Raw genomic sequence first — 190,739 nt, forward strand, 5'->3', positions numbered from 1 at the left:
AGCCACTCGCCAACAGGATTTTTGAAGGATTTCTCACCTACACCGAAACCTTCAAAACTTACACCCGGCTTGCACCGATTTACTTTGCGCAGCGCAACTGGCAGGCAACCCAACTCAATCACCGCCAGCGTCTGAGACTTTACAAAGACCTTCTATTCCAGCTGGTGAAGGTCTTTCAGCAGATTCTTGGCGCCGATTCCGGCAATTCGGCTATCTGGACCGCCATACGGGACGAGTACCAACAGCTCATCGGTGACCGCCCAGATGTCGAGCTGGCGGAGACTTTTTTCAACTCCGTTTTTAGAAAAACCTTCCCAAACAATCCACTCGACGAGGAGCTGATGTTTGTCATGGAGGGATACAGGTCTTGTGAAATCCGCGAAAACTCCGAGCTGCTGCACACCTATCCTGCTGAAATGGGACTGGAACAGATCATCCGACAAATCCTCGATGATTTTGATTTTGGCGTGCCGTTTATGGATCGGGAAAAAGACGCTGAATTCTTGGTCAAAGGTGTCAAAAAGGTGATTTTGACCCGATATCAAGTCGAAGTTGGCACCAAAACCCAACTGCTGAAGCCGGTCTTTTACCGAAACAAGGCCGCCTATCTGATAGGCAGAACCTTTGTCGGCAAGAAGTGGATGCCATTTATCATCCCGTTTATGCACGGTCCAAAGGGCGTCTATGTCGACACTTTGATATTTGATCCAAACCTGATGAGTCACCTGTTCAGCTTCACCCGGTCCTATTTCATGGTGGAAGCGGAGGTTCCGTCGCAGATTATCGGATTTCTGAGTTCGGTCATTCCGCACAAGAAAATCCACGAACTCTACAATGCCATCGGATTCAACAAACATGGCAAGACGCTGTTCTACCGGGAGTTTCTTCATCATCTGGACACAAGCTCGGATGGATTTGTGATCGCTCCGGGGATCAAAGGGATGGTGATGACGGTCTTTGCCCTGCCCTCCCTCAATATTGTGTTCAAGCTGATCAAAGACCATTTTGAGCCACCAAAAAACATGACCCGACAGGAGGTCAGGGAGAAATATAAGCTAGTATCCCTGCACGATCGCGTGGGAAGAATGGCCGACACACACGAGTTTGAATATTTCAAGATTCCGCTGGATCGGGTCAGCGAGGACCTGATGAAGGAATTACGTAACACGACAAACTCGCTTCTCCAGATCAAAGAAAATTTCTTGATAATCAAGCATCTATACACCGAGCGAAAGATGGTTCCGCTCAATATCTTTCTCGAAACTTGCTCGAAAGAGGAAGGACTTCGTGCCGTGGAAGATTATGGACGGGCGATTCTCCAGCTTGCCCAGGCCAACATCTTTCCGGGAGATATGATGACGAAAAACTTTGGCCTGACCCGGCAGAAAAGAGTCATTTTCTACGACTACGACGAAATCGAGTTTTTGGAGCAAATGAACTTCCGAAAAAAGCCTAAAGCGGAAACTTACGAGCAGATCTATGCCTCGGAGCCTTGGTACGACATTCACAAAAACGACGTCTTTCCGGAGGATTTTCGGCGCTGGATGATCGGAAGAGCGGATCTTAAGCCGCATTTCCTCGAGTATCATCAGGACCTCTTCGACCCCGAATACTGGAATTCTTTGAAGCGGCGAATCCAAAACGGAGAGTTGATTCATGCATTTCCCTACCCCGATGAGATCCGATTCAGGCCGGGCGAGCCAGTCTGAGTTTAAGCTTGTTTCTTTTTAACCTGACAAAACTTAATTTTGAATCCCCGGGTTACCCTACCACTCACCCCCAACCCATGATTACAGAAGTACAAACGGTCGTGCAAACTCCCACCTGGACAAAAAAGATCGTCCTGCAGACGTCGGAAGACGACGACCGGCAAGTTTACATCTCCGGCAATTTCAACAACTGGACGACGCAGGATTTTCGGTTCAAGATGGAAAAGATCGAACCCGGAAAATACGAGTTCAACTTCCCCGAAGGTCCGGAATTTAAAGGCGAACTAATTTACAAATTCACCAAAGGCGACTGGTCTGAGGTGGAGATAGACCGGAGCGGAAACCGCACACCCAATCGCCACTGGCACGACGACAAGCCAGTCAAGACCGAAAAAGTCGCCAAATGGCGTAAAAATTGGCTTCCCTATCGTCCTTCCCAACTTCCTCTGATCAGATTGATCTCTGAGGAATTTGAAATTCCCCAGCTGAATACCACCCGAAAAATCTGGGCGTTGCTGCCTCACGATTACGATAGCAGCGAGGACAGCTATCCGGTGCTTTATCTTCAGGACGCCCAGAATCTTTTCCACGAAAATGCAGAATTTGGCAACTGGCAGATAGACAAAAAGCTGGCTGTCATGTCAGACTATGGGATTGGCAAGATCATCATCATAGCCGTAGAGCACGGCGAGGACGAGCGCCTGAAGGAGTACAATGTCGGCAACACGCTGTTGGGTCACGGACTCGGCAAGCAATACATCCGGTTCATCACCGAGACGCTGAAGCCGTATGTGGACCGTACTTTCCGAACGGAAGCCGGCCGCGAATCGACCGGTATCGGCGGCAGCTCCATGGGCGGGCTGGTCAGCATCTATTCAGGTATCATCTACCCGGAGGTCTTTGGAAAGCTGATGATCTTCTCCCCTTCTCTCTGGATTACTCCGAAAGTCAAATTGAGCTTTCTCGACCTATTTGAGCCTCAGGATACCAGGATGTACCTGTATGGTGGCGGAAACGAAAGCGAAACCATGGTGGCCCACCTTACAAAATTTCACAAGCGCTTACGCAAGCGCAAGAGTCTAAAAGGCAAGATGAAGGTACGCCTGTCGATCAACGAGCAGGGCAAGCACAACGAGGCCTATTGGAGTGACGAGTTTCCCAAAGCCATTGAATGGCTCTTTTTCAGTGATAAACCGGAGTAAAATCCCAAACCTTATTTTATGCAATTCAAGATCAATCCAAAAAACCCTTCGAGCGCTGCGCTGAGGGTTGTTCCTATTTTTGAAAGTGAAACCGGGAAACTTCAGACCGAAAACCTGGGCTTTTCTCCGCCGTCCTCCTTTCTTTTCTCTGGCAAAAAAGACAGCTCTTACAGCTTTGAATCCGGGGATCAGCTGGTCCTGCTCATTGGATTGGGAAAGGAACCGGATTACAAAACCATTGAAACTTCCTACAGAAGGATTCTATCCAAAAGTTCATCCTTGGTGGAAAAGGAAGTGTTTCTGGATTTTCCCGACACCTTCACCGCCGAGCAGACGGAAGCGGCCTTGGTCGGATTTCGGCTCGGAAGCTATTCGATTGGTTTTTATAAAAAAGAGAAGCCAAAAGACTTTCATAAGTTGAAAGTCGAGGTTGGTTCAAGTCTGGACAAAGCAAAATCTCTGGCTGAGCGGGCTGAAAAAATCGCAGACGCCAAGATCGAAGCTTTCAAGTTGGTCGATCTTCCTCCAAACAAGATCACTCCCGAATATCTGGCCGACTGGGCAAAAGATCTGGGCAAAAAATCAAAGCTTGACATAAAAGTCCTGGATGCAAAAAAAGCCAAATCAGAAGGACTGGAGGCATTTTTAGCCGTAGGAAGAGGTTCCGCGAAAGAGCCGAAATTCATCATCCTAGAGTATCGTCATCCCAAAGCCAAGTTGCACGTCGGTCTCGTAGGCAAAGGTGTGACCTTCGATACCGGCGGACTGAACGTGAAGACGCAAGGGATGCACCACATGAAGTCCGATATGGGCGGAGCTGCGGCCGTCTTGGCGACCACTCAGCTGATCAGCGATCTCGGGCTTCATGTCAATCTGACCGCGATCGTCCCTGCTGTGGAAAACGCAATCGACAAAGATGCTTATCTACCCTCCGAAGTTATTGGCAGCCACGCCGGGCTGAGCATAGAGGTCATCGATACCGATGCCGAGGGCAGGCTGATCTTGGCTGACGGGCTCTCCTATCTGATCAAAAACTATAAAACAGACCAAGTGATCGATCTTGCGACCCTGACAGGAAGCGCTATCGGGACATTCGGGTACGAGTGCGCTGCACTTTTCTCCAACGATGACACTCTGTCGCACGGACTGCAGCAGGCAGGTGAGATGATCGGGGAAAAATCCTGGCCCTTGCCGCTTTGGGATGAGTATGGCAAAGAGATGGATTCCGAAATCGCCGACATCAAGAATTATCACGGGAAGCCCTTTGCCGGAGCCATCACCGCTGCCAAGTTCCTTCAGGCGTTTACGCACGAGCATCCCGCTTGGGCGCATTTAGATATCGCAGGGGTAGCTTTTGGCGACACCGAGTTTGCAAAAACCAAGACAGGAACAGCCTACGGAGTCAGCCTTCTTCTGACTTACATCGAAAGTCAACTCTAAAAATATATCCGGCAAGCGTTCTCATTTGCCGGATTTTTTTTTCACATTATCAGACAAACTTCAGCCTATGTCTAGCTCCAAAACTTTTCTCTGCATCTCCAACTATTTTAAAGGAAACGCATTTTTAACTGCATTGAAAAAACAGGGCAACCGGGTTTTCTTAATCACCACCGAGCAGCTCCGTGACAAACCCTGGGCCTTTGAATACATCGACGAGGTTTTTTACATGCCGGGTCAGGACCTCGATTGGGACTTGGATGTGCTCTTGAAAGGTGTGGGAGGCTTGATGAAAGACCATAAAATCGAAGCAATCATTGCCTTGGATGATTACGATGTGGAAAAAGCTGCCTTTCTCCGGGAAAACCTGCGGATCCCCGGAATGGGCCAAACTACGGGTCGCTATTTCCGCGACAAGCTCGCCATGCGGATGCGCGCCAAAGACGCTGGAATTCTGGTTCCCGCCTTTTCGGCATTATTCAATAACGAGGAAATCAACCACTTCGCGGATACCGTAGCCGCTCCTTGGGTGCTGAAACCAAGATCGGAAGCTTCTGCGCACGGAATCATCAAAGTTCATAGCAAAGAAGACCTCTGGAAGCATATCGATGAGCTCGGTGAGAACAGGGTCTATTACCTCGTGGAGCAATTCAAACCTGGGGACGTCTACCACGCAGATGGACTTCAGCTGGATGGAAAAACCTTGTTTTTAACCGTTTCACGGTACTTGGCCACTCCGATGGAGATCTCTCAAGGAGGAGGGATCTTCCGATCTGCCAACATCAAGTACGGTTCGGAGGATGACAAAGCCATCAAAAAAGTAAACGCCGAAATCATGAAGGCCTTTGGGCTGAAGCATGGTGCCTCCCACACCGAATTCATCAAAAATCGGGAAGACGGTCAAATCTATTTTCTAGAAACCGCCTCGAGGGTTGGTGGAGCGCATCTGGCAGAGATGGTCGAAGCTGCCACCGATGTTAACCTTTGGGAAGAATGGGCAAAGGTCGAAGACGCTGTCGCAAAAGAGGAAAAATACGACTTGCCTAAAGTTGCGAAAAACTATGCCGGGATCGTCCTGACCCTTTCGAAATACGAGCATCCTGATCTCAGCAGTTTCGACGATCCCGAAGTCTGCTTCCGCGTCCCGCTCAACTACCACGCAGGGTTGATTGTAAAATCCACCAAACAGGAGCGGGTGATGCAATTACTCGACAACTACGCGGAGCGCTTTGTCAATGAGCTTTCTACTACCGCCGCCGCGCCGGAAGTGAAGAAGTTTCATTGAGTTATTTGGTCAATGGTCGACAGTCCTCACTCTACCGTGGTCTGTGGACTGTGAACTTTTCAAAACTTTTCCTCAATCCCCAAACCAAACAGCGCGAAATCATACTTAACGGGGTCTAAGGGATCAAATTCCCTAAGTTTCTCAGTCAACTCAACAGCCGTCAGCCAATCCGTTTGTTTCCGGGTGATCAGGCCAAGTTTTCTCCCCACCCGATCCACATGCAGGTCGCAGGGGCAGATGAGTTGAGCCGGACTGATCTTTTTCCAAAGTCCGAAATCCACCCCATTGTCATCAGAGCGCACCATCCACCGCAGGTACATATTGATCCGCTTGCAGGCAGCCTTTCGGTCCGGAGTCGCAATGTGCTTTTTGGTACGGTTGGGGAAATCAGGAAGACTGAAGAAAAATCGATGAAACTGGCTCAGGATCGAGTCCATCGAATCGACTTCGCCCGTCTGGCCTTTCAGAAATGCCTCCTCCAGACTCTCATGATTCCGATAAAACCAGCTTAAAAAGTGGACAAAATACAGCGTATCCACGTCGTTAAATGTTCGATGCTTAAAATTCAAAAAGACCTGCAGATCGCTTTCTTGGTGATTTACAAGGAAATCATGCGGAGCATTGTCCATCAATTGAAAAAGCTCCGTGCATTTATTGATGATCGTTTTGCGCTGGCCCCAAGCCAAGATCGATGCAAAAAAGCCCGCAATCTCGATGTCTTGTTTTTTGCTAAACCGATGGGGAATGCAAATCGGATCATTGACGATAAATCTCGGCTGATTGTATTGAGCAACCTTTTCGTCCAGAAAGTCTTTCAGATTCTGCATCAAAGCGCCACTTTCACTTCACCGCCCTGTGTCCCGTCAAACCATTTGAAGGAAATTTCATTCTCGACTTTCTCCGACACATGCCAGTCAAAACACTTGATATTGGTCAGCTGGCGGAGGGAATCTTGGTCTGGATCATAGAGGCAAATGTCAAAGTCAGGCATTTCCTTGGACTCCAGTGTATTCCATCTCTCCAAGATATAGCCTTCATCAAGCACCCGAACTTTTTTGCCGAAGACGTGATCTTCCAAGACAGAAGGCACGCCATCCTTTCTTCTCAACCTAAATCCAGACGGACCAAACATGATTTGCTTACAGACTTTTGCTTCCAGCAGGTCATTGGTATGGGGCATGGTCTCCCAATCCGTTTCCTTGAAAACGACCTTGGTTCCCTCCGGCTTGATGCGGGTCAGCAGTTCTGAAAGCTTGGAAAAAAGAAAAGTCAGGCCGATAAAAATCAATCCAAAACTCGCCAAAATCGGATAGCAGATGATAAAGATTGCGTTCCAGATAAATCTAAAGGCGTGGTGAAAGAAAAGCTGGACTTTATTCATGTCGGATTCACTCGAGGGTGCAAAGGTACTCCAGCCCCGCTACAAAGCCAAGCATTGCTCAGGTCAAAGGCCCCGTATAAGCCGTCAGCGATGTTGGCAAAACAAAACTTTCAGAGCTTGGATTTCTTGCCAGAAAGACAAAAAAAATCCCCTTTCTGGATATGGAAAGGGGATTAGTAACGGAAGGTTTTTAGCAATTAATCAATAAAGAACTTCCACGGGGAACCGTTGATTGACGGCTTTCAGCTGGTCAAATGCCGCCTGGGAAAGTTTGATCACCAGTTTGGAGTTGTCGCCGGTTTCAGGAAGCGTACCTACTACACGGGCAAAGATTGTCAGGTCATTTTCCTCATTTTTCACCCGCATGATACTTCCTACCGGAGCGGTTCGATGCAGCACGAGGTACTTCTTGTGGCCACCGGTACCGTCGATCAATTCAGCCTGACCGGTTTCTGTAATGTTTTTGAATCCTCCGGAGGTGTTTTCAATAGTCGGCTCCACCGTCATCTCCGCAGTGGAAGTTGCTGTTTTTGGTGTGCCGATCACGGGAACTGTGGACGGCCCTTCAGGTGCTCGTCCTACTTTGATCACCTGTCCGGAGCGAAGGTTATTTGAAGTCAGTCCATTCCATTTGATCAAATCTTCCACACTGGAATTGTACTGGGTGGAAACCGAAAACAAGGTTTCGCCCTGCTTCACGGTGTGAGAGATCCATTCACCGGGAGCAACCGGCGTTGTGTTAGCCACAGTGATGGAAGTTCGTGTCGGCTCTGGCTGCGGCTTGGTCGCTTCAGGCTGTTGGGCCGACTTTTTATCTGGCTTGGAGTCAGTTTTGGGTTGAGTTTCAGCTGCCGTCGGAGTCACTTTGGCAGTAGTCACCGTGGGGGTAGTCGTCAAGACTGGAGCGACGGGGGGAGCTTGGTAATCGCTGGCCAGCGTAGCATCTTTCACAATCAGCGCTTGTCCTACGCTCAAGTCATTTCCCATCAGTTTGTTCCATTGCTTCAGCGAGTCGACCGAAATTCCATATTTTTTGGAAATCGAAAAGAGCGTCTCACCCGGATTTACCTTGTGAAGTGCTGCTCCTGCAGGAACTGCGTTTTTTTCGATGTAGGGAACCCGAATCGTTTGACCGATTTTCAAGCCTTGTTTCAGGACTTCATTTGCACTTTGAATCTCTCCGACGGGAACCTGATATTTTCTAGAGATAGCAAAAAGCGTTTCTTGAGGACTTACTTTATGCAAGATAAACGTCTTGTTACCCACTCGCTCCACGCCGACCGAATCGCCAGCGATCAAACTGGAAGCATTTGAATAAGAAAGGGTTAAAACAAAAACGAGCAGGAAGGCACTGAGGAATCTGAACTGAGAAATCATCGTAATCAAGGCTATTGAAGTGAAATAGATTAAAAATTTCAAGAACCTTTTTGCAAGAATTATGCTAGAAATCATCCTCTCGGGGCTTTTTCCGACCTAAATTCCATGCAGCCGAAACCCCGGTAATTCCAGCTTGGAAACTTCAAACAAAAAATTGGTGTATTGCACCAGTGATCCTTATCTTTTCTCCTCAATTCCCAGTAAAATATGCGCCTCTTCACGTTTATCTTTTTATTCTTTGGCTTGCTTAGCTTTTCTCTTTTTGCCCAGGAAAAAGCCCAGAAAGTCTACACGTTCAAGATCGACGCAGACATCGACCCGGCGATGAACCGCCGCGTGAAGCTTGCTCTCGAAGAAGCAAAAGCGCATGAAGCCCAGCTCATCATCATAGAAATGGACACCTACGGCGGTGCAGTTACTGACGCAGACGAAATCCGCACGATGGTGCTCGAAAGCGAAATTCCCGTGTACGTCTTCATCAACAAAGATGCCGCTTCCGCCGGAGCGCTGATTTCCATTGCCGCCGACAGCATCTACATGGCACCGGGAGCGAGTATTGGCGCGGCCACGGTCGTCAACGGCACGGACGGTGCAGCCGCTCCCGATAAATACCAAAGCTACATGAGATCAATGATGCGGAGCACCGCAGAAGCAACCGGGCGAGATCCCAAGATCGCTGAAGGAATGGTGGACGAGAGGATCGAGATCGAAGGCATCACCGCTGCAGGTTCCGTGATTACATTCTCTGTGTCCGAAGCGATCAAATACGGCTTCTGTGAAGGAGAAATCTCCTCCATCACCGCATTACTTAAAGCCCAAAACCTGGAATCCGCCGAAGTGCTGGCGTACGAAGAGGACACAATCGACACCATCATTTCCTTCTTTCTGAACCCCGCCATCAGCGGCGTCCTGATCTTGATCATCATCGGAGGAATCTATTTTGAGCTGCAGACTCCCGGCGTCGGCTTTCCGATCCTTGCCTCCATCGTCGCTACACTACTTTATTTCATCCCCTACTACCTCAACGGACTGGCAGACAACTGGGAAATCCTGGTGTTCTTCGTCGGGATTATCCTACTCGCTGTGGAGCTTTTTGTGATCCCTGGTTTCGGTGTGTTTGGGATCACGGGGATCGTCTGCATCATCGGCGGATTGGTACTCGGGATGATTCCCAATGAAGATTTCAACTTTGAGTTCGTACCCGATTCCCAGCTTTTCACCGCGTTGCTGACCGTCATTCTGGCCTCGCTGGCATCCGTGGGTTTGGTCTTTTGGCTTACGCCTAAAGTCAACGAATGGGGCGCTTTCCGACATATCACACTGCCCAATACTCAGGAACGAAGTCAGGGCTACACCTCAAGCTTCTACTCTGATACACTGGTGGGAAAGACTGGCCTGGTCCACTCCCGCCTGCGCCCCAGCGGTAAGGTGGAGATCGAGGGAGAACTCTACGACGCTTACTCCCGCGGGGAATTTATCGATCAGGGCGAAAAGATCATCGTGATCTCCACCGAAGGCACTTCCCTGAAAGTGAAAAATCTCGCTACCGAAGCCTGAAAGAAATGGCTAAATTTGCAGCATGAATCCATTTCAGTCCATTTATGAACTGATCGGCGAAGATCAAATCCGATTGCTCACCCGATACTTTTACCAAGAAGTCGCCCAAAATCAAGCCTTGCGTAAACTCTACCCTGAGGAGGATTTGGCTCCTGCTGAGCGGAGGCTTTTCCTGTTTTTGCTGCAAGTGTTCGGCGGGCCACAGACATACTCCGAAGAGCGGGGCCACCCGAGGTTAAGACAGCGGCATTTCGATTGGCAGATCGGACCTGATATGCGAGATCATTGGCTTAATGCCATGCTCACTGCCCTCGACCGACTCAATCCGGATCAAAACGCCAAGGAATTGATGGCCGGATACTTCATCAAAGTCGCCAACCACATGATCAACCATGGGTAAGGTCTTTGCGCGCATTTATTCCATCTATGCTGCGGTGACTTTTGTGGTGACATTCCTGCTGATCTTTCCATTTATACTGATTTGCATCCGGATTCCCCGCTGGATGAAATACGGACGAAAGATCAACCGCTATTGGGCCAGGGCCTATTTTTCGCTGATTTTCTTGCCAATAAAAATCGAGATGGAAGCAAAAATCAAATCGGGAAAGCCTTACATTTTCCTAGCCAATCACTTCAGCTATCTCGACGTGGCGATGATGGGATTTATCCCCGGTGATGTGCTCTTTGTCGGCAAAGCATCCATAAGCAAGATGCCTCTTTTCGGCTACTATTTCAAAAGCCTTCACATCGCGGTGGACAGAGATCGGATGAGAAGCCGTGCAGAGACCATGCGAAGAGCAGGAGAAGCCCTGGATCGGGGAAGCAGCATCATTCTTTTTCCCGAAGGGGGAATATTCACTCCAAAACCGCCGAAAATGATTCCTTTTAAAAACGGTGCTTTCCGCCTGGCGATGGAAAAACAAATCCCCGTGATCCCTGTCACCTTATCCTATAATCATCTAATTTTGCCCGAAGACAATCAGTTTTTGCTGTATAGGAGAAGGGCCAAGATGGTTTTTCACCAGGCATTGGATCCGGGGGATTTTGACTCGGATATCAACTTAAAAGAAACTTGTTTCGCGGTAATCCAACAGCAACTGGACTCGGACAATCCCGTGGTTTGATCTCAGATTTTAAAGAAAATGAAGATAGATAAAGACTCAATCAAGAAGATCGCGCATCTGGCGAGACTTGAATTTGACGAAAGTTCTGCCGAAAAAATGTCCAAAGACATGTCGCAGATCCTGGACTGGGTGGAGCAACTCAACGAAGTCGACACCACCGGAATCGAACCCCTGACCACGATGTCATCCGAAGTCAACGTGATGCGGGAAGACAAGATCGGCAAGCATCTCGGTCATGAAGCCGGACTGAAAAATGCTCCAAAAAGTGATACAGACTACTTCCGCGTACCAAAGGTTTTGGAATAAGGATGTCTAAAAACCCCGCCGTTTCGAACATCATCGCAAAAACAGCTGCCCTCCTGCTCTTAGTGACCGGAGGGCTTTTTGCGTCCTATCCGCTTCTGTTTGGATCTGATAGCTATCCCAACATTGAGCCCGGCGCCTTTCTGGACACCGTAGCCGTACCGCTCGACTGGGTCAATCTGGGCACGCTCTCCTTTCCGATTCAGGTAGACAACTACTTGGTATTTCAGGAGTTTCATTCACTCCCGGCTGCATTTACCCTGCGGGAAAGTTATGGCTTCGGAATCATCGTCTTTCTGGTCGCCGTTTCCGCATTGGCACTTTTCAGCACCTTCAAAAAAATGCCTTTCCTCCTGTCAAGCGGCACGTGGATCGTTCTGTTGACACTTTTCAATGCAAACGGACTGAACATCGGAGCCGCGAGTTCAAACATTCCTTTGATTGTTCTGATCGTAGGAACCGTCCTGCCCTTGATCTATTTCCATGTTTGGAAGCCCAGTGCGGCATTTTGGTTGCGATGGCTGGCTGTTTTAATCGGTTCCGGTGTGGCTTTGCTGATTCTGATCCAGCTGAGTCCCATTGACAATCCCCAACTCTACCTTGCTGAGCAAAGCCTAATCGTCGGTTTGGGGATGGCCATCGCTTGGATTTTCTGGCAAGGTCACGCGGTGGTTTCGGGTATCTACCTGCTTTTGGCGCGAGCCAACCAAAACATCAGCATGAAGATCTCCTGGCAAATCATGGGAGTCGGCGCGCTCTACCTCTTGACCCTGGTATTTCTTCTTTTGAATCTAAAAGGAGAAATCGGCCTTCCGTTCCCGACGTTCTCTCCACTTCTACTGACACTTCCGATCGGTGTGCTGGGTTGGATCTCCACGACCACCAAACTGGAACAAGAACCCAATATCGCCGCCAAACCTGACTATTTGAAAGCACTCTTCCTACTCGGGTTTTCAATTGTCTTTTGGGTAATCTGGAAACTGGAAATCTCTCAAAACCAAGCCGCTTTCGAGTTTCTGAAGCACCTGATCGTCTATTCCCAGTTTGGATTTTCGCTGTTTTTCATCGTGTACCTCCTGAGCAATTTTCTCTCCATCATGGACTCCGGCAAGTCCGTGGACAAGGTACTTTACAAACCTTTTTCTCTCCCCTACTATCACCTCCGCATCGGTGGGCTGATCGCGATGTTAGTGATCACGATCTACATGGATGCGGTCTTGGCTCCCCAAGTCAGTTCGCTCACGACCAATATCCGCGGAGACTATTACTATCAGACGGGTAAAAAACTCGAGGCAAGTATCCTGTATGAAAATGCGTGGGATACGTTTCGGAAAAATAGGAAGGCGAAAAACACCACGGCTCAACTCCTGTTTGAACTCAGTCAGCCCACACTTGCCAAAGAACATCTGGGCGAAAGCTTCGCCGAAGCGCCGCAAGTGGACAACATTCTGTTGCTAAGCGCCCGGGTGATGCGGGAAAACAAACCTTTCGAGGGTGTATTTTACCTCGAAAACGGCCTGAAGCGGTTTCCGGAAAATCCCTATTTGATCAATAATCTGGCTTTGCTCTACGTGAAATTGCAAAAGCCCGATGAAGCGCTGAAACTGTTGGAAGACAACATAGATTCCAATCCTGTGCTGGCGTCAAACCTCATCGCTCTTCAGAGTAAACTTCAAAAGGAGCATCAAGAAACCGAATCAGGCGATGAACTGATTACCAAGATCAATTGGCTAGCCAGAAGAAATCTCCTCGGCGAACCCAGCGATGCCGGAGAGCTGCAAAGTCTCAGGTCGCAACTGGAGGGAAATACGTCTCCGATGATTCTAAACGCAGGAATCAGAAACCTTTTCTCCCTCAAAAGCTTCTCAGGAACCCCGGAAGACATCGCCTGGATCGACTCTATAAGCCGCAAACCAGAGATGTTGGACTATCTGATGCAGGTGCAAGAGACTGCCTCAATCCGGAGTCTGTCAGCAGGGAGAGTGACCGAATCGGTGAAAAACCTAAACGGGCTGGCCTTCCGAAATCCCGGCGATGCGGGCTATTACCTCAACCTGACAGCAGGGATCTTGGCTCGGAACCTGGATTTTGAAAAAGCGTCAAAAGATATCATAGCAGCCGAGGAGAAGGGGTTCAAAGCCTTTCGACCTTATCACTTGACGATCTTAGAATTGGGAGGTTTTGGAGAAAAGTCGATCGAACTGAGAGCGAAATATCAAGTCCCGGGATCAAATCCCCCGGAGGATTTCTTGACTTTACTCGCCAAGTTTAACCAAACAATCCCTGACAAGCTCTTCGATCAATGGTCACTCCTTTCTTCCAGCGAAATGAAGGCGGCTTTGGCTTATCTACTCTTGGAAAGAAAAGCGCATGGGCTGACCAAATATCAGTTGAATGAACTGGGAAACACCTTGAAAGGAAAGGTAGAAAATGAAGATAAACTCATTCAGTTCCTTCAAAACCCGGATTGGTCAGATCAAACTTCCCTGCTGGCGTTTTCAGAATTTCTGCAAGTCGGCGAGGAACTGACTGCAAATCCGTACCGTACACCACTGATTCTCAGTGCTGCGGACCGGCTCCAGGATCCGCTCGCTCAGTATGAATTACTCAACACGGCCAGCGAATTCAGTCGAGACCCCTTGCTTTGGATCAGAAAGGTGCAGGCAGCCAAACGCATCGGCTTGGACAACTATGCTACGGACGCGATACAGGAGATGAATACCTGGATGACCTGGGAAGAAATTGAATTGTTGATGGGCACAAACTATTGATCATTTTTCACGTATTTTGACACGTTGACCTTCCAAATTTTAAATACTAAACCACTATCTTAAGCAAAATTTTCTACCATGAGCAGAGTCATTGAAACCCACGAAATCAACAAAACTTATAAAATGGGCTCCGAAATCATCCAAGCCCTCAAGTCAGTAAGCATCACGGTAGATCGTGGGGAATACGTGGCGTTCATGGGACCTTCCGGATCAGGGAAATCGACCCTGATGAACATCATCGGCTGTCTCGACTCCCCTACGGCCGGAAGTTACGTTTTGGCAGGAAAAGACGTGAGTGACATGAGTGAAAATGAGCTCGCAGATATCCGTAACAAAGAAATCGGCTTTGTCTTTCAGACCTTCAACTTGCTTCCGAGAGCTTCCTGCCTGGACAACGTCGCGCTTCCGCTCGTGTATGCCGGTTTCAGCAAAGCAGAAAGATCTGAAATGGCTTTCAAAGCTTTAGACAATGTCGGCTTAGGAGACCGAACCAAGCACCGCCCCAACGAGCTATCAGGTGGTCAGCGGCAGCGTGTCGCGATCGCGAGAGCCTTGGTCAACAATCCTAGTATCATCCTCGCCGATGAACCTACCGGTAACTTGGACTCCAAAACATCCCACGATATCATGGAGCTTTTTCATGAACTCCACGCCAAAGGCAACACCATCATCATGGTAACACACGAAGATGACATTGCCCACTATGCGCACCGAATCGTCAGGCTTCGGGATGGACTGGTTGAGACTGACACGGTCAACCCCAATCCTACCAGAGGCGTACCAGTCCACGCCTGATTTGCTCCCGCTAAATTCAAATAGATTCTTATTTTTGTCACTGAAATGCACGCTGGCTGAATGAAAATCTATACCAAAACAGGAGATCAGGGCATCACCTCATTACTCGGTGGCGTTCGAGTGCCAAAGTCCGATTTGAGAATAGACGCCTACGGCACGATCGACGAACTGAATTCCTACCTGGGATTGCTGAGAGACCAGCCCGTCAACGAAAAACGGGCGGATTTTCTCAAAGGCATTCAGGATAGATTGTTCACCATCGGCGCCGACCTGGCCACTGCGCCCGGCAAAACCAAAGTCAAAAAACCGGATCTTCATCAGGCGGACATTGACTTAGTCGAGCAGGAGATCGATTTGATGGACGCGGATTTGCCTATGTTGACCGCATTTATCCTTCCCGGAGGTCACCAATCTGTCTCATTTTGCCACTTGGCGAGAACCGTGTGTAGACGCGCGGAGCGGATCGCAGTAGACCTTGCCTCGGTAGAACCAGTTTCCGAACTGGTCATTCAATATCTAAACAGACTTTCAGATTATCTGTTTGTACTGGGTAGGAAAATGGCGCAAGAACTGGACGTAGAAGAAGTAACTTGGGCACCCAGATTAAAATAAGCCGGTGCAGTTTCGTAAATTGCCTCGAAATCAAGCCAGGAGTCAATTTGACTCTGCAGGAAAATAGAAAAACTTAGGCGCTCAGCCTCAAAATAGAAAGCGTATGAAGACCTCACTTGCTATCCCGGTTCGGAAAACCACCCAGTCGAAACTTGCCGAAACAGACTTTTCCAACCTAGTCTTTGGCAAGACCATTTCTGATCACATGTTTGTGGCGGACTTCAAAAATGGCGAGTGGACCGATCTCCGAATCGAACCTTATGGCACATTAGATCTTCACCCTGCCAACGCGGCGCTTCACTACGGACAGTCAATTTTTGAGGGTTTGAAAGCCTACAAAAATGAAAAAGGCGAAATCCTGATCTTCCGAGGCGACGCAAACGCGCGAAGAATGAACGAGTCCGCAGTGAGAATGTGTATGCCGGAGATTCCCGAAGAAATCTTCATGGAAGGCTTGCTTCAACTGATCGAATTGGACCGAAACTGGGTCCCATCTGGAAAAGGAGCTAGTTTGTACATCCGACCTTACATGTTCGCCACCGACAATTACATCGGCGTCAAACCATCCGATACCTATAAATTCATCATCTTCACCTGTCCAGTGGGCGCGTATTACAGCAAGCCGGTCAGCGTGAAAGTGGAAACCGATTTCACAAGAGCCACAGAAGGCGGAACAGGCGGAGCCAAAACTGCCGGAAACTATGCGGCTTCCCTTTTTCCGGCACTTCAGGCCCAGCGCGCCGGCTACGACCAGTTGCTCTGGACAGATGGCAAATCCCACAGCAAGATCGAGGAAAGCGGAACCATGAACGTGATGTTTGACATCAACGGAACGCTGATCACTGCGCCAACAAACACCGGAACTATCCTCAAAGGAATCACCAGAGATTCAGTGGTTCAGCTCGCCAAGGACTGGGGCAAGCCGCTCGAAGAGCGATTCATGACTGTTTCCGAGCTTCAACAAGCCTTGGAAGACGGCAGCCTGAAAGAAGCCTTTGGCTCCGGAACCGCAGCGACTATAGCCCATATCTCGAAAATCAATGTGAATGGCAAAGACTACATCCTGCCAGAAGGCAATCCAAATGCGTTTTCATACAAAGTGCTCCATGAACTGGACGGCATCAAGTACGGCGACATTGCGGACTCGAGAGGCTGGATCGTAAAAATCTAAAATTGAACAGGAAGGCAACTTCCTGTTTCTCGTTACTTTTCATCTATGAAATCAGCTTTAACAGCGACTCTTTTGTTTTTTCTTTTTGTCGGAGCGCAAGCGCAGTCCCGCGATTTCATTCTCCTCAAAAGAGGCAGCAATCAAAAATCCCAGATCAGGTTTTACCCAGGGGAAGACATCACCTACAAAAGCAAAAAACTGGGCTATTTCGTCACGGATCAGATTGTCAGCGTAGACAAAGACTTCATCTACCTCACGGAAAACATCCTGAGTCCGGCAGACATTGAGGAAGTCGATATCCGGAACAAAGATCCCAGAAATCGCACGATGCGTAACCTAACGGCACTTTTCCTGGGTGCCGGGGGAATTCTGTTAACCGTCGAAGCGGTCAACAGCCTCTATCAAACGAGTGAACTTGAGATCGACTCCGGTGTGGCCATTACTTCCGGAATTCTGATCGGGACGGGTCTTGCTTTGCTTCCACTTCGGTACAAAACTTTCAAAAACACCAGTGGCTATGGGATTCAAATCATCCTGATGCGGATGGAATAATTGAATCAGGCTGGCAAAAGCGGATATTTTTTCGGACTTTTGCAGACTAAATTTTCAACTAGACAGATGACTTCAGAACAACTGAAAGACTTGAAAGCCCGCACATCGGCTTTGAGGAGGTATCTTTGACTACGATCGTAAGAAAGTAGAGATCCAAGACTTCGAGGCCGTTTCGGCCCAGGCAGACTTTTGGAATAATCCAGAAGAAGCCGAAAAAACAATGAAACAAATCCAAGCCCGTAAAGGCTGGACCACTTCTTTTGAAAACCTGGATCAAAAAATCCAGGACCTGGAAGTACTGTATGAATTCTACAGTGCCGGAGAGGTGACAGAAGAAGAACTCAGGGCTGATTTTCTCAAAGCTAAAGAAGCTGTAGAGGAACTCGAGCTGAAAAAGATGCTCTCCAATGAGGAGGATCAGCTTAACGCTGTCCTTGAAATCAACCCAGGTGCAGGCGGAACAGAAAGCAACGACTGGGCTTCCATCCTGATGCGGATGTACATCATGTGGGGAGAAAAAAACGGCTACAAGGTCAAAGAAGTAGACGTCCAGGAAGGAGAAGTTGCAGGGATCAAATCAGCCACTTTGGAATTTGAAGGGCCTTTGGCCTACGGATTCTTAAAGTCTGAAACCGGCGTTCACCGTTTGGTTCGAATTTCCCCATTTGACTCTGGCGGGAGAAGACATACTTCCTTTGCCTCCGTTTACGCTTATCCGGAAGTGGATGATTCGATCGAGATCGAGATCAACCCGGCCGATGTCGAGCTGCATACTTCCAGATCTGGTGGTGCAGGTGGACAAAACGTAAACAAGGTGGAGACCAAAGTTCAGCTGACCCACAAGCCAACGGGAATCGTGGTCGTTTGCCAGATCGAGCGCTCTCAGCTTGCCAACCGTGAGAAAGCCATGCAAATGCTGAAGTCCAGACTGTACCAGATGGAACTTGAAAAGCGGAACGCCGAGATCGCCAAGATCGAATCTTCCAAACTTCGGGTCGACTTCGGCTCCCAAATCCGGAACTACGTCCTTCACCCCTACAAACTGGTAAAAGACAACCGAACCGGGCACGAGACATCCGACGCTCAGAGTGTTTTGGACGGAGCATTGAACGAATTCATGAAAGCGTTCCTCCTCGCACAGAGCGAAGAGGAAGCAAACAAAGATTAATCGATCAGGCCGGAAAAACTTCCGGCCTTTTTTATTTCCTTACGAGCCGAATGCGCCTAACACCCTCCTTCTTCACGTTGGACTTTTTCCTGCTCTGCATGAGCTCATTCCTGTTTTTTTCGTCTTTCAACATGATCATCCCGGAATTGCCGGCCTATCTGAGCTCGATGGGTGGCGAAGACTACAAAGGCCTGATCATTGCACTTTTCACGCTTTCGGCGGGACTTTCGAGACCTTTCAGCGGCAAGTTGGCTGACAAGATCGGGCGGATCCCCGTGATGATGGTCGGCGCCACTGTTTGCTTTGTAGTCGGCTTATTGTATCCTCTTTTGACATTCGTATCGGGATTTCTATTTCTACGGTTTGCGCATGGATTTTCGACCGGCTTTACCCCTACTGGTGCATCGGCTTATGTCGCTGACATAGTTCCCTTCCAGAAAAGAGGCGAGGCCATGGGAATCCAGTCGTTGTTCGGTTCGCTGGGAATGGCTGCCGGACCTGCAATCGGAGGCTTGATCGCAAGTATCTGGTCCATCAATACCGTTTTCTATTGCGCGGCATTCACGGCAATTTTCTCCATTCTGATTTTACTCAGATTAAAAGAAACGCTTAAGGAAAGACAGCCACTTTCGCTCGGACTCTTCAAGCTCAGCCGTCATGAGATCATCGAAAAGCGCGTACTGCTACCATCCATCATTCTCTTCCTGTCAGTCTTTTCCTTCGGTGTCGTCCTGACGATCATCCCAGACTTTTCTACCCACCTGGGGATCAAAAACAAAGGGCTTTTCTTCGCAGTGTTCACCATCTCATCTCTGGGTATCAGATTGATTGCGGGAAAAACCTCTGACAGATACGGCCGGGTGGTTGTACTGAGAGCGGCGGTTATCTGCATGATGCTAGCGATGGGGTCGATAGCCTTTGCCGAAACCAAAACCGTTCTGCTCTTCTCAGGAGTGCTCTTCGGAGCTGCCGTCGGGATGTACAGTCCAACGACCACCGCATGGGTCGTAGACCGTTCGCTGGACCACTACCGCGGAAGAGCGATTGCCACGATGTATATCTTTCTGGAAAGCGGCATTGGGGTCGGAGCGCTGATCTCAGGATGGCTTTACGCAAACAATCCTGAGAACTTCCGTCTCGTCTTCCTCAGTTCCGGAGCAGTAGCTTTTCTAGCCTTTGTTATTTTGATTTTTATAAAAAGAGACCGTAAAACCTACCTCTCCCATCAATAGCCTAGATAATTACTCACTCGCGGAATCGCCAAGATCGCCTTTTGCCGTCCATTGTAGTAGGTGACTTTTTCCCCGTCAAAGAAGGCTCCTTCCTCTAGCATTACGCGGACATCTTTGTTCCACTCCTTCACAAAAACCACCGCATTCAATTCAATCGCGTACCCGGTATTGGCATGGAGTGGAAAATCGCCAGCTCCTGGAGTATTGCCCTGATTGTCCCACATGCCGATGGTTGGGCCGGCTGAATGCCCGTAATACCCCAGTGGATGGGTATAAATACTACCCCGGATACCTTCGGACTCCATCTGTTTTCTTGATGCAGCAAGGATTTCATTTCCGGTTTTTCCAGAGACATAGTTCGAAGTCAGAATATCCTGAAGCCGGTTTCCAACTGCTAAAGCATCCTGCAGATATTTTGGAACCTCGGTTTCTCCTGCCTTCAGCACATAGGCCAATTCCTGTGTATCCGTGTTCAGCCTCAGATAGGTGATTCCAAAATCAATATGCAGCAAGTCTCCCTGCATGATAACCTGCTCATCGGGACGAACTGCGAAAGAGCGGCTGGCCTCCGCGGAGGCCGGATCAGGCCGCTGAATATCCACCGTCGGGTGAAACCAAGTATCAAGCTTCATCTCGGCGATCTTTTCCCGATAAAACCAAACCACATCCTCGGTCGTCGTCACTCCGGGAGTGATCACCCGATCAGAAAGCCCCTCGGCCACGATGTAATGCGCCAGCTCCTGGATGTGTTTATATGCCGCCATCTCAGCAGGAGTGCGTGTTTCGAGCCATCTGACCGCTAGAGTTTGCGCCGAAACGACATTTGATCGTAGCGCTTCAGGAAGATTCTCCATGAATTCCTCGTGGTCGAAATGCGTCAATCCGTCCGCATGGCCGTAATCCTTGGCAAAGTTGAGTCCTATCTTTTTGGGATTTTTGGAAGCAATCACGTCCATCAAGGCCTTCCACTGATTCGGCTGAGCCTCTGGATCCCAAGCTCGTTTGAAGGATTTTCCTACGTCATACCGGGCGATCGCGTAGGTTTCCACCTTGGCATTGGGACTCGGCTGATACATCACCAAGATCGTCCTTCTTCTCGCCGCGTGCCACGTAGCCGGCAAGAGCGTCCGGATTACCGGGTCTTCGTTGTACTCGCGCGACATCACCACCCACATATCGATACCGGTCTCCGTCATCAGGGCTGGTAGCAGATTTTGGATGCGATCCTCCAACCAGGAGTCGATTACCTCTGCCTGTTCCCGTTGGGAAAGCACGGCAGGATGCTGGGCAGAAGCCGAAATCGTAGTCAGCACCACAATAAAAGAGAGTACAAAAAGCTTCATAGATTTCAAGTGTGATTTGAATCCAAGATAGCTTTTAGAAGGAAATATCGAACCTCCGTCTACGTAATTGATATAGGGCTGGAAATTTTTGGCTTTTCTTCCATCCGCTTTTTGCTCAAAGAGAGGAATCGATAAAGCAGCACAGCTGCTGTGATCGTCAATCCGATCAGCAATCCATACCAAATACCGTGCGCTCCCATTCCCAGGTTAAAAGCAAGAAAATAGCCAAGTGGCAGTCCCAATGCCCAGTAAGCCAACAAGGTGGCAATGGTCGGCACTTTTACATCTTCCAAGCCTCTTAAAACGCCAAGTCCGACCGCCTGAACTCCGTCTGACAGCTGAAACAATCCAGCGATGACTAAGAGAGAAGCTGACAGCGCGATCACTTCAGGATCATCGATGTATAGCGATGGGAGGAAATATCGAAAGGCAAAGAATATCAACGCACTGGCAAACATGAAGACTACTACCATCCCAAAAACTACCAAGCCTGCTTGCCTCATCGCTTTCATATCCCCCTTCCCAACTTGATTGCTGACACGGATCATGCCGGCGGTGGCAAGGCCAGTCGCCATCATGTAAGAAATGGACGCTAGGTTCAGCGCTATCTGGTGGCCAGCGAGTGCATTCACTCCGATCCAACCCATCATGATCGCCGCCGTGCTGAAGGCTGAAACTTCGAAAATAAACTGGAATCCCGTCGGTATTCCGATCTTCAAAATTCTGGAAATCATCGGAAAGCTTGCTCCGGGCAGGGTAAGTTTGAACTGATATCTTTTATACCGGGGTGAAAGCAAGATGTATCCGCCCATCATGAGCATCATCAAAACCCGTGAGATCAAAGTCGCAAGTCCCGCTCCATTCAACCCCATCTCGGGAAATCCGAATTTACCCCATATAAGAATCCAGTTCAGAAACACGTTAACCAGGTTGGCAAAGATCGTAATGAACATCGCCTGACGGGTCTGGGACAAGCCCTCTGCCATTTGCTTAAAGGTCTGGAAAACCATCAAAGGCAACAAGGACGCGGTGATTATCAGCAAATAAGGCACTGCCAAGATCACGACTTCTTCGGGCTGATTGAGAAAATGTAAGCCCTGAGACAATCCTAAAACCGCACCGGTCATCAGTAAACTTGCGATCACATTGATCCAAAGCCCATGACTGAACAGCCGGGAAATCCGATGGGACTTGCCTTTGCCGTCGGCCTTGGAGACCAGTGGTGTAATCCCCATCGAGATTCCGATCCCAAACATCATCACGACAAAGAAGATACTGTTGCCGAGTGAAGAAGCGGCCAAAGGCAACGCACCCAGCTGCCCCACCATCATGCTATCGGCCACCCCGACGGACACCTGCCCAAGTTGGCTCAACATGACCGGGTAAGCCAAGTGAAAAGTCGTATTGATATGATCCCTGAGTGTCATCTGCTTAATATCCTAAAATCCGGGCAACCTTGAGAATCCCTGCCACACTGATGCTGTCGGTGATTGCTCCGGACATCACCATGTCCAACACCTCCGAAAAGGGGAGCTTCTTGATCTGAAGGACCTCTGTCTCCTCAAACTCCGTCTGTCCCTGAGTCAGCTCCTCTGCGAGATAGACGATTCCCACTTCGTCAGTCACGGAATTTGACGTATGAACTTTCATGATCTCAGTCCATTTCGCAGCGATCAAGCCGGTTTCCTCTCTGAGTTCTCGCTTGGCGGAGTCGAGTAGATCCTGCTCAATCGGTCCTCCACCCATCGGAACCTCCCAAGTGTATTCGTGCAGCGTATACCGATACTGCCCAACCAGCCAGGTGTTACCGTTTTCGTCGACGGGGATAATGGCCATCGCCCGATTCTTAAAATGGACTTTGCCATAAATTCCTTCCTTTCCCGCAGGATTAAGGATGTCATGATGCTCGAGTCTGATCCAGGGATTGTCATAGACAGGAGTAATTTTGAGCGTAGTCCAGGGATTTTCAGTCATATTTATTCAAAAAAAAAGGGCGGTTGAGCCGCCCTTGATTTATATTAAAACCTTGCTTAAGCAGGGATCGGGAGCACTTTCGAATCTTTAAAGGTAGAGAGAATAACCATGGATTGCATGGAATCTACTTCCTTGATTTCAGACACTTTTTCAAGCATCAATTTTTGATAAGCGGTAATATCCTTGGCGATGATCTTCAGGATAAAGTCGCCTGTACCGGTGATGTGGTGACACTCGATGATCTCTGGAATCTCATTGATCTCTCTCATGAAAGCATCAATGTTTCCCTTGTTGTGGCCGATTAAGCTCACCAATACAAATGTGCTGACGCCCAGCCCGATTCTTTCGGGATCAAGCTTTGCATGGTAGCTTTTGATGATTCCGGATTGTTCCAATTTCTTGACTCGCTCCAAGGTTGGCGCTGGAGAAAGACCAATATCTTTCGACAATTGGGCATTGGTGATTTTTGCATTGGCCTGAAGGATTTCCAGAATCCTTCGGTCTATTTTATCGAATTTGATTCTTACGCTATTGTCCATGATATTCGGTTTTTGCAAAATTTTATGTTGCGCAAATTTAATATAATTGATGAATGTTTTAAATCGATTTAAGGTTTTTTGATGAACGGAAATCGGAAGATTATTAATCTTTTGCAGGATTTGGAGATAGAATCCTTCTAAAAGCGTTTGCCGTTCTAAAAAAATTCAAATTATCTCCTGTTGTAAACTCCTAGAACGCAGGAAATTTGATTAAAGTTTATTCTTCTTAATATAATCTCTGGCCTCCTTGTGTGCGGGGTGTTTTCGCTTCGCATATTTTTTTACGCGATCGAAATATTTTTTGGCTTGGGCTTTATTTTTGGCCTCGGTTTCCATTTTTCCCAGCTGAATCAACGAGTGCAGATAGTAGCCACTCTCCTGTGACTCAGATTCCTCCCCATATGCTACAGTCTTGAGATAATATTGTTTTGCCAGCGGCCGGTCACCAATCCGACGATAATATTCAGCCACAAAAAACGCCGCGTACCTCCCACTGTTGGATTCGTATCCCACCTGCTTTTGATCGATTCGATCCAAGATTTCCAACGATTGGTCCACGGACTCCATCCATCGACCTACCGCATACAGGTGTCTGGCATAGGAGCGGTGGAAATACGGATTGTTCGGGAATTTACCATGCAGATATTCAGAGATTCTCAAGGCGTCATAAGGCCGCTTTTCCTCGGAGGCATAGAGTCTGAAGAGAAAATACTGAGCCTCCACACGAGTGTAAAAAGCGTTGGAAGCGACTGTCTCCAGCTGCTGGAGTCCAAGAGCTTTATTTCCCTTCGGAAAAAGGGCCATCACCGGCTTCATCATCGGGTAATTCTCGGGAATCCAGGCTGAGAAATAATTAAACAACGCATCCCCCAACAAGAGCTCGGGGTTGAACTCGGCCTCTCCCCTGCTGAGATTCATATACTTCAGCGCGTTTCTGCCCGCCCAAGTCGCCTTCGTCCAGCTTTTTCGCTCGCTGTATAATCTCCCCTGAAATCCATATCCAGCTGCCAAAAAGAACGCCGCCTCCTTATTGTTTTCATCGGCATCAAACATCCGCTCGGCCTTCTCATTGGCTCGATCCAGGTATTGGATAAAGATATTGTCGTATCTGGTATTGGTCACGTCGACCTCGATCCGCCACCAATAGCCCAAAGCCATCAGAAAATCAGGCAGTGGATGATCGGGATATTGATACATAATGACTGTGAAATCATGCTCTGCGGTCGGGAAATCAAAGTTATACATGCTGTTGATCGCCCTGGTGATGCGATACTGCAACCCTTTGTCCAGCAGCAGGTACCCCGAAGGATTCGCAGGATCGATGGGTTCCGTCGTCTGAGCAGAAGCTCCGCCGACAAAAACTAGCATTAAGACACACAGTACCGCTATCCTTATTCTCTTACTCATCAACTTGTTTTCGTTTCGAATCCAAAATTACGGCGAATTCCAAACAAAGATTTAGATTTGGTTACTTTAACAAATTAAAATGGCAAAACCTGCTTCACCGATTGCACAACGTCTGCAAGAGCTGTTAGATTTCGACAAGAGACTATATTTCTTCGTACTCGTCCTCATTTTTTTGGCCATCAGGTATTTGACCAACACGCTGATCCTCGAATCCATCCCCGATTACGAGGCCTTGGAGCAGCAGGGAGGGCTCATGTTTTTCCATGTCTTCAACACGCTCAACTATCTATGGACTCCTTTTGCGCTACTTTGGAAATTCACCGTGATCGCGTTTCTATTTTGGTCGATCGGGCTGATGATCGGGTACAAGGCAAATTATAAAGAGCTCTGGAAATTTGCTTTGGTCGCTGAGGTCGTGTTTATCTTCCCGGAATTGCTGCGATTGCTGGTTTACATGAACCCTTCGGGCAATGTTACCTATTTCGACATCCAGAATTTTGAACCACTCTCAGCTCTCTGGATCGTCGGCCCGAGCAATGTGGCCGAGAAATACCACTACCCGCTTTCGGTTCTAAATATCTTCGAGCTCGTCTACGGAGCGGTGTGGGTCTTGGGATTTCATTCCATCAGCAGAAGAAGTCTGGAGGAAAGTAGCCTGGTGGTGTTTATCGCCTATTTTATCCCTCTCCTGCTATGGTTGGGATTCTATATCGGCGCGTATCGGTAGGATTTGCTTGCGTCTAATCCTTTAAAAATGCCTGCCTCCGCCTGTTTTTCCCGAGCGAAAGAAGATATCAAACCAAAAAAGGCCTGATCATCGATCAGGCCCTTGAACCCACTAACCCAACTATTAATCAAAATCCAAGTCCTACAGTCATGGCGACAGGAGTGAAAGTCAAGTCTGAAACTTTGGTCGCCGCTCCGGTCGTCAAATTGATGCTGTAAACTCCAGACGCGCCACCTACTGTCAACGCTGCAAAGGCGCCTCCAGAATTCCCACCAATGTCAAAGCCGTTTTGACTGGTGATGGCAACTCCCAATGAACCTACCGGCACCAGCACACCGTCATTTGGTGGAATCTGGGTAAACAGCATCCCCGTCATGTGATCAATCACAAATAATGTCGTGGTAGTAGCTCCTGCAATGTTATTGGCGTAAGCTGCCGCAGAGACCATGGGCGTCCCGGGATTTAATCGACCATCAGTCGCTACCACAGTGCCCAGATCTGGATGAAGCCGCAGGTTTTGACCAGTATTGGTTACCAATCTGATGCGATCTACGGTCGGATTGAAATCAAATCCTGCCACATCTCCTTCCATCATCGGTGACAGCGGGCTTCCTATTTTCGTCAGCATACCATTCGCAGGATTCACGGAATACAACTGACTCATTGATGAAACCGCCAGTAGTTGACCATTGGCAGGTCTAAAGTCAAGACCGACAATCTGCTCGCCCATACCCAGGCCCTGGAAAGCAGCCATCGTCGGCTGGGGACTCATCGGATTGAACCGGTACAGCATTCCGTCAGCACTCGCGGCGTAGGCGACTGGATTGGTCTTAAATGCCAAACTGATCACCGGCTGGGAGAAAACCCCGACCCAAGACGCAGCACCACTGCTCAGGTCAATGGAATAAAGTCTTGATTCGCCGTCCATACTGTTCACAGCGAGCGCCAGTGAATTATCCGCCAGGATGTCCATGTCGACCATTCCTTCAAAATCAACGCCCAAATCCCCTACTTCCATCAGCCCGCCGTCATTGGGCGGCACTTGCTGATAGAGCTTATCCGTGGCAACGTCTATATCAAACAGGACTGTCGCTGTAGCGCCTGAAACGCTGTTGTTATAGGCGACTGCTCCTATCTTGGGAGTCATCCCGCCGTTTATACTTCCGTCGGTAGCTACGACCGCACCCGTTTCGGGATGAAGTCTTAAGTTCTGTCCGGTCTCTGACACCAATCTCATCCGATCCACGGTGGGATTGAAGTCGATCGAGGCCATGCCTCCTTCAATAGCCGGGGAAAAAGCCGCAGTCCCAAGCGGAGTCGCCACTCCGGAGTTTTCATTGATAAAATAAATTCGGCTTCCTGAGCTCAAGCCATATAACTGGCCCGTTGCCGGTCTATAGTCAATCGAAAGAATCGACTCGCCGGAGCCTAAGCCGGTGATGTTGATCATCTCAGCTGGAGATGTAAGGTTTCCTTCTTCAAAATAGAGAAGTTGGTTCCCCTCCGCCAAGGCAGTGAAGCTAACTTCTGGGGTCATCCCGGGAGTTTCGACAATAGGCTGATCGTCCTTGTCATCACAGGATGTCAGGGTGAAAGCTGCGAGCGCGACGGCCAGCATAATTGGGGAAATGGTCTGTTTTTTCATGGTCGTAAAAGTTGATTCAGTGACCATTTACGAAGTGGGGAATTGGGTTGGATTGCGCCGCTTCAAAAAAAAGTAGGCCGCTTGACCCACTTTTTCATTCTTAAACCAAAACCCATTTTGCTATACTGTTTCAAAAGGCCATCTCGCAATGCCTCCGGACAGATTCTTGAGTTTATCAAAACCCAGACCGGCCATCACATCGCAGGCCTTGCCACTTCTGTTTCCACTTCGGCAATACACCAGATAGGTCTTGTCCTTCGGTAGATTTGCAACCTGGTTGTAAAATCCCGGAGACGTTATATCCAGATTTCTGGCACCTCGGATTTTCCCAGAGGAAAATTCTCCTGAAGATCTCACATCCAGGATTACAGTATTGGGCTGACGACTCAAGTCATAGAATGCATCCGCCGGAACGTCTTGGTATTTCTTTGCTTTGGCACTAAAGAAGCTGAACATGGTTGCTATTTTTTCAAGCTAATTTATTGCAGGTTCGGCGCTCTTTTCAGTAATAAAAGTCACCCAGACCCATAATTTTTCTTTGTTAATCGCTGATTTACAAGGATGTCAGTTCCTTTCCAATGATGTATATCCCCATGAGTAGGACAAACCAACCAAACCCTGTTTTGAGTGCTTTTTCGTTGATATTTTTTGACATCGCACTTCCTATAAATATTCCCATAATAGACAATCCCGTGAAGATCAACAGCATCTTCCAATCAATTGTCTGAGTGGAAATATCTCCCAGAAATCCGATCAGAGACTTTGCTGCAATGATCAGCAGCGAGGTACCTACCGCCATCTTCATGGGGAGTTTGGCTAGGATGACCAAAGCCGGGATGATCAAGAATCCTCCTCCCGCACCAACAATTCCCGTAATCAAACCTACCACCGAGCCTTCCAAAGCAATCAAGGGAAGATTGAATCGGACTTCTTCATTCTCATTGCAGTCCACACACTTCTTATTTCTGATCATTGAGACCGATGCTGCAAGCATGATCACCGCAAAAAAGACCATTATTCCGACATCCTTGGTAATGGCAAGCTCTCCGACCGAAAAGAGTGGGTCTGGAAGCCAGGGCACCAGAAATTTACGGGTCAGAAAAACCGCTATAAATGACGGAATGGCAAAAACAACCGCGGTCTTGTAGTCGACCAGGCCCTTTTTCATGAAAGTTCCGGCTCCTACCAAAGAGGTGGACCCCACGACAAACAGGGAATAGGCTGTCGCCAAAACCGGGTCGACTCCCAGGATATATACCAAGACCGGCACCGTAAGGATCGAGCCACCACCGCCAATCAGCCCCAGACTGATACCGATCAAAACAGCCGCCGCAAAGCCCACAAGAGTTACTACATCCATTTCCGTTAGTTGAATCCCCCGCAAAAGTAAGAGGGTGCAGTTCCTCTTTGTCGTAACATTTGTCACAAATCAGAAAAACAAAAGAAATTGGGGAGGGCTTTTGAGCTTGGGTGCTTCGATGCAAAATGAGGTTATTCCTGTTTTTCTTCGATCTGAAGATTTAAATTCGGTAAAACAAAACAGCCCATGATAATCGTTGTCCCATTAGACTTTTCAGAAAATTCCCTAAAAGCGCTGGAATTCGCCATGACTATCGCTGAAAAAAGAGACGCAAGCATCGTACTGGTGCATGTAGTCAACCTCTCCTTTGATTTTGCGGCCCAGTCGGCGAATGCGCTGCACTCCCTGCTCAAGGAAGGCGAAGCGCTTCTTCAGACGACCATTGAGAAGTACCGGGCGCCAGGAGTTCAGGTGGATTACCAAATCCTGGAAGGCGACCCGGCAATCAACATCGCTCGGGTTGCAGCTGAAAAAGAGGCAAGGATGATCCTAATCGGCACCCAGGGAGCAAGTGGAATCGCCAAAAAACTCATTGGCTCCACGACCATAAATCTGATCAGGGAAGCCAGATGCCCGGTACTCATCGTACCGGCACAAGCCAAGGTTGAACTAATCAAAAAAGCTACCCTCGCTATGGAGTTTTCAGGCCATGAGGAAGCATTCATCGACTGGATCGTAGATATGACGCGGCGCTGGGAACTTGGGCTGGAGATCCTCCACGTCCAATCCGGCGCGGACTTCAAGGAACAGCTCGCTGTCTTGGGACTGGAAGGGTACCTTCAGAAGAAGTACCCGGGCATCATGGTCAGGATACATACGTTCTACGCGAGCAGCGCCTCAGAAGGCCTCGAACTGTATATGGACGAGCATGACAACATGATCCTGGTCATGTGTCATCAGCACAGGAATCTTTGGGAACAAATCCTGCAAAAAAGCCTCTCCATCCAAATGGCCTTCCACACGCACATTCCCCTGCTGATCATGAATTGAAACTCACCTGCTGATCAATTCCTCAAAATCATCCCGGATGTAGATGATATTTCTACCGAGTTCGATCCACTTTTTCTTCTCCAGCTGTTTCAAAAGCCGCGACACAACCTCTCTCGAAGTCCCCAGTTCATTGGCTATTTCCTGGTGAGTGGTATGGAGTTCGTTTGCTTTATGCTGCTTCATCTTGGTGACGATATAGCGCATCAGCCGCTCGTCCATCCGCTTAAATGCCACGGCATCCAGTGTCGTCAACAGTTCCTGAAATCGCAACTGATACGTGGTCGAGACAAAGTCCTTCCACTGCTTAAAGTCGTTTGAGAATTGCTCGTGTGCTTGGACCGGGATAAAAAACAGGATCGAATTCTCCTCCACCACGGCCTTGATTTCACTGAGTTTCGAGGCACTGCAGCAGGTGAGTGAAAGTGCACATGTCTCTCCAGGCGCCAGATAGTAGAGAAAAAGCTCTCTGCCCTCGTCATCCGTCCGCATGATTTTCACCGAACCTTCGATCACCAGCGGAACGCCTTTGATATAGTGCCCCGGCTCTATCAATACCATGCCCGGTTCGCAAGTCATCTCTTTCCCATTGTCCAGCAGCGCCTGTAGAAGCTTGGGGTCGGTGAAATTGGGATAGGCTTCTTTGAGTCGTTCGAGGTTCATTTTTCAAGATTATTCACAAAAATCGCATTTCGCAGAAAGGAGTTGGGTGACAACTGTCACAGGTGCACGACCTATTTTACCTGATTTGGCAAGTCGGTCGATTCCTTAGTCAGCTTCCACCGGAGATCTTCACAGTATCAGATTCTCTTTTTTTAATCTGAAACTACCAGTGCTTCTTTCAGCTTCTTGACTTCTGCCAAAATAGCTTTTCCTTCCTCAGAACTTGCCATGGACAACCCTTTAATTAAAACATCCAGGTGCTCTAGCTCTGACTTTTGATTGGAAGGACTGCCAGCCATCTTCCAGAGTTCTTCGTAGGATTTTCTAACTTTCTCAAAGCTACCTGATTTGGGGTTCACCATCAGATTGGAAAGCAAAAGGTTAGATTCTCCCACATAATCCCAGAAATCCTTCTTGGATTTTGGCGTCGAATTGGCAGATTGTTTAAATCGGACGATCAATTTGGCCAGATCCAACTTCGTTTTTTCTTCCAAAAAGCTCACTTCTTCCCCACTGACCAGCTCGTGGATTCGACCCAGTTGCAGGGAATTATTGATCGCATAGGAGTCCGCGAGTTTTTTAATCTTGGCTGCCTCAAAGTAGGCTTCGGAAGCCATCAGGAGTGTTTTGGAAAACAAGGCCTTCTCCTTTGCTTTGAGAAGCATCAGTTTCCGTTTGTAGGCACTTCCCAAAAGACTATACCGCTCGGAGGTTTTCCCAATAGCAAGCAGCCCTCGCAATTTTAGAATCACATCGTCCAGTTCGCCCACCAAGTCCTCTGTTTCACTTGCTGGCGACGCCTTAAGTCTCTCGACCAAGTACTTCCCTGCGATGTTACAATACTGCTCTATCGCTTTGAAGGTGAAGCCTGCTTTTTCATCTTTGAACAACAATTCGTAGGCGGCTTTTGAGCTGGCATAGTCGCCCAACTTGGCGTATAGGTCTGCCTTATATTCCAGAATCTTATCGCTGGAGAGATTGGCCTGCCTAAGTCCTCCTTCTAAGACACCCAGCTTCCGTCGTGCCACCTCCGGTTTCATATTCTTGGATTCAAGCTGATAGCAGAGATTGAATAGCTCTATTTCAACTTCCTCTTGAAGGTAAAAATTCGTCTTGGATCTGCTTGAGCTGAGCGGTCCGTCGATCTTGTAGAAAGGATCTCCATAGCACTGATAGGCTCCCCAGGTATTGGTACGCCCTTGATGATCCTCGTAGATCGCTTTTCTGGCGGACTTGGCAGCTTCTCCAAACGGCACTCCGCTGAACAGACAATCGTAAAACTTTTTGCAAAAATCCAACGCTGCGCTATCGTCCACGGCCCAGCCCGCTACAATCACCGCCTTCACCCCAATCTCAATCAATTGCGTGCCGATATTTGCGGCCAGCTTATTTCTGTCCTGATTGAGCTGATCGGCTGCGGCGTCCATCTGGCCGAGGTAGCAGCAGTTGACAAAGACAAACTCAGGCACCTTGCTCAGCTGGGCGATGTCACTGGTCGTCAAAAACTGACCAGCTCCGATGACCATTCCAGAAGGCCGATTGGGATCTGCATTGAACACGCCATGTCCCGCCAGGTGCATGACCTTGTAGTTTTGTGTGAAAAGCTTCAGGATGATCTCGGAAGACGTACTATGGATGAGCGTCTCAGTGGCATACCCTGATTCCTTCAGCTTCTCAGATACCAGATTGGCTTCCTTTTCGGCACCTTTCAGCTGACTCATGTAGCCTCTTAGGTCCGGATCTCCCACGATCAAGGCTCGCCTATCCCTGACCGTATTGGGCATACTTCTGAAATTGGTCGTGGCCAACTGTCTGACCATTCCGGAATGGATACAGAGCGGAAGCCCGTGCAGATCTTCCTGGAGCATCTCCCAAGGGAAGCTTGCCGTGCGCTTGTCGAGCACCCAGGTGATGTTGTTTTGTCGCTTGAGGTTCTCTTTGAATTCGAAAGGAATCAACAGTTCAAACATGGTTTTGGCAATCTCCGGCGCAAATTGGTTTTTGCGGGTCATTCCATCCAGCAGACTATCGATGTTTCCAAGATTGGTCAGCAAAGGGATTTCCTTTTCGCTGGCGCCGTTGGTGGCCATCGCCATCCTGATCCTTCTTCCGTATCCACTCTTTGTGCCTTCCTCGAGGTTTTCCTCCGTCACCTTGATTCGAGTCCACCAGTCCGAGGTGTTGTCATGGGGAATTCTGGACAGTCTTCCGATTTTTGGGGTCAGGCAAAGTGTCGGCACGCTGATGTTGAACTCACGGCTGTCGTCCTGTTCGAGGTTTTTGACAGTCCGCAATATCCCGAGTGCCCGATCTTGAAACAGCTCGATGATCTCTATCTCTTCGATAACCTTTACTTTGTTGTTGTAGGTTTTGCGGATATTCCGATTCGCGTCTTGGATACCCAATAGGATGGACCGAATGGACGTATCGCTGGAAAATCCCCCAAAGGATGTCGCCAACGCCAAGACGGAAATACCCAGGATTTCCCTTTTCTTCGCCTGCCCATTTTCGTCCAGTTCCATGGCTTCGGGTTCGCCTTCCCGCATGTTTTTGATCGTCAGGTATCGGGCAATTCCTTTGGACACGGTCATCATCATCTGATAGGGTGTCAGTTCCCCCGGAACTCCAAATCCGACGACGACCGTCCCCTTGAAATTCTCGTCTTTAACCGGATTGCCATTTGGCACTATGTCCTTGGTCAATACGATCTGATGAGTTCCGACAGGACCTGGATATAGACCCAAACTCAGCAGTCTCGAAAGTTCATTATTCAACTTTTCGTCGATCACCCGCTCCGTGGTCAGGATGGTGTCAAATTGAAAGTGGCCAGCCAAAACCGGGTAGTCCGCAAAGGTCAAATCCCCATGACTGACCTTTACCTGAATCGGAGTTTCATGCAACCGCTCTTCACCCTCTTCTCCGAGACCCAGAATCGTTTTGATGACATTAGCTTCGCTGATATCAAAGATCTCTTCCTCTTTGGCGACAAAGTTCTTCTCTTCTCCGCGGCCTTTTGGAAGCGCATTTTGCAGGCGGCCGGTCTTGCCTTGGTTCAAAATATCCTCAATAGCACCGAATATTTTCTTTTCTGCCGAAAGTGATCCATGAGTGACATTGGCATAGTAGAGATGGTTGGATTCGATAAGGCCCTTCGGAATGCCGCTTTCCCAGGTCACGCTCTCATCTCCCTCGTTGGTGGCATGGAAAAGTAATTTTCCATCTTTGATTTCGAGATCTGAGATGGTCGACTTTTTGGTTCTACTTTGTCCGGCGATGTAGTAGATATTCTCGTAGTTGATTTTTCCCTCCTGCTGCAGGATCAACTTCTGGTATTTTCCAAAGTTTTGAAGGTCGGCTTCACTTGGAATCGGCCAAGACTCGTCACCGGAGGCTTTGCGAAGCTTCTCCCAAAAACTCCTGTCAGAAAAGTCATGCTTTCCTGACTTGTTGATCGGCAGCAGCGCGAGGATCCCCGGGAAATTGACGAACACGTTCATCAATTTCTTTGGCGAATTGATGATATCGATCTTCGCGAGCAGTTTGATGATTCCGTCTTTCCCAAAAAGCACGTAAGGAATGCGGTAAGAGCCTCCCAGCGGGGAACCCAAAAAGAGGATCTTGAATCCGGGCACTTCGCTGAGTTGCTGATAGGTGTCAGGGTGATAAAGCATAAAATCCCGGATCAGCACACCGCCCATGCTGTGGCCGACCAGCTTGATTGGCTGGTCCAATAGCATCAGCTCTTTGATTTTTTGATTGAGCAGCTTGGCGTTGCCCTCCATTCCCAGCCTCCAGTCGAATGGAAAAGCCTGCACATCGTAGTTTCTTGAGAGATATTCTCCGAGCTCCTTGTATGAAGTCTTGATCAGCGAATCCGGCGTGATGCCGTCAATGTCGCTTGGAAGGAGATATTTCAATTCTCCACGCAGCATCCGACCATATTTGACCCAAAGCACATCCTGATCGTCTCTAAGATTGGTCCCCATGATGCCCGGCAGCAAAACCAAAATCGGCTTTTTACCGGTGATCTCCGTGCCATTGTAGGCCCCTCCTTCTAGCACGAATCCGCCGCGGTCCTCGCCCCGGAGGAACGTAATCCCATCTGTCCGGACTTTACCCGCAAACTCCTCCGGCCTTCCAAGTAACCCCAACTGGATAAATTTCCTGACTTTTGGGGTTTTGAAGTACTTGATGTGGTCGATCTGACCGGTTTCTTCCATGTAGATAAACACATTGCCGGCGACCCGCTTAGCGCCAAACTCCATGCTGGCGGTGTCCACGACCAAATCATTTTTCCCACGGAAAAAGAACTTGCCCACCAGTACCACCAAACTCTTGAAAGACACGCTCAGCTCGCTGCTTCCGGCTATGACGATGAGTTTCGAATCCACCTCCAAACTGGTTCCCTGATAGTTCAGCACCTTGATGAATGGTGATTCGGGATTCATCGATTCAAGGCCGGGAAGGACTGAGACGTCGTCTTTGGTCTCGATCGATGCCAAGACCAGCTCCTTCATCGTAGCGAATATTGGATTGGAAATACCGCCAATCGCCGCTCCCAATAGGTTGATCGTCACGTTGAGAAACATGTCCAGCCGCTTCGACGCCAGCGTCGTGCCGTTGGCTGGACAGGCCACTCGGATCACGCGGTCTACGGAGATCTTTTTCTCCTTGAGCAGATCGGCGATCTTCTGAATATTAGCTAAATCCGCCCCGCGGTCGCTGTCTTTAAGGACCTGTTTTTCCTCCTCGCCAAAACCGACTGAATGGGAAGCAAACCTCGCGAACAAATCTCCGACGAGTCCACCCCGCGAGTGCGTGACCAGATCAAGCGTGATCCCATCGGGAAGTGATTTCAATCCTTCCAGGACATTTTCGAGCGGGCTGCAGGTCAACGTCCGGTGTTGGAGCGCCAAGAGATTGGTTTTCCCATACGCATTGACCATTTCTTTCCACTCATCCGTGCCTTTCATTTCTCCGAAAGAGCCCAAGGTCGAAGAGCCGGTGCCGTGTATAAACAACAGGCATTTATTTTTCACATCAACCCTTGAAAAATCAGCCAGTGCCAAGTCAAAGTTTTCTCCGACTCCAAGCACCACTGCTGCGGCTTCTCCTTCAAAGCTTTTGCCCGCAAACTCTAGTGCAGAGTTTTCGGCTTTCGTTGCCAGATGTCGGATTCCGGGTCGGATGACCTGATTTTTCACAAAGACTTTGGCCGCTTTGATGACCACCGTTTGAACCAAACTCCGATCCTGCTCGTCAGTTTCGATCACTCCGGAGAGATAAACCTCCTCTCCATCGCCGCCCCGTTTGAGTTCTTTGGAGAAAATCTGCTTGATCGATTCCGCGTCCCCGAGCCAGACAGAGTTGTCTTCAAAGTCGAGTTCCAAAATTTCCCCGTCATTGAGCTCCACGAGCTGCTCGGGTACATCGCTTCGTGTGGAGCTCTCGACAGTAAATGTGCGGCTGACATTGTAGTAGCCCAAGGCTTGATCTTCGGCTTGGGAGATTTCTTTGGGCAGTTCCTGACCTCTAAGTCTGATCTTGAATGTTGACATGGCGTAAAAGATTCTTGAAAACGTTGGAAAAAAAAATCCGTAAGCAGCTACCTGGACAGAGTCAAACTTACAGGTCGATAAGTGATAGATTCACAAACGATTAAATCTAAAAAGTTATTCCCTAGGATGCAATACGAAAAGGCGGAGTTTTCACCCCTCTGTGATCTTCGAATTCCATTTTTTCCCAACTCAAAAAATACCCGCTTTCCTTTCATCAGTCGCACTCGAATGAATTTCAAATCCGCCCTGAGTAGGAAACTCGCTACTGTGCTTCGTCGCCGTTATTTTTTCAGAAAAACACGGCTTGAATTACCGCTCAGCTTCAGCTTTCCATCCACCACTTCTCCCCCTCCCAAGCTAAAAATTACCGTTTCAAACCCTTCGGGAAGACTGATTTCAATAGCCTCCTTGCCCACATTGTGAACCACAAAGATTTCCTGTTCACCGGAATTTCGGAAATACGCCATCACTGATTCTGGAAACTCTATTTCCGACAATTCCAGTGCTCCGATCGCCAGGGGCGGATAGGAGTTGCGAAGGGCGATCAGCGTTTTGTAGTGGTTAAAGTAGCTGTTAGGATCCTTACGTTGGATTTCTAGCGGGGTAACGGTCGAGTCCTTGCTGTATCTGGCTTTGATCCACGTGGTCCTGCCGGTGTCTTTTGCTTTTTTATCCCAAAGAAAGGGTTCCCGGATATGCTGATCTGGCTTCAGGCCAAGCATTCCTATTTCTTCCCCATAGTACAGATAGGGAGCTCCGGGCATCGTCAGCAATACAGCGATGGCTTGCTTGTATCTGGCAGGATCCTTACCCAATTCGTTGAGCAAGCGGGGTTGGTCGTGGTTCGAAGAGAATGTCGCGTCAATAAAACTCGGAGCGATACTCTGGTAAAAGTCGAGCGTCTCCTTTTGGATCTCTGGCAGCAGCAGGCCATCTCCGGAGTTCATGGCCGTCAGCAATGTGTAATGGAAATCAAAATTGAACAGCGCCGGCAGGCCCGGCAAATAAGGCGCGACGACGTCCTTCTTGTCATACACCTCCCCAACCAAATAAACGTCCGGCTTGATGGCGGTCATCCTTGCCCGGAATTCCTTCCAAAATTCATGGTTGTCCGCGTGACGATCATCCGGGAAGATATGCTTGGCCGCATCCAACCGAAACCCATCCACGCCTACTTCCTCCAGCCAAAATCTACCAATCTCATAGATCTCTTCCCTTACTTTGGGATTGTCAAAATTCAAATCAGGCATTCCTCCCCAGAAAAATCCATAATAGTAATCTTCGCCCCTGCCCGGATCATGCCATTGCCTACGATTGCTGGAATCGAGCGTGAGGACTTTCTTGTTCAGAACCTTCGCAACCGTATCCCGCTGCGCCCAGATGTAATAGTCGCGATAGGGATTGTCCCGGCCGGACTTCGCTTCCAAAAACCACGGATGCTCCACACTGGTATGGTTGATGATCAGATCGATCACCACTTTGATGTCCCGCTTGTGCGCTTCATCCAGCAGTTTTCGGAAATCATCCATCGTCCCGTAGTCCTTGTGCACTGACTTATAGTCCGTCACGTCGTACTTGTGGTAAGTCGGAGACGGCATGATCGGCATCAGCCAGATCGCATCCGCTCCCAGTTCCTTCACGTAGTCTAGCTTTTGCGTTACCCCGTTGAAGTCGCCGATGCCGTCACCGTTAGAATCATAGAAGGATCGGACAAAGATCTCATAGGTAATTCCCGCTTGGGGCCAGTAGTTCTTAACAGCTAGCCCTTCATTCTCCATTTTCTCACAGGAAGCAAGAGCGGCTACGGTCAATGCAGAGGCTGTCAAGATGGATTTTTTCATAAAAAAGAATACTGACGAAAGAAATCGACGAAGCTGTAGCCGGCTATGATCAGGCCGGAAAAAGAAAAAGTCACCTGATTCAAGTGACTTTTCCCTGTTAAATCCAAGTATGTTAGTTCCTGCCTACTGCATTCAGCATGTCAAAAGCAAGCTCGAGACGCTTCACGAAGTTCTCTTCGCCTTTTCTCAACCAGTTACGCGGATCGTAATATTTCTTGTTAGGGCTATCCACACCATCAGGATTCCCCAATTGGGTCTGAAGATAGCCTTCATTTTTCTTGTAGAAGTTCAAGATGCCTTCCCACATCGCCCACTGCATATCGGTATCGATGTTCATCTTGATCGACCCATAGCTGTTAGCTTCGCGGATCTCCTCTACCGATGAACCAGATCCTCCATGGAACACGAAGTTCAATGGCTTGCCAACGGTTCCGTATTTTTCATTGATAAAGTCTTGGGAATTTTTCAAGATGATCGGCTTCAAACTCACATTACCTGGCTTATAAACGCCGTGCACGTTGCCAAAAGCCGCAGCAATGGTAAACAAATCGCCGATCTCCTTCAAATGCTCATAAGCATAAGCTACTTCCTCAGGCTGCGTGTAGAGCTTTGATGAATCCACATCGGAATTGTCTACGCCATCCTCTTCTCCGCCGGTCACGCCGAGTTCGATCTCGATTGCCATGTCCAGCTTGGCAAATTCTTTGAAATATTTGCAGGAAATCTCTACGTTCTCGTGAAGAGGCTCTTCGGAAAGATCCAACATGTGAGAGCTGTATAGCGGTCTCTTATAGGCAGAATGGTATGCTTTTCCAGCCTCAAGCAAGCCGTCGATCCAAGGCAACAGCTTCAGCGCAGCGTGATCGGTATGCAAAATAACAGGAACGCCATAGGCTTCTGCCATCTGGTGTACATGATGTGCACCTGAGATACCGCCCGCAATACTTGCCTGCTGCATATCGTTTGCCAGTCCTTTTCCGGCAAAAAACTGTGCTCCACCGTTCGAAAACTGAATGATCACCGGAGAATTCACTTTCTTAGCAGTTTCCAACACGGCGTTTACCGAGTTGCTGTTGATCACGTTGACTGCAGGCATCGCAAACTCACTTTCCTTCGCGTAAGCGTAAAGGTCTCTGAGCTCTTCCCCGTACTTTACTCCAGGCTTAAATTTCATAGATTATTAGGTTTGATTTTTTTCTTCGGGAAAATATATAGTTGGCTTCCCGGTCAATTGGAAAGCACCAAAGATATAAATCCCTGCCTGATTTCCATTGTAGTCAAAGTCTAAAATGTTCCAGCTTCTTCGATTGGATTGTCTGATTGAGACCTTGTGCGATTATGCCACCTCGCTCAAAAACAACGCTCAGCAGTAGCCATCGCAACTATAAAAAATAATGTGGTGGCAATTGGATACCCCATAAAAAAAATTCAGTTCGCAACCCAACTGGGCTACGAACTGAAAGTCATCCGGAAAAACCGGTGGAAATGAACTTAGAAAAAGCCCGCCCTTTAAACATGTCCAAATCAAAAACTATCCAAAGGGACGATTTCTAAGCGTTTTTCTTCGTTCTTCCGCAGGACCTGCACGAGACAGATCCTGCTTGAAGAATAAGGCTTGAATGATTCGATTTATATCCCGTTGCCGGAACCGACTTTAGTAGTTTGGTGTCAAAAACGCCAAACAGTGTGGGCCGAGAATTCTATGTTTAAAATGTCAGTTAGCTTACGCCAACTTAACATTCACTGCGTTCATTCCTTTTTTGCCACGCTCAGTTTCGTAAGAAACTGTGTCGCCTTCACGGATTTTGTCAATTAGTCCACTTACGTGCACAAAAATTTCCTCCTTTGAGGCATTGTCAACGATGAAGCCAAATCCCTTAGCTTCGTTGAAGAATTTTACTGTTCCAGTATTCATTGGTAAAATTTATAAGTATTGATTGGCTATTTGCCGGGATAAAGCTAACTGGTTAAAAAGTAAAAATTTGATTTTCAGCGATTTTTTAATGGATAGTTTTGAAAAAAGTCAAAATAAGCGGTTCGAACGGCCCATTTTCACTGAATTGTTACCAGAAAGGCCGAACTCAGGGTTATCCTAGAGCCGATTTTCCGAGCTAAGCGAGAGTCAAAGACTTGATCCTCCACCTCCTCACTACTCTATTCTAAATTTTTTAGAAAAAAACTTGCAACCAATCGGTTTCATTTATACATTAGCAACCGATTGGTTTCACATTAGGTTAAAAACTTGAGCTAGTCGTTATATATAAAATCAAGAACAGATGAGAAGGGACATTTTTCAGGCATTGGCAGACCCAACCCGAAGGGCGATCATCCTGCTACTGGCAGTCCAGTCGATGACGCCCAATACGATTGCAGAAGAGTTTCACATCAGTAGGCAGGCTGTGTCCAAGCACATCAAGGTCATGAGCGAATGTGAGCTCCTGAGTCAAGAGCAAAAAGGACGCGAGATCTATTATCACTTACAGACTGATAAGATGAAGGAAATAGAAAAATGGCTAGAGCAATTCAAGGAATTGATAGCGACTCGTTTTGAACAATTAGATCAAGTATTATTTCAATTAAAACAGAAGAAAAAATGAAAAACGCAATCCTGTTTGATTTTTTGGTTGACAAAGAAAACCACAAAATCACCGTAAAAAGAAGCTTTGATGCACCGCTTGACTTGGTCTGGGCGGCGTGGACAGATCCCGATATCCTTGACCTTTGGTGGGCTCCCAAACCCTGGAGAACGGAGACCAAATCCCTTGATTTTAGAGAAGGCGGCCGATGGCATTATGCGATGGTCGGACCCGAGGGAGATCGGCAATGGTGCATCTTTGATTACAAACATATCGTGCCGCAGCGAAGCTACTCCGGTCAGGACGCCTTCTGCGACGAGAATGCGGTAGCCGATGACACCAAACCGATTGTTAAATGGCTTAACCAATTCGAGGAAACTGAGGATGAAAGTACGGTCGTTGACATTGAGCTGGCTTTTGCCAATCTCCAGGATCTGGAATCGCTCATCCAGATGGGCTTCAAAGAAGGCTTCACGATGGGAATGGAGAATCTGGATGAGTACATCAAGGCGCAGTTTTATCTCCGGAAACAAAAAAAGCCTGACAACAAACCCCGAGTGGCGACCTACCTGAACTTTCCAGGCAACACGGAAGAAGCTTTTAACTTTTACAAAGATGTATTTCAATCGGAATTTGTCGCAGGTATCCAGCGATTTGATCAGGTCCCGAGCGAGCCCGGTCAGCCCCAGCTCGATGATCATGTCAAAAGGATGATCCTTCATGTAGAGTTGCCGATATTGGGAGGCCACATCCTGATGGGAACAGATGCTCCGAAGGAAATGGGATTCACCGTTACCGTCGGCAACAACATGCACATCCAGCTGGAGCCGGAAACGAGAGAAGAAACCGAACGCATCTTCAATGGTCTTTCTGCCGGGGGGACAGTTTCCATGGCGCTGCAAGACATGTTTTGGGGCGCTTATTTTGGAAGCTTCACAGACAAGTTTGGAATCAACTGGATGGTAAACTGCCAGCCTAAATAACCACTGAAGCAACTCGGCTATATAAATACAGCACTGATTAGTAGTCCATTTTCTTGGGGAAACAACCCATGGTTTGTAATTTTCCAGAGCACAATAGACACCGTAGAAATGGAAGAAAATGAACGCATAGTTAGCTTATTTGAAAAGCTATATGATGGAGAGCCCTGGATCGACGTACCGGTCCGGGGCACCCTTCATCGTATTTCGGCAGTACAAGCAGCACATCGACCGCTCCCAAACTGCAACACGATCTGGGAAATCGTAAACCACCTCATTGAGTGGAAGATCAACGTACAGCAAAGGCTGAAGGGACAAATCACGGAGTCTCCGGCCAACAACTACATTTCAGCGATTGAAGACGTTTCGGAAGAAGCTTGGAATGAAACTCTCCGGCGTTTTGACTCTGTGCAAAATGAGTGGACCGAGTTTTTAAGAAACTTCGATACACAATCTTATGACACAGTTTATCCAGCTAACCAGTGGACATATTACGAACACATACTTGGTGTGCTACAGCACGACGCCTATCATCTCGGCCAGATTGTGATCCTTGCCAAGCAGCCCTGAGGGACCTATTCCATTTGCGTCGACACTGACCAGACGTTTCCGTTAAAATCCTTAAACATCCCCCTTAGGTCTGGGTCGCCTTTTTGGATTGGTTCCTGAAGTCCCTCGCAACCCAGCTCCAACGCTTTTTTGTAGGTCGCTTTTGCATCTAATACGTAGTAGTGCATCAGAAATTCATTGGCAGGGTATTCGGCTGTGGCCTCGCTGAGCATGATGACGGAATCGTCCAGCTTCAGTTCCATGTGCATGATTTTTCCATCAGGCCTGTCATATTTCCGCAATTCGACCGCATCAAACAGGTCTTTCATCAATTGAACAAATCGAGCGGCATCTTTTACGATAAAATAGGGCGATACGGCATTGTATCCGGCTGGTTTGAAGTAGATCATAGCTGGTTGCTTTTTTATTGTGAATTGATTGATATTCAAGCTTAAGTGCTTTTTCAAAAAGTATCAAGTCGATGGCGTTAAAGTTTACCAGCTTCCGCCGCCACCGCCCCCTCCCCCACCGCCGGAGAATCCGCCGCCTCCCGAACCGCCACCACTGCTGGAAGGCTGTTGGCTGGATTGGCTGATCGTATTTGAGAGACTGGAGTTGAGCATGTGGGCAAATGCTGCCCGCTGAATCATCCCACCACCATACCAGCTGGGGTTGTAGTCCTGACGCTCTGCACTCATCGCCAGCTTATTTTGAAATTTCTCTCCCCAGATTTCTTCCACATCCAACACCATCGCGTAAGGCAAGAGCGCTTCAAATTTCTCGGGAGTCATTTCCGGAGGATTGCTGAACTGAAGCATCTTCTCTTCCGCTGCTGACAGGTACATCTTAAACCCTTCGATCTCCGATCGCAGCTTGAGTTTTTGTTCGGCCGGTCTGCGAATCAGCCATTGGTAAAGGACAAATAGAACCGCATTTCCCGCCAAAAACCCAATGAGAAGCGGCGCCTTGTCCCGATATACAAAGTAGTCATCCAACAGCACCAGCATCGCAATATATCCGGCGATCAGTACGAAGGGCAAAATCCAAAACTTGAAATTAAAACCTTTGTAAAGCAACGTATTCCACTGCGAAGTCAAGCTGGAATGAAAATTCGTCACCGCCTTCGCTATTGTTGCGTCATATTTCCCGTTCAGCGTGATTTTTTCCTTTACCGCAAACAGAGACCGCAGCAGCTCCTTCTCTTCCTTTGGCAAGCTATCATTCGGATAATTTACCTGAATGAGTTCGAATTCCTTTTGTTTGAAAAGCCCGAAAAGTCCGTCACTCGTCTTCTCTTCAATTCGGAGGTAGCCTTTGGAAGCAAGACTGACCAAAGAAGCGGTCACGAAATCCTGCCAATAATATCCCTTCGCCACCATCCCCACAGAGGCCGGCGAGAGATTGGAAGGCGGATCAAAAAGCGGAATTACTGTCGGCTTGGGCGGATCAATTCCAAATCTGAGCCAAGTGAAAAAATAATAGCCCAACAGAAACAACCCGAACCCAGCCATCAACAGCTGGTAACCGTTTCGCTGCAAAAAGCCGGGAGGCGGAGGTACAGCGACTATTCCTTTGCTAAAGCCGATGGCGACACTAAGATTCTCATAGGGATTCAGCGGTCCCGCTTCAAATGTGACCAACTTTCCATTAGCCGAACTCTGGCAATTACCCTCCGTACTTCCGTATTGGCCGGTGTAGCAGGCATTTTGCACCATATTAGCTCCTTCGGGAAGGAAAATTTCTGCTTTGATCTTATCGACAGCAAAAGGCCATTGGGTTCCGTTGACATTCCAATACAATTCATCATACCCGTCGAAAAACCGGATCTGCCCCGGTATCGAGTAGGTGATTTCGTACTCATAGTCGCCTGGATCGAGGAATACCGAAGACTCGCCGACATAGATTGAAAGGTGGCCGTTTTCCCGCTCCGTGTGATAAAGAGACTCTGTTCCGTCGCGTTTCACTGACAGGATAATAAATTCATTCTTGATCTCATCTCCGAGGTCGTCTACTCTTGTCAAGGGCAGTGATCGGATGATGCCTCTTTTGCCACTCAGTTCAGTTGAATAAATGATCGTTTCTGAAACCGTGATGAGCCCTGAAGGATCAATCAGAATAGTGGATTCAAACTCCCGCAACTTTTCATCCTGCCCAAAAGCTAACGCTGAAAGAAAAATTCCCAGAATAAAAAAGGTGACCTGTTTCATTCAGAATTTCACTTGGGGAAGTACTCGCTCGGCATCGCTATCCAGCTCGAAAAACTTGGACTTAACAAACCCAAACAGGTTTGCCAGGATATTGCTGGGGAAGGAATCGATAAGGATGCTCTTCTCCCGCACCGTCCCGTTGTAGTACCTTCTGGATTTCTCGATGTCCTGCTCGATCACCGACAATTCCTCCTGGAGTTTCAGAAAATTTTGGTTGGCCTTCAGCTCTGGATATTGTTCCGATAGGGCAAAAAGGTTGACCAGCGCTTTGTTGAGTTGGTTTTCGGCAGCTTGTTGAGACTCCAAAGTCGTCGCTGACTGCGCCATATTTCGGGCGTTCACCACTTTTTCGAAGGTCTCCTGCTCGTGCTTGGCGTAGCCTTTGACAGTTTCTACCAGATTGGGAATGAGGCTGTATCGCTTTTTGAGCTGCACATCGATCCCGCTCCAGGCTTCGTCTACGAGGGTTCGGAATTTGACTAGCTTGTTATAGATCCCGATGGTGTAAAAAATCACCAGGAGCACGATCACTCCGATAATTAATAAGGTCATTTGCTTTGCGTTGAGGTTGGAAAAAAACGTGATTTGAATTTAAGGATTTATGCGATCCCTCATAGCTTAAATCCTCTGTTTCAGATTTGACCTGATGACATGATGATCCGACCGGCTTCGGACTATCAAATGTCATCTGTTGAAAAACTACCTCAACAGCTCCAAATACAGTTCGTTGATCACTTTTTCCGCATTCGAGTGGATCGGGCTTCCCGTCACGGTGGCGAGATTGATTGCCAGGAAAATGTAGGTTTTCCGCTCGGGGAAGTAATACAACTGGCTTCCCGCTCCCAATCCTCCCCCACTGTGCCCAATCGCTTCTTTGCCTCCGATAGTGGTCAGATCCAGGCCCAGTCCATACTGAGGAAGTCCTTTGGCATCGTTCACCCAAGTTTTCATCTCGGAGAGAGACTGTTCAGAGATTAACTTCCCACTCAACAGGCCTTCCAAAAACCGTATCCCATCGCCCGGAGTAGTCACGATTCCATCGTCTCCGACCATCTTTTTCACATTTTGAACTTGCAAATAGCTCGAGTTCTCGATGATACCGTTGCTGTACCGATCCCAATAGCCATCTACCAATCTGGGATTATCCAGGTAATCATCGGATTGTCGGTAGCGCGTATTTTCTAGTCCCAGCTTTCCAAAAATATTCTCGCGGATAAATGCCGCATGATCTCCAGTCAAATGATCCATCATCAAAGCCAGCAAGACAAATCCAGAATTCCGATACGAATACTTGGCGCCAGGTTCAGAATCCAACTTTTTGCCCTTGATCAATTCCATGTAATCCATCGGCGTAAACGAATGGTCTGGGTCTTGGAGCAGCACCGTGATGTATTCCGGCAGGTAGTTATATTCGGGAATTCCAGAAGTATGATTCAGCAGCATGCGAACCGTTATTTCATTGGATCGGGTAATCCAAGTGCTCAATTCATCTGGCAGATACGTAGAAACAGGCTGGTCCAAATCAATCTTGCCTCGATCCTTTAACATCAGAACACTGGTAGCCAGATAGGTTTTTGAGATGCTCTGAAGGTATTGCAGATTACAGGTGTTCATCGGCGTTTTGCTCTCCAGCCTGGAGAATCCGGCGGCGGAATACCATTCTACTTCCGGTGTTTTGACCCCTGCCACCACGCCTGGAATCCCAAGCCGCACGAGTTCCTCCAGCTTATCCTGCACATTCTGAAACCTCCCGTTTTCATACTCTGAATTTTCAGGGTTGCATGCCGTTTCCTGTGGCTTTGCGAGATGGATGACTGAGAAAAACAACAAGCCCAAGATCACGCAAATCCGCTTTTTTTGAATGCCTTTCATATCAGTTTCCGTTGAAGTGGGTTCGTGTTCCAAACTGAAAAATCGTCTCCGGGACAACCGGAATATCCTGATTGAATCCCTTCAGAAATACAGCCTGATAGTTGACAAAAGGACTGGTATATACTCCCTCAGAATAGTTGTGAACGCCCAAACCCACACCAATCGGGATAGCCAGCATTCCTTTCCCTTTCTTTCCCACCGGGATCCAATCGCCATCTTTTTGGACAAAAGACTCGCTGGGCCTAAAGGCCAGCTTGTAGCCGACGCCCGCTTTGATTTCCCCGAAAAGCGGATCACTCAAATAGGGTCGCCAGGCAGTTTGCGTCATCAGATAGATGCCGTTGCCCATGTTTTTGTTTCGGATCCAAAAGACCGAAAACTCCTGAATCCAGTCGTGGCTGTCACCGCCATGACTGATTTCGGTACCCAGTCCGATTCCCATATTTTTGAAATTCGCTCCCAGGTTTTTGAAAGGAAGGGAAAAGGACTGAAACTGAAGGGTGACCGTCAAAGGGAAATTACGGTAATCCTTTGGAGTCGAATCCTGCGCTTTTATCGCTGAACAGATTGTGATGAAAAGCGAAAACAAGAGAAAAATCTGTCTGTACATAGCCGTCGATTTACGGAACAATTCTACCTATAAACCGCCGTCTGAATCAAAAAATGAGGCAAGGATTCGCCGAAGTGCACTCAAATTTGCCTTGAAATGTCAGCGGCTTGGCATAAACCACGCGCGAAACGAAGGTGCTTTGGCGCGGCTGATGCCCAACTTCAGCTCCACGTTGATCTTGGAATCTACTTGAGCTTCCAGTTTTCCATGATCTGACTTTTTGAATCCAAGCAAAATCTGCCGATGTACAATCGTCTGTCTGTTGAGCCTGAAAAAATCAGCTTCGGGCAACTCCTTTTCCCAATAATCCAGACTTTCATCGAGGAAGTATTTTTTGCCCGCGAGAGAAATCAGCAAAACATATTCGTCTTCAATCCTCAAAGCGGCCGCATCCGCACCGGGAATAAGCAGATTCTGATTCCCCATTTTCACTGCAAATCCACTGAAAACAGGCTGAATCTTGGGTTGCTGGGATTGAATCTCCTGGAGCGTGTGGTAATAGTAAAGGCCGATGTAGATGCCGTTGATCACCAAAAACCAAACTCCGATGATAAAGACGTCCATCGTGTAAAACTCCAACACGGCCGGTCTTCCTTTGGCTATCCAACTCACCAGCTCGGTGGTCAGGATGATAAAGCTCAGCCCGGAAAAAGTTGTGAGCAAAAGCTGGAGCAGGATTCTCTTTGCGGGTTTTGGCCCAAAAGGCAAGGATTGATCCAGTCGCAAAATGATCCATCGCACGATCAGCCAAGCCAAATATCCCTGCGTGGTATCAATCGCAAAAGTCAGGACCAGAAACCCGTTCCATTGGATATTGGAATAGGTCAGGTAATAATTGAAAGCGCTGATCAGCGGAATCAACACCAAAAAAATCAGAAGATCCGGCCGGTATTTTTTTGATAAAGAAAGGCCTGAATTTCTGATCATGGGCGCTTAGCCTTTTTGGATCTCTTCTCCAAAAATCTCCTTTACTACCCAGCCTTTGCCCCACTCTTCCGTCTCTTGGTCGGACCAGAGTTCTGGGAAAAAGATGACTTTCTGAAAGCGCGGAGGAAGATACTTTTGCCAATTGGTACCGCCGGTAGCTGCGATGTCCACCGGGTCGCGTTGCAGGTAGCGCACGGCGGATTTGTAGTGCGCCAGTGGCCAAAACACATTGGCTTTCAGGTCAAACTGCCGCATCAGCTCTTTCATTTCCGGCGAAGGGTTCTCTAGCTCCATGTACTTTTGCCAGAGGTTTTTGCGGCGGTAGGACTCGATGAGGTCGACGAGCTTTTTTCCGTACTTTTCTTCGAAATTCTTCAGGGTCAGCGTCTTCTCCCCAGTCGCCAGCTCGATAGCGCCCTGTTGCCAATAGAGATTTTCAAACAAATCGTCCGACGGGCTGTGATAATCGTATTCTGGTCTTTTGGAGAGCGTGATCAGGTGAAAAGCATCCGTCGCCATCAGCTCAATCTCCCGAAACTGAGCGCTTTGGAAACCGGAGGAAGGCAAAAGCGACATGCGGAACTTCAGAAATTGCTCGCGCTCCATCCCTTTCCACATCAGGGCAAAAGAGCTGATCAAGTGGTCAAAATACATTGCAATCCGCTCCAGTCTGGCTTTGAAAAACGTCTCCGTCAGTGGGTTTTGCTCCGCGATCTGCTCCATCTCCGAGATGATCAGCTTAAAGTACAGCTCGGTGATCTGATGATAGATGATGAAGATCTTCTCGTCTTTAAAGCTCGTCTTGGGCTGCTGCAGGGACAGCAAAACGTCCAGATTGATATAGTCCCAGTACGTCAGGTAGTCTGCGTAGAGCAAGCCTTCAAGGTACGAAAGCAGGTCCTGTCCCGACGACTTAAACTTCTCCTCCAGTTGATGAATTCTATCGAGGATCTTGGGATCAAACTGGGACTCTTGCATGGGGAATTTTTAGTCAAAAAGGTAGTTTATTCAGGGCCTTTCTCCTTAATTTCGGGACGACCGCGGCTCTGCGTCGCCGCAAAAATGAGTGATTCCCAAAAATAAACCAAATATAACATGGAGGCTATCGAAATCCGGAAATCCCTGAAGCAGGATAATTTTGAAGGCGTTGATTTTCTGGATCTGGACGAGTTGCTCACCGATGAGCAGAAGTTGATCCGATCGTCTATGCGGGACTTTGTCAAAAAAGAAATCTCTCCCTACATCGAAGACTGGGCTCAAAAAGCTCATTTCCCCTACGAAATCGTCCGAAAATTTGGCGAGGTCGGCGCATTCGGCCCACAGCTTCCCGAGCAATACGGCGGCGGAGGCCTGGATTACATCTCCTACGGGCTGATCATGCAGGAGATCGAGCGCGGAGACTCAGGCATGCGCTCCACGGCCTCCGTCCAAGGCTCGCTCGTGATGTATCCGATATACAAGTTTGGCACCGAGGAGCAGCGAATGAAATACCTGCCCAAACTGGGCTTGGGTGAATACCTCGGCTGCTTCGGTCTGACCGAACCGGATCACGGCTCCAATCCCAGCGGGATGGTCACCAACTTCAAAGACATGGGCGACCACTACCTGCTCAATGGCGCGAAGATGTGGATCTCCAATTCCCCCAAGGCTGATCTAGCCGTCGTCTGGGCCAAGAATGAAGAAGGCAGAATCCACGGCTTGATCGTCGAGCGCGGCATGGAAGGTTTCAGCACTCCGGAGACCCACGGCAAATGGTCGCTTCGCGCTTCATGCACGGGCGAACTGGTTTTTGACAACGTAAAAGTTCCAAAGGAAAACCTCCTTCCTGGCAAGTCCGGCTTGGGCGCGCCGATGATGTGCTTGGATTCGGCACGGTTTGGCATCGCTTGGGGCGCGATCGGAGCGGCGATGGATTGCTATGACTCGGCAAGACGCTACGCCGCGGAGCGCATCCAGTTTGGGAAGCCGATCGGAGGTTTTCAGCTGACGCAAAAGAAACTGGCAGAGATGCTGACCGAGATTACCAAAGCACAGCTATTGGCTTGGAAAGTCGGCAAGATGATGAATGCCGGCACCGCCAAAACCGTGCATATCTCCATGGCCAAGCGCAACAACGTGGAGATGGCGCTGAATATCGCCCGCGAAGCCCGGCAGATCCATGGCGGCATGGGCATCACCGGCGAATACCCGATCATGCGTCACATGATGAATCTGGAATCAGTAATTACTTATGAAGGAACGCATGATATTCACTTGCTGATCTTGGGTCAGGATATTACCGGATTGCAGGCTTTTAAGTGATTGAATCTGAAAAATTGGAACTGAAAAGTGGGAAGGTGAAAAGGTAGTAAAATTGAAAAGCTCCGACATGTTCCCTCCCTCTTGAGCGTCGCCGCTCGCGAAAATTCAAATCCACATTCTGCAAACAAAATCCAGTGAGTGGGGACATTTACTTAGGCGCAAAGAAAAGGCCCTGAATTTCATTTTTCAGGGCCTTTTTCTATTTCACCTTCCCCGGATTCTCCAGAATCTCTTTAAGCGAATCTGGGGTGTTTTTCTGGCTGCCGGTGAGAAGGTAGACGATCATCCCCGCATCGGAAGGGTCAAACTCCTCCCCTTTTTGCGCAGCTACCAATCTGCTGTACAGCCATGTCCAAGAGTCTTTTTCGAAGAGCTTCGGGTCGAGGTTAGTCGCGTTTTTCAACCAGTCATACTTGCTTAGGTCGGACTTTAAGCCTTCGGACTCTTCGCTGCCATTTTGGTCAGCGATATGATCCAGTTGCAGCCCCATTGGCTCAAATTCCGCTTTAATCTCTTCCCAAGTCCAGCCTTCGTGCTTTTCCCATTCGTAGGGTTTGTCGGCATGCTCATCATTCCAGACGGAATGGGAAATCAGTCTGACATACTTCAGTTTGGTCGAGTCGGCTTCGTTGATCGCATCGCCAACCAAATCCATCGGGCCGGCAGCGATAATTGTCAGCGGATCCTTAGCGGAGCTTTTATTGATCTGAAGGGTAATCTCGATCACGGCATAGTTCGGAGCCGCCGCCGCCTCGATGAACTTGGTCTTTTTGAAGCCAAACTTATTGGAACCGATAAAGGCACTTTCGCGCATCTGTTCTGCCGCTTTTGGCTTCTCCTTATTTGAACCCCAGGTGTGGTCGCTGAAGGCATAGATTACCAGCTCATCCTGCAGCTCTCTCGCTGCCAGCAGCGCCAGACTCATCGGTGTTGCCGCCCAGTCGTCCTCATCGTGCTCGTTACCATCCGAACTGATAATAATTCTGCCTTTGGAATATGGGATCGTCTGGGCGAAAGAATTTGAAAAAACGCAGGCAAAAAATAATAGTGTAAGGGAGAGAAACTTCATTTTATGTGGTTTAGTTTACTACGACAAGTTTTCCGAAATAAGTTTTTTGGTTTTCACCAATGATCCAAATCAAGTACGTGCCTTTTGACATTCTGTTCAGGGAAATTTCGACTTTGGAGTCGGTCAAGACAGTAATCTGAACAACTGAGCTAACATTTTTCCCTTCGGAAGAATAAACCAGGATATTCGGTTTCGCACGCAAGACGCCATCCGGCAGCTCGATCGTCACCCTGTCTGAAGCTGGATTGGGATAGAGTTTCAGTTCTACGGACGGGTTCACCGGCCTTCCGATAATCCCTGAAATGGTCAATGTGACTGCTTCAAACATCGTTTTGCAGCCTGCCTCATTGGTCAACTCCACGGTGTATTCTCCCATCTGATCTGCAGTGAAAACCCGGTTGGTCGCGCCGTTGATCTTCTCCCCGTTCCTGAACCATTGGTAGCTGAAATTCCCCTCGGGAGCCCGTAGGATATTTCCGTCCACGGCAATCTCACCGGCGGGTATTGGACTCACTTTTACTTCGACGGCTTCCGTTTCAGAAAGGCATCCGCCTGCATAGCGAATGACCGCATGATAATTGCCAGCTTCGGAGACTTCCAGCGTCTTTCCGGTTTGACTTTGGATTTCAACTCCATTTCTCCTCCAGCGGACGACCTCAAAAGCCTTGGAAGAGCTGAGTTCCAGAATGGTTTTTTCACCTGCACAAAGTTCACTTTTACCAGAGATCAGCACTTTTTCCGGTTCAGATCGGATCACCGACACGACTGCAACCGCCTCAGTTACATTGCCTGAATTGTCCTCCGCCCGGATAGCCACGGAGAATTCTTTTCCAACATCTTCACAGGTAAAGCGGTTTTTATTGATCGTCAGCGACTTGATCCCACAATTGTCTCCAAACTCAGCAAGCAACGACTGCGGAGTGATCTCAACGACACCTTTGGACACATCGAGGTCGAGGGTGATGTTTTTAGGCACTAAGACAGGCTTCGTCTGATCCTTCACGATCACTTTTATTGTCCTCTCCCATGTTTCTCCACCGGGCTTTTTGATTAAGATCGTCACTTGATTATCACCGATGTTTTCGCATGAGAAAAGCGTCTTACCCAGTGTAATTACCAAACTTGGATCCGACAATGGCCAAGTAGAAAATACATCCTGCGGTCTCAATTCTGCCTTTCCATCAGGCCCCAAAACGAGTTGATGCGATTCCTTGACTCCGCCAAAAGGCAAAGAAGAAAAATTGATCTCGGTCTTCATGGATTCCACAGTACAGTCCGAGCCTTTTGGAAAAAGTTTTGCCCAGTAAGTACCCGGTTCGTCGGTGAGGATTGCATTGCCTTTTTCGATAGCGAGCCGTTGTCCATTGCGGTACCAGCCCTCCAACGTAAACTCAAACTCACTTCCCAAACGAATCTCTGCCTGCTGTCCAACGGTAAACTGCTTCCCTGATTCCGGTGAGATCGAGATTTTCTTGGATTCAAAGGAGGAAAGATTCAGGGTAATCACTTCCCGTGTCTGGTTGCCAGAGTTGTCCACGGCTTCCAACACCACCTCTATCGGCAACTGATATTCCGAGCAACCGATACGATTTCTGCTGATTGTCAGCGACTTTACCCCACAATTATCCGTGACTGACGATACAAAATCCTCCGCCGTGAACTCCAAAAATCCCTTGACCAAATCGAATTGGAGACCATGGGGCTTCAGCGTCAGTTTGGGAGGAATATTATCCTTTACTTTGACGATTACCGTTTTTGTCCAAATGTTCCCCTTAGAATCGGTGATCTTCACTTCATTTTGTGTGCCTGCCAAGTCTGCACAGGTGTACTCAGGACTTCTGGAAAATGTCACTTTCCAGTCACCCTTCACCTCATTTTTGAGATAGTCTGCAAGAGTCGTGGATACCTTGCCGTCCTGTCCCAGTTCGACAGTGATTAACTCTTCGAAAACAGGTAGGGAAACTTCGGATTCAAATTGGATCTGGAACACAGCAAACTGAGAATCAGTATGCACCGGCCTATGGGGCATGTTTCCTTTTGGAGGCAAAGACTTGGTCAAATTCATCGGAAAAACCACCTTGCCACCGGAGTAAACACCCTTTAAATCGAGAGATGCATCAAAGGGGTTTTGGATATCCAGAATGCGATAGGAGCTTCCTGCGGGAATATTGAAATCAGAAAATGCAACCTCCACGGCAGTCTGTTTCTGTGGATTGACGATCGTCACATAGAACTTTCTAGGATCGTACTCATTTCTCCGGACAAAAATCTGCGGTGTATTCGGGGCAATTTCCGAATAGCTACTACCGGCGTCAAAGCCAGATTTACTCTTCCAATCCGAAAAATTAGCTCCAGTAAAGGGTGTCGCATTTTTCTCAATATTAAAATACTGGTTTTCATTCCAGACAACTTCGATCGCTGCACTTGGCACCGATAGAAACTGGAAAAACTTTCCGTGAACGTTGTAAAATTTATTTCCCGTCAATCTCAGTTTCTCAACTGGCTGGATCTCAAGTTGATTCCCCCCACCGTACAGCAGATTATTGGTAAACGAGATATTTTTGTTGGGCTGATAGGTTCTACCCAGTGACACATTACTTACTTGGGTTTTGGACAATCTCCCTCCTTGTAGATCTGCGTAAAAGACATTTTTGTCCACCTTCAAGTCAAAACTCTCGTTGCTTTGGGATCCGATGGTAAGGTTGTGCGGAGGGCGAAACACCGAGGGATTGAAGTTTGCAATTGCACCGGTATTGAAAGCGATATTTTCCAGGGAATTGATACCACCGTTGATCGGATTACTGGTGTATATATTGATCCCTTGAGAGGCATTTTGAAACACGATATTGTTTCGGATTACCTTAGGTCTCGAGGGATCGTCATGCTGGATATACATACCATGTCCGGTACCCCGAAGACTGGCTTGAGACCCGTTGTTAAAGATCACACAGCCATACACTTCCAGATCAAGTGCAGGCTTCCAGAGTTGTAGGCCTCCTCCTGGAATGTCATAAATCCAGCAGTTGATCAGCTTGACACCCACACCGAAAACCGTAATCCCAGCCTCGTAGGGTACGGATTCGCCCAAGTCTTCTCTCTTGACAGTAGATGAGGAAGTCAGGTGCAGCCCAATCAGCCAAACATAGGAACCGTTGACCGTGATCCCGGTTTCAGCAACCCGGTTTTTACCGGTGTCAAAGATTGCTTTACCCTCGTTTTTCGGCAAGATGAAGATTGGACTTTGGGAGGTACCACTTTTATCAAGGACGAAGTTGCCTTCGTAAATTCCATCCAGCAGAATCAACGAATCTCCCGGCGCAAGGGGAGAATTTTGCTGAAATGCAAAAGCCAAATTCCAGGGAGCTGCCTCACTCGTGCCAGCGTTACTGACATTTCCAGTCGGGGAAGCATACCTTTTGGCGGCAAACGTCTCCAGCCCAAATAACAATACCAGAATAAAGGGGAAAAGAATACGTCCAAACCTGCTGTTGCGCTTTTTCATCGTTGTACTGAGTGATTTCCCTATTCCCTTTTATTTCCGGAGTCTACTCTATCCTGCTTTTCAGCACAATCAGCTGCACGGGATTGACCGGATCATTACTAAAGATATAAATATTTCGTTGGTCAATGCCTTTTCTGCCGATGGGATCCAGTGTGAGACTGAGTTCCATACTTTCTCCGGGCTCCAGCTTCTCTTTGGGCGCTTCGAGCACCAGGCAATCACAGTTTCCTTGCACTTTGCGGATTTCGAGCGTCTGTCGGCCTTGGTTACTCAGCGTGACGGTCCTTCTGACGACCGCCTTGGAGCTGATCTCTCTGAGGTCGATTTCCTTCTGGGCGATCACCAATTGGGGCACTTGATTCAAGTCGTCTTTTGGAATTGGCGCAAAATACTCAAACAAGTCAGCCACGATCTCCAATTCAATCTCCGACCCTTCGACATTTTCCCAGTTGGCGGGAATCAAATCCTCAAAAAATCCAAGGTCATTCTTGAGCTTGCCATCGTACCGGATCATCAGCAAGCCCCGCTCCTGCGGCCTCACAAACTGTTGAATCTGCGAAATCTGGAGATAGGGAGGTGTAGTCGAGCGAAAAGCTCCCTTGTCCAATATCTCAGTTCCCTTGTTAAAAAACTCGACATACTTGATCTTTGGCTCATTGTCAAAGACATCTCCCATGTTCACTTTTTTCAACCGAAACCCCAAGGAACCTCTGGAAATTGGATATGCCCGCTGGAGATCTGAAGGATAGGGAATGGAGATACCTTCCAGGAAAAGTGAATCCTGCACCCCACTCAAATTGCCCTTGACCACAATCATCTTTGAAAAAAAACCTGCAGCAGAAGTCGGGTCAAACGACACGATGATCTTGCCGGACTCTCCCACTTGGAGCGTATCCCGGGTATATTCTACCGTGGCACATCCGCACTCCAGCCAGACATCCTGAATAAAGAAAAGAGAATCCTGGGTATGGGAAAATTCAAATTCCGCCTGCTGCAGGCCTTGCTCCTCCAGCACGGTCCCGATATTGATCCGGTTGACTTTCCAAATCAACTTTGGAACATTAGATTCCTGAGCGGAGACAGAAAGTGAAACGATGAAATAAAGAGCAACGAAAAAGGGGAAAGCTAAACGATTCATAGTTGCAATTAACGCATAATTTCACCTCCATTTCAGGTTGATTTACTTAATTTGCCCCAAATTTAGGCAAATGGCAAGAGTACTTACGGGCATTCAAAGCTCCGGTCGCCCGCACTTGGGCAACATCCTGGGAGCTATCGTCCCAGCAATCAAGCTGATCAATCAAAATCACGAAGAGGCTTTCATTTTTATCGCCGACTTGCACTCGCTGACCTCCGGCAAAGACGGCGAATTGCGAAAGCAAAACACCCTGGCGGTCGCCGCGGCATGGTTGGCATTTGGCCTGGATATCGAGAAGACAACCTTCTACCGCCAGTCACGGATCCCCGAGGTAACCGAGCTCACTTGGTACCTCAACTGCTTCACGCCGTTTCCGATGCTGGCCAATGCGCACAGCTTCAAAGACAAATCGGAGCGTCTTTCGGATGTCAATGCCGGGCTATTCACTTATCCCGTGCTGATGGCCTCCGACATCTTGCTTTATTCCGCCAATCTCGTCCCCGTGGGAAAAGATCAGCTTCAACACCTCGAGATGACCCGCGACATCGCCTCGACTTTCAATCGTATAGTAGAAGAAGAAATACTGATCGTGCCCGAGGCCAGAATCAGCGAAGAGGTGATGATCATCCCCGGTACGGACGGCCAGAAGATGAGCAAGTCCTACAATAACTACATCGATATCTTCCTGCCGGAAAAGGAGCTGAAGAAAAACGTCAACTCGATCGTGACCGACAGCACACCGCTCGAGGAACCGAAAGATCCTGATACCTGCCATGTATTTAAGCTTTACAGCCTTTTGGCAAATCCTGAGCAAATCCAAAAAATGCGAGCAAACTACCTAGGCGGAAACTACGGATATGGCCACGCTAAGAAGGAGTTTATGGAACTGATCCTGAGCAAATATGCCAAAGAAAGGGAAACCTTCAATTTCTTCATGACCAACCCTGAAGAAGTCGAAAAGCGGCTTGCTGAAGGTGAGAAAAAAGCCAAAGCAGTCGCGATGGACGTGTTAAACCGGGTTCGGACTAAACTGGGTTTTAGATAAATACCTGGTCAACAGTCGACTGTCGGCAGACTCAGCTCCAGATAGTATCTTCAATCCAAGAAAAAATTTATCAGATTTTATAGTACAAAAGAAAAGCGGCCGGTTGGAATCCAAACCGACCGCTTTTCTTTGCATGACTTACCTGCGCTTCAATCTCAGACAAACTGAATTTTATTACCGAAGGGCTGCCGACTGTGACCGTCAACTGTGGACTGTTTTACTTCACTTCTCTGAAATATTCCCGGTCAAAAATCCGCGAATAAATCCAAGCCGGCACCTTGTCGTGAAAGGGCATCAGGTCGTCCAATACCGCTTGCTGGGTTTCATGGGCTTCCATTACGTCCAGTGTTCTGGGAAAGTACTCTCTGGTCTGAACCGAAAAGTCGGGATTAGGCAGCCCGAGGGAATGATCCTCCGGATAGTTTTTCTGAAAGCCGGACGAAAGCTTCAAAGCCAGCTTAACCTGTTTTTTGCAGAGCGTCACCTGGTACATCTCCTTGGGAGAAAACCGCTGGTCACCTTTCTGTTCCAAGAAGACCTCCTCCACTGCCTGTCCGGTAAGGCGATGATCCGGGTGCCCATAGAGCCCAACTTTGGAATCATAGGAGATCAATACGTCCGGTCGGATTTCTTCGATCAAATCGGCCACAGCTCGCTTCAGCGAATCAAGACCCACTGTTTCCAGTCCACTGTCCGGATAGTTTTTCATGTGCAGCTGATCAGCGCCGATGAGCTGAGCGGCCCGCTCCATCTCATCCGTCCTGAGTTTGGCCAGCTGCACTTCGTCCTCGATTCCCGAGGACTTCCCCTTCTCTCCTCTGGTCAGGCAGACCATCTGGATCTCATGGCCTTCTTCCTTGAGCTTCATCAGCGTACCCGCTACCGTCACTTCGTCATCCGGGTGGGGAAAGATTACCAAAAAACGTTGCTTTCGCATTCTTTCCACCAATTGCTCCTGCTCGGGAATATCATGATCATGCAGCTGATCTCTCCCAAAAAGGATCAAAACCCAGGGAGAAAGCAACAGGATGAAGATGAAAATACCGAGAGATACAACTAGTAACTTTTTCATTCTGACCTCCTCAACGTACTCAAATAACTCACTACATCTCTAATCTCTCTTTTGGTCAAGAGCGTACCCATCGGCGGCATACTGGACGCAGCCATCTGGGATGATTTAATATCCTTTTTTGAGATTACCTGATCCTCCGATCCTACCTTGACAGTCATCGAACCGGAGTCTTCGGACATCATCGTACCGGATACTTTGTCACCGGAGTTGAGCTCCACCGTGATGAATCCAAAGCCGGGAGAAAGTCGCTTGCTAGGCTCGACCAAAGCGATCAGAAGTTCCTCACGGGACAGCGTATTTCCGATCTTGTCAAGTGCAGGCCCTGCATTTCCGCCCATGTCATCGTAAGCGTGGCATCGGATACATTGTGCGGTTTGATTTTCGAAGAAAATCCTCCTGCCGAGACGCACATTGCCTTCTGCCAGCGCTCCCGCGTATTTCTTCCAGTCTTCGCCGCCAGCTTTCGTGTCCAGCAGCGTATTAAACTGCGTCTGAAGCTCCGTAGATCCGGTGGCAGTGACGGCTTCTTCCAATTCGATCCAAGTCGCATCAGGCAACTTACCAGCCTCAAAGTCCGCCAGAATCGACTTCCAAACCGGCAAATCTTTACTTCCCTCCAATGTCCCCAAAGTCAAAAGTGCAGTTTGCTTTTCTGGAATTGTCCTCTTTTGGATGATGTCGGTGAGCAAGGCCACTTTCTGATCATTGCCCAGAGAGGTCTGAGCAAGCAACGCCAGTCCGGCTACCCGGACGGATTGAGAATTGTTGTTCATCGCCTGGGTGATGGCCTCACCTAGATTTGGCGCGTTCAAGGCGACAATGGAATTCAAGGCCTGCACCTTCACCAGATCTGATGGGTCGGATTTCAATTTTGCCATCAACACGTCAGCGGCATCAGCCATACCCAACTTGCCGATCGCTTTCACAGATTCCACTCGAATAGCTTCCTCTTTGGCGTTGGACTGGGCAACCAAGACTGCATTAGCCTTCTTGGAAACAGCTGCAGCATCCCGGGTGACTTCACCTCTGTAGCGACCGTCTACACGATCAACGAGCGAAGGTTTTGCCCAGGTGCCAATCGTCGCAATCGCTTCTTGACGTAATGCTTCAGGAGTGTTTGTCTTACCCAAATAGGCAATCAACTGATCTAGATTTTCGTCTTTGCCGACACGTTGGTTGGCGCTGATTGCTCTTCGGATCAAGGCTTCATTTTGAAAAGTCGTCGTATTCAATATCGCCCCAAGCGCCGGAAGAGCAGCTGGCACCGAGAAATCATCATGAATCGCACGGGCCGCTTCGGTCACTATCAATTCATCAGAATCGCTGAGAAACTTCGCCAGTTCAGGCGACTCCAGTCTTCTCAGCGCAATGACAGCCCCCATTCTCACCGCCTTGGAGGCGTGAGTGGACAAAGCTGCGATCGGTTCTACTTTTCCGATTCGTGACAAAGCCAAAGTGGCAGCGTGTCTCAAGTAAGCGTCCTCGTCATTGTTTGCTTCCAACAGCAAAATTAAGGGCTGGACAGCGTCAGCATTTTTGGTTCTGCCCAGCGCCTCTGCGCTAAAAAATCTTACGCGGGCATTTTCGTCCTTCAAGCCAGCGATCAGATCATTTCCAGCCTTGTCATATTTGATATCACCCAGCCACTTGGCGGCTTGGGCTTTGATCTCAGGATCGGAATCTTTCAACAAAGGGACAATCGCATCCGCATACTTCATGTCTTCCATCCTTGCCAGTTGGCTAAGGCCGACGATTGCATGTATTCTGGCCAGTTGGCTACTCTTGTCGTTGAGGACGGCTTGGAAGATTTTCGCTCCATCTTCCCCTCTCTTCGCCAATTCAAACTGTGCCTTTCTCCTGATCCGTTGGTCTTCAAAGTTCAGCTTTGACTTCAGCTCTTCTTCGAACAACTTCTTATAGTCCGCTTCAATCTCGGCTTTAGTTTGCGCTTGCAAAGCCCATCCGGCAGCAGTCTCATCGGTCAACTTCCAGATACGTCCGTAATATTTATCATCCCAGCCATTGACAAAATCACCCATGTAAAGTGCTCCGTCAGGTCCAAAATCGATCCCGGTCGGCAAGAAACCGCCGACGATTTTCTCGGTTTTCGTCATTTCAAAAGAAGCTCCCTTAGGCTGAAGCTGGAAAGCATGAAGGCCTGAGCTCGCAGCACTTCCCACAAACTCCACGAGCAAGAAGTGGTCTTTCCAACGCTCTCCTAAGCCCGCACCTGGATTGAAAACCATCCCAGTTGGCCCGCTCACGTAGTTTTGAATACAAGGCGTGATGAAGGCCGCCTGTCCTTCCCAACGGGGGAGATACAGTTTTTCATCCATCCAGACCTTGTAAGTATTATTGTCCGGATCGCGGTACTTTCCAAATTGCCAGTTGATTCTCCATCCTGAGTCAGAGCCATTAGTCAGATAGACCAAGCGTTCTTTTTCACCGGCATGGTCTCCGTCATTGTCCTCGGAGATCAGATTATTATAGTTGTCAAACACAAACTCGTGGGTGTTTCGCACACCCATCGCAAAGATCTCAAAGTCACTTCCGTCTGGATTCGCTCTGGCGATCACGCCTCGGTTGGGGTACTTCCATTCGGTGCCGTCTGCACTTTTTCCATTGAAACCAATGTCTCCGATCCCCCAGTAAATCCTACCGTCGGGTCCCATCTCAACACCAGACATGCCGTGGCCTCCAAAACCGATGTGCACACCGTAGCCATGCGACATCGACGTCTTTTCATCCATGATCCCGTCGCCGTTTTTGTCAACAAGCCGCCACATGTCAGGGCCCGCGGCCACATACATCGCGTCCTCTGTAGTCAACACACTACCCGCTACGTCCGTGACATCGTCGCTGAAGTCCTGCACCTGCACCTGCGACCAATCGGCCAGTCCGTCACCGTCGGTGTCTTTGAGCTTAATTACTTCATTTTTCTCTACCGTCATGTCCCGCCAATCATGCGAACCGTCACCGTTCAGATCGGCAAGCCAGGTATTTTCTGCAGACCGCTCAGGCGAAAGCTCGGAACGGAGAAAGGCACTTTTCTCCTCAATCGTCTGAATAGCGATCGATCGGATCTCCCATGACTGATGGCCGCGGATATCAAATTCGGAATTGCTTCGTCGGGGAGATCTGGTGTAAAAGATTTCACCTTTGTCGTTAACATGGATGCCAATGGGGTCTTGGACCAGTGAATCCACCGCCCAAACTTCAAGTTTAAGTCCTTCCGCAAGCTGCGGGCTTACGGACTTTCTGGCGGCGTCTGCCTGAACGGCAATCTCCTCTTTGGTGAGTGTTTTGATCCGAAGGTCAATTGGTTCCTCTTTTTTGCAGGAAGAAAAACCGACCAGACCGGCAAGAATTAAGGTACTGAATAGGATAGGTTTATTTTGGGGTACGAGCATAAGTTTGGCTAATTGGACAACCAAATTATGAAAAATGGAGACAACCTAACTGCCGCTGATATAAATGGCGGTAAAAACAAAAATCCCGACCTAAGAGATCGGGATTTTGTTCACTTTAACCACTAACAACCATAAAACAAAAATAATATAAGACACTCGGCGATTGAGCCTCCGGTCTCGTAGTCGGTACGGGAATCGAACCCGTGTTTTATCCGTGAAAGGGATACGTCCTAACCCCTAGACGAACCGACCATGGGGGATTGAAAAATTTCAATAAACTGACTTTAAGCTGTTGAAAATCAGTCATTAAGTAGTCGGTACGGGAATCGAACCCGTGTTTTATCCGTGAAAGGGATACGTCCTAACCCCTAGACGAACCGACCATTAAAACCCCTGAAAAACGTGCTTTTCCGAAAGGTTGTGCAAATATAGCTGGTCAGATTTACAAAGCCAAAAGCGGTACAGAAATTTCTTTGGAAAAAAGGTAAAAAGCTGAACCAAAGGCCCAAAGTTTTGATTGAAAAATAGTCTCCCGCTTTTATCTAATTTCGCAGAGACGAAAACCAAGATGAGCCCACAAGTTCCAATTACCAAGATTGCCATCAACGGATTTGGCCGGATCGGCCGATACACAGCCAAGCTCCTCCTCACGCATCCTGACCTGCAATTGGTCGCGATCAACGACCTAGCAGACCCAAAAGCAATCGCACATTTACTGAAGTACGATTCCGTTCATGGAAAATTTGACGGCGAGATCTTACTCCAAGGTGAGCACTTGCAGGCCGGCGGTCAGAGCATTCAGCTCTTTTCCAAATCAAATCCGGACGACTTGCCTTGGGAAAAACTCGGAGTGGACATCGTCATCGAATGCACCGGGAGATTTGCTCATCGGGAAGGCGCCGAGAGACATCTCAAGGCCGGGGCGAAAAAAGTCATCATCTCCGCCCCCGTCCAGGATGAAAACATTCCGATGGTGGTCTTGGGTGTCAACGAGTCAATCCTAGACGGTTCGGAGACTATCATTTCCAACGCTTCCTGCACTACCAATTGTCTGGCGCCGATGATTCAGGTTTTGGAAGAAAATTTCGGCGTGGTCAAAGGCTATGCCTCGACGGTCCACTCCTATACCAACGACCAAAACCTCCACGACGCACCACATCGGGATCTACGCAGAGCCCGCGCAGCGGCCTATTCGATTATCCCCACCACGACTAATGCTGGCAAGGCACTCGATCGGATTTTGCCAAAACTGGAGGGAAAAATCGAGGCGTCGGCCATGCGTGTGCCCGTGCCGGACGGATCGCTGACCGATTTGATCGTAGAGTTGAAGCAAGACGTCACCGCCCAGCAGGTCAACGAAGCATACAAAAATGCAGAGTCAGGAAAGCTAAGTGGCTATTTGCAGGTCGAAACTGACCCGATCGTCTCCATGGATATCCTGGGAAATCCACATTCCTGCATCATCGACGCCGAACTGACTTCTGCCAAAGGTAATCTGGTGAAAGTGGTAGGATGGTACGACAACGAGTCCGGGTACGCCAACCGGCTGGTTGATCTCGTCGTGAAAATTTCGGGAACTAGGCCTTGACCCGGTTGAGGGCAAGAAGCTTTACCAAAAATTTCGGGAGATTCTTTTTGTGATTGCGGTTCTTCAGATTGAGGTAAAGGTTCCATTTCTGAAGGATCGGCACCCGATGTGTCTCCACAAACTCGATCAGCGTCTGATCCATATCCTCGAGGTAGCCGAAATGTCCTGAAGCGCTGCCCATATCAAAACTGTCCTCGCTGTCCACTGTAAAAGGAAACCCTTCTTCGCCTGCTTTCTTCTTGAGATTCCTCATTCCGTTGACGTCCAGACAGCAATGAATGAAACCCAAATCGCCCCAAAGGCGGTCTTTGAAGATTTGTTTGGTTTCTCTCCCCTTCACCTCGATCAGCTCGATCTGCGCTGGACAAAGCAAGGCGCCAAAAGCCCCCGGATTGCCCTCACAAGGCATCGAGAGAAGTGCTCTTTTGAAGGTCTTTGCCTCACCGGGCATGTCTGCAAACACAGCCTCTTCTTGGTAGTGAACGACGGAAAAACCCAAGGTATCTCGGTAAAGTGGAATCGATTTTTCCAGATCAGACACCCCAATCACAACCCCGAGTACACCTCCCGTTGGCGCAGTGTTTTCAGAAAACCAGTTTGAATCCTCCACAATCTGGAAGACGTTGTCAAATGGATCTTTAATGAAAAAAGTCCCTACTTTATTGGGTGCTTTAGAAGGTGCGGTGAGGATGGTCGCGCCACATCCCTTGAGATGCTCAAACGCCCTACCTAGATCTCTCACCCTGATTTTGGCAGCATAGATACCGAGATCGCCTGGCTGAATCTCAAAATCTGCCGCACCGGGAGTCCTGCTGGTAAACTGCCAGATCTCAAATCCGCCTCCACCCTGCATATTCATCGCCAAAACGGCATGTCGGGATTCAGCCTTGCCATTCGTATACCGGGTCATCAAATTGGCCGTCGCCTCATCCTCAAACACCGGCACATCCATCGAAAAGGCTTTGCGATACCAGGCCCAGGATTGGTGTACGTCTTTGCATCCTATGCCAATTTGCTGAATTCCATTGATTTGGTAAGACTTTTCAAGCGGTTGCCCCATGGTCATGATTGATTGAGTACGTAATTAGCTTTGTCCGGAGTTACTCCAGGTGAAACATCGTAAATACTTACAGATAAGCCAGTTGTACCCGTTGTCAGGAATTTTCCCGATACATTCTCGCGGACTCGGTAATGAACCTCTGATGATCCGCAATTTTCGGTTGCTGTAGATTTTCAGGCACTCTCATGCTCGCTAATCAGCCCACATCGAAAATCACATCCACCAATGTATTGAAAAAATCACTGGATATAAAAAAGACGAGTGGGTTCAGATCGTCATTTTCTCTGTCTGAACTTTGTAAACCAGTAAATTAACCCGGTAAAATAAGTTTAAATTCAGTGACAGGGGAAAGGACAAGAGGATCAAAACCTTCTGATTTCTTTAAGTTTTAAAGCCTGCCCTTGTTGACTTTAATAGAAGCTGTTGAAAAACCCGACCAAAAGTAAACTGCTTAAGGAAGACGTTTGTATTGGAAATTTTTAACTGAGTGCTCCAGGGTGACTTTTTGAAGCTTGCCGGATTGATACAGATACTCATTTGTATTTCCCTCAATCGTGGTACTGTGGACGTTGGGCTCTGGATTGTCGATCTTGGTGGTCAGACCAAATACTTCCGAAATAAACGTCTCGCCGCCCTTCAACTCTTCGAAAAAGGTTCGGGTCGAAGACCATTTCACCCGCTCCGTCACTGGCTCCGTGTTTTCGAACTTATATGACTTGGCATTCACGACATACTTTTTGCCATCCCAATAGACTGTAGATGCAAAATCGCCCCGATTGGTGTTAGAGCGTGACAGGCTCTTGACCAGATAGCCATTTACATATTTGGAATGTGTGAAAACCTCGACGTCCACGCTCCCGAAAAACCAAAACCGGACCTTGCTCTCCGCGGTATAATGGACCGTATCACCGACTTGATATTTTTTCGCGTCCAGATCGCCGATTTTCATACCCAGTACCGAGATTTCAAACTTGACGGTTTCGGTTTTCTGCTGAGAAAAAGACGGCGTCGTCAAGCAAACGGCCAATCCCAAGATTAAAATCCAAGGGAGAAATTTTGCCGAAGAGCACATCTTCTGAGCTTTTGACTGAGTGAAATCTTGAAGTATCATGACTGCCAATATATATAGACCCCACAGTTTTACTACAAAGCCCGCTACGAAAATTGAATAAAAGAGTATTGGTCGCGTGGATTTGAGAACTGGATATCAATTCAGCTTACAGCTGCTTGATTTGATTGCGCGACGTGAATTGTTGCCAATCTTCGAACGTATCTACGTCTGAATGTATTTTGAGAAATTCATAATCCAGCTTTAAGTCGTCGGCGATGTCCAGCGTCAGCTCCAGCACCCGCGGCGTACTCCAGGGGATTTCTCGGAAGAGCGCTGGAAAAAACCTCCGCATGCCGAGCAGATAGTATCCCCCATCCCTCGCCGGCCCTAAGACGAGGTCATTTTGACCCAAAATGAAAAATGCATTGGTAAGGTCCGAGACCTTCAAATCTGGACAGTCGGTACCAATGATTACCACATTGGAATATCCGTCCTCAAACAGGGCGGAGAATGCATGCTGCATGCGCTCTCCAAGGTCTGCTCCAGACTGTATCTCAAAGCGATACCCCGGATGCTCGTGGGCAGCCTCATCGGGAATAAAATCTGAATAAAAAATAAATTTGTCCACCTTAGTTCCCTTGGCGACCTGATGCGTGTAGGACGTCAGCCAATTGTAGATTTCAAAAGCCCGCTCGTCACCGACCGTTGCCGCGAGCCTTGTCTTCACCTTTCCGACAATGGCGTTTTTTTGAAAAATAATCAGAGCGGAATGTATCACGCAGTAGCTCCCCCACAACTTGAACCTGCGCCGGCAGTACAGCCAAAGCAATGGTTATTGATCACAACACTTCGATCGGCAAGAGCCTTTGCATTCCAATCGGAAAGGTGTGTTGAGTCCGCAGAAGCAACCTTCAGATCCAACATCTGGTTGAAGTCGCAATCGTACAAGTACCCGTCCCAACCGATTGAAATGGTGTTTCGACACATCACGCCGGCGGCTGCAGCGGGATTGAAAGAAGTCAAAAGCTTTTCCATGTAATTTTCATAATTATCAGATCGAATCAAATACTCCAAAAACCGGGAGATGGGAATATTGGTAATCGTAAACAAAGCGTTGAATTCGACTCCGAATCGCTCCCATAGTTTCTTTTTAAACTCAGCTTCCAGCTCGGATTGCGGCCCGGGTAGAAAAGCTCCTGATGGGTTGTAAACCAAATTCAATACCAGACCAGAATCCGCCCGCCCATACCCGACTTGGTTCAATAATCTGAGTGCCTGAATGGACTTGTCAAACACTCCGTCGCCACGCTGAGAATCCGTCTTCATGGCGGTGAAATAGGGCAAGGAAGACACTACCTCCACCCTGTTCTTTTTGAAAAACTCCGGTAGGTCATTGAACCTGGGATTTGCCAAAATAATGGTCAGATTGCATCTGACGATTATTTTCAGTTCAGGTCGGATCGCACGGACCTCCTCCACAAACCAGCGGAAATCCGGGTTCATCTCCGGCGCACCCCCGGTGAGATCCACGCAGTTGATCGAGTCCAGACTTCGGATCACCTCAAGACACAAATGCATGGTTTTCCGATCCATGATCTCTTTGCGATCCGGCCCCGCGTCCACGTGGCAATGTTTACACACCTGGTTGCACATTTTTCCCAGATTGATCTGAAAGACCTCAAGTGAAGTTGGCCGGAGGGGATACAATCCGATGCGCTCGAGATGCGTGCGAAAATTGTTTGCTTCCCCGCCAGGGTGCCGCTCTGACAAGATCTCCAGCTCTGCCTCAGGATCAGCCAAGCCGTGAAGCTGTGCTTTCAATGACTTCATCACATCGTGATCTCTTTAATCTTATTCATCATCTGGGTACTGTGCACCAGTGAAGCCCCTCCGCGTATTGCCGCCGCCACATGTACAGCCTCCATCATTTGCTCTTCGTCACAGCCTTTTTCCAGGGTGTCTGTGGTATAGGCATCGATGCAATACGGACATTGCAGGGCATGCGAGATGCCCAAAGCGATCAGGGACTTTTCCCTTGCGGTCAAGGCGCCTTCTTTGAATACCTCGGCGTAGTAAGCAAAAAACTTATCTGCCATGGATTTTTGAAGTTCACCGATAGCGCCGAATTTTTTAAGGTCTTCAGGATTGTAGTAGGTTTTCATTGGCTGGTTTGAAAAGATGGATATACGTGTTGGAAGTAAAGTACGGATTGACTTTTCAAAAAAATATTAAAAACATGAGTTTGGCTGAAATTTTCAGGATCAATGGCTAAAAGAAACATTCACAGCGAGCCCTTTCTTTTTGCAACCTTTTGGTTTTAATTTAGTCTATAGAATCAATGGACTTATAAATTTTAAAATCATGACTTTACGATTAGGCGATATCGCACCGGATTTTTCAGCGGAAACTACCGAAGGAAAAATCAACTTTCATGAATACCTCGGCGATGGCTGGGGAGTGCTGTTTTCACATCCAGCGGACTACACGCCTGTTTGCACCACCGAGTTGGGCGCTGTAGCAAGACTCCGCGACGAATTCGCAAAAAGAAACACCAAGGTCATCGCACTGAGTGTGGACGATCTGGAAAGTCACAAAAAGTGGATCGGCGACATTAACGAAACTCAAAAAACCGAGGTTAATTTCCCTTTGATCGCAGACGAGGACTTCAAGGTAGCCGGACTGTATGACATGATTCATCCCAACTCCAGCGAAAAAGCGACCGTCCGGTCTGTATTTATCATTGGCCCGGATAAGAAGATCAAGCTGATGATCTCTTATCCGGCGAGCACCGGCAGAAATTTTGACGAACTGCTGCGGGTAATTGACTCGCTTCAGCTCACGGCCTATCATTCGGTAGCCACCCCTGCCAACTGGAAACATGGCGACGACGTGGTGGTAGTGCCCTCGATCAAGACGGAAGATATCCCGGCAAAATTCCCGAAGGGCCACACAGTCATCAAGCCTTACCTGAGAATGACCCCTCAGCCGGACTTGGACTAGGCGAAATTGTCTAAATCAATAAATGCCCCAAAAAGTGACTTATTTTTTGGGGCATTTTTTATTGAACGATCAGCCCACTGCATTTACAAAAGCGGGGATTCGATGCTATCCTAGGCTTTGCTTGCGTGAATGGACTCGATAATATCCATCGCATGGCGAACTGAATCTTTGATTTCGGCAAAAGCCCGCTTGGCTATCAGGTCTTTTCTAAAAAGCTGAGATCCCATCCCGACACAAAGTACGCCCGCGTCAAACCACTTTTTCAAACTCTCCGCAGTCGGCTCTACGCCGCCAGTTGGGATGAGTTCCATCTTGGGCAAAACCGCATGGACAGCCGGGACAAAATCAGGACCCAGTACATTTGCCGGATAGATTTTCGCGAGCTCGCAACCTAGCTCTTGGGCGAAGAAAACTTCAGAAACAGTCCCGCAGCCCGGTATCCAAGGCACCTCCACTTTGGCACAGTATTCACCCAGTTTGGGATTCATCACCGGAGCCACGATAAACTCCGCCCCCATGTCAATAAACTCCTCCGCTTCATGGGAATGATAGATAGTCCCCGCACCGAGGTAGATACCGGGCAATTTGTCGGCGGCCTCCCGGATTTTTGGAAAAATACCCTTGGCTTCCTTACCGCGGTTGACCATCTCGATCACTCTCACACCGCCCTCGTAGGCAGCGTGGAGCAAGTCCAGGCAGACTTCCACATCGGGGTTGAAAAATATGGGCATCATGCCACCGGCATGCATTCGTTGAATAAAAGGAGTTGGGTTTCTCATTATCGTTTGATTTTTCCGACAGCTTCACCGCTGGCCAGATCATGAACTTCTTGAAGGGAGCAAAGCAAGATATCTCCCGGGACGCTGTGCTTGATCGCTCCGGCCGCCATCGCAAATTCGATCGCCTCTTTCGGCTTCATATGGAGCAAGCCATAGATCAGACCTCCGGCAAAAGCATCTCCTGTACCTACTCGGTCCACGATGTGCGTCAGGTCGTAGGATTTGGACGAATGCGATTTCTTCTTTTCATAAAGAACCGCTGAAATGGTATTGTGAGAAGAACTTTGGGATATCCGGTCAGTTTTCACAATGTATTGCAAATCAGGAAATCGGCTAAAAGCCATCTCGCGAACTGCGTCAAAATTCTTGAAATCCTCATTGAGACATTGCTTGAAATCCCGCGTTCCGGCGATGAATAGATTGGTCAATTCCATCAATTTGGGCATGATCTCATGCGGTTCTTTGCCAAACTTCCAGAGATTGCTTCTGTAGTTTAGATCACCACTGACGGTCACGCCTCTTTTTCTGGCTTCCTTCAGAGATCTGAGCGTCAGTTCTGCACATTCTTTGGACAAAGCCGGTGTGATGCCAGACCAATGAAACCAGCTCGCACCCTCAAAGATCGCATCCCAATTGAGGTCTTTCCCGTCAAAATTCGCGAAAGAAGAACCTCCCCGATCGTAGATCACCTGAGAGCTTCGCTGCATCGCGCCATTCTCAAGAAAATAGATTCCCATCCGTCCGGGGACATAGGGAATAAACTGGGTGTCGATGCCGTTTTTGCGGAGCTGTCCAGCCGCAGCCCAGCCAATTTCCTGATCGGGAAAAGCTGTCAGATGCGCCACATTCAAACCCCAGTAGGCCATCGCAGCGCCTACGTTAGCTTCGGATCCGCCAAATTCTACATCAAAGGAATGTGTTTGAAAAAAACGTTGGTTTCCGGGAGGCGAAAGGCGGAGCATGACCTCACCGAGTGTGATTATTTTCTTCATCGAAGAATGAATTTTTCTCTAAGTTTGACCAAGTTAAGGAATAAAAATCATGAACAATACTTCCCTCCTTCTCGACCCATCGGACAATGTAGGAGTCGCGCTGTCAGATCTGGAACCAGGTCAAAAAGTCGCTCCCAATGGCGTAGAGCTTGAAATTCAGGAATTTGTAGCAGCAAAACACAAGTTTGCAATCCGGGATTTTCAGCCCGGTGAAGACATCCTGATGTACGGTACCATCGTGGGAGAAGCCACTCGGGCAATCCCGCTTGGCCACGCGATCACCCTGCAAAACATTCACCACAAAACACGCGAATACACCGCCAATCCCGGCCAGTTTACCTGGTCTGCACCGGATGTTTCCAAGTGGAGAGAAAGGACTTTCAACGGCTACCTAAGGACTGATAATCAGGTCGGTACAGCTAACTATTGGCTGGTACTTCCGATGGTTTTTTGTGAAAATACGAATGTGCTTCTCCTCAAGGAAGCCTTCGAAAATGCGCTGGGTTTCAGCACTCCCAATCCCTACGAAGTCCAGATCAAAAACTTGATTTCTGGCGTCCAGGGCAAAAAAATTACGGAAACGGTTGCGGATAATTCCGTCCCTGCGGGCAGTCGAATTTTCGAGAATCTGGACGGAATCCGCTTCCTGACCCACGACCTCGGCTGCGGGGGTACCCGACACGATGCGGAGACGCTCTGCGCACTTCTCGCGGGCTACATCAACCATCCCAACGTCGCCGGTGCCACGGTCTTGAGTCTGGGTTGCCAAAATGCCCAATCCAGCATCTTGTTGGAAAAGCTTGCGCTCATCCAGAAAGGTCAGCCGAAGACCGTCATTATCTGCGATCAGCAGCAGGAAGGCACTACCGAGCAATTGATCCAAAAGGCAATCCGGGAGACATTCATTGGGTTGGTCGAAGCCAACAAGAACAAACGCCAGCCTGTCCCACTCAGCAAATTGGTCATCGGATTGGAATGCGGCGGATCGGACGGATTCTCCGGCATTTCAGCCAACCCAACCCTTGGACAAGTGTCGGACCTGGTAGTGGCCCTGGGTGGGTCCGCGATCCTTTCTGAGTTCCCTGAACTTTGCGGAGCGGAGCAAAACCTGATCAACCGATGCGAAACCCAAGAGCTTGCGGACAAATTCATCCACCTCATGGAGACCTACAACGAAGCAGCAAAACGCGTCGGCAGTGGATTTGACATGAATCCAAGCCCCGGCAATATCAAGGACGGGCTTCTGACGGATGCCATCAAATCCTGCGGAGCTGCCAAAAAAGGCGGAACTGCTCCGATCGTGGACATCCTGGATTATACAGAATACCTCAAAAATGCAGGATTGAATCTGTTATGTACTCCGGGAAACGATGTGGAAAGCACTACAGGTTTGGCGGGAAGCGGTGCAAACGTAATACTGTTTACGACGGGACTGGGAACACCCACCGGCAATCCGGTGTGTCCGGTCATCAAAGTATCCACCAACACCAAGATGACCAACCGGATGTCAGATATCATCGATTTCAATACCGGAACGATCATCTCCGGAGAAGATACATTGGAGACCTGCGGCGACAAGTTGCTGGAATTGGTCATCCAAGTGGCGAGCGGAGAAGTGACGACCAAAGCCGAAAAGAATAAAAACTACGATTTCATCCCTTGGAAGCGGGGCGTATCACTTTAAAAAGCAAAGAGCGGTCTTGAAGAAGACCGCTCTTTTTAATCCATTTTAATCCGTCCTAATCACTTAAAATAGATCTGCGCGGTAACAAGGGTTGTCCCCTTCCCATCTGCAGCTTGGACGTTTCCGGTTACGGAACCATGTCCTGTCGCGCCTGCAAACTTACCGGTGCCACCGACTACCTCCACATCAGCTTCAAAGGTGATGTTGCCGAGCTGGTCAAATGTCGCCTTGTTGGAGATATTATGGAACCAGATCGAGTTGCCCTTTCCGTCCGTTGTGATGGTACTTACAGTTTTTGAGCATTCTGCCAGCAGTCCCATCTCTATTCCCAAATCTGCAATCTCATCTCCGAAAAATTCAGAAACCGGAGCTGCGACAGTGTAGACCACCCCCTTTTCATCAGGAGCGCCTAGCGCGTATTGATTAAAGAAGGAATAGGCAATACCTAGATGCGTTGCGTTCCCCGTGCCAAAACCCGGAAAAGCATACGGCTTCGCAGGATCTGTGATACTTTGGTTTGAGAACTTCTCCATATAGACAACGCCATTAGGACTCTTTCTAAAACTTTCGTCCTGAGTAACGGCAGCTTCCAGCACCACTTCACTTTCGACCGCAGTTGCCTTCGCTTGAGGCATTTCCACCTCTGTCATACACGAGGACAAAATCAGCACACTGATCAGGCTAAGGCCTGAAAATTTAACGTAATTCTTTTTCATTGATTTATTTGATTAGGGTGATTGTGTATTTCCAATATACATTAAACTAATCCGATCTATTTGTAGCTACTTCGATTAGTCGATCGGCTTCTAGTACCTTATTTTTTGTACCTCATACCAATATAAATGCCAATAATACCAAATAAGAGCGGTTTGGCGCAAAATCAAAAAATTAGTCGCTCAAAAGATCAATTGTACCATTTATAGGTCACTTTTTTGTAATAAAATCCAATTTTTAGATACATTATAATTGTGCCTATTTACATCGGCGAGTTCGTGCCAAGTCATCTCTGAGTCGGATCGCAAGACGCTCCGACGTGTAAATTCTGGTAATCTTCGTATTATCGTCCAAAACGACTCGCCCCCATCCTTCTCTCAAAAGGGAATGAGTCGCCGACATTATTTCAAAATCAATAGAATCAAGACAACAACGATGGCAACCCAAGACATCCAAATTCTTCAATTCGGTACTGGCAACTTCTTAAGGGCTTTTTTGGGATCAATGATCCAAGATCTAAATGACGCAGGCAATCCATTGAATATCTGTATCATACAATCCACTTCTGGCAACTCGATCGATAAACTTGCCGCGCAAAACTTCAACTATCACCTCTTGGTTGCGGGCTTCAAGGACGGTCAAGAGGTTGAAACTACCCGAAAGATCACCTGCGTCAAGGACGGTCTCAGACTGCCTGACGACGCGGAAAAGTTCTTCGAATTCAGCTCCTCGACCAGCGTAAAATGGTTGGTTTCGAACGTCACAGAAGCCGGTATGATCTGGAAAAATGAGGGCAAATTTGAAAAACTTGCGGAATCCTTTGCGGGCAGACTGACTCAGTGGCTTCACCGACGATTCCTGACAATCCCCCAAGCCGAAACCGTCGTTCTGCCCTGCGAACTGCTTCCCAACAACGGAGATCTTCTAAAGGGTTTCGTGTTAGATCATGCAAAAGCTTGGAATATTTCAGCCAGTTTCAGCACGTGGATCGAGGAAAAAGTCACTTTCCTGAACTCGCTGGTAGATCGAATTGTCCCGGGATTTCCGGCTCATCTTGATTTGGCGCTGAAAGAATCCGATCCCTTTTTGGTTCAGGCAGAGCCTTATGCGCTTTGGGCGATTCAGGGATCAGCATCCGAAAAATCCAACCTCCCATTTCTGGACAGTAAATCTGAAGTGATTTTGGCAGAAGACATCTCTGGCTATGCGCTGCGAAAAGTGCGGATTCTCAACGCCTCCCATACTGCCATGACCGGTCACGGAATGCTTAACGGAATCGAGACGGTTGGCGAGTGGATCGGAGATTCGGAGCGGGAACAATTCCTGAAAGAGATGATCGCTGAGGAGATCCTTCCTACGATGGATCTGGATCAGGCCGCATTGGCGAAGTACTCCGAAGAGGTCCTTGACCGCTTTAGAAATCCCTTTGTGTCCCACAAGCTGGGCGACATCTCTCTCAATAGCATCGCAAAACTAAAAAGCCGTCTGCTCCCCATCTTCGTTGATTTCCAAGCAAAAAAGGGCCATTTCCCAGCTAAATTGAGCAGGTGCCTGCTTTCCATGGTCTTGTTTTACCTGCGAAATCCTGATAAAATCAGAGACGGTCAGGAAGTGACAGCCTGGTTTGAATCCGTTCCCAACGATCAACCTGAACTGGAAAACTTGAAACTAGCGCTTGTTGAATGGCTCCAATTGGAGTGGAATCCAGAATTTGAATCAGCTTACAATAAACTGATTTAATAAAATAACAGTCAACAAGTTATTCAAATCCTAAACCAGCCGCATACCTTGTCTTTGCATAGGAAATCCTGAGTTTCGCGGCTAGTTCGTTGAGCGTCAGCCGAGAATCAAAGACTGAAACTTCCCGTGCATTGACAAGGAAAAGGCTTGATTCCCCGATTTCAAATCTGCGCATCTCTCCGGTCAACAGCGCTTGCAGGCTTTTGACGTTTTCAGAAAAAGTGACAAGCTGCTGATTGACTACAGTCCAGTTGTTCAATTCGGATTCGAGTTTGGTCCTTAGCTGGACTTCTTTCAGATCCCTGGAATTCTCCTTAAAATCAATCTTGGCTTTGGCCAATCCGACTGCTCCCCGTGACTTTCTCCATAAAAGTGGCGTGTAAACCGACAAGCCCCATTTGTAATTGTTTTCATAAAACTGAGATTCGTCAAACTGGGAAAAGGACTCTGCCAGGAAATTATATTTCAACTTGACTGTGGGGATGATCTGCTGGCCTTTGAGTCTGCGCTCCACATCAAGACTGGCCAATTCATAGTCGGTCAACAGCAGTTCCGGATGATTGGCAACTGCCGTCCGCAGCTCCTCCAAATCCGGTTTTAAGACAAACTCGTCAAACAGTCCCTCCGGAACGATCTCGTTTTCGAGGGCCATCGGACTTCCACCCTCATCCCACAGGTAGGTGTTCAACTCCTGAGTGGTGGCAAAGTAGGTGTTTTCGGCAGTCTGCAACCGATACTGTCTGTTTAGCAACTGGGAAAAAGCTTCTACTGTATCGATCGCCGCAAGATCACCCTGCTCAAAACTCGTTTTGACAGAATTGAAGCGAAATCTCGCGAGCTCCACTCCTTCCTTTAGCACACTGAGGTTTTCGTAAGCCAAAGCCCATCGCCAATACATGTCGGTTGCATCAAGATTCAATTCATTCAGGAGCTTTGCGCGCTCCACCTCACTGGCCTGCTGGTAGATTTGGGCTTTGCGCAGCGCAGCTCTTCTTTCATCCAAGATCAATCCCTGTCCCAGGTTGACGGAGGCTCCTGCCGAGAGCAAACCGCCTGACGGCCCGGTAGATTCGGGATTAAGGTAAGCTCCTGAATTCTGCTCAAAAGATCCATTCAGTTCGACTCCCATCCAGGTGGGAATGCTCACCCCGGCCTCACGCTTGTCGTAGTAGGTGGATTGTTTGTATTCTTTTTGGTCCAGATTTCCATAGATCAAAGGATCAAAACCGCCCCGAGCCTGCCTCACCTCCATCTGCCCCATGCGTAGGTTCAGTTCCGCCTGCGCCGAAACGGGATGATAAAGCCTCACCCACTCCATGTATTCTGCGTAGCTAAGTCTGAGGGCGTCCTGAGCATTCACAGAAAAAGAAAGGCAAATCGCCAAGAAAACCAGTTTCAGTTTTTTCATTTTTTGGAAGCTGCTTGATCTTTCTGTTCTCTGGTATAATAATCAGCCGGAAAACCATTGAGTTGGCGCCAGATTTCATACCAGACCGGCACGTTGTTGAGTATGGCGATTCCATCTGCGCCGGATCCCATTCGGAGCAAGTCCGGCCAGGCCTCTTCCTCAGGGTCTTCAATTACCAGTACTCGGTATTGATTACTTGGTCCGGCAAACTGGTCGATTGCGACCACTACTCCCCCGAATGTCCCATTGGATATTTGCGGCCATCCTGAGAATACAATCGCCGGCCAACCGTCGAAAATAAACCTGACTTTATTCCCCACTTTGATCAGGGGCAAATCCACCGGCTCGACATACATCTCGACAGCTAAATCAGCATTTGCCGGCACAATTTGGACGATTTGATCCCCTTCTTTGATGGTCTCACCGATCCCGACCTGGACGGCTTTGGCTATGTACCCATCCTGTGGGGCCAAAATATGCCTGTAACCAGTCCGTCGCTCGTAATTGGAATACTGGTTTTCAAGCTTGGTCGTACTTGCTTCCGCGTCAAACTGAGAGGACATCGCCGTGTACATGTCGGATTCGGCCTTAGCCAGTTTGTCCTTGAAATCGTTGTCTATCGCCTCCAGATCGATCCTGGCTGTGATCAGTTCGTTTTTGCTGCTCAAATAGCGGTTTTCTGAGGAAACCAATGCCGTTTGGACTTCCTGGAATTTGAGTTTTCGCCCTTCCAAATCAGTGAGAGATCTCAGGCCTTCGGCAAAGAGGTTTTCTGCCCGTTCGAGCTGGTATTTCCCGATATCAAAGTTTACTTTGGCCTGTTCCCATCCGATGCTATCCGACTGAACTTTCAGCTCGGCCATCCTGAGCTTATTTTCAGCCTGCTGAATCCGCAGGATGTTATTCTTTTTAAGTGCAGCAATTTGGTCCTGCAGTGCTTCTACCTTTCCTCCATAGGATTTGGCAGAAAGAGACTTGGCGTCTACCTGCATCTGGGTTCTGGGCAGAAGCAGAGAATCAAAGTATTCGTCTTTCACTTCTGAAATCCTCAAAATGGTATCTCCTTTAGCAACAAAATCCCCTTCTGCTACATACCAAGCCTCTATCCTGCCTGCCAATATCGAGTGGATTGTCTGTGGTCGTTGGTCTGGTCGAAGAGCCGTGACATAGCCTTTGGATCTGATATTCTGGGTCCAAGGCAAAAAAAGCATGATAAATGCCACAATCAACAAGCCGGAAAGAATTCTGATTTTTCGCCGGCTTTCTTTGAGTGGTAAAGTCATGACCAGACTTCTGGATTCGTCAAAAGGAAGCGAATCGGGTATCTTAATGTTTGATATATTCAGCATGACCTCAATCGTTAGCTATTTTTATATTCTTGGTAACTTCCTTGAAAAAGGATCTTTCCTTCGTCCATTACGATCACTTCATCTGCTCGCTGGAGGATTTCTTCGTCATACGCGATCATCAGCAGGGTCCAGCTGCCTTTAAAGAGATAATCGATCACCCTGGTTTTGACCTCCGGATCCACATATTCGAGGACATTCTCCAAAATCAGTCCCTGAGGCTTACCCACTAATCCTCTGGCCAATAGAATCTTCTGGGCCAAGGATTTAGGAAGCCCCTTACCCTCCGGCTGAAGCATGGCATCCAAGCCCAGCGGCAGCCGGTACAAATAGTCTTTCAGCCCCACCAGATTCAGGATGTAGGTCAGTTGCCCCTCTTCAAAATCTCTTCCGAGCAGGATATTCTCTCTGATCGAGCCGTGAAAAATCTCCTGAAGCTCCAACGATCCACCCACCAATCCCCGATACTTCTCCAAGTTTATATACTCGAGAGAAAGGTCATTGACCGAAACAGTTCCTTCATATTCCTCATAAAGGCCCGAGAAAAGCGCCAAAAGTGTGCTCTTGCCACTCCCGCTTTTGCCTGTCACCACTACCTTCTTCCCCGCCTCGATCGTCAGGCTTACCCCTTTCAAAATAGGCTCATTGACATCCTTCGGTTGGAAAACCACATTTTCCATCCTGTATTTCAGACCATCCGGACCTGGCGTGATGACTTTTTCTGAAGGGCTGTGGTGCTCCATTTCCATGTCCATCACCTGACCGAGTTTCTCTACTGCTACCAGAGTATCATAGACAGTCTCCAGAGACAGGATGAGTTTTTCGACCGAATTGATCACCAACACGATGATCACTTCCGCAGCTACAAACTGCCCAATGGAAATCTGATCATTGATCAGCAACAAACTGCCTGCTATCAGCAAGCTCATGACGATGAACACTTTAAACCCGATCATCACTTTGTATTGAAAAATCAACACGGAGAAGTGCCTGGACCTGAATTCCACATATTTTTGGATCAGTAGGTCTGCTCTCAGAATCGGAAGTCGGGTAGTGCCGGCCAACTTGAAGGAATTGAGCGTCCGGGCAACTTCCTCCAGCCAAAAAGCAGTTTGGTATTTGTAGGTGGATTCTTTCAGTGCAGTCTCCATCCCCCGGGGACCGGAGAAGTAGAAGATAAGCACCAGAATACTGATCAGCACCAGTCCAAAAAAAATAAAAGTCGGATGATAGATCGCCAATAGAAGGAGGCCGAAAATCACCTGAAGCAAGGCCGCCGAAAAATCGATCAGGATCTTGGCAAGGCCCTTTTGCAGATTGACTGTATCGAAAAACCGGTTGACAATCTCAGGAGCGTACTGCCCATGCAGAATTTCTGTTTTCACCCGGGGAAGTCGATAGGCCAGCGAAAGACCGGACTTCGAGAAAATCCGCTGCTGTAACTTCTCCATGATGTGCAGCTGGGATATCTGCAAAAAACCACTGAAAGCCACGCCCATCCCCACGATGATGACCAATATCACCCAAGAGGTGCTGATCCTGCCTCCCAAGATAAAATTCAGGATTGCCTGAATCCCCAATGGCAGCGATAGTGTGACCAGTCCGTTGAGGATGGCATAAAAATAAATAGAGTAGACTTGTCTTTTTTCTTCCTTCAGCAAGCCAAAAAATCGCTTGAGCGGAGTCATTTCAGAATGGCTAGTCATTGGAGATGGTTTTAAATACGAGTTGGTAAAAAAACTGATACTGTTCGCTTCCTTCATGGGGCGTTTCTGTCATTCCGGGAAGATGGACAGCGTTGAAGGCCAGCAGCAAACTGGATTCCATTACACTGAATATGAGTGTCTTTGGGAACTTATATTCCGGTTTGATCTCCCGGATGATATTGGCAAGCCTATCTCCGAAGCGGTATATCTGGGCAAAAATTCCGGACTCATGTTCGCTATCCACTGACTTGGTCAAGTATCCCTTGATGGATTCGTTGATCACCAGTTTCCGAAGGAGCTTGGGGTCAAGAAATTCATTTTCAAGGTAGGTCGGACCATCTACCATCAGCCGGATTCCGATGGCAAGCCGCTCTTCCGGGTCCTCGATATTCGAGCTGGCAAACACAAAATTGTGCTCCAACCAAGCCCAATACCAAGCGCTGAGATACAGTAGCAGTGCATGCTTGTTTTCAAAGTATCGATAGATCGCAGCCTCTGTCCTGCCGATTTTTTGAGCTAGTTTTTTGAAAGTGAAGAGCTCAAGGCCGATTTCGTGAACCAATTGTGCCCCTTCTTGGACAATCAATATCCCCAGTTCTGAACTGAAAGGCTCCTTGGAATAGAGTTTTGGGTTAACCTCAACGCGGATTTTTCTTAAGATGGATTCCATTTACTCAAATAGAAGTATGAAATCACATAAACAGCCAATTCCTCAAAATGTTTGTAAAACTTCGATATCTGTTAGTAATCTTAACAAAAAAATAACTTTACTTCTCCGGCTTCAGTACCTCGGCGATCCGAATATCATTGCAATCATGGTTAAGCGGGTTCATCCGCTACAAAGCTCCAGTCTATGCCCAAAGATATTTTGGCACATAGGACAAAGGAATAAAAACGTCCGAATTCAAATCCGCCAACCTGTCACGTTCAAGTCTGAAAAGCCCAAGGAAGCTAATTCAAAAACCTCTGTATTTCAGCTTACTGAGTCCATACAGGTATAGCACCTTAGAGTACCGGAGCATGGCCGGAAGCAGGATGATATTCAGCACGACCACCATCGTTAGGTACATCCACAGCTTGGGAACTTCGACCAAGACATTGATCGCCGTGAGAGAGGTAATCACCAGCGCGACCGAAAACGCATAACTGATGTACATCGCACCGTAGTAGAAATCAGGCTCCGGATGAAAATTAGCGCCACAGACCGTGCAGGTTTTATTGACATCGGACAGCTTTCGGTAGCTCAGCATACTTACCGAATACAGTTTTCCTTCGCGGCATTGTGGACATTTGGCTGCTGCAATTGCCAGCCCCAACCTTTTTGACATACGTTTTTGATTCAGTATCAACTCAGGAATCCCCAATGGTCGGCAATTTACCTTTTCGCTATCTGGAATTAAAGTTTTCACCTAACCAAATCCAGCCCGACCCGTTAGTTTCTGGATGAAAGATGGAAAGTCAAGGTCGTTGATAAGCCGGTTGCGGGACAGCAGCTGGTCGAAGGCTTTCCTTTTTCTCCTGCTGGTCAACTTCATAAACCTCTCTGCTAACTTCTATGAGGGAAATATCCTGTCATCTGATCAGGTTCAGATGGCTGACCCACTGGACACCATCTCCGAATTGATTTTTGAATGGGCGCTGGACGGAGGTGAGGATCTCATCCCCGACAACGGCACGGAGCAGGATGACAACTCTCTGGAAAAACTGAAGCTGGCGCTGTTGCAAATCCCTGGCTTTGAGCTTTTCGCTCCCGTGTTTGAAAGGGAAAATTTGGCCTGCGGGGAAAATCCAAGTGCCGTCAATGGCCATCTTTCTTCTCCAACCCCTCCCCCTGATCGTTGCTGATTTTTTCGTGAATCACATTCAGCAAATTATCAACAAATCAATTAATTATGAAACGAATACTTCTCCTGACCCTTTTGGGGCTGGGACAACTTTGCGCGTATGCGCAGGAAAACAATAACGATCCTAAAATCCAGCGACAACTGCTCGACAGTCTCTTTATCGAAGAAGTGGAAAAGCCGGAAACCTCCCAAAAACCCAAAGTCCTCCACGCAGAGCCACTCTACATCGATCTGATCCGCGACTTGGGTGCCCGGAAAGGCGAAAGGGAATGGAACGTAGCCTTTGGGATGCAGGACATGCGTAAATACGACGAGTTTCAAGCGCTGATCGAATATGAGTGGGCTCCAATCGATCGGCTGGGCCTCGAAGTGGAGCTGCCTGTCAGTCTTTATTCATTCCGCACTGGAAATAAGGAGGGCGCCATTCCGGCAAACAAACTGGAATCACTGAAAGTCGCGGGACAGTACACATTCTTGGTCTCCGAAAAAATGAACACCTCCCTCGCGCTGGGTTACATTCATGAGTTTGAATTGGTAGACTTTGAAAAATACGGCAAGGAAAGCGCCTTTCATGGCAATGTCTTCAACCCATTTTTGGTGGCCGCGAAGCGTTGGGGGAGCAACTTTCACACGCTGATCTATACTGGCCCAAAAATCCACAAGCCTCATAATAAAAAGGCTGAAATGGTGTATGACGTCAATTACAACCTGCACTACATGGTGCCGGGAACCAAGAATTTCATCGGACTGGAGATAAATCAGGAACTATTCGAAGGCAGCTCGTCGACCACCCTACGTCCTCAAATGCGCGTTGGGCTGGCAGAGAACCTAATGATAGGCATTGTCTCGGCGATCCCGATATCTCAACCGGATGCGGGTTTGGGCTCTTTTGTGAGGCTCATCTATGAGCCCGGGTTCAAGGCGATGCATTAAAAAAGATCTTATTCACAACAATCAATAAAAAACGGGGCCTTCTGAGCCCCGTTTTCACCTGTATTCTTCCAGATCGTAGTCCTTCCCTTTGCCCCATTGAAGGAGCTCATGGATCGTATAGTACTCCAGCGTATCCAAGTCTTTGATCTTGAAATCGTCCCCGGACAACCTGGTGATGACCTCAATAGACCTGATTTCGCCTTGATTGACGAGGCGGTATCTTCTACCAACTCGAAGGTTGTCCAGCGCTAGCGGCATTAGGCTTTAGGTTTGATCATTGCGCCAGTAGCCTCAAACGTGATTTTTCTTTCAGGCTCGGTGATAGCTTCAACTTCCTCTTTTGAGACGCCTTTGTCTTCTGCATAGTGTCTCAATGTCTCCACGTCCGTTTCGGTCAGCGTAGCAACGCCCTCGATCACGATCGGAAAGCCCTGGGAATTCGTAGGCAAGAAAAATCCGTAATCCTTGAAGGTCACCCGCATGGACTCTCCGTTTGGCAGCTCCATGGCAAACCAGCAACCTTTTTTGGTGCAAACCTCCTGGATTTCTCCGGAGATCTTTCCCGCAAATTCGCCCTTCGCCTCCACCGCTGAAATCATCTCCGCAGTGGTGACGATTTCCGTTGCTTCCACAATGTTTCCGTAGTTGCCCGGCACCACTTCAGCTTCTCCTACCACTTCATAGGTTGTGGTAGTGGCGGTTTCTTCGGTTTTTTGCTGGCAGGAGAAAGCGAAGCTTCCGGCTGCGAGCGCGACGATTAAAAATGACTTTTTCATAATGTTATCAGTTCGATTGACCTTTCTTCTTTCTGGCAAAACCCTTGGTCCCGATGGTTTTACATAAGTTGATTTTTAGCAGCGGGCTTTCGTCTCTTGTCCGCGTACTAATTTTTCTCCAAAATTAACCCAAAAGCCGGTTTGGGAAAACTCCTTTTGCATATCCCCATAAAATCGATTGCAAATGCAGGATTACCCATCGATTGATTGGTGAATTTTCAAACATGAAAAACTTTCTGATTAATTCTATCAACAAACCTTCGATTTTTTTAACAATCCTGTAATTTTACCTGCACTTAGACCTATTGACCCTGTACTCATGCCCCAAACCAAAAAGTTCATCATTGATTTTGACAGTACCTTTACCCAAGTAGAAGCGCTGGACATTCTCGGCGAAATCAGCCTGGTGAATGATCCCGACAAGGAACGAAAACTCCAGGCGATCAAAGACATCACCGACAAAGGCATGGAAGGCTCCATCACCTTCAGAGAAAGTCTCGAACAGCGACTGGATATCCTGAAAGCCAGCAAAGCCCAAATCACGGACCTGATCACTGCGCTTCACCAAAAAGTCTCGAAATCTTTTGAAAGAAACAAAGAGTGGTTTCATGACAATGCCAAGGACGTTTATATCATCTCCAACGGTTTCAAAGACTTCATCATCCCAATCGTATCCGAATATGGGATTCTGAGAGAAAACGTGTTTGCAAACGACTTCGTCTACGATGAATCGGGGCAAATCATCGACTTCAACAGGGAAAATCCGCTTTCCAAAAACAACGGAAAGGCAGAAACCATCAAAAACGTGAACCTTGAAGGCGATATTTATGTAATTGGTGATGGCTACACCGACTACGAAATCAAGGCTTCGGGACTGGCAAATAAGTTCTATGCCTTTGTGGAAAATGTCCACCGACCCAAAGTCGTCAGCCAGGCTGATCACATTGCACCAAGTTTTGACGAAATCCTTTATATCAATAAGTTGAACACGAAATTTTCTTACCCAAAAAGCCGGATCAAAGTTCTCCTCTTGGAAAACGTACATCCGATTGCAGTACAGCTTTTGACCGAAGAAGGCTATCAAGTGGAAGTGGCTTCCGGCGCCATGAGCGAAGAAGAACTTTGCGAAAAGATCAAAAACGTCTCGATCCTGGGCATCCGCTCCAAAACCAATGTCACCAAGAAAGTCTTGGAAAACGCCAACAGACTGTTGGCCGTCGGCGCGTTCTGCATTGGTACCAACCAGATCGATCTGGAAACCTGTCAGGAAAAAGGCATCGCGGTGTTCAACGCACCCTTTTCCAACACCCGCTCCGTCGTGGAGATGGCAATCGCGCAGATTATCTTCCTGATGCGCCGCTTCTCTGACAAATCCGTCGGGATGCACCAAGGCATCTGGGACAAATCTGCCACGGGTTCTTTTGAGATCCGCGGCAAAAAGCTGGGAATCATCGGCTACGGCAACATCGGTGCCCAGCTCTCTGTCCTTGCCGAAAACATGGGCATGAACGTGTTCTATTTCGATGTCATCGAAAAACTCGCCCTGGGCAACGCCACCAAGGTCAATTCCCTGGAGGAACTGCTCGCCACCTGCGATGTGATTACGCTGCATGTCGACGGCCGAAAAGACAACAAATGCCTTCTCGATCGACAGAAGATCAGCTTGATGAAAAAGGGTGCGATCTTGGTCAACCTCAGCCGTGGCCATGTCGTCGATATCCCTGCATTGAGAGACGCGATCCTTTCCGGCCAGCTGGGCGGATGCGCGGTAGATGTGTTCCCTGAGGAGCCAAAAAATAACAAGGAGTCGTTTGAGTCAGAGTTGAAAGGTCTGCCAAATACGATCCTGACTCCGCATATCGGCGGCAGCACGCTGGAAGCACAGGAGAATATCGCACGGTTTGTCCCTGGCAAGATCATGGAATACATCAACACCGGCAATACCTACAACTCGGTCAACTTCCCAAATATCCAGCTTCCGTTCCTGAAGGATGCGCATCGTCTGATCCACATTCACCTCAACGAACCGGGTGTGTTGGCAAAAATCAACCAGATCCTGGCCAACTACAACATCAACATCGTGGGCCAGTATCTCAAGACGAACGAGAAGATCGGCTACGTGATCACCGATATCGAGAAAGTCTATGAAACCGAGGGAATCGAGGCTTTGAAGACCATTCCCGGCACGATCCGATTCAGAACGCTTTATTGATCTGAGAGGAGTTTCGCTATTAAAAGATGCTAGTCGACTATTCGGCTGGCATTTTTTTTGGTTTCGCGGATTGCTTTAGCCGCTGTTCGCCGCTGTCCCGCTTCTCCGAAAGCTGGACGCTGTTCGGCCGCTTCTTCCGAACCTGTCAGTGTCTCGTTTCCCGATTCCAATGAGCTGAATCTTTCTGGTAGCCGGGAGTATAAGCAGAATATTATTTTGAAAAATAGAATTATTCGTTGCTACAGCAACGTGATTGCTATTTTTTGGTACCCTATTCCACCTACAGCAAGAGCGTTTCTGTTTTTTGCACCAACGTTCCTACTTTTTATAGGAACGTTCTACCATTTTGGTACATCGTTCTTACTTTTTGCAAGAACGTTCCTACATTTTATAAGAACGTTCTACCATTTTGGTACAACGTTCCTACTTTTTGTAAGAACGTTCCTACCTTTTGGTACAACGCTTCTACTTTTTGGTACATCGTTCCTCCTACAGATGGATTGGTCTTGTTTGGACTGGGAAGATTTATTGTTCGACCCCGATAGGGTCGTGGGGGTCGCGGCATGGTATGTTATCCACGGGTTTCACCCGCGGTTATTGAGAAGTTTGACCCCTGCCGGGGTCGGAAAACTGTTTTCGATGGTTTGGAATAATGACCACGAAGTGGTCGAACCTTTCAATAGCCCTCGGTGAAACCGGGGGAATGAGGATTAACGAGGGTGACACCAACCCCGAAGGCGGTTGAACTTTTGGGAAATCGAATTACAAATCCCGAAAAACAGAAAGTCCAGTCCCTGATTGCCGCACTTCATCGTTCCAATAGTCATAGTTCACAAAATGCCCCAAGGAAAAAAGTATCGGCTACCCGTCTAATTGATGATTTTGCCTAATTTCAGCTTTCGACAACCCGTATCTCAAGTCTGCAAAATCGATCTGTCATCTGACTCCCTTCAGTTTCCAGAGCCTCTTTTGCAGCAGAAACTCACTCCCAACCATGGCTAGATCCAGTGAAAATCAGCTTGACAAACCCAGCGTCAGCTCTCAAGACCGACGATCATTTATCCGTAAGACTATCTTTTCCACTTTTTCGGCGGTACTGGGCGCAGAGATCATCCATGCAGCTTCGATACCGGAGGGGTACATTCCAGTCGCCCTGGCTCAGCAGTTTGATCCGATGAAAGGCAAAAATCCGGAGATGATTATCCGCAGCGATCAACCCTGGAACGTGGAAGCCAGACCGCATCACTTGGACGATGCGATCACACCCTTTGAAAACATCTTCATCCGAAACAACGGGCTGATCCCAGAAGACATCGATGCCACCAGCTGGGCGCTGACCATCGGCGGTGAATCTGTGAGCAAAGAAAAAACCTACACGCTCGCGGAGCTCAAAACAAAATTCAAACCCTACACCTATCAACTGGTCCTGGAATGTGGCGGAAATGGCCGGGCCGGATTCTATCCACCCACCGCCGGCAATCAATGGGAAGAGGGTGCAGTTTATTGTTCTGAATGGACTGGAATACGATTGAAAGATCTGCTTCAAGACGTGGGAATCAAGTCCGACGCAGTCTACATCGGCTACTATGGCACAGACAAGCACCTCAACGGAGATGGTTCCAAGCCGGTGATCTCCCGGGGCGTACCGATCTCCAAAGCCATGCAAGATGAGACGCTTGTCGCCTGGTCATTGAATGGCAAAGACATCCCGCTCGCGCACGGCTATCCGCTTCGGCTGGTTTGCGGAGGCTGGCCAGCGTCCGTATCCGGCAAATGGCTGAATAAGCTCGTCGTCAGAAACAAAGAACACGACGGTGCCAAGATGACCGGCGATTCCTATCGGATGCCAAAAAATCCTGTTGCTCCAGGAGAGGAAGGGACGGTAGAAGATATGACCATCATCGAATCCATGCCAGTCAAGTCCCTCATCACCTATCCCAAGACAGGTGCGATGTTTGCCAAATCCAAGAAACTGAATGTCCGCGGCCATGCGTGGGCAGGGGAATTTGAAGTTTCGGAAGTTCAGGTCTCGATTGACTTTGGTGCTACCTGGAAGAAATGCATCTTAAAAAAACCAGCGAATCGCCTCGCCTGGCAACAATGGTCTACGGAACTGGCTTTCCCCGAAGCGGGCTACTACGAAGTCTGGGCAAAAGCGACCGACAGCCAGGGCATCTCACAACCCATGGTCATTCCGGGTTGGAATCCAAAAGGCTACCTAAACAATGCCTGTCATCGAATTGCCGTCAAAGTTAGCTAAGGATGACAAAGCAAAATTCTGACACAAAACAGCTCTTCAAGGTATTGACCGCAGCGATAGTTGGTCTGCTGGCGATCGTGATTCTACTGGTCGGCGCAGTACTTTTTGTCGGGTTCTACGATGGCTCAACTTCAGACAATGCTTCGGAGGAAGCCGTCTCCACCACTGCACCACTTGGCACCGATGAAGTAGTGGATGGCAAAGACGTTGCCACCGGATTTGTCATCGACGAAGGCTTTGAGATTGTGAAAGCCACCTGCACGGGGTGTCATTCGAGTGCGATAGTCTTACAAAATAAATTCACGCGGGAAGGCTGGAAAGCCAAGATCGTCTGGATGCAGGAGACCCAGGGGCTTTGGGATCTAGGCGACAACGAATCCATCATCCTGGACTACCTCGCCAAACACCATGCTCCCGAACCGCCAAAAGGAAGAAGGCTCCCACTCAAGGATATCGAGTGGTATGAGTTGGAGAATTAATAAGCCAGCTGAGGCTGTTGGAAGCGTTGGAAGCGTATTGATCTATCCAGCTTCATCTTTCCCAGGATTCAATCAACACAACGACCTAAGCCAATAACGGCGGACCTCCTCGCAGAAAAACTGCGCCCAGTCACTGACTACTTCTGCCTTCCGTCAATGGTAGTCGCTTCCAGCTCCAACACCTGTCCGTAGGCTCCTGATTGAGTGAAGACGCGGAACTTCTCCCCTCCTTTTTTCGGAATGGCTTTGGTATAGATCGGCGAATCTGCTGTCGGGTCTGAGCCGTCCTGCGTATAGCGGATGATCAGTCCCGGAGTCTGCACGTTGGCGTAGATCATCCCGTTCATTTCCACGGCCCCTGGCTTAGGCACTCGCTGCTTGAACCCTCCAAAGATTGCTTCCAGTTTTGGGATTTCATTTTGTCCGACTGCGTTGGCAAACACATCAAATTGCTGGGTTCGCAGCGCCTTCATCTCCGCCTCCGTCTTGGCTTCTGACCACTCGGGATCCCCTACCCAGGCCCGCTCGATGTAGCCAAGCATCTTTGGAAAGATGTAATATTCCAGCATCTCAGGACTGGTGATCGTCTCTGTCCAGACCTGACCGGATACGCCGATGATGTTGTTTCTACCCTCAGGCGTGAGCTGCGTGAAGTTCTTGGCGACCGCTTCCCAGTTCCATTCTTTGCCTTCAATCGTCAGATCATGGGAAAGATAAAGCTTGCCCGGCACCGTCTTCCAGGATTGATAGATATCGGTCACCCCGCTCCAGGTATGACCTCTTTCGTTGGGATCCCAGTCGTAAGCCAAGTCAAAGTAGAAGTTGGCGCTGGAGCAGATGACCACCGGATAGCCGGCGTTGGCTAGCTTGTAGGCCATGTCCTCTCCGCCCCAGCCTGCAACAGCGTTCCAGGCATAGAGTCTCCAGTTTTGATCAGCAAACTTCTCATTGGGAGTGATCACTTCGCCCTCGTGGGTTTGGCCGATCTCTTCCCAACCGCCCATTTCCAGCCCATGTTTCTTCAAGATCTGCGCAGCGCGGTATCTGAAATAGTCATTCAGGTCTGCAATCCTATATTCCGGGTTTTTGGCTACAAATTCTTTGCATAGCGGTGAATCCGTCCAGACTCCGCGAGGTACCTCATCCCCGCCCGTGTGCCAGTTTATCAATTCCACATCCGCGTCCTCAAACATGGTTTTCACCTCCACAACCAATTTTTCATAGAATGCATAGGTCGATTCTTGACACACACACGCCGTGTTTCCTTTGAAGTTTTGAGCAGAAAGGTACTTGCTCTGGTCGTTGTCTTCTGCCAGACGGTATTGGAGCGCCTCCTCAGTTTTACCGGCTTTCAACAGCGTCTGATAGCGTTTTTCCATGGCGCGGATTGCCGCTCTGGAATGAGCCGGCACACCGAATTCCGGAATCACCTCAATATTTCGGGCTTTGGCATAGGTCAGGATCTCCTGAAATTCCTTAACTGTATAAAAGCCCGTTCCGGTTTTGCTCTTTGCAGGATCTGCACCTGAGCCGTAGTAGGGCCATAGAAACTCCGTTTCGTTTTCAGAAAAACCTCTTCTGCCCCCAAACTCGGTCAGCTCCGGCAGTCCCGGGATTTCCAATCGCCAGCCTTCGTCATTGACCATGTTGAAGTGAAAGACGTTGAGTTTGTAGAAGGACATCATGTCCAGGATCTTCAAAATCTGGGCTTTGGGCTGAAAGTTTCGGGCCACGTCCAGGAAGAATCCGCGGTAGCCGTAGGCTGGGAAGTCTTCGATTTCGATCTGCAGCAGCGTGAATTCGTCCTTCTGCCCGGCCCAGAAATCCGCCGGCATCATGGCCAAAAAGGACTGTACGCCATGGAAAGCCCCCTTAGGGTGTGACGCCAATATCAAGACTTTTCTGTCTGAGATCTTGATCCTATATCCTTCCTCAGCAAGTGTCGAATCCTTCTCTAATCTAATCTGAATGGGAGCTTCTGACGGATTCACCTTGGGTTTGTAGCTGTTTTTGATCGCCTCGAGCAGAAACTTCGACTCTTTGGTAAACTCGGGCACTCCTACTAGAGCCAGTCCAGCATTCTTGATCTTGAGAGTTTCCCCGGTGTATTTCCAGGATTTGGGAGTGGGGAGGAAGGGAGGAAGATCGCTCTGCGGCAGTAGCGTAAGTCCTTCATTTCGCTGATAAAGCTCGGCCGCTGTCGGGATCGGGAGCGGCGTTCCTGTAGTCATCTCCGCGAGCTGATCGGTAGTGAAGGTCTTGATCTGGTAGTCTTTGACTTCAAAATGACTGCCGTTGGGATTTAGAAAGATCAGCGCCTCTGGAGCATAGGAGTTTTTTAAATACGGCTCTTCCGATCTGTATTCGATCCTGATTTCCTCGTTGGCTGCCAAAGCGGGAGTTTTGGCGCTCCCCTCCAGCACAAAAAAGTCGCCCTGTAAGTGGGTAATCACCAATCCAGGATTTTTCACCGTGGCAGGAACGGGAATGAACACCGTGTTGAAGTACAGCTTCCAGCCGGCGTCGATGTTCTTTCCGGAGGTATTTTTCAATGCGAGTGCGGCTCGATAGAAGCCATCCCCGGTAAAATTATTTTCGATCAATTGCCAGGAGGCGGATACCTGCGCCTCTGCAGCAGCGACGGACAGCAAAAGCAGGAATACGAAAAGAAACGATTTTTTCATCAAGGGTGTGGTTGTGAAACTGGGGTAGGCATGATATCAGCGATGAAAATACCCTAAAACCCCGAGAAAGGGCTATCTGGCAAGCTGACATATTTTTATCCTAGCCAAAAATAAGTTAGATTAAAAGAGCAATTGAAAGTACTATTTTGCTTTAAGAGATCACTTTTATGCAGGCTGAGCTTAACCGCAAACTATCTACAGTCTATTTTTCAGATATCGTCGGCTACACCCGGTTGATGGGTAAAGACGAAAATGCTGCATTTGAGCTGATGAAAGAAAATCTGCGGATACATCAGGAGGTATTGGCGGACTATCGCGGAGAAGTGATCAAGGAGTTGGGTGACGGGATTCTTGCGGTGTTTGGATCCGCGACCGACGCGCTCAGTGCGGGTCTGGAGATCCAAAAAAGGTGCATCAAAGCGGGCCATTACCAGCTTCGAATCGGTCTCCAGTCAGGAGAAATCATCTTCGACCACGGCGACATTTTTGGCGATGCCGTCAACGTCGCATCCAGAATCCAGAGTGTTGGCGTACCCTCCAGCATCGTCTTTTCGGACCGCGTCTGCAAAGAAATCTACCAGGATTCCCGCTTCAAGACGATCAAACTTGGCGGCTTTGATCTGAAAAACGTCGCCCATACCCTGGAGCTCTACGCCCTGACCAATGCCCCTCTTTCTGTTCCCAAACACGCCGATATCCTGGGCAATATCAAGTACCAGGAAGGAAGTCCCTGGAAAATTCGGGTTGGGGTCGTTGCGATTGTGTTGCTGTTCTTTGCTTTGGCCTATTCTGTCTTTTGGGGAGATTCTACATGGGACCGAGGCAAATCAATCGCCGTGTTGCCTTTTGAGTTAAAAAATTCAAACAAGGGGTTGGAGTATTTAGAAGACGGTTTGACGGAAAACGTAATAGATCAACTCTCAAAAATTGAATCCATAAAGACAATCGCCTACCAAACCATGAAAAAGTACAAAGGGTCTAAAGTACCGCTAGACAGCGTTGCAAAAAGACTTGATGTCAGCGTGGTTTTGAAAGGGGAAATTGAAATGTTGAACGGTGCGATAAGGATAAACCTCCAGCTTCTAGACCCAATTAATAAGAAGAACATCTGGAGAGACAGTTTTGAAAGAGAGGGAGATCTCATTCCAGAGTTGCAAAGTGAAATCGCTAAAGCAATAGCGCAAAAGTTTAATGCTATTCTTTCCCTTGAAGAATCTTCCCAAATCGGTAAAGGGGAAACCACTAACCTAGATGCCTACAACCTAAGACTCCAAGGAATAAAGAACTATGGGAGATATCAATCTGATGATCTCCAAGTCGCCGCCATTCAGTTCAAACAGGCTATTGAACTGGATCAAAATTATGCGCTTGCCTATGCGGACCTCGCCAAAACGTATGCACAGCTTTACTCATATAGTCCAGATTCGTTGAAAGACCTGAGCCTTTCGGCAAGCTCAAAGGCACTTGCGATAGAACCCAAATTATCCGAGGGCTATGGAGCACAGGGCCTAGCAAACTATTACTTGGGCAAAGTCGAATTTGCTAAAAACTCCCTTGAACTGGCGTTGAATTACAGCCCAACTCAAAGTCAAGCGCTCGGAAACATCGGTATTATATATTTTTCAAGGGGTGACTTAGAGCAATCTTTAAAATATCAATTCATTTCCTCCGAGCGAAGACCTGATCATTTTTTGCCTTACCAGATAGTCGGATGGATCTGTCGGATTTTAGGAAGAAATGACGAGGCTCTTGCTTGGCTGAATCGGTCACTCAGCATCGCCGAACATCCCAATTCTTTAGAATTGATTGCAACCACAATGATAAAAAACAATATGCCCATTGAGGCTGAAAAACTAATTTCAACTTATCTGGAAGATACTATAAACCAGAACTCTGAGACCTTTAAAATTGCAGGCACAGTAGCCCTATATCTCAACAAGCCCGATCAAGCTAAGTCATATTTTGAACAGTCTATGGCCCTATACCCAGAATATGAATCAGATCCATTTTATGGAGTGCCTATCAAATTAGCCTATTTCTATTCTCGTTCGGGTGACAATACCAAAGCCATTGATCTATTAGATGAAGTCATCCGATCCAGGCGAAATTCAATAGAAAACGGAATGGATGATTACAATCTATTTCTGGATTTAGCCACAGCATATTGGATAAAAGGCGACAAAAAGTTGTCTTTTCAATACCTCAATGAAGCTTACCTCAATGGGTGGAGAGACCTGTTTTTTGTCGAAAACAATCCAATCTTTTCGAACGCAAAATCAGAATTAGAATACCTAAGGATCGTCGGTCAAATCAACGACTACATTGCCGAACTAAATGCTAGCGACTTAGAAATATCTCAGCTGAACAGGGAAAAATAGACCTTTTGGAATATTTGCAACCAACAGTAAAATGCTGGGTTGCAAACACTCGTCTCCAAACCATCGGTTGAATAAGCGTAATTCCCGGCCTCCTCAATATTTTGCTATCAGATATCGTGTAGTGCTGGGAGGACGGTACAAATATTCGCTGCCATTTGGTCCCCCCCCCTTTGCATGGATAATTCCTGCAACCATTGCGGTCGACATGGATGTTCCGGAAAGTATTGCATAGCGGTTGCCCGGAAAAGTGGAAAACACAAAATCTCCAGGTGCCACATAATCGATAGGAGGACTTCCAAAGTTTGAATAAGTGGAAAACGACGGCGTTGAAAATTGGAGATTTGAGCCAAATCCGTAGGTGACAGAAAGTGATCCTATTGTAAAAACATTTTCACGATCGTAACAAGCGGGATAGAATCTTTTGGAATCAATTCCCGTATTACCAGCAGCCATCACGACGGAAACACCTTTACCCGCCAATTTTTCTATGGCATTCAATACTCCGTTTTGAAAATTACAAACATTGGCTGCGCCGGGGAGCAAATCTCCGAAACTCGCAGAAACCACGTCGCCCGCTTTTGACTTTTCAAAAATATGTTCAAAAGCGAATTTTACATCAGACCATTTACCTTCTCCATTCCAGTTTATCACCTTTACAGATACAATTGGGGCATTAGGAGAAACACCATTCATACCAAGCATCCCGTCCTCAGTATATCTAGCCTTTCCAGCCGCTATACCCGCACAGTGTGTCCCATGGCCCACAACATCAACCAATGCATTCGGTTCGTTGTGTACAAAAGAAACTGAAAAAGCCGGATCTGTGATTACATTAAGGTCACTATGACTTGCATCGACACCGCTGTCAACTATCCATATCTTTTTGGCTGAATTGCCAGAAGTTAGTGTCGGATTAACATACAAAACTTTAGAGCTGGTTTTTTTGATGGAGTCGTATTGCCATTCTTGCATGCTAGGCCGGGTATTTTGGGGAATCGGCCCTGGAGCCTGCATGGTAGCCCTTACATTCTGTATTGTGAAATTATTCTGCCCACTTGTTATTAATGAGACAGTTGAAAGAATTTCATTCGCTTTGGCAACGGATATTCCTGATACAAAAAAACCGGAAAAGGTAGTCGCAAAAATGTGTTTTAATGGCAATTTCAGACTGAAAGCACTATCTAAATCAAGCTGAATCTTCTTCTTTAAAGCATCGACTTTATCAAGATCGACTTCTTCAATTGAAAAATCAGTGTCATCGACCTTAATTAGCGGTAAATATTTGGACTCATCTAAAAAAAATAAATACTCTCCATCGATCAACTTCGCAGAATCGATTCCAAGGGGATTTAAAGAACTGCCAGAGTAAACAGTAGTTTCATTTTTTTCTCCTTCACTGATTCCGTTTTTGGCGCACCCCGAAATAATTAAACAAACGAGCATGAATAACAATACCTTTCTCATAACCCTAAAATTTAAACAGTTAAAAATCAAGACCTTAAAATCAACTGAATTTAAACGAATCCAAAATATCAACTTAAATTCCCTCCAAAGTAATTTTTAGCATTTTTCGCAAATGAGAATTTTTATCGGGAATGGAATAGTCCTTTTTCGGCCTTCGGCCCCTTTCTAGTCAGCGCTTCTGAATTTTTTTCAGGAATACTTTATCTTGAATTTCTTTATCTCCTAACCAACCACCAATGTCCATAGACCACCAAGCCAAAGTCTTGAGCAATCGATACCTCGCCCTGGATGTATTCCGGGGGATTACGCTCGCTTTCATGATTATTGTGAATACGCCCGGCAGCTGGAATGCCCTTTATGCACCGCTGGCGCACGCTTCCTGGCATGGCTTCACCCCCACCGATCTGATCTTTCCAACCTTCCTTTTTGTAGTCGGCAATGCTATGAGCTTTGCGATGAAAAAGCTCAATGAGATGCCTGCCGGTCAGTTTTACCGCAAAGTCATCAAACGTACCGTGCTGATTTTCCTGATTGGATGGCTGCTGAACGCATTCCCATTCTATGACCTCGGTCCATCCGGAGAGATCATTTGGAAAAACCTGTTCGAAGTTCGATTACTGGGCGTATTGCAACGCATCGCGCTGTGTTATTTTGCAGCGGCCCTGATCTTGTATTGGGGAGGCGAAAAGCTCGGCTGGATATTCTGCGGTGCCGCGTTGCTGCTCTATTGGCCGATCCTTTATTTCTTTGGAGATGCCGACGATCCCTATGCACTTGCTACGAATGCGGCGACCAAGCTCGACCTGATCCTGATTGGCGCCGACCGGCTCTACATGGGCGAAGGCATTGCATTTGACCCTGAGGGTCTGCTGAGCACGTTGCCTTCCATTGTCAATGTGATCGCTGGCTATCTGGTGGGAAAAATGATCCAGAGGAAAGGAAATACTGTCAAGACCGTTCAGACGCTTTTGATCGGCGGTGTGGTGCTGATTGCAGCTGCATATGCTTGGGATCTTGTGTTTCCCATCAACAAGAAACTTTGGACGAGTTCGTATGTGCTGGTAACAGTGGGATGGGACTTGGTGATCTTGGCGGGATTGATATTCATGATCGAAGTCCGAAACAAGAAAAGCTGGACCTATTTCTTCGAAGTTTTTGGGAAAAACACCCTGGCCCTTTACGTATTTGCCTGGATAGTGGTGGATATCTTTGCGCTGATTCCGGTGGGTGAGACTACTTTGAGAGGCTTGTACTATGACACCCTGTTCACCAGTTGGCTCGACCCAAAAGCTGCTTCGTTCTTTTTCTCACTCAGCTACATGCTTCTGATATGGCTGATCGGCTGGTGGATGGATCGCAAAAAAATCTACATCAAACTCTAAAAACACTTCACTGATACTGAGGCTTTTGAGGTAAAATGGTAAATTCCAGTACTGTTTTACTTCAAAAGCCTTTTTTATGATTCTTCGAGTTGCTGTTTACAACATGGAGTGGATGCGGGATCTTTTTCATCCCGACGGCACTCCCATCACCACCGGAAAAGACGGCAAAAGAAGCAGGTCTCTCGCAGCGATCATAAAGGCGCTTCAGGTCGACTTTTTGGGCGTAGTGGAAGGGCCGGACACCTTGGTCAGCGGTGCCAAGACCAGTTCAGGGCAGCTCCTAGCTTGGGCAAATGAATTTATCCCGGGACACACTTTCTCGGCCGTCCACGGCTTTCCTTCCTCCGGACAGCAGGAACTCGGGGCTCTGTTTGACCATACAAAAATCAAAGTCCTCTTCACTCCAGAGACGAGAGATGGCGAACGATTCAACGAGCCTTTCCTGATGGACACGACTAATCGGATGATCAAGGAGCAGTACAAACACTACAGACCTCCTCTGGAGTTGAGTATCCTCGGGCTTGACGATCAGCTTTTCTCCCGCGTGATCATTGCCCACACCAAGTCCAAAGGAATCTTCGACAAGGTGGACTATGCACGCTTTGAACAACTTTCACAGCGAGACCGATTGAGGTTGTTTGGTGAGTGTATGCACATTCGGGAGCGCTGCAATCAATACCTTGCCAAAGGCCAAAATGTGATTGTCATGGGTGATATCAACGACGGATTTGAGCTGGATTTCTATGAAAACAGGTTCTCGAAAAGTGCCGTCGAACTCCTCTTGGGAGACACTTGGAAACCTGAGTGGATTCTGAGATCTGTCCTGCCCAAACCCAAACTCACTGCTTATGGCTGGACACCCTATTCGGGAAAGTACGTGGACCGGATCACCGGCGATGAGTTCAATGTCCTGATTGACCATATCCTCGTGAGCCGGGGAATCAGAATCCTCCGGGGTCAGGTTTGGAATCCATCTTTGGAACAAGATGATCCGCTCATACAAGGTCTCAGAAATGAGCTGTTTCATGCAGCAGATCACTTTCCTATTTTCGCAGAATTGGAAACATAAAAGTATCAAGACGCTAGAATCAAGATTGCGCGGCAAGACAGCCATCTTCTGGGAAGGCCGCCAAAAAAGTAGACGACACAACAACGAGGCCATCCTCCCAAAAACAATATCTGTATCTAGTCTCCCAAAATATCCACCTCTAACCGAAAGCACCATGGATCAAGCCACCCAGACCATGATCGACAATCTCCATAAAAACTCCGGGAAATCGCTGGACGAATGGATCGCCGTTGTCACAAAAGAAAAACTCCAAAAACACGGAGAGATACTCAAATTCCTAAAGGAAAAACACGGCTTTACGCATGGATTTGCAAATCTCATCGCTCACAAAGCGCTGAGGTCCGATGCCGGATCAGCCGACGATCAGGTCGAGCTTGTCAGAAAACAGTACGTGGGAAAAGAGTCCTTTTGGCCGATCTATGAAAACTTGAAAAAGGAGATCGCTTCGTTCGGCAAAGACGTCGAATTCATCGCCAAAAACACCTACGTCAGCGTGAAGCGAAAGAAGCAATTCGCGATGCTCGTGCCCGCCACCAAAGCCCGCTATGAAGTCGGGATCAACCTCAAAGGTCAGCCTGCCCAAGGGATTCTGGAATTGGAATCCAAAGCCAATGCCATGTGCAGCCACAAAGTGGTCGTCAACCACGAGGAGCAGATTGCTCCGGAGTTGATTTCCTGGCTTCGAAAAGCCTATAACGCGGCGGGATAGCTGCTTAATTATTTCCCACCCACATGAAAAAGGGCCAACTTGTAAAAAAACCACGTCGGCCCTTTTTCTTTTTCCCTATTTTAAGAGCAGACTCCAACTCTGCTTTCATGAATTACTCTAGGTACTTTTCAACCTTCGCTTGGGCCGTAGTGACGGTCGCGATGACTTTTTCGCATAAACTCGCGGCGCAAATCACCGAAGACACCTACCATCGGGCGGAGTATTTTCTCACCAACTCCATTCAAAAAGAAATCTATCACCTCGAAGTAATCCCCAATTGGGTGGACGAAAGCAAGGCCTTCGTCCACTCGACTTTTACAGCCGAGGGAAAGCAGTTTTTCAAGACCGACACCAAGACTTTGGAAACCAAGCTTGCCTTCGATCATGAGGCATTGGCCAAACTTCTGCAAGACAAAACCGGCGAAAGCATCGACTCCGCCAACCTCCCCATAGAGCGGGTGTCAGTGACGAATGGAAAAAAAGTAACCTTCCTCTGGAGAAATCACAACTGGAACTGGAATACCGAAACGAACTCGCTCGAATCGCTACCTGTCTCGGAAAGGAACGAAATGGAGTCCTTTTCTCCGGACAAAAAATGGAAAGCCTTCTCACGGGACTACAATCTCTTTGTGAAAAATCTGGCCAGCGGTGAGGAAACCCAACTGAGTTTCGACGGCAAAAAGCAATTCGAATACGCCTCCTATTACGGCTGGAGCGATTTTATGCAGGGAGAAAACGGCGAGCGTCCGGCGCATTTTTCCGTCACCTGGTCACCCGACTCCAAGAAGATTTTCACCCAAATCGTGGACCTAAGACTCGCAGAGAAAATGTATCTGCTGGACTTCAGCAAGGACGAGAAATTCCGCCCAGATCTGCTCTCCTACTATCGCGGTTCACCGGGAGACAGCACGGTGGTGATGTACATCCCGGTGATCTTTGATCTGGAGAAAAAGTCCGAAAAGAAGCTTCCAGAGCTTTCCTCGCCGCATTTTATCGGCATCAATCTCCGCTGGTCCGAGGATAGCAAAAAGCTGAGCGGGTTCTATTTCCCCAGAGGTTTCAAGGAATTTCAACTGATCGAAATCAACAGTGAAACTTCGGATTTGCGAAAAATCTACTCCGAGTCTTCCGCCACTCACATCAATCGGGACAACGGGTTCCGAAAACTGAAAGACGACCAGTTCATCGTCAGTTCGGACAAAACCGGTTGGAATCAATTATACCTCCTGGACTGGAAAACCGGAGAAGTGCTCCACCCCATCACTTCCGGAGAGTTTGTCGTCAACAAGCTGAGCTATCTGGACGAAGAAAAGGGGATTCTGTATTTCGAGGCTTCCGGAAGGGAGTCCGGAGAGAATCCCTACTTCAGCCATCTCTACCGGGTGAACTTGGATGGGTCGGATCTGCAGCTTTTGACTCCCGAAAACGCCATGCACGAGATCTATATCTCGCCCGACGGCAAACTCGCCGTCGACAATTACTCCACGGTAAACCAGCCGACTCAATCCATCCTGATCGATCTGAAGACCGGAAAAAGGCTTCACAAGATATCTGAGGCCGATATTTCCAACCTGACTAAGCGCGGCTACCAGTCACCGGTTCCTTTCACCGCAACGGCTAAAGACGGTAAGACAGAGATTCACGGAGTTTATTTTCTCCCGTCGACTTTTAATTCCAAAAAGAAGTATCCCGTCATCGACTACACTTACAGCGGACCGCACACCTCCACTGCTCCAAAGACCTTCAAAGCTGGTCTTCTCGGCCATCAGCAGGCTACCGCGGAGATTGGATTCGTGGTAGTGACAGTGGACGGACTAGGCGGCGCGGGCAGATCGAAGGCATTTTCGGATGTCTCCTACCGAAATCTAGGAGATGGAACGACGGATCACGTCCTGGCGATTACCCAATTGGCTGCAAAAGTGAAATTCCTGGACATCGACAGAGTTGGGATCTTCGGGCATTCTGCAGGAGGATACGATGCGGGAAGAGCGATGCTTTTGCATCCGGACTTTTACAAGGTTGGTGTGGCGTCGGCCGGTGATCATGATTTCCGAATGGAAAAAGCCTGGTGGCCGGAGATGTACATGGGTTACCCGGTCGGAGATTACTACCACGAGCAGTCCAACATTACCAATGCAGCAAACCTAAAAGGGCATTTGCTCCTCGCCCATGGCGGAATCGACGAAAACGTCAACCCCTCGGCTACCTTCAAACTGGCGGAAAATCTGATTAAAGCCGGAAAAGACTTTGACCTCTTCATCTGGCCGAGCCGAAATCACAGCTTCGGACGGCCTCCCGGGGACTACTTTACCAAAAAGCGCTGGGACTATTTCATCGAGCATCTAATGGGCGAAAAACCAATCAGGCATTACCAACTTCAAGTGGGAAATTAGCAGCCAGACATTCAAACTGACGAGTTGGGAAGTCGAAGTAGGGAAGCTGGAAGAACACCAACTTTCAACCTTCCTGCTTCCTACTCCCAACAATTTCTCCCTTCAAAATTTGCTAATCTTCAGTCCGCCCCTATCTTTGCCAACGTAAATGGAACGCAGCAATAGAAATATTGGATTTTTAGCAAATGCACAGGATACCTTCCTGATGCATCACTTCCATCATTCCTCCTGAGGAAGACATATACACACCCACCCGGTGAGGCTGATGACAGAGATTCGGCAATCCACCAAAATTTTACTCAAACCAAAACTTTCCAAGCGTAACTTGTCCCCATGGAACAAATAATCCGCATTGCCGTGCAGAAAAGCGGCAGACTTTCCGATGACTCACTCAGCCTAATCAAAGAGTGTGGCATCAAATTTTACAACGGCACAGGCAAACTCAAGTCCACTTCCACCAATTTTCCCGTCGAATTTCTATTCCTTCGTGACGACGATATTCCCGGGTATGTAGCCGATGGCGTCGCAGATCTTGGTATCGTAGGTCAAAATGAACTGGTCGAGAAAGACAAAGACGTTTTGACTTTGAAAAAGCTGGGCTTTTCCAAATGCCGCCTCTCTCTGGCCATTCCAAAGGGTGAAGAGTATCCGGGCATCTCATATTTTCAGGGGAAAAACATCGCCACCTCCTACCCAAAAATCCTGGGAGACTATCTCAAAACCCAAAACATCCAGGCTGAAATCCACGAGATCAGCGGTTCGGTGGAGATCGCTCCAAGCATCGGATTGGCTGAGGGGATTTTTGACATTGTCAGCTCCGGCTCCACGCTCATGATGAACGGCCTCAAGGAAGTCGAGGAAGTCTTCAAATCCGAAGCCGTCTTGATCGGCAACAACAATCTGGCAGATTGGAAAAAAGTGATTCTGGATAAGTTGCTGTTTAGAATGAACGCCGTCCAAACTGGCAAAAGCAACAAATACGTCCTGATGAACGCTCCAAATGACTCCATCCAGCGGATCATCGAATTGATTCCAGGCATGCGAAGCCCGACGATCCTGCCGCTGGCTCAGCCTGGTTGGTCATCGATTCATTCCGTGTTGAGTGAAGATCTATTTTGGGAAAATATCGAAGAACTTCGGGCCGCAGGCGCTGAGGGAATTTTGGTAGTCCCTATCGAAAAAATGGTTATTTGAGGAGATTTAAAGCTTTTTATCCCTAACACTATGCAACTCCTGGTCAATCCTTCTCCTGAAAAGTGGAAAAAAAATCTGGCCCGACCGGTTCAGAAAACCAAGGCTATCAATAAAATCGTCAAGCCGATCCTGAAGAAAGTTCAGAAAAACGGGGACAAGGCGCTGAGGAAGTTCGCTCAGGAATACGATCATGTGCAGCTGGACAGTTTGCTCGTCTCCGCGCAGGAGATCGCAACCGCAAAAACACTGGTAAGCGAGGAACTGAAAGCAGCGATCGCCGTTGCAAAATCAAATATCGAGCGCTTCCACGCTGCGCAGGCTTCGCCCGAGCTCATCGAGGAGGTAATGCCTGGTGTCATCTGCCGGAGAAAAAGCGTCCCAATCCAGCGGGTTGGACTATATATCCCGGGTGGCACGGCGCCGCTTTTCAGTACGGTATTGATGCTGGGAGTTCCAGCGCAACTTGCCGGGTGCAAAGAGATCGTGCTCTGCACGCCTCCAAACCGTGAAGGCAAGATCCACCCTGCGATACTCTATACTGCCGAGCTGATCGGGATCTCCAAAATCATCAAAGTCGGCGGAGCTCAGGCGATTGCCGCACTGACTTTTGGCACCGACAGCGTTCCCCAAGTGGATAAGATCTTTGGACCCGGCAATCAGTACGTGACTGCCGCCAAGCAATTGGTGACCAAATTTGGTGTAGCGATAGACATGCCTGCGGGACCTTCGGAGGTGTTGGTTTATGCGGATGATTCTGCCGTTCCGGCTTTTGTCGCAGCGGATCTACTCTCGCAGGCAGAGCATGGCGTGGATTCTCAGGTGATTTTGGTGACTCCTTCGGAAAAATTCGCCAAGAAAGTTCTGAAGGAACTCAACGAGCAATTGGAGCAACTTCCACGGAAAGATATCGCGTTCAAAGCCCTGACAAACTCCACTGCGGTGGTGATGGAAGATGCCGAAAAGGCCCTTGCTTTGATCAACCACTATGCGCCGGAGCACTTGATCATTGCCGTGGAAAACGAGGAAGAAGTCGTCGACGGAATCTATAACGCCGGGTCGGTCTTCATCGGAAACTATACGCCGGAATCGGCCGGAGATTATGCTTCCGGTACTAATCACACCCTACCGACCTATGGTTACGCTCGCAACTACAGCGGGGTGTCTTTGGATAGCTTTGTAAAAAAGATCACTTACCAAAAGATCACCGAGGAAGGACTAAAAAAGCTCGGCCCAATGGTCGAAGTAATGGCGGAAAACGAACTCCTGCACGCACACAAAAACGCAGTAACGATCCGACTCAACTCACTGAAAGGCAAAAAGAAATGAGCTTCGATCTAAATTCCTTTTTGCGGCCACATATCGCAAAACTACAGCCCTACACTTCCGCCCGTGACGAATACACCGGCAAAGAAGGCGTATTCTTGGATGCCAATGAGAACCCTTTTGGCTCGATCACGGAGCAGGATTTCAACCGCTATCCCGACCCTTATCAGAGTGCTTTAAAGACGGAGATTGCAAAGATCAAAGCAGTCCGAACCAGCCAGATTTTCCTGGGAAACGGTTCCGACGAGGCGATTGATCTGTTATATCGCGCTTTCTGTAATCCGGGAAAAGACAATGTGATCCTCCTCCCTCCGACCTACGGAATGTACGAGGTAAGTGCCAACATCAATGATGTGGAGGTCCGCAAGGTCGCTCTGACGGAGGACTTTCAGCTTCAACCGGAAAAAATCCTCGCAGCGGCTGATGCCAACTCCAAGATCCTCTTCATCTGCTCGCCCAACAACCCGTCAGCTAACAAAGCCAAGCGTGAGGATGTGCTTTTCCTGCTGAAGAATTTCAAAGGATTGGTCGTCGTGGATGAGGCCTATATCGACTTCAGCGACGAGCCAAGCTTCACGGCCGAACTCGACAATTTCCCGAATTTGTTGGTGATGCAGACCTTCTCCAAAGCCTGGGGACTCGCATCACTGCGTCTCGGGATGGCTTTTGCGAGTGAGGAAATCATTCGCATTCTGAACAAGATCAAGCCTCCCTACAATATCTCCGGCCTGACGCAGGACACCGTTTTGGCGGCGATTACAGACAAAAACAAGGTCGATCAGATGATCCGGGAAATCCTGGATGAGCGGGATTTTCTTCAAAGCGAATTGGAAAAACTCTCCTTTGTTCAAAAGATCCATCCTTCTCATGCCAACTTCCTTTTGGTCAAAATCCCAAATGCGACGCAAGTCTATGACGACCTAATTGAAGAAAAGGTGATCGTTAGAAACCGGGCCAAAGTGCTGCTTTGCGAGGATTGCCTGCGCATCACAGTTGGGACCCGAGCGGAAAATGAAGTATTTCTAAAGGCTTTAAAAAAGGTTTGTTAGGATTGAAAAATTGGAAGATTGAAAAATTGAAAAATTCGAAGGCTTCAGTACCATCTTAAGTAAAAAACATGAATCGGGCGAATAAGGTCAAAAACTGAATTTCCGCCCGTAAATCTAAAATCGTAAATGAAAAAAGTTCTCTTCATAGACCGGGACGGCACGATCATCAAGGAGCCGCCGACAGATTATCAAGTAGACAGCTTGGAAAAGCTGGAATTCCTGCCAAAAGCCATCTCAAACCTTCGGAAGATCGCCGAGGAGACGGACTACGAACTCGTGATGGTGACCAATCAGGACGGTTTGGGTACCGATTCTTTTCCAGAAAAAGACTTCTGGCCAGCGCAGTACAAGATGCTGAAAACCCTGGAACAGGAAAACATCTTCTTCAAGGCCATCCATGTCGACAAAACTTTCGAGCACGAAAACGCCCCAACCCGCAAGCCAAGAACAGGACTGTTGACCCAATATTTCTCTGAAGACTACGACCTGCCAAACTCCTATGTGATCGGCGACCGCGCAACAGATGTACAATTGGCGAAGAATCTCGGCTCCAAAGCGATCTTCATCGGCGATGAAAATCCGGATGCGGCACTCTCAACCAAGGACTGGGACGAGATCTATGACTTTCTGAAGATGCCTCCCCGCTCGGCAGAAGTGAGCAGAAAAACCTCAGAGACGGATATCTACATCAAACTGAATCTGGACGGAAGCGGCAAATGCGACATTTCCACCGGTCTGCATTTCTTCGACCACATGCTCGAGCAACTCGGCAAGCACGGCAGCACGGATTTGGAGATCAAAGTAAATGGGGATCTGCACATAGACGAGCACCACACGATCGAGGACACCGCTTTGGCGCTGGGCGAAGCTTATTTGAAAGCTTTGGGAGACAAAAAAGGAATCTATCGCTATGGATTTCTATTGGCTATGGACGATGCCTTGGCGCAAGTGGCCATTGATTTTGGCGGAAGACCTTGGCTAGTGTGGGAGGCTGATTTCAAGCGGGAGAAAGTTGGCGATATGCCCACCGAGATGTTTTACCATTTCTTCAAATCCTTCTCAGATACCGCCAAGTGCAACCTGAACATCAAAGTGGAAGGCGACAATGAACATCACAAGATCGAAGCAACTTTCAAAGGCTTGGCACGGGCGATCAAGATGGCGGTGATGCGTGACCCACGCAACATTAACCAGTTGCCGAGCACCAAGGGAGTGCTCTAAATTTTCGTCAACGGTCGACAGGCGACGGTCCACGGCCGGGCTAAACTAGTTTTATGATCAGAGTAAAACGAAAAACTCAACCATTAAAATAGATGATGGAAAAAGTAAACCTCAGTCAGAAATTTGAGCTCTTCACCGAGCATTGGTCACCAAAGATCGTCGGAGAACTCAACGGCCAACATGTCAAACTGGCCAAGCTCCTGGGTGAGTTTGTCTGGCATAAGCACGACGTGGAAGACGAGCTATTTTTTGTAGTCAAAGGCGTTCTTCAGATGGAATTTCGAGACAAAACCGTGACAATTAATGAAAATGAATTTCTCATCGTGCCCAGAGGCGTTGAACACCGGCCGGTTGCACCGGAGGAAGTGTGGGTGATGCTCTTCGAGCCTGCTTCTACACTGAATACCGGGGATGCAGATTCTGAGTTGAAAAAAGAAAAGCTGGACCGGATCTAGAACCGGTCCGATTCCGCAGCCGTGAGCGCCTTCGCTCACGGCTTTTTTTGCAGAAAACAAAAGCTTCGCCTCATATCATCCCTTTCTTACCAAATTTTTGAGAAGAATTCCCAACAGACAGAAAATCCTATCGAAGTAATTTTTCAAAATCCGTAACAATTTTTCACTTTTCGCGCTTCTCAATTCGTTGATATTTTTGTTTATTTAGGTATGAAACGACTTTTAAATATTTCTACGATCATTTCATGCTTATTGCTTCTCCTCTCCTGCACCGCTAACCCAGCCGAGATCGAAGCAATGTATAGAAGCGGAAAATACAAACAAGCCATCGCAGCAATCAACCGACGCTTGTATACCCATGTCAAAGAAGTAAAATCCCTCCACCTCAGGGCCAGGAGCTACGAGGAATTGGGAGACTTCGACAAGGCACTGGACGACTACAATCGGATCATCGATATTGACGCCCGCTATGCTCAGGCGTATGCATCGGTGGGAAAGATTCTTTTCGAACAGGAATACTATCAGGATGCGGAACTTTACATCCTAAAAGCCGCAAGTCTGGAGCCGGAGGACTTCGAGATCATCTACCTGACAGGGCGCAGCCAACTCATGGTGAAAAACTACGAGCGGGCCGAACTTTTCTTCAAGCAGGCCGAAAGCATGAACCCGGAATTTGCCCCTATCTATTATTATACAGGAATGGCCCGTGCCAGCCGGGGCGACATCTACGGCGCCGCAGCCTCTTTCAACACTTACCTCAAAAAAGAACCCAACAACCTCGCTGCCAGATACAACCGCGGCTTTGCCATGCTAAAGATCGGGTACCTGCCCTGGGCCTTGGAAGACTTCGAGTTTGTGCTCAAAAACCAGCCGGATCACGTGGAAGCGTTGGCCAGAAAAGGCATCTGCCTCGCGAGGATGGGTAATCCAGAAGGCTGCCAGATGATCCAAGAAGCCGCAAAAAAGGGTAGCGACTACGCACTGAACAATATGGAGGAAATCTGTCTGTAAGGATCGGTACTCTATCGGTCAAATTCGCTTACGAACGTCCCTGGTTCTCTAAGGCTCTTCTGCCAATGGCGTAAAAACCAGCAACTGTTGTCCTCAGCCGGACCGGTCGCCACTCACTTTTTGAAATCTCAAGCGCTTTCCCACAAGCTCTTCATTTTCAACACATTTTTCTATATTATGGAGAGAATGATCGGCATCTCCTTGCCGATAATTTCTCCCCAACCCAAAGAACCTAAATCGCATGGCTGTGTACCGCAACTCGATCCTTTTCGGATTTTTATTCTTTTTGATCTTTCTAAGCTGTAAACCAAAAGCCTCCACCGATGACGGAGCATCTCTGCAACCTACGACCCTGAAACTGGTTCAAGACGAAGCAGAAGGAACAATCTCCGTGTTGAGAGAAGGAGAAACCGAGCCGATTCTAGTTCAGAATGCGAAGGAGGGCTTTCGTCCATACATCCATCCTCTTCTACCTCCTGACGGAAAAGGCCTTCTGACCGAATATAGCCCAGGCCACCACAAGCATCAAACCGGGCTTTACTGGGGTCTGACGAGGGTAAATGGTAGGGATTACTTTCATCATCCCGAGGGAGACTATTGGAGAAAAGTGGCGCTGAACATAGTGGAAGAATCCGGGGAGCAGGTGAAATGGCAGACGATCTATCACCTTTTGGACTCCTTGGGAAATCCGGTCTTGGAAGAAACCCAAAACTGGACTTTAAGTGAAATAAATGGGGAATATTCCCTGGATCTGGAGTGGAAAGGCGAAGCCAAAACTGACGTCACCATCGGCCAATACGACTACGGAAGCCTCTTCTTGAGAATGCCTTGGAAAGAAGGAATCGACGGGGAGATCATCAATGCCGCGCGCCAGAAAAATGAACAGGCAGAAGGCCAACCTGCAATGTGGATCAATGTCGGGATGACCGTGGAGGGCCGGGAGGATCGGGCCAATGTCGCCATCTTTGACCACCCGGAAAATCGTGGCTACCCAAATAAATGGCGGGTGGACGGACAGCTGGGGCTAGGCCCTGCATTTACCAAATATGGAGATTGGATAATCGAAAATGGCAAAACCGAAACGATCAAACTTCGTCTCTTGGTCTACACCGGTGAATTCAATGATCTGAAGATGAACGAGTCTTGGGGGAAGTTTTCGGGAAAAGAGGGAATGTACAACACCACCGAGCTTTGGGGCATCGCTCAGGAAGAAGGCCGAAATGCTAAATTCCTGACCGCCCAGGAGGCGGTCGATGCCATGACCATCAAGCCTGGTTACAAAGTGAATGTCTGGGCTGCCGAACCCATGATGACCCAGCCCATGGCCTTTTGCTGGGACGACCGCGGCAGGCTCTGGATTGCGGAAAACAAGGACTACGAATCCCGGGGCGACGGTTTTTCCAATTCCGGAGACAGCAGGATTCTGATTTTGGAAGATACCGACGGAGACGGAGCGGCTGATAAACAATCCGTCTTTATGGAAGGACTCGCTTTTCCCGCGGCGATTGCAGTAGGATTTGACGGAGTCTTCATTGGTGCACCGCCCAACCTGATCTTTGTTCCGGATAAAAATCAGGACGATAAAGCAGACTTGGACGACATCGAAATCCTCCTGACCGGCTGGGGAATCCGCGATCGGCACGAAACACTGAACAGTCTGCACTGGGGTCCTGATGGCTGGCTGTACGGCTTACAAGGTTTTGCCACTCCTTCCAAGATCCGCAAACCGAAAGGTGAAGAGGCGCGCAAACTCTATTACCACAAAGACCCCTTCCCGGAAGATCTTCTGGAAAAAGACGGCGTGGACATCAACGGCGGCGTGTGGCGTTATCATCCGGTCAAAGACAGATTCGAAGTTGTAGCCCATGGCTTCAGCAATCCCTGGGGAATTGACTACGATTCCAAAGGCCAGCTCTTCATGAGTGCCTGCGTGATCCCGCACTTGTGGCATGTGATCCCGGGTGGAATCTACCACCGTCAGGGCGGACAGCATTTCAATCCCTATGTCTACGAGGACATCAAAACCATCGCCAATCACAGTCACCGTTCGGCTCACGGCGGGGCGCGGGTGTACCAATCCGATGCTTTTCCTGAGGAGGAAAAAGGAAGGATCTTCATGGCCAATATCCACGAGCATGGAGTGCTTTCCGATATTTTGATTTCCAAAGGTTCGGGGTTTGAGGGAAAACATGGAGATGAATTCATGATGGCCAACAATGCCCAATGGGTGGGTTTCAGCATGGAAATCGGTCCTGATGGAGGCTTATACGCCCTGGACTGGCACGATGCGGATATCTGCGGAAAAGAAGTTCTGAATGAGGAAACCGGCCGGATCTTCCGGATTATGCCGGAAAAAACATTAGCCCAAAACTTCCCCGGTAGGTACACTGATCTCAACAAAATGACCGATGCCCAATTGGTGGCTCTTCAGACCAATCCCTCGGACTGGCATGCCCGCCGAGCGAGAGGAATTCTCCATAAACGTGCGGTCAACAAAACGCTAAAGCCGGATACTAATGCCGCATTGAAGAAAATCTTCACCTCAGATAAAAACCCAGATTGGAGACTCCGCGCTATGTGGACACTTCATCAGACGGGAGGATTTACGGATAAAGAGCTGCTTGCTTCACTTTCCGACCAGGATCAATATGTTCGCGCTTGGGCCATCCAACTATTTTGCGAGGACATGAAACCATCGGCGGAAGCTTTGACTAAATTCAAGTCCTTGGCCAAGTCCGACCCCTCCCCTGTGGTCCGCCTCTACCTCGCTGCGGCTTTGCAGCGGATTCCAACTGCTGACAAATGGGCGATTGCTTCAAGTCTGATCCAGCGTGTGGAGGACGAAAAAGACCACAACCTGCCCAAGATGCTTTGGTACGGAATCGAGCCCTGGTTTGCAGAGAGTCCTGACCAGGTCCTCGAACTTGCCCCTACTTCCAAACTCAGCTTTGTCACCCAAAATATAGCCCGACGGACCGTGGACGGGAATCAGGTCGAAAAACTCGTGGCCCTGATCGGCAAGGACGGTTCGAATACCGAACTTCTCATGGCGGGAATGCTGAGTGGAATGGAGGGTCGGACCGATCTGAAAACCCCGGCCAACTGGAAAGCTGTGGCGGAAAAATTCCAAAAATCCGGCGGGAAAAAACAAACTCTGGCCATGGAAATCTCAGGCCTCTTCGGAGATACCGAAGCTACCCAACGGGCTTTTGCAACGCTGAAAAACAAAAGTCTGCCGATGGACCAGCGCAAGAAAGCCCTGCAAACTCTTACCGCCCAGCAGCAAAAAGGATTGCAGTCCGAAATTCCGGTACTGCTTCAGGAACCTGCCATGCGGAAGGATGCCATCCGGTCCATAGCCGCCTTTGACAATGAGTCTCTGGGTAAGTTGCTGCTGGAAAGCTATTCCAAATTTTCTCCCGAGGAAAAACTCGAAGCCATGCAGACTCTCTCCTCCAGAGCCCGGTATGGCAACATGCTGACTCAGGAGATCAAAACCAAAAAAATCGCCAAATCGGAGGTTCCGGCAAGCGTGGCCCGCCAACTCCTCCGGGTGGTGGGAAGCGGATTCATCGAAGTTTGGGGACCGATCGAGTCAGTTCCGAGCAACCAAGCTGCCTATGACAAATACCGCGCGATGCTTAAGCCTGAAGCCTTGGCTTCCGCCAACCTCCAAACCGGAAAAACGGTCTTTACCCAAACCTGCGGAAGTTGCCACAAGATGTACGGAGAAGGGGGAATCATCGGCCCGGACCTTACCGGTTCCAACCGGACCGATCCGGAGTATATCCTGATGAATGTGCTCGAACCCACAGCTGAGATCCAGGATGACTACAAGATGGTCGTGATCAACACCCGGGACGGAAGGACTTACTCCGGAAATATTATCTCAGAAAACGAGCGCCAAGTCACCCTTCGGATTGTGGGACAGGATCAGGTGCTGATCAACAAATCGGGTATCTTATCCCGAGAAGTGACCGACGTATCCATGATGCCTTCCGGCCTGTTTGAAAACCTGAGCCAAGAGGAAATTGTGAATCTGATGGGGTATCTGAAGACGAATAAGCGGGTGGAATAAACGGGTTGGAATAGATAAGTTCGACACCCTTCGGGGTCGTTGAGAGTCTTTCGTTGTTATTTTCCATGGGTTGCACCCATCGCTATTGAGAAGTTTGACCCCTGCCAGGGTCGAATGTCTATCCTATTGAATTCAGCTATGACCACGAAGTGGTCGAACCTTTCAATAGCCCTAGGTGCAACCTAGGGGATAAGGAAATCGCAAATGAGTCCCAACCCTGAAAGGGTTGAACTAACAACGACTGTAAACCGTGGTCAGACGACCGCTGACCAAAATTAATCACCCCTTCAACCACCGATCAAACCACGAAAAAGCCTCCTCCTGCATCGCCTTGTCAAACTTATGCGGGCCGGGATGGAAGGTGCATTTGTATCGGTCAGAGGCATTGGCTTTGGCATAGACTTCTTTGAGTATTTGATCTGCCTTTTCCATCTCGGACAGCGTAAACAATTGGTCTTCAATATCATTCAAAACCAACGTTGGTAAAGGTGCTCTCAAACCCAGAATTTCTGAAAAATCCAGTTCCTGAGGCAGGATCGGCACATACGTCATCCAGGTATGGGTGTAGGATTTGTACAGGAGCAGATCAGCCCAAGTGGTCATAAACCCGACGGCAACCGCACAGGAAATCCTTGGATCCATTCCTCCCAACATGACGGTTCGCAGTCCTCCTCCTGAAAGTCCGGCGCATCCCAGTTTGCTGGAATCCACATCCTCCCTTGCTGCCAAGACGCTCAGCGCCATCTGATCCTCAGCCAGAAAAACCGCCGGCCAACTCGTGCCTGCGCAAAACAGGGACTTGGCCAAAATATGTTCGTGCTCGGAAGCCCAGGAATTATAGGCATCGATCTGCTCCTCGGTTTCCAAGCTGAAATCCGTGATACCCTTCCTTATTTTCTCCGGCACATCCTCTAACAAAACCCTCCTGCTGCCAAAAGCAAATGCATCGTGAACCATCACCACATAGCCCTGCTTGGCTGCCTCATTGGCCCAGGCCCGACCTTCGTAATAGGTAGAATGATGCTCCTGAACATATGACGGAATCTCGGCTTTGGTCCTGCTGATTTTATCCAAACCCAGAAATTTATTACCTCCGTGGCAATGTAAACCCAAGATTCCCGGAAGCTTTCCTGAGGCATTTTCCGGTTTCAAGATCACCGCTTTGGTAGGATTTCCACTGGGCAATTGGTAAGATATTTCTTCAAAAACCACTCCCTCGTAGGTTCCGGTTCGGTGAATCGTCACTTGGGGAATCGCTCCTAAATCCACCGCTCCCATCCGCTCAGCCACCAGTTTTCTGGTACTTTCCCGCCAGGAATCCAAGTTGGTAGTTGCCGGATTCCGGTAGGATTGAGAGGGCAGTTTTTCCAGGTTTAAGCTTTTGGCCCAGGGACCATAGGCCCCTATCAGATTCAATTCTTGATTTGGGTTCACAGGCAGGATTGGGTTAATCGGTTGGGGATTCGCATGAAGGTCCAGGAGATTTCCACTCATGACTCCAAAGCCAGCAAGACTGGACTTTTTCAGAAAATCTCTTCGGTTGTTTCGCATCAGCGATTGGATATTACTGGAATAAGATAAGGAAACACCACGAATATCAGAAGCTTCTGGAGAAGCTGGACAACGGGCAAAAAAAGCTTTGGCTTTTTTCTCAGCGCTCTCAAAAAACGTAAGAACCTGAAATAAGGATTGAGGTCAGTCATACGACGGGAAGAGCCAATATCAATCTCTCTTTTTTCTCTGTGGTGTTTTTTTTTGCAGTTAATGGGTTCACTTGAATTGCTCTCCAATCGTGCCATTTTAGTCGAAAGAAAGCATCTGAATGGTCCAGCTTCTGGAATCAGGACAGCGGGCCAGTTACCCACCAAAAACCACCTTTACTTCCGTCAAAGCCATATCTTCTACCCCTTTATCCTCCGGTTTGACAGCAGTATTCCAGAGGTACAGGGACTTCAGGGACTTGATTTCGCCCAATGATCCCAAGGCTGCTGAACTGATCTTGGTGCCGTTCAGGTTTAGAATTTCCAGTTTGGAAAGCCCTTTCAACCCTGCAATTCCGTCATCGGTAATGGGGTTGTTTTCGATTCGGAGTCGCTGGAGATTGGAAAATTGGGAGACAAGACTTAAGTCTGAATCCTGAATCCCAGTTCCGGCCAAAGTCAGCCAGAAAATCTGGTCCTTGATCTGGAGTAGGGCTTTCAGCAGTTCGGAAGCATTTCCATTGGCGGCTTCTTCCGGCAGCACCACATCCAAAGCTCCTGTTTCATGGGAAAGCACTCTGACACGGAAACCCATTTTCTCCAACCCCTGAATTTGAGCCGTGTCTATTTGGATTGCTACCATATTTTCAGCTCCCTGGATAGTCAGTTTGGGTTTTGCCCATTCGATAAATTCCGCATCTGATTCGGTTAAGAGAACTTTCGGATCTGCATTTCCCTTTTCAATCCACCAGGTGATTAGTTGGATTTCTTCCTCCGTCAGCGGCTTTTTTCCTTCCGCTGGCATAAAATCCTCATGATCGGATGGCAAGGTTACCCGGCGGATGAGTTCGCTTTTTTCCGCATTTGCAGCCAAGATCACCGGGCCGTTTTCCCCTCCTTTCAACAGGGATTCGTAGGAACTCATATCCAATTCGCCTTTGGATTTCCCGGACCGGTGACAGCTTTGGCACTTGCTTTTCAAAACAGGCTGGATGACATCCGTAAACACCTCAGCCTCTTCCACACTCGCCAAAATCCGGCCTTTGCTTTCCTCCTGCTTTTCCCCAAAAGGTGCATAAGCAGTCAGGTAATCCTCCCCATGAGTCAGGCTTCCACCAAAATGTCCTGTGACGGTAAGTGTAATCATCAACAGTCCCAGAAGGGAATAGTTGAGCTTTTTGGAATACTTCTCCTCGTTTTTGTTCACCCACCAAGCTATCCCGGAGAGAGCCACCGTGAGCCAACCCGCAGCCAAATGGATGTCCAGCAAATTCCCTTCATAGCCACCGTTTTGGGAAAGGAGAAATCCCAACAACGCGGCAATTAATGCACTGACGGCTCCCAGAAACAGGGTGAAATTCACTGCTTCCTGGAGATTCTGTTTCTTTAGCAAAACCACATAAGACTTCAGCAGCACGCCAATCATCAAAAACCCGATGGGCAAATGAACCCACACCGGGTGAAAACGGCCGATGAATGTGATCAAATCCTCTGTCATCATCTTTTCGGCTTAGCTCAAAATTCCTTTGACCACATGACCTTCCACATCGGTCAGTCTAAACCGCCGGCCCTGATGCTTGTAGGTGAGTTTTTCGTGATCGATACCAAAAAGATGCAGGATCGTGGCCTGCAGGTCATGCACGTGAACCGGATCCTTGACCACATTGTAGCCAAATTCATCGGTTTCCCCATAGGTAATTCCGGGCTTCACTCCTGCCCCGCACATCCATTTGGTAAAGCATCGCGGATGATGATCTCTTCCATAATTATCCGGAGAAAGTGTCCCCTGGCTGTAAACCGTTCTGCCAAATTCACCACCCCAGACGATCAGGGTATCCTCCAAAAGTCCCCTTTGCTTCAGGTCTTTGATCAGTGCGGCAGTGGCCTGGTCGGTTTTTTTACACTGGTTTTTGATCGAACTGGGCAGGTTGCCGTGCTGATCCCAACCCTGATGGTAGAGCTGCACAAACTTCACGTCCTTTTCAATCAGCTTTCTCGCCATCAGGCAATTGGCTGCGTAGGTGCCAGGATCACGGCTTTCCTCCCCGTACATCTCATACACCCAGTCCGGTTCGGAAGACATGTCGGTCACTTCGGGCACAGAAGTCTGCATCCGAAAGGCCATCTCGTACTGCGCAATCCGGGCATTGATTTCCGGGTCTCCGTAGGTATCAAACTGGACTTCATTCAGAGATTTGAGGTAATCGAGCATCTCCCTCCGGTCCGCTCCCTCGTAGTTTTCTGGATTTCCAAGGTAAAGCACCGGGTCCTTTCCGGACCGGAACTGGATTCCCTGATGCTGGGAAGGCAAAAAGCCATTTCCCCAAAGTCGGGCATATAGCGGCTGATCCAACACGGCATCTTTGGAAACCAAAACGATAAAGGAGGGCAGGTTTTGGTTGTCCGAACCTAGGCCATAACTCAGCCAGGCACCCATCGAGGGTCTGCCCGGAAGCTGATGCCCGGTCTGGAAAAAAGTAATCGCCGGATCATGGTTGATCTGTCCGGTCTGCATGCTTTTGATGAAGCAAAGCTCATCTGCTATCTCCGCAGTATGCGGCATGAGTTCGCTGATCCAGGCCCTGCTTTGGCCGTATTGTTGGAATTTGAAAGCCGAGGCAGTCAGGGGAAAAGAGCTTTGGTCTGCACTCATGCCCGTGAGGCGCTGCCCGTCACGCACCGAATCAGGAAGCTCCTGCCCGTGCAGGTCAACAAGCTTTGGCTTGTAATCGAAGAGGTCGAGCTGTGACGGTCCTCCAGCTTGGAACAGGTAGATCACGCGCTTTGCCTTGGGCATAAAATGCGGCAATCCGCTCAGTCCGTTGGCTGACTCGGTGAGCTGGGCAGGAGTTTGGGGATTTCCTGCGAAAATCTTCTCCATTCCCATCAACGAACCCAAAGCCAGGGAGCCGATTCCCAAAGAAGTTTTGGTCAGAAAACGCCTGCGGTCCATTTTCTTTTCGATGTCCTGAAGGTCCCGATTCGCAGACCGCAGCGGGGCATCGTGGTGATGGCTCATCTTATCTCTTGGTTAGGGCTGCATCTGAATTGATAATTGCACTGGCAGTAACCGCATTGGCCGCTACTTGGACCGGGTCCAAATCCGGATCTATCCGGTATTCACCGGTTTCCAGCCAGCCTTTCAGCTTGTTGCGATCAGCGGAGAATTTACGGTATTCATTTTCTCTCAGATCCAGCAGGATTTCAAGTTCCTTCGGGTGTGGATTTCTTCCGGTCACCTTGCGGAAAGTGGTTTTTATCGCTTCGGAGATTTCCGGATAAACCAGCATCCGCTCGCCCAATACCTTGGAAACTTCCACAAAAGTCGGGTCGTTGAGCAAAGCCAAAGCCTGAAGCGGGGTATTCGTTTCCTGGCGCTTGCTGACCGAAACGCTGTGGTCCGGAGCATCAAAGATGGCCAAAGTCGGGTGATGAACCGAACGTTTCCAGATCGTGTACATGCTCCTGCGGTAAAGATTTTTACCCGTGCTTTGCACGTAATTTCCTCCGTTCACTTTCCACAATCCCTCCGGCTGATAGGGAAACACACTTTTTCCTCCGATCTCGGGATTCAACAAACCAGAGGCCGCAAGTGCATTATCGCGGATAAGTTCCCCGGACAGGCGAACCATCGGGCCTCGGGCCAGCAGGACATTTTCCGGATCTTTTTCTTCCAATTCCGGTCTCTTGATGGAGGCTTGGCGGTAAGTTGCCGAGGTGAGGATCAGGCGCTGCATGGCTTTTACATCCCAACCCGAATGCTGAAACTCCAAAGCCAGCCAGTCCAGCAATTCCGGATGCGAAGGCAGTTGGCCCTGATTCCCAAAATCCCCCGAGGTAGCGACGAGACCCTTACCAAAGTAATTCTGCCAAAACCGGTTGACGGCCACTCTTGCAGTCAATGGGTTTTCAGGCGAAGTCAGCCATTGGGCCAGTCCCAGGCGGTTTCTGGGCAGATCCGGATTCATAGGCAGAACGCTTTCCGGTGTATTCGGGAAGACCTCTTCACCATGCAGGTTGTACTCTCCCCGGGTCAGGATATAAGTGGGACGCTTTTCGGCTTTGTCCCGCATGATCATCATCTCAGGAATGACCTCCACCGAGTCGGAATATGCTTCTCTCTGGGCAATAACCGCTTTCAGCTTTTCTCGATAGGCCAAAGAATGGTTGTTGAGATACAGTTTTTTCAAGTCCTGCCTTTCGGAAGCTGCGAATTGATCGGCAACTTTGCCTAGGGTGGATTTATAAACTTCCGGTTTCGAAATCTGCCGGATTTCTAAGGGGGAAAGTTCGAGGTCGTAAACACTGACTTCATCCACGATGGCGTCTTTCAGGCCTTTTCCCCTCCAGACCGCACCGACTTGCAAACCCGGCTGTCCGCCTTTGAAGAGGATGTCCTTGTACAGGTTATCGTGGGTGGTTTGGGTGGACATTTCGGCCCCGTTCAGGAAGACCTTCAGCCCTTTTGCTTTGGAAGATCCGTCGTAGGTCATGACCAGATTCACCCATTGGTCCCGGGGAATATCCTGCTCAGTGACTTTGGTGATGGCATTGTAGGGAGCGGTATGGGCCATGAGCAACTCCAGCCGGTTGTCTTTCAGGCTAAGGTGATAGCCCCGCCAATTGTACAGGACAGCGCCGGAACCCTTGTGAAAGATCGCTCCGTGGGTCAGGGTTTTGGGAATGTTGACCCAAATGCTGACCGAGAAAGGCTCATTTCTGGAGAAAACGCCCGCTCCGCCCATATTAAGCCACATGTCGCCGTTGAGTTGCACACCTTTTCCTCTTAATCCATCCACATAATCCGGAACCTGGTTTGTCACCTCACTGCTTTCCATCATCCCTTTTTGGGAGGGATTGAGTTGATTTTGGATGGCCTTTTGGTCAAAGGTGAAAAATGCCACCCGACTAGCAGGATACTCCCGGTTGGCTTCTTTTTGGTAAGACTTGGCATTCAGCCAGGCTTGAAAGGCAGCTTCCTGTTCTTTTGCTACTTGCTCCAAAGCTGCCTCTTGGTTTTCTTTCTGCGAAAGCAGATAAGCCAGCATCTTGTCCTTTTCCGTATCGGTCAAAAACATCGTCGGCGCAGGCATGGCATCGTCCCAGGAAATCTGCCCTGCCTCATCCACCTGGTTGAAAAAACTGCTCAGCTCGAAGAAATTCTTCTGCGAAATCGGGTCATACTTATGGTCGTGGCAGCGGGCGCAGCCCAAAGTCAAGGCCATAAACGCCTGCCCCATGGTACTCGTGCGGTCCACCACATATTCCACCCGAAATTCCTCCTCCACGATTCCGCCCTCCATGTTTTGGGGATGAATCCGGTTGAAAGCCGTGGCGATCAATTGGTCTCTGCTGGGATTGGGAAGGAGATCTCCAGCCAACTGATCGGTGACAAACTGGTCGTAAGGCAGGTTTTGGTTAAAAGCCCGGATCACCCAGTCGCGATAAGGGGAAGCATCCCGGTAGCGGTCCACGGTATAGCCATGGGTGTCCGCAAAGCGCGCGATATCCATCCAGTGCATCGCCATCTTTTCCCCGTAGTGCGGGGAATCGAGCAGTCGATCCACCTGCTTCTCGTAAGCATCCGGGGATTGGTCTGCGAGAAAGACGTCCATCTCCGCCAGACTTGGAGGCAAGCCCGTCAAGTCCAGACTCAGCCTTCGCAGCAGGATTTCTTTGTCGGCCTCGGGAGAAGGCCGGATTTTCTCTGCCTCCAATTTTGCTAAAACAAAGCGGTCGATGGGATTTTTGGCCCAAGACTTATCGCTTACTTTAGGCAAATCCTGCTCTTGGGGATCGATAAAAGCCCAGTGGGGTTTGTATTCCGCACCGTCTTCAATCCACTTGATCAGGATTGCTTTTTCCCTTGGAGTCAGGGTCAGATTGGATTCAATGGAAGGCATGCGGTACTCCTCATCGTCGGAAATGATCCGGTGAAAGAGCTCGCTGTTGTTCAGGTTGCCGGGCTTGATGGCAAATTTGCCCGGGGATTCCTTCAGTCCGGCAAAGGCCATCTCAGGGTCATGGAGACTGAGTCCGGCTTTTTGTGCAGCCAAATCAGGTCCGTGACAGGCGAAGCATTTGTCCGAAAGGATCGGCTTGACGTGGATATTGAAATCGACGGCTTCCGGCAGCTCGTCATACGCCACCTGTACCTCCTCCGGGAGGTCAGGACTGCAAGAAAAAAGCAGCAAAAACAGGGGAAGCAAACTCAGTAATCGGGCGTTCATCAATACATTCAATGTAGCCTTAAACTACTGGAATTTCAGGGATTATCCCACATGGGGTGTCGGGTATTGTGGGTAGTGTGTATTCAAAAAGGGATAATAAATTCAAAATCGCGCCATTTCGGTTATCAGTCTTCCAGCCATAAATCGAAGGAAATTAGGTCAGTGGTATACTTGCGGATAATCATAAAGATTAATTTATACAACCAACTATTTTTCAATACTTTAGACCTCATTTTTAAACAACACTATTTTAATTCTAAACACCTACACTATGGGACTTTTAAAAAAAGGCAGCGCCGGACAAGACGTAAGTGCACTGCAGTTATTACTCCAGGAGTTGGACTTCAATGTGCCGATAACCGGTGTTTTCGACACTGCCACCTTCAATGCCGTCCGAACCTTTCAGGCTGGACACCTGGACAAGAATGGAACCCCCTTGGAGATCGACGGAAAGGTTGGGGAGATTACCCTTTGGGCTCTTCAAAATCCCCGTACCAAGATCGCGTTCACGGATACTAATTTTACTACTATGCCAGGGCTGGACAAAGGAGGCCATCCCATGGGAAGGCTCGCCTTGCAATTTGCCATTGAAGAGCTGAAGGCCGAAGCCGGGGAAATCGGAGGTAATAACAGGGGAATGTGGGTAAAAAAGTATATGCAACCTGCTGGACTAGGAGAAGGAGACAGCTGGTGTGCGGGTTTTGTAAGTTGGTGTTTCTTACAGGCCGTTGGGGGTGACAAAGCGAAGATGCCATTCCGGTATTCTGCCGGCGCCAGGGATATTTTCAACCAGTTTAAGAACAAAGGCATGCATTTTCTCGGAACTGAAGATGGCTTTTTGCCTCAGCCTGGAGATATCGTAGCCTGGTGGCGGGTAAGTTTACCATCCGGAAAAGGCCATATCGGTATCTTACATCACTATGGAGATGGATTTATCTATACGATTGAAGGAAACAAAGCTGCGAATGTTGCCGGATTTGCCTATGTCAAAACGAGGCTGGATAAAGTCTTGGGGTTTGGTAGGGTAAGGTAACTGTATACTGACGAAGATTCTCTGCAGAGTGTGCTATCACGCCTGTAAAAATCTTTCCCTTCATCCAAATAAAAAAAACGGCGGTCCCACTATCGAGACCGCCGCATGACTTTTGTGCCAGAACCAGCTATCCAACACGGTGGACAGGCACAGCCCAGGTGGCCAAATTACTTTTTGGCCTGCTTCTTCAATTCAAAAGGAATCTCGTTTCCGTCCATTGAAAAAGTCAGCTTCATGGTATCTCCAACTATTTTTCCCCTGACCGGCATATCTCCCCCCATCACATTGATGGTGTAGGAAATGTCCTCTCCTTTGATCATTCCATTGGTGATATTGATCTTGGTGCCATCAGGGCCGACAGTGGTGCCCGCCAGTTTCTCGCCGTCCTGCGTAAAATCATAGACGACTTCAAACTGATCCATGATCATTCCGGTCCAGCGGCCAGTGACATCTTCTGCAAGTGTGATTGCGGACATCATAAAAAGCCCGATCAGCATAACTGTTTTCATCATTTCAAAAGGTTTTAAGTTTTTGGGATAGGTTAATTGATGGAATCAAGATATGGTTTTTAGATTTATCTGCAAATCGCATAGTTCAACGGCTGCACCTATCTGGTTAACCTTTTCGATTTTGGATTTTCATAGCTCTGGCAGACCTTAAAGTATCGATGGCTTTTTGCCACACAAAGGCATCTCTTTTTTTCAAGTTCAAACCCTCCAAAACAAAAACCGGGGAAGAAGATCTCCCCCGGTGTCTTTCACTAACTAAACCTGTTTAAACTGTTCCGGTCGTTTAACCCGTTGGAATCTTACCAAGGCTTGTTGGTACCCTGGATGATCCAAGGCTTAGCCCACTGGTTGTTTGGACCGATCTCCGCACCATACTGGGATACTTCCAGACGGCCTACGGCAGTTTCAACTTCTTCAGCGTTGAAGTTCAGTTCATTGTTGCCATAAGGGAATCTCACTGGCATCACTGGCTCCATAGAAGCAGGACCTGTCTTGAAATCAGGGAACCCAGTACGTCTGTAGTCAAACCATGCTTCGGTAGCGGAAGTCCAACTGGCAATCCATTTTTGGGTCAGGATTTGCTTAGCTGTACCGTCGAACGCTACCCCAGGCTGAGCGATATAAGCATCATAGCCATTTGACACACCCCAGGTCTTCAGGGAAGCTTTGATCCCGTTTTCATAGTGAGTTTTCGCATCTCCTACAGAATATCCTTTGGTGGCAGCTTCTGCCAAGATAAAGCTTACCTCAGCCGTAGAGATGAGTCTGGCTTTCAGCAGATCATGCTTTGCCAATCGGTAGACATCGCCAATCTGGGAAACGTGCTGGTTTTCCAATTGCTGACCCGGAGTTGGGTTCAGGTTATGTGCCGATGGATTGATCAATCCGGTCGGCACGCCTACGTACTCTCTGGTGTCCAGTTCATAACCCAATAGATCCGGATTATAGTGACGGGTGAATGTGTTGCCTGCAGCGATTTCCTCCAAATATTGCTCATCGCCCAGAGAAACAACTCCATCTTGGATCACGCCATTCTTCCGGATGAAAGGATCAGTCGCTACTGTAAGCGTCTTGTCCTCCACCCATCGGCAGTGAACCGGTCTGAACCAAACCTCTACTCTTGGATCGTTGGTTTGCAACATTGGGTCCAGCAAGGTGTTTGCTGGCTTCAATCTTCTGAAGTTAGAACCGGCATCATACGAAGCCGCTGTCGGCCAGGAATCATCCGCAGAAGCACCGAGGTAAGCCATCACGACATCATCAGACGCATCGGTCAGGTAATTGCCCGAAGCATAGATTGCTTCGATCCCTGGCTTGGCGATCTCTGGCAATTTGTCGGAGATTCTCATGTAATATCTCAACAGCAATGAGTTGGCAAATTTCTCCCAACGGGCTGCATTTCCGCCGAAATAGATGTCATACTGAGGAATAACACTCTCCGAAGATGTGCTTGCAAAGATCGCAGCAGCAGCCTTCAAGTCTTCAATCACTCCTTTGTAGATCACTTCCTGAGAATCATAGATCGGAAACTGATAATCCAGTTCCGACTTGGAACCCTGAAGGGCATACGTGTAAGGTGCATCTCCCCAGAGGTCCGTCACCATTCCAAACAGGAAGGACTTCATGGTCAGACCGATGCCTTTGTGGAAATCTGAACCGACTTCTTCTGATCTTTTGATCAGGAATTCATTGGTTCTCAAAAGACCGTAGTAACCATTCCAGTCGCTGGGTGACCAGTCGTAACTGTTGTGGCCACTAAACCAGCCGTCTTTTTGCGTGTGTTGAACTACGCCGGCGATATCCTGATATCCGAGGTTGTTCATGTTTTTTGCTGCTCCTACCATCACAGTAGGCATCAGCATGTTCACGTTAGCGTCAGCCGGAGACACCCCGTTGGGGTTGTTGTTTATCTCATCTAAACTTTCGCAGCCAGCAAATGCTATCAGCGTAGCGAGCGAAAGTACTTTGGTATGTTTTATCCAATTTTTCATAGTCTCTTTTATTTATTGAGCGAGTGGATTAGAAGTTGGCGTTGAACTTGAAGCCCAAAGGCATGGTCCAAGGGTTCACGTTTTGAAGCTCAATACCTTGTCTAAACAAGTTAGCTGAGTCACCTTGCTTGGAAGCTTGCAACTGGAATGCTCTCTCTGGATCGATACCCACATCAGCTTTAGTCCAAAGCATCAGGTTACGGGTGAAAATTGAGACGCTTGCATTCTGGAATCCTTTGATTTTAGGCAGCGTGTAAGCCAAGGAAAGCTCGCGAAGTTTGATAAATGAGGCATCAAAAGTAATCGCTTCGTTGTAGCTCCAAGGATAGGTGTCGGAGATCGGGTAGATGTTGGTACCCTCACCGCCGAGGTGCTCGATGTATTCACCGTTTTCTCCCATAATGACGCCCGGAATAAAGGCTCCGTCTGTGCCAGCCGGCCCTTGATTGACCGCCAATCCACCTTCGGAGGCATCATATCCACCCACTCTAGGGAATGCACCGTTTTGAGGAATGATGTATCTGCCCGGATCAGACTTCAGCAAGTCGATGAGTTCTTGTTCGCTGTAGTTTCCACCTGGGATCAGCATATCCTTTTGTCTTCCGGATTTCCAGTCAGACTCAGCATATCTATAAGTGAATGACATGAAATCACCACCGATACGGGTATCGATGCTGGCTGCCAACACAAATCTGCCATAGCTCAGGCTGGTTTGGAAACCAAGCATCGCGTCGGGGTTGAAGTTACCCACCTTTCTTCTGTCCTCTCTACCGTTCTGGTTGATCCACTCTCCGTTTTCGGAAAGAATCGGCCATCCATAGTACTGGGAGTTCTTGTCTTCCACTGTAGCAAAACCACGGCTCCAAAGATCACCGATTTGACCGCCTACATAAGTGCTGGCGCCACCGCCATTATCTTCCCAAAGGGTGATGAATTCCATCCCTTCAGTCAATGACTCAAGCTTGGTTCTGTTGCGGGTGATGTTCAAGTTCAAATCCCAAGTCAGACCGTTTGGCTTCTGGATCGGAGTAGCTCCGATCTGAACTTCCCAACCTTGGCTGGAGATCAAACCTGCGTTAACCTGTCTCTGAGAGTACCCAGAAGATTCAGGAGTAGGAATACTCAGGATCTGGTTTTCGTTCTTTTGGTAGTAGTAAGTAGCTTCGAAACGGATTCTGTTATTCAGGAAATTCATATCCAAGCCCAATTCCTTTGAAGTGTTGATTTCAGGCTTCAGGTTAGGGTTTAGCAAGGTACCTGGATAGTTGGTAGTGATCAAGCTACCCCAGCTGCCGGTTCCCAACTGCTGCTCCAACGCATACGGATAGGTATCGTTACCAGCCTGTGCTATACCTGCTCTCAACTTCAGCATGGAGATGCTCTCAGGAAGATTGAAGGTATAATTGGCCAGCCAGCTCAAAGAAAGCGATGGATAGAAGTAAGATCTGTTCTCTGCAGGCAAAGTACTGGACCAGTCATTTCTGGCGGTGATATCCGCATACAATTGATCCTTGAAACCCAAGGAAGCCACACCGAATACGGAATAGATTGCTTTTTCAGACGAACCGTTGCTGTAGTTCAAACCTGTACTTGCAATGTTGCTGATTCTGTAAAGACCAGGTACGATCAGACCTGCGTTAGTCTTGCTGCCCATGTAGCTATCGGTATAGTGCTGCCTCATGACGTTACCACCCGCGCTGACATTCAAGTTGAAACCTTCCCATTTCTTGTTGTAAGAAGTAAGGAATTCCACGTTGGTCTCAGTGCCACTCAGATTCTGAAGGTGATAAGCACCTTTTCTTTCTCTTGTGTAAGAATATGGGATTTTGGTTTCGCGCTCTTCGCCATAGGTATCCATAGTCAATTTCACGTGGGACCTGATCGCGTCAGAGAACTTGTATTCCGCCTTGATGTTTCCGAAGATACGGTCACGGACGAAACCGTTGTTGATTCCATAAGCGATGAAGTACGGGTTATCGTTCTGTGTGGATACTGATCGCTGCTGGATTTCCTCCTGACCTGGTACCCAGTAGTCCTTCAGTTCGCGGATATCCACGTGAGACCAAGCATACACTGCCTCCAATGGGTTCGCTCCTCTGTTACCCGTCGCAGGACGGTTGTCAGACTTATTGCGGGAAAGGTTGATATCCGCGCTGAGAGCCAGCTTGGGAGTCATGTTATAGGTATTGGAAAGGTTGATGCTGTGACGGTTCAGATCCGTATTTGGAATCATCCCTTTGTTGATCATATTGGAGTAGGACAAGCGGTAAACTGCTTTGTCGGTCGCTCCTGAAACAGACAAGGCATTGGTAGAAGTGATACCTGTCTCCAGGAAGTTCTTCATGTTGTCTTTGTAGGATTTCAGTTCGGTCGCAACCTGGTTTCCGGATGCGTCACGGGGACTGTTCCACTGCACAGCGGTGTTGCCGACATCCAATTTAGGGCCTACCCAGTAAGCAGAGCGCTCATCTAGCAGGTCCGTTCTGGAGCCGTTGGCATATTCGTAGTGCATATCCAGGTAACGATAAGGTGTTTCGAAGACGTTGGACGTGGAGAAATTTACCCGCATCGCTTCGCCTTTCTTACCTTTTTTGGTGGTGATGAGGATTACCCCGTTACCTGCTCTGGAGCCGTAAAGCGCCGCCGCACTTGGGCCTTTCAATACCGTCATATCTTCGATATCGTCTGGGCTCAAATCGGAAATAGGGTTACCGTAATCTACCTGGTTTCTGTCACCCATGGACCTTACGTTCCCCAGTGAGTTGGACACCGGCACCCCGTCGATCACGAACAAAGGCTGGTTGTCACTGCTCAAGGAAGTAGCACCACGGATAATTACGCTGGTAGAAGATCCTGTACCGGAAGTCTGGTTAACCTGAACACCGGCCACCCGACCCGCAAGTGAACCGAGTGCGTTTTCCTGGGTGACGGTTCTCATCGCGTCGCCATCGACCTCACCTACCGAGTAGCCGAGAGATCTCTTTTCACGCTCGATGCCCAAGGCAGTCACGACCACCTCGTCCATCGCCTGTTCGTTTTCAGCCATGACCACGTCTAAGCTGGTCTGGTTGTTTACGGGTATTTCGACCGTGGTGAATCCGATGTAGGAAAACACGAGTACCGCGCTGGATGAACTGACCGACATTGAATAATTTCCGTCGACGTCAGCCACGGTACCGTTGGTAGTGCCTTTTTCCAAGACGGTAACACCAGGCAGTCCGAGTCCGTCTGTCTGAGAAGTCACCTTTCCCTTCACCACGACTTGGCTTTGGAAAAATTCTTCCATGGAAAGATTGGGACTGTTTGAAGCCCTCCCCTCCACAGGAGTAAGAAGGACCGAGCCCATTACCAGAGCGAGGGAAATCCCCTGGAAGATCTTGGGCCTGATTAAGCAGTTAACTTGTTTCATAAGCGTTTAGGTTAGTTAAAGTGTATTCGATTTTTAGGGGTTTTCATCATTCGAGTCAGCAGCGCGGCGGCTTTCCAAAAACTGAGCAAAAAGCTTCCAAAACCCCTCATCAAGGGATTCTGCCTGTTTTTTATCGTCCAGCATTTTTAGAAAAAGATCAAACTCCGTACGGCTGATTTGACCTTTTGCCAGCTTCTTGACTAGTTCTGATGCGTTTGGATTTTCCATAGCTTGCTCATTCACAGGTAATACCTCGAGGGCTAAAAAAGAGACTACTGGATAATAATTTTTGTTAAATGGACTTTTGATATCACCCGGAATGGCAAGAAAAAACGCGGCTTTAAAAAAATATGGAATCAAGTAAAAAGTTGTTTCACTGGGAGTTAGAAAGGTCAGAAGAGCCTTTACGGGCGAATATTACCAAATCGTTAAGACCGACGATTCCGCTGTTCTGCACTCACTTTGCCGGGTGAGACAGGTCGCTAGCCGCCTGCGTTTGACCCGGTTATTTTGCAGTTTATTTTCAAAAAAAACTTCCCGTCCGGGAGGATCATTTGCCTCTCTGGGGTACAAATCCAATTGAAATGACTTGCAATCCCCCCTCTTCCAGCCCAAATAGGCCATGCCTATGGCATCTCTTAAGCACATACCCTCTATTTGAACAACCCTTAAAATGGCAGGCTAGGCAGTCGTCCATGCCTACGGTATTATTGATAAATACAGTTATCCCACCCTACAGGCTGCCTACTTGCGAGACTTGTTTTCAGGACAAATTCTTTGCGCTCGCTCCCCTCCGTCGAATTGGCAAATTTCATCTTTCCCTCTAAAGCTATTAAAAACCTACAAGCCGTAACTCGCACCACTTTTGCGGCCCGCGGCCTGTTGAAACGCGTGGCACAATCTGTGGATTTCTTCCCTCCCTCTATTCGCTCAAAAGCCCCTTTGGGAGCTGGATTGCGCATCTACTCTCGCTTGGAATGGTATTGGCGGCCTGTCCGCAGGTTCTCAGGCAGAGAACTGCCCCAGCGGGCGAACATTTACTAAACCACTATCATCATGAGTTTACTAAAAGACGTAAGAGTGGCGATCTTAGCCACCAATGGATTTGAAGAATCGGAGTTACTGGAGCCCAGAAAGGCATTGGAAAAGGAAGGTGCGGAGACCTTTATCATCTCTCCCCAAGGAGGCGAGATCAAAGGCTGGAAAGACGGCAATTGGACAAGTGCGGTGGCCGTGGATGCTCGGATTGACGAGGTCAGCCCCGTGGATTTCGACGCCTTGTTGATCCCCGGAGGCGTGATCAATCCCGATCAACTGAGACGGGACATGGGAGCGGTCGAGTTTGTGCGGGCTTTTTTTGAGGACCAGAAGCCTGTGGGAGCTATCTGCCATGGGCCACAGTTATTGATAGAGGCCGAGGTGACCAGAGGCAAGACACTTACCTCATTCGCATCGATCCGTAAAGATCTGGAAAACAGCGGTGCCCAGTGGGTAGACGAAGACGTCGTCGTAGATCAGGGACTGGTGACTTCCCGAAGTCCCAAGGATTTGCCTGCTTTCAACAAGAAGCTGGTCGAGGAGTTTAGGGAAGGAAAACATGCTGGACAGCGCACGTGAGGCATATAAGATGATCCCGCTTGGAAAAGGCGTATGAATTTGCGAGTTCATACGCCTTTCTGTTTTTACGGATTTGCGATGCGGCAGCAGCCCAATAATCCAAGTTTTAAAGTCTATTCCAAACTGCTGTCGACCGTGGACAGTTGACAAAATCCCAAATTATTTCAGATCTTTAATCACCTCGATCAGCGATTTATAGATGAGTGGCCCGGTTTCCGGACCCAGAGAATTCTCTTCGCCGTATGTGTCGCGCTCATCATTGTAGAGATACGGCTTTCCTGTGTCCCATTCACTTTTGGGGATGATGTATCCAATCTCATCGTTGGATAGCCCGAGATAAAACTTGTATTTGTCGGTGATGAAGTCCTGGATCGGAGGAGTCTCTATCGGCTGAATATCAAATTCACGCCCGTCAGGAGCTTCTACCCCACCAAAGATAATCTCAGGATAGATCTCTCCAGGGATGCTCAGGAACATCGCCGGGCCGATACGGATAGCGCCAACTTCTGTTCTTGATTTGAAATATTCCGGCATCCCCATCTTTATCAATCCGATCCCACTGGCGATTTTAAAGGTGATATTGTCCAAGGGAGCAAAGATTGTCTTTGCGCGTACCGAGATGCTGGAAGCTGTCAGCGTGTCGCCTCTCAGCTTCAATGCCTCGAGTGACATCAGGGCAATGTGATCGCCCAGGGCTTTGGTCTTCTCATAAGTGGGTTCCGAGTACGGCGTCCCAGTAAAGGGATCGTGTATGGCGATGGACGGATGTGGAGCCATCAAGCCTCCAATCGCTCCGGAAAAATAGATCGCCACGCCTCCTATCCCTTCCTGCATGAGTTCGTCTCCATTATAGACGCCATTTTCAAGGCCTTCCCTTACGTAGTGGGGAAAATCGGAACTGATCAGAAGATTTTGGCTCCAGAGTGTTTCGGGGTGGTTAGACCAGTTGATGATCGTACCCAGCGTTTGGTTATTTTCCAGATCCAGTACCTGCATGAGGTGTATTCCAGTTGCTTTGACGATGGGCTTGCGGGTGTCTTTCATCAGCACAGAGTCTCTGCCTGAGAGGTCTTCGGCAAATACAAGCTTCGCTGGCCGCAGTTTGCCGGCAGCTTCGATGATGGCTGCCACGGTCTGTGCCTTGACATATTCCATTATCTCGGGACTGACGCCGGAGTTGAAGATATTTTCACCCCAGATACCTACCAGATCGTTGCTTTCATGCGTGTGGGTGGAAGAAAGCAGGGTATAGTCAATATTTAATTCTTTTGGGATCCGGTTTCTGATGTCGATGACATCGCCGTGCAGAAAACCGATCGCATCCATGGAAATCATTGCAATTCTGCTTTTCCCATCGTCCAAAACCATGACGCGCGACCATACCTCATCGTGTACGCCTTGTGCAGGTTTGGCATTGCTCATGCCGGCGATCCAGAAAGCGTCGAACTCCCCGTTCTTGTTCAGGTCGTTGAACGTGTCGCCGTCATCCTCGTCGTATTTGTTGTCACCATTGACGTCGTTCCAGGTATCAATGATCGTTGGGGTGATGGCCTTTTTAGCGAAGCCCGCCAGCAGAGGTTGCGGAGTTTTGTTTTCCAGCTTCAGGTCGATGGAGTATCCGGGTTGCCGGTCCCTCCAATTGTAGACGAAGATTCCCCCGATGACCAAGATGATCGCTAGGATAAAGAGGGAAAACAGTTTCAGGAATTTTTTCATAGTGTGTTCACAATCTCTTATTGATAATATGGAATCTTGCCACTAGTCAAATTTTATTTTATTACACCTCGATACCTCAGTGTCCAGAGCAAATCAACTTGTAATGGGAGGGAAAACTCGGCGAACCTGCATTTGCCTCTCCAGTCGACTTTCTCAGCTCATTCAGGCACTTCTGTATCCACATTTTCGCCGAACCGACCCTTTGCTCCTTTCAGTTCTTCATGCGATCCGACCGCCACAGCGGAAAGTATCAACAGGCCGGCTACTATTCCAAGGAGGAGGTAAAGTGCTCTTTTAGGTTGATCAGGAAGAGGAGTAATTTCAACCGTGCAGAAAGGCATGAGGGCGACGATTACTCCAAGGTTTAGAAGATACAGGAATTGCTCGGGGCGATACAGGCTCAGGTACGATCCGGTAATCAGAAACGTATAGACGATATACATCCCAAACAGCGTCAATCCGGCCCCCTTGATCAGTGCAAAACGTTTATCATCAGAGCTGCTTCTCCACTTCCGGGAAACAGCGACACCCGAGATTAGCATGGCCAAAAAGCCCAGGAATGCCAAGCCCACTGCCATAGTCGCCCAAAATTCCGGTGCGGATGGCATTGCGGCGGTGTAGGCTGGCAGCAGATCTTTCTCCCAAAAACTCTGGTGCCAAACGATAAAGGGGATCAACACCATCAGTCCAAAAACCGGCCAAGAGATACTGGAAGACCTCGATGCAGCGGGAGTTTGCTGGATTTCAAAATTGGCTGTCAGTGCACTATATGCCATTCCGATACCTCCAAAGAATCCAAGGGAATATTCCATCATGTTCCAAAAGTTGAACTTCAGCCCGGACACGTTGCCCAAGACCAAAAGGAATTCCCCAAAAGCGAATCCAAATCCGGCACCCAGACCAGAATAAACGGCAACTTTCAGTGGAGCCGAATAGCCATTTCTACTGCAGAAATAGGCCAACGCAATCGCTGCGCCGGCGCATACTGCCCAAGCTTCTGAGCGGGGCGGCGTCATCAACATGCCCAACTCTTCAATCACGACGTAGTAGAAGATGATCGCTCCGGCACACATTTCCACCAGGATTTGATGCCATGCGACTTTTTTGCCCGAGGAAGACTCCTGAAGGCCGAGCCCAAATAGGCCCCCGCCCAAGAATCCGTAAAGCCCACCGACGATAAACATCATCAGCAGAGCATAGGCGACGTTGGGATAGTCATTCATCCGGCCGTAACCCACCAGCTGTCCGTAGCTCATCATTCCGCCAAGACCCCAGCCGATGGCTCCGAGAAGTGCCGCTTTCAGTCCTCCGGCAATCCACTCTTTCCGGTTTGAAAACAGGATCAAAAAGATACAAGCGATTCCCCCGGCCCATGCCGCACCTTGCTCGTGCCCAAACTGACCGCGGATCGCCCAGGCGGTGGCGAGGGTCATTCCTGTCAGGAGGATGGGAAGTAACTTTGATTTCATCTTTAACTTTTTGGTAGGAAAGGGGTTTTTCTTTCAAAGAACAACATAGCCGGTGACTACTTTTCTTTACTTAGGGAAGCGTGTTTTTCGTGTTGAATACCCTTGGAGGTGGAAAAAAGACTAGTTAGAGATAGATGTTTGGGATTTTTTGGGACGAGAAGGTTGGATTGGACCGGTGCGGTCATGTCGTCGACTGGCTGTTTTCGAAGATCCTGCGTTGTCGGTGCGACAAAAGTTTGGCAGGGGCGGCTTAAAGTGGACTATTGGGAAATCTAGGAAAATAAAGCATTCTGGGAAAAATATGGACAAAACCCAACGTATGTGTGACGTATGTATAACTGAACCCCAACGCAGCAGTGGCTTTGAGGTAGCCATGTCGTTGGGTTCAACTAACGTTTTCCGTATAGGCAGGAGTTGATATCAAGTTGTTGCTAGGTCTTCAAGTCGTGGTCCTGCGGCAAAGCTTCGGACAAAAACAAAACTCGCTTCCAATCACCAAAAAGGAAAAAGTCCAAGAATGGACTTTTTCCTTTTTATTCTATGGGATGGGAAAACTCAATTCAAATTCATGCTTCCGGATTCCACAGATTGCTTACCAAGTTTGATTTTAATTCTTTGTCCAGAATTTATAGAACTGGTTTCCATTATCTTGGGCGATCGTCTAACCTTCCTCCTGACAAATTTTAAGGTCATCTTTTCCAGCAAATAGCCCAGAAAAAGTACAATTACTGTAAGGATAGGTAGCACGAGATTGTCAGAATAATCCCCCAATATAAAAACTGTAAAGATAAGTGTGATCTGCAAAAAGCCTAACAACAAAGCTACTTGATCATGCTTCAAACCCATTCTCATCAGAAAATGGTGAACGTGTCCTTTGTCCGCAGTCATTGGGTGTCTGCCTTGAGAAATTCTTCTTGTAAACACCCTTGCCATATCAAACAATGGATAGATCATCAGGACGATACCGGCGGAGAAGGTCGGCTCTAGTTTCAGTAAAGCGCCTTTGGGAAGGGCCGAATTATACTCCATAAATGCAATGATTAGGCTTCCAATAGAAAATCCCAGCGTGAGACTTCCCGTATCACCCATAAAAATCTTCGCAGGATGCCAATTGTAGATCATGAACGCGAGTACCCCTCCTAATAGCGTCAAGCTAAGTACGGCCAAACTTTCAATTCCCTGGAAATAAAACCATCCACCGAGAATAGCCAATGTAATTGATCCGATAGTGGCAGCGATACCATCCAATCCGTCGATCAGATTGAAAGCGTTTGTCAGCGCCAGCAAGACAAAAGCGCTGAAGCCATAACTCACCAAAATAGGTATCTCATGAATCCCCAAAAAACCCTGAAGATCTCTGATTCGCATGTCCCCAATAATCACGACCAGAAAGACGGACAGCAACTGGCCAATAATCTTTCGAGAAGCCCTAAGCTCAACCATATCGTCTCTGAGGCCTACGAAAAACATTACGGCTATACCTCCCAACAAATACCTGATGTCCGGAATTGGAAACTGCCAAGCCCAGATAGAAAGTGCCACAAAAGAAGAAACGATAAATCCAATACCTCCCATTGAAGGCGTAGACACTTTGTGGATTTTTCGCCTTCCCGGGGAATCTGAAACGTCATATTTTTCAAAAACCTTGATCAGCACGGGAAACAAACTGAGTCCCACAAAAAATGAGGCGAGAAATGAAAAAAGGAATGGCATGGAACGTGATTTAGTTCAGAAAGATTTGAGGCTGGAATAGTTGGGGCAAAAATTGAACCTATATTTTTTGAAAGCAATAAAGACAATAAAAAGGTCTCCCTTAAATTGAAAGTGTTCCTTCTCGGACCCTCTTCCCAAATGTCTTTCAAAAATAGCTTTTTTCGACAACATCCTAAGTTTTTAAAGTAAATTCAAATCGATAAAACCCTACCATAGCGATATCTACGTCTGCGCCCTTTTCCTATAAACTAAGTTTTTTAATGTATCTCAGTTCTTTTACGTATCCAAAAGCGAAGTATTCTCGCCAAACTTCGGGGAAAATTGGCAGCACTTCCATAACGAAAAACTAAAAGAAAACGCTACAAATAAATTGGATAAAAATCTTCATCAGGAAGGCAACATTTTTTTTCATTTTCTTTCCAAAAAGCATACAAATCTAAATCTGGTTCTAATTTTGTTGCCTGCACCAGAGACAATCCAAAAATGAAGTACCGACCTATACTTTTCCTGCTATTTTTACTTACGTTTAGTTCGGGATTCTGTCAGACAATCCCTCTTGGATTTCCCGTTTTAAATGAGTACTTGAGAAGAGAGCAGATCCTTGGGAATTTAAATCCTGATTTCTCATTCAACTATAGACCGATTTTGGTAGAAAAGGCCTTTCCGGAGTTGAATTCACTCTTCGTAAACGACTCCTCAAGCAAAAAAGCGAATCTAGGAAAGAAGTTGTTCAAGGAACTCAAAATCGGTCTCCTTCCCGTACAATCAACAATAATTTACAACGCCAAACGACCATACGGATGGGGAAATGGAGCTGCGGTTCCGTCAAAAGGTGGTCAAGTATTGGTCTCTGCGGGCACATTTTTGAAATGGGGTCCGCTTCGCATGCAGTTATATCCTCAAGTTTATTATGCCCAAAATTTGCCGTTTCAAGAATATCCAAAAAACGCACCCTCAGCTTATTTCCAGGCAATACGTAATGATGTGATTGGCACAGATAAACCGGTAAGATATGGGACTGGCAGCATAAAAAAATTCTTGATTGGAGATTCAAATATCATGTTGGATTTTGGAAGTTTTGCTGCAGGAGTGTCAACTGAAAATGTCTGGTGGGGGCCAGGCACCTCTACGGCACTTTTATTAAGTGATAACGCGGAAGGATTTCTTCATGCCACTATTAAAACCACAAGACCAGCTAAAACGTTCTTGGGCAATTTTGAAGGAGAGTATTTTGCAGGAAGTCTAGAGGGATCCGAACTGCCATATTTCAGCGACGGATATCTTGATGGCCGTCTGGGAGGAAACAGGGACGATGAAAGCTTCCGCTACTTTACAGGACTTTCCATAACTTATTCACCAAAATGGGTTAATGGCCTTTCAATCGGGGGTGCTAGAACTTTTCAGGTGTACGAAAAAGACATGGGTAATAATTTCAGGGCATGGTTCCCCCTGCTTGATCCGTTGCCCAAAGACGGAGTTGGAAATATAGAAAACATTAAACTTCGTGAAGATCAACACTTCTCACTATTTTTCAGGTGGTTTATTCCAAAGATTCAATTTGAATTTTATGGTGAATTCATGAAGAATGATCATAATTTTAATTGGAGAGACGTCATCATGAATCCTGAACACTCCAGGGGATACATCCTAGGATTCACAAAATATGTGACACTCCCTAAGTCAAATAATTTCCTGGAATTACATATGGAAATGATTCAAACCCAAAATTCTATTAATCGGTTGATTCGTTATTCAGATATAGACAGAGGTATCAATATCTATTATAATGGACAAGTAACGCATGGTTTAACCAACAAAGGACAAGTTCTTGGAAGTGGATTGGGATTGAGTGGAAATCTTCAAAAAATTTCAATTAGCAAGGTAAACGAAAAAAATAAAATCGGAATTCAGGTTTCGAGACTCGTGTACGATCCACATTCCCAATTGTTGGGTAGCGTGTTTGGGCTGGACATGAGACCGTGGGTTGATTTTTCCGGCGGCATTATAGGAAACTACTCCTTTAACAATCACCTATTATTTTCAGGAGGGTTGAATGGAATCCTAACTTTAAATGAAAACTGGCTAGTTTCCGATACCATAGATCCAAATATATTCGGAGAAAAAAGTCCCGTTAGTTCGAACTTCAACTTCGAATTGAAGATAGCCTATATTTTCTAGCACCTTAGTTCAGGCGGTGCAATAGCTGAGAGAGTGGCGGCGAAATAATTGACCTTGCTCTCCTCCTCTTCAGATTTGCAAGTGAGAGCTCTGCTAGAAGAACCGATTTTCTTCTTCAAATCCGCTTCGAGTTTTCTTAAAATTTTCCAGGGAAAATCTTCAGCTATTTTTCGAGATCTAAAAAAAAGTCTCCCATTTGTGGGAGACTTAGTACTCTATTTATCCAAGCCAAACTTGTCGATTTTGCACCCTCTACTTGCTTCGCGCACCTCTCAAAAATATATTTCTGAAAATCAGAAAGAAATACTTTATATCTGTAGTAATCGGATTTCGACTATATAATTCAAGGTATTTCCGCTCAGAGGCCATTATTTCCTCTAACGTCTTAGGCATATCAGCATAAAAAGGTGGAACTAACCCTGGCTTAGTCTCAGTCCGCATTTTTTGAAGTTCTGGAGAATATAGAGAAAAATAATGTCTGCTCAATGGTCTCACTCCAATAAGTTTCATCTCCCCCTTCAATAAATTCCAGATCATTGGCAATTCATCAATCCAAAACTTTCTAAGGAATCTACCCAGAGGGGATATTCTAAAGTCATCTTTAAATTTCCCTCCCTCATCTAGCTGATTATTTTTGTAGATGTAATCCTGGAGATATTCCGCATAAGGGTACATCGTCCTCAATTTGAAGACCTTAAAGATCTTGCCATCTTTCCCTATCCTACGCAATCTAATCAAAGGTCCATAGGTTGGACTCGTATCAAATGCCGGCCTTTCAGTCTTTCTCGCAACAAAGTAAAGAATGTCGTTGTGAGCCCATTCATCCAAAACCTCAAAACCACAGGAATACAGTCTACCAAATGTCTCAGCCCGGGAGAGCATTCTATTCTTACCTTTTGTCAGGTAAAAGTAGATCTTTTGAGTGTATTTCACCTTAGGTAGGATCCGATGAAAAAACGAGTCAACTAGATAGGCCCCATAATTAACAGGGAACGCATATTTCCTGAGTAACCTTTTCTTCCGGCTCGCGTAAGTTTCCACCGAAGAAATGTACATTCCACCCGTTGGTATCTTATAGTTGACGGCCTCCAAAAACTTATTAATACGCCGGCTGCTGTTTATATTCCTCAAATTGACGATATTGGTATACTCATCCTCAATCTTGTAGATGTCAAAATTCCCTGAAGAAGCCAAAAAATAGGTGTTTTTCAAATCTTTGCCTAAATGTCGGGCGTAGAATGAAACTACCTCTTTATCTTTTTCTTGAAGAATAAGACCTTTCAAACGGTCTACCGAAATCAACGTTTCGTTAGAGGAAATTAATTCTTCAGAAATTAGCTCTTCCAAAAAAGAATCCGTAGTAAAAATGTTCATAAGACTTTTCTCTAAAATATCAAAAACAGTACCATTGAGATCATTTCCCCACATTCATTTCGAGTAAGTGGGATTTCTCAAACTTCAATTGCAAAAATTGGATTTTGACTACCATCGAACCTTGGATAAGTGCAAACAATAAGATGTTTTTTACGTAAACCTCGCGACCCCCACTGTTATCCAGTGCGGAATATCCCGACAGATTGGGGGTAATTCTCCACAAATTTGGAAAAAAAATCGGCAAGATCAATCTTCTCATCCAACATCCGCCGTCTCCTATCTTGGAAGATTTCTTTTCTATCACTCAAATTTAGCAGGAAATCTGTCTTTTCTAACAATTCAGAATGATTGCCTGGCCTAATTCCAAACCCTAATTCATACTTGTTCTCCAGTTCCTCTAGGTAACTTATTCTTCCCACGAAGTCATTGTATCTGATAAAAGGCACGCCTAATACTCCGGCCTCAGCTGCCATTGTCTGACTGTCGCCAATGTAAATTTGCGCAAAAGCCAAGACATGATGCATATCCAGCGGATTGATTCTCGTACGATAGTTTTCTAAATCTTGAGGAAGCTCAATCTCTGAAGTGACAAACACCTTGCCTTTGAGTTTTAATTTCGAAATCAAAACTCTAGCTAATTCCACATCAATGCCGGAAATTCCGGTATCGTGGTGGGCTTTTAATTTTGCAAACCTGACAATTGAATAATTATCATTGTGGGAAAAATACTGATCTACGATGGCCGGGTCAGCCTTAAAATGATTCGGATGAAGATAGGCAAGTTCATGATAGCCTTCGTACCCAATTTTCTTATCGACCCATTTGCCCACAGAGCAAACATTTGGAGAAAGAATATGATCTGCCCACGGATAAGCTAACCTTGCATATAAAGGGACGACTTCGGCATCGTCTTCGTTTACATTGATCGATGGTATTCCGAGTAGCTTCCCGACGTGGGAAATTGCCACCGATGTACCAATCAGCAGATCAGGACGATTTGCCAAACAATGAATCAAGAGTTTGAAATCTTGTTTAAGTTGTCCAATAGCAATACCGAATTTTGAATCTTTCCTCCCGTCCGGCAGAATATTTTTAAAATCAAGGTCCGCATTTACCAAGAGATCTTCTAGAATGTCCTTCTTTTTAATAAGTATCTCGACCTGAAGCCCCTTGGATTTCAGGTAAAGTATTGTATTTTTAAAAAGATGAAAATGAGCGGGGTGCCCCAGATGGAATAAATATTTCATTGATCTTATACCTGAGTTAAATTTCCTCTACAATCTGCTAATTGCTTTCGTACAGCTTTTCGATAACATCTATAATTCGTCGGGAGGTCCCTCCATCCCAAAGCGGAATACCTTTATATTGTTTCCAATTACCCGTCATCATCCTCTCAAGGGCAGCAGCAACGGCATCAGGATCCGTACCTATCAACTCATTTGTCCCCAGATGGATGGTTTCAGCTCTTTCAGTAGTATCTCTTAGCGTAATGCAGGGGACATTCATTACAGACGCTTCCTCGGTTATACCCCCAGAGTCGGTAACTACTCCTTTTGCATATTTTACCAAATAATTAAATTCCAGATACGATAAAGGTGCAGAAAAGTACAAGTTAGGATAGTCTATCCCCATGTTCTCCAAGATCTTAGCCGTTCTCGGATGGACCGGAAAGATTATAGGTAGATTATCCACGCCTGATGCGATGGTATGAATTAATTCCTTCAATCTTGATCCTTCGTCTACATTGGCTGGTCGGTGCATAGTCATCACCAAATACCTTTGAGAATCCAATGAATCATAAATATCCCCTGTAGGTCTGATCAATCTATCTTGATTGGCCAACAGCGTATCAATCATTGTATTACCTACAAAGTGGATGCGATCTTCCGACACTCCCGCATTCCTCAAATTGGTATTTGCAATTTCAGAAGTGGTAAAAAAATGGTCGGTAATACTATCTGTAACCATGCGATTGATCTCTTCGGGCATAGTGAGGTCACCGGAACGAATTCCTCCTTCTACATGAGCTACATCTATTTGCAGCTTTTTAGCCGCTATGGAACAGGCCAACGTACTGGTGACATCGCCTACCACTATCACCAAATCGGGGCGGTTATCCAAAAGCTCTTTTTCAAATGCGATCATTATTGATGCTGTTTGTTCGGCTTGTGTACCTCCTCCACCTCCCAGATTTACATCTGGAAGAGGAATGGTCAATTGATCAAAGAAATCACCGGACATTTTCTGATCATAATGTTGACCGGTATGGACAAGTCTAAAATCTAGTTCCCGGCCTTCACTTTTCCGGCTTTCTATTTGGTGAATCAGGGGCGCAATTTTCACAAAATTTGGCCTAGCACCAGCCACAATAGTAATTTTAATCATATTTTAAGTTCCTATATACTTAACTCACCTACTTAAACAAACTGGAAATGGAAAACACATTCATCTAAACTATTAATTCGATCGATCAAATATCCGCTTTAGATGAAACCTATTTATAAACAAGGCCAATTCCGGAGACACATTTTTAGGATATTTCTTTACTTGAGCAGTTAAATACCCCTTCAAAAAATAGTAGAATATAAACAGATTTAACTTTCGCGCAGATCTTACAGAAGCTCGAACAAATGCCAAAAATAAATTGCTACCATTGCAATAATTAGCAACCCCGAGTTTAAAACACAATTCTTTATAATTATAATCCGATGCAGCAGGCCGAAAATGCTTTACATCGACATCAAACACTTTTGTACCCCAACCAAAAAACATCGCAGTCATCTCATCCAAGCCATCCCAGCCAAGAACAGGCAAAAGTCCGCCAATTTGCTTGAAACAGTCAACTCGATAAGATTTCAATGCACCTCTAACGTGATAATTTGCTTGGGTGGTTTTTGTCCAACTTCCATTAGAAAGTTCAACTATTCGTCCGCCGGTAATGCCAATCGAACTGTTATACTGAAAAACATCAATGACTGTCTGAAAATAATTAAAAGGCAGCTCTAGATCTGCATCAATCTTACTGATAAAATAAAAATCCTCAATACTCAGGAAAGTCATCCCAAAGTTAAAGGCACTTATAACTTTAGTTCCTTGAACCTTAAAAGACCCGGATTCATTAAAAACATACAAAATATATGGAAATTTTTCCGAATATCGTTTAATTATACGGGCTGAATCATCTGTTGAATTATCGTCAACACAAACAACTAAAGAAGGAATCTTTGACTGATTTATAATTGATTCTAAAAAGCGCTCTAGAAACTTACCCTCATTGTAAACGGGGACAATGACACAAAACTTACAATCCATATCTAATAATTACGTTCTATCAAAACCAAAATAAGCCATAACAAAGAAATACATGTACGAACAGTAGTTAGTAAAAAGCCCTTGATCTGTAATAGTTTGCAAAATCAAGGTGGTAAATAAAACCAAGGAAATATAAAACTCACGTCCACGTCCCTGGGTTCGTAAAATTCCCAAAACCGGAAAAGAAAAAGGCACTAAACTTAGCATTAAAACAATAAATCCGTATTCTACAAAAATGAATGCCAGCGTTAAGTCAGTTATACTTGATATACCTTGTACAATCCCACCAGATGACATAAATCCAGATCCAAAGAAAAAGCTCTCGTAGTAGGCAAATATATTTGAAGAACGAGAAAGTGTAGATTCTTCAACAATTGAACTACCACTATCAAAATAATTGAATAAATAAAACACTCGCATAAGAGGGCTAGAAAAGTCTCCTCTCTCATAAAACTCGAGATTAAGCTTAGAAGAAATAACAGTAACAAAAATAGCTGCACATACAAAGCCAGTAAATACAAAGACTAGCCTCCTTCTATATATCAACAACATAAATCCAACTTGACAAAAAACAAAACTAACAAAAGAAGTCCGAATACCTGTATTTATTAGTGTAAAAACAAAAAGAATAAAGATCGTCCAAAATACAATTCTATTTATCTTTAACCTATAAGTCGTATATAGGTAGTAATAAAAGGGAACGAAAACAGCTAAAACGTTCCCCAAATTTGCAGGTCTTATAAATGTTCCAATCGCAGGATTACCTTTCAATATCTCCTCCGAAATAAGATTTACAAACTCTCCATTTTTATATATATATTCGATAACAAGAAAATATTTAATGGAAGGCATAAAAAGCTGAGCCAAGTAAAAACCAGATGTTAAAGTGAAAAAAATTAAAAGAAAATTGAAAACTGAAAAAAAACGATCCTCCTTTACCACTAATGAAGCTACAGAAAAAAACAAAAAAGAATGAAAGAAGTTCTTAAAATATCCAATAGATAAATAAATTGGATAAGAATAAATCCTTGAATGAAAATACATCAAAAAAAGAAAAGTAATAAGGAATAAGAAATAAAAACTTAAGAACTTTCGAAAGTGGTGTGGGAATTTAAAATAAAAGAAACACACACTAGAATATAAGTAAACTGTGTTTAACGTCCCAACTGAGCTATAATCATTGGGAAAAAACTTCAAAGTAAACCAAAGAAGGAAAAATTGGATTACAAATCCAAAAATCAAAATTTTATACGGTTTTTGAATAGAAAATACAAAACCCGCTACTACTAAAAAAAAGGGAATCAATCTCTCAGGATATTATGGTCGTCAAAATAAATATCTCTAAGAACTTCCAGATATTTTGGAAGAGTTTCTTCGCCGTCCAACAAAGAATCATAATTCGCAACGTAACTTCGAAGATACTCCATTTGAAACTCACTCAATATCCAATTCTGTTCATTTTTCAAAATATCAAAATCAATTAGGGTTTGAATTACAAATTCATCAGAAAAACCATAGGGATCTCCAGCATAACTGGAAGTTTCAATTTTAAAAGAATTAATCCCGGACAGTATTGCTTCAAAATGGATAAAACTAACCCCAGACAAATGGAGCCTTATTCGAGACAGGTACAACTCTAAAGGTTCAATATCAGGGTCACTAAAATCCTGAACATAACCACCAAATAACTCCTTTAATTTCAATTTCCTACCGGCACTAAACCCAGGATGAAATCTTACCACAATTCCAAACAAATTTGAAACAGAAATTGCCTTCAATATCCCTACAACTTTAAATTCATCATCTAGCAAATTCAAGCTAAGACCAATTAATCTAGAATCAGTTCTAGAGAATCGCAATCTAGCAATCTTATCAAACCTTACAGAACCCAATAGAAGAATGTTTGTTTTGGAGTCTCTGCTCTGAACCATGTATTTATCTTTTGATATTTCGCCATCAAGTAAGGCATAGTCAAAACTTAGCGGAGGAAACCTTTCAGAAATACCAGCATGCTGAAGATAAACAGTAAGGATACTCAGTTTTTTGGAGATAAACGTAAGGGTCCTATAATACGCCAAATGATCATTTGAAAAAATAACCACTTTGATATTACTATTAGACAGAATCTTATTCCAAATTCTCAAGTATCCAAATGTTATCCAAAATAGATGAAAGAAGGAAATCGCCACTCGCCTGTCATATCCTTTTAAGTTCCTCACCAACCCAATCAAATGAAAAAAGTAGGGTAAAGCATATAAATGAGCTAAAAATCTAGGAAAAGAGTTTCCCAAACTTGGACCAATAACGAGACATCTATCTAAACCTTCACTAATGGGAAGGATAACTTTATTGTTATTTTTTGAAGAACTAACAGCCAAATAAACTTCACTTTTTAATGCCGGCATCCTATATAACCCATTAAAAAGGGACTTAAAAAAAGAAGAAAAAAATAAACAAATCGGCTTAATTAAGTTGGAAGAATATCTCTGAGGAAACTTTTCAAGGATCTGAAAATCCTCTTTTAGATTGTAGTTTAAATCTAGCAACTCGCTAAAATTTAGAAATCTAAAAATATCTTTGTTCATGAACCAACTTAAAGTAATGATCTTTATTTCTATATTTAAAGACTCTCGCAGGATGACCACCCGCGATGGCTAAATCAGGAATGTTATTAACAACTACACTTCCGGCCTGAATGATAGCACCTTCTCCTATCGTGACACCAGCTAATATAATGACGTTAATTCCAATCCAGACATTATCCTTAATGACAACATTTTCCACTATATAACTATTGTCATATGGAATAGCAGCACCCCCATCAAAATTATGGTAATGTGTAAATATAATACATCCAGATCCAGAATGAAAATTATTACCTATATCACATCTACCCCTTCCAACTACTCGCAAGCCATTAAAATGAACATTTGAGCCGAGAAACGTATCCCTCGTTAAATATGTCGGACCATTAGCAAACAAAATTCCTAAAGAACCACCAATTGCCCGCCTAACCCTGTAAGTCCAATACTTTCGTCTGATTAAAAACCGTAATTTACTATACATATCTTTCTCTAATTTTCTTGGAAATCAAATAGCTCATTATATAATAAATCAAATTCACAACAAACACAGAATAGGCTGCTCCAGCTAAACCATAGTTAGAAATCAAATAGACAGATAAAGGAATATTGATTAGGGCCGTAAACAGCGTAATTGCAGTAATATAGTATGTCTTTTTTGAATAAAAAATAAAATTAACATGGATTTTATACAAACCAGAAAATCCAGTTGCAAGAGTCAAGGGGATAATAAACGAACGCGATGAAGAATATTCTTCCCCGAATAACATTCCGACGGCTAAATAACCAAATGCTGAAAGTGCAACCGTTACAAATATTACAATGGCATAGTAGATCCGAACCATCCGCAATATTTGAACATCCATACTTTGCCTGGGTTTGCTCAATTTTTCAAAAAGCGACGGAACATATGCTTTATTTAAAGCGTCGAAAAGTACTGTTCCAATAATATTAAACGTCGAGGCAATTCCAAAACTAGCAGTGTAAGAAGACCCCATTTTATTATTTACAACGACTCTATTGATGGTGGCTCCTGCCCAAGCTGATATTCTATGCAAAGAAATTGGAAATGAAATTCTCAGACCATCTAAGACGAATTTCTTCGCATCAATCAAACTCCATTTAAAAAGATCCCCCTTCATAAAGGAGAAAATACTATAAATTGCCGCGAATATATAACCCAAGAGATAACCCAATAGAATTCCTTTCCAACTAAGAGATGTGAAAACCACAAGTATTATTGAAAATGCACTTTTTAAGAGTGTTTGGATGATAGTGTACACTCCGAACTTAGAAACCTTTCTTTCATTTCTCCAAATAGCTTGTCTTAACTCACTAATGTACTGAAAGAATATTATCCCCAGCAAAATGTAGAATCCCTCTTCATAAAAACCTGAAATACTAGATAATTCATCAACAAAGACAATAGTAATAGTGGAAAAGAAAGAAAAAATAATCACGAAAACCATTAAACTTATTGTAAAATAAGAGGAGAACTTTTCCTTTGTTAGATTATAATAATTAAGAATTACTGAGTTTTGAAGGGATAGTGTTAGTATCGGAATAAAAAGCTGAACCAATGCTTGATATAGCACAAAAATTCCCATTGCCTCTTTAGAGATCACTCTTGTATAAACCGGGAGTAAAAGGAAGGGCATCAGCTTATCAAAAATATTAATTGTCGTGTATAGCGATGCCTCCCTAAACAACTTAGACTGCCTTAGTTTAGATATCACAGTAAATTCTTTTCAAGAAAAAATTCAGCAATTTTAAAATCCAAGTCCTCATCGATGTCGAGGGAAAATCTCTTATCCATGACGAATTTTCGAATCTTACTTGACAAATTTCTATTTTTTAAAAAATCCCTGCTATATATATATATAGCTCCATTTAACTCATAAACAGTAGGAAGATCCTGTCTTCTGGTATACGGAGCATCTAACATCTTTTTAAGCCACCCTTCCGGGGACTCTTCCACCAAAACAAAATAGGGATTTGATTTAGTCTCTATTACTGAATAAATGGCATCGCAGTTGCCGTCAAGTAATTTTAATGCTTCCACAATATGGTTTGAATTCCTAAACGGCGAAGTTGGCTGAAGCAATATTATAGTATCAGGAACGTAACCAAGTTGAAATTCGTAAAAATTAATCGCATGATCTATTACTTCCGCAGAACCCGCTAAATCTGTGGATAATTCGGTGGGCCTTAAGAAAGGAACTTTTAGGCCAGTTTTCTCAACAATATCTTTTATCTCAAGATCATCCGTAGATACACATATCACTTCATCTTTAAATACTGACCTTGCAGCCTCAATGGTATAATATATCAAAGGTTTACCTCCTAATAATTTTATATTTTTCCGAGGCACCCCTTTGGACCCTCCCCGGGCGGGAATTATTATCAATGGTTTCAATTTAAATTAATTTAAATAAGTAGGCTCTATTAAGAGATCTAAATGTACTGATAGAACAATAAAATTCATGCAATTTTCTCAGCATATACATTAAAATGAACAATCATACACTAAAACTAGATAATTAACCGATTTGCTGTAAAATAAATAAGAGCGGTATAATCAAAAAGTCAATAAACATGTTTTGCTAGTTCTTGAGCCTGTTTATAATCCACAGGATTACCAATATCTATCCAGAAGCCCAGTATTGGGTTATGAATTAACTTCCCGCCACCCTTAACTAACTCCCCCATTAGATCGGTGATATCGTAAAACTCATTTTTCGGAATTTGATGCACGAGTTCTTTTTTCAAGATGTAAATGCCGGCATTTGAATGATAAACATAGGAAGGCTTTTCTTTAAAATCCAGCACACGTGTATCTCTCGTTTCAAAAATCGCATAGGGTATGTCAACCTTATACTCTGTGGAAGCAACAGCCATATCTGCATTCTGTTCTATCAGCGCTAAATAGAGTTCTTCAAAGTCCACATCTGTAAACAGATCACTGTTCATCACCAAGATATGTTCTGTTTCAAAATGATCCACAAGAGATAAGGCGCCCGCTGTGCCCAGTGGTTTATCCTCTTTAATATACACTATCGTAATCCCCTTATTGCTTCCATCGCCAAAATACTGTTCAATCTGCTCGCCCAAGTATTTGACAGAGATGTATATCTTTTTTATTCCGAAAGAAATCAAGCGATCTATATTGTTCTCAATGATTGGTTTTTCACCCAAAGGCAACATGGGTTTAGGAATGGTATCCGTTAGTGGGCTTAGCCGCTTTCCTCTACCACCGGCCATGATCATACATTCCAAGGGAAGTTGAGATTTTATGACTTCCAGATCGATGATTTTCACCAGTTTTCCAAATTCATCTAGAATAGGTAGAATTTTTATATCTCTTTTTCGAAATTGTTGGAGATCCAAAAATCCTTCACGTTTTCTTTCAAAAACAAAATCTCTGTTACAGATCTGACCAGTAGATATATACAAGTCAGCATTTTTAAGCAAAGATCTGCGAATATCGCCATCAGTCAAGGATCCTAATATGGTGTTGTCATCATCTACCACAAACAAGATCAGCCTGCTGATATGACTAATATACAGGATACCATTCAACTTTTGTAAGGCATCCAGAATTGTTTTACCCTTATGAATGAGTAAGTTCTCCAAATTCATTGTTAAAATTTTAGATTGAAAAATGCTTTCTTAATGTCTACCGAAGGTAGATCTGACAGTACTTTCATAATTTGATTTACAGTATCTCCATTTCCATAATGTTGCTTTTGATTCTTTATCCTATCCCGAAATTCAGTACTTAATCCCTTAATTATAGCAGCGGCTATCTCTGTTTCATTGGGAAGCGTATTAATTACACTTTCAGGCATGACTCTTCCTTTTTGTCTATCTCCAATATTAATAGTGGGCACATTAAAATAGGGGACTTCTAGAATTCCACTCGAAGAATTGCCGACAATCATGTCCATATACTGAATACAAGACAAATAGCGTAGTTGACCTAATGATCTAAACTCAATAGCAATCTCATTGTTCTCGGCTACGAATTGTGAGATCATGTGATTGATTATTCGTCCGTCCCTATCCGAGTTGGCATGGGTGAAAATAAAATGAGTTTCCTCAAGAGTCCTAAATACATTAAGTACAGCTTTGAATTGCTCTTCCGCGGAATTATTTTCTAAGGTAACAGGATGATAAGTGATTAATATATTTCTCTTGCTTAAATTAAATCCTATTGATTTTTCAAAATCTTCTCTACTCAATAATTTAAGGTTTCGAATTGAATCCAACCCAATGGCCCCGACATTAAACACCCTGTCAGGGTGTTCTCCCAATTGAATTATACGCTTTCGGTAGATCTCTGTCGAAGCAAAATGCAACGAACTCATCTTTGTAATGGCATGGCGAATTCCTTCGTCATAAGCTCCTTCTGTCGTTTCCCCGCCATGAATATGTGCTATGGGAATATTTGCGAACATTGCAGCTGTAGCTGCTGCCAACATTTCAGAACGGTCTCCCAGAATGAATATCAAATCTGGCTTCAATTCATCTATTGCATCGGCAAATCCTATCATAGCCAATCCAACAGATTTTGTTATACCAACTGCAGTATCTGAAGAAAGTAAACACTCTATTTTTTTTGCTATTGGGTAACCGTCTTTCTCAATCTCCTGTATAGTATAGCCGAACTCAGGCGAAAGGTGCATGGCAGTAACAATAAGTTGCAACTGATATCTGTTACCCCGAAAAATTTGATCGATAAGAGGTTTTAAAAGCCCAAACTCAGCTCTTGTCCCTGTGACGACGGCAATTTTTTTCACTTACTCTAAAACAATTAACTCTTCCGGTTCAAAATCTTTCATGGCAGTGGATCCCACTACCTCATCCCATCTCATAGGACTCACTCCTATACCAGGGCGCTTAACCCCCAGATTTGATTCGCTTAAAGTCTCACCCTTTCTAATAGGTTTCACAGCAATGATACTCTTACGTGCCACAAACTTATTTTTTATTTCAGATGAAGAGGGTTCTTTGATTCCTGATCCGGAAATAGCTCTTTCTATATTTCGAATCGTCCTAACCATCTCTTTCAGCTCAGCCGGCTCTAAAGAAGCCCTGTGATCCGGTCCCGGCAAATTTCGATCAAGAGTAAAATGCTTTTCAATAACAGTTGCACCCAAAGCCACAGCTGCAATAGGAACCTCGATTCCTAATGTATGGTCAGAATACCCTATTTTAACATTCAATTTCCTTCCAATGTCATTCATTGCTCTAAGATTGACATCTTCCATAGGCGTTGGATACTCAGTATTACAATGGACTACGGTAATATCGCTTTTTGCAATGCCTCCATCAAGTAGAACTTCGAAAGCTTCTTGGACTTCACCCATGGACGCCATGCCGGTTGACATAACTACTGGCTTATTAAAACTCGCAATCTTACGCAAATAAGGAAGATTTGTAATTTCCCCAGAAGGAATCTTAAAAAGGTCTATCCCAATATTATATAAAAACCCTAAACTATCAAGATCAAAACCGGTGGAAAGGAACTTGATTGACTTTGATTTACAATAAGAAATTAGCTCTAGATGTGCATCTTCAGACAATTCCAATTTTTTCAGCATCTCATACTGAGAATCTGTATTGCCAGTGTTGGAATTTTGGTAATCCGCGCGACCGGCAGATTTGGTTACCAATTTTGACGCTTTAAAAGTTTGAAACTTTACATAATCTGAGCCGGACTCAGCAGCAGCATCAATAAGTTTTTTAGCTTGTTCAATATCCCCATTGTGGTTGACACCTGCTTCCGCAATTATAAGCACTCTGTTAATCATATTATTCTGCCTGGATTTCCAACTATTTTTTGATGATCTTCAATATCTTTTAACACTACCGAACCCGCTCCAATGACAACGTTTTTTCCAATTCGAACCCCTTGTTTGATCACAGCATTTGCACCTATAAAACTTAGATCACCTACTCTTACATTCCCCGCTAAAACGGCTCCTGGAGCTATATGTACGGCATCGCCAATCACACATTCATGCTCTACTATGGCACCAGTATTGACAATACAAAGGTCGCCAACTTTTGCTAATGGATTAATAGAAACGTTCTTGGAGATAAAATTCCCAAAGCCCATAATACAGGTTTTTGAAATGGAACTGGTTGGATGAATGACGTTTAGAAGCTTTCTTTTCTTTGATAGAATATAGTCTGCAATCCTTTTCCTCACTTCATTGCTACCAATTCCAAGAATGTAATTCTTGTCAGTTTCCCACTCATCAAAGTCATCATCCATTTCATTTCCCAAATATTTCAAGTCAAATGGGTTTAAAACGCTTTTTCTGAGCTCGATGTAGCCTGTTAGTTGCAAGCCTGACAGAAAAGCCGCCTCGGCCACAACAAACCCATGGCCCGAATACCCAACCAACGTCACTTCCCTATTTGACACTACTCGGAATATTGACGATACGTTCTTCCAAAAACTCCGCGTTCTGCTGCTCATCCCGTATGCAGGACTTATACATAGGTAATTTATACAACAATTGCCATATTGGACGGGTCATTACCTTTGAGTCGTTCGTCTCCTTCAAGAAAGAATCCCTTTCCATTCTATCTTCTAGCTCAACGCACATTAACCAATAATTTGCCTTTGTATTAGGTCTCTCAGTACGGAATTTAATGTCTTGCGCCTTGAAAAAATGGTCATACTCTTCTGCTAGTTTTCTTTTTTCGGATAGAAAACAATCTAACTGTTCCAATTGAGCGCAGGCAAGGGCGGCATTAAGATTGGGCATCCTGAAATTATAGCCCAATTCATCATGATAATATTCAAAGGGGTGCGGCTTTTTGGCAGTAGTTGTCAGATATTTGGCTTTTTCACCCAGGGATAAAGAACTACTTACTATTGCCCCTCCGCCCCCGCAAGTGGCTATTTTGTTTCCGTTAAAAGAAAACACGCCAATATCGCCAAAGCTACCTGTTGGTTTTCCGTGAAATTCACTACCCAAAGACTCAGCTGCATCTTCAACTAGAGGGATTCCCCACTTTTTGCAAACAACTACCAATTCATCGATTCGAACTGGGAAACCGAAGGTATGCATAGGCAGGCATGCTGCAATTCTATTTCCGGTCCGTTTGTTATAGCACCCATCCTCGCGAAGTTCACCAAACTCTTCAAGGAAATTACTGACTGCAGTCGGAGAAAGCCCCATTGTATCACGATCCACGTCCAAAAAAACCGGGTGAGCAGCGTTATATGCGATAGCATTTGCTGTCGCAACAAAAGTTAAGGCTTGTGTGAGTACTTCGTCCCCCGCCTTAACACCGACAAGTCTTAAAGCTACTTGTATTCCAGAGGTACCGTTAACTACTGCAACTGCTTTTGACGTTGCCGTAATCTGCTGCATCATTTCTTCAAATTTATCCACATATGCGCCCACTGAAGAAACAAAGGTAGAATCTATTGTATCGTTAAGGTATTTCTTTTCATTACCCCGAAAACGGGGCTCATGCAACGGTATAAATTTGCTCGTATTGAAGCTCTCGCGAACAAAACGAATCGTTTCCTGAAATTTGTTCATCACATCTTAGAATCTAAGTATTTACCAGTTTCCTTATGCCCAAAATCCGGAATCATAACATGAAAAAGGTCAACGATATCTTCTTTTTCCCATTCTCCTTCATTTCTTAGATTCGAAATTTTCTCCTCAAATAATTCAAGTTTACTTCTCTCTATCGTCAATGGGTTTTTGATTACACCTAGATTATCGAAGCTATTTAAATCCAGGGTTTCCTGGTCAGTATAAAACTCTTCAAAATCTTTTTCACCTGTAGTATCACTTTTGGTAAAATAACAAGGCCACTTTTTTTCCTCAGTCAATGGATTGACCAATTGCCTCGCCTCTTCTTCCGAGTGGCATAAGTAAGCTTCGTACCCCAATTGCTCCAAATACTTAATAGCTATGTCAGCAAAGGAAATTAAATGGAGGCTTTCGCTTAATTTTGGAAAAAATATATCCCGGTTTTCACCAAACAGACACGACATCAGACACAGTTCCCCGGACTCCTGCGGGGTAACGAAATAGCGCTTTATGTCTGATGGGGCTACGATTGGCTGTCGCTTCTGAATACGCTGGTTAAATCCGTGAAGTAAAGAACCATCAGAAAAAGCCACATTGGCAAAGCGGGCTGTCGATATGCTAATATCTTCACTTCGCCTCATGAGGAACATCTCCATGATCCTTTTAGAAGCTCCCATCATATTCACCGGGTTTGCGGCTTTGTCTGTGGAGACACAAAAATACTTTTTAACGCCATTTTTGATTGACTGACTAAGCGTTTTATCAGTATTAAAAACATTTACCTCTATCATCCTCATTAGGGTGAAAGGGTCTTTCTCACTCCTAACATGCTTCAATGCAGATAGATTGAGGACATAATCATACTTACCATCAGCTTTTATGAACGCGTCATATTCCACAGAGCCAATATCGAGAGCGAAGGTCTTAAATTCTCCATCGATGTAACCGAAAGAGCTCCGAATGTCGCGAACTAATTCGACCATGTTATTTTCACTGATGTCCACGACATGAAGTTTCAATGGATTTCTTTTAAAAATCTCCTTAGTTACAGCCTGTCCGATAGATCCGGCACCGCCAAGGACCAAAAATCGAGAATTTCCTACGATAGCAGAAATCTCAGGTTCTCTACTTAGAATATCCTTTTGAAACAACACTTCGCTCCTACCTATTAAACTAAGTAATCTCATTTACTGTTTTTTTGAAAAAGGGTGTTCTGTCAAAGGGCTTTTGGCTAAAGGATGATAATCACCTGTCAGTCCTATCGGTTCTGCATGTCTTATATTTTGGACTATTTCAATGCTTGGTCGAGCTTCCTCTAGACCAAATCCGTGTCCATCCAAGATATGCTGATAACTATGCGTATGTAATTCAGTGAATCCGTCGCTAAATTCGATTTCCGTCCCTTCCATTGTGAGCGACCGATATGTCCGCCCACCCCGAGCTTTCACCGCCTCCGGAAGCGTATCTGCGTTGATACTCAGAAACCATCTAACTCTTGCCCGCTCCAATTCAAAGTAGCCAGCGGCACGATCGTGGGTGTGTAAATGGACCACGTTTTGCTTCACCGCTCCAAATACCCAAGTCAGCATATCATAGAAGTGGACCCCTATGTTAGTGGCAATCCCTCCTGATTTACTTACATCCCCTTTCCAGGACGTATAGTACCAGTGGCCTCTTGATGTGATGTAGGCTAAGTCAATGTCATAAATCTTATCTTTGGGGCTCTCTTCGATCTGTTTTTTCAGCGCGATAATAGAAGGATGTAACCTTAGCTGAAGAATATTGAAGACCCTTGCTCCATGTTCCTTTTCTACTTCCGCCAAGGCATCAATATTCCAGGGATTGAGAACCAACGGCTTTTCACAGATTACATTCGCCCCCACCCGTAACCCAAATCGGATATGTGAATCGTGCAGATAATTTGGAGAGCAGATACTTACATAGTCGATTGGGTTACTTGTGCGCTTCAATTTTTCTACGTGTCGGTCGAACCGTTCAAATTCAGTGAAAAAATCAGCATCCGGAAAATGGCTGTCCATCACTCCTACACTGTCAAACTTGTCATACGCAGCCAAAAGAACATTTCCGGTATCCTTTACCGCCTTCATATGTCGTGGTGCGATATATCCAGCAGCACCTATTAAAGCAAAATTCTTCATTGTCATGATTTTGTTACTTGGTTATTTTGGAGCAAGTACAGATCACCTGTCTCTGTGCATTTAGCACTACCCTGCTCATTAAAGATCAATTTGGAACCATATTCGCTCATCCAGCCGATTTGTTTTGCAGGATTGCCTACCATCAGTGCATAGGCTGGGACATTTTTAGTTATTACCGCGCCAGCACCGATAAATGCATAGGCACCAATATCGTGGCCACAGACAATTGTCGCATTAGCTCCAATAGTGGCACCCTTTCCCACATGGGTCTTGGCATACTCAGACTTGCGGTTCACCGCACTTCTTGGATTGATGACATTGGTAAATACCATAGAAGGGCCCAAAAACACATCATCTCCGCAGGTTACTCCGGTATAGATGGAAACGTTGTTTTGAACTTTGACATTACTTCCAAGTACTACCTCTGGAGAGATCACTACATTTTGACCGATATTACACCCCTTTCCGATCTTACAATTTGGCATGATATGGGAAAAATGCCAGATTTTTGTTCCCGCTCCGATTTCGCAGCCTTCGTCGATATAGGCACTTTGGTGCACGAAATAGTCCTTCATTTAAAATACCCTTTTACAGTTTCAATTATGTACTCTTGTTCCTCGGCTTTCATCTCCGTATGAATGGGAAGTGAAAGTACCTTCTCACACAATGATTCAGAAACCGGAAATTGTCCTCTTTTAAATCCGGCATCTTGGTATGCCTCCTGTAGATGCAGGGGGATAGGATAGTAAACCATCGATGGTACTCCCTTCTCAGCCAAATATGCTTTTAGATCATCCCTCCTATCTCCCTCTATCTGGACAGTATACTGATGGAATGCATGGGTAGAATTTGGCACCCTCACCGGTTTTTTAACATACTCATGGCCGAGAAATGCATTATCATATCTGTCAGCAACTTCATTTCTGGAGGCCGTATATCTATCGAGGTATTGAAGTTTTACATTCAAAATCGCGGCCTGCAGGGTATCTAGCCTGGAGTTAACGCCTACAATGTGATGATGGTATTTCTTCTTTTGGCCATGGTTAGCGATCATTCGGAGCTTCTCAGCTAAAGCCGCATCATTGGTGAACATCGCTCCTCCGTCCCCATAGCAACCCAAATTTTTGGAAGGAAAGAAAGAAGTTGTTCCTACATCGCCCATCGTGCCTGCCTGCATTTTCCGGCCATCGGAAAAAGTGTATTTGGCACCGATGGCCTGAGCGGTATCTTCGATAATCTTTAGATTGTGTGTCTTAGCAAACTCCAAGATAGCTTCCATATTAGAGCATTGTCCATAAAGATGAACAGGCACTATTCCCACGGTGTTGGATGTCAACTTTGACTTGAGTTGGGCAACATCCATACCGTAAGTATCCGGATCTACATCGATAAAAACAGGTTTAAGTCCCAGCAATGCGATGACCTCGGCGGTTGCAACGTATGTGAACGCAGGAACTATTACTTCTTGACCGGGCTGGAATCCCAAGCCCATCATCGCGATCTGTAGCGCATCCGTTCCATTGCCACAGGTAATTACATATTTGGCGCCCGTATATGCTGCTAAAGCATCAGAAAATTCTTTCACCTGGGGACCATTTATAAAAGCGGTCTCATTAATTACTTCTTGGATAGCATCATCTATCTTGTCTTTTATTCTGTCATATTGGGACTTCAAGTCCACCATCTGGATCTTTTCCATATTGTTAAAGCCTTGAATCCACCAATTCTTTTTTCAAAACCGATTTCACATCAAAAACAACACAATTACTTGAAGCCTGGATTGGCCAAGATTTGAATTCTTTGTGGGCCACAGCCAGAATAACTGCCGAATAATCCTCAAGATCGGGCTTTTCCCCTCCATTGATCACATCAATGCCATACTCGTGCTTTACCTCTGCTGGATTCGCCCACGGATCGTAGACGCAGACATCCATATCGAACGACTTCAACTCATTATAAATATCGATCACCCGGGTGTTTCGGACATCGGGACAATCCTCCTTAAAGGTAAAACCCAAGATCAGCACCTTAGAATCGATCACCTTTAGGTCCTTCCGCATCATGTGTTTGATCGTCTCCGTAGCCACATGCTTGCCCATGGAATCATTGAGACGGCGACCAGCGAGGATAATCTCTGGATGGTATCCAACCTCCTGGGCCTTTTGGGCTAGATAAAACGGATCTACCCCGATGCAGTGGCCTCCCACCAATCCCGGACGGAAGGGAAGAAAATTCCATTTCGTTCCTGCAGCCTCCAGTACCTCCTGGGTATCAATCCCAAGAAGGTTAAAGATCTTGCTCAGCTCATTCACAAAGGCGATGTTGATATCCCGTTGGGAGTTTTCTATGACCTTCGCTGCCTCGGCAACTTTGATACAAGAAGCCTTATGGGTGCCTGCTGTTATGACGGCTTTATAGAGCTGATCCACATATTCCGCTACTTCGGGTGTGGAGCCTGAGGTTACCTTTAAGATCTTGGTAACGGTATGTTCCTTGTCTCCCGGGTTGATCCGCTCAGGAGAATAGCCTGCAAAGAAGTCTTCGTTATACTTCAATCCGGAGACTTTCTCCAGTACCGGGATACATTCTTCCTCTGTAACCCCGGGATAGACAGTCGATTCATAGATCACTACATCTCCTTTCTTCAGGATTTTCCCGATTGCTTCCGAGGCCTTTAGCATGGGTGTAAGAACCGGGCGGTTGTGCTTGTCCGTCGGGGTTGGCACTGTCACGACGTAGATATTGGCAGAGGAAATCGGCAAAACAGCATCAGTAATCAGCAGTCCTTTTCCTTTGTCGTCCAGGTCCAGTGAACTCTTGACCAAGACCGACTGTAAATGTGCATCTTCAACTTCCAGGGTCCGGTCGTGGCCCTTTTGCAACTCATCGACACGCTTAGGATCGATGTCATAGCCGACGGTTCTGAATTTCTCTGCAAAAGCAGCCGCCAGTGGCAGTCCCACATATCCGAGACCGATGATGGCTATTTTACTGTTTTCTAAGTTAGTAAGCATTTAAAAGTTGGTTTGTTAATCGTAATGTAATGGTTAAATGTAAAATCGTTAAAGGTTATTTGTAAAGGTTTTATTCATCGCGATTACCCTCACTGGCATATCGCCTCCAAATTGTAAACCTCCCCGGATACACTTCTACTATAGTGTGGGAAATTGGTAGACCAGTCAAATCGCAGTAGTGTAACCGAAAACCGACGTGCACTTGATGTTCATCCTGATAGCTGTGCTTGATCGCTGAGTGTTGCAAGATGAAGTTCGACCTTTGATACCATTGAACGTAAAGTCTTTCCAATAAAAGTCCAGTTCGGCGAGAGCCATCGTGGCCGGTCACACCGGCAATAGGGGCTACTTTACAATATTGATCAGAGTTCCTATTCGGGATTCTCAGGAAAAAGTAAGACATGTTAAAGTCATTAAGGGTTAAAGCGCGAGTATTTCACCCTGACCCACTGACATCAAATTTAGATCTTCAATTCTTTGAAGGAGCCCTGATGCTCCAAAAACCACCCGTAAGTCATCCTTATTCCTTCTTCCAAACCAATCTTGGCCGTCCATCCGGCTTTTTCCATCTTGGAGACATCCATCAGCTTTCTGGGGGTACCGTCAGGCTTGCTCGAGTCCCAGATAATAACGCCGGTATGGCCGACGATCTTTTGGACCAGCTCTGCAAGGGCCTTGATAGTCAGATCCGTCCCGGTTCCGACATTATAAAGGTTATCATGGAATTCATTTTCCAGAGCGAACACCACGGCATCAGCAAGATCTTCAACAAACAGAAACTCCCGCATGGGAGTGCCAGAACCCCATAATTCGACAGGTAAGTTCCCGCTCTCTTTGGCGAGATGAAACTTCCGGATCATGGCAGGAAGCACATGGGAGGTATTGAGATCGAAATTATCAAAGGGGCCGTAAAGGTTAGTCGGCATCAGAGAAATATAATCTTTGCCATATTGCATCCTGATAGCCTCGCAGGCTTTCACCCCCGTAATCTTCGCAACTGCATACCATTCGTTGGTTGGCTCCAATGGCCCAGTGAGCAGGTAGTCTTCCCTTAGAGGTTGCGGTGCCAGTTTGGGATAGATGCAGGAGGAACCCAGAAAGATAAATTTCTGTACCCCCGTATTGAATGAGGCGTCGATCAGATTATTTTGAATCTGCATATTCTCCATCAAAAACTGGTACGGGAAGGTGTTATTTGCCATAATCCCCCCCACTCTCGCTGCTGCATCGATCACCACCTCCGGCTTTTCGGTAGAGAAAAAATCATCGACCGCATGTTGATTTCGAAGATCCAGTTCCGCAGACGTCCTTCCAATTAAATCGGAATAGCCCTTTGCTTCCAATGCCCTCCAGATTGCCGAGCCGACCATGCCCCGGTGTCCCGCGATGTAGATTTTAGTGTTGTTATTTTGACTCAAAAGGGGAAAGATTAGTAATTGGTGGTTATTTGATGAACGACTTTATAACAAGACCCTCTGACGATTAACTATTTTTCAACAGTTCGTCGAAATACGCAATCGTCTTTGCAAGGCCGGAACGAAGATTTATTTTGGGTTCCCAGTCCAGCTCTTTCTTTGCCAGATCAATAATCGGTTGACGCTGCATCGGGTCGTCTTGGGGCAGGGTTAAAAATTTCAGCTTACTCTTACTACCGGTCAGGGCGATCACCAATTCCGCCAGTTCCAACATGGTAAACTCCCCGGGATTGCCGATGTTGACCGGACCGGTAAATCCATCTCTGGAGTTCATCAGGCGATACATTCCCTCAATATTGTCGTCGACATAACAGAAGCTCCGGGTTTGCTTGCCTTCCCCGAAGATGGTAATGTCTTGACCTTTTAGGGCCTGGACGATGAAATTACTTACAACTCTACCGTCATTTGGATGCATTCTTGGACCATAGGTGTTGAAGATCCTCATCACCTTGATGGCCACCTTGTGCTGTCTATGGTAGTCAAAAAACAAGGTTTCTGCGCAGCGTTTTCCTTCATCATAGCAGGCTCGAATCCCCGTGGTGCTAACACTGCCTTTGTAGGACTCCGGCTGCGGATGGACTTCCGGATCACCATATACTTCGGAGGTACTTGCCTGAAGGATCTTTATCCGAAGTCTTTTGGCTAGGCCCAGCATGTTAATCGCCCCAATCACCGATGTTTTTGTTGTTTGTACGGGGTCAAACTGGTAGTGAACAGGACTTGCCGGACAGGCTAAATTATAGATCTCATCCACTTCTGCATAGAGTGGAAAAGTAACGTCGTGTCGAAGAAATTCAAAATTCTTATTGTCCATCAGATGGTGGACGTTGGACTTTCTTCCTGTAAAAAGGTTGTCCACGCAGAGCACCTCGTTCCCCTCATTCAACAGTCGCTCACAAAGATGTGAGCCCAAAAAACCGGCGCCTCCGGTGACAAGAATTCGCTTCATTTGTAAGAGTTGAAAATTAAAAGGTTTAGGGGTAGAGTTAATAAGTTGTTAGATAGTCCTTTAGACCAATTCGGGGCGCTCACGTTCCAAACGCTCATACACCTTCTTTACATCTTGGGCATTCTCTTTTCGGAGCACCAAGATAGCATCAGAAGTGTGAATTAATATCGTATTTGACAAACCCGTAAACTCAGTATGGAGCGACGTTCCGATGACCATATTTCCAAGCCCGTCTTTTGGATGCCCGGATTCCTCCAGATATTCGCATATGGATTCAAACGAACCCATATCCGACCACTGGAAAAGGGAAGGCACAACTTTTATCTTCTTGGTCCTCTCCATTACAGCATAATCTACTGATATAGACGGAATACGCATGGATAAGCCCAAGTCCAGTTTGCCCGACGCTGAATTTTCATATGCCTCCTTAGAAGCCAAAAAAACCTCAGGCTCCAATTCGTGAAGCTCCTTTAGATAAACTCCCGCTTTAAAGCAGAACATACCTGAATTCCAATAGAAATTTCCCTGTTCGAGGAAGCTTTGCGCTGTTGCGAGGTCAGGCTTTTCTCTAAAACTCTTTACGTCTTCTCCGTCTGATTCGATGTACCCAAAGCCAGTCTCTGCCTTGGTCGGTTTCAAACCAAAGGTTACAATGAATCCGTCATCAGCAAGCTGCATCGCCCTAGAAACTGCCGCCGCGTAGAGTTCCTCCGCTTGTATGAGGTGATCGGAAGGGGTTACAAATAGAATATCTTCCGGGTCTGCTTTAAAAGCCGCAAAAGCGATCGCCGCAGCCGTATTTCTCGGACAGGCTTCTATGATCTCTGAGTAGCGGCCGATCCCGGCATTCGCCAAATCGGTCCGGGAAAGTTCATAGTTGTCACAATTGCCCACTACGATCACATGGTCGCAAAAGCTCTTATTTCTCAGTGCTGTCTTTTGAAAAAGTGTCTGCCCTTCAAAGATAGGCAGATATTGCTTTGGCCTGGTCTTTCGCGATAATGGCCAAAGTCTCGAGCCAACCCCGCCGGAAAGTATTACGTTAACTGAATTCATCTCGTATATCTGGATAATTTTAAAAAACTCTTAACACATAGCTACTAAATCCCACTCCGATTAGAAGAACGGGAATCGCATCTTGAATCCGAATTAACAGCAAATATCAAATATCACAAAATCTACTTTGCCTAAACTTGACCACGCGGTGGGTGTTAATGGTCTATACAGGCAGACACAGCTTCGCCCTTTCAGTCCCATTTCGCTTGAAGATTAGAGGAAGCTACGGTAAAGTCAGACGAATCAATCGCCTTGGTCTCTTACAATTTCCTCCTATTTTCTCGCTCGGTCTTAGCAAGTCCGGGGGCTTTGTTTCAAAGCACCCAAAACTCTGGAATTAGCAATTTTATCAAAAAAACGGCCCCAAAAATGAAAATTTGAGGCTTTTAAATTGATTTTATTGTCGCAAAGGTAGCAAATGAGCAATTTTTGTACTCATTTATTATCCTATTTTTTATCGATTTTTTTATATTAACAAAAATGCTTTTTGTCACAAGGGGTCTTATCTGAGGCGAGATTTGGCTGACTCCAGTCCAACGTCTGCACTTCCACCAATCTGCTGACAAAAACCCAGATCGGCGCAATCAAAGTGCTTGCCAAATTCAGCAGCCCGTCTAAATCGACCTCCCGGAACACATCCAAAACCAATTCCCCGGGAAAACAAACAAGTCGACATCAACTAGTTTGAAGTTTCCTGAGGCTGCAAAATAGCGTCGTTTCGGGATTTTCCAGTCTGATTAACGATTTGATAACAGAAATCCCAAATTCAAGTCCAGCGCATAAAATTCGGCCAGTTTTACCCAGAAATCCACAAATCTAACCGCTCTACCCCGAGTCAAAGCCACATTACATCATCACATTCCAAGGCTCAAAGCTAGCCTCAATCGGCCAATATTGGTGAGTTTATCGGCGGTAGTGAGTCAAATTACTAAAACTCCTTGTGAGCCAACTGAATAAGTTCATGCGCTGCGGAGGCTTTTGACTGGCTTTTTCACCTGATTTACATCGCCCAAAACGCCAAAAATTCCATTGAAAAAAATCAACCACAGAGGACGGGAGACGCTGGTATTGGTCATTTCGGTCGTATGACGGACTTCAATCCATATTGCCATTTAAAATAGAGTTTCTCACCGCGAAGTCGCAAAGGCAGAGGAATCGGGGGGATCTGGCCGTCAGACGGAAGAAGTTTGGTGGTTTCGCTTGGGTTTAGGATTTAGCGATTGGATTTCGGTCAACAGACGACGGTCGACAGTCCACTGCAAAGTACCTCAAAACGTGAAGCGCGAAGCTCTTTGTACGGGTGACCTAATAAGCAAAAACAGCCTTTCCAGTAGAGGAAAGGCTGTTTTTTTATTTCTTCATTATCCGCAGTTGTACCACTAAACTAAATTCCTTTGCTTTTGGGATTGAATGGTTCACGAGTTCACCGACCGAGCTCAGCAAAAGATACCAGGCGGCGGACCTTTGGTACTTCATACTAGATTTCAGAGACGGGTGCAAAAACGGATATTCATATTTCTGATTTTCCAGGACTCCGAGTGAGAACTCCTTCTTGATCCGGTTCTCATATCTAATGTCTTGATACTAGCGTCTTATTTCTTGATTCTTGATTCTTCCTACTCCCTCGGCCAGACGTTGTCCGAAATCTCCCCGTCTGGAAAGCGTCCGTGAGGATCCAGGGTAATCTTCTTGATCTTTCTTGGGCCGAAGTCCAGCACCGCATCGAAGGTTCTGCGTCCCTCCCACCATACATCGACTGGCCAGGTCACCTCGACTGTATTTTCGTCGAGGACTTTTGAGTTAGGCGATGCTTTGAGCGCTTCACTTCCGGCTTCAAATTCCACCTTGAGAACCACCGGCGAAGGCATTTGTCCCGCCTGCTTCACGGTAACAGTAGTCTTGCTGCCTTCTGTGCTGACATTGGCGATGGAGCCTTCGACAGACTCCGTTGTAAACAGCCAGTAGTACCAGAACCACTCCAGATTTTGTCCCAGTTCGTGGTTCATGAAGAACATGTAATCCCAGGGTGAGGGATGCTTGAAGGCCCAGGCCGCAGTGTATTTTTTCATTGCATTGACCACCGCCTCGTCCCCGACGATGCCGCCAAGCATGGAGAGCATGAGTGGTGTTTTCTGATAAGTCTGAAAGCCATACCCGGTACCTGCATCATTTGCACTCCACATCAGCGGAGCCTCGTCTTCGCTCCCACTGATCCGCCCATACATCTGCCCCAGCCCGTCCAATTTTGCCGGGACGCCTTTCGAGTCTGCGCCCGAAAGAATGTTCATATACTGATTGAATCCCTCATCCATCCAGCCATACCGGGTCTCGTTCGTGCCCAGCATCATCGGCCACCATTGGTGGGCTGTCTCGTGATCAGCTGCTCCCTGATTGGAATTGATCACCATCGGGTATTCCATGCCTGCGCTTGGCCCGTCCTGAAGTGTGAGCTGGGGGAATGGATACGGTGCCCAAAGTTTGGAGTAAAACTCCATCGCGTGACGCGTGATCTTAGCGGCATTCGCGTAAGAGGCCGCTCGCTCAGGCTCATACACCATATAGATAGGGACATAGCCCTTGCCGGGGATATTTGCCCGGGTGCCTTTCCAGATAAAATCCGCTGACGCAGCCCAGGCAAAGTCGTTCACCCTGTCTGCGACCAAGTGCCATGTCAACTTCTCTCCTGCAGCGGTGGCTTTGCCGGGTCCTCTTTCCTCTTCGCCGACAATAGTGGTCTCCTCATCAGATTCCAGGACTTTCCCAAAGCGCTCGAGCGAAGCCGCCGTCATCACTTCCTTCGGATTTTGCAGGATCCCTGTTCCGCTCACGATCCAACCTCCAGGTACCGTGATGGATACATCAAACTTTCCGAAATTATTGAAAAACTCTGCCGGGCCTAGATAGGGGCTCGTTTCCCATCCTCTGAGGTCGTCATACTTCGCCAATCTGGGAAACCATTGGGTTGGCTGAAAGAGCGTGCTGTCAAAGCGCTGCGTCATCCGGTGCCCCATTCCATTCGGGCCGCCAGGCAATTTGGTATGCCAGTCAATCTCTACTTCTGTCTTGCTACCTGCTTTGATCGGCTGGGCAAGGTAAACGGTGGCCACGGTCTTGGTAAGCCCGCTCACTCCCGGCTTGGGGGCTTGGTTTCGTCCCATCCGAATCTCCGTGAGGTCGATGGATTCACCGGCCACGTTGATACGGGTGACCACCATTCCCTCAGTTTGCTCCGCTGGAGTGGAGAAGCCACGGGGCACATCCGCTCTGAATATATTGTGGTCGAGTCTGAGTACAATTCTATCCCAATCGTCCTTACTGTTGTTGTGAACCAGGATTTTTTCTGTTCCTGTGAGCGTCTGGGTGTGTGGATCCAGACTTACCTGAATCGTAAAGTCGGTTTCCAACTGCCAATAATTTGGGCCCGGCTTTCCCGAAAAATCACGGGTTCCTGCGTCGAATGCTTTTCGGATCGAGTTGGTCATGGGGACATCACGGCGGATTTCACGTTGGGAAGTCTCCACGGAGGATCTTTGTGGAAGCCGGTTGTTTTGCTGAGCAAGACTGACTGAGGTGCTTGCCAGAAGTAATAGGAGTAGTTTTCTCATAGTGGTAGTTTAATCTGAGCAGAAAACTTAGGGATTTTTGGGTGAAAATCCTGAGTAAATCTGTCCGGTGGCACCCTAACTGGCAAATTCCACCTAAAACCATTGGGATTCCAGATAAAAGTTTTTGCGGTTCCTCCGGCGCACAACGTCGCGAAAATTTTACTACAGAGAAAAGAGAGGCTGATTTTGGCAATTACGGTCGTATGATGGAAATGATCCCTCTTCTCTGTGTCCTCCGTGGTGAAAAAATCCATTAAAAAAATTCCACTACAGAGAGAAAAAGGAGAATATGATATTTGCCATTGAAGCCGTATGGCAGACTTCAAGCCTTATTTCGGTCTCTTGCTGTTTTTGAGAGAGTAGAGAAAAAAGTTAAGGCTTTCGGTACCCAAACGGCTCAAATCGCCCGTTGTCCTGCTTCTCCAGAAGTTGGACCATTCACAACTCTCCGTATACTGCTTCAGGAGAAGCAGCATAGCTATAAACCCACCCCCGGCAAAAATTTACCACCGAGAAAAAAGAGAGGCTCATTATGACCCATTCCTGCCGTATGGCAGACTTCAATCCTCATTATCGGTCTCATGCGTTTTTTTTTAAGAGCGCAGAGGAAAAAGCCAAGACTTTTGTGATGATCAGATTGATTTCTCGATGGCCAAGAAATGGGTGTGTGTTTGAGAATCGATAAAGATCGGGATGACCTCTATCCTGCATCGGTAGGCTGTTCCGTCTTTCTTGTAGTTAAGGAGTGTGGCCTTCATCGGTCTCTTTTTCATGATTGCTTCTCTGATCCTTTTTTTGGACTCAAGACTGGTTTTCGGTCCCTGAAGAAGATTGGGTTTTTGGCCTACAACCTCTAATGGACAATAACCCGTCATTTCCTCAAATCCATCACTCACCCAAGCGATCACCTGATCCAGATCAGTCACTACCAAGGCATCAAAATCTTTCCTCAAAAAAAGAGAAATGTCGAGGGTCCACTTGTGAAGCTTCGCAAGCTCACGAAGCTTTCGGATAGCCTTAGACGCGGGAGTTTGAAATCTTCTCTGAGAAGCAATATCCCATGCCAATAGCGGATGAGAGACTTGAGAAGGCACAAGTTGGGAATCCAATTCCGGATCCGGATCTTGTCCTAATCTTCCGAGGAACACATCCAAGCAGATCATCTCGTTTAGATCAATTCGGCTTTTCATATGATTATAGTTAGACTTTATGACTATTTGGAATGTTGCATGTATCCAAGAAATTTGAATTTAAATTGAATTTTAAATCCCCCTAGCCCCCTTAGGAAGGGGGAATTTGCCAAAGGCCAGCATCACACCTTTATAATCACTGGCTACGTCCAAGATCACGGATACACATATTCGATTTTTAAAGGCCATTTGGAATTTCATTAAATGAAAAAGGAGGTCAGCTCCACGCGGTACTGACCTCCAATGGCTCATTTAGACTAAAACAGGTTCTCTAAGCGCCTTGGCAGCACCGACCATCTGGATCAGGGCTTCCCTGGTTTCAGGCCAGTGCCGGGTTTTCAATCCACAATCCGGATTCACCCAAAGGTTTTGCTCTGGAATGACCGCTCGCGCTTTTTTCAACAAAAAGATCATCTCCTCCTGGGATGGCACTCGCGGAGAATGGATATCATACACTCCGGGCCCGATGTCGTTGGGATAGTTGAACTCTCCAAAAGCGTCCAGAAGCTCCATCTGAGACCGTGAGCACTCGATGGTGATCACGTCGGCGTCCATATCTGCGATATCCCGGATGATGTCATTGAATTCCGAGTAGCACATGTGCGTATGGATCTGGGTTTCATCCTCGACACCCGTGGAAGAGATCCGGAATGCGGTGATCGACCAATCCAGATAGCCCGGCCAGTCAGCTTTCCGAAGGGGCAGCCCTTCGCGGATCGCAGGCTCGTCGATCTGAATGACCCTGATTCCGGCTTTTTCCAGATCCTGCACCTCATCACGGATCGCCAAAGCAATCTGATAGGCTGTCTCAGACCTCGGCTGATCGTCCCGTACAAACGACCACTGCAAGATCGTCACCGGCCCGGTCAGCATCCCTTTTACAGGTACCGGAGTCAGCGACTGGGCAAACTCAGCCCAATACACGGTCATTGCTTTGGGTCGTGATACGTCCCCAAAGACGATCGGCGGCTTCACACACCTGGAGCCGTAACTCTGCACCCAGCCATTCTTCGAAAAGGTGTATCCATTGAGCTGCTCGCCAAAATACTCCACCATGTCATTGCGCTCGTATTCTCCATGTACCAGTACATCGAGTCCGATCTCCTCCTGCCATTTGATCAGTTCGGTGGTTTCTTCGCGGAGCAACCGATCGTATTCTTCGGGGCTGAGTTCCCCTTTTTTCAGTTTGGCCCGCCAGGATCTTACCTCTTTGGTTTGAGGAAAAGAGCCAATAGTCGTGGTCGGAAAAACTGGCAGATTGAGCACTTTCTGCTGGTTTTGCTTTCTGAGAGCAAAGGCCGATTTTCTCGAAGACATCGCGGGAGTGATTGCAGCCACCCGTGCTTTTACCTGAGGATCATGAATCAACGGAGCAGTTTTCCGAGCTGCTAGTGAAGCTTGATTTTTTAGAAAACCTCCCGAGTCCTTCGTTCCATTCTTTGCCAGATTCTTCAGCAAGGCTACTTCCCGGAGTTTTTGCTTCGCAAAAGCCATCCAGCTTTTGATCTCAGGCAATAGGATATGCTCATCCGTCTCCAGCGCCAAGTCACAGGGAACATGCAAGAGCGAACAAGACGGCGCAATCATCACACGGGCTTCGCCCAATCTGTCTACCACCTCATGGATGGTTTTAAGGGACGCTTCCAGGTCATTGATCCAGATATTCCGGCCGTCGACGACTCCCAAAGAAAGTGACATCTTTTCAGGAATCACAGAAAGCAGTTCCGGGAGCTGATCGGCATTTCTGACCAAATCGAGGTGCAGGGCACACACCGGCAAGGAGGCCGCCAGCGAACCTTGCCCATCCAACCCTTCAAAATAGGTTGCCAGCAGGATTTTTAGCTTGGGGAATTCCTTCCGGATCTGGGTATAAACATACGTGAATGCCTCCCGTTCTTTTTCTCCCAAGTCCAGGGCAAGAAACGGCTCGTCAAACTGAACCCACTCCACATGGGCTTTTTCGAGTCGCTTGAGGATCTCCAGATAGACCGGCAGCAGGTTTGGGATCAGATCAATCCGGTCAAATCCGCTCTCCTTTTCTTTACCCAAAAGAAGATAAGAAACCGGCCCGATCAGCACCGGTTTGGTCTGGATACCGAGCTGTTTGGCTTCATTGAATTCGTCAATGATTTTGGTCGAGAACAGCTTGAAGGGTTGGTTCTTGCGGAATTCCGGAACCAGATAATGGTAATTGGTATCAAACCATTTGGTCATCTCCAAGGCGGTGATGTCCATCCCGTCCTTTTGGAAACTACGGGCCATGGCAAAATACAGGTCGGTTTCGGATTTTTTCCCGCTCAGGACGATCTCGTGAAACCGCTCCGGGATCGCATTGACCATCAGGGACATGTCAAGGATCTGGTCGTAAAACGAGAAGTCGTTAGACGGGATGAGGTCGATTCCCTCCTGCTTTTGCAGCAGCCAGTTTTCTTCCCGGATCTTGCTCCCCGTGTGGAGGAGCTGCTGGAGTGTGGATTTTCCCGCCCAATAGTCTTCGCAGGCTTTTTTCAATTGACGTTGGCTACCAATTCGCGGATAGCCCAGGTTGTGCGTCAGCATGTTGTTTGCTTTAAAATTAGAAATAGTTTATTGCAGCCTTTGAGCAATTAAACGTATCACTTACGCAAACTAAAATATCAGAAAAAGACACACCAATCCCCCGGGCAAAAGTGGAATGGATGGTTCAATGCCTGACATAGGCTTCAGATCGCGAAAGCAATGTCAATGCGTTTGTGGCAAGTCTCCTGACTTTCCTGACACTACCCGCCTTCTCATCCCTTTCGGGACAATGGCATTCTTGGATAGGGCTGTTTTCTGACAAAAAATCAGAACAGGATTACAGTTGCGCGACAGTCCATGATTTTCACATGGTTCCTTATTAATTCCCCGGAAGGGAAACCGCAAACGGCTTTGAGTTTAAGATGAACAAAAGAACGTACGGGGCGAAAGTAAGAAGAAAACCCGAGGCAATGTCAGGGATTTCGAAATTTGGCTAATCCCATTTTGGCTGCGGGTCATTAATAGCGGCCTTCGTCAACGGTCGACAGACGACAGTACACAGCGCTTGGAAAATCAGTTTAGCTGATCTGCTGCAAGACCAAGCGCTTGGAGATCGGTACCAGCGTCTCCTCGATCGGCACCGCGTGATGACTGTGAAGCCGCCAAGTGGCGGGATTGGGAAGTTCCTTTACTTCCCGGATCAGCTGCATCTTCAGCCTTTCCAGCGTGTTGAAGAGGTTTTTTTGAAAAATCCCCAGAAACCAGAACGTAATACTTCGAAACTTCTCCCCTGCCATCTGAAGCAGGTTGGACTTGTAACGAAAGGCGTGTACGTCCGGATTGCTTTCCCGTGTCATCAGGATAAATCCCTCCCGGTTGTAGATGGGTTGAATGCCCACGGGCTCAAACTCGACCTGCTCCTCGACAAAATTATAGATTGACTTCCCCTCCTCGATCTGAGTCGCAATCCGCGGCAGTGCATACTCTGCGATCTGCGAGACCTCCTTCATGATCTCTCCGTCTTCGACTTTCTTCTCAAACTGCAGCTGCGCATTCCTGAAGTCTATGCCATTGAGCGCTTTTGGGAAGAGCTTGCTCAGTTCCGTCTTGCCGGATTCCAGCTCATGCAACAGCCGGTGGTGATCGATCAGGTCTGACAGCATGGGATAGAGTTTGACTGCCTGAAACTCCCGCTCTGCTTCCTGCAGATATGCCAGGAGTTGGTACTTTTTGTACTCAAAATCGATCAGACCTTCGGTGATCCAGTTCTTAGGTAGGGTTCGCATAGGTTTCAAGGTTTGGATTAAAATACACATTTCTGACATTTTTTACCTACATACGGGAAAATTTGGCAGATCATAAGCCGCTCATTCAAAGCTCGAGACGGATCCCCCGACCCGATTTACAGTCGATTTGTCAGCCTTTTGCCGCAAAAGCTCCCTTGGCACAGGAAGTGATAAGAGGGCAATAGCATTTTAATCTAAAATTTAACCTTAAACAATTTAATACTATGTCAAACGTGAACATCAAACCTCTTGCAGACCGAGTTTTGGTACAGCCAGCTGCAGCAGAAGAGAAAACCGCTTCTGGTCTTTACATCCCGGATACTGCCAAAGAAAAACCGCAAAAAGGGACTGTAGTAGCAGTAGGAAACGGCAAAAAAGATGAGCCATTGACTGTGAAAGTGGGTGACACTGTTTTGTACGGTAAATATTCCGGCACTGAACTGAGCGTAGAAGGCAAAGATTTCCTCATCATGAGAGAGTCTGACATCTTCGCGATCCTTTAATCAATCAAACAAAATCAACAACTGAAAATTTAAAATATCATGGCAAAACAATTGTTTTTCGATACCGATGCTAGGGATCGTCTGAAAAAAGGTGTGGATGCATTGGCAGACGCAGTAAAAGTTACTTTGGGCCCTAAAGGCCGTAATGTCATCATTGACAAAAAATTTGGCGCTCCGACCATCACCAAAGACGGTGTGTCAGTAGCAAAAGAGATCGAGTTGTCTGAGCCGATCGAAAACATGGGCGCTCAGCTCGTGAAAGAAGTGGCTTCCAAGACTGCCGACAACGCGGGTGACGGAACTACGACTGCGACTGTATTGGCACAAGCCATCTTCAACGTTGGCATCAAAAACGTAGCAGCAGGTGCAAACCCAATGGATCTGAAAAGAGGCATTGACAAAGCTGTCGCTGCAGTAGTTGCTAAACTGAAAGCAGACTCCAAGCAAATCTCTACTTCCAAAGAGATCGCTCAGGTGGCTACCGTATCTGCAAACAACGACGAAGAGATCGGTAACATGATCTCTGACGCGATGGACAAAGTCGGTAAAGACGGTGTGATCACTGTAGAGGAAGCAAAAGGTACTGAGACTGACGTGAAGACTGTAGAAGGTATGCAGTTTGACAGAGGTTACCTTTCGCCTTACTTCGTAACCAACACGGAGAAGATGGAAGCTGAATTGGACAATCCATTCATCCTGATCTACGACAAGAAGATCTCTTCCATGAAAGAATTGCTTCCTGTACTTGAGCCAGTAGCTCAGTCTGGCAAGCCATTGTTGATCATCTCTGAAGATGTAGACGGTGAAGCTTTGGCTACTTTGGTAGTGAACAAGATCAGAGGCGCTTTGAAAGTTGCTGCTGTGAAAGCTCCAGGTTTCGGTGACAGAAGAAAAGCAATGTTGGAAGACATCGCGATCCTGACCGGCGGAACTGTCATCTCTGAAGAAAGAGGTTTCAAATTGGAAAACGCTACGCCTGACATGTTGGGTAGAGCTGAGAAGATCAACATCGACAAAGACAACACCACCATCGTAAACGGTGCAGGTGACAAAGCTGCCATCAAAGGCAGAATCGCTGAGATCAAAGCTCAGATCGAAAAAACCACTTCTGACTACGACAGAGAGAAGCTTCAGGAAAGGCTTGCCAAATTGTCTGGCGGAGTTGCGATCCTGTACATCGGTGCTGCCACTGAAGTAGAGATGAAAGAGAAGAAGGACCGTGTAGATGATGCTTTGCACGCTACAAGAGCTGCCGTACAAGAAGGTGTAGTAGTAGGTGGTGGTGTGGCGCTTGTAAGAGCTGCTGACGCACTTGCTGACCTGAAAGGTGAAAACGAAGATCAGGACACCGGTATCAACATCATCCGTCTGGCGATCGAGTCTCCACTGAGAACAATCGTAGCCAACGCCGGCGGTGAGCCGTCTGTGGTGATCAACAAGATCAGAGAAAACAAAGGAAACTTTGGCTACAATGCAAGAACAGACGTTTACGAAGATCTATTTGCAGCAGGAGTTATCGATCCTACGAAAGTAACTCGATTGGCTCTTGAAAACGCCGCTTCCATCGCAGCGTTGCTATTGACCACTGAGTGTGTAGTAGCTGATGTAAAAGAAGATTCTCCGTCTATGCCTCAAATGGGCGGCGGCGGAATGGGTGGCATGATGTAATCAACACCCACAATACTAAAAAAGGAGGCCTCAGTGCCTCCTTTTTTATTGCCCTGATTTATAGTCTTTATATATACTTGAAAATAAAAAGCAGCGAATTCCTTTCTTGGGAATAGGGAATAATTGTATTTTGGAGTACTTACACACACTAACGCCCGACCTTACACTTAATGGTTCACTTTGATGCTGTTTTTTTAGTGGATGATGACCCCATCAATAACCTTATCAATAGGAGACTTTTGGGAAAAACACGGATTGGCGGGCGGATAGAGGAGTTTTTGAGTGGTCAGGATGCGCTCGGAAAGATCACGGAGCTCAACCCCGACGACAGTCTCCTTATTTTTCTCGACATCAATATGCCAGTGCTGAACGGCTGGGAATTCTTAAACAAGTATATGGAGATCTATCCAGACCGTGCTGACAAGATTGTCATCCTCTCCAGCTCCATAGATTTTCAGGACAGACAAAGGGCAGATGGATACCAGATCGTCTCCGGTTTTCTTGAAAAGCCACTTACCATCGACAAGATCAACTATCAGATGGAAAAATACGCTTAAGCCGATCAATCCATCACCTGATCCAAGCGCTCCCAAATATCCCGCATCAACGCATAGGGTACCGGCGACTCACCATCTGAGCTCCCCATCCTGACAATGACCAGATTCTTCGAAGGAATTACCATCAGAAACTGTCCGCTCTTTCCCATCGCCTGATACATGTCTGCCGGCGCTTGGGGAATCATCGAACCGGCAGTCTCAGCCTTCGAACCTGGAGCCTTAAAGGAAGCCTTCCCGTTCAACCAAGTCAGATAGCCATAGCTTAGATTTAACTTTTGGGAGGTTTGGTACATCTTTTCGAAATAGTCCCCCGACCAGATCTCCGTTCCATCCCAGTGACCCTTTGCCAGCATCAGCAGTCCAAACCGCGCAAAGGAACGCGCGTCGGAATAGAACACGTCGTTGAATCCGCTTTGCTGCCAAAAACCAGTCATCCCGATCTTGTCTCCCAAGTTATCTTTGAAAAAGCTCTGATAGTCTTTTCCAGAGGCTTTTTCGATCACATGCTTCAACAGCGAGTACGCGGCATTGTGGTAGCTCCAGCGCGTCCCCGGATTTGCCAGATATTTCATATTCTCCGGAGCGGAATCGTCCGGATTTTCAACTCTGTCATCCAATCCTGTCGTCATCGTCAGATGGTGGATCAGACGGATCTCCTTTTCTTGCTTAGCCGACATTGACGTCCAGCCTTCCCCCAGGTATTTTTGGGTGCGATCATTGGTTTTCAGCAACTTTTGCTGCTGCGCGATACCGACCAGGGCCGCAGTAAGTGTCTTCCCGGCCGAGGACCAGTACCAGAGGGAGTTTTGATCCATCTCCCCCACTCCTGTCAGCTTGGCTCCCCAGTATTCCTCCACCACAATCTTGCCGTCTTTCAGGATGATAAAAGCCCGGGTGTCCTGGGTTGGCAGCCAGGCCAGCATCTCAGCAAGCGCTGTCTGATCCCAACCCAATTCTGCAACTGGCATTTTTTCCCAATCGGAAGTTTCCGTGGGTGGGAAATACAGAGAAGAAGTGAGCGGCGACTTTTGGGCTTCGGCACAGTGAAATGTAAAAAAAGCCCAGCATCCCATCGCCAGCTTGATGCAGGTAAAAAATCGATTTGATGGCATGCCGGGCTTCATGGTTTATTTTCTTAGGGTGTCTGCAATGAATTTTTTCAAGTCCTCCCGGAAAAGCTTGGCGGAGGGCAAATGCGTGTACATCATATGGCCCGCCTCATAGTAGGTCATGATGATGCGATCTGTCGCTGATTTGGGCAGATCGATATGGGAAATCGAGTGCTCCACTCCGTAAAAAACGGTTGCCAGATCGTAGTACCCGTTCATGATCAGAACTTTGACGTTTGGATCTTTGCTGAGCGCGTCGGTCATGTCGGGCACAGTAGTCACCGCTGCATCCGCACCCCAAAAGTTGTTGCCCTGATGCTTCCAGTCCCATCTGAAGCCTTCCTTGGAATAAGCTGAAGTAGCGTACAGCAAGTCCTTGCTTACGCCCAAACTTCCGTGAAAATAGTCCAGGAATCCCATCGTGTAAGCGGATGAGATCGCGTCACTCTGCGGATCAGTGAAGGCATCCATGGACATCGGATCGACATTGATTCCCTTGTATCGGGAGTCCAGACGACCCACCGTCTCTCCTGTCGTACGCAGAAGTTCCTGGAAGTATTCGCTCGCAGTGATCTTCAGGTCGGCTCTCTTCCAGACAGCTGACGAAATCCCGGTATAATCCTGAAGCTTCTGCGCTACTGCGTTTTCCTCCGCTTCGGAGATCTTGTTTCCTTTGAAAAGAGCCGGCGTGTAGTGATTATCCGTGAAGTCCCTCACCTCCTGAACAAAAGACGGCAGGTCAGCTCCTTTGTTGGCGACTTTGTCGTGATACCAACTCGTAGCGGCCATGGTGGGCAGATACACGATGTAGGGAAGATCCTCATTGGGAGCAAAAAACAGTGTCCGCAGGTCAAGGACGGCGGAAACCATGATTACCCCGTTCAGAGCATATCCTCTGTCCAAGAGATAGCTCATCACACCTGCATTCCGGAAAGTCCCGTAGCTCTCTCCAAGGATGTATTTTGGAGAATTTAATCGATTGTGGGTTTTCAAAAACTGCATGATAAACAAACTCACGCTGCGAATGTCCTGGTCAACACCCCAAAAGTCAGCGCCCTTAGCCTCCCCAATCGGAACACTTAGGCCCGTCCCGATGGGATCCATCATTACCACGTCTGCTACATCCAGGATTGAAAACTCATTGTTCACCAGCTCGTAAGGTGAAGCTTGGTTGTAGTTGGGATCATCGACCACGATGCGCTTTGGTCCCATGATCCCCATGTGTAGCCAATAGGAAGAGGAACCCGGACCGCCGTTATACGCGAACACGATCGGCCGGTCTTTCTCCGGGTTTTCTTTGAAATAGGCTGTAAACCCAAACAGTGCTATTGGTTTGTTGTTTTCATCCCGCAGCTCCATGGTCCCGGCTTTGGCGTTGAGGTTGATCGTCTTTCCATCGATGACGACCGACTGTTTGGATTCAAAGACCTGCGCTGTCGGCTGAGGTCCTGAGGTCGTATCCTTTTTTTCTTGAGCAAAAGAAAAGGTCGCTATGAATAGGAACAAAAGTAAAAGTTTGATTTTCATATATATAGTTTGGATTAGAGGTGGTTGGACTGGTTTAACTGGTGGAAAGGTTTTAAAGTTGAAAGGTTGTAACGTTACCGAGTATCAAGTATCAAGAAGCAAGTATCAAGAAAGCTGCGAGAACTGAACACTGATCACTGCGACTGGAAACTGCCTACTGTGTTACTGGCCACTGTCTACTGCTTATACACTTTCCCTTCTTTCATCACGAAAGAGACGTCCTTCATGACCTTGATATCCTCGTCGGGATTTCCGGATACGGCGATGATGTCGGCAATCTTTCCGGCTTCGATCGTCCCCAGTTTGGCTTCGATCCCCAGAAGCTGCGCGGCATTCAAGGTAGCTGCTTGAATGGCTTCCAGGTTTGGCATCCCAACTTCGGTCATGTACAGAAATTCGCGATAGTTTTCGCCATGCGGAAATACCCCAGCATCCGTTCCAAAGGCGATTTTTACTCCTCTCTTATAGGCTTTACCAAAAGTCTCCTGAATCTGGGCACCAATGCTCATAGCTTTGTCTCTCACCACCGGTGGGTAGTAGCCCGGGATTTTGGCGTATTCGGCGGCAGACATCCCGGCAGTCACGGTTGGCACATACCAGGTTCCCGCCTCGATCATCATATCCATGGTCTCCTCCGTCATCATCGTGCCGTGCTCTATTGAGTGGATTCCGGCCTTCACCGCTCTTTTCATCCCCTCATCCCCGTGTGCATGCGCCGCAACAGTGATCCCAAAATCCTTCGCTGTCCGAACCACCGCGTCCAACTCATCCTGCTGAAACTGGGGAGCCGAGCCATCTCTGGCCACTGACAACACTCCACCTGTGGCGGTTACTTTGATCACATCTGAACCGTATTTTACAGCCTGCCGAACCGCCTTTCGCGCGTCGTCATCTCCATTGATCACGCCTTCGTCCGGACCCGGATCACGCATCAAATCTCTTCTTACTCCGTTGGTGGGGTCTGCGTGCCCGCCAGTCGGAGCGATAGACTTGCCCGCGGTGTAGATTCTCGGGCCCACAACCAAGCCGCTGTTGATGGCATTTCGCAGAGCGATATTCACCCCCGATCCGCCAAGATCACGGACGGTGGTAAAACCGGACATCAGCGTGATGTGCGCATAAGGCAGCGCCTTGTACGCGACATCGGCTTCGTTGTCGCGAAATCCATCCACATAGCGGGTTGGGCTGGTCTGGCTTTCGATGTGGACGTGCATGTCCATCAGTCCAGGCATGACGGTCGCGTTCTTCAAGTCAATGGTTTTGTCTTCGGCGGTCCCGTTTTGGTAGCCGGAGGACACCGAGAGAATCTTGTCTGCTTCGACGACGATGGTCTGCTCGGTAAGGACTTTTTTTGTTTTGACATCGATCAGGCGCCCGGCGTGGATGTATGTTTTTTGGGCAAAAACAGAAAGAGAAAACATCAGGGCAAAGCCTGAGAGTAAAATTTTCTTCATGGGTAATGGGATTGGTGGTTGTCTGAGTAAGATAAACCAATATATGATTATCCGCAATTCAGCCAGTGGAACTCATGAAATTCTTACATACGGACGATCCGTCCACGGACCACGGACAACAGTCCACAGCAGCTCGAAATTGATTCCAAACTGATTAGTGGTAAGAAAGCGGATACCCGGAAATCAGTATTGAGGATCAAAAACCCGGACAAAAAATTCGAAGATTTGAGATTTGAGATTTGAGATTTGAGATTTTTCATTCTCAATTCATAATTCCTAATTCAATTCCTCTCCGGGTTTCAATTGGTAACAGCGCTCGTGTAGTTTGAATCCCAGTTTCTGGTAGAATGGCTCAGCATCTTCTGCCGCAAAAAGTATAAGGCGCGCGTCCTGAGCCAAATCCCGGGTGAATTGAAGCATTTTCCTGCCAATACCTTTTCCTTGATAGGCTTTGGCCACTGCCAAATCCGCGATGAAACACCTGTAACACTGATCCGTCAGAGCCCTAAGAAATCCAACAAGTTGGCCATTCTCACGGGCTGTCACGAGCAGGTTGGAACCTTCGATCATCCGCTGAAGGTGCTCGGGATCATCCATAGGCCTTCTTTTGCCCAGACCGGAATCATCAAGAATAAAAACATATTCCTCCAGGGTGATGCTCGACTCAACTTGGAATGTGATCATTGCATTGCCGGTTTTTCAACGATGGAGAACCCGAAGTTAACTTAAGACATCCTGCAAATCCGCCCGCTTCTTGAAGGTCGCGTTGGCAAAGGGGCAAAGCGGAATGACTTTGATTTCCTCTTTTCGGACAAAGTCCACCAGTGCTTCCAATAATTTCGCACCGACTCCCTGCCCTTTCAGGCTTTCGTCCACCTCAGTGTGCTCGATGATCATCTTCTTTGGCCCCGCCATCACATAGACCATTTCGGCGATTCGCTTATCTCCTTCTGCGAGAAAAAATGAGCCTCTTCGGCCGTCGAATTGATGTTGAATTTCCATGAGAAAGAGTCAGTCGTTAATTGTTAAGGGTTAAGGAATAAAGGTTAATTAGCAACATTACTTGATACTTAAATCTTGCTACTTGGTTCTTGGCTCTTGATACTTGATACTTAAATCTTGCCACTTATTTCAAAAATCAGCTTCTCGTCCTGCCTTCGACGATGCCGCCGTAGACATCATCCACAGGTTCCCAAAGTTCGATACTGTGTCCGTCGGGATCCAGGATATGAACGAACTTCCCGTAGTCATAGACTGCTATTTCATCCAGAATAGTGACGCCTTCGGATTTCAACTCCTCTACCAATTCCACCAGGTTTTCCACCCGATAGTTGATCATGAAATCTTTTTCGGAAGGCTTGAAATAGTCGGTGTCATCTTTCATCGGAGACCATTGAGAAAAGCCCATCTTCTCAGGCTCCTCACTGCTTCTCCACTCGAAAGTCGTCCCATACTTGTCTGTATTCAATCCCAAGTGCTTTTGGTACCACGATTTTGTTGCACCAGGATCTTTTACCTTAAAGAAAACACCTCCTATGCCCGTGACGCGTTTTTTCATAATTGGGATTATTAAAGTATACTCTTCAAAAAATTCCTTGCCCGGTCCAGATCCTCTTTGGTGTCAATGGCAATGGCCTGATGCTCGGTTTCCACCATCTTGATCTTCACGCCACGCTCGATCAGCCGCAGCTGCTCCAGCATCTCGATCTGCTCCAGTCTCCCCTTGGGCCAGGAGGTGAATTCCAGCAATAGCTCCCGCATGTAGGCGTAAACCCCCACGTGCTTCCAATAAAATATATCCTCCGTCCGCTCCCTATTGAAGGGAATCGGGGATCTGGAAAAGTAGATTGCGTTCTTCTTTTCATCCAGCACGACTTTCACCGTGTTGGGATTGTAGGCTTCATCCTCCGAAATCCGACACATGAGCGAGGCCATCTTCACCTTGGGTTTGTCAAAGACTGCCACCAGATCCTGAAGAGACCTTGGGTCCTGAAATGGCTCATCGCCCTGCACGTTGACAATCAAATCTGCATCCACTGCCTCCAGGGCTTCGGCAATCCGGTCAGAACCGCTTTGATGGATTTTCTTGCTCATAAACACGTTGCCACCCAAATCCAAGATCTGTCTCTCGATCTCCTTGTGATCGGTAACGACCCAGACTTCATCAAAAACTCCCGTAGCGACGGAGCTGACGTAGGTCCGTTGGATCACCGAAATTCCGCCCAAGTCTTGAATCAACTTGGCAGGCAGGCGGGTTGACGCATATCGGGCGGGGATGAGAGCAGCTGTTTTCATTTTGTCTGAGATAGAAGAAAAGTAAAAGATCGAAAATATGCCGAGTTGAGTAGTCCGGAGATCGTCTTTCCCCCTCATCCCATGTTCCAGCTGAGAAAAACGTCTCCTTCGTTTAAACTCCATTTGGTACTTGCTTGAACATCAAAAGATTGGACCTTTTAGATCCAACCCCAGGTGATTTGAGCTCAGCGATCCAAAGATATAGAAAATCGGGAACATGATAAACGAGACGATAGGTATCTGGGTTGACTGAGGCTGCTAAGTTTCGGAGATCTTTTTTGTGAAACATCAGCAAAGGTTTTCGATAAAAGCGTTCCCAGAAACCCGGTCATCTGTTCCTATCAGCCGCCACCGGCAATTTTATGCCACTGAATATCAATGCTTTTGAAAATATTCTTTGTAAATTATTGGGAACGAAAAACCCAAAAGCCATGAACACTATCACAAAAATCGAACACTGGGCTGACACCCACCATCCGCAATGGATAGACTTCGTCCGAATTATCCTGGGACTGTTCATCCTCTACAAAGGAATCCTGTTTATCTCCGACACCGGTGCGTTGTTGGCTCTCATGAAGACTGCTGATCTCCAATTCGTCAATCTCGGACTGGCTCACTATGTCGCCTTTGCGCATTTGGTCGGCGGGATCTTGATTGCCATGGGCCTGGTCACACGCTTCGCGATCCTGTTTCAAATTCCAATCTTGCTGGTAGCCGTCTTTCTCGTCAATGCCCAACCTGGATTTTTATCGGTTTCAAACAATCTTGAGTTTGGCATTTCCCTGATCGTTCTGATTCTGCTGGTCACCTTCTTGATCTATGGATCCGGCAAGTTTTCGGTGGATCATTGGATGAAACAGCACCCGACTTGGTAGCGGCCAAAACGTATCCATCAACAACCCGGGTTGCGGATAAAGCCTGAGGACGTCGATGGTAACGATGCCTGGCTTTAGAGGAGCGGACAGAGGCGAGGCTGATATCCAGTCTTGGCTTGAAACCGAATGTGCGTTTGTTCCAACGATGGTAAAGCGGCAGGAGACCATGAGGCTTGACTCTCCGCCTATATTTCATCAACCCTTTTCAAATCGCTTCGATACTTCCGAGGCCGGAAAGCCCGGACCAACTAATCTGCTCGAGCTCTTCGATCCGAATCCGCTTGTAAAGAAACACTATGATCGAAATGGCAGACCGAAGTTCTAATAAATATTTATTTTCCTTTTGTAAAATGTGCAAATAGTGACCGGCCGAATTTTTTCGCCTGAGATATATTGCCCATAGATTTGCGCCTCCCTGTCAGTGGCGACATAGAACACTATCTACAAGAGACTTACGTCAAAACTTTCAGGAGTATTTTTAATTTCTAACTTTTAAACAAACACGGAAAATGGCAACAAAGACCCTATCCAAAAGCCAACCCAATCTTCAGGAATTGGTAGTCATCTTTAAGGATGACGCACAGGTTGACACCACGAAAAACACCTTCCGAACTACAAAAGGAGATTCAGCGAAGGCCCTGAACACCACTCTCAAGCGGTTGAAAAGTAAAGTCCAACCGATCTTCAATCCTTCGATCAAGCTGGATACGATGCCTGCGCAATTCAGGTCGTTCGCCAAAGCTGCCCACCTGAATCCGGCAGCCTTTTTCATGGTCCAAAGTGAGTCCAATCTTGAAGGACTATTGCAGGAATTTTTAAAAGACCCGCTAGTGGAAGGTGCTTATATCAAGCCGCCTGCGGAAGATCCAAACAGCGCTTGGAAAAGCCCGGATTTCACCGGAAATCAAGGCTATCTGGATGCCGCGCCAGGGGGGATTGATGCGAAGTTTTCCTGGAAATTTGCGGGGGGAAAAGGAGACGGAATAGGAGTCACCGACGTGGAACAGGGATTCAACCTCACCCATGAAGACCTGCGCAGCAAGATCTCAAGCATCCTGGGCGGAAACAATGTGGCTTCTTCCCGGGACCATGGCACAGCCGTGTTGGGAGTCATTGCCGGCGCAGCAAACGGGATTGGAATGAGTGGGATAAGTTCCAACGTCCAACTCAGGGCGATCTCCCATAACGGCCAGGGTACGGCCCAGGCGATCATCAACGCAGCCGACGCAAGCAAGGCCGGCGATATTATCCTGCTTGAAGTCCACCGGGCAGGCCCAGCCTATGATTTTCAAAAAGTAGACGGCCAACGTGGCTTTATCGCCATCGAATTTTGGCCCGATGACTTTGCTGCGGTCACCTATGCGACATCCAAGGGGATCATCGTAGTGGAAGCCGCAGGCAACGGGATGGAGAATTTTGACCTCGAGATCTACAACAAAAGACCCTCTGGATGGCCTAACAGCTGGAAAAACCCCTTCAATCCAGCAAATCCCCAATCCGGAGCAATCATCGTCGGCGCCGGTGCCTCTCCCTCTTCCACAATGGATCGGAGTATCCTGAGTTTTTCTAACTGGGGCAAGCGGGTGGATGTCCAAGGCTGGGGACATAACGTCGCCACCACGGGCTATGGGAATCTACAGGGCGACAAGTTTGTCTGCCTCGACCCTGCCAATAGCTGGACCGTCGAAGCCGGCTATCCGAAATCCCCGATAGGTGTTGGCCCGGGGTTTCTAAGCGCTATGGGCAATGGAATCAGTGCTTCATTTTGGTGCGACCATAACCAAAAAGTCTACTTTTTTAAGAAAGACGAGTATTACCGCGTTGATCCGAACAACGGCTGGACAGTAGAGACTGGCTATCCAAAGCCAATTGCCGGCAACTGGCCCGGAATGCCGTCGGATTTTGCGGAAGGGATCGATGCTGCGCTTTGGAGCGAAACCAACAAGCGGGTCTATTTCTTCAAAGGAAACCAATATGTCAAGATCAATCCCTCTGTGAGCTGGGACGTCGAGGCAGGATATCCCAAGCCAATTTCAGGAAACTGGCCGGGATTTCCTTCTTCCTTCGCGGCCGGAGTGGACGCAGCTATATTCAGCTATACCAACAACAGGATCTATTTTTTCAAAGGAGACAAATACCTGAGGATCAACCCATCGGTATCATGGGATGTGGAAGCCGGATACCCCAAGAGTATCAGCACAAGTTGGAACAATCTGCCATCCGAGTTTAACCGCGGCGTGAATGCTGCATTTTGGGACAAAACGACCAGCAAAGTATTTTTCCTTAAGACAGAAGATCTGTGGTACACCTCTTCCTTTAACGGAACTTCCAGCGCATCGCCGGTAGTCACGGGAGCCGTGGCCTGTATTCAGGGCAGACTAAAAGCCCGGGGAAAGGCGCTGCTTACCTCCGACGGCATGCGAAATCTCCTCCGCAGCACGGGCTCACCCCAGCAGCGTTTGAGCGGCAGCAACGAAACCAATGATGATTCCAACTGGAGAGGGCTCAATGCCAGCTTCGGAAGTGGGTTTGATGCGGCGCTGTGGAACGGCAAATCAAACAACATGTACTTCTTCAAAGGATCGCAATATGTAAAAGTAAATCCCGCAAACAACTGGAACATCGAACCAGGATATCCCAAACCAATAGCAGGAAACTGGCCCGGACTGCCCGAAAGCTTCCAATCCGACATCAACGCAGCTCTCTGGAGTGAGACCAACAAAAAGGTCTACATGTTTAAAGGCAGCGAATTTGTCAGGATGGACCCATTCAACAACTGGACTGTGGAAGCCGGGTATCCAAAACCGATCGCTGGCAACTGGCCTGGTTTTCCCGCTTCCTTTGCCTCAGGAGTCGACGAGGCCCTGTATAGCAAGACCAACAACAAGATCTACTTCTTCAAAGGAAACGAGTTTATCAGGATTGACCCGGCCGTAAGCTGGAGTGTAGAGGCAGGATATCCCAAGCCAATCGCAGGGAATTGGCCCGGAATGCCAGCTGATTTCGCCTCCGGCGTTGACGCTGCCGTTTGGAGTGGAACCAACGACAAGATCTATTTCTTCAAAGGAGAAAAGTATGTCCGGATCTCTCCGCTTACCAGCTGGAACGTCGAACCCGGATATCCTCAGATCATCGCACGGCAGCGAATTGGCAATAGGCCCAACTTGCGGCAGGTCTACCAGCAACTCAACCTGGATTCGAATTGGCCGGGATTCCCGGCAGCTTTCGGCCGAAGCTTGGATGCAGCCCTGTGGAGCGATCCCAACAAGAAGGTGTACTTCTTCAAAGACAACCAGTACCTCAAGGTCGACCCTTTTAACAACTGGGAAGTAGAAGCCGGATATCCAAAATCCATCGCCTCTGGCTGGCCGGGATTCCCCGCAACTTTTGCCTCTGGAGTAAACGCCTCGCTTTGGGCAAAAACCAACAACAGAATCTACTTCTTCAAAGGTGATCAATACATCAAAGTAGATCCGACGAACGGATGGGCTGTTGAACCTGGATATCCCAAGCCCATTGCCGGCAACTGGCCGGGGCTTCCGACTTCATTTTCCTCAGGAATTGATGCAGCCCTTTGGTCAGGCACCAACAATAAGATCTATTTCTTCAAAGGAAACCAGTATGTCCGGATCGATCCGCTCAACGGATGGAATATGGAAGCAGGATATCCCAAGGCAATAAATTCCGCCTGGAACGGGATGCCCGCGAACTTCAATGCCGGCTTGGACGCCGCCCTGTGGAACGGCAAATCTTCCAATATCTACTTCTTTAAAGGAACCGAATATTTGAAGATTTTGCCGGCAGACAACTGGACGATGGAGGAAGGCTATCCAAGGGGAATTATTTCCTAACCCATTCGTTGGATAGAAGAGGCCCAGGCTAATACTGGCCTGGGCCATTTTCTCCTTAGACCCGACCAATGAAGGTATCGTACCGAACTCAATTGCATCTGGTTATCTCGATAATCCTAAGCTGCGGCTGGATATGGACAGGTGTGCATACTTCCAAAACAAAACTTATTATGACTGACAAAGAATCCCAAGAAAGCCGCAATGAAATCATGGTCTTGCTCAAGCCAAATTCCGGTGTGAGCCTGAAGTCCGGACTCTTTCATTCGCAAAACCCGGAGCAAGTGGAAAGGATCAACGGCTTACTCAAAGAACACCGCAGCGAAGTCCGAAAGCTCGATGTTCAGACAAATCAAGAAAAACCCGGAGAAGCATCCCGCCTACTGGACTACCATCAGATCTACTATCCCGGAGATGCTACGCAACTGCTCGAGGCTTTAAGGAATGAAGAATGGGTAGAAAGCGCCTACCTGAAACCAAAATCTGAGGACCCCGGGAGTTTCTGATTTTCGCGATGCTATTTTTCATGGCGTCGCTTCGCTGACTCGAAAGCTGCACGGGTTTTTGGCGGCTTCGTGCCTTGATTCTTGACCTCAAATCTTTCCAGATTTTTCATATGAATATTGACTGCACCACGTCTTTCCGGCTTACCCATCTCGGTGTGATGATCGCCGGAGAAAATCCCGGAAGGATCATTGGCATGCCCACTTCGGAAGTCTATTCCGATCCGCAACTTCTCCAGTTTCCAAAAAATCATCTGGACAATGGCATCCAGGCCCAACTGTACGTCAGGGATGAGGACACCCTCGTAGTCTACTACCCCGATCTTTCAGCCGATTTGCTCGAAAGGATCAGGGAAAACCTCCTTGTTAATTCGTCGATCTGGAAGCAGCTGACAGGAATTTCAATACAGCCAAAGGACCTGGTGATCGCACACGAGACCTCAGACGTTGCTGATCTTTTCAAGAAACGTCCGATTAATCTAAAAAAAGGAAGCCTACTGACTTCAAGTATCGAAACGATGGCTGAGAGTGGGCAGTCTATCTTGGGATTTGTCTTTTCATCGGGCTTTCTCAGCGAGTTAAAAAAGAAGATTCCTACCTCGATCGAGTTGGACACCATGGCGCGACAGACGGATTTTTTGATGGACAAAAATCACGCGATTACATTTCTTGCCGCCGCCGGGATCAAGGTTGCTAGGACGTTTACCTATGAAAGAGGCGGCTTTACAGTCTCTGACCTCGATCGGATTGGCAAAGGCGAATTCATCCTAAAACCGGCGGGCGGAGCCGCAGGGATTGGATTGTTTCCAAGGGCCGGGATCGGGGCCTCCCCCGAACTCTTGAAAGATCATCTCAGCGAATTGATATCCAGCGAATCCCTTCCCTGGCGCTTTCAAATACAGGAATTTCTAGAAGGCCCGGTCTGGGGTGTGATGGGGTTATTCTTACCCGGAGGCAGATGGCAAATCCTCCAAGTCCACAGCCAACAGATGAACGGACAGGGAAGATTCACGGGTGGAAGATGGACAAGGTCTCTGGAAGCAGAAAGGTTGGAATTTGCCGAGGAACTTTTCTCCGCACTGGCAAATCTCAGTTCCTTTGGATATCAAGGTCTAATAGAGTTTGATTTGATCGGAGAAAGAATCATTGAGGTCAATCCCAGGATAACCGCCTCCTCTCCGATCTGTCATCTGCTTTCGCTCGAAGGCAAACTACAGGAGCATCTCGGACAAGGATTTCACCTCAGCCAGATAGACATTAATACCCAGGTACAGTTTCCTGAAGATCTCGAAAAACTCCGTCATGTCGCCAACACTATCCAAAAGATACAGCGTGACACAGAAGTACTTATCCTTCCCCAAGGCATCAACCCTACGGGGAAATCCCGGGTCCTGTTTGTCAACGACGATGAAGACTCCAAGACCCAGTGCCGGTTTCTGGATGAGCTGGATGTACTTTGAGAGTTCAAGTGCCTGTGCCGCCGAGGTTCGAAACAGAACTTCCTAAAGCAAAAAAAAGAGAGCCGGAAAAAGCTCTCTTTTTGATTTTAACCTTAGTGCTAAACCGCCTCAGAGGCGATGGTTACTTCAATTTCCCCTCGGTGTCTGTGTAGCTACCGATGATCTTGGCCCCGCTGTTGATAGTGACGTCTCCGTAGACTGTGATCGTATTGCCTTCTCCGACAAATTCGAGCGTCGCTCCGCTGTTCAACCTCAAGTCACCATAGATCACCGAGCTTCCGCTAAGTTTCAGGTAGGAATTGCTGTTGATATTCAGACTGGTATTCTTCTTATATTGACCAAAAGCAAAGCTCCCAACCACCTGAACGATCCCGTTACTGTTGACATTCAGGCTGCTCTCAATGGCCATGGATCCGCAGAAAAGCAACTCGCCACCCACGTTTACATTTTTCAGTGATGCGGCACCAGAGAATGCCATTTTCTCATTGCCATTGACATTTAAGTTGCTGCTACCAGTGTAGGCAGGCAGGTCGTTACAGAGCGTTTCTGTCGGATCCTCAGCAGGCGTATTGATCTTCAGGATTTGCAATCCCCCGGCTCCCGTCGCCACAAAGACAAAATTCTCTTCGTTTCTTACAAAATTGGAGGAGCCGTCCAGATCAAGGATACCCATGCTTTTGACATCTGAAGTATTTTCGACATTCGATACTGAGATTCCCGCGGCACCATTTGCCATAAACAACAAGGACTGATCAATTGAAACCGCATTGGTGACCACATCACCGGCGTCGACTCCTTCAGGATTGATCGGGATAGGCAATTTGGCAATCAACTGTCCGCTGCCAAGGCTATAAATGCCCGCGCCCGCTGCGCCTTCAGACACGTACAAGTTGTTGTCAGCGATGGCGATCGTTCGCTTGGCTTCCGGCGTAGCATCGTCCAGACTGATTCTCGCCAGTTCACTCAAGTTGGAAGGATTGTAAATAATTGCGCCTTCGGTACCGCTCAACACTGCCAGCTTATCATTACCATAGGCCACACTTCTCAGATCTTCCAACTCCACCTGCTGAGATACATTGCCGGCAATATCTACCAAGCCCAGAATTCCCGGATTTCCCGTAGTAATGGCTGTAGCACTACCCACCTCTGTCACATCATTGGCAACAAAACCGGGAACCGAGGTAAACGTAAATTCAGAGGTGAATTTCCCTTCAGAAACAGAAACTCTCCCGAGATTTGCAGGAGAGCTAACTCCAAGATCACCGTCGATATCGACTGCCATCGCGAGTTGAAGTGTTCCGTTGGAATATTCCAGAGAACTCACTTCGGCGTCCGTAAACAAGGCTTGAGAGACGATTTTTGGCTTGTAGACGTCCGAGATATCAAAAATCTCAACGGCACCGAGGTAGGTCTCGCCTTCCATATTATAGCCCACGTAAGCATAGTCGCCATCGATATCCACATGGGTTGCCCTCAGTCTTACCCCTTGGTATTCGGGAGCTTCCACTTGCGAGATCAACACAATCGGCAGCTCCGATGAGGTTTCCATTATCCTGCCAGCAGCAGCTTCGGGATTGATAAGGGTGATGACCCCGCTGCCGTCCAGCTTGATTCGCTGACTGAGCGCCTCGCTGTCATTGTTGATCAAGATTGCTTGAGGATCGGAATCTGTATCCTGGCAGGAAGCCAAGACTACGAGCGACAACATTAATCCCAGGATGCTTTTTTTCATTTTGGATATCAGACTATTGAGTTTTAAATACACTTTTTAGAATTTAATTTCTAATACAAGTCGTTTTCGAAATTAAATTCCGCAAAGTTAATCCAAAAATCACAAACTGAAAATAAATCAGCAAGCGGAAATGGTCTCGTACGTCTATCTTCCAAACCCGGCTAAGTTTGTTTGGCTTTGAGGTATTTTTCTCTCCTCGCGGGGTCAAGCTTTTCTATTGCATACCTGAGTGTCACTCTGGGCATCGTTGCGGCGTATTTTTCCAGAAATGCCAGGAGTTTTTCTTCGTCTCTTTTCCCAGCTTCCCTGATCCAGCCACCCACGGCTTTGTTTACCAGATCATTGGAATCGTGAATCAGAATTTCAGCAATTCTAAAAGTCTCCTCAACCTGATTCTTCTTGATAAAAGCATAGGTTGCGACAATAGCAGTTCGCCGTTCCCAGGGACTGACTGACTTCGCCAACTCATATAAGATCGATCTTGGCTTATCGAGCAGATATTCGCCGATAATATTGTAAGCGCCCCGGTCTACCAAATCCCAGTTGTTCAGCCTGTCATGCCGCTGGAGATACAGTTCATAGAGCTCGCGCCTTGTCTCTGGGGAGGTCTTTTTGTTCTTGGCCTGAAAATCCATGATACTCACCGCGGCCATCCTTATCTCGTAGTAGTCGCTGTCCAGCAGCTTTCCGATCTCCCCAAGAGGCATGTCCCAGTACTCTTGGGCAAGCGCGAATATGTTGCCAAACCGAACCCCAAGGGCCTTTGTCTGCCCGTCATTCCCCTTGAAGTACTTCTCTACATTTCCGAGATCGGAGTCAGACCTTAGCTTCTCGAGCTCTAGGATGAATTGTTGGGCTGTTTTCATAGAAGATCCTATTCTGGATTCAACGCAAACCGGTCGAGTCTATTGGTAAGTTAAAAATCAATTTGAATCTCGGTTTTCGCACCAGTATTAAAGATATATAAAGTGGTCTCGACAAGCTCCAGCACCGAACTCTGATTCGGATGGGTGCAGGGATGGAATGTGGCTGTGCCGCATTCCATCCCTGCACCAGAGACCAACAGCTCCGGGGCACCGAGCCCTCGTACTGAGCTTGTTTGATGAGTCTGCTCGCAAAAACCAAAAAGGCACCAAAAGCAAAAGCCCCATTTAATCTGGGGCTTTTGCTTATCTCTGTCTTCTCAGGGCTCTTTTCCACCAAGGCAATTGTACTTCCTCATGGTAGCCGTAGGAATTGTTACCGTAGCCATAGCCGTAGCCATAGCCGTAGCCATAGCCGTAGCCTTTGTCGATATGGAGATCATTCAGAATTCCATACATCTTGGACACCCCACCTTTTTCGATCAGGTTGTTCAATATCTGACTGTTTCCTTTCATAGAATAACCCTGACGGAAAACATAGAAGTTTACATCTGCGAAACTGAAGAGTTCCTTGGTCTCTGACACCAAGCCGACCGGAGGACAGTCAAAGACTACCACATCGTATAATTCCTTGATTTCGTTGACGATCACCCTAAACTTGTCCTGAAGAAGCAATTCCGCTGGATTGGGAGGAATCGGGCCCGAGAGTATCACGTCTAGATTCTCATAGCCAGAGGGCTTCACGACCTCTTTCCATGAAAGGTTGCTGCTGAGGCAGGTGCTCATCCCCTTGTCGTTGACCATATTGAAGTCTTGGGCGATCCTCGGCTTGCGGAGGTCGAGGCCGATCAAGATTGTCTTTTTGCCCATCAATGCAAACACCGAAGCCATGTTCATGGACACAAAGGTCTTTCCTTCTCCGGAAATTGAAGAGGTAAATAACAAAGCCAGATTGTTCTTTTGTGGGCTCAAATAAGCCAAATCCGCCCGCAGGGATCGGAAAGATTCCGTCACGGTAGATCGGGGGTTGTTGAAAACAGGAAGGGCGTCGTCAGAATTATTTCGGCCGATCATGCCAATCAAAGGAACCTTGATCTGCTTCTCGAGTTCCTTTGGATCTTCGATCTTGGTGTTTAGAAAATCCTTCACGGTAATAAATCCAATCGGAAGAATCAGGCCCAGGATCATTCCAATCAGTAAGTTAAGTGATCTCTTTGGAGCTATCGGGCTCTGACCGGACTTTGCGAAATCCAGTACGCTGTTTTTAGGCATATTTGATGCCTTGGTGATTTCAGCTTCAGCTTTTTTCTCCAGCAGATAAACGTAGATGTTTTCATGCATTGTAAACTGCCTTTGGATACCGAGCAGGTTACGCTCGGTCTGAGGAAGGGAATTTACGTCGCGCTGGATCATGCTAATCCGGTTGTTAAGATCAGCCAGTACATTCTGCGTGTTTTGATAGGCCAGACTTACGTTTTCCTCCAAGGCTCTCTTCGAACTTTGAATCCTGGCTGCATTCTCCCTGACCACGGGAGTCTGGTCTGTAAAGTTAGCCTTCAGTCGTGTCTGTTCCGCCTGCAGCTCGCTCAGCGACTGAACCAAAGAGTTCAACAAAGGATCTGTAATCCCTATGACCGACGGAGCTACCAGATCACCTGCTTGGTTGTTTTCCAAGTATGTCTGGAGGGTTTTGTAATATTTTAAGGTCACCTCAGTCTGACCCTTTTCCTTTTCCAGTTCCTGGAGTCTCTCAAAGATGACCGACCCTTCTTCAGAGAGGTTAAACACTCTGTTTTCAGTCCTGTATTGCTGCAATCTATTCTCAGAAAATCGGAGGGAATCCGTAATACCGCTCAACTGCTGATCGATAAACCGGACGGTATTTTCTGATGCCCGGTTTTTCTCATCCAACTCACGCAGCAGGTACATTTCCATCAACTTGTTGACGTAGTCTTGCCCAAGTCTCCTGACCGGAGTCTCCAAACTCAGGTTCAGGATCGAGGCTTGCTTATTGATCGGGGTGACACCCAGTTCCTCCCGATACTTCAAAGCCAGGGTCTGAGTGTCCAATACTTTGAAAAGAATCTCATCGCCCGGGAGCACATCTACCTGGTCAATCTTGAAGGAGAAACTCTCTCCAGAAACTAATTCTCCGAAGCTATAAACATCCTTCAGCGCCACTTCGCCTTCGAATGCCGACTTAAAAAATCTGTCCGAAGGTGAGTAAACCGAAAATTCTTCGTCCACAACAGTGAGGTGATACGACGATTCATTGATTACTTCGACCTTGAACATTCCGCCAACCAGCTGGGGCACATCCCAATCCACGGTCACCAATACAGGTACTTTGCCATAAATCTGGGAGGTGGTAAGCAGTCCCTCCTTGTAATAGAGCACATTCAGATTGAGCTCATTAATGGTCTGATCTGCCAGCGTATAGGACTTCAGTATCCCTATCTCGTTTTCGATGTTATTTTTCCCCTGGAGCATCCCCAGACCACTGGATTCAAAGAGGTCGGTACCAAGACTCGGCTTGTCATCCGCTACCAGGATACTGGATTGTACGTTGTAGATCGGTGTCGCGTACCGGTTGAAAAGGAACGCGCAAACCAAGCCCGCGATCATAAAGATCAGAATGATCGGCCAATACTGCAGGTAATTGAAAACAATCACCTTCAGGTCGATCTCATCTTCCTGATTGACCATGAAAGGAGATTGCGGATTGGAACTGGATGAAGGAGAACTTGGGTGCATCGGACTAGTTTGCAAATAGATTAACTACTAAAAGGGCTGTGGTCAGGATTGAAGTGAACAACAGCAAGGACTGGGCGGCATTTTCTCCGGCTCCGACTTCGCGGACTTTCATCGGCTCCACGTAGATCTGATCGTTGGGTTGGATAAAGTAAAAAGGAGATTCGACCAAATGCCGGTCGTTGAGATTCAGACGGTGAAGCTTGGTGCCTTCAGGATATTGTCTGATCAGCAGAACCTCATCCCGTTTGGCTACAGTGTTTAAGTCTCCAGCATTCGCAATTGCTTCAAAGATGGTCATTCTGTCCTGCAGCACCACAAATTTCCCAGGTCTTCTGAATTCACCCAAAGCGGAATATCTGATACCACCGAGTTTTACTTTCACATACAACTCGGAGGTGACATACCCTCTCAGTTGCGATTCGATTTGCAAGCGTGCTTCCTCCAGCGTTTTATTCTGGACGTTTACCTCTCCAATGATCGGGAGTCTGATATTTCCAGCCTTGTCTACCGTGTAGCCGGTCATGTAGTAGATATCTCCCCCATTCTGGCCAGCCACGTTTCCCATTTGATTGTTCATCTGCACTGCCTTGTTGTTAAAACCGGTGAGGAGCATGTCCTCGACAGTCTGCACATTGACGTCGATGATGTCATTGTACTGGAGACGGTACTCTGGAATCTCGTAGGTGATCAGTTCCCCTTCAGGAATGGCCTCGTTACCTTCAAGGTTCTGGAGATAAATGATTTTTTCGTTTGAAACACAGCCTATTGCGGCCAAAAAAACGATTCCAAAACTCAATACTCTAAAGAGTCCACGCATATAATATTATTAAATCAACACACTCAAAACTGGGCAAAGTTAGAAATTTTCCTCCAAAATCTTTGATTTATTGACGAATCGAAAATTCCCACACTCCTTTTCCAAAAACCATTCCCAAAAGTCAAGTAGGGAAGCAGGCTTAGAAATCCTTTCCCCTTACAATCAAAAACCAGTCCCCTTCCAGTGCCAGATACCCGTAGTCGTAACAATAATGGTAATTGTTGCCCTTCCTGTTTTGGTAGGAATGCGTAAAAAATCTAAAATTGAAGCCAGCTCTAGTCAGCCGTTCGCGGGTAGTTTTTGTCAATTCTTCATTCGTGGGAATCAGTGACTCCAGGATATTTCGGTTCTTTTTCAGTGTATTGTTGATGTTCCGGATCAGGTTGACATTCGCTGCGTTTTGTCTGTTGTTATAGGTATTTCTGCAGCTGTCATCGCAAAACTTCTTGTCTACCCGACCTTGAATGGGTTTGTCACAGTGAAGGCAACGTTTCTTTTCCTGATCCATATCTTAAAAATAGAAATAAGTTTAACTGATTAGTTTGAAAAAAGCAACTATACTCTAGCTCCGAGTTGGGAAGAAAAACCCACCCAAACGATCCATTCCTGCCTTCATTTTTCCAGAATCGAAGTCAGTATATCCGTGTCCTAGCCCTCAAACTCAGTCAAAACAAGGATAAAACTTAAATTTTGTCCACAATATTATAAACTTCTCAGCCCCATTTTACGAAACAGGAGATATGGATACCTATTATTCCGCATGAAAAAACTTCTAATCTTAGTCCTTCTCTCCACTTTCTCTCTTTCCTCCTTCGCCCAAGATGACAGTGACCTCGGATCTTGGTATATGTATTTTGGCAATTTCCGGTTTTCTGACTCCCCTTGGGCCATTCACGGCGAAGTCCAGTATCGAAACCACAACATGGTCGGCGACCTGGAGCAATTGCTGCTCAGATCTGGCCTCCAATACAATATTAAATCAGGTCAGGCAAGTTTCCTGGTTGGCTACGCTTCGGTGACGACCGGCGCGCACGGGGATATAGATGCCGGCGTACACGAAAACCGAATCTATCAAGAGGCGATCTTGCGACAGAAGGTAGGCAAGGTCGGACTGATGCACCGCTACCGCTTCGAACAGCGCTGGGTCGGGGATACAGATCTGCGAACGAGGTTTCGCTATGCCCTATTCGTCAATGTCCCTCTAAACAAAAAGGAACTCAGCGAAAAAGGTGCTTTTTATGCGCAGGTTTACGACGAGATCTTCATCAATGGAAAAACACCGGATGGTCCTGCGGCCAATCAATATTTTGACCGAAACCGATTTTATCTGGGTTTGGGCTACCGAGTTTCGCCCGGAATGGCGCTTCAATTTGGAGTGATGGAGCAGACGGGCAATACTTTTTCAAAGACACATCTCCAGTTTAGCGCGTTTCATCAACTTTACTCCAAGAAGCAAGGGCAGTAAGATCTGCATCATTTTTTAAGAGGATCGTCTACTTTTTCAAAAAGTCACGATCCGAGATCTCCACTCAGCACGTATATCGATGGCTGTGAGTCCCTTGAGGTGTGTTACTGAATCCAGCACCTCAAAACAGGCCCTTTGCAAAAAATTACTCATCTAATTTATCATAACCGGAACATTATTGCCGGGATATTGATAAATTAGGTTGCCTAGCGCGCTTAATATGAATCACTTGGCAACAAAAGCGCTCTGGGATAGTTTAGGTTTTTCATTGTTTCAAAAAAATATCGGTCAACCAAAACACCACGCTCATGAAAGCTTCCTCTGCCCTGCTGATTCTAGTTGCGGTCATTACCGCTTCCTGCTTTTCGTCTAAAGACTACGTCACTGACTACGATTACAACTACACGGGGTCATTCAAGAGATATAAGACCTTTGCCTTCGTAGAAGCCACCGCTCAGGATTCTTCTGTGCTGATCAGCGTGCTCAACGCCACCATTGGAGCCCGGCTGGGTTCGCAGGGATTTCGCGAGCAAGTATCCAAGCCTGACATGCTGGTGAGTTATAAGATCTTCTCCGACTCGATCCGATATCGTGGATACGTCCAGCCGGAATTTGACTACTGGCTCAACAGGACGGGAGAAACCTACCGAAATGATGAAGGGGACATCGAACGGGAGCAGGAAAAAGACGAAACCTACAACCAGGTGCGGTACTCCCAAAACAACGGAATGCTCGTGATCTATGTCATAGATTCCAAAAAAGGCAACACTATCTGGCAGGGCTATACCGCCGCCAACTTTGACCTCGAGTCTCCAAACTTCCAGTCTGACATCACCCGCGCGGCCTACCGCGTGATGAACGAGTTTAAGATTATCAACCGGCTTATGGAGTGACGCAAAGCGATCCTCATTCCGGGGAGCTTCTCCACACTTTTCCTTTGAATGTCCCGCAGATACGGGACATTTCTTTTGTCTGGCTACCGCTGTCTAAAACCGAAAAAGCGCCTTAAAACCACCTCAGATGCACTTTTCTCCTTTCTCGACTAGGGCGGTAAATTGAAACTGATTGTTCTGGCGGTCAATTTGGATAAGGTCCGGAAATCAAGAAAACATAACCATGAACAAATCACTTATTCTCGCAGGTGTCTTCGGACTTAGCCTTACTGTTTCCTGTGTATCCAAAAAGAAATACACAGAGCTTGAAAGCAATCTTTTTACGACACAGAGTCAACTCGCCGCGACTAATCAGGAAAAAGCGGAATTGGAGGAGAAAATGACCGCAATCGAAAGACGGGTCGCTGAGTACAACGCCAAGATTAACTCACTCAACGACTCAAATGGTCAGCTTGTAGAGGAAAACAAGGGCATGATCAGCCTACAGGATGGTACGCCGATGTCCAAGAATACGAAAGCGAAGATGATTGAGACTCTTGGCAAGGTCGATCCAGCCAAGCTTGCTGAGGCGCAATCCCTGGCAGACTCGGTAAATCTGGCTGTGGAATACAACATCAAACAAAACATCACGGCTGGTGGCGAGGGCTCAGAAGATGACGTACAGATCGACATCGACCAAACTGTGGTCATGATCACCGTATCTGACAAGCTACTCTTCAATACCGGTAGCTACCGCATCAACCCTAAGGCTGAACCGCTCTTGAAGAGACTGTCTGAGGTGATCAATTCCGAGCCTAGCCTCCAGGTCATGATAGAAGGTCATACCGATCCGCGTACCATCTCCACTGCAGTAGTACAGGACAACTGGGACCTTTCTGTCAAGAGAGCTACCTCCATCGTACGTGAGTTGCAACTGAAATACTCCGTTGCACCTGAAAAAATGATCGCCGCCGGAAGAGCTAGCTACCTGCCTGTCGTAGAAAACGACACCAAAGAAAACATGGCACTCAACCGCAGAACACGCATTGTCCTGATTCCGGATCTGGATATGTTCTTTGCGATGCTGTAACCCGAAAGACCACTACCACGATTGAATACTTAACACAAAGGCAGGCCTAAAAGCCTGCCTTTTTTTTCTCCTAACAACAGGTTAAATTAGTTCTATGGCTTTTCATTTTCAACTCCAGACATTTTTAGCGTGTACATTTCCCAAGATTACGTCGACCGACTCACCTATGAAGTGAACGGTGCAGCAATAGAGGTCCATAAAACGCTCGGCCCTGGGCTACTCGAAAAGGTCTACTGCAGCTGCCTTGCCAAAGAACTTGAGCTCAGATCCATTAACTTTCAAAGGGAGGTGTTTATCCCCATTGATTATAAGGGCACTCTGGTAAACGCTGATCTGCGCTGTGATTTTATTGTAGAAGATCTGATCTGCATTGAGCTGAAAGCCGTAAAGGAACATCTTCCGATTTTCGACGCACAACTGATGACTTACCTTAGACTGCTTAAGCTTCCAAAAGGAATAAGCTACAATTTCTTTGTATCCAATCTTTTCTCGGAGGGAACGAAGACCTTTGTAACCAAAGAATACCAGGCCCTCCCCAAAAGGTAGTCATCAAGCAGATTTCACCTTCAGGACATGCTTTTTAGTTTAACACCAAGTCATCAAGATTGCCCGTCGAACCGGTTCTTCTGAGTTCTTTGATTCTTTGCATCTAACGGGCTTAGCTTTCCTTTTTCTCAACACGAACACGAAATAATCCAGAGTTTCCGCCGAACTCCTCTTCTGTTTTCTTTGATCCTTTGTGTTTGACAGGCTTCG

General features: G+C 47.2%; 153 protein-coding genes, 2 tRNA genes, 1 pseudogene and 1 riboswitch (1 of these 157 only partly in view). Of the genes and pseudogenes, 59 read left to right on the top strand and 97 right to left on the bottom strand.

From position 1 onward, the window contains the following. From aceK to G459_RS0125120, 4 genes are all read left to right on the top strand, one after another. Nucleotides 1-1,709, top strand: the 3' portion of a protein-coding gene (gene aceK / locus G459_RS0125105) for a bifunctional isocitrate dehydrogenase kinase/phosphatase (RefSeq protein ID WP_026970038.1). 16 nt of this gene lie to the left of the window's left edge; only the last 1,709 of its 1,725 coding nucleotides appear in the window; its start codon lies beyond the left edge, outside the window; its stop codon occupies nt 1,707-1,709. 77 nt (nt 1,710-1,786) lie between these two features. After that, entirely contained in the window at nt 1,787-2,911 is a 1,125-nt protein-coding gene (locus G459_RS0125110) for an alpha/beta hydrolase (protein WP_051315430.1), read from the top strand. 18 nt (nt 2,912-2,929) lie between these two features. After that, on the top strand, nt 2,930-4,351 hold the full coding sequence (locus tag G459_RS0125115; RefSeq protein WP_026970040.1) for a leucyl aminopeptidase family protein: 1,422 nt from the start codon (nt 2,930-2,932) through the stop codon (nt 4,349-4,351). 67 nt (nt 4,352-4,418) lie between these two features. Then, nucleotides 4,419-5,633, top strand: a complete 1,215-nt coding sequence (locus G459_RS0125120) for an ATP-grasp domain-containing protein (RefSeq protein ID WP_026970041.1) — start codon at nt 4,419-4,421, stop codon at nt 5,631-5,633. Between the two features lie 59 nt (nt 5,634-5,692). On the opposite strand, the gene G459_RS0125125 is transcribed toward G459_RS0125120, so the two are convergent. The 3 genes from G459_RS0125125 to G459_RS0125135 all read right to left on the bottom strand — a co-directional run bounded on the left by G459_RS0125125 (nt 5,693) and on the right by G459_RS0125135 (nt 8,391). After that, nucleotides 5,693-6,460, bottom strand: a complete 768-nt coding sequence (locus G459_RS0125125; RefSeq protein ID WP_026970042.1) for a TIGR02757 family protein — start codon at nt 6,458-6,460, stop codon at nt 5,693-5,695. Then, a complete protein-coding gene (locus G459_RS0125130) occupies nt 6,460-7,014 on the bottom strand; it encodes a hypothetical protein (RefSeq protein WP_026970043.1) in 555 nt (184 codons plus the stop codon). Before G459_RS0125130 ends, G459_RS0125125 begins: the two co-directional genes overlap by 1 nt. Before the next feature lie 201 nt (nt 7,015-7,215). Beyond that, a complete protein-coding gene (locus G459_RS0125135; RefSeq protein WP_035457007.1) occupies nt 7,216-8,391 on the bottom strand; it encodes a LysM peptidoglycan-binding domain-containing protein in 1,176 nt (391 codons plus the stop codon). Between the two features lie 207 nt (nt 8,392-8,598). Here G459_RS0125135 and G459_RS0125140 point away from each other — a divergent pair, with 207 nt between their 5' ends. The 11 genes from G459_RS0125140 (at nt 8,599) to G459_RS0125190 (ending at nt 19,676) form a co-directional block, all read left to right on the top strand. Next, nucleotides 8,599-9,948: an NfeD family protein gene (locus G459_RS0125140; RefSeq protein ID WP_026970045.1), complete on the top strand. Its 1,350-nt coding sequence runs from the start codon at nt 8,599-8,601 to the stop codon at nt 9,946-9,948. A 22-nt stretch (nt 9,949-9,970) separates the two neighbouring features. Continuing rightward, a complete protein-coding gene (locus G459_RS0125145) occupies nt 9,971-10,348 on the top strand; it encodes a globin domain-containing protein (RefSeq protein ID WP_026970046.1) in 378 nt (125 codons plus the stop codon). Further along, complete coding sequence (locus G459_RS0125150) at nt 10,341-11,072, top strand: lysophospholipid acyltransferase family protein (RefSeq protein ID WP_026970047.1); 732 nt, start codon at nt 10,341-10,343, stop codon at nt 11,070-11,072. The genes G459_RS0125145 and G459_RS0125150 overlap by 8 nt, the downstream gene beginning before the upstream one ends. Nucleotides 11,073-11,090: 18 nt before the next feature. Continuing rightward, the gene (gatC, locus tag G459_RS0125155) at nt 11,091-11,378 is read left to right on the top strand and encodes an Asp-tRNA(Asn)/Glu-tRNA(Gln) amidotransferase subunit GatC (protein ID WP_026970048.1); all 288 of its coding nucleotides are present in this window, start codon (nt 11,091-11,093) and stop codon (nt 11,376-11,378) included. A 2-nt stretch (nt 11,379-11,380) separates the two neighbouring features. Beyond that, on the top strand, nt 11,381-14,146 hold the full coding sequence (locus G459_RS0125160; protein ID WP_026970049.1) for a hypothetical protein: 2,766 nt from the start codon (nt 11,381-11,383) through the stop codon (nt 14,144-14,146). Between the two features lie 78 nt (nt 14,147-14,224). After that, nucleotides 14,225-14,941 (top strand): ABC transporter ATP-binding protein, encoded by a 717-nt coding sequence (locus G459_RS0125165; RefSeq protein ID WP_026970050.1) that lies wholly within the window; start codon nt 14,225-14,227, stop codon nt 14,939-14,941. A gap of 60 nt (nt 14,942-15,001) precedes the next feature. Beyond that, nucleotides 15,002-15,553, top strand: coding sequence for a cob(I)yrinic acid a,c-diamide adenosyltransferase (locus tag G459_RS0125170; RefSeq protein WP_026970051.1), 552 nt, complete (start codon nt 15,002-15,004; stop codon nt 15,551-15,553). 103 nt (nt 15,554-15,656) lie between these two features. Continuing rightward, nucleotides 15,657-16,724 carry a branched-chain amino acid aminotransferase gene (locus G459_RS0125175; protein WP_026970052.1) on the top strand — a complete coding sequence of 356 codons (1,068 nt, stop codon included), beginning with the start codon at nt 15,657-15,659 and terminating at the stop codon, nt 16,722-16,724. A 45-nt stretch (nt 16,725-16,769) separates the two neighbouring features. Then, the gene (locus tag G459_RS0125180; protein ID WP_026970053.1) at nt 16,770-17,276 is read left to right on the top strand and encodes a hypothetical protein; all 507 of its coding nucleotides are present in this window, start codon (nt 16,770-16,772) and stop codon (nt 17,274-17,276) included. A gap of 66 nt (nt 17,277-17,342) precedes the next feature. Next, nucleotides 17,343-18,444, top strand: a protein-coding gene (gene prfB / locus G459_RS0125185) for a peptide chain release factor 2 (RefSeq protein WP_157373456.1) whose coding sequence is annotated in 2 segments (ribosomal slippage) — nt 17,343-17,402 and nt 17,404-18,444 — 1,101 coding nt in all. Because the reading frame shifts where the segments join, the coding sequence is not laid out codon by codon here. Between the two features lie 50 nt (nt 18,445-18,494). Continuing rightward, nucleotides 18,495-19,676 (top strand): MFS transporter, encoded by a 1,182-nt coding sequence (locus G459_RS0125190; protein ID WP_026970055.1) that lies wholly within the window; start codon nt 18,495-18,497, stop codon nt 19,674-19,676. On the opposite strand, the gene G459_RS0125195 is transcribed toward G459_RS0125190, so the two are convergent. The 5 genes from G459_RS0125195 to G459_RS0125215 all read right to left on the bottom strand — a co-directional run bounded on the left by G459_RS0125195 (nt 19,670) and on the right by G459_RS0125215 (nt 24,939). After that, on the bottom strand, nt 19,670-21,019 hold the full coding sequence (locus G459_RS0125195; RefSeq protein ID WP_026970056.1) for a M24 family metallopeptidase: 1,350 nt from the start codon (nt 21,017-21,019) through the stop codon (nt 19,670-19,672). The genes G459_RS0125190 and G459_RS0125195 overlap by 7 nt on opposite strands. 59 nt (nt 21,020-21,078) lie before the next feature. Beyond that, nucleotides 21,079-22,446: an MATE family efflux transporter gene (locus tag G459_RS0125200; RefSeq protein ID WP_026970057.1), complete on the bottom strand. Its 1,368-nt coding sequence runs from the start codon at nt 22,444-22,446 to the stop codon at nt 21,079-21,081. A 4-nt stretch (nt 22,447-22,450) separates the two neighbouring features. Next, nucleotides 22,451-22,993 (bottom strand): NUDIX domain-containing protein, encoded by a 543-nt coding sequence (locus tag G459_RS0125205; RefSeq protein ID WP_026970058.1) that lies wholly within the window; start codon nt 22,991-22,993, stop codon nt 22,451-22,453. Nucleotides 22,994-23,049: 56 nt separating this feature from the next. Beyond that, a complete protein-coding gene (locus G459_RS0125210) occupies nt 23,050-23,532 on the bottom strand; it encodes an Lrp/AsnC family transcriptional regulator (protein ID WP_026970059.1) in 483 nt (160 codons plus the stop codon). Nucleotides 23,533-23,742: 210 nt separating this feature from the next. Continuing rightward, on the bottom strand, nt 23,743-24,939 hold the full coding sequence (locus G459_RS0125215; RefSeq protein ID WP_035457008.1) for a tetratricopeptide repeat protein: 1,197 nt from the start codon (nt 24,937-24,939) through the stop codon (nt 23,743-23,745). 79 nt (nt 24,940-25,018) lie between these two features. Here G459_RS0125215 and G459_RS0125220 point away from each other — a divergent pair, with 79 nt between their 5' ends. Then, nucleotides 25,019-25,666 carry a hypothetical protein gene (locus G459_RS0125220; RefSeq protein ID WP_026970061.1) on the top strand — a complete coding sequence of 216 codons (648 nt, stop codon included), beginning with the start codon at nt 25,019-25,021 and terminating at the stop codon, nt 25,664-25,666. 127 nt (nt 25,667-25,793) lie between these two features. Here the strand turns inward: G459_RS0125220 and G459_RS0125225 are convergent, their stop codons facing one another. From G459_RS0125225 to G459_RS0125235, 3 genes are all read right to left on the bottom strand, one after another. Continuing rightward, nucleotides 25,794-27,311, bottom strand: a complete 1,518-nt coding sequence (locus tag G459_RS0125225; RefSeq protein WP_026970062.1) for a DUF4394 domain-containing protein — start codon at nt 27,309-27,311, stop codon at nt 25,794-25,796. Between the two features lie 120 nt (nt 27,312-27,431). Then, nucleotides 27,432-27,767 (bottom strand): rhodanese-like domain-containing protein, encoded by a 336-nt coding sequence (locus G459_RS0125230; protein WP_026970063.1) that lies wholly within the window; start codon nt 27,765-27,767, stop codon nt 27,432-27,434. 97 nt (nt 27,768-27,864) lie between these two features. Continuing rightward, entirely contained in the window at nt 27,865-28,671 is an 807-nt protein-coding gene (locus G459_RS0125235) for a sulfite exporter TauE/SafE family protein (protein ID WP_026970064.1), read from the bottom strand. A 186-nt stretch (nt 28,672-28,857) separates the two neighbouring features. On the opposite strand from G459_RS0125235, the gene G459_RS0125245 reads away from it, so the two are divergent. Then, a complete protein-coding gene (locus G459_RS0125245) occupies nt 28,858-29,661 on the top strand; it encodes a universal stress protein (protein ID WP_084454703.1) in 804 nt (267 codons plus the stop codon). A 3-nt stretch (nt 29,662-29,664) separates the two neighbouring features. Here G459_RS0125245 and G459_RS0125250 read toward each other — a convergent pair whose 3' ends face one another. The 5 genes from G459_RS0125250 to G459_RS0125275 form a co-directional block, all read right to left on the bottom strand. Then, nucleotides 29,665-30,321, bottom strand: coding sequence for a Crp/Fnr family transcriptional regulator (locus G459_RS0125250; protein WP_026970066.1), 657 nt, complete (start codon nt 30,319-30,321; stop codon nt 29,665-29,667). Between the two features lie 152 nt (nt 30,322-30,473). After that, nucleotides 30,474-35,879 (bottom strand): CHAT domain-containing protein, encoded by a 5,406-nt coding sequence (locus tag G459_RS0125255; RefSeq protein WP_026970067.1) that lies wholly within the window; start codon nt 35,877-35,879, stop codon nt 30,474-30,476. Between the two features lie 281 nt (nt 35,880-36,160). Further along, the gene (locus G459_RS0125260; RefSeq protein WP_026970068.1) at nt 36,161-37,720 is read right to left on the bottom strand and encodes an alpha-amylase family glycosyl hydrolase; all 1,560 of its coding nucleotides are present in this window, start codon (nt 37,718-37,720) and stop codon (nt 36,161-36,163) included. Between the two features lie 112 nt (nt 37,721-37,832). Beyond that, nucleotides 37,833-38,894 carry a class II fructose-bisphosphate aldolase gene (gene fbaA, locus G459_RS0125270; RefSeq protein ID WP_026970069.1) on the bottom strand — a complete coding sequence of 354 codons (1,062 nt, stop codon included), beginning with the start codon at nt 38,892-38,894 and terminating at the stop codon, nt 37,833-37,835. Nucleotides 38,895-39,443: 549 nt separating this feature from the next. Next, nucleotides 39,444-39,635 (bottom strand): cold-shock protein, encoded by a 192-nt coding sequence (locus G459_RS0125275; protein WP_026970070.1) that lies wholly within the window; start codon nt 39,633-39,635, stop codon nt 39,444-39,446. A gap of 361 nt (nt 39,636-39,996) precedes the next feature. Here G459_RS0125275 and G459_RS0125280 point away from each other — a divergent pair, with 361 nt between their 5' ends. The 3 genes from G459_RS0125280 to G459_RS0125290 all read left to right on the top strand — a co-directional run bounded on the left by G459_RS0125280 (nt 39,997) and on the right by G459_RS0125290 (nt 41,846). Further along, a complete protein-coding gene (locus G459_RS0125280) occupies nt 39,997-40,317 on the top strand; it encodes an ArsR/SmtB family transcription factor (RefSeq protein ID WP_026970071.1) in 321 nt (106 codons plus the stop codon). Then, on the top strand, nt 40,314-41,279 hold the full coding sequence (locus tag G459_RS0125285) for an SRPBCC domain-containing protein (protein WP_026970072.1): 966 nt from the start codon (nt 40,314-40,316) through the stop codon (nt 41,277-41,279). Before G459_RS0125280 ends, G459_RS0125285 begins: the two co-directional genes overlap by 4 nt. A 108-nt stretch (nt 41,280-41,387) precedes the next feature. Continuing rightward, on the top strand, nt 41,388-41,846 hold the full coding sequence (locus tag G459_RS0125290) for a DinB family protein (RefSeq protein WP_026970073.1): 459 nt from the start codon (nt 41,388-41,390) through the stop codon (nt 41,844-41,846). Between the two features lie 5 nt (nt 41,847-41,851). Here the strand turns inward: G459_RS0125290 and G459_RS0125295 are convergent, their stop codons facing one another. From G459_RS0125295 to G459_RS0125325, 7 genes are all read right to left on the bottom strand, one after another. Continuing rightward, a complete protein-coding gene (locus tag G459_RS0125295; protein WP_026970074.1) occupies nt 41,852-42,235 on the bottom strand; it encodes a VOC family protein in 384 nt (127 codons plus the stop codon). An 84-nt stretch (nt 42,236-42,319) separates the two neighbouring features. Beyond that, the gene (locus tag G459_RS30325; RefSeq protein WP_026970075.1) at nt 42,320-44,032 is read right to left on the bottom strand and encodes a DUF2207 domain-containing protein; all 1,713 of its coding nucleotides are present in this window, start codon (nt 44,030-44,032) and stop codon (nt 42,320-42,322) included. Next, entirely contained in the window at nt 44,033-44,584 is a 552-nt protein-coding gene (locus tag G459_RS0125305; RefSeq protein ID WP_026970076.1) for a LemA family protein, read from the bottom strand. Nucleotides 44,585-44,731: 147 nt separating this feature from the next. Further along, nucleotides 44,732-45,904 carry a serine hydrolase domain-containing protein gene (locus G459_RS0125310; RefSeq protein ID WP_051315431.1) on the bottom strand — a complete coding sequence of 391 codons (1,173 nt, stop codon included), beginning with the start codon at nt 45,902-45,904 and terminating at the stop codon, nt 44,732-44,734. A 1-nt stretch (nt 45,905) separates the two neighbouring features. After that, the gene (locus G459_RS0125315; protein ID WP_026970078.1) at nt 45,906-46,514 is read right to left on the bottom strand and encodes a hypothetical protein; all 609 of its coding nucleotides are present in this window, start codon (nt 46,512-46,514) and stop codon (nt 45,906-45,908) included. Nucleotides 46,515-46,613: 99 nt separating this feature from the next. Next, complete coding sequence (locus G459_RS0125320) at nt 46,614-47,441, bottom strand: LytTR family DNA-binding domain-containing protein (RefSeq protein ID WP_026970079.1); 828 nt, start codon at nt 47,439-47,441, stop codon at nt 46,614-46,616. Nucleotides 47,442-47,447: 6 nt separating this feature from the next. After that, a complete protein-coding gene (locus G459_RS0125325) occupies nt 47,448-48,419 on the bottom strand; it encodes a tryptophan 2,3-dioxygenase family protein (protein WP_026970080.1) in 972 nt (323 codons plus the stop codon). Between the two features lie 117 nt (nt 48,420-48,536). On the opposite strand from G459_RS0125325, the gene G459_RS0125330 reads away from it, so the two are divergent. Beyond that, nucleotides 48,537-49,742: an acyl-CoA dehydrogenase family protein gene (locus tag G459_RS0125330; protein ID WP_035457011.1), complete on the top strand. Its 1,206-nt coding sequence runs from the start codon at nt 48,537-48,539 to the stop codon at nt 49,740-49,742. A 199-nt stretch (nt 49,743-49,941) separates the two neighbouring features. Here the strand turns inward: G459_RS0125330 and G459_RS0125335 are convergent, their stop codons facing one another. The 3 genes from G459_RS0125335 to G459_RS0125345 are packed head-to-tail and all read right to left on the bottom strand — an operon-like array spanning nt 49,942 to nt 55,451. Then, complete coding sequence (locus G459_RS0125335; protein ID WP_026970082.1) at nt 49,942-50,811, bottom strand: hypothetical protein; 870 nt, start codon at nt 50,809-50,811, stop codon at nt 49,942-49,944. Between the two features lie 10 nt (nt 50,812-50,821). Then, nucleotides 50,822-54,313 carry a T9SS type A sorting domain-containing protein gene (locus G459_RS0125340; RefSeq protein WP_084454705.1) on the bottom strand — a complete coding sequence of 1,164 codons (3,492 nt, stop codon included), beginning with the start codon at nt 54,311-54,313 and terminating at the stop codon, nt 50,822-50,824. A 43-nt stretch (nt 54,314-54,356) separates the two neighbouring features. Then, the gene (locus G459_RS0125345) at nt 54,357-55,451 is read right to left on the bottom strand and encodes a DUF1573 domain-containing protein (RefSeq protein WP_026970084.1); all 1,095 of its coding nucleotides are present in this window, start codon (nt 55,449-55,451) and stop codon (nt 54,357-54,359) included. A 70-nt stretch (nt 55,452-55,521) separates the two neighbouring features. Between G459_RS0125345 and trpS the strand changes: the two genes are divergently transcribed. Further along, nucleotides 55,522-56,496, top strand: a complete 975-nt coding sequence (trpS, locus tag G459_RS0125350; protein ID WP_026970085.1) for a tryptophan--tRNA ligase — start codon at nt 55,522-55,524, stop codon at nt 56,494-56,496. 217 nt (nt 56,497-56,713) lie between these two features. On the opposite strand, the gene G459_RS0125355 is transcribed toward trpS, so the two are convergent. The 4 genes from G459_RS0125355 to G459_RS0125370 form a co-directional block, all read right to left on the bottom strand. Beyond that, complete coding sequence (locus G459_RS0125355; RefSeq protein WP_026970086.1) at nt 56,714-57,568, bottom strand: PIG-L deacetylase family protein; 855 nt, start codon at nt 57,566-57,568, stop codon at nt 56,714-56,716. Then, on the bottom strand, nt 57,565-60,978 hold the full coding sequence (locus G459_RS0125360; protein ID WP_026970087.1) for a HEAT repeat domain-containing protein: 3,414 nt from the start codon (nt 60,976-60,978) through the stop codon (nt 57,565-57,567). The genes G459_RS0125355 and G459_RS0125360 overlap by 4 nt, the downstream gene beginning before the upstream one ends. A gap of 180 nt (nt 60,979-61,158) precedes the next feature. Further along, a tRNA-Glu gene (locus G459_RS0125365) sits at nt 61,159-61,230 on the bottom strand. Nucleotides 61,231-61,289: 59 nt separating this feature from the next. Next, nucleotides 61,290-61,361 (bottom strand) — tRNA-Glu (locus G459_RS0125370). 185 nt (nt 61,362-61,546) lie between these two features. Between G459_RS0125370 and gap the strand changes: the two genes are divergently transcribed. After that, nucleotides 61,547-62,566, top strand: coding sequence for a type I glyceraldehyde-3-phosphate dehydrogenase (gap, locus tag G459_RS0125380; protein ID WP_035457013.1), 1,020 nt, complete (start codon nt 61,547-61,549; stop codon nt 62,564-62,566). On the opposite strand, the gene G459_RS0125385 is transcribed toward gap, so the two are convergent. The 5 genes from G459_RS0125385 to G459_RS0125405 form a co-directional block, all read right to left on the bottom strand. Further along, nucleotides 62,556-63,626: a VOC family protein gene (locus tag G459_RS0125385; protein WP_026970090.1), complete on the bottom strand. Its 1,071-nt coding sequence runs from the start codon at nt 63,624-63,626 to the stop codon at nt 62,556-62,558. The genes gap and G459_RS0125385 overlap by 11 nt on opposite strands. Nucleotides 63,627-64,077: 451 nt before the next feature. Then, nucleotides 64,078-64,737, bottom strand: a complete 660-nt coding sequence (locus G459_RS0125390) for a DUF6134 family protein (RefSeq protein WP_026970091.1) — start codon at nt 64,735-64,737, stop codon at nt 64,078-64,080. 106 nt (nt 64,738-64,843) lie between these two features. Next, nucleotides 64,844-65,455, bottom strand: a complete 612-nt coding sequence (locus G459_RS0125395) for a TIGR04282 family arsenosugar biosynthesis glycosyltransferase (RefSeq protein WP_026970092.1) — start codon at nt 65,453-65,455, stop codon at nt 64,844-64,846. Next, nucleotides 65,452-66,507: an arsenosugar biosynthesis radical SAM (seleno)protein ArsS gene (arsS, locus tag G459_RS0125400; RefSeq protein WP_026970093.1), complete on the bottom strand. Its 1,056-nt coding sequence runs from the start codon at nt 66,505-66,507 to the stop codon at nt 65,452-65,454. The genes G459_RS0125395 and arsS overlap by 4 nt, the downstream gene beginning before the upstream one ends. Continuing rightward, nucleotides 66,507-66,839: an arsenosugar biosynthesis-associated peroxidase-like protein gene (locus G459_RS0125405; RefSeq protein WP_026970094.1), complete on the bottom strand. Its 333-nt coding sequence runs from the start codon at nt 66,837-66,839 to the stop codon at nt 66,507-66,509. Before G459_RS0125405 ends, arsS begins: the two co-directional genes overlap by 1 nt. Nucleotides 66,840-67,038: 199 nt before the next feature. On the opposite strand from G459_RS0125405, the gene G459_RS0125415 reads away from it, so the two are divergent. Beyond that, complete coding sequence (locus G459_RS0125415; protein WP_026970095.1) at nt 67,039-67,677, top strand: peroxiredoxin; 639 nt, start codon at nt 67,039-67,041, stop codon at nt 67,675-67,677. A gap of 110 nt (nt 67,678-67,787) precedes the next feature. Here the strand turns inward: G459_RS0125415 and G459_RS0125420 are convergent, their stop codons facing one another. Both G459_RS0125420 and G459_RS0125425 read right to left on the bottom strand, forming a co-directional pair. Beyond that, a complete protein-coding gene (locus G459_RS0125420) occupies nt 67,788-68,456 on the bottom strand; it encodes a beta/alpha barrel domain-containing protein (protein ID WP_084454709.1) in 669 nt (222 codons plus the stop codon). Continuing rightward, entirely contained in the window at nt 68,456-69,448 is a 993-nt protein-coding gene (locus G459_RS0125425) for a sugar kinase (RefSeq protein WP_026970097.1), read from the bottom strand. The genes G459_RS0125420 and G459_RS0125425 overlap by 1 nt, the downstream gene beginning before the upstream one ends. A gap of 49 nt (nt 69,449-69,497) precedes the next feature. Here G459_RS0125425 and G459_RS0125430 point away from each other — a divergent pair, with 49 nt between their 5' ends. Further along, nucleotides 69,498-71,132: a UxaA family hydrolase gene (locus tag G459_RS0125430; protein WP_026970098.1), complete on the top strand. Its 1,635-nt coding sequence runs from the start codon at nt 69,498-69,500 to the stop codon at nt 71,130-71,132. A 59-nt stretch (nt 71,133-71,191) separates the two neighbouring features. On the opposite strand, the gene G459_RS0125435 is transcribed toward G459_RS0125430, so the two are convergent. Continuing rightward, on the bottom strand, nt 71,192-71,848 hold the full coding sequence (locus tag G459_RS0125435; protein ID WP_157373457.1) for a hypothetical protein: 657 nt from the start codon (nt 71,846-71,848) through the stop codon (nt 71,192-71,194). A 433-nt stretch (nt 71,849-72,281) separates the two neighbouring features. On the opposite strand from G459_RS0125435, the gene G459_RS0125440 reads away from it, so the two are divergent. Then, nucleotides 72,282-73,586: a tagaturonate reductase gene (locus G459_RS0125440; RefSeq protein WP_026970100.1), complete on the top strand. Its 1,305-nt coding sequence runs from the start codon at nt 72,282-72,284 to the stop codon at nt 73,584-73,586. Between the two features lie 19 nt (nt 73,587-73,605). On the opposite strand, the gene G459_RS0125445 is transcribed toward G459_RS0125440, so the two are convergent. The 5 genes from G459_RS0125445 to G459_RS0125465 all read right to left on the bottom strand — a co-directional run bounded on the left by G459_RS0125445 (nt 73,606) and on the right by G459_RS0125465 (nt 79,374). Next, entirely contained in the window at nt 73,606-74,994 is a 1,389-nt protein-coding gene (locus G459_RS0125445; protein ID WP_026970101.1) for a TolC family protein, read from the bottom strand. After that, nucleotides 74,991-76,343, bottom strand: coding sequence for an HlyD family secretion protein (locus tag G459_RS0125450; protein WP_026970102.1), 1,353 nt, complete (start codon nt 76,341-76,343; stop codon nt 74,991-74,993). Before G459_RS0125450 ends, G459_RS0125445 begins: the two co-directional genes overlap by 4 nt. Nucleotides 76,344-76,354: 11 nt before the next feature. Continuing rightward, nucleotides 76,355-78,046, bottom strand: coding sequence for a peptidase domain-containing ABC transporter (locus tag G459_RS0125455; protein ID WP_026970103.1), 1,692 nt, complete (start codon nt 78,044-78,046; stop codon nt 76,355-76,357). Beyond that, nucleotides 78,039-78,716, bottom strand: coding sequence for a TetR/AcrR family transcriptional regulator (locus G459_RS0125460; protein ID WP_026970104.1), 678 nt, complete (start codon nt 78,714-78,716; stop codon nt 78,039-78,041). The genes G459_RS0125455 and G459_RS0125460 overlap by 8 nt, the downstream gene beginning before the upstream one ends. 286 nt (nt 78,717-79,002) lie before the next feature. Next, entirely contained in the window at nt 79,003-79,374 is a 372-nt protein-coding gene (locus tag G459_RS0125465; protein WP_026970105.1) for a DUF983 domain-containing protein, read from the bottom strand. Nucleotides 79,375-79,489: 115 nt separating this feature from the next. On the opposite strand from G459_RS0125465, the gene G459_RS29290 reads away from it, so the two are divergent. Next, a complete protein-coding gene (locus G459_RS29290) occupies nt 79,490-79,891 on the top strand; it encodes a hypothetical protein (protein ID WP_051315433.1) in 402 nt (133 codons plus the stop codon). A gap of 47 nt (nt 79,892-79,938) precedes the next feature. Beyond that, nucleotides 79,939-80,823 (top strand): HAEPLYID family protein, encoded by an 885-nt coding sequence (locus tag G459_RS0125475; RefSeq protein WP_026970106.1) that lies wholly within the window; start codon nt 79,939-79,941, stop codon nt 80,821-80,823. Nucleotides 80,824-80,877: 54 nt separating this feature from the next. Here the strand turns inward: G459_RS0125475 and G459_RS0125480 are convergent, their stop codons facing one another. Continuing rightward, complete coding sequence (locus G459_RS0125480; RefSeq protein WP_026970107.1) at nt 80,878-81,081, bottom strand: hypothetical protein; 204 nt, start codon at nt 81,079-81,081, stop codon at nt 80,878-80,880. Continuing rightward, nucleotides 81,081-81,599 (bottom strand): DUF4920 domain-containing protein, encoded by a 519-nt coding sequence (locus tag G459_RS0125485; RefSeq protein WP_026970108.1) that lies wholly within the window; start codon nt 81,597-81,599, stop codon nt 81,081-81,083. The genes G459_RS0125480 and G459_RS0125485 overlap by 1 nt, the downstream gene beginning before the upstream one ends. Nucleotides 81,600-81,918: 319 nt before the next feature. On the opposite strand from G459_RS0125485, the gene serA reads away from it, so the two are divergent. The 3 genes from serA to G459_RS0125510 all read left to right on the top strand — a co-directional run bounded on the left by serA (nt 81,919) and on the right by G459_RS0125510 (nt 86,550). Then, complete coding sequence (gene serA, locus G459_RS0125490; RefSeq protein WP_026970109.1) at nt 81,919-83,811, top strand: phosphoglycerate dehydrogenase; 1,893 nt, start codon at nt 81,919-81,921, stop codon at nt 83,809-83,811. A gap of 994 nt (nt 83,812-84,805) precedes the next feature. After that, nucleotides 84,806-86,071, top strand: a complete 1,266-nt coding sequence (locus G459_RS0125505) for a sulfite oxidase (protein ID WP_051315434.1) — start codon at nt 84,806-84,808, stop codon at nt 86,069-86,071. Nucleotides 86,072-86,073: 2 nt separating this feature from the next. After that, a complete protein-coding gene (locus G459_RS0125510) occupies nt 86,074-86,550 on the top strand; it encodes a hypothetical protein (RefSeq protein WP_026970112.1) in 477 nt (158 codons plus the stop codon). Between the two features lie 137 nt (nt 86,551-86,687). On the opposite strand, the gene G459_RS28600 is transcribed toward G459_RS0125510, so the two are convergent. Further along, nucleotides 86,688-89,234: a family 20 glycosylhydrolase gene (locus tag G459_RS28600; protein WP_051315435.1), complete on the bottom strand. Its 2,547-nt coding sequence runs from the start codon at nt 89,232-89,234 to the stop codon at nt 86,688-86,690. 236 nt (nt 89,235-89,470) lie between these two features. On the opposite strand from G459_RS28600, the pseudogene G459_RS30725 reads away from it, so the two are divergent. Next, a pseudogene (locus G459_RS30725) lies at nt 89,471-89,836 on the top strand (adenylate/guanylate cyclase domain-containing protein); the annotation flags it as partial. Nucleotides 89,837-90,193: 357 nt separating this feature from the next. After that, nucleotides 90,194-91,612 (top strand): hypothetical protein, encoded by a 1,419-nt coding sequence (locus G459_RS30505; protein WP_245588245.1) that lies wholly within the window; start codon nt 90,194-90,196, stop codon nt 91,610-91,612. Nucleotides 91,613-91,705: 93 nt separating this feature from the next. Here G459_RS30505 and G459_RS0125525 read toward each other — a convergent pair whose 3' ends face one another. Then, on the bottom strand, nt 91,706-93,076 hold the full coding sequence (locus G459_RS0125525; protein ID WP_084454713.1) for a S8 family peptidase: 1,371 nt from the start codon (nt 93,074-93,076) through the stop codon (nt 91,706-91,708). 236 nt (nt 93,077-93,312) lie between these two features. Here G459_RS0125525 and G459_RS0125535 point away from each other — a divergent pair, with 236 nt between their 5' ends. From G459_RS0125535 to G459_RS0125585, 11 genes are all read left to right on the top strand, one after another. After that, nucleotides 93,313-94,458 (top strand): acyltransferase family protein, encoded by a 1,146-nt coding sequence (locus G459_RS0125535; RefSeq protein ID WP_035457018.1) that lies wholly within the window; start codon nt 93,313-93,315, stop codon nt 94,456-94,458. A gap of 76 nt (nt 94,459-94,534) precedes the next feature. Next, on the top strand, nt 94,535-95,527 hold the full coding sequence (locus G459_RS0125540) for an endonuclease/exonuclease/phosphatase family protein (RefSeq protein ID WP_157373458.1): 993 nt from the start codon (nt 94,535-94,537) through the stop codon (nt 95,525-95,527). A 154-nt stretch (nt 95,528-95,681) separates the two neighbouring features. Beyond that, a complete protein-coding gene (locus tag G459_RS0125545) occupies nt 95,682-96,236 on the top strand; it encodes a DUF5655 domain-containing protein (protein ID WP_026970117.1) in 555 nt (184 codons plus the stop codon). Between the two features lie 107 nt (nt 96,237-96,343). After that, complete coding sequence (locus G459_RS0125550; RefSeq protein ID WP_051315436.1) at nt 96,344-98,629, top strand: S9 family peptidase; 2,286 nt, start codon at nt 96,344-96,346, stop codon at nt 98,627-98,629. A gap of 333 nt (nt 98,630-98,962) precedes the next feature. Continuing rightward, nucleotides 98,963-99,823, top strand: a complete 861-nt coding sequence (gene hisG / locus G459_RS0125555; RefSeq protein ID WP_026970119.1) for an ATP phosphoribosyltransferase — start codon at nt 98,963-98,965, stop codon at nt 99,821-99,823. 30 nt (nt 99,824-99,853) lie between these two features. Then, entirely contained in the window at nt 99,854-101,149 is a 1,296-nt protein-coding gene (gene hisD / locus G459_RS0125560; protein WP_026970120.1) for a histidinol dehydrogenase, read from the top strand. Continuing rightward, nucleotides 101,146-102,195, top strand: a complete 1,050-nt coding sequence (gene hisC, locus G459_RS0125565) for a histidinol-phosphate transaminase (RefSeq protein ID WP_026970121.1) — start codon at nt 101,146-101,148, stop codon at nt 102,193-102,195. Before hisD ends, hisC begins: the two co-directional genes overlap by 4 nt. Nucleotides 102,196-102,321: 126 nt before the next feature. Further along, on the top strand, nt 102,322-103,416 hold the full coding sequence (gene hisB / locus G459_RS0125570) for a bifunctional histidinol-phosphatase/imidazoleglycerol-phosphate dehydratase HisB (RefSeq protein ID WP_026970122.1): 1,095 nt from the start codon (nt 102,322-102,324) through the stop codon (nt 103,414-103,416). A 95-nt stretch (nt 103,417-103,511) separates the two neighbouring features. Then, nucleotides 103,512-103,871, top strand: coding sequence for a cupin domain-containing protein (locus tag G459_RS0125575; protein WP_026970123.1), 360 nt, complete (start codon nt 103,512-103,514; stop codon nt 103,869-103,871). Nucleotides 103,872-104,081: 210 nt separating this feature from the next. Then, nucleotides 104,082-104,882: a tetratricopeptide repeat protein gene (locus tag G459_RS0125580; protein ID WP_026970124.1), complete on the top strand. Its 801-nt coding sequence runs from the start codon at nt 104,082-104,084 to the stop codon at nt 104,880-104,882. A gap of 241 nt (nt 104,883-105,123) precedes the next feature. Further along, nucleotides 105,124-108,960, top strand: a complete 3,837-nt coding sequence (locus G459_RS0125585; protein WP_035457021.1) for a PVC-type heme-binding CxxCH protein — start codon at nt 105,124-105,126, stop codon at nt 108,958-108,960. A 279-nt stretch (nt 108,961-109,239) separates the two neighbouring features. On the opposite strand, the gene G459_RS0125590 is transcribed toward G459_RS0125585, so the two are convergent. The 4 genes from G459_RS0125590 to G459_RS0125610 all read right to left on the bottom strand — a co-directional run bounded on the left by G459_RS0125590 (nt 109,240) and on the right by G459_RS0125610 (nt 116,890). Beyond that, nucleotides 109,240-110,511: a dienelactone hydrolase family protein gene (locus G459_RS0125590; RefSeq protein ID WP_026970126.1), complete on the bottom strand. Its 1,272-nt coding sequence runs from the start codon at nt 110,509-110,511 to the stop codon at nt 109,240-109,242. Between the two features lie 306 nt (nt 110,512-110,817). Then, the gene (locus G459_RS0125600) at nt 110,818-112,161 is read right to left on the bottom strand and encodes a DUF2231 domain-containing protein (RefSeq protein WP_026970128.1); all 1,344 of its coding nucleotides are present in this window, start codon (nt 112,159-112,161) and stop codon (nt 110,818-110,820) included. A gap of 9 nt (nt 112,162-112,170) precedes the next feature. After that, on the bottom strand, nt 112,171-113,679 hold the full coding sequence (locus tag G459_RS0125605) for a DUF1501 domain-containing protein (RefSeq protein ID WP_026970129.1): 1,509 nt from the start codon (nt 113,677-113,679) through the stop codon (nt 112,171-112,173). A 1-nt stretch (nt 113,680) separates the two neighbouring features. Continuing rightward, nucleotides 113,681-116,890 (bottom strand): DUF1553 domain-containing protein, encoded by a 3,210-nt coding sequence (locus G459_RS0125610; RefSeq protein ID WP_026970130.1) that lies wholly within the window; start codon nt 116,888-116,890, stop codon nt 113,681-113,683. A 271-nt stretch (nt 116,891-117,161) separates the two neighbouring features. Here G459_RS0125610 and G459_RS0125615 point away from each other — a divergent pair, with 271 nt between their 5' ends. Then, entirely contained in the window at nt 117,162-117,923 is a 762-nt protein-coding gene (locus tag G459_RS0125615; RefSeq protein ID WP_026970131.1) for a CHAP domain-containing protein, read from the top strand. Nucleotides 117,924-118,090: 167 nt separating this feature from the next. Here G459_RS0125615 and G459_RS0125620 read toward each other — a convergent pair whose 3' ends face one another. The 4 genes from G459_RS0125620 to G459_RS0125635 all read right to left on the bottom strand — a co-directional run bounded on the left by G459_RS0125620 (nt 118,091) and on the right by G459_RS0125635 (nt 124,192). Continuing rightward, nucleotides 118,091-118,435: a hypothetical protein gene (locus G459_RS0125620; RefSeq protein ID WP_157373459.1), complete on the bottom strand. Its 345-nt coding sequence runs from the start codon at nt 118,433-118,435 to the stop codon at nt 118,091-118,093. A gap of 296 nt (nt 118,436-118,731) precedes the next feature. After that, the gene (locus G459_RS0125625) at nt 118,732-120,423 is read right to left on the bottom strand and encodes a SusD/RagB family nutrient-binding outer membrane lipoprotein (protein WP_026970133.1); all 1,692 of its coding nucleotides are present in this window, start codon (nt 120,421-120,423) and stop codon (nt 118,732-118,734) included. 28 nt (nt 120,424-120,451) lie between these two features. After that, nucleotides 120,452-123,832, bottom strand: a complete 3,381-nt coding sequence (locus tag G459_RS0125630) for a SusC/RagA family TonB-linked outer membrane protein (RefSeq protein ID WP_084454715.1) — start codon at nt 123,830-123,832, stop codon at nt 120,452-120,454. Nucleotides 123,833-123,865: 33 nt separating this feature from the next. Then, nucleotides 123,866-124,192, bottom strand: coding sequence for a hypothetical protein (locus G459_RS0125635; protein ID WP_026970135.1), 327 nt, complete (start codon nt 124,190-124,192; stop codon nt 123,866-123,868). Nucleotides 124,193-124,888: 696 nt separating this feature from the next. Between G459_RS0125635 and G459_RS0125645 the strand changes: the two genes are divergently transcribed. Continuing rightward, a complete protein-coding gene (locus G459_RS0125645; protein ID WP_035457023.1) occupies nt 124,889-125,449 on the top strand; it encodes a type 1 glutamine amidotransferase domain-containing protein in 561 nt (186 codons plus the stop codon). Nucleotides 125,450-125,608: 159 nt separating this feature from the next. Here G459_RS0125645 and G459_RS0125650 read toward each other — a convergent pair whose 3' ends face one another. The 3 genes from G459_RS0125650 to G459_RS0125660 form a co-directional block, all read right to left on the bottom strand. Further along, nucleotides 125,609-127,165, bottom strand: a complete 1,557-nt coding sequence (locus tag G459_RS0125650) for a hypothetical protein (RefSeq protein ID WP_026970138.1) — start codon at nt 127,163-127,165, stop codon at nt 125,609-125,611. Between the two features lie 158 nt (nt 127,166-127,323). Continuing rightward, nucleotides 127,324-128,634 carry a hypothetical protein gene (locus tag G459_RS0125655; protein WP_026970139.1) on the bottom strand — a complete coding sequence of 437 codons (1,311 nt, stop codon included), beginning with the start codon at nt 128,632-128,634 and terminating at the stop codon, nt 127,324-127,326. Between the two features lie 555 nt (nt 128,635-129,189). Then, nucleotides 129,190-130,077, bottom strand: coding sequence for an MraY family glycosyltransferase (locus tag G459_RS0125660; protein ID WP_245588254.1), 888 nt, complete (start codon nt 130,075-130,077; stop codon nt 129,190-129,192). Between G459_RS0125660 and G459_RS30510 the strand changes: the two genes are divergently transcribed. Both G459_RS30510 and G459_RS0125675 read left to right on the top strand, forming a co-directional pair. After that, the gene (locus G459_RS30510; protein WP_245588255.1) at nt 129,964-130,212 is read left to right on the top strand and encodes a hypothetical protein; all 249 of its coding nucleotides are present in this window, start codon (nt 129,964-129,966) and stop codon (nt 130,210-130,212) included. The two genes, G459_RS0125660 and G459_RS30510, sit on opposite strands and share 114 nt — an antisense overlap. A 618-nt stretch (nt 130,213-130,830) precedes the next feature. Further along, nucleotides 130,831-132,525 carry a capsule assembly Wzi family protein gene (locus G459_RS0125675; RefSeq protein ID WP_026970141.1) on the top strand — a complete coding sequence of 565 codons (1,695 nt, stop codon included), beginning with the start codon at nt 130,831-130,833 and terminating at the stop codon, nt 132,523-132,525. A 252-nt stretch (nt 132,526-132,777) separates the two neighbouring features. On the opposite strand, the gene G459_RS30515 is transcribed toward G459_RS0125675, so the two are convergent. The 27 genes from G459_RS30515 to G459_RS0125835 all read right to left on the bottom strand — a co-directional run bounded on the left by G459_RS30515 (nt 132,778) and on the right by G459_RS0125835 (nt 164,591). Then, on the bottom strand, nt 132,778-133,953 hold the full coding sequence (locus tag G459_RS30515) for a sugar transferase (protein ID WP_051315437.1): 1,176 nt from the start codon (nt 133,951-133,953) through the stop codon (nt 132,778-132,780). A 122-nt stretch (nt 133,954-134,075) separates the two neighbouring features. Beyond that, entirely contained in the window at nt 134,076-135,146 is a 1,071-nt protein-coding gene (locus tag G459_RS28605; protein WP_051315438.1) for a DUF354 domain-containing protein, read from the bottom strand. Between the two features lie 37 nt (nt 135,147-135,183). Next, complete coding sequence (wecB, locus tag G459_RS0125690; RefSeq protein WP_026970143.1) at nt 135,184-136,284, bottom strand: non-hydrolyzing UDP-N-acetylglucosamine 2-epimerase; 1,101 nt, start codon at nt 136,282-136,284, stop codon at nt 135,184-135,186. 72 nt (nt 136,285-136,356) lie between these two features. Then, nucleotides 136,357-137,211, bottom strand: a complete 855-nt coding sequence (locus G459_RS0125695; protein WP_026970144.1) for a glycosyltransferase family A protein — start codon at nt 137,209-137,211, stop codon at nt 136,357-136,359. 9 nt (nt 137,212-137,220) lie between these two features. Then, nucleotides 137,221-138,078: a hypothetical protein gene (locus G459_RS0125700; RefSeq protein WP_157373460.1), complete on the bottom strand. Its 858-nt coding sequence runs from the start codon at nt 138,076-138,078 to the stop codon at nt 137,221-137,223. A gap of 434 nt (nt 138,079-138,512) precedes the next feature. After that, nucleotides 138,513-139,796 carry a hypothetical protein gene (locus tag G459_RS0125705; protein ID WP_026970146.1) on the bottom strand — a complete coding sequence of 428 codons (1,284 nt, stop codon included), beginning with the start codon at nt 139,794-139,796 and terminating at the stop codon, nt 138,513-138,515. Continuing rightward, entirely contained in the window at nt 139,777-140,277 is a 501-nt protein-coding gene (locus tag G459_RS0125710) for an acyltransferase (protein WP_026970147.1), read from the bottom strand. The genes G459_RS0125705 and G459_RS0125710 overlap by 20 nt, the downstream gene beginning before the upstream one ends. Then, nucleotides 140,270-141,529: a lipopolysaccharide biosynthesis protein gene (locus G459_RS0125715; RefSeq protein ID WP_026970148.1), complete on the bottom strand. Its 1,260-nt coding sequence runs from the start codon at nt 141,527-141,529 to the stop codon at nt 140,270-140,272. The genes G459_RS0125710 and G459_RS0125715 overlap by 8 nt, the downstream gene beginning before the upstream one ends. Continuing rightward, nucleotides 141,526-142,209 carry an acylneuraminate cytidylyltransferase family protein gene (locus G459_RS0125720; RefSeq protein WP_026970149.1) on the bottom strand — a complete coding sequence of 228 codons (684 nt, stop codon included), beginning with the start codon at nt 142,207-142,209 and terminating at the stop codon, nt 141,526-141,528. The genes G459_RS0125715 and G459_RS0125720 overlap by 4 nt, the downstream gene beginning before the upstream one ends. A gap of 170 nt (nt 142,210-142,379) precedes the next feature. Beyond that, nucleotides 142,380-143,432: a nucleotidyltransferase family protein gene (locus G459_RS0125725; protein ID WP_026970150.1), complete on the bottom strand. Its 1,053-nt coding sequence runs from the start codon at nt 143,430-143,432 to the stop codon at nt 142,380-142,382. Nucleotides 143,433-143,434: 2 nt separating this feature from the next. Continuing rightward, complete coding sequence (neuC, locus tag G459_RS0125730) at nt 143,435-144,592, bottom strand: UDP-N-acetylglucosamine 2-epimerase (protein WP_026970151.1); 1,158 nt, start codon at nt 144,590-144,592, stop codon at nt 143,435-143,437. Next, nucleotides 144,593-145,606, bottom strand: a complete 1,014-nt coding sequence (neuB, locus tag G459_RS0125735) for an N-acetylneuraminate synthase (protein WP_281171909.1) — start codon at nt 145,604-145,606, stop codon at nt 144,593-144,595. It abuts the gene before it with no gap. Continuing rightward, nucleotides 145,603-146,226, bottom strand: a complete 624-nt coding sequence (locus G459_RS0125740; RefSeq protein ID WP_026970153.1) for an acetyltransferase — start codon at nt 146,224-146,226, stop codon at nt 145,603-145,605. The genes neuB and G459_RS0125740 overlap by 4 nt, the downstream gene beginning before the upstream one ends. Then, nucleotides 146,216-147,358, bottom strand: a complete 1,143-nt coding sequence (locus G459_RS0125745; RefSeq protein ID WP_026970154.1) for a LegC family aminotransferase — start codon at nt 147,356-147,358, stop codon at nt 146,216-146,218. The genes G459_RS0125740 and G459_RS0125745 overlap by 11 nt, the downstream gene beginning before the upstream one ends. Beyond that, a complete protein-coding gene (locus tag G459_RS0125750; RefSeq protein WP_026970155.1) occupies nt 147,358-148,545 on the bottom strand; it encodes a UDP-N-acetylglucosamine 4,6-dehydratase in 1,188 nt (395 codons plus the stop codon). The genes G459_RS0125745 and G459_RS0125750 overlap by 1 nt, the downstream gene beginning before the upstream one ends. Next, entirely contained in the window at nt 148,546-149,517 is a 972-nt protein-coding gene (locus G459_RS0125755) for a Gfo/Idh/MocA family protein (RefSeq protein ID WP_026970156.1), read from the bottom strand. A 2-nt stretch (nt 149,518-149,519) separates the two neighbouring features. Then, complete coding sequence (locus tag G459_RS0125760) at nt 149,520-150,092, bottom strand: acyltransferase (protein WP_026970157.1); 573 nt, start codon at nt 150,090-150,092, stop codon at nt 149,520-149,522. Further along, entirely contained in the window at nt 150,089-151,216 is a 1,128-nt protein-coding gene (locus tag G459_RS0125765) for a DegT/DnrJ/EryC1/StrS family aminotransferase (RefSeq protein ID WP_026970158.1), read from the bottom strand. The genes G459_RS0125760 and G459_RS0125765 overlap by 4 nt, the downstream gene beginning before the upstream one ends. A 4-nt stretch (nt 151,217-151,220) precedes the next feature. Then, nucleotides 151,221-152,531 (bottom strand): nucleotide sugar dehydrogenase, encoded by a 1,311-nt coding sequence (locus tag G459_RS0125770; protein WP_026970159.1) that lies wholly within the window; start codon nt 152,529-152,531, stop codon nt 151,221-151,223. Nucleotides 152,532-152,992: 461 nt separating this feature from the next. Beyond that, nucleotides 152,993-153,949 (bottom strand): GDP-L-fucose synthase family protein, encoded by a 957-nt coding sequence (locus G459_RS0125775; protein ID WP_026970160.1) that lies wholly within the window; start codon nt 153,947-153,949, stop codon nt 152,993-152,995. 64 nt (nt 153,950-154,013) lie between these two features. Then, on the bottom strand, nt 154,014-154,955 hold the full coding sequence (locus G459_RS0125780; protein ID WP_026970161.1) for a UDP-glucuronic acid decarboxylase family protein: 942 nt from the start codon (nt 154,953-154,955) through the stop codon (nt 154,014-154,016). Nucleotides 154,956-155,015: 60 nt separating this feature from the next. Next, entirely contained in the window at nt 155,016-156,011 is a 996-nt protein-coding gene (locus G459_RS0125785; RefSeq protein ID WP_026970162.1) for a mannose-1-phosphate guanylyltransferase, read from the bottom strand. Between the two features lie 959 nt (nt 156,012-156,970). Then, nucleotides 156,971-157,123 carry a hypothetical protein gene (locus tag G459_RS30080; protein ID WP_157373462.1) on the bottom strand — a complete coding sequence of 51 codons (153 nt, stop codon included), beginning with the start codon at nt 157,121-157,123 and terminating at the stop codon, nt 156,971-156,973. 504 nt (nt 157,124-157,627) lie between these two features. Further along, on the bottom strand, nt 157,628-159,616 hold the full coding sequence (locus tag G459_RS0125805) for a M1 family metallopeptidase (protein ID WP_026970163.1): 1,989 nt from the start codon (nt 159,614-159,616) through the stop codon (nt 157,628-157,630). A gap of 632 nt (nt 159,617-160,248) precedes the next feature. Further along, nucleotides 160,249-160,806, bottom strand: coding sequence for a PAS domain-containing protein (locus G459_RS0125820; RefSeq protein WP_026970165.1), 558 nt, complete (start codon nt 160,804-160,806; stop codon nt 160,249-160,251). Nucleotides 160,807-161,058: 252 nt separating this feature from the next. Further along, nucleotides 161,059-163,365, bottom strand: coding sequence for a 5-methyltetrahydropteroyltriglutamate--homocysteine S-methyltransferase (gene metE, locus G459_RS0125830; protein ID WP_026970166.1), 2,307 nt, complete (start codon nt 163,363-163,365; stop codon nt 161,059-161,061). A gap of 158 nt (nt 163,366-163,523) precedes the next feature. Then, nucleotides 163,524-163,724: riboswitch (cobalamin riboswitch) on the bottom strand. Between the two features lie 159 nt (nt 163,725-163,883). Next, a complete protein-coding gene (locus G459_RS0125835; RefSeq protein WP_026970167.1) occupies nt 163,884-164,591 on the bottom strand; it encodes a hypothetical protein in 708 nt (235 codons plus the stop codon). A 224-nt stretch (nt 164,592-164,815) separates the two neighbouring features. Between G459_RS0125835 and G459_RS0125840 the strand changes: the two genes are divergently transcribed. From G459_RS0125840 to G459_RS0125850, 3 genes are all read left to right on the top strand, one after another. Beyond that, entirely contained in the window at nt 164,816-165,094 is a 279-nt protein-coding gene (locus G459_RS0125840) for a co-chaperone GroES (RefSeq protein ID WP_026970168.1), read from the top strand. A 39-nt stretch (nt 165,095-165,133) separates the two neighbouring features. Then, nucleotides 165,134-166,762: a chaperonin GroEL gene (gene groL, locus G459_RS0125845; protein ID WP_026970169.1), complete on the top strand. Its 1,629-nt coding sequence runs from the start codon at nt 165,134-165,136 to the stop codon at nt 166,760-166,762. A 170-nt stretch (nt 166,763-166,932) separates the two neighbouring features. Then, the gene (locus G459_RS0125850) at nt 166,933-167,319 is read left to right on the top strand and encodes a response regulator (RefSeq protein ID WP_026970170.1); all 387 of its coding nucleotides are present in this window, start codon (nt 166,933-166,935) and stop codon (nt 167,317-167,319) included. A gap of 5 nt (nt 167,320-167,324) precedes the next feature. Here the strand turns inward: G459_RS0125850 and G459_RS0125855 are convergent, their stop codons facing one another. The 7 genes from G459_RS0125855 to kdsB all read right to left on the bottom strand — a co-directional run bounded on the left by G459_RS0125855 (nt 167,325) and on the right by kdsB (nt 173,704). Continuing rightward, nucleotides 167,325-168,431, bottom strand: coding sequence for a serine hydrolase domain-containing protein (locus G459_RS0125855; RefSeq protein ID WP_026970171.1), 1,107 nt, complete (start codon nt 168,429-168,431; stop codon nt 167,325-167,327). Nucleotides 168,432-168,446: 15 nt separating this feature from the next. After that, a complete protein-coding gene (locus G459_RS0125860; protein ID WP_026970172.1) occupies nt 168,447-169,955 on the bottom strand; it encodes a S10 family peptidase in 1,509 nt (502 codons plus the stop codon). Nucleotides 169,956-170,131: 176 nt separating this feature from the next. Beyond that, the gene (locus G459_RS0125865; RefSeq protein ID WP_026970173.1) at nt 170,132-171,409 is read right to left on the bottom strand and encodes a metal-dependent hydrolase family protein; all 1,278 of its coding nucleotides are present in this window, start codon (nt 171,407-171,409) and stop codon (nt 170,132-170,134) included. Between the two features lie 276 nt (nt 171,410-171,685). Then, the gene (locus tag G459_RS0125875) at nt 171,686-172,093 is read right to left on the bottom strand and encodes a GNAT family N-acetyltransferase (RefSeq protein ID WP_026970174.1); all 408 of its coding nucleotides are present in this window, start codon (nt 172,091-172,093) and stop codon (nt 171,686-171,688) included. 36 nt (nt 172,094-172,129) lie between these two features. Then, nucleotides 172,130-172,411, bottom strand: coding sequence for a GNAT family N-acetyltransferase (locus tag G459_RS0125880; RefSeq protein WP_026970175.1), 282 nt, complete (start codon nt 172,409-172,411; stop codon nt 172,130-172,132). Between the two features lie 136 nt (nt 172,412-172,547). Beyond that, nucleotides 172,548-172,967: a VOC family protein gene (locus G459_RS0125885; RefSeq protein WP_026970176.1), complete on the bottom strand. Its 420-nt coding sequence runs from the start codon at nt 172,965-172,967 to the stop codon at nt 172,548-172,550. An 11-nt stretch (nt 172,968-172,978) separates the two neighbouring features. After that, nucleotides 172,979-173,704, bottom strand: coding sequence for a 3-deoxy-manno-octulosonate cytidylyltransferase (gene kdsB, locus G459_RS0125890; protein WP_026970177.1), 726 nt, complete (start codon nt 173,702-173,704; stop codon nt 172,979-172,981). A gap of 431 nt (nt 173,705-174,135) precedes the next feature. On the opposite strand from kdsB, the gene G459_RS0125900 reads away from it, so the two are divergent. From G459_RS0125900 to G459_RS0125925, 4 genes are all read left to right on the top strand, one after another. After that, nucleotides 174,136-174,579, top strand: coding sequence for a DoxX family protein (locus tag G459_RS0125900; protein ID WP_026970178.1), 444 nt, complete (start codon nt 174,136-174,138; stop codon nt 174,577-174,579). 509 nt (nt 174,580-175,088) lie between these two features. Beyond that, complete coding sequence (locus G459_RS29295) at nt 175,089-178,430, top strand: hemopexin repeat-containing protein (RefSeq protein WP_051315439.1); 3,342 nt, start codon at nt 175,089-175,091, stop codon at nt 178,428-178,430. 170 nt (nt 178,431-178,600) lie between these two features. Continuing rightward, entirely contained in the window at nt 178,601-178,933 is a 333-nt protein-coding gene (locus tag G459_RS0125915) for a hypothetical protein (RefSeq protein WP_157373464.1), read from the top strand. Between the two features lie 110 nt (nt 178,934-179,043). Next, nucleotides 179,044-180,390 carry an ATP-grasp domain-containing protein gene (locus G459_RS0125925; RefSeq protein WP_157373465.1) on the top strand — a complete coding sequence of 449 codons (1,347 nt, stop codon included), beginning with the start codon at nt 179,044-179,046 and terminating at the stop codon, nt 180,388-180,390. A 121-nt stretch (nt 180,391-180,511) separates the two neighbouring features. Here the strand turns inward: G459_RS0125925 and G459_RS0125930 are convergent, their stop codons facing one another. From G459_RS0125930 to G459_RS0125950, 5 genes are all read right to left on the bottom strand, one after another. After that, the gene (locus G459_RS0125930; protein WP_026970182.1) at nt 180,512-182,122 is read right to left on the bottom strand and encodes an LVIVD repeat-containing protein; all 1,611 of its coding nucleotides are present in this window, start codon (nt 182,120-182,122) and stop codon (nt 180,512-180,514) included. 161 nt (nt 182,123-182,283) lie between these two features. Next, a complete protein-coding gene (locus G459_RS0125935) occupies nt 182,284-182,988 on the bottom strand; it encodes a DNA alkylation repair protein (RefSeq protein WP_035457028.1) in 705 nt (234 codons plus the stop codon). Nucleotides 182,989-183,291: 303 nt separating this feature from the next. After that, nucleotides 183,292-185,739 carry a GumC family protein gene (locus G459_RS0125940; RefSeq protein WP_026970184.1) on the bottom strand — a complete coding sequence of 816 codons (2,448 nt, stop codon included), beginning with the start codon at nt 185,737-185,739 and terminating at the stop codon, nt 183,292-183,294. Nucleotides 185,740-185,743: 4 nt separating this feature from the next. Continuing rightward, nucleotides 185,744-186,556: a polysaccharide biosynthesis/export family protein gene (locus G459_RS0125945; RefSeq protein WP_026970185.1), complete on the bottom strand. Its 813-nt coding sequence runs from the start codon at nt 186,554-186,556 to the stop codon at nt 185,744-185,746. 139 nt (nt 186,557-186,695) lie between these two features. Beyond that, nucleotides 186,696-187,064 carry a hypothetical protein gene (locus tag G459_RS0125950; RefSeq protein ID WP_026970186.1) on the bottom strand — a complete coding sequence of 123 codons (369 nt, stop codon included), beginning with the start codon at nt 187,062-187,064 and terminating at the stop codon, nt 186,696-186,698. A gap of 252 nt (nt 187,065-187,316) precedes the next feature. Here G459_RS0125950 and G459_RS28620 point away from each other — a divergent pair, with 252 nt between their 5' ends. The 4 genes from G459_RS28620 to G459_RS0125970 all read left to right on the top strand — a co-directional run bounded on the left by G459_RS28620 (nt 187,317) and on the right by G459_RS0125970 (nt 190,529). Next, entirely contained in the window at nt 187,317-188,021 is a 705-nt protein-coding gene (locus tag G459_RS28620; protein ID WP_035457030.1) for a DUF2490 domain-containing protein, read from the top strand. Between the two features lie 308 nt (nt 188,022-188,329). After that, a complete protein-coding gene (locus G459_RS0125960) occupies nt 188,330-188,914 on the top strand; it encodes a DUF4136 domain-containing protein (protein ID WP_026970187.1) in 585 nt (194 codons plus the stop codon). A gap of 223 nt (nt 188,915-189,137) precedes the next feature. Then, on the top strand, nt 189,138-189,983 hold the full coding sequence (locus G459_RS0125965; protein WP_026970188.1) for an OmpA/MotB family protein: 846 nt from the start codon (nt 189,138-189,140) through the stop codon (nt 189,981-189,983). Between the two features lie 129 nt (nt 189,984-190,112). Beyond that, nucleotides 190,113-190,529 (top strand): GxxExxY protein, encoded by a 417-nt coding sequence (locus tag G459_RS0125970; protein WP_026970189.1) that lies wholly within the window; start codon nt 190,113-190,115, stop codon nt 190,527-190,529. Nucleotides 190,530-190,739: the final 210 nt, after the last annotated feature.

Source organism: Algoriphagus terrigena DSM 22685 (genome assembly GCF_000429445.1).
GTDB lineage: Bacteria > Bacteroidota > Bacteroidia > Cytophagales > Cyclobacteriaceae > Algoriphagus > Algoriphagus terrigena.

What these genes read in the sequence shown, in the direction of transcription:
- G459_RS0125355 (WP_026970086.1), bottom strand. Translation starts at nt 57,568, where the DNA reads ATGAAAAAGTTACTAGTTGTATCTCTCGGTATTTTCATCTTCATCCTG.
- G459_RS0125575 (WP_026970123.1), top strand. Translation starts at nt 103,512, where the DNA reads ATGGAAAAAGTAAACCTCAGTCAGAAATTTGAGCTCTTCACCGAGCAT.
- G459_RS0125235 (WP_026970064.1), bottom strand. Translation starts at nt 28,671, where the DNA reads ATGGATGTAGTAACTCTTGTGGGCTTTGCGGCGGCTGTTTTGATCGGT.
- G459_RS0125850 (WP_026970170.1), top strand. Translation starts at nt 166,933, where the DNA reads ATGGTTCACTTTGATGCTGTTTTTTTAGTGGATGATGACCCCATCAAT.
- G459_RS0125605 (WP_026970129.1), bottom strand. Translation starts at nt 113,679, where the DNA reads ATGAGCCATCACCACGATGCCCCGCTGCGGTCTGCGAATCGGGACCTT.
- G459_RS0125930 (WP_026970182.1), bottom strand. Translation starts at nt 182,122, where the DNA reads ATGAAAAAAAGCATCCTGGGATTAATGTTGTCGCTCGTAGTCTTGGCT.
- hisB (WP_026970122.1), top strand. Translation starts at nt 102,322, where the DNA reads ATGAAAAAAGTTCTCTTCATAGACCGGGACGGCACGATCATCAAGGAG.
- G459_RS0125165 (WP_026970050.1), top strand. Translation starts at nt 14,225, where the DNA reads ATGAGCAGAGTCATTGAAACCCACGAAATCAACAAAACTTATAAAATG.
- G459_RS0125180 (WP_026970053.1), top strand. Translation starts at nt 16,770, where the DNA reads ATGAAATCAGCTTTAACAGCGACTCTTTTGTTTTTTCTTTTTGTCGGA.
- G459_RS0125455 (WP_026970103.1), bottom strand. Translation starts at nt 78,046, where the DNA reads ATGACTAGCCATTCTGAAATGACTCCGCTCAAGCGATTTTTTGGCTTG.
- G459_RS0125210 (WP_026970059.1), bottom strand. Translation starts at nt 23,532, where the DNA reads ATGGACAATAGCGTAAGAATCAAATTCGATAAAATAGACCGAAGGATT.
- G459_RS0125960 (WP_026970187.1), top strand. Translation starts at nt 188,330, where the DNA reads ATGAAAGCTTCCTCTGCCCTGCTGATTCTAGTTGCGGTCATTACCGCT.
- G459_RS0125150 (WP_026970047.1), top strand. Translation starts at nt 10,341, where the DNA reads ATGGGTAAGGTCTTTGCGCGCATTTATTCCATCTATGCTGCGGTGACT.
- G459_RS0125305 (WP_026970076.1), bottom strand. Translation starts at nt 44,584, where the DNA reads ATGACCTTATTAATTATCGGAGTGATCGTGCTCCTGGTGATTTTTTAC.
- G459_RS0125945 (WP_026970185.1), bottom strand. Translation starts at nt 186,556, where the DNA reads ATGCGTGGACTCTTTAGAGTATTGAGTTTTGGAATCGTTTTTTTGGCC.
- G459_RS0125450 (WP_026970102.1), bottom strand. Translation starts at nt 76,343, where the DNA reads ATGCTGAATATATCAAACATTAAGATACCCGATTCGCTTCCTTTTGAC.
- G459_RS0125345 (WP_026970084.1), bottom strand. Translation starts at nt 55,451, where the DNA reads ATGAATCGTTTAGCTTTCCCCTTTTTCGTTGCTCTTTATTTCATCGTT.
- G459_RS0125785 (WP_026970162.1), bottom strand. Translation starts at nt 156,011, where the DNA reads ATGAATTCAGTTAACGTAATACTTTCCGGCGGGGTTGGCTCGAGACTT.
- G459_RS0125615 (WP_026970131.1), top strand. Translation starts at nt 117,162, where the DNA reads ATGGGACTTTTAAAAAAAGGCAGCGCCGGACAAGACGTAAGTGCACTG.
- G459_RS0125445 (WP_026970101.1), bottom strand. Translation starts at nt 74,994, where the DNA reads ATGAAAAAACTGAAACTGGTTTTCTTGGCGATTTGCCTTTCTTTTTCT.
- G459_RS0125320 (WP_026970079.1), bottom strand. Translation starts at nt 47,441, where the DNA reads ATGATCAGAAATTCAGGCCTTTCTTTATCAAAAAAATACCGGCCGGAT.
- G459_RS29290 (WP_051315433.1), top strand. Translation starts at nt 79,490, where the DNA reads ATGAAAGATGGAAAGTCAAGGTCGTTGATAAGCCGGTTGCGGGACAGC.
- serA (WP_026970109.1), top strand. Translation starts at nt 81,919, where the DNA reads ATGCCCCAAACCAAAAAGTTCATCATTGATTTTGACAGTACCTTTACC.
- G459_RS29295 (WP_051315439.1), top strand. Translation starts at nt 175,089, where the DNA reads ATGGCAACAAAGACCCTATCCAAAAGCCAACCCAATCTTCAGGAATTG.
- wecB (WP_026970143.1), bottom strand. Translation starts at nt 136,284, where the DNA reads ATGATTAAAATTACTATTGTGGCTGGTGCTAGGCCAAATTTTGTGAAA.
- G459_RS0125175 (WP_026970052.1), top strand. Translation starts at nt 15,657, where the DNA reads ATGAAGACCTCACTTGCTATCCCGGTTCGGAAAACCACCCAGTCGAAA.
- G459_RS0125130 (WP_026970043.1), bottom strand. Translation starts at nt 7,014, where the DNA reads ATGAATAAAGTCCAGCTTTTCTTTCACCACGCCTTTAGATTTATCTGG.
- G459_RS0125625 (WP_026970133.1), bottom strand. Translation starts at nt 120,423, where the DNA reads ATGAAAAATTGGATAAAACATACCAAAGTACTTTCGCTCGCTACGCTG.
- G459_RS0125220 (WP_026970061.1), top strand. Translation starts at nt 25,019, where the DNA reads ATGGCAAAACCTGCTTCACCGATTGCACAACGTCTGCAAGAGCTGTTA.
- G459_RS0125925 (WP_157373465.1), top strand. Translation starts at nt 179,044, where the DNA reads ATGAATATTGACTGCACCACGTCTTTCCGGCTTACCCATCTCGGTGTG.
- gatC (WP_026970048.1), top strand. Translation starts at nt 11,091, where the DNA reads ATGAAGATAGATAAAGACTCAATCAAGAAGATCGCGCATCTGGCGAGA.
- gap (WP_035457013.1), top strand. Translation starts at nt 61,547, where the DNA reads ATGAGCCCACAAGTTCCAATTACCAAGATTGCCATCAACGGATTTGGC.
- G459_RS0125475 (WP_026970106.1), top strand. Translation starts at nt 79,939, where the DNA reads ATGAAACGAATACTTCTCCTGACCCTTTTGGGGCTGGGACAACTTTGC.
- G459_RS0125330 (WP_035457011.1), top strand. Translation starts at nt 48,537, where the DNA reads ATGGAGGCTATCGAAATCCGGAAATCCCTGAAGCAGGATAATTTTGAA.
- G459_RS0125385 (WP_026970090.1), bottom strand. Translation starts at nt 63,626, where the DNA reads ATGGGGCAACCGCTTGAAAAGTCTTACCAAATCAATGGAATTCAGCAA.
- G459_RS0125200 (WP_026970057.1), bottom strand. Translation starts at nt 22,446, where the DNA reads ATGACACTCAGGGATCATATCAATACGACTTTTCACTTGGCTTACCCG.
- G459_RS0125295 (WP_026970074.1), bottom strand. Translation starts at nt 42,235, where the DNA reads ATGATCTACTTCAAACCAGCCGGATACAATGCCGTATCGCCCTATTTT.
- G459_RS0125865 (WP_026970173.1), bottom strand. Translation starts at nt 171,409, where the DNA reads ATGAAGAAAATTTTACTCTCAGGCTTTGCCCTGATGTTTTCTCTTTCT.
- G459_RS0125950 (WP_026970186.1), bottom strand. Translation starts at nt 187,064, where the DNA reads ATGGATCAGGAAAAGAAACGTTGCCTTCACTGTGACAAACCCATTCAA.
- G459_RS0125360 (WP_026970087.1), bottom strand. Translation starts at nt 60,978, where the DNA reads ATGCTCGTACCCCAAAATAAACCTATCCTATTCAGTACCTTAATTCTT.
- G459_RS0125630 (WP_084454715.1), bottom strand. Translation starts at nt 123,832, where the DNA reads ATGAAACAAGTTAACTGCTTAATCAGGCCCAAGATCTTCCAGGGGATT.
- G459_RS0125915 (WP_157373464.1), top strand. Translation starts at nt 178,601, where the DNA reads ATGACTGACAAAGAATCCCAAGAAAGCCGCAATGAAATCATGGTCTTG.
- G459_RS0125695 (WP_026970144.1), bottom strand. Translation starts at nt 137,211, where the DNA reads ATGGATTGTAAGTTTTGTGTCATTGTCCCCGTTTACAATGAGGGTAAG.
- G459_RS0125755 (WP_026970156.1), bottom strand. Translation starts at nt 149,517, where the DNA reads ATGAAGAATTTTGCTTTAATAGGTGCTGCTGGATATATCGCACCACGA.
- G459_RS0125620 (WP_157373459.1), bottom strand. Translation starts at nt 118,435, where the DNA reads ATGATGAAAACAGTTATGCTGATCGGGCTTTTTATGATGTCCGCAATC.
- G459_RS0125465 (WP_026970105.1), bottom strand. Translation starts at nt 79,374, where the DNA reads ATGTCAAAAAGGTTGGGGCTGGCAATTGCAGCAGCCAAATGTCCACAA.
- G459_RS0125250 (WP_026970066.1), bottom strand. Translation starts at nt 30,321, where the DNA reads ATGAACCTCGAACGACTCAAAGAAGCCTATCCCAATTTCACCGACCCC.
- G459_RS0125860 (WP_026970172.1), bottom strand. Translation starts at nt 169,955, where the DNA reads ATGAAAATCAAACTTTTACTTTTGTTCCTATTCATAGCGACCTTTTCT.
- hisD (WP_026970120.1), top strand. Translation starts at nt 99,854, where the DNA reads ATGCAACTCCTGGTCAATCCTTCTCCTGAAAAGTGGAAAAAAAATCTG.
- G459_RS30515 (WP_051315437.1), bottom strand. Translation starts at nt 133,953, where the DNA reads ATGTGGGGAAATGATCTCAATGGTACTGTTTTTGATATTTTAGAGAAA.
- G459_RS0125170 (WP_026970051.1), top strand. Translation starts at nt 15,002, where the DNA reads ATGAAAATCTATACCAAAACAGGAGATCAGGGCATCACCTCATTACTC.
- G459_RS0125485 (WP_026970108.1), bottom strand. Translation starts at nt 81,599, where the DNA reads ATGAAAAAGTCATTTTTAATCGTCGCGCTCGCAGCCGGAAGCTTCGCT.
- G459_RS0125505 (WP_051315434.1), top strand. Translation starts at nt 84,806, where the DNA reads ATGGCTAGATCCAGTGAAAATCAGCTTGACAAACCCAGCGTCAGCTCT.
- G459_RS0125610 (WP_026970130.1), bottom strand. Translation starts at nt 116,890, where the DNA reads ATGAACGCCCGATTACTGAGTTTGCTTCCCCTGTTTTTGCTGCTTTTT.
- G459_RS30325 (WP_026970075.1), bottom strand. Translation starts at nt 44,032, where the DNA reads ATGAAACAGGTCACCTTTTTTATTCTGGGAATTTTTCTTTCAGCGTTA.
- G459_RS0125765 (WP_026970158.1), bottom strand. Translation starts at nt 151,216, where the DNA reads ATGGAAAAGATCCAGATGGTGGACTTGAAGTCCCAATATGACAGAATA.
- G459_RS0125245 (WP_084454703.1), top strand. Translation starts at nt 28,858, where the DNA reads ATGATAATCGTTGTCCCATTAGACTTTTCAGAAAATTCCCTAAAAGCG.
- G459_RS0125290 (WP_026970073.1), top strand. Translation starts at nt 41,388, where the DNA reads ATGGAAGAAAATGAACGCATAGTTAGCTTATTTGAAAAGCTATATGAT.
- G459_RS30080 (WP_157373462.1), bottom strand. Translation starts at nt 157,123, where the DNA reads ATGGCAATATGGATTGAAGTCCGTCATACGACCGAAATGACCAATACC.
- trpS (WP_026970085.1), top strand. Translation starts at nt 55,522, where the DNA reads ATGGCAAGAGTACTTACGGGCATTCAAAGCTCCGGTCGCCCGCACTTG.
- G459_RS0125900 (WP_026970178.1), top strand. Translation starts at nt 174,136, where the DNA reads ATGAACACTATCACAAAAATCGAACACTGGGCTGACACCCACCATCCG.
- G459_RS0125705 (WP_026970146.1), bottom strand. Translation starts at nt 139,796, where the DNA reads ATGAACAAAGATATTTTTAGATTTCTAAATTTTAGCGAGTTGCTAGAT.
- G459_RS0125425 (WP_026970097.1), bottom strand. Translation starts at nt 69,448, where the DNA reads ATGAAGAAAATAATCACACTCGGTGAGGTCATGCTCCGCCTTTCGCCT.
- G459_RS0125510 (WP_026970112.1), top strand. Translation starts at nt 86,074, where the DNA reads ATGACAAAGCAAAATTCTGACACAAAACAGCTCTTCAAGGTATTGACC.
- G459_RS0125195 (WP_026970056.1), bottom strand. Translation starts at nt 21,019, where the DNA reads ATGAAGCTTTTTGTACTCTCTTTTATTGTGGTGCTGACTACGATTTCG.
- G459_RS0125340 (WP_084454705.1), bottom strand. Translation starts at nt 54,313, where the DNA reads ATGAAAAAGCGCAACAGCAGGTTTGGACGTATTCTTTTCCCCTTTATT.
- G459_RS0125335 (WP_026970082.1), bottom strand. Translation starts at nt 50,811, where the DNA reads ATGAAGTTTCTCTCCCTTACACTATTATTTTTTGCCTGCGTTTTTTCA.
- G459_RS0125190 (WP_026970055.1), top strand. Translation starts at nt 18,495, where the DNA reads ATGCGCCTAACACCCTCCTTCTTCACGTTGGACTTTTTCCTGCTCTGC.
- G459_RS28620 (WP_035457030.1), top strand. Translation starts at nt 187,317, where the DNA reads ATGAAAAAACTTCTAATCTTAGTCCTTCTCTCCACTTTCTCTCTTTCC.
- G459_RS0125840 (WP_026970168.1), top strand. Translation starts at nt 164,816, where the DNA reads ATGTCAAACGTGAACATCAAACCTCTTGCAGACCGAGTTTTGGTACAG.
- G459_RS30510 (WP_245588255.1), top strand. Translation starts at nt 129,964, where the DNA reads ATGAATCCCCAAAAAACCCTGAAGATCTCTGATTCGCATGTCCCCAAT.
- G459_RS0125315 (WP_026970078.1), bottom strand. Translation starts at nt 46,514, where the DNA reads ATGTACAGACAGATTTTTCTCTTGTTTTCGCTTTTCATCACAATCTGT.
- G459_RS0125110 (WP_051315430.1), top strand. Translation starts at nt 1,787, where the DNA reads ATGATTACAGAAGTACAAACGGTCGTGCAAACTCCCACCTGGACAAAA.
- G459_RS0125645 (WP_035457023.1), top strand. Translation starts at nt 124,889, where the DNA reads ATGAGTTTACTAAAAGACGTAAGAGTGGCGATCTTAGCCACCAATGGA.
- G459_RS0125325 (WP_026970080.1), bottom strand. Translation starts at nt 48,419, where the DNA reads ATGCAAGAGTCCCAGTTTGATCCCAAGATCCTCGATAGAATTCATCAA.
- G459_RS0125255 (WP_026970067.1), bottom strand. Translation starts at nt 35,879, where the DNA reads ATGTCAACATTCAAGATCAGACTTAGAGGTCAGGAACTGCCCAAAGAA.
- G459_RS0125600 (WP_026970128.1), bottom strand. Translation starts at nt 112,161, where the DNA reads ATGATGACAGAGGATTTGATCACATTCATCGGCCGTTTTCACCCGGTG.
- arsS (WP_026970093.1), bottom strand. Translation starts at nt 66,507, where the DNA reads ATGAAGTCATTGAAAGCACAGCTTCACGGCTTGGCTGATCCTGAGGCA.
- G459_RS0125460 (WP_026970104.1), bottom strand. Translation starts at nt 78,716, where the DNA reads ATGGAATCCATCTTAAGAAAAATCCGCGTTGAGGTTAACCCAAAACTC.
- G459_RS0125760 (WP_026970157.1), bottom strand. Translation starts at nt 150,092, where the DNA reads ATGAAGGACTATTTCGTGCACCAAAGTGCCTATATCGACGAAGGCTGC.
- G459_RS0125525 (WP_084454713.1), bottom strand. Translation starts at nt 93,076, where the DNA reads ATGAGAAAGGTATTGTTATTCATGCTCGTTTGTTTAATTATTTCGGGG.
- G459_RS0125780 (WP_026970161.1), bottom strand. Translation starts at nt 154,955, where the DNA reads ATGAAGCGAATTCTTGTCACCGGAGGCGCCGGTTTTTTGGGCTCACAT.
- G459_RS0125820 (WP_026970165.1), bottom strand. Translation starts at nt 160,806, where the DNA reads ATGAAAAGCCGAATTGATCTAAACGAGATGATCTGCTTGGATGTGTTC.
- G459_RS0125160 (WP_026970049.1), top strand. Translation starts at nt 11,381, where the DNA reads ATGTCTAAAAACCCCGCCGTTTCGAACATCATCGCAAAAACAGCTGCC.
- hisG (WP_026970119.1), top strand. Translation starts at nt 98,963, where the DNA reads ATGGAACAAATAATCCGCATTGCCGTGCAGAAAAGCGGCAGACTTTCC.
- G459_RS0125260 (WP_026970068.1), bottom strand. Translation starts at nt 37,720, where the DNA reads ATGAAAAAATCCATCTTGACAGCCTCTGCATTGACCGTAGCCGCTCTT.
- G459_RS0125725 (WP_026970150.1), bottom strand. Translation starts at nt 143,432, where the DNA reads ATGAATTTGGAGAACTTACTCATTCATAAGGGTAAAACAATTCTGGAT.
- metE (WP_026970166.1), bottom strand. Translation starts at nt 163,365, where the DNA reads ATGCTGACGCACAACCTGGGCTATCCGCGAATTGGTAGCCAACGTCAA.
- G459_RS0125545 (WP_026970117.1), top strand. Translation starts at nt 95,682, where the DNA reads ATGGATCAAGCCACCCAGACCATGATCGACAATCTCCATAAAAACTCC.
- G459_RS0125135 (WP_035457007.1), bottom strand. Translation starts at nt 8,391, where the DNA reads ATGATTTCTCAGTTCAGATTCCTCAGTGCCTTCCTGCTCGTTTTTGTT.
- G459_RS0125590 (WP_026970126.1), bottom strand. Translation starts at nt 110,511, where the DNA reads ATGCGAAACAACCGAAGAGATTTTCTGAAAAAGTCCAGTCTTGCTGGC.
- G459_RS0125125 (WP_026970042.1), bottom strand. Translation starts at nt 6,460, where the DNA reads ATGCAGAATCTGAAAGACTTTCTGGACGAAAAGGTTGCTCAATACAAT.
- G459_RS0125675 (WP_026970141.1), top strand. Translation starts at nt 130,831, where the DNA reads ATGAAGTACCGACCTATACTTTTCCTGCTATTTTTACTTACGTTTAGT.
- G459_RS0125430 (WP_026970098.1), top strand. Translation starts at nt 69,498, where the DNA reads ATGAACAATACTTCCCTCCTTCTCGACCCATCGGACAATGTAGGAGTC.
- G459_RS0125770 (WP_026970159.1), bottom strand. Translation starts at nt 152,531, where the DNA reads ATGCTTACTAACTTAGAAAACAGTAAAATAGCCATCATCGGTCTCGGA.
- groL (WP_026970169.1), top strand. Translation starts at nt 165,134, where the DNA reads ATGGCAAAACAATTGTTTTTCGATACCGATGCTAGGGATCGTCTGAAA.
- G459_RS0125310 (WP_051315431.1), bottom strand. Translation starts at nt 45,904, where the DNA reads ATGAAAGGCATTCAAAAAAAGCGGATTTGCGTGATCTTGGGCTTGTTG.
- G459_RS0125750 (WP_026970155.1), bottom strand. Translation starts at nt 148,545, where the DNA reads ATGAGATTACTTAGTTTAATAGGTAGGAGCGAAGTGTTGTTTCAAAAG.
- G459_RS0125115 (WP_026970040.1), top strand. Translation starts at nt 2,930, where the DNA reads ATGCAATTCAAGATCAATCCAAAAAACCCTTCGAGCGCTGCGCTGAGG.
- G459_RS0125580 (WP_026970124.1), top strand. Translation starts at nt 104,082, where the DNA reads ATGAAACGACTTTTAAATATTTCTACGATCATTTCATGCTTATTGCTT.
- G459_RS28600 (WP_051315435.1), bottom strand. Translation starts at nt 89,234, where the DNA reads ATGAAAAAATCGTTTCTTTTCGTATTCCTGCTTTTGCTGTCCGTCGCT.
- G459_RS0125745 (WP_026970154.1), bottom strand. Translation starts at nt 147,358, where the DNA reads ATGAACAAATTTCAGGAAACGATTCGTTTTGTTCGCGAGAGCTTCAAT.
- G459_RS0125965 (WP_026970188.1), top strand. Translation starts at nt 189,138, where the DNA reads ATGAACAAATCACTTATTCTCGCAGGTGTCTTCGGACTTAGCCTTACT.
- G459_RS0125655 (WP_026970139.1), bottom strand. Translation starts at nt 128,634, where the DNA reads ATGAAATCAAAGTTACTTCCCATCCTCCTGACAGGAATGACCCTCGCC.
- G459_RS0125710 (WP_026970147.1), bottom strand. Translation starts at nt 140,277, where the DNA reads ATGTATAGTAAATTACGGTTTTTAATCAGACGAAAGTATTGGACTTAC.
- G459_RS0125550 (WP_051315436.1), top strand. Translation starts at nt 96,344, where the DNA reads ATGAATTACTCTAGGTACTTTTCAACCTTCGCTTGGGCCGTAGTGACG.
- G459_RS0125650 (WP_026970138.1), bottom strand. Translation starts at nt 127,165, where the DNA reads ATGAAAAAATTCCTGAAACTGTTTTCCCTCTTTATCCTAGCGATCATC.
- kdsB (WP_026970177.1), bottom strand. Translation starts at nt 173,704, where the DNA reads ATGAAAACAGCTGCTCTCATCCCCGCCCGATATGCGTCAACCCGCCTG.
- G459_RS0125875 (WP_026970174.1), bottom strand. Translation starts at nt 172,093, where the DNA reads ATGATCACATTCCAAGTTGAGTCGAGCATCACCCTGGAGGAATATGTT.
- G459_RS0125660 (WP_245588254.1), bottom strand. Translation starts at nt 130,077, where the DNA reads ATGGTTGAGCTTAGGGCTTCTCGAAAGATTATTGGCCAGTTGCTGTCC.
- G459_RS0125535 (WP_035457018.1), top strand. Translation starts at nt 93,313, where the DNA reads ATGTCCATAGACCACCAAGCCAAAGTCTTGAGCAATCGATACCTCGCC.
- G459_RS0125585 (WP_035457021.1), top strand. Translation starts at nt 105,124, where the DNA reads ATGGCTGTGTACCGCAACTCGATCCTTTTCGGATTTTTATTCTTTTTG.
- G459_RS0125805 (WP_026970163.1), bottom strand. Translation starts at nt 159,616, where the DNA reads ATGAGAAAACTACTCCTATTACTTCTGGCAAGCACCTCAGTCAGTCTT.
- G459_RS28605 (WP_051315438.1), bottom strand. Translation starts at nt 135,146, where the DNA reads ATGAAATATTTATTCCATCTGGGGCACCCCGCTCATTTTCATCTTTTT.
- G459_RS0125835 (WP_026970167.1), bottom strand. Translation starts at nt 164,591, where the DNA reads ATGCGAACCCTACCTAAGAACTGGATCACCGAAGGTCTGATCGATTTT.
- G459_RS0125855 (WP_026970171.1), bottom strand. Translation starts at nt 168,431, where the DNA reads ATGCCATCAAATCGATTTTTTACCTGCATCAAGCTGGCGATGGGATGC.
- G459_RS0125480 (WP_026970107.1), bottom strand. Translation starts at nt 81,081, where the DNA reads ATGCCGCTAGCGCTGGACAACCTTCGAGTTGGTAGAAGATACCGCCTC.
- fbaA (WP_026970069.1), bottom strand. Translation starts at nt 38,894, where the DNA reads ATGAAATTTAAGCCTGGAGTAAAGTACGGGGAAGAGCTCAGAGACCTT.
- G459_RS0125880 (WP_026970175.1), bottom strand. Translation starts at nt 172,411, where the DNA reads ATGGAAATTCAACATCAATTCGACGGCCGAAGAGGCTCATTTTTTCTC.
- G459_RS0125225 (WP_026970062.1), bottom strand. Translation starts at nt 27,311, where the DNA reads ATGAAAAAACAGACCATTTCCCCAATTATGCTGGCCGTCGCGCTCGCA.
- G459_RS0125540 (WP_157373458.1), top strand. Translation starts at nt 94,535, where the DNA reads ATGATTCTTCGAGTTGCTGTTTACAACATGGAGTGGATGCGGGATCTT.
- G459_RS0125440 (WP_026970100.1), top strand. Translation starts at nt 72,282, where the DNA reads ATGGCAACCCAAGACATCCAAATTCTTCAATTCGGTACTGGCAACTTC.
- G459_RS0125885 (WP_026970176.1), bottom strand. Translation starts at nt 172,967, where the DNA reads ATGAAAAAACGCGTCACGGGCATAGGAGGTGTTTTCTTTAAGGTAAAA.
- G459_RS0125120 (WP_026970041.1), top strand. Translation starts at nt 4,419, where the DNA reads ATGTCTAGCTCCAAAACTTTTCTCTGCATCTCCAACTATTTTAAAGGA.
- G459_RS0125145 (WP_026970046.1), top strand. Translation starts at nt 9,971, where the DNA reads ATGAATCCATTTCAGTCCATTTATGAACTGATCGGCGAAGATCAAATC.
- hisC (WP_026970121.1), top strand. Translation starts at nt 101,146, where the DNA reads ATGAGCTTCGATCTAAATTCCTTTTTGCGGCCACATATCGCAAAACTA.
- G459_RS0125215 (WP_035457008.1), bottom strand. Translation starts at nt 24,939, where the DNA reads ATGAGTAAGAGAATAAGGATAGCGGTACTGTGTGTCTTAATGCTAGTT.
- G459_RS0125390 (WP_026970091.1), bottom strand. Translation starts at nt 64,737, where the DNA reads ATGATACTTCAAGATTTCACTCAGTCAAAAGCTCAGAAGATGTGCTCT.
- G459_RS0125280 (WP_026970071.1), top strand. Translation starts at nt 39,997, where the DNA reads ATGAGAAGGGACATTTTTCAGGCATTGGCAGACCCAACCCGAAGGGCG.
- G459_RS0125435 (WP_157373457.1), bottom strand. Translation starts at nt 71,848, where the DNA reads ATGAAAAAGAATTACGTTAAATTTTCAGGCCTTAGCCTGATCAGTGTG.
- G459_RS0125275 (WP_026970070.1), bottom strand. Translation starts at nt 39,635, where the DNA reads ATGAATACTGGAACAGTAAAATTCTTCAACGAAGCTAAGGGATTTGGC.
- G459_RS0125415 (WP_026970095.1), top strand. Translation starts at nt 67,039, where the DNA reads ATGACTTTACGATTAGGCGATATCGCACCGGATTTTTCAGCGGAAACT.
- G459_RS0125205 (WP_026970058.1), bottom strand. Translation starts at nt 22,993, where the DNA reads ATGACTGAAAATCCCTGGACTACGCTCAAAATTACTCCTGTCTATGAC.
- G459_RS30505 (WP_245588245.1), top strand. Translation starts at nt 90,194, where the DNA reads ATGAAAAAGTACAAAGGGTCTAAAGTACCGCTAGACAGCGTTGCAAAA.
- G459_RS0125935 (WP_035457028.1), bottom strand. Translation starts at nt 182,988, where the DNA reads ATGAAAACAGCCCAACAATTCATCCTAGAGCTCGAGAAGCTAAGGTCT.
- neuB (WP_281171909.1), bottom strand. Translation starts at nt 145,606, where the DNA reads ATGATTAACAGAGTGCTTATAATTGCGGAAGCAGGTGTCAACCACAAT.
- G459_RS0125405 (WP_026970094.1), bottom strand. Translation starts at nt 66,839, where the DNA reads ATGAAAACCTACTACAATCCTGAAGACCTTAAAAAATTCGGCGCTATC.
- G459_RS0125140 (WP_026970045.1), top strand. Translation starts at nt 8,599, where the DNA reads ATGCGCCTCTTCACGTTTATCTTTTTATTCTTTGGCTTGCTTAGCTTT.
- G459_RS0125940 (WP_026970184.1), bottom strand. Translation starts at nt 185,739, where the DNA reads ATGCACCCAAGTTCTCCTTCATCCAGTTCCAATCCGCAATCTCCTTTC.
- G459_RS0125230 (WP_026970063.1), bottom strand. Translation starts at nt 27,767, where the DNA reads ATGTTCAGCTTCTTTAGTGCCAAAGCAAAGAAATACCAAGACGTTCCG.
- G459_RS0125420 (WP_084454709.1), bottom strand. Translation starts at nt 68,456, where the DNA reads ATGAGAAACCCAACTCCTTTTATTCAACGAATGCATGCCGGTGGCATG.
- G459_RS0125285 (WP_026970072.1), top strand. Translation starts at nt 40,314, where the DNA reads ATGAAAAACGCAATCCTGTTTGATTTTTTGGTTGACAAAGAAAACCAC.